At 62.8% G+C, this 226,202-nt stretch carries 213 protein-coding genes, 2 tRNA genes and 1 pseudogene (2 of these 216 only partly in view); 80 read left to right on the top strand and 136 right to left on the bottom strand.

Translation table 11 applies throughout. The features are described 5' to 3' along the window. From BM382_RS14935 to BM382_RS14895, 9 genes are all read left to right on the top strand, one after another. On the top strand, positions 1–51 hold the 3' end of the coding sequence (locus BM382_RS14935) for a branched-chain amino acid ABC transporter substrate-binding protein (protein WP_011059642.1). It extends 1,077 nt beyond the left edge of the window; the window shows 51 of its 1,128 coding nt (coding positions 1,078–1,128); its start codon lies off the left edge, out of view; it ends in the stop codon at positions 49–51. A gap of 230 nt (positions 52–281) precedes the next feature. Further along, positions 282–1,205: a high-affinity branched-chain amino acid ABC transporter permease LivH gene (livH, locus tag BM382_RS14930; RefSeq protein ID WP_011059641.1), complete on the top strand. Its 924-nt coding sequence runs from the start codon at positions 282–284 to the stop codon at positions 1,203–1,205. Next, positions 1,202–2,458 (top strand): high-affinity branched-chain amino acid ABC transporter permease LivM, encoded by a 1,257-nt coding sequence (locus BM382_RS14925; RefSeq protein ID WP_011059640.1) that lies wholly within the window; start codon positions 1,202–1,204, stop codon positions 2,456–2,458. The genes livH and BM382_RS14925 overlap by 4 nt, the downstream gene beginning before the upstream one ends. Next, the gene (gene livG / locus BM382_RS14920; protein WP_011059639.1) at positions 2,455–3,222 is read left to right on the top strand and encodes a high-affinity branched-chain amino acid ABC transporter ATP-binding protein LivG; all 768 of its coding nucleotides are present in this window, start codon (positions 2,455–2,457) and stop codon (positions 3,220–3,222) included. Before BM382_RS14925 ends, livG begins: the two co-directional genes overlap by 4 nt. Next, positions 3,223–3,924 carry an ABC transporter ATP-binding protein gene (locus tag BM382_RS14915; protein WP_015634412.1) on the top strand — a complete coding sequence of 234 codons (702 nt, stop codon included), beginning with the start codon at positions 3,223–3,225 and terminating at the stop codon, positions 3,922–3,924. A 149-nt stretch (positions 3,925–4,073) separates the two neighbouring features. Then, positions 4,074–4,379, top strand: coding sequence for a BufA1 family periplasmic bufferin-type metallophore (locus BM382_RS14910; RefSeq protein WP_026020136.1), 306 nt, complete (start codon positions 4,074–4,076; stop codon positions 4,377–4,379). Positions 4,380–4,404: 25 nt separating this feature from the next. Continuing rightward, entirely contained in the window at positions 4,405–5,295 is an 891-nt protein-coding gene (locus tag BM382_RS14905) for an MNIO family bufferin maturase (RefSeq protein WP_011059636.1), read from the top strand. Then, positions 5,292–6,062 carry an HvfC/BufC N-terminal domain-containing protein gene (locus BM382_RS14900; protein WP_011059635.1) on the top strand — a complete coding sequence of 257 codons (771 nt, stop codon included), beginning with the start codon at positions 5,292–5,294 and terminating at the stop codon, positions 6,060–6,062. The genes BM382_RS14905 and BM382_RS14900 overlap by 4 nt, the downstream gene beginning before the upstream one ends. Positions 6,063–6,064: 2 nt before the next feature. Continuing rightward, positions 6,065–6,574 carry a DoxX family protein gene (locus tag BM382_RS14895; RefSeq protein WP_072443187.1) on the top strand — a complete coding sequence of 170 codons (510 nt, stop codon included), beginning with the start codon at positions 6,065–6,067 and terminating at the stop codon, positions 6,572–6,574. 70 nt (positions 6,575–6,644) lie between these two features. Here the strand turns inward: BM382_RS14895 and BM382_RS14890 are convergent, their stop codons facing one another. Further along, positions 6,645–7,553, bottom strand: a complete 909-nt coding sequence (locus BM382_RS14890) for a LysR family transcriptional regulator (RefSeq protein ID WP_011059633.1) — start codon at positions 7,551–7,553, stop codon at positions 6,645–6,647. A 102-nt stretch (positions 7,554–7,655) separates the two neighbouring features. Between BM382_RS14890 and BM382_RS14885 the strand changes: the two genes are divergently transcribed. The 3 genes from BM382_RS14885 (at position 7,656) to BM382_RS14875 (ending at position 10,855) form a co-directional block, all read left to right on the top strand. Next, positions 7,656–8,255 carry a short chain dehydrogenase gene (locus BM382_RS14885; RefSeq protein ID WP_011059632.1) on the top strand — a complete coding sequence of 200 codons (600 nt, stop codon included), beginning with the start codon at positions 7,656–7,658 and terminating at the stop codon, positions 8,253–8,255. 195 nt (positions 8,256–8,450) lie between these two features. Further along, entirely contained in the window at positions 8,451–9,128 is a 678-nt protein-coding gene (locus BM382_RS14880) for a COG3650 family protein (protein ID WP_011059631.1), read from the top strand. A gap of 113 nt (positions 9,129–9,241) precedes the next feature. Then, positions 9,242–10,855, top strand: a complete 1,614-nt coding sequence (locus tag BM382_RS14875; protein ID WP_011059630.1) for an NAD(P)/FAD-dependent oxidoreductase — start codon at positions 9,242–9,244, stop codon at positions 10,853–10,855. A gap of 132 nt (positions 10,856–10,987) precedes the next feature. On the opposite strand, the gene BM382_RS14870 is transcribed toward BM382_RS14875, so the two are convergent. Further along, complete coding sequence (locus BM382_RS14870) at positions 10,988–12,082, bottom strand: PLP-dependent cysteine synthase family protein (RefSeq protein WP_011059629.1); 1,095 nt, start codon at positions 12,080–12,082, stop codon at positions 10,988–10,990. A 322-nt stretch (positions 12,083–12,404) separates the two neighbouring features. On the opposite strand from BM382_RS14870, the gene nhaA reads away from it, so the two are divergent. After that, entirely contained in the window at positions 12,405–13,592 is a 1,188-nt protein-coding gene (gene nhaA, locus BM382_RS14865) for a Na+/H+ antiporter NhaA (RefSeq protein WP_011059628.1), read from the top strand. Positions 13,593–13,671: 79 nt separating this feature from the next. Here the strand turns inward: nhaA and BM382_RS14860 are convergent, their stop codons facing one another. Continuing rightward, on the bottom strand, positions 13,672–14,136 hold the full coding sequence (locus tag BM382_RS14860) for an outer membrane lipoprotein (RefSeq protein ID WP_011059627.1): 465 nt from the start codon (positions 14,134–14,136) through the stop codon (positions 13,672–13,674). Positions 14,137–14,310: 174 nt separating this feature from the next. Between BM382_RS14860 and BM382_RS14855 the strand changes: the two genes are divergently transcribed. Then, positions 14,311–14,547 (top strand): hypothetical protein, encoded by a 237-nt coding sequence (locus tag BM382_RS14855; RefSeq protein WP_011059626.1) that lies wholly within the window; start codon positions 14,311–14,313, stop codon positions 14,545–14,547. Between the two features lie 12 nt (positions 14,548–14,559). Here the strand turns inward: BM382_RS14855 and pdxH are convergent, their stop codons facing one another. The 5 genes from pdxH to dinG form a co-directional block, all read right to left on the bottom strand. Then, the gene (gene pdxH, locus BM382_RS14850) at positions 14,560–15,207 is read right to left on the bottom strand and encodes a pyridoxamine 5'-phosphate oxidase (RefSeq protein WP_011059625.1); all 648 of its coding nucleotides are present in this window, start codon (positions 15,205–15,207) and stop codon (positions 14,560–14,562) included. A gap of 23 nt (positions 15,208–15,230) precedes the next feature. Then, positions 15,231–16,481, bottom strand: coding sequence for an OmpA family protein (locus BM382_RS14845; protein ID WP_019094466.1), 1,251 nt, complete (start codon positions 16,479–16,481; stop codon positions 15,231–15,233). Between the two features lie 140 nt (positions 16,482–16,621). Further along, entirely contained in the window at positions 16,622–17,767 is a 1,146-nt protein-coding gene (locus BM382_RS14840) for an EstA family serine hydrolase (RefSeq protein ID WP_011059623.1), read from the bottom strand. A gap of 160 nt (positions 17,768–17,927) precedes the next feature. After that, the gene (locus BM382_RS14835) at positions 17,928–20,315 is read right to left on the bottom strand and encodes a beta-galactosidase (protein WP_072443185.1); all 2,388 of its coding nucleotides are present in this window, start codon (positions 20,313–20,315) and stop codon (positions 17,928–17,930) included. Positions 20,316–20,408: 93 nt separating this feature from the next. Next, a complete protein-coding gene (gene dinG / locus BM382_RS14830; RefSeq protein ID WP_011059621.1) occupies positions 20,409–22,553 on the bottom strand; it encodes an ATP-dependent DNA helicase DinG in 2,145 nt (714 codons plus the stop codon). A gap of 99 nt (positions 22,554–22,652) precedes the next feature. Between dinG and BM382_RS14825 the strand changes: the two genes are divergently transcribed. Further along, complete coding sequence (locus tag BM382_RS14825) at positions 22,653–23,117, top strand: CopD family protein (RefSeq protein WP_011059620.1); 465 nt, start codon at positions 22,653–22,655, stop codon at positions 23,115–23,117. A gap of 58 nt (positions 23,118–23,175) precedes the next feature. On the opposite strand, the gene BM382_RS14820 is transcribed toward BM382_RS14825, so the two are convergent. The 3 genes from BM382_RS14820 to BM382_RS14810 form a co-directional block, all read right to left on the bottom strand. After that, positions 23,176–23,934: a hypothetical protein gene (locus tag BM382_RS14820; protein ID WP_026020132.1), complete on the bottom strand. Its 759-nt coding sequence runs from the start codon at positions 23,932–23,934 to the stop codon at positions 23,176–23,178. Further along, positions 23,927–24,205, bottom strand: coding sequence for a DUF1145 domain-containing protein (locus BM382_RS14815; RefSeq protein ID WP_011059618.1), 279 nt, complete (start codon positions 24,203–24,205; stop codon positions 23,927–23,929). The genes BM382_RS14820 and BM382_RS14815 overlap by 8 nt, the downstream gene beginning before the upstream one ends. Before the next feature lie 248 nt (positions 24,206–24,453). Further along, positions 24,454–25,143 (bottom strand): PA1041 family peptidoglycan-binding anchor lipoprotein, encoded by a 690-nt coding sequence (locus BM382_RS14810; RefSeq protein WP_072443183.1) that lies wholly within the window; start codon positions 25,141–25,143, stop codon positions 24,454–24,456. 190 nt (positions 25,144–25,333) lie between these two features. On the opposite strand from BM382_RS14810, the gene BM382_RS14805 reads away from it, so the two are divergent. The 4 genes from BM382_RS14805 (at position 25,334) to BM382_RS14790 (ending at position 27,075) form a co-directional block, all read left to right on the top strand. Continuing rightward, positions 25,334–25,831 (top strand): DUF6231 family protein, encoded by a 498-nt coding sequence (locus BM382_RS14805; protein ID WP_011059616.1) that lies wholly within the window; start codon positions 25,334–25,336, stop codon positions 25,829–25,831. 4 nt (positions 25,832–25,835) lie between these two features. Further along, positions 25,836–26,312: a YchJ family protein gene (locus BM382_RS14800; protein ID WP_011059615.1), complete on the top strand. Its 477-nt coding sequence runs from the start codon at positions 25,836–25,838 to the stop codon at positions 26,310–26,312. Between the two features lie 64 nt (positions 26,313–26,376). Beyond that, positions 26,377–26,862 (top strand): LEA/WHy family protein, encoded by a 486-nt coding sequence (locus tag BM382_RS14795; protein WP_015634397.1) that lies wholly within the window; start codon positions 26,377–26,379, stop codon positions 26,860–26,862. Between the two features lie 6 nt (positions 26,863–26,868). Further along, complete coding sequence (locus BM382_RS14790) at positions 26,869–27,075, top strand: SEC-C metal-binding domain-containing protein (RefSeq protein ID WP_016965285.1); 207 nt, start codon at positions 26,869–26,871, stop codon at positions 27,073–27,075. A 38-nt stretch (positions 27,076–27,113) separates the two neighbouring features. Here the strand turns inward: BM382_RS14790 and BM382_RS14785 are convergent, their stop codons facing one another. Further along, positions 27,114–27,683: a cysteine hydrolase family protein gene (locus BM382_RS14785; protein WP_011059613.1), complete on the bottom strand. Its 570-nt coding sequence runs from the start codon at positions 27,681–27,683 to the stop codon at positions 27,114–27,116. 141 nt (positions 27,684–27,824) lie between these two features. On the opposite strand from BM382_RS14785, the gene BM382_RS14780 reads away from it, so the two are divergent. The 7 genes from BM382_RS14780 (at position 27,825) to BM382_RS14750 (ending at position 35,650) form a co-directional block, all read left to right on the top strand. Then, on the top strand, positions 27,825–28,466 hold the full coding sequence (locus BM382_RS14780; RefSeq protein WP_011059612.1) for a glutathione binding-like protein: 642 nt from the start codon (positions 27,825–27,827) through the stop codon (positions 28,464–28,466). A 233-nt stretch (positions 28,467–28,699) separates the two neighbouring features. Continuing rightward, the gene (locus BM382_RS14775) at positions 28,700–31,129 is read left to right on the top strand and encodes a penicillin acylase family protein (protein WP_072443181.1); all 2,430 of its coding nucleotides are present in this window, start codon (positions 28,700–28,702) and stop codon (positions 31,127–31,129) included. Positions 31,130–31,454: 325 nt separating this feature from the next. Continuing rightward, on the top strand, positions 31,455–32,237 hold the full coding sequence (locus BM382_RS14770) for a transporter substrate-binding domain-containing protein (RefSeq protein WP_011059610.1): 783 nt from the start codon (positions 31,455–31,457) through the stop codon (positions 32,235–32,237). A 56-nt stretch (positions 32,238–32,293) separates the two neighbouring features. Next, the gene (locus tag BM382_RS14765; protein ID WP_011059609.1) at positions 32,294–33,022 is read left to right on the top strand and encodes an ABC transporter permease; all 729 of its coding nucleotides are present in this window, start codon (positions 32,294–32,296) and stop codon (positions 33,020–33,022) included. Continuing rightward, entirely contained in the window at positions 33,019–33,729 is a 711-nt protein-coding gene (locus tag BM382_RS14760; RefSeq protein ID WP_011059608.1) for an ABC transporter permease, read from the top strand. Before BM382_RS14765 ends, BM382_RS14760 begins: the two co-directional genes overlap by 4 nt. A 23-nt stretch (positions 33,730–33,752) precedes the next feature. Then, on the top strand, positions 33,753–34,871 hold the full coding sequence (locus BM382_RS14755) for a succinylglutamate desuccinylase/aspartoacylase family protein (RefSeq protein ID WP_011059607.1): 1,119 nt from the start codon (positions 33,753–33,755) through the stop codon (positions 34,869–34,871). Positions 34,872–34,885: 14 nt separating this feature from the next. Beyond that, complete coding sequence (locus BM382_RS14750) at positions 34,886–35,650, top strand: ABC transporter ATP-binding protein (RefSeq protein WP_015634391.1); 765 nt, start codon at positions 34,886–34,888, stop codon at positions 35,648–35,650. A 52-nt stretch (positions 35,651–35,702) separates the two neighbouring features. Here the strand turns inward: BM382_RS14750 and BM382_RS14745 are convergent, their stop codons facing one another. Then, positions 35,703–35,915, bottom strand: a complete 213-nt coding sequence (locus BM382_RS14745; RefSeq protein WP_011059605.1) for a hypothetical protein — start codon at positions 35,913–35,915, stop codon at positions 35,703–35,705. 106 nt (positions 35,916–36,021) lie between these two features. Next, positions 36,022–36,588, bottom strand: a complete 567-nt coding sequence (gene dcd / locus BM382_RS14740; protein WP_011059604.1) for a dCTP deaminase — start codon at positions 36,586–36,588, stop codon at positions 36,022–36,024. Between the two features lie 352 nt (positions 36,589–36,940). On the opposite strand from dcd, the gene BM382_RS14735 reads away from it, so the two are divergent. Continuing rightward, on the top strand, positions 36,941–37,150 hold the full coding sequence (locus BM382_RS14735; RefSeq protein ID WP_002554837.1) for a cold-shock protein: 210 nt from the start codon (positions 36,941–36,943) through the stop codon (positions 37,148–37,150). Between the two features lie 104 nt (positions 37,151–37,254). Here BM382_RS14735 and BM382_RS14730 read toward each other — a convergent pair whose 3' ends face one another. After that, a complete protein-coding gene (locus BM382_RS14730; protein ID WP_026020131.1) occupies positions 37,255–38,262 on the bottom strand; it encodes a DUF481 domain-containing protein in 1,008 nt (335 codons plus the stop codon). A 161-nt stretch (positions 38,263–38,423) separates the two neighbouring features. Between BM382_RS14730 and BM382_RS14725 the strand changes: the two genes are divergently transcribed. From BM382_RS14725 to BM382_RS14710, 4 genes are all read left to right on the top strand, one after another. Next, positions 38,424–38,777: an MGMT family protein gene (locus BM382_RS14725; RefSeq protein ID WP_011059602.1), complete on the top strand. Its 354-nt coding sequence runs from the start codon at positions 38,424–38,426 to the stop codon at positions 38,775–38,777. A gap of 42 nt (positions 38,778–38,819) precedes the next feature. After that, a complete protein-coding gene (locus tag BM382_RS14720) occupies positions 38,820–40,385 on the top strand; it encodes an AmpG family muropeptide MFS transporter (RefSeq protein WP_011059601.1) in 1,566 nt (521 codons plus the stop codon). Between the two features lie 129 nt (positions 40,386–40,514). Continuing rightward, positions 40,515–42,230: a proline--tRNA ligase gene (locus BM382_RS14715; protein ID WP_011059600.1), complete on the top strand. Its 1,716-nt coding sequence runs from the start codon at positions 40,515–40,517 to the stop codon at positions 42,228–42,230. Between the two features lie 17 nt (positions 42,231–42,247). Next, on the top strand, positions 42,248–43,201 hold the full coding sequence (locus tag BM382_RS14710; protein WP_011059599.1) for a hypothetical protein: 954 nt from the start codon (positions 42,248–42,250) through the stop codon (positions 43,199–43,201). A gap of 64 nt (positions 43,202–43,265) precedes the next feature. Here the strand turns inward: BM382_RS14710 and dinB are convergent, their stop codons facing one another. Then, entirely contained in the window at positions 43,266–44,333 is a 1,068-nt protein-coding gene (gene dinB / locus BM382_RS14705; protein WP_072443179.1) for a DNA polymerase IV, read from the bottom strand. Between the two features lie 295 nt (positions 44,334–44,628). On the opposite strand from dinB, the gene BM382_RS14700 reads away from it, so the two are divergent. The 5 genes and pseudogenes from BM382_RS14700 to BM382_RS14680 form a co-directional block, all read left to right on the top strand. Beyond that, positions 44,629–44,705: transfer RNA gene (locus tag BM382_RS14700), tRNA-Met, on the top strand. Positions 44,706–44,907: 202 nt separating this feature from the next. After that, positions 44,908–44,984 (top strand) — tRNA-Met (locus BM382_RS14695). 290 nt (positions 44,985–45,274) lie between these two features. Next, a complete protein-coding gene (gene mprF, locus BM382_RS14690; RefSeq protein ID WP_239690411.1) occupies positions 45,275–47,911 on the top strand; it encodes a bifunctional lysylphosphatidylglycerol flippase/synthetase MprF in 2,637 nt (878 codons plus the stop codon). Then, positions 47,911–49,209 carry a virulence factor family protein gene (locus tag BM382_RS14685; protein WP_072443175.1) on the top strand — a complete coding sequence of 433 codons (1,299 nt, stop codon included), beginning with the start codon at positions 47,911–47,913 and terminating at the stop codon, positions 49,207–49,209. Before mprF ends, BM382_RS14685 begins: the two co-directional genes overlap by 1 nt. A gap of 98 nt (positions 49,210–49,307) precedes the next feature. After that, positions 49,308–49,463: pseudogene (locus BM382_RS14680) on the top strand (DUF3077 domain-containing protein); the annotation flags it as partial. A 167-nt stretch (positions 49,464–49,630) separates the two neighbouring features. On the opposite strand, the gene BM382_RS14675 reads toward BM382_RS14680, so the two are convergent. Next, complete coding sequence (locus tag BM382_RS14675; protein WP_019096071.1) at positions 49,631–51,532, bottom strand: potassium transporter Kup; 1,902 nt, start codon at positions 51,530–51,532, stop codon at positions 49,631–49,633. Positions 51,533–51,853: 321 nt separating this feature from the next. On the opposite strand from BM382_RS14675, the gene rimO reads away from it, so the two are divergent. The 6 genes from rimO to tsaA all read left to right on the top strand — a co-directional run bounded on the left by rimO (position 51,854) and on the right by tsaA (position 56,814). After that, positions 51,854–53,191, top strand: coding sequence for a 30S ribosomal protein S12 methylthiotransferase RimO (rimO, locus tag BM382_RS14670; RefSeq protein WP_011059594.1), 1,338 nt, complete (start codon positions 51,854–51,856; stop codon positions 53,189–53,191). A gap of 117 nt (positions 53,192–53,308) precedes the next feature. Next, the gene (locus BM382_RS14665; RefSeq protein WP_015634381.1) at positions 53,309–53,782 is read left to right on the top strand and encodes a GNAT family N-acetyltransferase; all 474 of its coding nucleotides are present in this window, start codon (positions 53,309–53,311) and stop codon (positions 53,780–53,782) included. Positions 53,783–53,864: 82 nt separating this feature from the next. After that, on the top strand, positions 53,865–54,575 hold the full coding sequence (locus BM382_RS14660; protein ID WP_015634380.1) for an rRNA pseudouridine synthase: 711 nt from the start codon (positions 53,865–53,867) through the stop codon (positions 54,573–54,575). A gap of 66 nt (positions 54,576–54,641) precedes the next feature. After that, positions 54,642–55,103 (top strand): YehS family protein, encoded by a 462-nt coding sequence (locus BM382_RS14655; protein ID WP_072443171.1) that lies wholly within the window; start codon positions 54,642–54,644, stop codon positions 55,101–55,103. A gap of 127 nt (positions 55,104–55,230) precedes the next feature. Beyond that, the gene (locus tag BM382_RS14650) at positions 55,231–56,001 is read left to right on the top strand and encodes an SDR family oxidoreductase (RefSeq protein WP_053149360.1); all 771 of its coding nucleotides are present in this window, start codon (positions 55,231–55,233) and stop codon (positions 55,999–56,001) included. Between the two features lie 117 nt (positions 56,002–56,118). Next, a complete protein-coding gene (gene tsaA / locus BM382_RS14645; RefSeq protein ID WP_072443170.1) occupies positions 56,119–56,814 on the top strand; it encodes a tRNA (N6-threonylcarbamoyladenosine(37)-N6)-methyltransferase TrmO in 696 nt (231 codons plus the stop codon). A gap of 122 nt (positions 56,815–56,936) precedes the next feature. Here tsaA and fpr read toward each other — a convergent pair whose 3' ends face one another. Beyond that, positions 56,937–57,716: a ferredoxin-NADP reductase gene (gene fpr, locus BM382_RS14640; RefSeq protein WP_003198368.1), complete on the bottom strand. Its 780-nt coding sequence runs from the start codon at positions 57,714–57,716 to the stop codon at positions 56,937–56,939. 119 nt (positions 57,717–57,835) lie between these two features. Here fpr and BM382_RS14635 point away from each other — a divergent pair, with 119 nt between their 5' ends. Further along, positions 57,836–58,762, top strand: a complete 927-nt coding sequence (locus tag BM382_RS14635; protein WP_072443168.1) for a LysR family transcriptional regulator — start codon at positions 57,836–57,838, stop codon at positions 58,760–58,762. A 1-nt stretch (position 58,763) separates the two neighbouring features. On the opposite strand, the gene BM382_RS14630 is transcribed toward BM382_RS14635, so the two are convergent. Together BM382_RS14630 and erdR are read right to left on the bottom strand one after the other, a co-directional pair. Then, complete coding sequence (locus BM382_RS14630) at positions 58,764–59,126, bottom strand: diacylglycerol kinase (protein ID WP_011059587.1); 363 nt, start codon at positions 59,124–59,126, stop codon at positions 58,764–58,766. Positions 59,127–59,201: 75 nt separating this feature from the next. Then, on the bottom strand, positions 59,202–59,852 hold the full coding sequence (erdR, locus tag BM382_RS14625) for a response regulator transcription factor ErdR (RefSeq protein WP_011059586.1): 651 nt from the start codon (positions 59,850–59,852) through the stop codon (positions 59,202–59,204). Positions 59,853–60,090: 238 nt separating this feature from the next. Between erdR and BM382_RS14620 the strand changes: the two genes are divergently transcribed. Next, a complete protein-coding gene (locus BM382_RS14620; RefSeq protein ID WP_072443166.1) occupies positions 60,091–60,996 on the top strand; it encodes a DMT family transporter in 906 nt (301 codons plus the stop codon). Here BM382_RS14620 and BM382_RS14615 read toward each other — a convergent pair. Further along, positions 60,980–61,690 carry a tRNA-uridine aminocarboxypropyltransferase gene (locus BM382_RS14615; protein WP_011059584.1) on the bottom strand — a complete coding sequence of 237 codons (711 nt, stop codon included), beginning with the start codon at positions 61,688–61,690 and terminating at the stop codon, positions 60,980–60,982. The genes BM382_RS14620 and BM382_RS14615 overlap by 17 nt on opposite strands. 191 nt (positions 61,691–61,881) lie before the next feature. On the opposite strand from BM382_RS14615, the gene BM382_RS14610 reads away from it, so the two are divergent. Next, positions 61,882–62,307, top strand: coding sequence for a quorum-sensing-regulated virulence factor family protein (locus BM382_RS14610; protein WP_011059583.1), 426 nt, complete (start codon positions 61,882–61,884; stop codon positions 62,305–62,307). Here BM382_RS14610 and BM382_RS14605 read toward each other — a convergent pair whose 3' ends face one another. After that, positions 62,308–62,502: a hypothetical protein gene (locus BM382_RS14605; RefSeq protein WP_041116270.1), complete on the bottom strand. Its 195-nt coding sequence runs from the start codon at positions 62,500–62,502 to the stop codon at positions 62,308–62,310. A gap of 443 nt (positions 62,503–62,945) precedes the next feature. On the opposite strand from BM382_RS14605, the gene BM382_RS14600 reads away from it, so the two are divergent. Next, positions 62,946–64,064, top strand: coding sequence for an LOG family protein (locus BM382_RS14600; protein ID WP_011059581.1), 1,119 nt, complete (start codon positions 62,946–62,948; stop codon positions 64,062–64,064). A gap of 40 nt (positions 64,065–64,104) precedes the next feature. Here BM382_RS14600 and recX read toward each other — a convergent pair whose 3' ends face one another. The 38 genes from recX to BM382_RS14410 all read right to left on the bottom strand — a co-directional run bounded on the left by recX (position 64,105) and on the right by BM382_RS14410 (position 95,135). Then, a complete protein-coding gene (gene recX, locus BM382_RS14595) occupies positions 64,105–64,572 on the bottom strand; it encodes a recombination regulator RecX (RefSeq protein WP_011059580.1) in 468 nt (155 codons plus the stop codon). Positions 64,573–64,580: 8 nt separating this feature from the next. Next, positions 64,581–65,633, bottom strand: coding sequence for a recombinase RecA (gene recA, locus BM382_RS14590; RefSeq protein WP_011059579.1), 1,053 nt, complete (start codon positions 65,631–65,633; stop codon positions 64,581–64,583). Positions 65,634–65,716: 83 nt separating this feature from the next. After that, the gene (locus tag BM382_RS14585) at positions 65,717–66,217 is read right to left on the bottom strand and encodes a CinA family protein (protein ID WP_011059578.1); all 501 of its coding nucleotides are present in this window, start codon (positions 66,215–66,217) and stop codon (positions 65,717–65,719) included. Between the two features lie 169 nt (positions 66,218–66,386). Continuing rightward, positions 66,387–67,028, bottom strand: coding sequence for a hypothetical protein (locus tag BM382_RS14580; RefSeq protein ID WP_072443164.1), 642 nt, complete (start codon positions 67,026–67,028; stop codon positions 66,387–66,389). 269 nt (positions 67,029–67,297) lie between these two features. Continuing rightward, positions 67,298–67,813, bottom strand: coding sequence for a hypothetical protein (locus tag BM382_RS14575; protein WP_072443162.1), 516 nt, complete (start codon positions 67,811–67,813; stop codon positions 67,298–67,300). A 108-nt stretch (positions 67,814–67,921) separates the two neighbouring features. After that, positions 67,922–68,485, bottom strand: coding sequence for a glycoside hydrolase family 19 protein (locus BM382_RS14570; protein WP_072443160.1), 564 nt, complete (start codon positions 68,483–68,485; stop codon positions 67,922–67,924). Between the two features lie 50 nt (positions 68,486–68,535). Further along, positions 68,536–68,913, bottom strand: coding sequence for a phage tail assembly chaperone (locus tag BM382_RS31610; protein ID WP_041116261.1), 378 nt, complete (start codon positions 68,911–68,913; stop codon positions 68,536–68,538). Further along, entirely contained in the window at positions 68,910–70,007 is a 1,098-nt protein-coding gene (locus BM382_RS14560) for a phage tail protein (RefSeq protein ID WP_072443158.1), read from the bottom strand. Before BM382_RS14560 ends, BM382_RS31610 begins: the two co-directional genes overlap by 4 nt. A gap of 15 nt (positions 70,008–70,022) precedes the next feature. Next, entirely contained in the window at positions 70,023–70,622 is a 600-nt protein-coding gene (locus tag BM382_RS14555) for a YmfQ family protein (protein ID WP_011059572.1), read from the bottom strand. Then, the gene (locus BM382_RS14550; protein WP_072443157.1) at positions 70,610–71,650 is read right to left on the bottom strand and encodes a baseplate J/gp47 family protein; all 1,041 of its coding nucleotides are present in this window, start codon (positions 71,648–71,650) and stop codon (positions 70,610–70,612) included. The genes BM382_RS14555 and BM382_RS14550 overlap by 13 nt, the downstream gene beginning before the upstream one ends. After that, positions 71,640–72,038, bottom strand: a complete 399-nt coding sequence (locus tag BM382_RS14545) for a phage GP46 family protein (protein ID WP_011059570.1) — start codon at positions 72,036–72,038, stop codon at positions 71,640–71,642. The genes BM382_RS14550 and BM382_RS14545 overlap by 11 nt, the downstream gene beginning before the upstream one ends. Positions 72,039–72,040: 2 nt before the next feature. Further along, positions 72,041–72,547, bottom strand: coding sequence for a phage baseplate assembly protein V (locus BM382_RS14540; protein WP_011059569.1), 507 nt, complete (start codon positions 72,545–72,547; stop codon positions 72,041–72,043). 109 nt (positions 72,548–72,656) lie between these two features. Beyond that, entirely contained in the window at positions 72,657–73,697 is a 1,041-nt protein-coding gene (locus BM382_RS14535) for a phage baseplate assembly protein (RefSeq protein WP_072443155.1), read from the bottom strand. 3 nt (positions 73,698–73,700) lie between these two features. Next, on the bottom strand, positions 73,701–74,945 hold the full coding sequence (locus tag BM382_RS14530; RefSeq protein ID WP_011059567.1) for a DNA circularization protein: 1,245 nt from the start codon (positions 74,943–74,945) through the stop codon (positions 73,701–73,703). Next, positions 74,935–76,533, bottom strand: coding sequence for a phage tail tape measure protein (locus tag BM382_RS14525; RefSeq protein ID WP_072443153.1), 1,599 nt, complete (start codon positions 76,531–76,533; stop codon positions 74,935–74,937). The genes BM382_RS14530 and BM382_RS14525 overlap by 11 nt, the downstream gene beginning before the upstream one ends. Positions 76,534–76,663: 130 nt before the next feature. After that, the gene (locus BM382_RS14520; protein ID WP_011059565.1) at positions 76,664–76,960 is read right to left on the bottom strand and encodes a phage tail assembly protein; all 297 of its coding nucleotides are present in this window, start codon (positions 76,958–76,960) and stop codon (positions 76,664–76,666) included. Then, positions 76,957–77,304: a phage tail tube protein gene (locus tag BM382_RS14515; RefSeq protein ID WP_011059564.1), complete on the bottom strand. Its 348-nt coding sequence runs from the start codon at positions 77,302–77,304 to the stop codon at positions 76,957–76,959. The genes BM382_RS14520 and BM382_RS14515 overlap by 4 nt, the downstream gene beginning before the upstream one ends. Before the next feature lie 66 nt (positions 77,305–77,370). Next, complete coding sequence (locus BM382_RS14510) at positions 77,371–78,867, bottom strand: phage tail sheath subtilisin-like domain-containing protein (RefSeq protein ID WP_072443151.1); 1,497 nt, start codon at positions 78,865–78,867, stop codon at positions 77,371–77,373. Beyond that, entirely contained in the window at positions 78,867–79,049 is a 183-nt protein-coding gene (locus tag BM382_RS14505; protein ID WP_011059562.1) for a DUF2635 domain-containing protein, read from the bottom strand. Before BM382_RS14505 ends, BM382_RS14510 begins: the two co-directional genes overlap by 1 nt. After that, positions 79,046–79,627: a phage tail terminator protein gene (locus BM382_RS14500; protein WP_072443149.1), complete on the bottom strand. Its 582-nt coding sequence runs from the start codon at positions 79,625–79,627 to the stop codon at positions 79,046–79,048. Before BM382_RS14500 ends, BM382_RS14505 begins: the two co-directional genes overlap by 4 nt. 157 nt (positions 79,628–79,784) lie before the next feature. Beyond that, on the bottom strand, positions 79,785–80,921 hold the full coding sequence (locus BM382_RS14495; RefSeq protein ID WP_072443147.1) for a glycosyl hydrolase family 18 protein: 1,137 nt from the start codon (positions 80,919–80,921) through the stop codon (positions 79,785–79,787). A 50-nt stretch (positions 80,922–80,971) separates the two neighbouring features. Continuing rightward, positions 80,972–82,015, bottom strand: a complete 1,044-nt coding sequence (locus BM382_RS14490) for a phage late control D family protein (RefSeq protein ID WP_053156574.1) — start codon at positions 82,013–82,015, stop codon at positions 80,972–80,974. Between the two features lie 61 nt (positions 82,016–82,076). Further along, a complete protein-coding gene (locus BM382_RS14485; protein ID WP_015634359.1) occupies positions 82,077–82,283 on the bottom strand; it encodes a tail protein X in 207 nt (68 codons plus the stop codon). Continuing rightward, positions 82,258–83,103, bottom strand: a complete 846-nt coding sequence (locus BM382_RS14480) for a phage tail protein (protein ID WP_015634358.1) — start codon at positions 83,101–83,103, stop codon at positions 82,258–82,260. Before BM382_RS14480 ends, BM382_RS14485 begins: the two co-directional genes overlap by 26 nt. 9 nt (positions 83,104–83,112) lie before the next feature. Beyond that, on the bottom strand, positions 83,113–85,659 hold the full coding sequence (locus BM382_RS14475) for a phage tail tape measure protein (protein ID WP_072443145.1): 2,547 nt from the start codon (positions 85,657–85,659) through the stop codon (positions 83,113–83,115). Between the two features lie 141 nt (positions 85,660–85,800). Next, positions 85,801–86,106: a phage tail assembly protein gene (locus BM382_RS14470; RefSeq protein ID WP_072443143.1), complete on the bottom strand. Its 306-nt coding sequence runs from the start codon at positions 86,104–86,106 to the stop codon at positions 85,801–85,803. Between the two features lie 9 nt (positions 86,107–86,115). Beyond that, positions 86,116–86,625, bottom strand: a complete 510-nt coding sequence (locus BM382_RS14465) for a phage major tail tube protein (protein ID WP_015634355.1) — start codon at positions 86,623–86,625, stop codon at positions 86,116–86,118. Between the two features lie 12 nt (positions 86,626–86,637). After that, positions 86,638–87,804: a phage tail sheath subtilisin-like domain-containing protein gene (locus BM382_RS14460; protein WP_015634354.1), complete on the bottom strand. Its 1,167-nt coding sequence runs from the start codon at positions 87,802–87,804 to the stop codon at positions 86,638–86,640. 101 nt (positions 87,805–87,905) lie between these two features. Beyond that, entirely contained in the window at positions 87,906–88,292 is a 387-nt protein-coding gene (locus BM382_RS14455; RefSeq protein ID WP_019093188.1) for a phage tail assembly chaperone, read from the bottom strand. 3 nt (positions 88,293–88,295) lie between these two features. After that, entirely contained in the window at positions 88,296–90,215 is a 1,920-nt protein-coding gene (locus BM382_RS14450; RefSeq protein WP_019093189.1) for a phage tail-collar fiber domain-containing protein, read from the bottom strand. Further along, positions 90,212–90,817: a phage tail protein I gene (locus BM382_RS14445; protein WP_019093190.1), complete on the bottom strand. Its 606-nt coding sequence runs from the start codon at positions 90,815–90,817 to the stop codon at positions 90,212–90,214. The genes BM382_RS14450 and BM382_RS14445 overlap by 4 nt, the downstream gene beginning before the upstream one ends. A 1-nt stretch (position 90,818) precedes the next feature. Next, positions 90,819–91,700 (bottom strand): baseplate assembly protein, encoded by an 882-nt coding sequence (locus BM382_RS14440; RefSeq protein ID WP_053156560.1) that lies wholly within the window; start codon positions 91,698–91,700, stop codon positions 90,819–90,821. Continuing rightward, positions 91,697–92,023 carry a GPW/gp25 family protein gene (locus tag BM382_RS14435; protein WP_015634349.1) on the bottom strand — a complete coding sequence of 109 codons (327 nt, stop codon included), beginning with the start codon at positions 92,021–92,023 and terminating at the stop codon, positions 91,697–91,699. The genes BM382_RS14440 and BM382_RS14435 overlap by 4 nt, the downstream gene beginning before the upstream one ends. 4 nt (positions 92,024–92,027) lie before the next feature. Beyond that, entirely contained in the window at positions 92,028–92,231 is a 204-nt protein-coding gene (locus tag BM382_RS14430) for a hypothetical protein (RefSeq protein WP_072443141.1), read from the bottom strand. Between the two features lie 92 nt (positions 92,232–92,323). Then, complete coding sequence (locus tag BM382_RS14425; RefSeq protein WP_072443139.1) at positions 92,324–92,914, bottom strand: phage baseplate assembly protein V; 591 nt, start codon at positions 92,912–92,914, stop codon at positions 92,324–92,326. Then, entirely contained in the window at positions 92,911–93,432 is a 522-nt protein-coding gene (locus BM382_RS14420; RefSeq protein ID WP_041751978.1) for a hypothetical protein, read from the bottom strand. Before BM382_RS14420 ends, BM382_RS14425 begins: the two co-directional genes overlap by 4 nt. 88 nt (positions 93,433–93,520) lie before the next feature. After that, the gene (locus BM382_RS14415; protein ID WP_011059558.1) at positions 93,521–93,871 is read right to left on the bottom strand and encodes a phage holin family protein; all 351 of its coding nucleotides are present in this window, start codon (positions 93,869–93,871) and stop codon (positions 93,521–93,523) included. 517 nt (positions 93,872–94,388) lie between these two features. Next, positions 94,389–95,135, bottom strand: coding sequence for a LexA family transcriptional regulator (locus BM382_RS14410; RefSeq protein WP_019093195.1), 747 nt, complete (start codon positions 95,133–95,135; stop codon positions 94,389–94,391). Positions 95,136–95,321: 186 nt separating this feature from the next. On the opposite strand from BM382_RS14410, the gene mutS reads away from it, so the two are divergent. Next, positions 95,322–97,901, top strand: a complete 2,580-nt coding sequence (mutS, locus tag BM382_RS14405; protein WP_072443137.1) for a DNA mismatch repair protein MutS — start codon at positions 95,322–95,324, stop codon at positions 97,899–97,901. Between the two features lie 143 nt (positions 97,902–98,044). Then, positions 98,045–98,368, top strand: a complete 324-nt coding sequence (fdxA, locus tag BM382_RS14400; protein WP_011059555.1) for a ferredoxin FdxA — start codon at positions 98,045–98,047, stop codon at positions 98,366–98,368. 512 nt (positions 98,369–98,880) lie between these two features. On the opposite strand, the gene rpoS is transcribed toward fdxA, so the two are convergent. The 8 genes from rpoS to BM382_RS14360 form a co-directional block, all read right to left on the bottom strand. Continuing rightward, positions 98,881–99,888, bottom strand: a complete 1,008-nt coding sequence (gene rpoS, locus BM382_RS14395) for an RNA polymerase sigma factor RpoS (protein ID WP_011059554.1) — start codon at positions 99,886–99,888, stop codon at positions 98,881–98,883. Between the two features lie 106 nt (positions 99,889–99,994). After that, positions 99,995–100,855 carry a peptidoglycan DD-metalloendopeptidase family protein gene (locus BM382_RS14390; protein ID WP_011059553.1) on the bottom strand — a complete coding sequence of 287 codons (861 nt, stop codon included), beginning with the start codon at positions 100,853–100,855 and terminating at the stop codon, positions 99,995–99,997. Between the two features lie 212 nt (positions 100,856–101,067). Further along, complete coding sequence (locus BM382_RS14385) at positions 101,068–101,703, bottom strand: protein-L-isoaspartate(D-aspartate) O-methyltransferase (RefSeq protein ID WP_169892832.1); 636 nt, start codon at positions 101,701–101,703, stop codon at positions 101,068–101,070. Positions 101,704–101,744: 41 nt separating this feature from the next. Further along, positions 101,745–102,494: a 5'/3'-nucleotidase SurE gene (surE, locus tag BM382_RS14380; protein WP_011059551.1), complete on the bottom strand. Its 750-nt coding sequence runs from the start codon at positions 102,492–102,494 to the stop codon at positions 101,745–101,747. Then, positions 102,482–103,540, bottom strand: coding sequence for a tRNA pseudouridine(13) synthase TruD (gene truD / locus BM382_RS14375; protein ID WP_072443135.1), 1,059 nt, complete (start codon positions 103,538–103,540; stop codon positions 102,482–102,484). The genes surE and truD overlap by 13 nt, the downstream gene beginning before the upstream one ends. Continuing rightward, a complete protein-coding gene (gene ispF, locus BM382_RS14370) occupies positions 103,537–104,010 on the bottom strand; it encodes a 2-C-methyl-D-erythritol 2,4-cyclodiphosphate synthase (protein ID WP_011059549.1) in 474 nt (157 codons plus the stop codon). Before ispF ends, truD begins: the two co-directional genes overlap by 4 nt. Positions 104,011–104,062: 52 nt before the next feature. Further along, positions 104,063–104,908, bottom strand: coding sequence for an S-formylglutathione hydrolase (fghA, locus tag BM382_RS14365; protein WP_041116226.1), 846 nt, complete (start codon positions 104,906–104,908; stop codon positions 104,063–104,065). Positions 104,909–104,994: 86 nt separating this feature from the next. Then, positions 104,995–106,107 (bottom strand): S-(hydroxymethyl)glutathione dehydrogenase/class III alcohol dehydrogenase, encoded by a 1,113-nt coding sequence (locus BM382_RS14360; RefSeq protein ID WP_011059547.1) that lies wholly within the window; start codon positions 106,105–106,107, stop codon positions 104,995–104,997. Between the two features lie 104 nt (positions 106,108–106,211). Between BM382_RS14360 and BM382_RS14355 the strand changes: the two genes are divergently transcribed. Beyond that, positions 106,212–107,111 carry a LysR substrate-binding domain-containing protein gene (locus tag BM382_RS14355; protein ID WP_072443133.1) on the top strand — a complete coding sequence of 300 codons (900 nt, stop codon included), beginning with the start codon at positions 106,212–106,214 and terminating at the stop codon, positions 107,109–107,111. Positions 107,112–107,228: 117 nt separating this feature from the next. Here the strand turns inward: BM382_RS14355 and ispD are convergent, their stop codons facing one another. The 23 genes from ispD to rpsB form a co-directional block, all read right to left on the bottom strand. Continuing rightward, complete coding sequence (gene ispD / locus BM382_RS14350; protein WP_019093200.1) at positions 107,229–107,936, bottom strand: 2-C-methyl-D-erythritol 4-phosphate cytidylyltransferase; 708 nt, start codon at positions 107,934–107,936, stop codon at positions 107,229–107,231. Next, a complete protein-coding gene (ftsB, locus tag BM382_RS14345) occupies positions 107,933–108,211 on the bottom strand; it encodes a cell division protein FtsB (RefSeq protein ID WP_011059544.1) in 279 nt (92 codons plus the stop codon). Before ftsB ends, ispD begins: the two co-directional genes overlap by 4 nt. 172 nt (positions 108,212–108,383) lie before the next feature. After that, entirely contained in the window at positions 108,384–109,673 is a 1,290-nt protein-coding gene (gene eno / locus BM382_RS14340; protein ID WP_011059543.1) for a phosphopyruvate hydratase, read from the bottom strand. A 155-nt stretch (positions 109,674–109,828) separates the two neighbouring features. Further along, a complete protein-coding gene (gene kdsA / locus BM382_RS14335) occupies positions 109,829–110,674 on the bottom strand; it encodes a 3-deoxy-8-phosphooctulonate synthase (RefSeq protein ID WP_011059542.1) in 846 nt (281 codons plus the stop codon). A gap of 5 nt (positions 110,675–110,679) precedes the next feature. Then, entirely contained in the window at positions 110,680–112,311 is a 1,632-nt protein-coding gene (locus tag BM382_RS14330; protein WP_011059541.1) for a CTP synthase, read from the bottom strand. A gap of 274 nt (positions 112,312–112,585) precedes the next feature. Then, a complete protein-coding gene (tilS, locus tag BM382_RS14325; RefSeq protein WP_072443131.1) occupies positions 112,586–113,902 on the bottom strand; it encodes a tRNA lysidine(34) synthetase TilS in 1,317 nt (438 codons plus the stop codon). Positions 113,903–114,035: 133 nt separating this feature from the next. Next, a complete protein-coding gene (locus tag BM382_RS14320; protein WP_011059539.1) occupies positions 114,036–114,983 on the bottom strand; it encodes an acetyl-CoA carboxylase carboxyltransferase subunit alpha in 948 nt (315 codons plus the stop codon). A gap of 139 nt (positions 114,984–115,122) precedes the next feature. Next, on the bottom strand, positions 115,123–118,644 hold the full coding sequence (gene dnaE, locus BM382_RS14315) for a DNA polymerase III subunit alpha (protein WP_053149264.1): 3,522 nt from the start codon (positions 118,642–118,644) through the stop codon (positions 115,123–115,125). A 69-nt stretch (positions 118,645–118,713) separates the two neighbouring features. Then, complete coding sequence (gene rnhB, locus BM382_RS14310; protein WP_015634336.1) at positions 118,714–119,346, bottom strand: ribonuclease HII; 633 nt, start codon at positions 119,344–119,346, stop codon at positions 118,714–118,716. Between the two features lie 17 nt (positions 119,347–119,363). After that, on the bottom strand, positions 119,364–120,491 hold the full coding sequence (gene lpxB / locus BM382_RS14305) for a lipid-A-disaccharide synthase (RefSeq protein ID WP_170866330.1): 1,128 nt from the start codon (positions 120,489–120,491) through the stop codon (positions 119,364–119,366). Continuing rightward, positions 120,491–121,267, bottom strand: a complete 777-nt coding sequence (lpxA, locus tag BM382_RS14300) for an acyl-ACP--UDP-N-acetylglucosamine O-acyltransferase (protein ID WP_011059535.1) — start codon at positions 121,265–121,267, stop codon at positions 120,491–120,493. Before lpxA ends, lpxB begins: the two co-directional genes overlap by 1 nt. Next, positions 121,264–121,704 (bottom strand): 3-hydroxyacyl-ACP dehydratase FabZ, encoded by a 441-nt coding sequence (gene fabZ, locus BM382_RS14295; protein ID WP_007924058.1) that lies wholly within the window; start codon positions 121,702–121,704, stop codon positions 121,264–121,266. The genes lpxA and fabZ overlap by 4 nt, the downstream gene beginning before the upstream one ends. Positions 121,705–121,813: 109 nt before the next feature. Then, a complete protein-coding gene (gene lpxD, locus BM382_RS14290) occupies positions 121,814–122,869 on the bottom strand; it encodes a UDP-3-O-(3-hydroxymyristoyl)glucosamine N-acyltransferase (protein ID WP_011059534.1) in 1,056 nt (351 codons plus the stop codon). 3 nt (positions 122,870–122,872) lie between these two features. Continuing rightward, positions 122,873–123,376, bottom strand: coding sequence for an OmpH/Skp family outer membrane protein (locus BM382_RS14285; RefSeq protein ID WP_011059533.1), 504 nt, complete (start codon positions 123,374–123,376; stop codon positions 122,873–122,875). A 45-nt stretch (positions 123,377–123,421) separates the two neighbouring features. Next, a complete protein-coding gene (gene bamA / locus BM382_RS14280; RefSeq protein ID WP_011059532.1) occupies positions 123,422–125,812 on the bottom strand; it encodes an outer membrane protein assembly factor BamA in 2,391 nt (796 codons plus the stop codon). 74 nt (positions 125,813–125,886) lie between these two features. Then, entirely contained in the window at positions 125,887–127,239 is a 1,353-nt protein-coding gene (gene rseP, locus BM382_RS14275; protein WP_011059531.1) for a sigma E protease regulator RseP, read from the bottom strand. 49 nt (positions 127,240–127,288) lie between these two features. After that, positions 127,289–128,479 carry a 1-deoxy-D-xylulose-5-phosphate reductoisomerase gene (gene ispC / locus BM382_RS14270; RefSeq protein WP_053149254.1) on the bottom strand — a complete coding sequence of 397 codons (1,191 nt, stop codon included), beginning with the start codon at positions 128,477–128,479 and terminating at the stop codon, positions 127,289–127,291. Beyond that, entirely contained in the window at positions 128,476–129,282 is an 807-nt protein-coding gene (locus tag BM382_RS14265) for a phosphatidate cytidylyltransferase (protein WP_011059529.1), read from the bottom strand. Before BM382_RS14265 ends, ispC begins: the two co-directional genes overlap by 4 nt. Further along, complete coding sequence (gene uppS / locus BM382_RS14260) at positions 129,282–130,037, bottom strand: polyprenyl diphosphate synthase (protein ID WP_011059528.1); 756 nt, start codon at positions 130,035–130,037, stop codon at positions 129,282–129,284. Before uppS ends, BM382_RS14265 begins: the two co-directional genes overlap by 1 nt. A 15-nt stretch (positions 130,038–130,052) precedes the next feature. After that, positions 130,053–130,610, bottom strand: a complete 558-nt coding sequence (gene frr, locus BM382_RS14255) for a ribosome recycling factor (RefSeq protein ID WP_011059527.1) — start codon at positions 130,608–130,610, stop codon at positions 130,053–130,055. Continuing rightward, positions 130,607–131,350 (bottom strand): UMP kinase, encoded by a 744-nt coding sequence (gene pyrH / locus BM382_RS14250; RefSeq protein WP_011059526.1) that lies wholly within the window; start codon positions 131,348–131,350, stop codon positions 130,607–130,609. Before pyrH ends, frr begins: the two co-directional genes overlap by 4 nt. Positions 131,351–131,559: 209 nt before the next feature. Beyond that, positions 131,560–132,426: a translation elongation factor Ts gene (tsf, locus tag BM382_RS14245; protein WP_011059525.1), complete on the bottom strand. Its 867-nt coding sequence runs from the start codon at positions 132,424–132,426 to the stop codon at positions 131,560–131,562. Positions 132,427–132,629: 203 nt separating this feature from the next. Next, on the bottom strand, positions 132,630–133,367 hold the full coding sequence (gene rpsB / locus BM382_RS14240) for a 30S ribosomal protein S2 (protein WP_011059524.1): 738 nt from the start codon (positions 133,365–133,367) through the stop codon (positions 132,630–132,632). A 407-nt stretch (positions 133,368–133,774) separates the two neighbouring features. Between rpsB and map the strand changes: the two genes are divergently transcribed. Genes map through dapC form a run of 3 tightly spaced genes read left to right on the top strand, consistent with a single transcriptional unit; the run spans position 133,775 to position 138,546 of the window. After that, entirely contained in the window at positions 133,775–134,557 is a 783-nt protein-coding gene (gene map / locus BM382_RS14235) for a type I methionyl aminopeptidase (protein WP_011059523.1), read from the top strand. 48 nt (positions 134,558–134,605) lie between these two features. After that, on the top strand, positions 134,606–137,308 hold the full coding sequence (locus BM382_RS14230; protein WP_072443129.1) for a [protein-PII] uridylyltransferase: 2,703 nt from the start codon (positions 134,606–134,608) through the stop codon (positions 137,306–137,308). Between the two features lie 38 nt (positions 137,309–137,346). Further along, positions 137,347–138,546 (top strand): succinyldiaminopimelate transaminase, encoded by a 1,200-nt coding sequence (gene dapC, locus BM382_RS14225; protein WP_011059521.1) that lies wholly within the window; start codon positions 137,347–137,349, stop codon positions 138,544–138,546. Between the two features lie 55 nt (positions 138,547–138,601). Here dapC and BM382_RS14220 read toward each other — a convergent pair whose 3' ends face one another. Further along, complete coding sequence (locus tag BM382_RS14220; RefSeq protein WP_011059520.1) at positions 138,602–140,248, bottom strand: Na+/H+ antiporter; 1,647 nt, start codon at positions 140,246–140,248, stop codon at positions 138,602–138,604. Positions 140,249–140,485: 237 nt separating this feature from the next. Between BM382_RS14220 and BM382_RS14215 the strand changes: the two genes are divergently transcribed. The 4 genes from BM382_RS14215 to BM382_RS14200 all read left to right on the top strand — a co-directional run bounded on the left by BM382_RS14215 (position 140,486) and on the right by BM382_RS14200 (position 143,605). Next, on the top strand, positions 140,486–140,848 hold the full coding sequence (locus BM382_RS14215) for an ArsC family reductase (RefSeq protein WP_011059519.1): 363 nt from the start codon (positions 140,486–140,488) through the stop codon (positions 140,846–140,848). 33 nt (positions 140,849–140,881) lie between these two features. Continuing rightward, complete coding sequence (dapD, locus tag BM382_RS14210; RefSeq protein ID WP_011059518.1) at positions 140,882–141,916, top strand: 2,3,4,5-tetrahydropyridine-2,6-dicarboxylate N-succinyltransferase; 1,035 nt, start codon at positions 140,882–140,884, stop codon at positions 141,914–141,916. Between the two features lie 76 nt (positions 141,917–141,992). After that, a complete protein-coding gene (locus BM382_RS14205; protein ID WP_072443127.1) occupies positions 141,993–143,198 on the top strand; it encodes an aminotransferase class V-fold PLP-dependent enzyme in 1,206 nt (401 codons plus the stop codon). Next, entirely contained in the window at positions 143,195–143,605 is a 411-nt protein-coding gene (locus BM382_RS14200; RefSeq protein WP_072443125.1) for a SufE family protein, read from the top strand. The genes BM382_RS14205 and BM382_RS14200 overlap by 4 nt, the downstream gene beginning before the upstream one ends. An 82-nt stretch (positions 143,606–143,687) precedes the next feature. On the opposite strand, the gene tcdA is transcribed toward BM382_RS14200, so the two are convergent. Then, positions 143,688–144,503 carry a tRNA cyclic N6-threonylcarbamoyladenosine(37) synthase TcdA gene (gene tcdA, locus BM382_RS14195; RefSeq protein ID WP_170866327.1) on the bottom strand — a complete coding sequence of 272 codons (816 nt, stop codon included), beginning with the start codon at positions 144,501–144,503 and terminating at the stop codon, positions 143,688–143,690. 217 nt (positions 144,504–144,720) lie between these two features. Between tcdA and BM382_RS14190 the strand changes: the two genes are divergently transcribed. The 4 genes from BM382_RS14190 to BM382_RS14175 all read left to right on the top strand — a co-directional run bounded on the left by BM382_RS14190 (position 144,721) and on the right by BM382_RS14175 (position 149,921). After that, complete coding sequence (locus BM382_RS14190) at positions 144,721–147,312, top strand: glycosyltransferase (RefSeq protein ID WP_011059514.1); 2,592 nt, start codon at positions 144,721–144,723, stop codon at positions 147,310–147,312. 185 nt (positions 147,313–147,497) lie between these two features. Continuing rightward, the gene (gene dapE / locus BM382_RS14185) at positions 147,498–148,649 is read left to right on the top strand and encodes a succinyl-diaminopimelate desuccinylase (RefSeq protein WP_019093668.1); all 1,152 of its coding nucleotides are present in this window, start codon (positions 147,498–147,500) and stop codon (positions 148,647–148,649) included. Next, complete coding sequence (locus BM382_RS14180) at positions 148,649–149,458, top strand: putative RNA methyltransferase (RefSeq protein ID WP_019093669.1); 810 nt, start codon at positions 148,649–148,651, stop codon at positions 149,456–149,458. Before dapE ends, BM382_RS14180 begins: the two co-directional genes overlap by 1 nt. Positions 149,459–149,543: 85 nt before the next feature. Next, positions 149,544–149,921, top strand: coding sequence for a hypothetical protein (locus BM382_RS14175; protein WP_011059511.1), 378 nt, complete (start codon positions 149,544–149,546; stop codon positions 149,919–149,921). Between the two features lie 103 nt (positions 149,922–150,024). Here the strand turns inward: BM382_RS14175 and BM382_RS14170 are convergent, their stop codons facing one another. Then, positions 150,025–150,234: a cold-shock protein gene (locus BM382_RS14170; RefSeq protein WP_011059510.1), complete on the bottom strand. Its 210-nt coding sequence runs from the start codon at positions 150,232–150,234 to the stop codon at positions 150,025–150,027. Positions 150,235–150,481: 247 nt separating this feature from the next. On the opposite strand from BM382_RS14170, the gene plsB reads away from it, so the two are divergent. The 3 genes from plsB to BM382_RS14155 are packed head-to-tail and all read left to right on the top strand — an operon-like array spanning position 150,482 to position 154,151. After that, positions 150,482–152,986: a glycerol-3-phosphate 1-O-acyltransferase PlsB gene (plsB, locus tag BM382_RS14165; protein WP_011059509.1), complete on the top strand. Its 2,505-nt coding sequence runs from the start codon at positions 150,482–150,484 to the stop codon at positions 152,984–152,986. A 52-nt stretch (positions 152,987–153,038) separates the two neighbouring features. Next, entirely contained in the window at positions 153,039–153,437 is a 399-nt protein-coding gene (locus tag BM382_RS14160; RefSeq protein ID WP_011059508.1) for a YbaY family lipoprotein, read from the top strand. Between the two features lie 24 nt (positions 153,438–153,461). Continuing rightward, the gene (locus BM382_RS14155) at positions 153,462–154,151 is read left to right on the top strand and encodes a DUF4197 domain-containing protein (RefSeq protein WP_011059507.1); all 690 of its coding nucleotides are present in this window, start codon (positions 153,462–153,464) and stop codon (positions 154,149–154,151) included. Positions 154,152–154,273: 122 nt separating this feature from the next. Here BM382_RS14155 and BM382_RS14150 read toward each other — a convergent pair whose 3' ends face one another. Together BM382_RS14150 and BM382_RS14145 are read right to left on the bottom strand one after the other, a co-directional pair. Continuing rightward, entirely contained in the window at positions 154,274–157,330 is a 3,057-nt protein-coding gene (locus BM382_RS14150; protein WP_011059506.1) for an efflux RND transporter permease subunit, read from the bottom strand. Between the two features lie 6 nt (positions 157,331–157,336). Then, positions 157,337–158,425, bottom strand: coding sequence for an efflux RND transporter periplasmic adaptor subunit (locus BM382_RS14145; protein ID WP_011059505.1), 1,089 nt, complete (start codon positions 158,423–158,425; stop codon positions 157,337–157,339). A 94-nt stretch (positions 158,426–158,519) separates the two neighbouring features. On the opposite strand from BM382_RS14145, the gene BM382_RS14140 reads away from it, so the two are divergent. Beyond that, a complete protein-coding gene (locus BM382_RS14140) occupies positions 158,520–159,155 on the top strand; it encodes a TetR/AcrR family transcriptional regulator (RefSeq protein ID WP_015634319.1) in 636 nt (211 codons plus the stop codon). Between the two features lie 99 nt (positions 159,156–159,254). Here BM382_RS14140 and BM382_RS14135 read toward each other — a convergent pair whose 3' ends face one another. Beyond that, positions 159,255–160,037, bottom strand: coding sequence for a class I SAM-dependent methyltransferase (locus BM382_RS14135; protein WP_011059503.1), 783 nt, complete (start codon positions 160,035–160,037; stop codon positions 159,255–159,257). A gap of 94 nt (positions 160,038–160,131) precedes the next feature. Between BM382_RS14135 and BM382_RS14130 the strand changes: the two genes are divergently transcribed. Beyond that, positions 160,132–160,749, top strand: coding sequence for a hypothetical protein (locus tag BM382_RS14130; protein ID WP_015634318.1), 618 nt, complete (start codon positions 160,132–160,134; stop codon positions 160,747–160,749). A gap of 8 nt (positions 160,750–160,757) precedes the next feature. Here BM382_RS14130 and BM382_RS14125 read toward each other — a convergent pair whose 3' ends face one another. The 7 genes from BM382_RS14125 to ppc all read right to left on the bottom strand — a co-directional run bounded on the left by BM382_RS14125 (position 160,758) and on the right by ppc (position 168,012). Beyond that, positions 160,758–161,456: an extensin-like domain-containing protein gene (locus BM382_RS14125; protein ID WP_011059501.1), complete on the bottom strand. Its 699-nt coding sequence runs from the start codon at positions 161,454–161,456 to the stop codon at positions 160,758–160,760. Between the two features lie 13 nt (positions 161,457–161,469). Next, the gene (locus BM382_RS14120; protein ID WP_019093909.1) at positions 161,470–162,300 is read right to left on the bottom strand and encodes an isocitrate lyase/PEP mutase family protein; all 831 of its coding nucleotides are present in this window, start codon (positions 162,298–162,300) and stop codon (positions 161,470–161,472) included. Between the two features lie 33 nt (positions 162,301–162,333). Continuing rightward, positions 162,334–163,194, bottom strand: a complete 861-nt coding sequence (locus BM382_RS14115; RefSeq protein ID WP_026020060.1) for a DUF72 domain-containing protein — start codon at positions 163,192–163,194, stop codon at positions 162,334–162,336. Beyond that, positions 163,191–163,493, bottom strand: a complete 303-nt coding sequence (locus BM382_RS14110; RefSeq protein ID WP_015634315.1) for a hypothetical protein — start codon at positions 163,491–163,493, stop codon at positions 163,191–163,193. Before BM382_RS14110 ends, BM382_RS14115 begins: the two co-directional genes overlap by 4 nt. 186 nt (positions 163,494–163,679) lie before the next feature. Next, on the bottom strand, positions 163,680–164,354 hold the full coding sequence (gene tsaB / locus BM382_RS14105) for a tRNA (adenosine(37)-N6)-threonylcarbamoyltransferase complex dimerization subunit type 1 TsaB (protein ID WP_019093910.1): 675 nt from the start codon (positions 164,352–164,354) through the stop codon (positions 163,680–163,682). A 90-nt stretch (positions 164,355–164,444) separates the two neighbouring features. Further along, the gene (adk, locus tag BM382_RS14100; protein ID WP_015634313.1) at positions 164,445–165,092 is read right to left on the bottom strand and encodes an adenylate kinase; all 648 of its coding nucleotides are present in this window, start codon (positions 165,090–165,092) and stop codon (positions 164,445–164,447) included. Positions 165,093–165,381: 289 nt separating this feature from the next. After that, positions 165,382–168,012 carry a phosphoenolpyruvate carboxylase gene (gene ppc, locus BM382_RS14095; protein ID WP_072443123.1) on the bottom strand — a complete coding sequence of 877 codons (2,631 nt, stop codon included), beginning with the start codon at positions 168,010–168,012 and terminating at the stop codon, positions 165,382–165,384. A gap of 204 nt (positions 168,013–168,216) precedes the next feature. On the opposite strand from ppc, the gene BM382_RS14090 reads away from it, so the two are divergent. From BM382_RS14090 to BM382_RS14080, 3 genes are all read left to right on the top strand, one after another. Next, entirely contained in the window at positions 168,217–168,561 is a 345-nt protein-coding gene (locus tag BM382_RS14090) for a pilin assembly protein (protein WP_072443121.1), read from the top strand. A 288-nt stretch (positions 168,562–168,849) separates the two neighbouring features. Beyond that, the gene (locus BM382_RS14085; protein WP_011059493.1) at positions 168,850–169,263 is read left to right on the top strand and encodes a DUF4398 domain-containing protein; all 414 of its coding nucleotides are present in this window, start codon (positions 168,850–168,852) and stop codon (positions 169,261–169,263) included. A gap of 53 nt (positions 169,264–169,316) precedes the next feature. Then, complete coding sequence (locus tag BM382_RS14080; protein WP_011059492.1) at positions 169,317–170,105, top strand: lipotoxin F family OmpA-related lipoprotein LptF; 789 nt, start codon at positions 169,317–169,319, stop codon at positions 170,103–170,105. Between the two features lie 112 nt (positions 170,106–170,217). On the opposite strand, the gene BM382_RS14075 is transcribed toward BM382_RS14080, so the two are convergent. The 7 genes from BM382_RS14075 to prfB form a co-directional block, all read right to left on the bottom strand. After that, a complete protein-coding gene (locus BM382_RS14075) occupies positions 170,218–170,544 on the bottom strand; it encodes a PA3694 family proteiin (RefSeq protein ID WP_011059491.1) in 327 nt (108 codons plus the stop codon). Next, complete coding sequence (locus BM382_RS14070; protein WP_072443119.1) at positions 170,541–171,467, bottom strand: alpha/beta hydrolase; 927 nt, start codon at positions 171,465–171,467, stop codon at positions 170,541–170,543. Before BM382_RS14070 ends, BM382_RS14075 begins: the two co-directional genes overlap by 4 nt. Positions 171,468–171,584: 117 nt before the next feature. Next, positions 171,585–172,862, bottom strand: a complete 1,278-nt coding sequence (locus BM382_RS14065) for a flavohemoglobin expression-modulating QEGLA motif protein (RefSeq protein WP_011059489.1) — start codon at positions 172,860–172,862, stop codon at positions 171,585–171,587. Positions 172,863–172,897: 35 nt separating this feature from the next. After that, entirely contained in the window at positions 172,898–173,443 is a 546-nt protein-coding gene (locus BM382_RS14060) for a hypothetical protein (RefSeq protein WP_011059488.1), read from the bottom strand. A gap of 88 nt (positions 173,444–173,531) precedes the next feature. Next, entirely contained in the window at positions 173,532–174,248 is a 717-nt protein-coding gene (locus BM382_RS14055; protein WP_011059487.1) for a TetR/AcrR family transcriptional regulator, read from the bottom strand. 105 nt (positions 174,249–174,353) lie between these two features. Further along, positions 174,354–175,856 (bottom strand): lysine--tRNA ligase, encoded by a 1,503-nt coding sequence (gene lysS / locus BM382_RS14050; RefSeq protein WP_011059486.1) that lies wholly within the window; start codon positions 175,854–175,856, stop codon positions 174,354–174,356. A gap of 112 nt (positions 175,857–175,968) precedes the next feature. Then, positions 175,969–177,064, bottom strand: a protein-coding gene (gene prfB, locus BM382_RS14045) for a peptide chain release factor 2 (protein WP_100255254.1) whose coding sequence is annotated in 2 segments (ribosomal slippage) — positions 175,969–176,991 and positions 176,993–177,064 — 1,095 coding nt in all. Because the reading frame shifts where the segments join, the coding sequence is not laid out codon by codon here. A gap of 188 nt (positions 177,065–177,252) precedes the next feature. Between prfB and BM382_RS14040 the strand changes: the two genes are divergently transcribed. Next, positions 177,253–177,768 carry a hypothetical protein gene (locus BM382_RS14040; RefSeq protein WP_015634307.1) on the top strand — a complete coding sequence of 172 codons (516 nt, stop codon included), beginning with the start codon at positions 177,253–177,255 and terminating at the stop codon, positions 177,766–177,768. Positions 177,769–177,773: 5 nt separating this feature from the next. On the opposite strand, the gene BM382_RS14035 is transcribed toward BM382_RS14040, so the two are convergent. The 8 genes from BM382_RS14035 to BM382_RS14000 form a co-directional block, all read right to left on the bottom strand. Then, entirely contained in the window at positions 177,774–178,775 is a 1,002-nt protein-coding gene (locus tag BM382_RS14035; RefSeq protein WP_011059483.1) for a response regulator, read from the bottom strand. Between the two features lie 48 nt (positions 178,776–178,823). After that, positions 178,824–179,834, bottom strand: a complete 1,011-nt coding sequence (locus tag BM382_RS14030) for a chemotaxis response regulator protein-glutamate methylesterase (RefSeq protein ID WP_011059482.1) — start codon at positions 179,832–179,834, stop codon at positions 178,824–178,826. Continuing rightward, entirely contained in the window at positions 179,831–182,161 is a 2,331-nt protein-coding gene (locus tag BM382_RS14025; protein ID WP_072443117.1) for a hybrid sensor histidine kinase/response regulator, read from the bottom strand. The genes BM382_RS14030 and BM382_RS14025 overlap by 4 nt, the downstream gene beginning before the upstream one ends. Beyond that, positions 182,158–182,844, bottom strand: coding sequence for a chemotaxis protein CheW (locus BM382_RS14020; protein ID WP_015634305.1), 687 nt, complete (start codon positions 182,842–182,844; stop codon positions 182,158–182,160). Before BM382_RS14020 ends, BM382_RS14025 begins: the two co-directional genes overlap by 4 nt. Further along, on the bottom strand, positions 182,841–184,115 hold the full coding sequence (locus BM382_RS14015) for a CheR family methyltransferase (protein WP_041116174.1): 1,275 nt from the start codon (positions 184,113–184,115) through the stop codon (positions 182,841–182,843). Before BM382_RS14015 ends, BM382_RS14020 begins: the two co-directional genes overlap by 4 nt. Beyond that, positions 184,112–184,648, bottom strand: a complete 537-nt coding sequence (locus tag BM382_RS14010) for a chemotaxis protein CheW (protein ID WP_019093916.1) — start codon at positions 184,646–184,648, stop codon at positions 184,112–184,114. The genes BM382_RS14015 and BM382_RS14010 overlap by 4 nt, the downstream gene beginning before the upstream one ends. Then, a complete protein-coding gene (locus BM382_RS14005) occupies positions 184,648–186,270 on the bottom strand; it encodes a methyl-accepting chemotaxis protein (RefSeq protein ID WP_011059477.1) in 1,623 nt (540 codons plus the stop codon). Before BM382_RS14005 ends, BM382_RS14010 begins: the two co-directional genes overlap by 1 nt. Positions 186,271–186,486: 216 nt before the next feature. Continuing rightward, positions 186,487–187,212 (bottom strand): tellurite resistance TerB family protein, encoded by a 726-nt coding sequence (locus tag BM382_RS14000; protein ID WP_011059476.1) that lies wholly within the window; start codon positions 187,210–187,212, stop codon positions 186,487–186,489. Between the two features lie 272 nt (positions 187,213–187,484). Here BM382_RS14000 and BM382_RS13995 point away from each other — a divergent pair, with 272 nt between their 5' ends. The 4 genes from BM382_RS13995 to BM382_RS13980 all read left to right on the top strand — a co-directional run bounded on the left by BM382_RS13995 (position 187,485) and on the right by BM382_RS13980 (position 190,742). Continuing rightward, the gene (locus BM382_RS13995) at positions 187,485–187,895 is read left to right on the top strand and encodes a hypothetical protein (RefSeq protein WP_019093917.1); all 411 of its coding nucleotides are present in this window, start codon (positions 187,485–187,487) and stop codon (positions 187,893–187,895) included. Next, complete coding sequence (locus BM382_RS13990) at positions 187,885–188,328, top strand: hypothetical protein (protein ID WP_015634300.1); 444 nt, start codon at positions 187,885–187,887, stop codon at positions 188,326–188,328. Before BM382_RS13995 ends, BM382_RS13990 begins: the two co-directional genes overlap by 11 nt. Before the next feature lie 50 nt (positions 188,329–188,378). Further along, complete coding sequence (locus BM382_RS13985) at positions 188,379–189,401, top strand: hypothetical protein (protein ID WP_239690410.1); 1,023 nt, start codon at positions 188,379–188,381, stop codon at positions 189,399–189,401. A 147-nt stretch (positions 189,402–189,548) separates the two neighbouring features. Continuing rightward, positions 189,549–190,742: a DUF418 domain-containing protein gene (locus BM382_RS13980; RefSeq protein WP_011059472.1), complete on the top strand. Its 1,194-nt coding sequence runs from the start codon at positions 189,549–189,551 to the stop codon at positions 190,740–190,742. Here the strand turns inward: BM382_RS13980 and BM382_RS13975 are convergent. Next, the gene (locus BM382_RS13975; protein ID WP_011059471.1) at positions 190,739–191,272 is read right to left on the bottom strand and encodes a GNAT family N-acetyltransferase; all 534 of its coding nucleotides are present in this window, start codon (positions 191,270–191,272) and stop codon (positions 190,739–190,741) included. The two genes, BM382_RS13980 and BM382_RS13975, sit on opposite strands and share 4 nt — an antisense overlap. Positions 191,273–191,472: 200 nt before the next feature. On the opposite strand from BM382_RS13975, the gene BM382_RS13970 reads away from it, so the two are divergent. Next, positions 191,473–193,092, top strand: a complete 1,620-nt coding sequence (locus BM382_RS13970) for a glucan biosynthesis protein D (RefSeq protein WP_011059470.1) — start codon at positions 191,473–191,475, stop codon at positions 193,090–193,092. A 160-nt stretch (positions 193,093–193,252) separates the two neighbouring features. On the opposite strand, the gene BM382_RS13965 is transcribed toward BM382_RS13970, so the two are convergent. The 3 genes from BM382_RS13965 to BM382_RS13955 all read right to left on the bottom strand — a co-directional run bounded on the left by BM382_RS13965 (position 193,253) and on the right by BM382_RS13955 (position 197,079). Further along, positions 193,253–194,359: an NADH:flavin oxidoreductase/NADH oxidase gene (locus BM382_RS13965; RefSeq protein WP_011059469.1), complete on the bottom strand. Its 1,107-nt coding sequence runs from the start codon at positions 194,357–194,359 to the stop codon at positions 193,253–193,255. A 410-nt stretch (positions 194,360–194,769) separates the two neighbouring features. After that, positions 194,770–196,479 carry a single-stranded-DNA-specific exonuclease RecJ gene (recJ, locus tag BM382_RS13960; RefSeq protein WP_072443113.1) on the bottom strand — a complete coding sequence of 570 codons (1,710 nt, stop codon included), beginning with the start codon at positions 196,477–196,479 and terminating at the stop codon, positions 194,770–194,772. Between the two features lie 57 nt (positions 196,480–196,536). Beyond that, positions 196,537–197,079 (bottom strand): YaeQ family protein, encoded by a 543-nt coding sequence (locus BM382_RS13955; RefSeq protein ID WP_011059467.1) that lies wholly within the window; start codon positions 197,077–197,079, stop codon positions 196,537–196,539. A gap of 219 nt (positions 197,080–197,298) precedes the next feature. Here BM382_RS13955 and BM382_RS13950 point away from each other — a divergent pair, with 219 nt between their 5' ends. Together BM382_RS13950 and BM382_RS13945 are read left to right on the top strand one after the other, a co-directional pair. Then, complete coding sequence (locus tag BM382_RS13950; protein ID WP_072443111.1) at positions 197,299–199,035, top strand: hypothetical protein; 1,737 nt, start codon at positions 197,299–197,301, stop codon at positions 199,033–199,035. A 70-nt stretch (positions 199,036–199,105) separates the two neighbouring features. Continuing rightward, positions 199,106–200,824, top strand: a complete 1,719-nt coding sequence (locus BM382_RS13945) for a tetratricopeptide repeat protein (RefSeq protein WP_072443109.1) — start codon at positions 199,106–199,108, stop codon at positions 200,822–200,824. 29 nt (positions 200,825–200,853) lie between these two features. Here BM382_RS13945 and BM382_RS13940 read toward each other — a convergent pair whose 3' ends face one another. The 6 genes from BM382_RS13940 to BM382_RS13915 all read right to left on the bottom strand — a co-directional run bounded on the left by BM382_RS13940 (position 200,854) and on the right by BM382_RS13915 (position 211,056). Next, entirely contained in the window at positions 200,854–201,543 is a 690-nt protein-coding gene (locus BM382_RS13940; protein ID WP_011059464.1) for a phospholipase D-like domain-containing protein, read from the bottom strand. Between the two features lie 36 nt (positions 201,544–201,579). Next, complete coding sequence (locus BM382_RS13935) at positions 201,580–206,727, bottom strand: DNA repair ATPase (RefSeq protein WP_072443107.1); 5,148 nt, start codon at positions 206,725–206,727, stop codon at positions 201,580–201,582. Between the two features lie 176 nt (positions 206,728–206,903). After that, positions 206,904–208,979 carry a flotillin family protein gene (locus tag BM382_RS13930; protein ID WP_011059462.1) on the bottom strand — a complete coding sequence of 692 codons (2,076 nt, stop codon included), beginning with the start codon at positions 208,977–208,979 and terminating at the stop codon, positions 206,904–206,906. A 37-nt stretch (positions 208,980–209,016) separates the two neighbouring features. Next, complete coding sequence (locus BM382_RS13925; protein ID WP_011059461.1) at positions 209,017–209,658, bottom strand: OB-fold-containig protein; 642 nt, start codon at positions 209,656–209,658, stop codon at positions 209,017–209,019. Positions 209,659–209,724: 66 nt separating this feature from the next. After that, entirely contained in the window at positions 209,725–210,420 is a 696-nt protein-coding gene (locus BM382_RS13920; RefSeq protein ID WP_041116143.1) for a PspA/IM30 family protein, read from the bottom strand. Between the two features lie 15 nt (positions 210,421–210,435). Next, on the bottom strand, positions 210,436–211,056 hold the full coding sequence (locus tag BM382_RS13915) for a biofilm formation regulator BacA (RefSeq protein ID WP_011059459.1): 621 nt from the start codon (positions 211,054–211,056) through the stop codon (positions 210,436–210,438). 320 nt (positions 211,057–211,376) lie between these two features. Here BM382_RS13915 and BM382_RS13910 point away from each other — a divergent pair, with 320 nt between their 5' ends. Together BM382_RS13910 and BM382_RS13905 are read left to right on the top strand one after the other, a co-directional pair. After that, complete coding sequence (locus BM382_RS13910; RefSeq protein WP_015634286.1) at positions 211,377–212,576, top strand: CaiB/BaiF CoA transferase family protein; 1,200 nt, start codon at positions 211,377–211,379, stop codon at positions 212,574–212,576. A gap of 76 nt (positions 212,577–212,652) precedes the next feature. Next, entirely contained in the window at positions 212,653–213,504 is an 852-nt protein-coding gene (locus BM382_RS13905) for a TIGR02285 family protein (RefSeq protein ID WP_015634285.1), read from the top strand. 168 nt (positions 213,505–213,672) lie between these two features. On the opposite strand, the gene BM382_RS13900 is transcribed toward BM382_RS13905, so the two are convergent. Next, positions 213,673–213,960, bottom strand: coding sequence for a DUF3509 domain-containing protein (locus tag BM382_RS13900; protein WP_072443104.1), 288 nt, complete (start codon positions 213,958–213,960; stop codon positions 213,673–213,675). Between the two features lie 208 nt (positions 213,961–214,168). On the opposite strand from BM382_RS13900, the gene BM382_RS13895 reads away from it, so the two are divergent. After that, positions 214,169–214,831 (top strand): response regulator, encoded by a 663-nt coding sequence (locus BM382_RS13895; RefSeq protein WP_011059455.1) that lies wholly within the window; start codon positions 214,169–214,171, stop codon positions 214,829–214,831. On the opposite strand, the gene BM382_RS13890 is transcribed toward BM382_RS13895, so the two are convergent. The 6 genes from BM382_RS13890 to xerD all read right to left on the bottom strand — a co-directional run bounded on the left by BM382_RS13890 (position 214,828) and on the right by xerD (position 224,614). Then, on the bottom strand, positions 214,828–216,087 hold the full coding sequence (locus tag BM382_RS13890) for an EAL domain-containing response regulator (RefSeq protein ID WP_011059454.1): 1,260 nt from the start codon (positions 216,085–216,087) through the stop codon (positions 214,828–214,830). The genes BM382_RS13895 and BM382_RS13890 overlap by 4 nt on opposite strands. Before the next feature lie 90 nt (positions 216,088–216,177). Next, positions 216,178–219,780, bottom strand: coding sequence for an ATP-binding protein (locus BM382_RS13885; protein WP_072443102.1), 3,603 nt, complete (start codon positions 219,778–219,780; stop codon positions 216,178–216,180). Positions 219,781–219,880: 100 nt separating this feature from the next. Continuing rightward, a complete protein-coding gene (gene thrC, locus BM382_RS13880; protein ID WP_011059452.1) occupies positions 219,881–221,290 on the bottom strand; it encodes a threonine synthase in 1,410 nt (469 codons plus the stop codon). Between the two features lie 107 nt (positions 221,291–221,397). Then, positions 221,398–222,702 (bottom strand): homoserine dehydrogenase, encoded by a 1,305-nt coding sequence (locus BM382_RS13875; protein ID WP_011059451.1) that lies wholly within the window; start codon positions 222,700–222,702, stop codon positions 221,398–221,400. 134 nt (positions 222,703–222,836) lie between these two features. Next, positions 222,837–223,568 (bottom strand): thioredoxin fold domain-containing protein, encoded by a 732-nt coding sequence (locus tag BM382_RS13870; RefSeq protein ID WP_011059450.1) that lies wholly within the window; start codon positions 223,566–223,568, stop codon positions 222,837–222,839. A gap of 149 nt (positions 223,569–223,717) precedes the next feature. Further along, positions 223,718–224,614 carry a site-specific tyrosine recombinase XerD gene (gene xerD / locus BM382_RS13865; RefSeq protein WP_011059449.1) on the bottom strand — a complete coding sequence of 299 codons (897 nt, stop codon included), beginning with the start codon at positions 224,612–224,614 and terminating at the stop codon, positions 223,718–223,720. Between the two features lie 107 nt (positions 224,615–224,721). On the opposite strand from xerD, the gene BM382_RS13860 reads away from it, so the two are divergent. Then, positions 224,722–226,202, top strand: the 5' portion of a protein-coding gene (locus tag BM382_RS13860; protein WP_072443100.1) for a cation:proton antiporter. It continues 322 nt past the right edge of the window; the window shows 1,481 of its 1,803 coding nt (coding positions 1–1,481); it begins with the start codon at positions 224,722–224,724; the stop codon falls past the right edge of the window.

Here is a 226,202-nt window from a genome sequence, read left to right as displayed (position 1 = left end):
GTCTACGAGTGGCACTTCGGCAAACCTAAAACCGAAGTTTCCCCTCAGTAAGGCGCGGCCTGACTGACTGCCAATAAAGCCCACGGCGTGCCGTGGGCTTTGTTTTACGAATGTATGGGCCTGTGTTCCGTGATCCGGAATCCCGCCCACCTGAAAATCTCAAAACCGTCATCAGCGGTTCGCTGGCAAAACCCAGCCCGAAGTGGGTGCAGATCCACGGGGCCTGGGCGGGAAAATGACTCCACCAGTGAAATGCGTATCAGGTTTTTAGGAGCGTTGTAATGCCTGACATCTATCACTTTTTCCAACAGCTGGTTAACGGTCTCACCGTTGGCAGCACGTATGCCCTGATCGCCATCGGCTATACGATGGTTTACGGCATCATTGGAATGATCAACTTCGCCCACGGCGAGGTGTACATGATCGGTTCCTACGTGGCGTTCATCGCCATTGCCGGGCTGGCCATGATGGGACTCGACAGCGTCCCGCTCTTGATGACCGCAGCCTTCATCGCGAGCATCGTCGTCACCAGTGCCTACGGCTACAGCATCGAACGGATCGCCTACCGCCCCTTGCGGGGTAGTAACCGCCTGATCCCGCTGATCTCCGCCATCGGCATGTCGATCTTCCTGCAGAACACCGTTCTGCTGGCGCAGGACTCCAAGGACAAATCCATTCCCAACCTGATCCCGGGCAACTTCTCCATCGGGCCAGGCGGCGCACATGAAGTGCTGATTTCCTACATGCAGATCGTGGTATTCGTGGTGACCCTCATCGCCATGCTCGGCCTGACGCTGTTCATCTCCCGTTCTCGCCTGGGTCGCGCCTGCCGCGCCTGTGCCGAGGACATCAAGATGGCCAACCTCCTGGGGATCAATACCAACAACATCATCGCCCTGACCTTCGTGATCGGCGCCGCGCTGGCGGCCATCGCCGCCGTGCTGCTGAGCATGCAATACGGTGTGATCAACCCCAACGCCGGTTTCCTGGTGGGCCTCAAGGCCTTCACCGCAGCGGTCTTGGGCGGCATCGGCAGCATTCCGGGCGCGATGCTCGGCGGGCTGGTGCTGGGGGTGGCCGAAGCCTTTGGTGCCGACGTGTTCGGCGACCAGTACAAGGACGTCGTGGCGTTCGGCCTGTTGGTTCTGGTGCTGTTGTTCCGTCCGACCGGCATTCTGGGCCGTCCGGAGGTTGAGAAAGTATGACTAGGAATCTTAAATCGGCGCTGTTCAGCGCCTTGTTGGTCTGGGCTGTCGCCTACCCGGTGCTGGGCCTGAAACTGACCATCGTCGGCATCAACCTGGAAGTCCACAACACCAGCCCGACCATTCTTGCCACCATCGCGGTGTGCTCGGTGCTGATGTTCCTGCGGGTGCTGTTCCATAGCCAGATCAGCGCCGCCTGGAAGTCCTCTCCCAGCATGCCGTTGATCCCGGCCAAGGCCAGCAACTTCCTGACCCTGCCCAGCACCCAGCGCTGGATCATCCTGGCGTTGATCCTTGGCGCCCTGGTCTGGCCGTTCTTCGGCTCCCGCGGGGCGGTGGACATTGCCACGCTGATCCTGATCTACGTGATGCTGGGCCTGGGCCTGAACATCGTGGTCGGCCTGGCCGGCCTGCTGGACCTGGGTTACGTGGGTTTCTACGCCGTCGGCGCCTACAGCTATGCGCTGCTGTCGCACTACTTCGGCCTGAGCTTCTGGATCTGCCTGCCGATCGCCGGCCTGATGGCGGCCACTTTCGGCTTCCTGCTGGGCTTCCCGGTGCTGCGCCTGCGGGGTGACTACCTGGCAATCGTGACCCTGGGCTTTGGCGAGATCATCCGTCTGCTGCTGCGCAACATGACCGATCTCACCGGCGGCCCCAACGGCATCAGCAACATCGAGAAGCCGACCTTCTTCGGCCTGACCTTCGAGCGCAAGGCAGCAGAAGGCATGCAGACCTTCCACGAGTTCTTCGGCCTGCAGTACAACTCGATCAACAAGGTGATCTTCCTCTACCTGGTGGCCCTGCTGCTGGCACTGGCGGCGCTGTTCGTCATCAATCGCCTGCTGCGCATGCCCATCGGCCGTGCCTGGGAAGCCTTGCGTGAAGACGAGATCGCCTGCCGTGCCCTGGGCCTGAACCCCACCGTGATCAAGCTCTCGGCCTTTACCCTGGGCGCCGCGTTCGCCGGTTTCGCCGGCAGCTTCTTCGCCGCGCGCCAAGGCCTAGTGACCCCGGAATCCTTCACCTTCATCGAGTCGGCGATCATCCTCGCCATCGTCGTGCTGGGTGGCATGGGCTCGCAGCTGGGTGTGATCCTGGCGGCGATCGTGATGATCCTCTTGCCTGAAATGATGCGTGAATTCAGCGAATACCGGATGTTGATGTTCGGCGCCATGATGGTGCTGATGATGATCTGGCGTCCTCAAGGTCTGCTGCCCATGCAACGTCCTCACATGGAGCTGCGCAAATGAGCCGTGAGATCCTCAAAGTAACCGGCCTGTCGATGCGCTTCGGCGGCCTGCTGGCGGTCAACGGCGTGGCCCTGACCGTCAAGGAAAAACAAGTGGTGGCATTGATCGGCCCGAACGGTGCCGGCAAGACCACGGTGTTCAACTGCCTGACCGGTTTCTACCAGCCCAGCGCCGGCAGCATCCTCCTGGACGGCGAGCCGATCGAAGGCCTGCCGGGCCACAAGATCGCCCGCAAGGGCGTGGTGCGTACCTTCCAGAACGTGCGGCTGTTCAAGGACATGACCGCGGTCGAGAACCTGTTGATCGCCCAGCACCGGCACCTGAACACCAACTTCCTCTCCGGGCTGTTCAAGACCCCGGCGTTTCGCAAGAGCGAGCGCGAGGCCATGGAGTACGCCGGCTACTGGCTGGACAAGGTCAACCTGCGGGAGTTTGCCAACCGCCCCGCCGGCACCCTGGCCTACGGCCAGCAACGGCGCCTGGAAATCGCCCGCTGCATGATGACCCGCCCGCGGATCCTCATGCTCGACGAGCCAGCCGCCGGCCTCAACCCCAAGGAAACCGAGGACCTCAAAGCGCTGATCAGCGTGCTGCGCGAAGAGCACAACGTCACCGTGCTGCTGATCGAACACGACATGAAGCTGGTCATGAGCATTTCCGACCATATCGTGGTGATCAACCAGGGCACGCCCCTGGCCGACGGCACGCCGGAACAGATCCGCGACAATCCCGAAGTGATCAAAGCCTACCTGGGGGAAGCGTAAATGCTGCAGTTCGAAAACGTTTCCACCTTCTACGGCAAGATCCAGGCGTTGCACAGCGTCAACGTCGAGATCCGCCAGGGCGAGATCGTCACCCTGATCGGCGCCAACGGTGCCGGCAAGTCCACCCTGCTGATGACCCTCTGCGGCTCGCCCCAGGCCCACAGCGGCAGCATCCGTTACCTGGGTGAAGAACTGGTGGGGCAAAGCTCGGCGCAGATCATGCGCAAGAGCATTGCCGTGGTGCCGGAAGGCCGCCGGGTATTCGCCCGCCTGACCGTGGAAGAGAACCTCGCCATGGGCGGCTTCTTCACCGACAAGGGCGACTACCAGGAGCAGATGGACAAAGTCCTGGAGCTGTTCCCGCGGCTCAAGGAGCGCTTCACCCAGCGCGGCGGCACCATGTCCGGCGGTGAACAGCAGATGCTCGCCATCGGCCGTGCGCTGATGAGCAAGCCCAAGCTGCTGCTCCTGGACGAACCGTCCCTGGGCCTGGCGCCGATCATCATCCAGCAGATCTTCGACATCATCGAACAGCTGCGCCGCGACGGCGTGACGGTGTTCCTGGTGGAGCAGAACGCCAACCAGGCGCTGAAGATCGCCGACCGTGCCTATGTGCTGGAAAACGGCCGGGTGGTGATGCAAGGCACCGGTGAATCGCTGCTGACCGATCCGAAGGTGCGTGAAGCCTACCTGGGCGGCTAAGCACCTGCGTCACTGAAAACGGCCCTTCGGGGCCGTTTTTTTTATTCCGGGATAAAAAACTGCCCCGGGCTGTAACAAATCCCCATGAGCCTTCTCTAGAGGGGTAAGCAAGCACAGATGCTTCCTTACCCCAACCGCACTGGAGAAACATCATGAGCAACACTCGTACCCTGTCCGCCACTGCCCTGGTCCTGGCCCTGGGCTCTGCCCTCAGCGTCGCCGCCCTGCCCACCACCGCCCATGCCGCGGACGACATGGAAAAGTGCTTCGGCGTGGCCATGAAGGGCAAGAACGATTGCGCCGCGGGCGCCGGCACCACCTGCGCCGGGACCTCCAAGGTCAACGACCAGGCCAACGCCTGGAAGCTGGTACCCAAGGGCAGCTGCGAGAAAACCGCCAGCAGTACCTCGCCTACCGGTTTCGGCCAGCTCGAAGCCTTCAAAGCCAAGTCCTGATCCTGCGCCTGCCTGAGTGTCGACGATGAACACCGCCCCGCTGCACCACCCTGGCCACGACATTCAGGCGCGCGCCTCCAGCCTGCCGCCCCGCGCCGGGCTGGGGCTCAAGACCGAGCATTTCAAACACGTGCTGGAAGAGCAGCCCGACATCGGTTTCTTCGAGGTGCATGCGGAGAACTACATGGTGGCGGGCGGCCCTTTCCACCATTACCTGGGCCTGATCTGCGAACGCTACCCGCTGTCGCTGCACGGTGTCGGCCTGTCCATCGGTGGCGAAGGCCCCCTGGACCTGGCTCACCTGGAGCGGCTGGCCGGCTTGATCGAACGCTATCAGCCCCAGTCCTTTTCCGAACACCTGGCCTGGTCCAGCCACGGCCCGGTGTTCCTCAACGACCTGCTGCCCCTGGCCTACGACGGGCCCACCTTGCGCCGGGTCTGCGAGCACATCGACCAGGTGCAGAACCATCTGGGACGAACCATGCTGCTGGAAAATCCGGCCACCTACCTGCAATTCCAACGCTCGACCCTGGACGAGACCGACTTCATCCGCGAAGTGGTCCAGCGCAGCGGCTGCGGCCTGCTGCTGGACGTCAACAACCTCTATGTGTCGTGCATCAATCACCAGCGCGATCCCCTGGCCTACCTGCAAGCACTGCCGCTGCAGGCGGTGGGGGAAATCCACCTGGCGGGCTTTGCCGAAGACCGGGACAGCCTCGGTGACCGGCTGTTGATCGACGATCACGGCGCCCCGGTCGACGCTGCGGTCTGGGCCCTGTACCAGGAGGTGCTGGGGCTCATCGGCCCGATGGCCACCCTGATCGAGCGTGACAACCACCTGCCGGCCTTTGCCACCCTGATGGCCGAGGCCTGCCAGGCAGAAGCGTTGTTGCTCGGCGCCCAGGTGCAGCCATGAGCGGCCAGGGGGAATTCGCCAGGGCCCTGCTGAGCGCCGAACCGGGCTGCCCACAGGGGCTGTCCAGCAGCAACGGCGCCGATCCGGCCAGCCGCTTCGCGGTCTATCGCAACAATGTGCAGGCCTCGTTGAGCAACGCCCTGGCCGAGTCATACCCGGTCGTCATGCAATTGGTTGGTCGCGAGTTTTTCAACGCCATGGCCGCGCTCTACATCCGGGACTTCGCCCCCGCCAGCCCTCTGCTCAACGACTATGGCCGGGACCTGGGCGACTTTATCCAGGGCTTCGGGCCGGCCGCCGGCCTGCCCTACCTGGCCGACATGGCCCGCCTTGAACGGCTGCGGGTCGAGGCCTACCACGCCGCCGACGCCCGCCCCCTGGAGCCGTCACGGCTACTGGCGGCGATGAACCAGCCCGACCGCCTCGGCCAGGCGCAACTGCTCCTGCATCCGTCACTGCGCACCCTGCACTCCGGCTACGCCGTAGTGAGCCTGTGGGCGGCGCACCAGAGCGATCAGCCCTGGCCGGCTTTCGACCTGCAGCAGGGGCAGAACGCCCTGGTGCTGCGCAACGCCCTGGAGGTCGAGGTGATCGCCGTGGATACCGGCGCCATGACCTTCATTGAAGCCCTACGCAACCACTGGCCGCTGGAAATCGCCGCGGCCCATGCCCTGGACGCCCAGGCCGACTTCGACCTGGGCCAGTGCCTGGGCCTGCTGCTCGGCCACGGCGCTCTTATCGACCTGCAACCCCAGAAGAAGGCCTGACCATGAACACCCAGACAGAAACGCCCATTGCCGGACTGGTGAATCGGATCATTCAAGGGTTTGAGCGCATTCCCTACAGCCTGATCGCCTTTATCGCGCGTTTTTCCATTGCCGCGGTGTTCTGGAAATCCGGACAGACCAAGGTCGAGGGGCTGGCCATCGACCTGGTCGATGGCACCTTCCAGCTGGGCTGGCCGCGCCTGGCGGACTCGACCATTCCCCTGTTCAAGAGCGAGTACCACGTGCCCCTGTTGACGCCGGAAGTGGCGGCGCACCTGGCGGCCTTTGCCGAGCATTTTTTCCCGATGCTGATCCTGCTGGGCCTGGCCACGCGCTTTTCCGCCCTGGCGCTGCTGGGGATGACCCTGACCATCCAGCTCTTCGTCTACCCGGATGCCTACCCGACCCACGGCACCTGGGCGGCGATCTTCCTGCTGTTGATGGCCCGCGGCCCGGGCGTGTTGTCCCTCGACCACCTGCTGGCCCGGCATTTTCGCTACCGTCCTCTGTAGCCGCTGCCGCAGGCTGCGAAAAGGGCCGCAGGCCCATCAAGTTCACAAACGACGGTAAAGCCGGAGGAAGCTACAAACGATCCAGCGCCTCACCGCTGCGACGAAACCAGTCCATCAGGTAATCGGCCAGCACCTGGGTACGCTTGGGCAGGCCGCCCTGATAGGAGTGCACCAGGTACATCGGCATGCTGCGGGTCTGGTAGTCCCGCAACAGCCAGCGCAGGCGGCCGTCCGCCAGTTCGCTGTGCAGCACATAGGACGGCAGCCGGGCGATCCCCGCGCCCACCAGGGCAGCCTTCTTCAGGAGGTTGTAGTGGTTGCTGGCGAAGGGGCCGCTGACCCGCACCCGCAACAGTTCATGGCGCTGGTGGTACAACCACTCTTCCCGACCGCTGTAATGGCTATTGAGCAGGCAGCGATGCCCGGCCAGTTCCTGAGGCGTGCGCGGCTCGCCGTATTGCTCCAGGTAGGCCGGGCTGGCGCAGGTCATTTCATGCCAGGCCAACAGCGGCCGGGCCACCAGGCGCTGGTCGTTGGCCACCTCCGAGCGCACGGCCAGATCGAAACCCTCCCGGGTCAGGTCGCGGTAGCTGTTGTTCAGGTCCAGCTCGATCTGCACCTGGGGATAGTGCCGGGAGAACTCCAGCAGCAGGCCGTCGAAAAAGGTTTCCCCCAGGGAGACCGGGACGGTGAGGCGCACCGGCCCGACCATATCGTCCTTGAGCCGCGCCAGGGCCTGGTGGGCCCGCTCGACCTGAGCCACCAGGGCCTGGGCCTGGGGTAGCAACGCCGCGCCGGCGGCCGTGAGGTCCAGGCGCCGGGTGGTGCGTTGCAGCAGTACCACGGCGTAGCGGGCTTCCAGGGCGCTGATGCGTTTGGAGAGCTGGCCCTTGCTGCACCCCAACTGCTGGGCCGCCAAGGTAAAGCTGCCGGCTTCCACCAGCACCGCAAATGCCGCCAGGTCATCCATCTCGCTCACGGATTGTTTCCATTTGAAAACCAAAGGTTGCCTATTAGCGCGTTAATCCATAAAAAAAACCACTCTAGACTGCAACCTCACCCCCTTTTCGAGGAACAGCCCATGAAGATTCTCTTGATCGGTGCCAATGGCACCATTGGTTCGGCGGTCGCGCGGGAGCTGGAACAACGTCACGAAGTGGTGCGCATCGGCCGTACCAGCGGTGATTTCCAGGTGGATATCAGCGACAGCCAGTCGATCCGCGCGCTGTTCGAAAAGACGGGGCGCTTCGATGCGCTGGTATGCGCCGCCGGTAACGTGACCTTCGCGCCGCTGGGGGAAATGACTGCCGAGCACTTCAGCCTGGGCCTCGAGGACAAGCTGATGGGCCAGGTCAACCTGCTGCTGATCGGCCGCGAGTACGCCAACGACGGCGCCTCCTTCACCTTCACCACCGGCGTCCTGAGCCACGACCCGATCCGCAGCGGCGCCTCGGCCGCCCTGGTCAACGGCGCCATCGACAGCTTCGTGCGGGCCGCTGCCATCGAGCTGCCCCGGGGCCTGCGGGTCAACTCCATCAGCCCCAACGTGCTGCTGGAAGCCATGGGCAGCTACGCGCCCTACTTCCGCGGTTTCAAGCCGGTGCCGGCGGCCGACGTGGCCCTGGCCTACGCCAAGAGCGTGGAAGGCCTGCAGACCGGCCAGACCTATCGCGTCGGCTAAGCCCGTTTGTGCAAAAGCCGGCTTGTGCGGGAGCTGGCTCGCCTGCGCAGGCGTCCTCCCGAACCACACAAGGCTCCTGGGCCTCTTCGCCGGCAAGCCGGCGCCTACAGTGGATGGCGCTGCTGCGTTCAATCCGGGGTTGTGGTGGCCGGGCGGGCTGCGTAACGTGTCGGACTTCCGCCTGGAGGCCCAATGATGCGCACCGCCCGTTCCCTGCTTTGTTTCTCCCTGTTGCCGCTGTTTGCCGGCTGCCAGATGCTGCCGATGTTCAACCAACAGCCCCAGGCGCCGTCCATGGCCGGGTTGACCCGGATGCAGGGTGAACTCAGTGCCGCCGATGGCAAGCTGCTATTCAAACCCTGCACCGAAGACCGCCGTTATGTGGTCAACGATGGCGGCAACACCAGTGTGCTGCAGGAAGCGGCAACCCTGGCCGAGAAGCAGGGCAAGCTGTTTGCCGACCTGCGGGGCAAGTTCTCCGCCAGTGCCAGCAGCGACGGCCAACTGGACCTGCGCCAGCTGTACCGCGTCGAGCGCTCCGCCAGCGCGTGCAGCGATCCGAACTTCCAGCGCCTGATCCTGCGGGCCGGTAGCAAGAACCCGGCGTGGAACGTCGATGTCAGCGCCAAGGGCATGATGATCGAACGCGCCGGCCAGCCGACCCTGGCCCTGCCTTATCTGGAAGAACAGCTGGGGGATGGCCGTTTCAACCTCACCAGTGAAGCCAATCACCAGCGCGTGGAGCTGTGGGTGGCCCCGCAACGCTGCGTCGACCCCGTCACCGGCAGCGTTCAGCACCTGAGCGCAGAGCTGCGGGTGGACGGCCAGGTGCAGCGCGGCTGCGGCTATTTCGGCGGCTCGCGCAACGACTGATTCGACGAGCAGCGGTTTTAGCCTCACGGCCAAGGTGGTTTGCGGCTTATAATCGCCGGTTTGTGCAAAGCAAGCCGGCGCACTGTTGCGCACCGCCTACCCCGGATCCTGTCATGTTACGAATCACCGAACTCAAGTTGCCGATCGACCATCCCGATGAAGACCTGCGCGCCGCCATCGTGCAGCGCCTGGGGATCGCCAGCGATGAGCTGCTCGATTTCACCTTGTTCAAGCGCAGCTACGATGCGCGCAAGAAGTCTTCCGAGCTGTGCTTCATCTACACCATCGACCTCAGCGTGCGCGACGAAGCGCCGCTGCTGCTCAAGTTCGCCGACGACCGTAACGTCAACCCGGCGCCGGATGTCAGCTACAAGGTGGTGGGCCAGGCTCCGGCCGACCTCAGCCAGCGGCCGATCGTGGTGGGCTTCGGCCCCTGCGGGATCTTCGCCGGCCTCTTGCTGGCGCAGATGGGCTTCAAGCCGATCGTCCTCGAGCGTGGCAAGGAAGTGCGCCAGCGCACCAAGGACACCTGGGGCCTGTGGCGCAAGAGCGTGCTCAACCCCGAGTCCAACGTGCAATTTGGCGAAGGCGGCGCTGGGACCTTCTCCGACGGCAAGCTCTACAGCCAGATCAAGGACCCGCAACACCACGGCCGCAAGGTGCTCCACGAGTTCGTCAAGGCCGGTGCGCCGGACGAGATCCTCTACGTCAGCAAGCCGCACATCGGCACCTTCCGCCTCACCGGCGTAGTGGAAAACATGCGCCAGCAGATCATCGCCCTGGGCGGTGAAGTGCGCTTCGAGCAGCGGGTTACCGACGTGCTGATCGAAGACGGTCAACTGCAAGGCGTGGAACTGGCCAGCGGCGAACAACTGCATTCGCGGCACGTGATCCTGGCCCTGGGCCACAGCGCCCGCGACACCTTCCGCATGCTCCATAGCCGCGGCGTGTACATGGAAGCCAAGCCGTTCTCGGTGGGCTTTCGTATCGAGCACCCGCAATCGCTGATCGACAGCGCGCGCCTGGGCAAGTACGCCGGCCACCCGAAACTCGGCGCCGCCGACTACAAGCTGGTGCACCACGCCAAGAACGGCCGTTCGGTCTACAGCTTCTGCATGTGCCCGGGCGGTACCGTGGTGGCGGCGACCTCCGAGCCGAACCGGGTGGTGACCAATGGCATGAGCCAGTACTCGCGCAACGAGCGCAACGCCAACTCCGGCATCGTCGTGGGCATAACCCCGGAAGTGGACTACCCGGGCGGCCCGCTGGCAGGCATCGAGTTGCAGGAGCGCCTGGAGTCCCACGCCTTTGTCCTGGGTGGCAGTAACTACCAGGCCCCGGCGCAGCTGGTGGGCGACTTTATCGCCGGCAAGCCCACCACCGCCCTGGGCAGCGTCGAGCCGTCCTACAAGCCCGGCGTGACCCTGGGTGACCTGGCCCTGGCCTTGCCGGACTTTGCCATCGAGGCCATTCGTGAAGCCCTGCCGGCCTTCGAACGGCAGATCAAGGGCTACTCGCTACATGACGCGGTGCTGACCGGTATCGAGACCCGCACCTCATCGCCGCTGCGCATTACCCGCGACGCCTCGATGCAGAGCTTGAATGTGAAGGGGCTGTACCCGGCCGGTGAAGGTGCCGGTTATGCCGGTGGGATTCTCTCCGCCGGGGTCGACGGGATTCGCATTGCCGAAGCCGTGGCCCGCGACATTCTCGGCATCCAGGCCTGAGGGACGGGCCCTTTCGCCGGCAAGCCGGCTCCTACCGCCTACCGTAGGAGCTGGCTTGCCAGCGAAGGCGTCGTCCAGAACAACGCAAGGCTCAAGGGCCTCTTCGCCGGCAAGCCGGCGCCTACGACAAGTTCAGATACCGGCGCGCAATACGCTGGCAGGTAGCGCCTCACCACGCTCGACACTGGCGGCTACCGCCTCGATCAACACCGTCAGTTCATAACCCTGCTCTGCCAGCCACTGCTCATCGTAGTAGGTGGTCGCATAGCGCTCGCCCCCATCACACAGAATCGCCACGATCGACCCCGACTCGCCGGCCGCAACCATCTGCTGCGCGGCCATCAGCGCGCCGATCAGGTTGGTGCCGCTGGAGCCGCCAACCCGACGACCCAGGCGCTGGGCCAGATAATGCATGGCCGCCAGGGACAGGGCATCCGGCACCTTGACCATGGCATCGATCACCTTGGGCAGGAACGAAGCCTCGACCCGCGGCCGGCCGATGCCCTCGATCCGCGAACCGCAGTCCAGGCGCAGGCTGGCGTCGCCACTCTGGTAATAGTCGAAGAACACCGAGCGCTCGGCGTCGGCACACAGCACCCGAGTGCAGTGCTGGCGATAGCGCACGTAGCGCCCCAGGGTCGCGGTGGTACCACCCGTGCCCGGGCTGGAAATCAGCCAGCTGGGCTCCGGGTACCGCTCGAAACGCAACTGCTGGAATATCGACTCGGCGATGTTGTTGTTGGCCCGCCAGTCGGTGGCGCGCTCGGCATAGGTGAACTGGTCCATGAAATGGCCGCCGCTCTCCCGGGCCAGGCGCTCGGACTCGGCGTAGATCTGCGTCGGGTCCTGCACCAGGTGGCTCTTGCCGCCATAGAAGGCGATCTGGGCAATTTTCTCCTGGGAAGTGGTCGCCGGCATCACGGCAATGAACGGCAGCCCCAGCAGCCGGGCGAAATAGGCTTCGGAGATCGCCGTGGAGCCACTGGAGGCCTCGATCACCGGCGCGCCGGGCTTGAGCCAGCCATTGCACAGGGCATAGAGGAACAGCGAGCGGGCCAGGCGATGCTTGAGGCTGCCGGTGGGATGGCTGGATTCATCCTTGAAATACAGCTCGATGCCCGGCAGGCCCGGCAACGGCAGCGGGATCAGGTGAGTGTCGGCGCTGCGCTGGAAGTCGGCTTCGATGATACGGATGGCCTCACGGGCCCACTGGCGATTGTCGCTCATGCTCTATTCTCGTTGGATCGCACGCCGTACCGGCGCAAGAAGATGAAATGCACCCAGCATAGGTGATCCAGGCTCGCGACGGGCAGGCGCCTTTTTGCTGGAAAAAATGCCCCCTCAGCCGCTGCGGACGGACATGTTAGGAAATATCCTGCCCCCCTTACAGGTACAGCTATGAAGCAATTGGAAACACAACTGCAAGGGGGATTTTTCAGCAGCCCGCTTGCCTTCTGCATATAACAAAAAAGAATATAACTTTTGTTTTAACAACTAACTGTACGGGTTAGGGTGTGCCACCTTTTTAGTTTTTAGATGGAGAGCGACCTTGCCTCTGCGTAGCACTTTCACTCGTTTCTTTGCCATGGAAGCTGCCAGCGGTCTGTTATTGATCGCCGCAGCCATCCTGGCCCTGATTATCAACAACTCCCCCCTGTCCTGGCTGTACAACGGCCTGCTGGAAACCCCGGTGGTGGCCCAGGTTGGCGCCCTGAAGATCGCCAAGCCGCTGCTGCTGTGGATCAACGATGGCCTGATGGCACTGTTCTTCCTGCTGATAGGCCTGGAGGTCAAGCGCGAAGTGCTGGAGGGGCAGTTGGCCAAGCCGTCGCAGATCGTCCTGCCCGGCGCAGCGGCCATCGGCGGCATGCTGGTGCCGGCGCTGATCTACTGGTTCCTCAACCGTGACAACCCGCCCGCCCTCAATGGCTGGGCGATTCCCACCGCCACCGACATCGCCTTCGCCCTCGGGGTGCTGGCCTTGCTGGGCAAGCGGGTGCCGACCTCGCTGAAACTGTTCCTGATGACCCTGGCGATCATCGATGACCTGGGAGCGATCGTGATCATCGCGATCTTCTACTCCGGCACGCTGTCGACCCTGTCGCTGATGCTGGCTGGCGCCTGCATCGCCGCCCTGGTGGCGATGAACCGGATGGGCGTGGTCAAGCTCGGACCCTACATGATCATCGGCCTGATCCTCTGGGTCTGCGTGCTCAAGAGCGGGGTCCACGCGACCCTGGCCGGCGTGACCCTGGCCTTCTGCATACCCTTGCGCACCCGCAACGCCGAACCCTCGCCGCTCAAGGCGCTGGAACACGCCCTGCATCCCTGGGTGTCGTTCGGCATCCTGCCACTGTTCGCCTTCGCCAATGCCGGGCTGTCGCTGAGCGGCGTGACCCTCGAGAGCTTCACCCACCATGTTCCCATGGGGATCGCGGTCGGCCTGCTGCTGGGCAAGACCATCGGCGTCTTCGGCCTGACCTGGATGGCAGTGAAAACCGGTATCGCTGCCTTGCCGTCCGGGGCCAACTGGGGCCAGGTGCTCGGCGTGGCAATTCTGTGTGGTATCGGCTTCACCATGAGCCTGTTCGTCGGCTCCCTGGCCTTCGAGCCCGGCAGCAGCGAATACGCCGGTATGGACCGCATGGGCATCCTGACCGGTTCACTGTTTGCGGCCCTGATCGGTTACGCCGTCACCGCCGCTGCCAGCCGCAGGAACAACACCCTGGCGTCCTGATCCGCAGCGCTTGGCCAGGCTGAAAACACAAAACCCCGACCAGTTGCCTGGCCGGGGTTTTGTTTTGTAGCAGGGAGGGTCAGCGGGTAACGCGGCTGGTACCGTTGACCGTCATGATGCGCACGCGGTCGCCCACGCGGAACACTTCGTTTTCCTGAACCTGCTGCACATAGGCACGCATGCTGCCGTCGTCTTCACGCACGGTGATTTCAACGCCCTGGGTACGGGTCAGGCCTTCTTCAGTGGCCGAGCCCAGCAGGCCGCCGGCTACTGCACCGATGACTGCGGTGACGATGCTGCCACGGCCGCCGCCGATGGCGCTGCCGCCAACGCCGCCGATCACAGCACCTGCAGCGCCGCCGATCGGGGTCTTGGTGCCTTCGATTTTCACCGGACGCAGGGATTCGATGGTGCCCATGCGCACGGTTTGCACACGACGCGCTTCATCACGGGAATAGGAGTCACCGGTCAGGTTGGAGGCACAGCCACCGAGCAACATTGCCATCGTGGTGAAGGATGCAACCAGCAAAACAGACTTACGCATAGGATCAACTCCAAAGGACAGATAATCATTAGACTCCGCAGCTTGACGCCTGTCACGGCGTCGCCCGGATAAAATTGCTTTCATTCAGCCAAAGTACAGGCTGCGTAAACGCCAGGCTTTCTCATTACGGTAGCTCCAGCTCCCTGCATAGCGCCACCGAACAAAGGATTTTCCATGGACTACTTCATCATCATCGCGACCACCGCAGCTGGCTTGTATTTCCACTGGTGGCTGTATGTACGCATCAAGCGTTGGACCGATCGGGACCTGGCCCTCTCCCTGGCCGGAACCGATGCCCAGAAGAAGCAATTCATGCTGGAGCAACTGGCCGAGGCCCAGCGCCAGAAAGTAAAACGCCGGGACCTGCCGCAATGGCTGGAAACCGCTGCGGCCGGCTACCCCGGCGAGTGACCTGCAATCCGATCAAGGAGCCAGACGTTCGCGGACCCACTCCTGGCCTTGCAGGCGATAGTTCAAACGGTCATGCAGTCGGCTGGGGCGCCCCTGCCAGAACTCGATGCGCTCCGGCAGCAGGCGATAACCACCCCAGTGTTCCGGGCAATCGGGCTGGCTATCGCTGAAGCGAGCCTCAGTGGCCTTGAGCAACTCTTGCAGTTCGTCACGATCGGCGATCACCCGGCTCTGCGGTGAAGCCCAGGCTCCCAGCCGGCTGCCCAGGGGGCGCACCTGATAATAGGCATCGGACTCCTGTGGAGTGACCTTGACCACCCGCCCTTCAATCCGCACCTGACGCTCCAGGGTCGGCCAGAAGAACGTCATGGCGGCGAAGGGCCGTGCAGCCAGCTGCTGGCCCTTGGCGCTCTCGTAGTTGGTGAAGAAGGTGAAGCCCTGCTCATCCAGGCCCTTGAGCAACAGGATGCGGCAGTGAGGGCGACCATCGGTATCGACGGTCGCCACGGTCATGGCATTGGCTTCCACCGGCGGTTGCTCGGTTTTCACCGCATCGGCAAACCACTGGTGGAACAGCGCAAAAGGTTCAGCCGGGGCCTGCGCCTCGGACAAGCCGTCGCGAGTGTAGTCGCGGCGCATATCAGCCAGGGACTGAGTCATGCCTGCTTCCTTATCCTTGAAAATCAGTTTTTAGCCTGGGCGGTAGCCGTTGCGGTCTTCGAAGAGGCGGCGGCCTTCTTCACCGGAGCCTTCTTGGCTGCCGGCTTCTTGGCCACGGTAGCCTTCTTCGCAGGCGCCGCTTTCTTGGCGGAAGCCGCGGGTACTGGAGGCACGGCATCCTGTACGGCAACCATTTCAGTCTCGGAAGGCGTCGGCTGGTTGTACTTGCTCAGCAGGCCCAGCATGGTGCTGCGCTGGGTCAGCATGATTTCCACCCGACGGTTCAGCGAGCGACCCTGGGGGCTGTCGTTGGCGGCACGCGGCATCACCGAACCCATGCCACGCAGCATCAGGCGGTCCTGCTTCAGGCCGCTGAGGCTGAAGATTGCCGCTACGGACTGGGCACGATCACGGCTCAGCTTCTGGTTGGCCAGGGTCGGGCCGGTGGCGTCGGCATGACCGAGAATCAGTACGGCAGTCTTCGGATCACCTTCCACCGCCTTGGCGACGCGGGTGAACGGACCCAGGGTGACCGGCAGCAGCATGGCTGGACGATCCGGGTTGAACGAGGCATCTACCAGCGCAGTGACCACCAGCACGTTTTCACGACGCTCGATCTGCAGCTTGCTGTCCTTCACCGCTTCGCGCAGGCGTGGCTCGTAGTCGTCCAGCCAGGCCTGGGTGATTTTCGGGTCGGGCATCGGGATGTCCGCTACATTGACCTTGCTCAAAGGCTTGGGCTGGCTCTTGGGGAACGGCCACCACCAGTGGGTTTCGGAGTCGGCTGCCGCTGTCACTGCCGGCGCTGGGGCAGGCTCGGCCTTCTTCGCTTCGGCCACTGGCTTGTCGGAAGAATCCTTGGAGGAGAACGGCCACCACCACTTGCTGCTCTCGGCCTTGGCGGCAGGAGCGGCAGGGGCTGCGGCAACGACCGGCGCTGGAGCTGGAGCGGGCTCGGCTGCAGCGACAGGCGCCGGCTTGGCGCCAGCAGCGGCCTTGGCGGCAGGGGCCGGGTGCTTGCCGGCGGCTGTGTTCTTGGCAGCAGGGGCCGGTGCAGCGGCCTTGGCCACTACCGCAGGCTTGCTTGCAGAAGCGGCAGGTGCGGCTTCAGTGGTGGCAACCGGTTTTTCAGGCGCAGCTGGGGTTTCCTTGCTGCTGGCCTTATCGGAGCCGAATGACCACCAGTGGCCGCCATCCGCTTCATTTTGTGGGGTTTGCGCGCAACCGGTGACGGTCAGGCAGATGGCCAAGGCTAGAGACTTGTTCGACGACATGGGATATCCACAAAATGAGATAAAAAATTCGGTCTAAACAACCGTTACAAACAGACGCTTGGAAATTATAAAAGCCACAGGGTTCCATCCTGCAGCTTTCCAAGCATGTTTAAGCAAAAAAGTTCTTAACAGCAACCTTTTTACAGACAATCCGACAAAACCCGCACCAGCTTCTGTGCCCGAGGGTCCATCAACACATAGGGCCCCAGGGTATTTGTCACAAAACCGAACGCCACATCGTGCTCCGGGTCAGCAAAACCGATGGAGCCCCCTGCCCCCGGATGCCCGAACGCCCGCGCGCCCAGGCCAAAGGTGGCATTGGCTACCTGGGGCTGATCGAGCATGCAACCCAGGCCGAAGCGGGTCTGGGTCAGCAACGTCTTGTCCATGCCCAGGCTGTGTTCCCGAGTCAGCTCTTCGAGCATGTCGGCTTCCAGCAAACTGCCGTCCAACAGGCCGCTGTAGAACCCGGCGAGGCTGCGGGCATTGCCGTGGCCGTTGGCCGCCGGCTGCTGCATGCGCCGCCACTCGGGTTTATTGGTGCTGGTCAGGATAGACGGTGGATTGGTAAACGCCCGAGTACTCATCGCATCGGGTTCGCGCATGGTGACTTGCAGCAGGCGCTGGGCCGCAGCATCGCCCATATTGCCCTTGCCACGGGCGATATGCGCCACGCGGTAGAACTCCTCATCGGCCAGGCCGACATGGAAGTCCAGCCCCAAAGGCCTGGCGACCCGGGCCACGATGGACTCCCCCGGCCCGCGCCCATCGGCACGCCGGATCAACTCGCCCACCAGCCAGCCATAGGTGATGGCTGCGTAGCCGTGCCCCTCACCGGGCGTCCACCAGGGCTGCTCGGCGGCCAGGGCATCGACCATGGTCTGCCATTCGTAAAGGGCTTGCGCGGGCAACAGCTCGCGCACTGCCGGCAGGCCGGCCTGATGGCAGAGCAACTGGCGCAAAGTAATGGCTGCCTTGCCCGCCGCGGCGAATTCCGGCCAGTAGTCGGCCACGGGCGCATCCAGCTTGAGCTTGCCCTCGGCCACCAACTGCAGCGCGGTGACTGCGGTAAAGGTCTTGGTGCAGGAGAACAGGTTGGCGATGGTGTCGCTGTGCCAGGCCTCGGCGCCGTCCTTGTCCGCGGTACCGGCCCACAGGTCGATGACGGTTTCCCCGCCGACCTGGATGCACAGCGCCGCGCCGCGCTCCTGGGAGTCCTCGAACAGGGCGGCGAACGCCTCGCGTACCGCTTCGAATTTAAGCTCGTAATGACCTTGAATCTGCACCCCTGACTCCCCCTGCAACAATGCTCGACAACGTGGCGCGCATTGTTCCAGCCCCGAAGGCATTTGGGAACAGCCGGCGAGCTGCCGGCTATCACCGGCAAACCCTCGTTTCAGAGGGCTGCCCGGGGTTTCCCGGAAAGCCGCTCAGGCCTTGTGAACGTCAATGACCGTTGCCGGCATGGCCTCCGGCGTGCCCGCCCGGGCCCTTGCCGGCGCGGCCTTTGTCAGCACCATCGCCCCCATGCTCACCAGCCACGGCCTGCTCCGCCTCGACCCGAGCCTGCTCCGCGGCCTTGCCCAACTGATCAATGGCCTGCAGGTTGCTCTTGCGCACGCTGTCGACAAAGCCCTGGAACGGCACATCGGTGATGCCCACCAGGCCGAAATGGCCGTTTTCACCGTCCAGCAAGCGCCCGGTCACCGGCTGGTCCAGGTACTGGAACCAGTGCACGCCGACAATCGACGGCTCGCTGACCGCCTGCTTGAGGAAGTTGGCATAGGCCGGGCCACGGTCCTCTTCCCGGGCCAGCTCGGTCACACCGCCCCAGAACGGACCGCGATCCCGGGAACCGAAGTTGAACTCGGTCACCAGTACCGGCTTGTCGAGGCTGCGCAGGTAGGCAAAGTCTTGACCGTCCTGGGGCTTGAGGGTGTACATGTTGAAGCTCAAGACATCGCAGTACTGGGCGCAGGAAGCCACGGCCTCAGGGTTGCTCACGGCAAACCGCCCGCCCAGCAGCAGGTGGTTGGGGGCGTGCCATTTCAGCGAGTCGGAGATGGTCTTGAAGTAGGTATCGGCGAAGACCTTCTGGAAATACTTGAAGTCGGCCTCGATCTCCGGGTGCTCCGGGCTCGGCAACGGCGGCACGAACCCCGGGTCTTCCATCAACTCCCAGGCCGGCAGGTCGATGCCCCAGGCTTTCGACAGCCCGGCCTGGTTGCGGTACTTGTCCCGCAGTTGCTTGAGAAACGCGCGCTTGGCCGGTACGTCGGTGGTCAGGCGCAGGGTGCCGTAGGCCAGGGCATAGCGGGATTTGGCATCGTCGCCGGGGCCGGCCCAGGCCAATTCGTTGTCGGCAAAGTAGCCGATCAGCCAGGGGTCGTCCCGATGGTCGCGGGCGGCAATGGCCACGGCACGTTCGGTGGCCATGGCAAAGCGCGGGTCGAAAGGATCCGGCATGCCGCCCCACCAGTCACTGCCGGTGCTGATGCTGGCGTAATCACCCACGATCGACAGCGGCAAGGTGTAAGGCACCCGGTCGGCCAGCCCCAGGGCCGGAGCGCTCCAGTTGCCGATGGTATTGAAGCCCCAGGCCTGCAAGCGGTCCAGGGTGTGGCCAACCCAGCGTTTCTGGTCGAAGGCCGGTGCCACGCAAGGAGTTGCCTGGGGCGCCGGCGAGGTGTCGGCCGGCGCCTGCTGCGCAGTGGCACTGTCCGCGGTGCAGGGCTTGCCGTAGGTCCGTTGCAGGTTGGCCTGATAGAAGTCATACCAGCGCCCTGAACCATAGCCACGGCCCTGGTCGGCGCCATTGCCGCCACGGTTGTCGCCTTCACCGTAATACGCCGCCAGGGGTTCGTCGTCCTTGGGCAAGGCACCGAACATCCATTCCCGGCCCGCGACATAGGTCTGGTTGTTGTCGGGCGCCACAGTATTGACCCCCAGGGAATAGAACGGATGCCCCTGCGGGGTCACGAGGAACCAGCGGCCATCTCGTTTTTCCGTGCGAAAGAAACCGCTGGCCTTGAAGCTCGGCCCCTTGTTCCAGCCACCGTAGCTGTCCAGCGAAGCCTTCTCGCGCTCCTCCAGCCAGCCCTGGAGCTGTTGTTGCTCCTTGGCGTCGGCCGCCTTGAGCTGATCGTCACTGGTGATCTTTTCCGGCCAGCGGGCCCGGGTCGATTGACCGTAGGCATCCACCAGGGAACCGTAGACCGCCTTGATCACCCCCTCGCCGTCCTGCACGCCGAAACGCTCCAGCAGAATGCTCTGGGCCGCCTTGGGGTTGTCCATGGACAAGGTCACCGACACCACCTGGCTGCGGTCCAGTTGCCCTTCACTGCTGGCCAGCAGGATGCGCTGGCCGTCCAGGGTCATCGGCATCGGTGGCGCGGCCTTCATGCCCTGGCTCAGCGGACTGCTGGCCACCAGCGGCACCAGCAGGGTCTGCGCCGGGCCGGCCGGCAGGTCGACGCGGCTGACCAGGGTCTTGCCGTCATTGCTCTGGATGGTCACGTAGAGGGTCAGGGCCCAGTTCATCGCGCTCTGGATACGCAGGCTCATCATTCCCGACTGCGACCAGTCCCAGGCCCCGCTCTGGGGCGCCAGGCTCAGGCTCGGCCGGCTCGTGGGGTTGAAGATGATGCGCCGCAGCACTTCGCCTTCGGCCGTTTGCTCTGCGTTGGATTGCGGCAGGCTGGCATCCTGTGTCGCCACCTGCACCACAGCAGCAGGTCGGACAAAGTTGAACAGCGTCTGTTGTCCGGCAGGGGCCGCCCAGACGGGCGCGGCAAACAACAGGGCAAATACAGCGGGCAACGAACGGCGAATCATATGAACCTGGCTCTCCCTAAAGACCGATGAACGGCCGGTGCTGAAGCGGTGACATGAAATAGACAGCACGGCACGCAAATATGCGGGCCGTGCTTAAGATATTTCTCGGCGAAACGGCGGCAAGGCATTGAGGATAGCCTTGCCATAGCGCTGGGTGACCAGACGGCGGTCCAGCAGAGTGATGGTGCCGCGGTCCTGTTCGGTGCGCAGCAGGCGACCGCAGGCCTGGACCAGCTTGAGGGATGCATCCGGTACCGAGATTTCCATGAACGGGTTGCCACCACGGGCTTCGATCCACTCCGCCAGCGCCGCCTCCACCGGGTCATCCGGCACCGAGAACGGGATCTTGGCGATCACCACGTGTTCGCAGTAGGCCCCGGGCAAGTCCACCCCTTCGGCGAAACTCGCCAGGCCGAACAGCACGCTGGAATCGCCACCGTCGACCCGCGCCTTGTGCTTGTTCAGGGTTTCCTGCTTGGACAGGTTGCCCTGGATGAACACCTGCTTGCGCCAGTCCCGGTCCAGGCCGTCGAACACGTCCTGCATCTGCTTGCGCGAGGAGAACAGCACCAGGGTGCCCCGCGAGCCCTCCACCAGTTCCGGCAGGTCGCGGATGATCGCCGCGGTATGCGCCGGCGCGTCCCGCGGGTCGGCCCGCAGGTCGGGTACCCGCAGCACCCCGGCATCGGCATGGTGGAAAGGGCTCGGCACCACGGCGGTCACGGCCTTTTTCGGCAGGCCGGCACGCATGCGGAAACGGTCGAAAGTGCCCAGGGCAGTCAGGGTCGCCGACGTAACCAGGGCACCGTAGGCCACGTTCCACAGATTGCGCCGGAGCATTTCCGCAGCGAGGATCGGGCTGGCGTTGACCTCGATGTCGAACAGCGAGCCGCTTTCGGCCAGGGTCAGCCAGCGGGCCATGGGCGGATTGTCTTCCGGGTCCTCGACGGTGAACGCGGTCCACAGTTCCCAGTTGCCCGAGGCACGGGCCAGCAGGCTGCCGAACAGCGGGTACCACTCTTCGGCCTGGTTGCTGGCGATACCGATGTTGACCTCGCCATCCATGCCTTCCTTGAGCAACTCGGTCAGGCGGGTGAACAGGTCGGTGAGACGGGAAAAGCCCTTTTTCAACTCAAGGCCCATCTCGCGCATATGCTCGGGGATCAGCCCGCCGACAAAACGGTGGCGTGGCCGCTCGCGGCCTTCCATGTCTTCGCCGGTGCGGAAATCGGCGATCTGCTCGCAGGCGGTGAACATGAACTGCTGCTGGGTCTTGATCTCCCGCGCCAGCTCCGGCACCTGCTCGATCAGGCGCCCCAGATCACCCGGCAACGGATGCTGGGCCAGCAGCTTGGTGAGGTTCTTGGCGGTCTGCTCCAGCCAGTCGGCAGTGGAGCGCAGGCGGGTGTAATGGGCGAAGTGGCCAATGGCCTTGTCCGGCAGGTGGTGACCTTCGTCGAACACATAGAGAGTGTCGCGCGGGTCCGGCAGCACGGCGCCGCCGCCCAGTGCCAGGTCGGCCAGGACCATGTCGTGGTTGGTGACAATCACATCGACCTTGCCCATGCCTTCACGAGCCTTGTAGAAGGCGCACTGGCCGAAGTTCGGGCAATGGCGGTTGGTGCACTGGCTGTGGTCGGTGGTCAGGCGCGCCCAGTCGGCGTCTTCCAGGGCCGTGGGCCAGCTGTCGCGGTCGCCGTCCCATTTATTGCCGGCGAGTTTTTCGATCATGCTGGTGAACAGCTTCTGGCTGGCTTCATCCACTTCGATCTTGAAGCCTTCTTCCTCGAACAGCTGGGCCGTGGCGGTCTGGGCGTGGCCTTCCTGGAGCAGCATGTCGAGCTTGGACAGGCACATGTAGCGACCGCGGCCCTTGGCCAGGGAGAAGCTGAAGTTCAGCCCGCTGTTGCGCATCAGGTCGGGCAGGTCCTTGTAGACGATCTGCTCCTGCAGGGCGACGGTGGCGGTAGCGATCACCAGGCGCTTGCCGGCGGCCTTGGCCGTGGGAATTGCCGCCAGGCTGTAGGCCACGGTCTTGCCGGTACCGGTGCCGGCTTCCACGGCGACCACCGCCGGGTCGCCACTGCGCCGGCCTTCGTCGTCGGTGTCGATATCACCCAGGACCTTGGCCACTTCGGCGATCATCAGGCGCTGGCCGTAACGCGGCTTGAGGCTCTTGGCTTCGAGAAAACGCGAGTAGGCGCCCTGGATCGTGGTTTTGAGTTCGTTGCTGATCATGGTTTTTCGGGCGCACAAAACGCTGGATAAATTTTCAGTGGTTCGAATCGGCCGCTATCATACCCCGCTAATTCATCCCGCGCAGAACGGAGTACCCGAATGACCCCTTTCGCCCTTGCCTACACCCTGCATGTCCTGGCCGCCCTGGTCTGGGTCGGCGGCATGTTCTTCGCCTGGATGGTCCTGCGCCCGGCGGCCATGGTGGCCCTGGAGGGGCCGGCGCGGCTGAAGTTGTGGGCGCAAGTGTTTCCGCGTTTTTTCGTCTGGGTGTGGATCGCCGTGGTGCTGTTGCCGATCAGCGGTATCGGCCTGCTGCATTTGCGCTTCAGCGGCTTTGAAACCGCGCCCAAGTATGTGCAGATCATGATGGGCCTGTACCTGGTAATGACCGCCCTGTTCATCCGCATCCAGTCCCTGCAGTTGCCGGAGCTGCGCAAGGCAGTAGCGGCCGAGGATTGGCCCGCTGGTGCCGCGGCGCTGGGCAAGATTCGCCGGTTGGTGGGCAGCAACCTGATCATCGGCCTGGTGCTGGTCGCCCTGGCGGCGGCCCGGCCGACCTTCTGAAAACAGGCCGCCCGCTACAGAAGCGTGCGGCCGGGCAAGGTTCAACGCAAACGTTACGTTACAGGCGCTGCACCGTCAGCGCGCCAGGCTCGCCGGCCGGGCCGGGCTGACCCTGGGCGCCGGGCCGTCCGCTCTTGCCACCGTCGGTGCGGTACACCAGGCACCCCTTGGACTTGCCGCCCGCACCCGGCTTGCCACCGGCACCGGCCAGCCCGCCTGCGCCACCATCGACCCAGACCTTGATCTGCTCGCTGGGGAAGTCTCGCGGCAGTTCCACCCGGACCTGGGCGCCTGCCGCACCAGGACGGCCATCGCCGCCATTGTCACCGTCAGCCCCACGCCCCGCGCTGCCCCAGGTGCAGCCCGGTTCCTGGCCATTGGCGCCATCCAGACCGACATAACCCGGCGCACCAGCACCGCCCCGGGCGTCCACGGACAGCGTCTCGGCCTGCAACGACTCGATGCGCAGGTTCAGGTTGCGCCCCGGCTTGGCGGCCTTCAGGTAGGTACCCGGCGCGCCGCGGGAAGTGATCTGGCTGCCCGCTTCCAGCTCCGCACGGCGGACAGTCAAGTGCAGGCTCTGTTCGGTAGGGACGATGGCGATCCGCGCCTCATGCCCCAGCCGCAGTTCGTCCACCTTGAGTTCGGTGACATTGGCGGGGATTAGCAAGGTGCCATAGTCCGCCACTTCCAGCCGCTCCAGTTGCAGAGTGCTGGCGGTATTGGGCAGACGCATCAGGGAGTTGGTTTCGACCTTGACCACCTGGGCCATGGCCAGGGGGCTGCAGAAAAGAGCCAGCAGGCAGAGCTTACGCATGGTCGGCCTCGACAACGACAGGAGCAGGAAGAGTCTGCAGGTGGAAGATCCCCACCAGCAGGATGTACAGCCGGTCACGCCAGGGATGTGGCCGATCCTTGAGGCTGCCGTTGAACAGCAGCAGTTCCAGCAAATGGGTCAGCAGCAACAGGCTGCCCGCCAGATTCACTAGAAGATGCAGCGGGTTGATCAACGGCCTGGCCAGGTTGATCAACACCACCAACCAGAAAACCAAGGTCAGAAACTTCCCCAGCCCCCATAAAACCTTCATACGCTCCCCTCGTGAATTATTCTTTGCGCGCACAGTAACGAGTTATCCCGGGGGTAAGCCAGAGGGGAATGAAAATTCTTCACGAAGTGGCTGTTTAGCCACCGGATCGACGAGGATCGCCCGTTACAGACAGGCTGAGCCCATCGCCGAGAAGACACCGGGATCAAAGGCTCCTGCGCCATCAGCATGGTCCTGGCACAGGAGCAGAGGCGGCCACGTGCGGCTCGTCGCCGCACGGCCCTGGGGTTTCAGCGGTTGATCTGGATTTCCGTACGACGGTTCATCGCCCGGCCTTCGGCGGTCTTGTTATCCGCCACTGGCTTGCTTTCACCGGCGCCGGTTACCGAGACGAAGCTGCTGCGGGGAATGCCGTTGCTGATCAGGTACTCCACGACCGAGTGGGCGCGCTTGTCCGAGAGTTTCTGGTTGTAGGCATCGCTGCCGACGCTGTCGGTATGGCCGGTCACTCGCAGTTGGGCACTCGACGCCTCCTGTTTCAGTCGGGTGACGATGGTGTTGAGCTTGGTTTTGTCGGCATCGGTCAGCTTGGCCGAGTCGAAATGGAAGTGCACATCACGAATGACAATGGTTTCTTCCTTGACCACTACCACCTCTTCTACCACCGGTGGCGGTGGTGGGCAGCCGTTGGCATCGACCTGGACGCCTCTGGATGTGTGGGGGCACTTGTCGCGGCTGTCCGGCACGCCATCGCCGTCCTCGTCGCCATCACCTTTTACCCAGCAGTACGCACCCGCCAGGCCACCGACCACCAGTGCGCCGCCGCCCGCCCACGAGGAGCTTTCGGTGGCGCCCAGCGCCGCGCCCGTGACGCCACCTACCGCGGCGCAGATCGGCCAGTCGGTTTTCTGCAAACCTGCACAACCAGTCAACACACTGGTTAACAGAACCAGGGGTACTGCCGTCCGAATGATGCTCATCTGATTTCTCCTGAGGGATCGGCTCAAGGCCGATTCACGGAGTAAAGACCGCGCATTTCATCTGCGCCAGCACCTGGCTATCACCGGTTTCGCCCCGTAAACACGGGAGGTTCGCCGATTTAGTGGTGAACCGCTCTAGGCCCGCAGATGCCGGCACGCTAGTCTTTAGCGTTCTGACCGAGGAGCTAAGATGAGCGCCGGCATTTCCAACCGTACCCCGCAGCAGGCCCTGGCGGCTTTGCTGGATCGCTACGCACCACAACAGCTGCTGCTGATCGGTGCCAGCGACTTCCCCGCCCTGGCTGCCTTCAAGGAGGCCCACCCCACGACCCAAGTGGCCCAGGCGGCACCCGGCCCTCTGCCTGCGGAACTGGCAGCGCGGCGTTTCGACCTGGCCCTGGCCGTGGATTGCCTGGAGCACTTGCCCAAGCGCGACGGCCTGAACCTGCTTGGGGGCATTCGCAACCTCAATGCCAGCCGGATCGCCGTGCTGGCCGACCTGTGTGCCTGCGGCTGGCAGGAAACCGACTTCTATTCCCTGGCGTTGCAGGCCAGCGAACGCTTTCAGCGCGATGAACAGGTCCTGACCCTGTTCACCTACGATCTGCTTGAATACAAGCAAGTGCCCGATTGGCTCAATTCACGATTCTGGGCAAACCCGGAAAACTTTGGAAAGTATTGGTGGTAACACAATGAGTGCCTCGATTTGTCCCTGCGGCAGCGGCAACCTGCTGGATGCCTGCTGCGGCCACTACCATGCCGGTCATCCGGCGCCCTGCGCGGAAGCCCTGATGCGTTCGCGCTACAGCGCCTATGTGCTGGGGCAGGTGGATTACCTGCTGGCCACCACCCTGCCGGCGCAACAGGCGGGCCTGGATCGCCAGTCCATCAGCGACTGGAGCGCCCAAAGCACCTGGCTGGGGTTGCAGGTCGAAAGCTCGGAAGTCTTCGGCGGCCAGCCCGAGCATGCCTTTGTCACCTTTACTGCCCGCTGGCACGACAGCCAGGGCGAGCATAGCCACCGCGAACGCTCATCCTTCGTGCAGAACCAGGGACGCTGGTATTTCATCGACCCCACGGTTCCCCTCAAATCCGGCCGCAACGACGCCTGCCCCTGTGGCAGCGGGCACAAGTTCAAGAAGTGCTGCGCCAGCTATTTCAGCCGCTGAGCCGCGACCGGCCGCTACCAACCCGGGCCCAGGATGGGCACCGGCATCCAGAGGGAGTCTTGCAATGATCGGTGAGCTGCGTGCGTTACGAACCTTGTGCCTGCTCGGCGCGCTGGGCCTGACGGGTTGTGCCTCCTGGTTCAGCGATGAGTCCGTCGACCCGACGGTGCATCTGGTCAAGGTCGAGGTGGTCAAGGCCAACCTGCTGGAACAACGCTTCACCCTGCACCTGCGGGTGGATAACCCCAACGACAGCGACCTGACCGTGCGTCGCCTGACCTACAAGGTCTACCTGGAGCGCTTCCTGCTCAGCGAAGGCGAGCACGAACACTGGTTCACCGTCACGCCCCACAGCAGCCGCTTCTTCAAGGTGCCGGTGCGGACCAACCTGTGGCCGCAGATCCGCGATGTGGTGAAATTGCTGCGCAAGCCCGAGCGACCTATCCCCTACCGCCTCGAAGGGGAACTGGAAATCGGATTATTCATCGGCCAGGACGTGCACCTGAAGCGCAATGGCGTGATAATTCCCGGCGATTTTATCCCGGAGTAACCCGCAATGACCCAGCAACCTCATGTCCATGGCCCTGACTGCAACCACGATCATGACCATCACGATCACGATCACGACCATGGCCATGTTCACGGCCCGCACTGCAACCACGCCCACCAGGAGCCGGTACGCAACGCACTGAAAGACGTTGGCCGCAACGACCCTTGCCCATGCGGCAGCAGCAAGAAATTCAAGAAGTGCCACGGCGCCTGACCTGAGCGCGGGCGGGGCCTGCCTTAGCACTTGCGCCTTCAGCTGCGCCCGGCCTCCTGGGCCAGCAACTGCGCCAGGTCCAGGACGGTGGCGTACTCGCCATCCAGATTGGCCAGCGACATGGCATGCACCTCCTCGGCACTACGGGCCCGACCGTTGAAGTCGGGCTTGTCGAAGGTGTAGCAGGCGTCGGCCACCACCCACACGGCAAAGCCCAGGTTACCAGCCGTACGCGCCGTCGACTCCACAGAGTTGTTGGTGGCAACACCGACAATCACCAACCCGGCAATCCCCTCGCGCCGCAAATCCGCTTCCAGCGAATTGGCGCAAAACGCATCCGGCACCTGCTTCTGAACCCGCCATTCCCCGTCCCGGGGCTCAAAGCACGGTTGAAACTCCACCCCCGACTGCCCGGGCCAGAACACCGAATCCGGCGAACGCGACAGGTGTTGCACATGGATCACCGGCCAGCCGCGGGCGCGCCAGTGGGCCAGCAGCTCGAGCATCCGCACCTGCGCCTCGGGGTTGTTGCGCGGGCCAAGCCGAGGCTGAAGGATGCCTTGCTGCTGGTCGATGAGCATCAGTGCGGTGCTGGCCGGAAGGGGCATGTTTTTCTCTGTGGAGGTCATTGAATTTGCCGCACTTGAGCATCACTTAGCTGTTCAGGCAAGCCATCGAATGCAGACAGGACGACCTAATGCCGGAGTTTGCTGTCCTTAAGCACAGATACATCCCAATTGGAGCGTTCCATGATCGACCTGTATTACTGGACCACCCCCAACGGCCACAAGATCTCCCTGTTCCTGGAAGAAGCCGGCCTGCCCTACACCCTGTACCCGGTGAACATCGGCCTGGGTGAGCAATTCAAGCCCGAATTCCTGAAGATCGCGCCCAACAACCGCATTCCGGCGATCGTTGACCACCAACCCGCCGATGGCGGCCAGCCACTGTCGCTGTTCGAGTCCGGGGCGATCCTGTTGTACCTCGCGGAAAAGACCGGCCAGTTCCTGCCCCAGGACCTGCGCGGGCGCCAGGAAGCCCTGCAATGGCTGTTCTGGCAGATGGGCGGGCTGGGGCCGATGGCTGGGCAAAATCATCACTTCAGCCAGTTCGCCCCGGAAAAGATCCCCTACGCCATCAAACGTTATGTGGATGAAACCGCGCGCCTGTACGGCGTGCTCGATCGGCGCCTGGCGGACCGCAAGTTTGTCGCCGGCAGCGACTACAGCATTGCCGACATGGCGATCTATCCCTGGATCGCTTCCTATAAGAAGCAGAGCCAGAAACTCGAGGACTTCCCAAATCTGCAGCGCTGGTTCAACAGCATCCAGGCCCGACCGGCTACCGAGCGGGCCTATGCCCTGGTAGAGCAGGTCAATCCCGCCTCCTGAACCTTGTGCCTGCAGGAGCTGGCTTGCCAGTCACGGTGCCCGCAAGGGCCAGCCAAGGCCAGAAGGCCTCTTCGCCGGCAAGCCGGCTCCTACGGGTTTTGCCAGGCGCTGACGCGCCGGCGATCGCTATTTGCAGCGTCGTCGAGAAATACCTCCTGCCCCCGCTTGCGCGGCACTCGCCTGCTCACTAACGTAGCGCCTTTATCGACGCTACCCCCCGCAGGAGCTTTGCCATGGCCTCGCCAGCCTTCTCACATTTTCTTCCCCGGTTCGGCGTTGCCGCGGCAGTGGCCAGTGCTCTGAGCCTGGCCGGTTGCCAGTCCTGGAATACTCAAGACACCCTGCCCCCCACCTCTGGCGTGCAACCGCTCAAGGGCCTGGCACAGAACGTTTCCGTGCGGCGCAACGCGGTCGGCGTACCGCTGATCGAAAGCAGCAGCTTCCATGACGCCCTGTTCACCCTGGGCTATGTGCACGCCAGCGACCGCATTGGCCAGATGGTGACCCTGCGCCTGCTGGCACAAGGCCGCCTGGCCGAAATGTCCGGTGCCGACGCACTGGAAGTGGACCGCCTGATGCGCGCGATCAACCTGAAGAAAAGCGCCGATGAGCTGTACAAGGCTTCGTCGCCACGGATCAAGCGCTTCTTCGAGGTCTATGCCCGGGGCGTCAACGCCTACCTGTTCCGCTATCGCGACAAGCTGCCGCCGGACCTGGCAGCCCAGGGCTACACCCCCGAATACTGGAAAGCCGAGGATTCGGCGCTGATCTTCTGCCTGCTGAACTTCGGCCAGTCCGCCAACCTGCAAGAAGAGATCAACGCCCTGGTGCTGGCGCAGAAAGTCGGCAGCGACAAACTGCCGTGGCTGACTCCGAGCTATCCCGATGAACCCCTGCCCCTGGCCGAAGCGGACAAGCTCAAGGGCCTGAATCTCACTGTGCCGGGCCTGAACGAAGTCAGCCGCGCCATTAACCGTCTGGCCCAGCTCAACAGCCTGGGCACCCGCGGCGGCAGTAACCTGGCCATCGCCCCACAGCGCAGCCGCACCGGCCGCAGCCTGCTGGCCGCCGACAGCCACCTGCAAGCCTGGTACTACACCCAGATCCGCGCGCCTAAATACCAGGCCGCTGGCGCGTCCATCGCTGGCCTGCCGGCGATTCTCCAGGGCTTCAACGGCAAGGTGGCCTGGAGCATGAGCTCGGTGGAGGGAGACAACCAGGACCTGTTCCTGGAAAAGCTCAAGCGCCAGGGCAACGCCCTGTACTACCAGAACAACGGCAAATGGCAGCCGGTGACCGTGCGCAACGAAACCTATTTCGTCAAAGGCCAACGGCCGATTCGCGAAGCCGTGTACGAAACCCGCCATGGCCCGCTGCTCAACAGCGCCCTGGGGGCAGCGCTCGGTAACGGTTTCGGCCTGGCCCTGCAGACGCCGGAGCTCAAGGACGACAAGACCCTGGACGCCTTCTTCGACCTGTCCCGGGCGCAGAACGTCGAGAAGGCCTCGGATGCCAGTCGGGAAATCCGCGCCATCGCCCTGAACATGGTGTTTGCCGACGCCAGCAACATCGGCTGGCAAGTCACCGGGCGCTTCCCCAACCGCCGCGAAGGCGAAGGCTTGCTGCCTTCACCGGGTTGGGATGGCCGTTACGACTGGGACGGCTACGCCGACCCGATGCTCCACCCCTACGACCAGGACCCGCCCCAGGGCTGGATCGCCACCGCCAACCAGCGAGTGATCTCGCGGGGCTACGGCATGCAGCTGTCCAATTCCTGGCACGCCCCGGAACGGGCCGAGCGCATGGCCGGTCTGGCCTCCAGCGGCAAGCAGGACAACCGCAGCCTGATCGCCCTGCAGTACGACCAAAGCACGCTGTTCGCCGCCAAACTGAAAAAGATGTTCGAAGCTCCGGGCATGGCCCAGCCGCTGAAGCAGGCCATCGAGGCCTTGCCCGATACCGAACGCGCCAAGGCCAGGGAAGCCTATAGCCGCTTGCTGGCGTTCGACGGCAAGGTCAGCGCCGGCTCGGCCGACGCGGCGTTGTACGAATTGTTCCTGCAGGAGAGCGCCAAGCAGATCTTCCTCGACAAGCTCGGCCCCGAGTCCAGTGACGCCTGGCAAGCCTTCGTCGCCAACGGCAACCTTTCCTACTCGGCCCAGGCCGACCACCTGCTGGGCCAGGAAGACAGCCCGTTCTGGGACGATTCGCGCACCGCGCAAAAGGAAGACAAGCCAGCCATCCTCGCCCGTAGCCTGGCAGCCGCCATCAGCTCCGGCGAGCAACTGCTGGGCGCCGACCGCAAGGCCTGGCAATGGGGCAAGCTGCACAGCTACCAGTGGACCAACGCCAGTGGCCGGCAGATCCGTGGCCCGCTTCAGGCCGGGGGCGACCACAACACCATCAACAGCGCCGCGTACCGTTGGGGGCAGGATTTTGCCATCACCGATACACCGGCCCTGCGCTTGATCGTGGATTTCAGCCTCAGCGAACCCTTGATGGGCCTCAACAGCAGCGGCCAGTCCGGCAACCCGGTGAGCCCCAACTATGCCAACGGCATCGACGGCTGGCTCAAGGCCCAGTACCTGAGCCTGCCGATGCAACCGCAGAACTTCGAGCGCAGCTACGGCAAGACCCGCCTGACCCTGGTTCCAGGCAAGTAACCTTCCCCCACCCGCTTGCACGTCCTGTGCAAGCGGGCCTGCTCCAAAACGAACAGCTCACCGGCGCCCTCAACCGCGCTTGGCACTGGCAGCCCTGTCAGTTCGCCCATCGTAGATTGCCCACCCCTTCGCACCTTATTGGCGCCTGCCAAAAATCACGCCCCATCTCAGCGCACGGGTTCCCTCATGTCGCTGCTTTCCAGCGCTTTTAAAACACCTGTTCGGGACTCTGGTTCGGAAATTGCTACTTTCATTAAGTCTTATGCGGTCCAGTAACAGTACTCATGCGCCACAAGCGCTCATATTGGTTCTTAGGGATTGAATAATGAAAAAAGCATTGCTGACCCTTTCTGCATTGGCTCTCTGCATGGCCGCCGGCTCCGCGCTGGCCAAGGAATACAAGGAACTGCGCTTCGGCGTCGACCCTTCCTACGCCCCCTTCGAATCCAAGGCCGCCGACGGCAGCCTGGTGGGTTTCGACATCGACCTGGGCAATGCCATCTGTGCCGAGCTGAAGGTCAAGTGCAAGTGGGTCGAAAGTGACTTCGACGGCATGATTCCAGGCCTCAAGGCCAATAAATTCGACGGTGTGATCTCGTCCATGACCGTCACCCCGGCTCGCGAGAAAGTCATCGACTTCTCCAACGAACTGTTTTCCGGCCCCACCGCATTCGTGTTCAAGAAAGGCTCGGGCCTGAGCGAAGACACCGCCTCGCTCAAGGGCAAGACCGTCGGCTACGAGCAGGGCACCATTCAGGAAGCCTACGCCAAGGCCGTGCTGGACAAGGCCGGGGTCAAGACCCAGGCCTATCAGAACCAGGACCAGGTCTATGCCGACCTGACTTCCGGGCGCCTCGATGCCTCGATCCAGGACATGCTGCAGGCCGAACTGGGCTTCCTCAAGTCACCGCAAGGCGCTGACTATGAGATCAGCAAGCCGGTGGACGACCCGCTGCTGCCGGCCAAGACCGCAGTGGGTATCTCGAAAGGTAACAAAGAGCTGAAAGCGCTTCTGGATAAAGGTATCAAAGCGTTACACGATGATGGCACCTACGCCACCATCCAGAAAAAACACTTCGGTGACCTGAACCTCTACAGCGGTAAATAACCTGTCGGCGCCCATCCTCGATGGGCGCTTTTTTTATCGCTACGGGTCACAGATCGATGCTCGAAGAACTTCTAAAAAACCTGGGGCTTTCCGCGCTCAGCCTGAAGGGTTTCGGCCCTCTGCTGCTGGAAGGTACCTGGATGACCATCAAGTTGTCGGTGTTGTCGCTGCTGGTCAGCGTTTTACTGGGGCTGATCGGCGCCAGCGCCAAATTGTCCAGCGTTGCCCTGCTGCGGGTTCCGGCCCAGCTCTACACCACCCTGATCCGCGGCGTACCGGACCTGGTCCTGATGCTGCTGATTTTCTACAGCCTGCAAACCTGGTTGACCTCCTTTACCGATTTCATGGAGTGGGACTACATCGAGATCAACCCCTTCAGCGCCGGGGTGATCACCCTGGGTTTCATCTATGGCGCCTACTTCACCGAAACCTTTCGCGGGGCGATCCTTGCCGTGCCCCGGGGCCAGGTGGAAGCGGCCACCGCCTATGGGCTGAAACGCGGCCAGCGCTTTCGCTTCGTGGTCTTTCCGCAAATGATGCGCTTTGCCCTGCCGGGCATCGGCAACAACTGGATGGTGATGCTCAAGGCCACGGCCCTGGTGTCGATCATTGGCCTGGCCGACCTGGTCAAGGCTGCCCAGGACGCCGGCAAGAGCACCTACCAACTCTTCTACTTCCTGGTTCTGGCGGCGCTGATCTACCTGTTGATCACCAGTGCCTCCAACTTTGTCCTGCGCAGGCTTGAACGGCGCTACGCCGCCGGCGCCCGGGAGGCCGTGCGATGATCGAACTCCTGCAGGAATACTGGCGTCCCTTCCTTTATAGCGATGGCTACCACGTGACCGGCCTGGCCATGACCATGTGGCTGCTCAGTGCCTCGATCTGCATCGGCTTTTTGGTGTCGATCCCGCTGTCCATCGCCCGGGTCTCGCCCAAGCGCTACATCCGCTGGCCGGTGCAGTTCTACACCTACCTGTTTCGTGGCACACCGCTCTATATCCAGTTGCTGATCTGCTACACCGGGATCTACAGCATCGCCGCGATTCGCGCACAGCCAGTCCTGGATGCGTTCTTTCGCGATGCAATGAACTGCACCATCCTTGCCTTCGCCCTGAACACCTGCGCCTACACCACGGAGATCTTCGCCGGGGCGATCCGCAGCATGGCCCACGGCGAAGTCGAAGCGGCCAAGGCCTATGGCCTGAGCGGCTGGAAGCTGTACGCCTATGTGATCATGCCCTCGGCCCTGCGCCGCTCGCTGCCCTACTACAGCAACGAAGTGATCCTGATGCTGCACTCCACCACCGTGGCCTTCACCGCGACCATTCCCGACATTCTGAAAATCGCCCGCGACGCCAACTCGGCGACCTTCCTGACATTTCAGTCGTTCGGCATCGCCGCCATCATCTACCTGTGCGTGACCTTCGCCCTGGTGGGCCTGTTCCGCCTCGCCGAACGCCGCTGGCTGGCTTTCCTCGGGCCGACCCACTAGGACTTGCTGCAGGAAAACCGTCAATGCGCCACGAGATCCACGACCTGCTCGCCCCGCTGCCGGGCACCGCGCGTCAGGTCCACAGCTTTCACTTCGGCCCGCCCCAGGCCGCCGGCAAGGTCTATATCCAGTCCTCCCTGCACGCCGACGAGTTGCCCGGCATGCTGGTGGCCTGGCACCTCAAGCAACACCTGGCCGAGCTGGAAGCCGCCGGTCGCCTGCGCCAGGAAATCGTCCTGGTGCCGGTGGCCAATCCGGTGGGCCTGGAACAGGTGCTGATGGATGTGCCCCTGGGCCGCTACCAGCTGGAAAGCGGGCAGAACTTCAACCGCGGCTTCGCCGACCTGGGCGAACAAGTCGGCGATGCCATCGAAGGGCTGCTCAATGCCGACCCTGAACACAACCTTGAACTGATCCGCCGTCACCTGATCGATGCCCTGGCGCGCCAGCGGCCGCAAACCCAACTGCAGTCCCTGCAGTTGACCCTGCAACGGCTGGCCTGCGATGCCGACATGGTGCTGGACCTGCATTGCGACTTCGAGGCTGTGGCGCATCTCTACACCACCCCCGAAGCCTGGCCCCGGGTGGAGCCGCTGGCTCGCTACCTGGGCGCCGAAGCCTGCCTGCTGGCCACCGACTCCGCGGCCTGGTCGTTCGACGAATGCTTCAGCCTGCTGTGGTGGCAACTGCAACAGCGCTTCGGCGAGCGTTTCGCCATCCCGACAGGCAGCTTTGCGGTGACCGTCGAGCTGCGCGGCCAGGGCGACGTCAACCACGGCCTGGCCAGCCTCGACTGCCAGGCCCTGATCGACTACCTGACCCGGCTTGGGGCCATCGCCGGTGAAGCGCCGCCACTGCCCGAACTGCCCTTCCCGGCCACGCCCCTGGCCGGCGTCGAACCGGTGGCGACCCCGGTAGGCGGGCTGCTGGTGTTCAACGCCCTGCCGGGGGAATACCTGGAGGCCGGGCAACTGGTGGCCGAAATCATCGACCCGATCCACGACCGGGTCACCCCCATCCATTGCAACAACGCCGGGCTCATGTACGCCCGCTCGCTGCGACGCATGGCCACCGCAGGCATGGTGATCGCCCATGTCGCCGGTCGCGAGGCCTATCGCAGCGGTTACCTACTTTCGCCTTGAGGATGCACGCCCCCATGTACAAATTGACCGTTGAAGGCCTGCATAAATGCTATGGCGACAATGAAGTGCTCAAAGGTGTTTCCCTCAAGGCCAGGACCGGCGACGTGATCAGCCTGATCGGCGCCAGCGGCTCGGGCAAGAGCACCTTCCTGCGCTGCATCAACTTTCTCGAAACCCCGGATGACGGCGCCATGAGCCTGGATGGCCAGCAGATCCGCATGGTCAGCGACCGCCACGGCATGCACGTGGCCGACCCGGCCGAGCTGCAGCGGATTCGCACCCGCCTGGCGATGGTGTTCCAGCACTTCAACCTGTGGAGCCACATGACCGTGCTGGAAAACATCACCATGGCCCCCCGCCGGGTGCTGGGGGTCAGCACCAGGGAGGCCGAGGAACGCGCCCGGCGTTACCTGGACAAGGTCGGCCTGCCGGCACGGGTGGCCAGCCAGTACCCGGCGTTTCTATCCGGCGGCCAGCAGCAACGGGTGGCCATCGCCCGGGCCCTGGCCATGGAGCCGGAGGTCATGCTGTTCGACGAACCCACCTCGGCCCTGGACCCGGAGCTGGTAGGCGAGGTACTCAAGGTGATCCAAGGCCTGGCCGAAGAGGGCCGGACCATGATCATGGTCACCCACGAGATGAGTTTTGCGCGCAAGGTGTCCAGCCAGGTGCTGTTCCTGCACAAGGGCCTGGTGGAAGAAGAAGGTGCTCCGGAGGACGTGCTGGGCAACCCGAAAAGCGAGCGCTTGCAGCAGTTTCTCAGCGGCAACCTGAAGTAACAGCGGTACCGCGCCCGTTCAGGCTCTGGGCCGGGCGGGCGCGGTACGGGCTTCAGGCGACAGGCGCGGGAGGCGGCTCGTCGGGCAGAGTCGGTTCGCCCGGCTCGGTGGGTTCAAGGGGTTGCGGGGAATCGGGATCCGGCTGGCCGGGAATGCCACCGGCCATGCTGACGGGAGGATGCGCCAGCAGGGTCCAGGCCAGTACGCCAACCTGATTGGGTTCCAGCCTGGCCAAGGTGGCACTGATTCGCGGATCTATCTTCATGAGGGCACTCCTGAGCTGTGCCGGGTACGCCTTGCGCGTACCGGCAGTACCTTCAATAGAGTGCCTGCCGGCTCAGGAATTCCCGCTATTCGTCAGACAGACGAGCTCAGGTGCGTGGCAGGGTCACGCCGCGCTGGCCCTGGTATTTGCCGCCACGGTCCTTGTAGGACACTTCGCACTCTTCGTCCGACTCCAGGAACAGCATCTGCGCCACGCCTTCGTTGGCGTAGATCTTCGCCGGCAAGGTGGTGGTGTTGGAGAATTCCAGGGTCACGTGGCCTTCCCACTCGGGTTCCAGCGGGGTCACGTTGACGATGATGCCGCAACGGGCATAGGTGCTCTTGCCCAGGCAGATGGTCAGCACGTTGCGCGGAATGCGGAAGTACTCGACGGTGCGTGCCAGGGCAAAGGAGTTCGGCGGAATGATGCAGACGTCGCTCTTGATGTCGACGAAGCTCTTTTCATCGAAGTTCTTCGGATCGACAGTGGCCGAATTGATGTTGGTGAACACCTTGAATTCGTCGGCGCAACGCACGTCGTAGCCGTAGCTCGACACCCCGAAGGAGATCAGCCGATCCTGGCCTTCGCCACGCATCTGGCGCTCTACGAAGGGCTCGATCATGCCGTGCTCTTGCGCCATGCGGCGAATCCACTTGTCCGATTTGATGCTCATGGCGGGTGTCCTGAAATAGCGAGGTGAAAAAAAACGGTCTGGCATCTTACCGGGGCGCGAGGTCGGGTTCAAAGTCTGGGACGTTTTTCTCGCCTCACGCCACGATTTTCAAGGGCTGGGCGACGAGCGCCCCGCCGTCAGTCACGAAAACCGAGAAACCTTCGCACTGACCATTGGCACGTTCAGGAAAAAGGGTTAAGGTGGCGCCACTGTGCTGCTTGTGTCACTGAGAATCTCTACACGATGTTGAATTTCGATCCAACCATCTCCAAGAATTTTTCCTGCTCTTTGCACTCAGTCTCGGCCAGGGCTTTTCCTGAGTCGCAGTTAACTTTGTCCAAGGAGATACACCATGTCTAATCGCCAAACCGGTACCGTTAAGTGGTTCAACGATGAAAAAGGCTTCGGCTTCATCACTCCACAATCCGGTGACGACCTGTTCGTACACTTCAAAGCTATCCAATCCGACGGCTTCAAAAGCCTGAAAGAAGGCCAACAGGTTTCTTTCATCGCTACCCGCGGTCAGAAAGGCATGCAAGCTGAAGAAGTTCAAGTTATCTAACTTGTACTGATCCAGTAAAAAAGCCCCGCCCTCAACAGCGGGGCTTTTTTGTGCCCGTCACTTTTGTCGGCGCCCTCGTTGAAAAGACGCCCATGCGTCCCGGGTTACCAGGTCACGCCAAAGCCCACGGTGTAGCGGGTCTTGTCCAGATCGCTGTCTTCGGTACCGCGGATCAGGTCTTTTTCCGCCTTGAGGTTCAACGAAGCCCAGTCGGTGACCTTGTAGCGCAGCCCCATCTCGGCATCCAGTGCATAGTCGGCCACCCCCGAAAGCGGCCGCCCCACCTCGCCATTGGTGAAGAACTCCACCCGCTTGCCGATCAGGTAACGGTTGTAGTCCCACTTCATCGCCAGGGAATAGAAGTTGTCCTTGCCGCCATCGGCGTACTCGTAATCGGTACGGTTGAGCAGCGAGCCCAGGGAGAACGCACCCAGCTCATCATCCCAGAACTGGTAGCCGGGGCCGGTACCCACCACCCGCTGCCGCGCCAGGTCCTCGACCTTGTCCCGCTTGTAGGTCAGGCGCCCTTCCCAGAACCACTTTTCCGTGATGAAACGGTCCAGAGCGTACTCGGCGCTCCAATTGTCCGTAGTCACCACATGATCCTGGAACTCACGGTTGTATTCGCCCTGGGCATTGTGGCGCCAGGCCCCGTGACGCGCCGAGGTCTTGAAGTCGATGTCGTAGTCATCGGTGTTCTTTTCGGCGCGCTTGTAGTCCATGGCCACATCGACGTTGCCTTTCCAGACCATGTCCTCCACCAGCGGCTTGGGCTTCATGATCTGCTGGATGCTCGCCAGCTCCACCGTCTTGGGCGCCTCGCCGTTGGCCAGGATCACCTTGCCTTCGTCCGCCGCCTGCAGCGACTTGGCCTTCTCCCCGGTGTAGGCATCCTGCTTGACCAGCAGCTCCTGGTCGCTCTCCAGAGTCTTGACCTGCTTCCAGTCAATATTGATGGCGCCGCCATAGTCGGTCTGGATCAACAGCTTGCCGCCGTCGAACACCTTGATCTTGCCACTCAGGCGATCACCGTTCTTCAACCACACGGTATCGGCCAATACAGGCATGGAGGCGCTGAGCACCGCGAAACACAGCAAAGTTCTAGGCAACATAAGCAATAGAGGACTCGATCTTGCGAAAAAAAACGGCATTATTCCTGCTGAACAAGCCTTAGTCAGGACTGACCCGGGTATTGAGAGTGAGTTCAATACTCATCCGGCTTTGATCACCACAGCCGACCAGCGTCCCTCCTCTATTATCTGGAACCGCGAATGTGACCGAACACAGCGAAGAGCCGCAAAGCCCTGCACAGATCCGACGTACGGCGCTGTACCTGACCCTGGCCCAGGTCCCCGAAGGCAGGGTGGTGAGCTACGGCCAACTGGCGGAGATGGCAGGCCTGGGGCGGGCGGCACGCTGGGTCGGGCGCACCCTCAGCCAGTTGCCCCCTGACACCAGCCTGCCCTGGCATCGAGTGCTCGGCGCCGGTGGTCGCCTGAGCTTGCCGGCCGGCAGTCCCTCGGGCGACGAGCAGCGGGCCAGACTACGTGGCGAAGGTGTCTCTATCCTGAACAATCGCGTGGATATTCAGCGCCATGGCTGGCGCCCGGTGGAGCACAGCGGTTAGAGTGCGCGCTTTGTTTCCGTAATCTGAGGCAGACTTCAGCCCATGCCCCGTAAAACCTGGCGCGCCGCACTTGCCGCCTATGCCAGCCCCTCGACGCTCGTGCTGTTGCTGCTTGGTTTCGCCGCCGGCATGCCTTACATGCTGGTGTTCTCGACTCTTTCGGTGTGGTTGCGCGAGGCCGGTGTGGCCCGTGAAACCATCGGTTACGCCAGCCTGATCGGCCTGGCCTATGCCTTCAAGTGGGTATGGTCGCCCTTGCTCGACCAATGGCGCCTGCCCCTCCTGGGCAAGCTCGGTCGACGTCGCTCCTGGCTGGTGCTGGCGCAGACCCTGGTGATTCTCGGCCTGATCGGCATGGGTTTCTGCGACCCGCAAAAGCACCTTTCCTGGCTGATTGCCATTGCGGTGATCGTGGCATTCGCCTCGGCCACCCAGGACATCGCCATCGACGCCTACCGCCTGGAAATCGCCGACGACAGCCGCCAGGCCGCCCTTGCCGCCAGTTACATGTCCGGCTATCGGGTTGCCGTGCTGCTGGCCACTGCCGGCGCACTGTTTTTCGCCGAAGGCTTCGGCTCCACCGGTTTCAGCTACAAGCACTCGGCCTGGACCGGCACCTACGTGCTGTTCGGGGTGCTGATGATCCCGGCCCTGATCACCACCTTGCTGATGCGTGAACCCGCGGTGCCGCTGCGCACCCAACTGTCCGCCGGGCGCTACAGCTTCGCTCACCAGTTGATCTCGGTATTCGTGCTGATCGTGCTACTGGTTTCCGTCCCCGCCACCTTTACCCAGCTGTACAACACCGACTTCGCCAGCGTGATCTTCGACGGCGTCAGCCTGCTGGACCTGCTGCTGGAAGACCGCGCCTTCCTGCGGGCCATCCTCTACATCACCCTCAGCACCCTGTGCCTCTCGGCCATGGGCCGCCGGGGCCTGGCGCCGGTGCTGACGCCGGTCAACGACTTCATCCTGCGCTATCGCTGGCAAGCCTTTCTGCTATTGGGGCTGATTGCCACCTATCGCATGTCGGACACGGTCATGGGCGTCATGGCCAACGTGTTCTACATCGACCAGGGTTTCACCAAAGACCAGATCGCCGGGGTCAGCAAGATCTTCGGGCTGATCATGACCCTGCTCGGCGCCGGCATGGGCGGCCTGCTGATCGTGCGGTTCGGCATCCTGCCGATCCTGTTCATCGGCGGCGCTGCATCGGCCGGGACCAACCTGCTGTTCCTCATGCTTGCCGACATGGGCCCCAACCTGAAGATGCTGATCGTCACCATTTCCCTGGACAACTTCAGTTCAGGCATGGCCACTTCAGCCTTCGTCGCCTACCTGTCGAGCCTGACCAACCTCAAGTTCTCCGCCACCCAGTACGCCCTGCTCAGTTCCATCATGCTGCTGCTGCCGCGCCTGATCGGCGGCTATTCCGGGGTCATGGTGGAAAAGTTCGGCTATCACGACTTCTTTCTCATCACCGCGATCCTCGGGGTGCCGACACTGATCCTGATCGCCATTCACTGGTTCCAGGAGAGCCGCCGCGCCGGGCCGAAACCCGAGCCCGAAAGCTCCGCCAACAGCACCGCAGTCGGCGAAGAATCCTAGAAAATCCCGGGGGTTGCGCACTTTTCGCAGTAGCCCCCGGCCCCTCCGAGCGCAATCCTGTACGCCAGCGGAACTCGCCCGTACAATGCTCCGTCACTTCCAGTCTTCAGCAACCGACAACGGCCTACCATGCGCACCAGTCAATATTTGCTCGCCACACAGAAAGAAACGCCTTCCGACGCGGTCGTGATCAGCCATCAGCTGATGCTGCGCGCCGGCATGATCCGTAAACTGGCTTCCGGCCTGTACACCTGGCTGCCGATGGGCTTGCGGGTGATGCGCAAGGTTGAAGCCATCGTTCGCGAAGAAATGAACGCCGCGGGCGCGCTTGAAGTGTTGATGCCGAGCACTCAGCCGGCTGAGCTGTGGCAGGAATCCGGTCGCTGGGAAGAATACGGCCCGGAGCTGCTGCGCTTCAAAGACCGTCACGGTCGCGATTTCTGCGCCGGCCCGACCCACGAAGAAGTGATCACCGATCTGGCTCGCAACGAGCTGAGCAGCTACAAGCAGCTGCCGCTGAACCTGTACCAGATCCAGACCAAATTCCGCGATGAAATCCGCCCACGCTTCGGTCTGATGCGCGGCCGCGAGTTCATCATGAAGGACGCCTACTCCTTCCACGCCGACCAGGCGTCCTTGCAGGTCACCTACGACCGCATGCACCAGGCTTATTGCAATGTCTTCACCCGCCTGGGCCTGAAGTTCCGCCCGGTTGAAGCGGACAACGGCTCCATCGGCGGCGCCGGCTCCCACGAATTCCACGTGCTGGCCGAATCCGGTGAAGACGATATCGTCTTCAGCAACGGCTCCGACTACGCGGCGAACATCGAGAAAGCCGAGGCCGTGCCTCGCGAAACCTCGCGCCCAGCGCCAGCCGAAGAACTGCGCCTGGTCGATACGCCAGACACCAAGACCATTGCCGCGCTGGTGGAAAAATTCAATCTGCCGATTGAAAAGACCATCAAGACCCTGATCGTCCACGCCGAAGAGCCAGGCAAGCTGATTGCCCTGATCATCCGTGGCGACCACGAACTCAACGAAATCAAGGCCGCCAACCAGCCTGGCGTTGCTAGCCCGCTGGTCATGGCGTCCGATGCCGAACTGCGTGACGCCATTGGCGCCGGCGCCGGTTCCCTCGGCCCGCTGAACCTGCCGCTGCCGATCATCATCGACCGCTCGGTCGAGCTGATGAGCGACTTCGGTATCGGTGCGAACATCGACGACAAGCACTACTTCGGCGTCAACTGGGAACGCGATCTGCCGGTTCCGACCGTGGCCGACCTGCGTAACGTGGTGGCCGGCGACCCGAGCCCGGACGGCAAGGGCACCCTGGAAATCAAGCGCGGCATCGAAGTCGGGCACATCTTCCAGCTGGGCAACAAGTACAGCAAGGCGATGAAGTGCGAAGTGCTGGGCGAAAACGGCAAGCCGGTGACCCTGGAAATGGGTTGCTACGGCATTGGCGTATCCCGTGTGGTGGCTGCTGCCATCGAGCAGAACAACGATGCCAACGGCATCATCTGGAGCGACACCCTGGCGCCGTTCCAGATTGCCCTGGTGCCACTGCGCTACGAAACCGAGCAGGTTCGCGAAGCCACCGACAAGCTCTACTCGGAACTCACCGCTGCCGGCTTCGAAGTGCTGCTGGACGATCGTGACAAGAAGACCAGCCCGGGCATCAAGTTCGCGGACATGGAGCTGATCGGCATTCCTCACCGGATCGTGGTCAGCGACCGCGGCCTCGCCGAAGGCAACCTGGAATACAAGAGCCGTACCGAAGCCGAGGCGCAAGCACTGCCCGTGGCCGACGTACTGTCCTTCCTTCAAGCCCGTATCCGTCGCTGAAACCAGATAGAGAAGTCATGTTCAAGCGAAACACCTTAAGCCTCGGGGGCGCCGCTTTATGCGGCGCCCTGCTGGTCAGCGGCTGTGCCAACCAGATGTCGCAACGCAGCGAACACGAGGAACGTGTCGAGCGCAAACTGCTCGATCACAGCCTGCAGATCGATGTCGGTGAGCCTAAGGTGCTTGAGCTGCCGCAACGCCGAGTGCGCATTCACGAACAGAAGACCTTCGAAGTCACCGAGTTCGAGGTCACCCGCCGCTACGATCGCTACACGCCCTACCAACCCTGGCGCGAGATCTACGAGATCCCGCTGGGCGCGGTGGCACTGGTGGCGGGCGTCGGGGCCAATGTGGTCAATGTGTTCGCCCTGGGCAACCTGCCGGACAGCGTGACCAAGGACTGGATCAGCTACGGCGTGTCCGGACTCAACCCGTTCATGAACATGCCGTCCCATGGCCGTGCCCAGCAGAACCTGGCAGCCATCGATGAAGTCCAGCGCGACAAGCGCCTGGAGTATTCGAGCCTGCCATGGAGCGAGCGTCCGGTGCAGGTCAAGGCCGGCAAGCAGACCTACGAGCTGAGCACCGACCGCAACGGCGTGCTGCGCTTGAACCTGCTGGACAATCCGTTTTCCGAGCAGGACCTGAATCACATCGGCAAGCTGCAGATCAGTGTCGAAGACGCTCAGGACGAAGTGCATTCGGACTCCTCCCTGAGCATCAGCAGCGGCCTGCGCAGCAAGTTGCAGGAAGCCCATGCACTGATCTATGACGACCTGGAAGATGATGAGGTGAGCCAGTGGGTGCACCGGGTCAAGCGCCTGTCGGAGCTAGGCCTGGAGGAAGAAGCCAGCGAACTGGAGCAAAGCCTGATCGAGCTGACCCGCAACGATCCGGAGCTGCAGAACGAGTTCCTCAAGTCCCTGACCAAGAATGCCGGCCGCCTGGTGGCCGACCCCGGCAGCAACTGACCCCCTGTAGGAGCCGGCTTGCCGGCGAAAGCGATGCCTCGGATGGATCGCAACCGGCCAGCCCCTACACCCCCCCTCGGAACAGCTCCAGCTGTTCATGAGCGCCGCGCATATCCTGCAAACGCACGCCAATTCCCAGCAGGCGCACCGGCTTGCCGCCGCGTTTGAAGGCCTGGGTCAGCAATTGCCGATAACTCTCCAGGTCACGCCCCGCCCCCGCCTGCTCCAGGGTGGTCTGGGTAAAATCATGAAACTTCACTTTGACGAAAGGCTTGCCCGGCCGGTAGCTGCTGTCGATGCGCGCCATGCGCCCCGCCAGGGTCTCCATCAGTTCCGGCAATTTCTGCAGGCAACTGTCCAGATCCGGCAGGTCCACGTCGTAGGTATTCTCCACGCTGATCGACTGCCGCCGGCTATCGTTCTGCACTGGCCGCTCATCGATGCCCCGGGCCAGGCTCCACAGGCGCTCGCCAAAACTGCCGAACTCGCGCGCCAGCGCCAGCTTGCTCCAGTCCCGCAATTGCAGGCAGTCGACAATGCCCAGGCGCCCCAGCTTGTCCGCCGTAACCTTGCCCACGCCGTGCAGCTTGCTCACTGGCAGCTCGGAGACGAAATCCTCCACCTGGTCAGGGGTGATCACAAACAGACCGTTGGGCTTTTTCCAGTCACTGGCGATCTTCGCCAGGAATTTGTTCGGCGCCACCCCGGCCGACACGGTGATGTGCAACTGATTGGAAACCCGACGGCGAATGTCCTGGGCGATACGCGTGGCGCTGCCGGCAAAGCTCGGGCTTTCGGAAACATCCAGGTAGGCCTCGTCCAGCGACAAGGGCTCGATCAGTTCGGTGTAGTCGCGAAAGATCGTATGGATCTCTTTGGAGGCTTCCCGATAGGCTTCCATACGCGGCTTGACGATCACCAGGTCCGGGCACAGGGTCAGGGCGTGCCGGGAGGACATGGCCGAGCGCACCCCATAGGCCCGCGCCTCATAATTGCAAGTAGCAATCACCCCCCGTCGATCCGCAGACCCGCCCACCGCCAGCGGCTTGCTGGCCAGGTGCGGGGCATCGCGCATTTCGATGGCGGCGTAGAAGCAATCGCAGTCAATGTGGATGATTTTGCGCTGCATCATATAAAGGCAGAGATCATGGAAGGCACAGGTCGCAATGAAAGCAGAAGGCAAGTATCTACCGACACCTGTATATAGCACCAGTACCTTGCATCTTCGCGCTGATCTTCATCAGGCCCGGCTGAATTTATTTGCTCAATGACAACAACACCTTCAATAGAGCTGCAAGCCCCGTTCTAGCTAGGCCCGAGCCTTCCGAAAAGCCCCTTCAAGGAAGCTAAGCGATTGAACCGGAAGCAATTTTCAAAATTTAATGATTGACAGGATCTGCCAGCTCTGTAGAATTCGGCCACACAGACGCGGGATGGAGCAGTCTGGTAGCTCGTCGGGCTCATAACCCGAAGGTCGTCGGTTCAAATCCGGCTCCCGCAACCAAACATCAAAAAAGGCTACTCGAAAGAGTGGCCTTTTTTGTGCGTGCCTGTTTTGTACTACTCCCTCTCAAACATGGCACAGGCAAAACTCTTTAGCTGTCGATGACTTAAGAGACAGAACTGGCCATTCGACGTTTATTTGACCTATTGGACCATTAACGGTTGACACTCGGTCGTTCGCCTGTAGAATGCCGCCACACAGACGCGGGATGGAGCAGTCTGGTAGCTCGTCGGGCTCATAACCCGAAGGTCGTCGGTTCAAATCCGGCTCCCGCAACCAAACATCAAAAAAGGCTGCTCGAAAGAGTGGCCTTTTTTGTATCTGTTGAAAAAGTCCTTTCGCAACAATGATCTGGCAATGTGTTGCGAACCTTTAGCAGCGCGTCGACTCTTCACCATGCAAGCTATGCTCTGTCTCGGGGCAACCACCTTGCGTTGATCGCGCAGGCTCGCCGGGCCACGGTGAGACGCGTTAATATTTGAAATTATTTTTTCTACAGGGATTGGTAACTTGGCTGGATACCCCCATCCTGTCGCGCACAATCCACGAGGTGATTGATGCGCGCCAACATGTCTGATTCACAAGACGCCGATACTGCTACCGCCACTCAACCCATTACAGTCACTCGCTTGCGCTGGCTGGACCTGTTGAGCAAATACCGCCAGCCGCTGGGCCTGGCCGTGACCCTGCTGCTGTTCGCCATTGCCCTGATCGCCTGTCGCCACCTGCTCAGCGAGCTGGACTTCTACGCACTGCACGACTCGATCCTCGACGTGCCCAAGCCGGCCCTGCTCGGCGCCCTGGGCGCGACCATCGTCGGCTTCATCATCCTGCTGGGCTACGAGTGGTCCGCCAGCCGCTATGCCGGGGTCAACCTGCCCGGCCGCACCCTGGCCCTGGGCGGCTTCACCGCTTTCGCCATTGGCAACGCCATTGGTCTGTCGCTGCTGTCCGGTGGATCGGTACGTTATCGCCTGTACGCACGTCACGGGCTGGGGGCCTCCGACGTCGCGCACATGACCCTGTTTGCCAGCCTCTCTCTGGGTTGTGCCTTGCCACCGCTGGCGGCCCTGGCCACCCTGAGCAACTTGCCGGCAGCCTCGGCGGCCCTGCGCCTGCCTGAAAGCCTGCTGGCCGGCATTGCCCTGGCTATTCTTCTGCTGGGCGCGGTACTGGCGGTCGGTATCTATCGCCGGCGCCTGCCGGAACAGCCCCTGCGCGACAACCTGCTGGTGCGCGTCGGCCGCCGCACCCTGCGCCTGCCCGGACGCCGCCTGACCTTCCTGCAACTGATCATCACCGCCCTGGACGTCGCTGCGGCCGCCACAGTGCTTTATCTGCTGCTGCCCGAAGCACCGCCGTTCGGCGCCTTCCTGCTGGTGTACCTGCTGGCCCTGGCCGCAGGTGTGCTCAGCCACGTGCCCGGCGGCGTCGGGGTGTTCGAAGCCATCCTGCTGGCGGCCTTCGCCGACAAGCTCGGTGCCGCGCCCCTGGCTGCGGCACTGCTGTTGTACCGATTGATCTACGTGGTGCTGCCGATGCTGGTGGCCTGCGTCCTGCTGCTGATCAACGAAGCCCAGCGCCTGTTCCAGACCCGCCAATCGCTGCGGGTGGCATCCGGCCTGGCCGCTCCGATCCTCGCGGTGCTGGTGTTCCTCTCCGGTGTGGTGCTGCTGTTTTCCGGCGCCACCCCGGAAATCGATACCCGCCTGCAACACATCGGTTTCCTGATTCCCCATCGCCTGGTGGATGCCTCGCACTTCGGCGCCAGCCTGATCGGCGTGCTCTGCCTGCTGCTGGCCCAGGGCCTGCGTCGGCGCCTGTCGGCGGCCTGGATGCTGACCACAATTCTCTTGCTGGTGGGTGCCCTGCTCTCCCTGCTCAAGGGTTTTGACTGGGAAGAAGCCTGCCTGATGACCCTCACCGCCAGCCTGCTGGCCGTGTTCCGCCGCTCGTTCTATCGCCCCAGCCGCCTCACCGAACTGCCCTTCTCGCCGCTGTACCTGGTGGCCAGCGTCTGCGTGCTCGGGGCCTCCATCTGGCTGCTGCTGTTCGCCTATCAGGACGTGCCCTACAGCCACCAACTGTGGTGGCAGTTCACCCTCGACGCCGACGCCCCCCGGGGCCTGCGCTCGCTGTTGGGAGCTGCGGTGCTGTTGCTGGTGGTGTCCCTGACCTGGCTGCTGCGTACCGCACGCCCAGTCATCCACCTGCCCACCAGCGAGGAGCTGGACAAAGCTGCGAAGATCCTCATGGCCTCGTCCCAACCCGATGGCGGACTGGCCCTGACCGGCGACAAGGCGCTGCTGTTCCACCCCAACGACGACGCCTTCCTCATGTACGCCCGCCGCGGCCGCAGCCTGGTGGCGCTGTACGACCCCATCGGCCCGACCCAGCAACGCGCGGAAATGATCTGGCAGTTCCGCGACCTGTGCGACGTGCACCACGCGCGCCCGGTGTTCTACCAGGTACGGGCGGAAAACCTGCCCTACTACATGGACATCGGCCTGACCGCGATCAAGCTCGGCGAAGAAGCCCGGGTCGACCTCAAGCGCTTTGATCTGGAAGCCAAGGGCAAGGAGATGAAGGACCTGCGCTACACCTGGAACCGCGGCACCCGCGACGGCCTGTCGCTGGAGATCCACGAGCCGGGGCAAGCGCCGATGGACGAGCTGAAAGTGATCTCAGATGCCTGGCTGACCGGCAAGAATGTCCGCGAGAAAGGCTTCTCCCTGGGGCGCTTCAGCGACGACTACCTCAAGCACTTCCGCATCGCCATCATCCGTTTTGAAGGACGCCCGGTGGCCTTCGCCAACCTGCTCGAGACCTACAGCCATGACCTGGCCAGTCTCGACTTGATGCGCGCGCACCCGGACGCGCCGAAGCTGACCATGGAGTTCATGATGGTCGGCCTGATCCAGCATTATAAAAATCATGGATACGCCCGCTTCAGCCTGGGCATGGTGCCGCTGTCCGGCCTGCAACCCCGGCGTGGCGCGCCGCTGACCCAACGCCTCGGCTCGATGGTCTTCCGCCGTGGCGAGCAACTGTATAACTTCCAAGGCTTGCGCCGCTTCAAAGACAAGTTCCAGCCCGACTGGGAACCCCGTTACATGGCCGTGCCGGCCGGGCTCGACCCGCTGGTGGCACTGGCCGACACCGCCGCCCTGATCGCAGGCGGCCTGACTGGATTGGTGAAACGCTGATGATTCAACGCTCTTGGCGGTATCTGCTGGCCACACTGGTGGTACTGGCTTTGCTTGCGGGTGGTGGCTACTGGTGGTGGAACCGCCCCGCCCCTGAACCGACCCTAGAACAACTGGCCCAGGCCGACGGCTCGACCCTGACCCGAGTGACCCCAGGCGCCAAGGCCAAGGCCCGGGTGGTGGTGGCGGTGCTGCCTGATTCGACCCTGACCGACAAGCAACTGCTGGCCCTGAGCCGCAGCGGCGCGGCGCAGATCGTCCAGGTGGTCCTGCCCAAGGACGACTGCAAGCTGCAGGAACAAGCCCTGCAGAACGCCCTGCCGCAACTCGCCGGCCCGGCCACCCTGGTCAGCGGCATCGGCCCGGGCGCAGCCCTGGCCTGGCGCTGGATCGCCAGCCAGAACGACGACAAGGCCCAGGCCGTGTCGGTAGGCTTCACCATCAACCCGGCGCCCGGCTGCACCGATCCCTTGCCCAAGACCCTGGCCCACGGCCATTGGCTGGTGGCCTGGAACGACAACCCGGATGACGAAAGCGCCGGCTTCGTGCGTGATACCCCCAACGCCACCACCAGCATCAGCGACTACGACATCCACCTGCCCCAGGTGCTGAACAACGAGCTGCGCAAGCTGCTGGTGGGTTCGGAAAACGGCGGCCTGAGCATCCCCGTGGTGGAAGTGCCGGCCGGCCAGGCCAAGGACACCGTGACCCTGTTCCTCTCCGGCGACGGCGGCTGGCGCGACCTGGACCGCGACGTGGCCGGCGAGATGGCCAAGATCGGCTACCCGGTGGTGGGCATCGACACCCTGCGCTACTACTGGCAGCACAAGACCCCGGAACAGAGCGCCATCGACCTCACCGAGCTGATGCAGCACTACCGGCAGAAATGGGGCACCAAGCGCTTCGTGCTGACCGGCTACTCCTTCGGCGCCGACGTGCTGCCTGCCATCTACAACCGCCTGCCGGAAGCCGAGCAGCAGCGTGTCGACGCCATTATCCTGCTGGCCTTCGCCCGCACCGGCAGCTTCGAGATCGAAGTCGAAGGCTGGCTGGGCAACGCCGGCAAGGAAGCCGCTACCGGCCCGGAAATGGCCAAGCTGCCGGCCGCCAAGGTGGTGTGCATCTACGGCGTGGAAGAGGTCGATGAAAGCGGTTGCACCGACAAGACCGCCGTTGGTGAAGCCATGAAGCTGCCAGGGGGCCATCACTTCGATGAGAACTACCCGGCACTGGCCAAGCGCCTGGTGGATGCCATCGAGAAGCGCCAGGCCAAGGATCAGGCCACCGCTCAAGAGTGAGCCGAGCCTCGCCCGACAAAGCCCCCGCAGCCTCAGGTTGCGGGGGCTTTTTTACATCGACGGTACAAATGCCCTCACTGATTGGGGACGGATTAGGTTTGTGGGAAGCCTCCGACCTGCCGCCCCTGGCCAAGGCCTTTGCCAAGGACGCCGCCTACAGCAAGGACAGCGATCGTCACGCCTGGGCAGCGTACTACCTGAGCGCCATGGGCAAGGCGGTGGTGGACGATGTGGTGCAGGCGTTAGCCGCGTAACGACCAAGGGCGATCTCGGGGCCGGTGAGCTCCGGGAGAAACCGTCCCGTCATTAGCATCGATATCGATGGCCGGTCCGTTATCGCGAGCAAGCTCGCTCCTACAGGGCCGTGAAACGAAAAAGCCCCCGTTGCCTTTCGGCAGCGGGGGCTTTTGTTGGCTCGGGGTTACATCTCGACCTGGGTGCCCAGCTCGATCACCCGGTTCACCGGCAGCTTGAAGAAGCGCAGGTTGCCGTTGGCGTTCTTCAACATGAAGGCGAACAGCGCTTCGCGCCAGCGGGCCATGCCCACCAGCTTGGAGGCGATCACCGTCTCGCGGCTGAGGAAGTAGGTGGTCCGCATCGGGCTGAAGTCCAGTTCATCCAGGTGGCACAATTTCAGGGCTTCCGGTACATCCGGCTCGTCAGTGAAGCCGAAGTGCAGGATCACCCGGAAGAAACCTTCGCCGTAGGAATCCACCTCGAAGCGCCGATTTGCAGGCACTCGTGGAATGTCCTCGTAGACCACCGTCAACAGCACCACTTGTTCGTGCAGCACCTGATTATGCAGCAGGTTGTGCAGCAAGGCGTGGGGCACGGCGTCTGGACGGGCGGTGAGGAACACGGCAGTGCCCTGCACCCGATGCGGCGGCTGTACGCGGATGCTGCTGATAAAGATTGGCAGCGGCAGCCCGCCTTCGTCCAAGCGATCCACCAGCAATTCCTTGCCGCGCTTCCAGGTGGTCATGAGGATGAACAGCACGATCCCCGCCAGTACCGGGAAGGCGCCGCCCTGGAAGATCTTCGGCACGTTGGCGGCGAAGAACAGCCCGTCCACCAGCAGGAAACCCACCAGGAGCGGCACCACCAGCATCGGCGGCCACTTCCACAGCAGCAGGATCACCGCCGACACCAGGATGCTGGTGATCAGCATGGTCCCGGTCACTGCCACGCCGTAGGCCGAAGCCAGGGCACCGGAGGACTCGAAACCGAGCACCAGCAGGATCACACCCACCATCAGCGCCCAGTTCACCGCGCCGATGTAGATCTGCCCCTGTTCGGCGCTGGAGGTGTGCTGAATGTGCATCCGCGGGATGTAACCCAGCTGGATCGCCTGACGAGTCAGGGAGAAAGCCCCGGAAATCACCGCCTGGGACGCGATCACCGTGGCCAGGGTGGCCAGCACCACCAGCGGAATCAGGGCCCAGCTCGGCGCCAGCAGGTAGAAGGGGTTGCGGGCGGCTTCAGGGTTTTCCAGCAGCAGCGCGCCCTGGCCGAAGTAGTTCAGCACCAGCGCCGGCAACACCAGGGCGAACCAGGCCCGGGCAATGGGCTTGCGCCCGAAGTGCCCCATATCGGCGTACAAGGCTTCGGCACCGGTCAATGCCAGAACCACCGCCCCGAGGATGGCGACCCCCATGCCCGGATGGACAATGAAGAAGCGCACGCCCCACATCGGGTTCAACGCCTGCAGCACTTCCGGGTGCTGGAGAATGCCATTGACCCCCAGCCCGCCCAGAACCACGAACCAGGCCACCATCACCGGGCCAAACAGCTTGCCGATGCGATCAGTGCCGTGTTTCTGGATCAGGAACAAGGCCACCAGTACCACCAGCGCCATTGGCACCACCCAGTGTTCCAGGCCGCTGAATGCCAGCTCCAGGCCCTCTACCGCCGACAGCACGGAAATCGCCGGGGTGATCATGCTGTCGCCATAGAACAGCGCCGCCCCGATCAGGCCCAGAATCACCAGCATCGAACGCAAGCGCGGATAGGAACCGGAAGCGCGCCTGGCCAGCGCGGTCAGGGCCATGATGCCGCCCTCGCCCTGGTTGTCGGCCCGCAGGACGAACAGCACGTACTTGATCGAGACGACCCAGACCAACGACCAGAAAATCAGGGCCAGGATGCCAAACACCCCGTCGTGATTGACCTGAACTCCATAATGGCCGGCAAACACCTCCTTGAGGGTGTAGAGCGGACTGGTGCCGATATCGCCATACACCACCCCGACCGCCGCCACCAGCATCCCCAGAGGCTTGCCCCCGGAGTGCTCGCCACTCGCCGCCTGACTACTTGCCTGACCCATCAATGACTCCTACTACTCAAGACCGGGGCTTCTTATATAGAAAGCGCAAGGTTATACAAGCGCTATTCTCTTAAGTTGCGCAGTTTGCCATGTAATTTGCAGATTCTTATTACCACTAAGGCACCAACTAACACCGTATGAAAGCAACCGGGCATAACGGGACGAAGCATAGTCCAGCGCTCGTCGTATTTCCCCCGCATAAAGCTGGTCAAGCGCTTCGACCATCGCTAGAATTGCGCACTTTTTGATCAGAGGCGCAGCCAGCGCCCAACCGTCGCACTTGCCCCCCAAGTGGCTCGACACCCAATACCGAGGTTAGACATGTCCACCCCCTCCGCGCCGGCCAACCCGAAAGTCGGCTTCGTATCCCTGGGTTGCCCAAAAGCTCTGGTCGACTCCGAGCGCATCCTCACTCAACTGCGCATGGAAGGCTATGACGTGGTCTCCACCTACCAGGACGCCGACGTCGTGGTGGTCAACACCTGCGGTTTCATCGACTCGGCCAAGGCCGAATCCCTGGAAGTGATCGGCGAAGCCATCAAGGAAAACGGCAAGGTCATCGTCACCGGCTGCATGGGCGTGGAAGAAGGCAATATCCGTGACGTGCACCCTAGCGTGCTGGCGGTCACCGGCCCGCAACAGTACGAGCAGGTGGTCAACGCCGTGCACGAAGTGGTGCCACCGAAACAGGACCACAACCCGCTGATCGACCTGGTGCCGCCGCAAGGCATCAAGCTGACCCCGCGACACTACGCCTACCTGAAGATTTCCGAAGGCTGCAACCACAGCTGCAGCTTCTGCATCATCCCGTCGATGCGCGGCAAGCTGGTCAGCCGCCCGGTGGGCGATGTGCTCGACGAAGCCCAGCGCCTGGTCAAGTCCGGGGTCAAGGAACTGCTGGTGATCTCCCAGGACACCAGCGCCTATGGCGTCGACGTCAAGTACCGCACCGGCTTCTGGAACGGCGCACCGGTGAAGACCCGCATGACCGAGCTCTGCGAAGCCCTGAGCACCCTGGGCGTATGGGTTCGCCTGCACTACGTCTACCCCTACCCGCACGTGGACGAGCTGATTCCGCTGATGGCCGCCGGCAAGATCCTGCCGTACCTGGACATCCCGTTCCAGCATGCCAGCCCGAAAGTGCTCAAGGCCATGAAACGCCCGGCCTTCGAAGACAAGACCCTGGCGCGAATCAAGAACTGGCGCGAGATCTGCCCTGAACTGATCATCCGTTCGACCTTTATCGTCGGCTTCCCGGGCGAAACCGAAGAAGACTTCCAGTACCTGCTGAACTGGCTGACCGAAGCCCAACTGGACCGCGTCGGCTGCTTCCAGTACTCGCCGGTGGAAGGCGCTCCGGCCAACGACCTGGACCTGGAAGTGGTCCCGGACGAGGTCAAGCAGGACCGTTGGGAGCGCTTCATGGCGCACCAGCAGGAAATCAGCTCGGCACGCCTGCAACAGCGCATCGGCAAGGAAATCGAAGTGCTGATCGATGAAGTCGACGAGAATGGCGCCGTGGGCCGCTGCTTCTTCGATGCCCCGGAAATCGACGGCAACGTGTTCATCGACGGTGCGGGCGACCTGAAGCCGGGTGACAAGGTCTGGTGCCGGGTGACCGACGCCGACGAATACGACCTCTGGGCCGAAACCCTGTAAGGCGTAAAAAAACTGCCAAGCCCCGCTCTCGCCACGAGATGCGGGGCTTTTTTCGGTCTATCGTTTGCTCTGCCAGGCCTGCAATCACTGCGGCCTATCACTTCAGGGGCAGGCGGCATGCGCCAACACTCGGTCGTGCATACACCCAAACTCAGCGATTACCCGGAACTGACCCAGGTCTGGGAAGCCTCGGTGCGTGCCACCCACGACTTTCTCCCGGACAGCTATATAGAGTTGCTGCGCAAACTGGTGCTGACCCGCTACCTGGACGCAGTGATGCTGATCTGCACCCGCGATGCACGCCAGCGCATCACCGGGTTTGCCGGGGTCGCGGCGGGCAAGGTGGAAATGCTCTTCATCGACCCGGCCCACCGGGGCCGAGGCCTGGGCCGCCAGCTGCTGCAGTACGCGGTGGAACACCTCAATGCCCAGCAGTTGGACGTCAACGAGCAGAACCCCCAAGCCCTGGGCTTCTACTTCAGGCAAGGCTTCGAAGTGGTCGGGCGCTCGGAGCAGGACGGCATGGGCCAGCCCTACCCGCTGCTGCACATGCGCCTGAAACAGGCACAACTGCAGGCCAGGCGCGGCTAAAAGCCACAGCCGGCAAATGGACCCGCGATTAACCGGCGCCAGGCAGGTACAATAGCTGCCCTCTTTTGTTACGGCCCCTGTCATGACTGACCCGATTCGTCTCTCCAAACGCCTCATCGAACTGGTCGGCTGCTCCCGCCGGGAGGCTGAGCTGTTCATCGAGGGCGGCTGGGTCACCGTAGACGGCGAAGTCATCGACGAACCGCAGTTCAAGGTCGGCGCGCAAACCGTCGCTCTGGACCCCGAGGCCAAGGCCACCGCGCCGGAGCCTGTGACCATCCTGCTCAACGTGCCTGCCGGCCAGGACCTGGACAGCGCCATGCAGTCCATTGGCGCCGACAGCCTGTCCGAAGAACACCGCTACGGCAAACGTCCATTGCGCGGGCATTTCCTGCGCCTGACCGCCAGCGATGACCTGCAGCCCAACGCCAGCGGCTTGCTGGTGTTCACCCAGGACTGGAAAGTGCTGCGCAAGCTGACTGCCGACGCGGCCAAGATCGAGCAGGAATACGTGGTCGAGGTCGAAGGCGAGATGATCGACCACGGGCTCAACCGCCTGAACCACGGCCTGACCTACAAAGGCCGCGAGCTGCCACCGGTAAAAGCCAGCTGGCAGAACGAGAACCGCCTGCGCTTCGCCATGAAGAACCCGCAGCCGGGCGTGATTGCGCTGTTTTGCCAGGCCGTCGGCCTCAAGGTCGTCGCCATCCGCCGCATACGAGTCGGCGGCGTGTCCATCGGCAAGGTGCCGCTGGGCCAGTGGCGCTACCTGTCGGCCAAAGAGAAGTTCTAAAGCCGCCCCCATTCAGACGCCGTGCCCTTGCGCGGCGCTCCACGCGCATTGATCAGGACTGTAACCATGATTCATAACGATGTACTGCGCAGCGTGCGCTACATGCTCGACATCAGCGACAAGAAGGTCGTCGAGATCATCAAGCTCACCGGTTTCAAGGTCAGCCTGGACGATGTCGTCAGCTACCTGAAGAAGGATGAGGAAGAAGGTTTTGTGCATTGCCCGGACGAAGTCATGGCGCACTTCCTCGATGGCCTGGTGATCTTCAAGCGCGGCAAGGACGAAAGCCGTCCCCCGCTGCCGATCGAACTGCCGGTCACCAACAACATCATCCTGAAGAAGCTGCGAGTGGCCTTCGAACTCAAGGAAGACGACATGCACGCCGTGCTCAAGGCGGCCGAATTCCCGGTGTCCAAGCCGGAGCTGAGCGCGCTGTTCCGCAAGTTCGGCCACACCAACTACCGCCCGTGCGGCGATCAGTTGCTGCGCAACTTTCTCAAGGGCCTGACCCTGCGCGTACGCGGCTGAACCCCTCGCGCGGCCGCAGTACATTCTCAGCGGCCCTGATGAGCCGCTATTGCCCCAGGCAATAGTGGCTCCCCGGCAAGCGCCTGAAGACTAGGGTAGGCACACACCTATCTGCTCAGGACTTCCCATGCATCCCTATTTCTCCCTGCAAGGCCGCACCGCCCTGGTGACCGGCGGCACCCGTGGTATCGGCAAGATGATTGCCAAGGCCTTTGTCGAAGCCGGCGCCCGGGTGTATATCTGCGCCCGTGATCCCGACGCCTGCCAGCAGGTCGCCGAGGAACTGGCCGCATTCGGAGAGTGCCGGGGGCTGGCCGCCAACCTGGCCAGTGAGGAAGGCGTGCAGCAGCTTGCCGCCACTTTGGGCCAGCAACTCGACTCCCTGGACATCCTGGTGAACAACGCCGGCACGACCTGGGGCGCGCCACTGGAAAGCTACCCGGCCAAGGGTTGGGAAAAGGTCATGCAATTGAACGTGACTTCGGTGTTCAGCTGTATCCAGCAGTTGCTGCCGCTGCTGCGCCGTGCCGGCTCGGCGGCCCATCCGGCGCGCATCATCAATATCGGCTCGGTGGCCGGAATCAGCTCATTCGGCGAACAGGCCTACGCCTATGGCCCGAGCAAGGCGGCGCTGCACCAGATGTCGCGGATCCTCGCCCGGGAGCTGGTGAGCCAGCACATCAACGTCAATGTCATCGCGCCGGGACGTTTTCCCAGCAAGATGACCCAGCACATCGGTAACGATGAACAGGCCCTGGCCGAAGACGTGGCGCTGATCCCGATGAAACGCTGGGGCCGGGAAGAGGAAATGGCCGCCCTGGCCATCAGCCTGGCAAGCACTGCGGGGGCCTACATGACCGGCAACATCATTCCTCTGGATGGCGGCTTCAGTCTCTGATCGATGTTGTGCAATTCGCCGGCAAGCCGGCTCCTACAGGTGGCGCGGGTGTTGTAGGAGCTGGCTTGCCAGCGAACGGGTTATCATGCCCTCCCCTTACAGCCTCGACCCCAGAACATGACCTACAGCGTTTCCCCCATCGGCTTCGTGCGCTCCTGCTTCAAGGAGAAGTTCGCCATCCCGCGCCAACCGCAACTGGCTCCGGCCGCGCGCGGGGTGCTGGAACTGGTGGCGCCTTTCGACCAGGGCGACGCGGTGCAAGGGCTGGAGCAGGTCAGCCACGTCTGGCTGCTATTCCTGTTTCACCAGGCCCTGGAGGACAAGCCGCGACTCAAGGTGCGCCCGCCGCGCCTGGGGGGCAACAAGTCCATGGGGGTCTTCGCCACCCGTGCGACCCACCGCCCCAATGGAATCGGCCAGTCGGTGGTCAAGCTGGACAAGGTCGAGGCCAACCGCCTGTGGATCTCCGGCATCGACCTGCTGGACGGTACGCCGATCCTCGATATCAAGCCCTACGTGCCCTACGCCGACATCATTGCCACGGCGAGCAATGAGATCGCCAGCGCCGCGCCGCAGATTATTCCGGTGCAGTGGCAGGACAATGCCCTGCAACAGGCTCAGATCCACGCTCAGCGTCTGCAGGAGCCCCTGGTGGAGCTGATCGAGCAGTGCCTGGCTCAGGATCCGCGTCCGGCCTACCAGGTGCCCACGGCCGAGCGTGAGTACGGCGCCCAGTTCTGGGATCTGGATGTGCGCTGGCATTACCCCGAGCCAGGGCTGATCCGAGTGTTGGAAGTGGTCCCGGCGGGCTGAACCCCGGAAACGAAAAAGCCCGCGCTGCCTTTCCAGGCAACGCGGGCTTTTCTGTGTCCGGCAGAAACCGCCCAGTCAGCACGAACGCAATGCCTGGGCGGTCTTCGCGAGCACGCTCGCTCCTACTTTTCGACGAATGCACGCTCGATCAGGTAGTCACCCGGCTCGCGCATGCGCGGCGAAACGGTCAGGCCAAAACTGTTGAGCACTTCGCTGGTTTCATCCAGCATGCTCGGGCTGCCGCACAGCATGGCGCGATCGTCCTGCGGGTTGATCGGCGGCAGGCCGATGTCGCGGAACAGTTTGCCGCTGCGCATCAGGTCGGTCAGGCGGCCTTCGTTCTCGAACGGCTCGCGGGTCACGGTGGGGTAGTAGATCAGCTTTTCACGCAAGGCTTCGCCGAAGAACTCGTTCTGCGGCAGGTGCTCGGTGATGAACTCGCGGTAGGCGACTTCGTTGACGTAGCGTACGCCGTGGCACAGGATCACTTTTTCGAAACGCTCGTAGGTTTCCGGATCCTGGATCACGCTCATGAACGGCGCCAGGCCGGTGCCGGTGCTGAGCAGGTACAGGTGTTTGCCGGGCTTCAAGTCATCCAGTACCAGGGTACCGGTTGGCTTCTTGCTGATGATGATCTCGTCGCCTTCCTTCAGATGCTGCAGTTGGGAAGTCAACGGACCGTCTGGAACCTTGATGCTGAAGAATTCGAGATGCTCTTCCCAGTTCGGGCTGGCAATGGAGTAGGCACGCATAAGCGGACGGCCATTAGGCTGTTGCAGGCCGATCATCACGAACTGACCGTTCTCGAAGCGCAGACCCGGATCGCGGGTGCACTTGAAGCTGAACAGAGTGTCATTCCAGTGATGAACACTGAGGACACGCTCGTGGTTCATGTTGCTCATGTACGGGGGCTCCTAGAAATTGCCTGCGCTGACCATGAGCGCAATTGCACAGCATTCTAATGGCGGCGACAATATCTGTTAACTGGATTATTAAGATAAGGGTTATCGGTTATATCGATATGCGATTTACTCTCCGTCAACTGCAAGTCTTCGTCGCCGTCGCCCAGCAAGAGAGCGTTTCTCGTGCTGCGGGGCTGCTGTCCCTGTCGCAATCGGCCGCCAGTACCTCGATCACCGAACTCGAGCGCCAATCCAGTTGCCAGCTGTTCGATCGCGCGGGCAAGCGCCTGAGCCTCAATGCCCTGGGCAAACAGCTGCTGCCACAGGCAGTGGCCCTGCTGGACCAGGCCAAGGAGATCGAAGACCTGCTCAACGGCAAGTCCGGGTTCGGCTCGCTTTCGGTGGGTGCGACCCTGACCATCGGCAACTACCTGGCCACCCTGCTGATCGGCAGTTTCATGCAGGTGCACCCGGAGAGCCAGGTGAAGCTCCATGTGCAGAACACTGCGCATATCGTGCAACAGGTGGCCCACTACGAAATTGATCTGGGTCTAATCGAGGGCGACTGCAGCCATCCGGATATCGAAGTCCAGACCTGGGTCGAAGATGAACTGGTGGTGTTCTGCGCGCCCCAGCATCCACTGGCCAAGCGCGGCCACGCCACCATGGAAGAACTGACCCGTGAAGCCTGGATCCTTCGCGAACAGGGTTCCGGGACACGCCTGACCTTTGACCAGGCCATGCGTCACCACCGCAGTGCACTGAACATCCGCCTGGAGTTGGAGCACACCGAAGCCATCAAGCGTGCGGTGGAGTCGGGTTTGGGGATTGGCTGCATTTCCCGGCTGGCCCTGCGCGATGCGTTTCGCCGCGGCAGCCTGGTGCCGGTGGAAACCCCGGGCCTGGACCTGGCCCGGCAGTTCTACTTCATCTGGCACAAGCAGAAGTACCAGACCTCGGCCATGCGCGAATTCCTGGAACTGTGTCGCGCCTTTACCGCCGGGGTGCAACGCAGCGACGAAATCGTCCTGCCAAGCATTCCCTGATTCAGATCAGGATCACTGCCCAGACGATGGTGATCATGCTCAGAGCGACAAACTGCGCCGCGCTGCCCATGTCCTTGGCGTTTTTCGACAAGGGATGACGATCCAGGGAGATGCGGTCGATGGCCGCCTCCACCGCCGAATTGAGCAGCTCGACGATCAGCGCCAGCAGGCACACGGCGATCAACAGCGCACGCTCGACCCGGCTGACATTGAGCAGGAAGCTCAGGGGAATCAGGATCACATTGAGCAGCACCAACTGACGGAATGCCGCCTCGCCAGTGAACGCCGCGCGCAAGCCATCGAACGAATAGCCGGCGGCGTTAAGGATACGTTTAAGACCGGTTTGACCTTTGAAAGGCGACATAAGCTGGGCAACTGAAGAAAAAGAAGTGGGGAAGCTAGTTCAACCAAAGTCAAAAAAGCGTGAACAAACAGCCGGTTAATGGCTGGAAATTGACTCAAGTTGTTGCAAGAGCAGCGCTGCCTGGGTCCGGGTACGCACCCCGAGCTTGCGGAAGATCGCCGTCACGTGGGCCTTGATCGTGGCTTCCGACACGCTCAGCTCGTAGGCAATCTGCTTGTTCAGCAACCCTTCGCAGACCATGGTCAGAACCCGGAACTGCTGGGGCGTCAGGCTAGCCAGGCCTTCGCTGGCGGCCTTGGCTTCGGCTGAGACACTGACCTCTTCAAACGCCTGGGGCGGCCACCAGACATCACCGTCGAGCACACTGCGCACGGCCTGCTGGATGACTTCCAGGGAACTGGACTTGGGAATGAAACCGCTGGCGCCGAACTCTCGGGAGCGCACCATGACGGAGGCTTCTTCCTGCGCCGAAACCATCACCACCGGAATTTGCGGGTACTGCCCGCGCAACAGCACCAGACCGGAAAAACCGTAGGCACCGGGCATGTTCAGGTCCAGCAGGACCAGATCCCAGTCGGATTTTTCGGTGAGTCGCACTTCCAGTTCGGCAATGCTTGCCACTTCCACCAGACGCACATCGGGGCCCAGGCCCAAGGTGACAGCTTGATGCAGTGCACTGCGAAAAAGCGGGTGATCATCGGCAATCAGGATTTCGTATGTGGCCATTTTTCAAATGATCCTGTTTTTCATGGCAGGACTGATGCATTCAGCCCTCACCAAAGCAACACGTAGGCACGCCAGAATACCGTACCCAAAGAGCACGAACGCCGCGAAAAGCCTGAGCAAAACAGTGGTTCAAACAGCGCCGGCGCCCTAATCGGCGCCAAGCATGCCCAGCCAAGCCAGGGTGGTCAAGCGTGAAGCTTTGCGGCATCTTAGCTGGCTAACTAATAAGAGAGCCATCATGCGCAGCCAAGCCTTGCGTGCCGATGTCCTGATGCTGATTACCGCGGTGATCTGGGGCTCGGCGTTTGTCGCACAAACTTCCGGTATGGATCATATCGGCCCCTTCCTTTATTCCGGCCTGCGCTTCGCCCTGGGCTCACTCTGTCTCTTGCCGCTGGTGCTGCGTAAAACACCCACGAATCGTCAGCCCGAACCCTTGCTCAATCGTGGGCTGCTACTGGGCGGCGTACTCATGGGGCTGGCCCTGGCCCTGGGCATCAATCTGCAACAGGTGGGGCTGATGTTCACCACCGTCACCAATGCAGGTTTCATCACCGGGCTCTATGTCATTGTAGTGCCGCTTCTGGGGCTGCTGATTGGCCACAAGACTGGCCTGGGTACCTGGCTCGGCGCCGTGCTGGCGGTGGTGGGCATGTTCCTGCTGAGCGTCAGCGACAGCTTCCATGTTGCCTCGGGAGACTGGCTGCAGTTGATTGGCGCCTTCGTCTGGGGTGGGCACGTGATTCTGGTGGGAGTTTTCGCCGGCCGTCATGACCCGATTCGCCTGGCGTTCCTGCAATTTGCTACCTGCGCGGTGGTCAGCCTGATCCTGGCGTTGTGCCTGGAACCGCTTCGCTGGGAAGCGATTGTCGGCGCCGGGCCGGCCATTCTCTATGGCGGGGTGGTGGCCGTCGGTATCGGCTACACCTTGCAGGTGATTGCCCAAAAGGACGCAATCGCCTCTCACGCGGCAATCATTCTGTCCCTGGAAGCGGTATTTGCCGCCATTGCCGGGGCCTGGTTGCTGGATGAGTCGCTGCAGGCCCGCGGCTACTTCGGCTGCGCGCTGATGCTCAGCGGCATGCTGGTAGCCCAGCTATGGCCACAAAAGCCTCATTCCAGCACGACTACACAAAGGGTTTGAGCCGGGCATGCACATCGTCATCCGGATCGATGGCCTTCTGGAACTTCGCTGACAGGTAATGGGTGCTGAACACATCGAGGTAGGCATCCAGTACCTGGCTGACCTGCTCATCGCCGGCCAGCTCCAGGCATAACGCCGCCACTTCAGCGGTACAGAAGTGATCATCACGCTTGGAGCGACGCAGCTTGTAGCGCGAGAGCTTCTCCGGGGACAGGCTGAGAACCGGCAAGTGCTCCAGGTAAGGGCTCTTGCGGAACATCTTGCGCGCCTCGCTCCAGGTAGCGTCCAGCAGAATGAACAGCGGCCGCTTGCCCTCCTCCTGCCTGACTTCGCTGACCACCCGTTCGGGCGCGACGAACTCGCCCGGAAACACGATATAAGGCTGCCACTGCGGGTCGGCCAGCAACGCCAGCAGTTGCGGATCGACCTCAGTACGCGACCAGCTGAACGCCGTCGTGTCGCCGATCACATCGGCAATCAGCCAACCGGTATTGCTCGGCTTGAGCGGTTCGACGTCGTGCATCACCAGGCACATGGCTGACCGGGCAACGACTTTCGGTCGCCAGGCACACAGGCAATGGCTGGGAATCACTCGGCAGCGGGGGCAGCGTTCAGCCCGTGAGCCGCGTGCGAAAAAGGGCTTGGCCACGCGCGCCATCCGCAGATCACGTAGACGGGAAACCGCATGACTCATCGCAGGACATGCCAGCAAGAAACAGAAATCAACACGACAAACACTCAAGAGGGTAAAAAGTCGGACAAGTTTATCAGAGCTATCTGTTCAAACCTGTACCGCCCTGCGGCCTCTCCCCCTATAATTCGTCGCCACTGAACGCACAGTCGAGTGGCTGGTCGAAGCATCAGTCACTGCACCAGGAGAGTTTCATGTTGCGCTTTACCATTCCTACCGTCGCCCTTCTGCTGGCCCTGCCCCTGGGTGCCCAAGCTGCGTCCCTGCAAGAATTCGAACTGGGCAAAATGCTGGAGAAGGTCGCTGCGGAAAGCAACGTCGGCACTCCTCGGGAAATCAACGAGAACATTCTCGACCAGGGCTATACCGTTGAAGGCAAGGAACTGATCAACCACCTCAGCGTGCAGTCTGGCCATGCCGAGCAGATGCGCGCCAATCCCAAGGCGGTCTACCTGCAGCTTGGGGCAAGCGTCTGCCGCAATCCCAACTACCGCAAGCTGATGGCCAAAGGCGCCATCATGCGTTACGAGTTCACTGAAAACCGCACCAATCGCCCAGTGGCGTCGGCGCGCTTTCAGGAGTCGGATTGCCCGGCGCAAAGCACGCCCAAGAAAAAGTAATCACGAACGAGCGGCGCGCCGCTGCTGATCATCGGCGCGCAGTTCGGCGACCAGGGCCTGTAGGTATCGCGATGGCCGCTCCTGTGCTGCCAATCGGCGCCGGCACTCTTCCTCCAGGCTTATTTGATGGTCAGCGGCAGCGGCTTGCAGCAGCTGATACAACTGCGGATCAATCTCCAGCGTGACAATGGTCATCCCCTGCCTCCCTGCTCTGGTCCTGCATGGCCCAGAACCCGCTTGCTTCTCTCCGGCCCCTGCTCCTGCGCCAGACGCTGCACCTTAGTAAATCAGAGCCGTCATCCCTTGCCGCCCCTCCTGACCAGCGGTGCCAGCCTGGGGAAAACCGCGAACAAGCGGTTGCCAGCCAAGACTTTATGAGCACATGATCAAGCCATGTCCGAAACGGCTTGCGGACGGTTGAGGAGGCCGTCCTTGTGCGTCTTGCTGTGCAAATGTTCTCAAATAAAGGAAAGCAGGACCTCTGTGGATGACCCCAACACTGCCCAGCGATTGTCAGCTGTGATCGGGTCCGGAAATTCGCTCATTCGCTGGGCTGAGCAGGCAGCGACACAGGCAGTGTCGTGGCACATTCGAATATCTCGAGCGTGCGCAAGGTTCTGTGCAGAAGGAGAAGCTGAATGCCTTACCAATCGAATGACCTGTTAAGTCGTCATTTTCAGAGCAACGGTGTCGACCTGACGAACCAGGTCGAAGCGCAACTCAACCAGATAGCCCCCAACAGCCCGAATCTTCCTCTTTACCGCGACATGGTGCTCACCGTCCTGCGCATGGCCGAGGATGACCTCAATCGCTGGAATGCCAAGATAACCCTGCAGGCCCTGCGCGAACTGGAGCACGCCTTCCGCGTCCTGGAACAGTTCAAGGGCCGACGCAAAGTGACGGTCTTCGGCTCGGCACGCACCCCCAGTGAACACCCGCTATACGCCATGGCCCGAGAGCTGGGCGCGGCCCTGGCCCGCTCGGATCTGATGGTCATTACCGGGGCCGGCGGGGGCATCATGGCCGCCGCCCACGATGGTGCAGGCCTGGAGCACAGCTTGGGGTTCAACATCACCCTGCCTTTCGAGCAGCATGCCAACCCGACCGTTGGCGGTACGGAGAACCTGCTGTCGTTCCACTTTTTCTTCACCCGCAAGCTGTTCTTCGTCAAGGAGGCCGACGCACTGGTGCTTTGCCCTGGCGGCTTTGGCACCCTTGATGAAGCCCTGGAAGTACTGACCCTGATTCAGACCGGCAAAAGCCCGCTGGTACCCGTGGTACTGCTGGACATGCCGGGTGGACAGTTCTGGCAAGGCGCCCTGGACTTCATCCACAACCAACTGGAAGCCAATCGCTACATTCTGCCCAGTGACATGAAGCTGGTGCGCCTGGTGCACAGCACTGAAGAAGCGGTGCAGGAAATCCAGCAGTTCTATGCCAACTTCCACTCCAGCCGCTGGCTCAAGCAGCAGTTCGTCATCCGCATGAACTACAACCTCAATGAGCAGGCGCTGGAGCAGATGCAGACAGCATTCGCCGACCTGTGCCTGAGTGGCCAGTTTCAACAGCATGCCTACAGCGGGGAGGAACACGACGAAGTGCAGTTCAGCCATCTGGCGCGGCTGTCATTCGCCTTCAATGCTCGCGACAACGGTCGCCTGCGCGAGCTGATCGACTTCATCAACCTGCCGGAAAACTGGGCCAGGCCTCAGCCCCAAACAACGCAACGGGCACGAGAAACCAGCAAAGCCAACTGACCCCAGCCCTAGCCCGCTGCGTTATGCAGCGGGTACGGCGTCAGTCGTCCATGCCTCGGCCACTCAACAAGCGGCTGATCATGTCCATGGAATACCCGCGATAACTCAGGAAACGTCCTTGCTTGGCACGCTCTCGAGCATCTGCAGGAAACCGCCCGGCAAACTTGCGCTGCCAGACGTCACGCAATTGTTCCTGCCAATCGATACCGCACTCGCGCAGCGCAAGATCAATATCGCTGCGCTGCAAGCCGCGCTGGCCCAGTTCCTCACGAATACGCATGGGCCCGTAACCGGATCGGGCACGGTAGGAAACGAAGCTTTCGAGATAACGGGATTCGGACAGCAGGCCTTCTTCCGTCAAACGGTCAAGGGCTGCTTCGATCATTTCAGGAGGGGCGCCGCGCTGACGCAGTTTACGCGTCAGCTCGACACGACCGTGCTCGCGTCTTGCGAGCAGGTCCATTGCGGTTCGCCGCACCGCGACGAGGGTATCGAGTACGGCGGTCATTGGATCAATCAGATATCAGCGTCGGCCATATCGTCTTCGGTCTCTTTGACTGGGTTGGCTTTGACGTCTGGCGATGCAGTCAGCAGTTTTTCACGGATCTGCTTCTCCAGCGCGTTGCCGATTTCCGGGTTGTCCTGCAGGAACTTGGCCGAGTTGGCCTTGCCCTGACCGATCTTGTTGCCCTGGTAGCTGTACCAGGCACCGGATTTCTCCAGGAAGCCATGCAGCACGCCCAGATCGATGATCTCGCCGTTGAGGTAGATGCCCTTGCCGTAAAGAATCTGGAACTCGGCCTGACGGAATGGCGGAGCCACCTTGTTCTTGACGATCTTGACCCGGGTTTCGCTGCCCACCACTTCGTCGCCTTCCTTCACCGCGCCGGTACGGCGGATGTCCAGACGGACCGAAGCGTAGAACTTCAGCGCGTTACCACCGGTGGTGGTTTCCGGGCTACCGAACATCACGCCGATCTTCATGCGGATCTGGTTGATGAAGATCACCAGGCAGTTGGCGTTCTTGATGTTACCGGTGATTTTGCGCAGCGCCTGGGACATCAGGCGAGCTTGCAGGCCCACGTGCATGTCGCCCATTTCGCCTTCGATTTCAGCCTTGGGCACCAGGGCCGCCACGGAGTCGACGATGATCACGTCAACCGCGTTGGAACGCACCAGCATGTCGGTGATTTCCAGGGCCTGTTCGCCGGTGTCCGGCTGGGAAACCAGCAGGTCGTCAACATTCACACCCAGCTTGCCGGCGTATTCCGGATCCAGTGCGTGCTCGGCATCGACGAACGCACAAGTTGCACCGGCTTTCTGCGCCTGGGCAATAACCGACAGAGTCAGGGTAGTTTTACCGGACGACTCAGGGCCGTAGATTTCAACGATACGGCCTTTTGGCAGACCGCCAATGCCCAGAGCAATGTCCAGACCCAGAGAGCCGGTGGAAATGGCCGGGATCGCCTGACGGTCGTGATCGCCCATACGCATTACGGCACCCTTGCCGAATTGACGTTCGATCTGACCCAGGGCCGCAGCCAAGGCTTTCTTCTTGTTGTCGTCCATTAAAGTCCTCACGTAATCAATAAGGCCTGACGGCCAACACCTGTATAAGTAGCCAGTATTATTCCACAGCGCTCGAGGATCGCCTACCCCTGATTTGCGATTTCTGCCGCAGCATGTTGCAGCAACCCCTCTAGCGCGGCCTTCACCGTTTGTCGGCGGACCTCATCGCGATTCCCCGGAAAGTGCCGGCACTCGGTGGTCAGCGTCTCTCCCGCCCCCCAGGCCAGCCACACAGTGCCCACAGGCTTCTGCGCAGAACCGCCATCCGGCCCGGCGATACCGCTGACCGCCACGGCAAAATGCGCATGACTCCTGGCCTGTGCCCCCCGGACCATGGCCTCGACCACTTCACGACTGACAGCGCCGACCGAATTGAACAAATCGGCCGGCACATTCAATTGCAGGGTCTTCTGGCGATTGGAATAGGTGACATAACCGGCCTCGAACCAGGCCGAACTGCCAGGGATCCGCGTGATCGCCTCGGCGATGCCTCCCCCGGTGCAGGACTCCGCGGTGGTGACGTGGGCATTCAGAACCTGCAAACGCCTGCCGAGTTCAGCGGCAAGCTGGGTGATTTCTTTCACAATCCTCTCCTGATGGGGCTGGCGTGTGCTTACCGTACACCAGGCGAGGTGGCTTGCAAGTGACAGGCTGTCAGATCGGAATCAGAGTTGAGTACTCTTGGACCGGTCTATCTCCCTTGCGCAGTTTCGACAATCACGCGCGGCCTCCAGAACCACTGATAGAGGCACGTCACTTGGTGATCAGCATGTCGATGGTGCTGGTATCGCAAGAGTAATTGGCCTTCTTGTCCAGGACAAAATAGATGGACGACAACTTGCTGACAGGCACCTTGCTTACCGAAAAAACAGCTCCCGTACCTCTGGCCAAGCTACCCGACTGAAGAACCGAGTCATCCAAATTCAGGGACCAGGCAACCCCATCACCACAGCTGTCGTGAATGCTGTTGACACGCCCGAGAGCATTTACCTCACCAACGACCGGGCTGCTCCAGCGGATAACCGTCTGGCTATTTTTCCCGGGGTGAAACGCCACATTGCCCGGAGCGATAACAAAACTGCCGTTTCCAGTGAATGTATAAGTCTTGAAGTGGACCGATACGTGAGCCCCCGATACCGGATCCTGCCAACAGGTCACAGGTTGAGCAGTGCAGTCGTCCGCCTTGAAGAAAGGTAGCAACGTATAGTTTTCAGGCTTATTCACCCCTGATGTGTTCTGCATGAATGTCCAGGGCGAGTTCGCCACGACGCTCTCCTTGGCCAGCATTACATCCCTTGCCAGGTTCCACGACATGGCCGTCTCTGCACTCACATTGAGGGAAATCCCGATCAGTGCAAACAAGCTCATCAGCAAGATGTTTTTAGTATTCTGCATAACTTCTCCAGTAGTTCTCATTCCGAGCGTACATGCTCATTTTTCAAACAAAGCCGTGCGCATTCGGCAATCCTGAAACGGCCAAATAAGGCGAACTTCATATAAATCCCCAAGTACCCGAGACCATAAGCCAATGTCCTGCATCGCTGATGCGATAGCACTTTTACTGGCTGTCACTGGCCGTCACCTTGTCACTCCTCCCTTCCACCTGGATGCAACCCAACCCGGTCGGCTCCAGTGGAGCCGGAGAGTTGATCGACAACCTGCTCTCAGGGCTGCAGCAACATCTCCGTAGTGCTGCGCAGCACAGCCTGGGATTCGCGCACCCACTGCTGCAACGCCTTCAATTGCTCGGCATTGGCGTGGCATTCGCTGTAGTTGTCGACGACGCTGGCGGCGACGGTAGAGAGTGCAAGGCCCGAGGCGGCGCCATCAGTGACGCTGGGGCCTCCGGCCACGGGCAGGTTGGCGGCGCCGGCGTCGTGCACCCGGACAAAACCAGCAGGCACAACGCAGGATCTATCAGCCGCTTTCGAAACATAGACAGGAACCTCCTTGGTGATGGTGGCGCCCGCCTGATAGACCTTGACGATACGGTCGACGTACTCGACCACCACCTTTTCCCTGACCGTGCCCAGGGCCCGGCCTTGTTCAAAGGATTGTTTGAGACGAGCCTCATCGAGGTGCTGGTTGTTACTGCGCTCACTGCCGGCACCGCTGACGTAGCCGAGTGCATAAAGCAACCCGGCCGCCACAGCGATGGCCAGCCAGCCACGGATATTCATCAAGCCCTCCTGAGGCGCGCATGAAATGAATCACCCAGCCTGCCAAAAAAACCTGTAGCCGCTGCCGCAGACTGCGAAAAGGTCCGCAGGACCTTCAGACGGCAGCCCTCAAACCACCGGCAAACACAGCACCGCCCGCGCCCTGGCCCAGAGTTGCAGGCGGTCCTGCAAGCCATTCAGGCCACCATTGATCCGCCGGGTAATGCTGTTGAACTCATCGCGGTCAGCCAGGGCATTGAGCCCACCGCGCTCCCAGAACCAGGCCGCCGACTCGGCGGCCCATTGCGGCTGCTCCAGCAGCTCCGGCAAATCCAGCAGGCGCTCATCGCCAAACAGCCCGAGGCTGCACTGGCGATAGTTGCTGCGCCCGGTGATCTGGATCAGCCCACGCCCGCGATACCGCTGGCCGTCGCCGTCGGCCTCTGGGGTGTTGCCCAGGCGTGCGGCGAGAGAGCCCGTGTCGTACTTGCTCAGGTATTGATCACTGCCCAATTCGCGTACGTATTGCAGCTGCCCGGATTCGTGTCCGATCTGAGCAAGAAAAGCCGCCTGGCGCTTCGGCGTATCGATCTGCCGCTTGGCCATGGCGGTGTTGAGTGGAGAAACAAAAACGCCCGCTTGGCGGCGGGCGTTAGGCATGATTTGCAGCAGTTGTTCTTCGGTTATTGGCATGGTCAGTGTTTGAAGGTCGGATAAGAAAACGCCCCGGCGGTACGGGGCGTTTATTCAGTTTGTTCAGTAACCCAGGATGGCGCGACAGGGCGGTACTGAGAGTCGGGGAAGTGCGGCGATTGCGGCCAGTCACGCAAGGCCTGCATGTACACAAGCAGTTGCTTGAACTGTGCACTGGCAAGCGTTGTAGGTACTTCGATCTCCAACTGATCGCGGTGCCGCTCACGCAACCACCTCACCGAATCCAGTGCTGAATCACGCCAGACACGCTCTCCTACCGATACAGGTGACGGCGCCGTCGCACTTTCTATGTGGAGCCGAACTTCCTCTTCGGACATCGGGATCAACTGGCTGGATATGAAATGCGCGGGGGCATCGTCATCGTAAGCATGGACACGGTTTGTCTCGGGATTATGGAAATACTTCATGCACGTAACTCCGACCAAACTGGATTGACTGGACTACCAAAAGTTACTGAGTAAGTTGCTCCGACCGGCACCACGAACGATGCGTGATAGGCAGAAGTTGCCACGGCCACACCACCGCAAGTTGCAGTAACCGCACCGGTCGTAATAGATGCCTGAACTTGAATCGGGCGCCCCGTAGTATTGGTGTAGACAGTGCCTGAAACGCGACTGGCCGTAACATTCTGCCAGGCCTGCCCATCACCCAAGCCCCGAGGTCGGGTCTCTAACGCTGAAACGTTTGCAGCCAGACCGGAAATGTCGATATTCCCCTGGTTGATGGGAGCGTTCCAGGCCTTAATGCACCACATAACCGCCAGGTTGCGAGGGCGGGTTTCAATTCCGCCTGTTGGATTGGTTTTTAGATTTTCGTCGTCGGTGACTCCATTTCCAGTATCACCATAAACCCAAGAATCAAACACATTTCCAGCACTCGAGCTGTCCTTCACTGAGTGTGTATGACTCTTGAACTCATCGGCCTGCCAGCTGCCTACCGCCCGCCCAGCATCCACCCCCCGCCCATGATCCCAACCCCGCAAAAACTCGCCTCGCGTCTCAGGCAACCGGAAATTCCCCGCACCCTCGCCTCCGGTATTGAACGCAGTCCCCAGGTAAGCCGCCAGATCCGGATAGGTCGCAGCACTCTGCACACTGCCATCCACCTCCAGGAATCCGGCCGGCACCGTGCCCTTGGGAAACGGCACCATCGCCCCCACCGGCAAGGCCGACATGTTCTTCAACAGCGCCTCGATCTCCGCCTTGGTATAGGTCACCGACTTGGTATAGGCATCGGTGATCCCGTAATCGGCCAGGGTGGTGCGGATCTTCTCCGGTGGGATCGAATCACGCACGATCGCCTTGATCGCCGCCAGCAACTGGTCATGCTCGGCCTCGGCCGGCTCTTCCCCTCCCGCACGAATCACGTTGAGCAATTCGTCGGTAACCGCGTTTCCCCACTCAGAGGAAATCAGTGAGCCGACTTGCCCGGTCACCGGGTTCTCATCGACAAACTTTCCGTTCAACAGCCCTACGCTGGGAACACTTTTCGGATAGTCCACGTATTCCTGTCCTCTCTAGTCATAGTTGATGTACACCTGTGTATGCGCCGGTGTACTGCGATGGATAAGGCACTCCAGGGCGCTGCCCGGGTTCATGCCAAAACGTTCGCCCCAATAGCTGGCGCCGAAGCGCCGGCCCAGTTGCAGGCGGCCGCCGGTATTGAGGGTCCACATGAAGTTCGCCCGCCAGGTGCCGAAATGCGCGTGACCAAAGCGTGAGCGGCCCATGCGCGGGGTACTCAGCTCAGTGACGCTGGCATTGGGATAGCCCTGGCTGCGGGCGATTTCGACGAAGTAGGCGGCGCGCTGGCTGCCCACCGCCAACAGACGACGGCGCACGGCCAGGCGCCGGTCTTCGAACAGCGGGGTCAGCCCCAGGCAGGGGTCGGGCAGGTCCATGACCTTTTCCCAATCCGTCACCAGTTCGCTGACGCTGGCCGGGTCCATTTCGTTTTGCAGGTCCACGGCCCGGGCGTCGATGCGCGCCAGCTCCTGGGAGATGCCCTGCAACACCCGTTCAAGCTCCGGCACCCGTTCCGGGTCCCAGGCCGGGCCGCTGGGCAGCAGGCTGCGCAGCTGGCCCTGGTACTGGGCGGCGCTTCTTATTGCAGCCATTGGCAACCTCCAAATACCAGCAGTTGGTTGCTGCTTGCCGGCACATCGGCCAGCGGCGCCAGCAGGCGGTGATCCTGTTCACCGGTGGCGCTGCTGATGGCCTCGCGGATGTGGCTCAAGAGCAGGGTTTCTCCCAGGCCGGCCTCGCGGCTGTGCAGGTCGCGCAGTTGGTCCTCGACCGCGGCCCGCACCGCACTGGTGTCGGGGGTCAGGCGCACCTGGTAGATCACCGGCTGTATCACTGGCGCCAGCACATGCACCTCGGCGGTTACCGGGCGCAAGGGCTCGATATAGGCCAGAACCCGCGCCATCTGCTCGGCATTGGGAATCGGCTGCAGGTCGTCGTCACGCATGACGAACAGGCCCACGGTGCCCGGCCCCAGGTAGTTGCGCCGGCACCAGGCACGGGTGATGCCCGGGCACTCCATGGCCCAGGTTTCGTAGTCGTCCGCCGAGCCGCCATGGGGAATGATCCGATAGGAACGGATCACCCGCGAGCGCAGGGATTCGAGGCTTTCCCGGGCCACGCCACCGCTCAGGCCCGGGGCCAGGACGGTGAACGAGTTGCTGATGCCCTGTACCGGCTGCACCGCGGTCAGCTCCAGGCCGGCATCGGCATTGCCCAGGGTACCGCCGTCGACGGCCTGGATCGTGGTGCTGTTGAGGCCTGCGCTGGTGGTTCGCGCGGCGGTCACTGTGTAGCTGCGACCGTCGCTGCTTTGCAACAGGGTGCCGAGATCCAGCACGGCACCGGCTGCCGCGTTGAAACTGACGCTGCCACTGGCCGCCTGGGCCGCCTTGCGTGGCTGGTTCAGACGCAGCGCGGCGATGCGCTCCAGGGTCGACTCATCGGCCTTGTCCGGAAGGATCTGCTCGGCGATCCAATCCAGGTAGCCATACAGGCCAAAGGCGGCACCGCTCAGGGTGCGGGCCAGCACTTGGGCATCGGACTGGCGCAGCGAATCGCTGGCCAGGTCGCTTTGGGTGCGCTGAATCAGCACCGGCAGCGAAGGGGTTTCAAACGGCATAGGTCACCTGCCAACTGTGAATGGGGTTGATGTCCAGGCGCTCGCCGTCGGCCAGGATCAGCACCGTGCGCAGGTTCAGGCGCTGGGCATCGAGGCGCTCGGTCATGATCTCCACGGCGTTGCAGTGGCCATCGTCGATCAGCCACTGCAGGGCCTCGCGGGCATAGAACTCGGCATCGAGCTGGGTCTGCCGGCTCAGCTTGACCCGGCGCAACAGCCACAGCCGCGAGCCGATACGGTCGTCGGCCACGCTGGGAAAACTGTCGCCCCACCAGCCGTAGCGCTGGTCGTCATCCAGGGCGTCGTCATCGGCGGCGCGGCGCCAGGTGAACAGGCTGATTTCCACGGCCCGGGTCAGGGCGTTCTTCAGGTCATAAGTGGCGAACATGCTTAACCTCCCACCGGCGCGCCGGTCTGCCCCGGGCCGGGTTGCACGCCGCTGTGGACGTGGTTGATCTGGCTGATGCCGGCGGCGACCTGATCGCCCTGCGAGACGATCTTGCCGCTCATGCTCAGGGTCGGGCTGTCGATGATGACGCCGCTGCTGGCGCGGATATTCAAGGTGGCGGTGTCGATGTCGATGACCCGCCCGCGCTTGAAGTGAATCTTGTCGCCCTCGTCGGTGTAGATCGCCACTTCACCGGCGGCCAGGGCCTTGAGGCGATAGCGCCGGTCGGCCACCACCAGCACCACTCCATGGGAGCGATCGCCGCCGAGGAAGGTGGCGATGCCCTCGGCGCCGGCCAGGGGGTTGCTGGTAAAACCGTAAGGCTCGAAATGCTCCATGTCGTCGTTGACCTCGCCGGCGGTGAGGCGCATTTGCAGCGATTGCAATTTGTTGGCCGAATGGGCGAGCACCACGGTGCCCCGCGCCAACAGGCGTGTCAGTAGGCTCATGCTGGGTTCCTTGGGGGGAGAAGAGCCGGCTTGCCGGCGAACAGGGATTGCGCGGTTTCGTGCCGGGTGCCTTCGCCGGCCAGCCGGCTCCTGCGGTTGGGCGCAGGTTTCAGTTTTTTGCGGGTGTCGGGTTGGCATCGAAGGTCTGCGGCGGCGCCACCTGCAAGGTGGTGATGGAGCCCTGGTCGGACAGCGACCAGGTGACCTTGGAGATCAGCATGTCCTGGTCGAAACCCAGCACCGGGTCGATGACCCGCACCAACGTGTTGTGTCGCCACAAATCACCATTGCTCTGGCGCCAGCCCTGCACCTGATAGGTAGTGGTCAGCGCCTTGCCGGTGCGGGTGCCGCACTCCCAGTCAGCCCGCTGCTGAGCCAGTTCCGCACTCAGTTGCGCCGCCTCGTTGATCACCGTCACCCGTTTGCGCGAAGCCCGGGCATCGCTGGCCTGGCCGGACACCTCGCAGACCGCGACACCGCTGCTCTGGTCGCTGCCCTTGTGCTGGCCGATCACCCGGTACTCGGAAAACACCGCGGAAAAATCCATCGCTGCATTGGCCGAAAGAATGTTCTTGCCCAGCTCCAGGGCATCGCTGGCGCGCCCGCCGCTGCCCGGTGCCGCCAGCAGCAGGTAGCCGTCGGCGTCATCGGTGGAGAACACCCGGTACAAGGTCAACAAGCGGTCGATGGAGGCAAACACCGTCTCCCCCGGCACGATGCTGTGGGTGTGCAACTTGCTGGTGGGTGCAATCTCGCTGCGCACTCCCACCCCGTAAGAGCCGGCCAGGGCGCGGACGATGCTCAGCACATCCTGCTGGCGCCACTGGCTCGGCCGGTTGATGGCCGCGCAATCCACCAGATCCTGGGTCAGGGAGCTGCCCTGGATGCTCAGGCTGATCTGCCTGCCGTCATAACTGACCGGCGCCTTGTAGACATGCCCGGTGAGCACCAGGTCGCAGCCGATGCGCACCTGGCAGCGAGCGCCCGGGCGGATCCGCACCTGCCCATCCTGCCCCGGCCATTGCCAGATGATGTTGAGGCTGAAGGTGCGGAACTGGCGCTCCAGGTCTGCCGTGATCTCCACGCTTTTCCAGCCGCTGTAGTCCAGCCCGTCCACCGTCAGGGTGACGATATTTGCCAGTTCGTCCATGGGTCACTCCCGCGCAATCTGCAGATCGGCCGGCGGCAGGAAGCCCGGATGGGCCACCCGGTTGCGCTGTACCACTTCACCGACACGCGTCGCATCGGCAAACCGCTCATAAGCCAGGACCAGCGCCGGCATGCTGCTTTTGGGGCTGAGGCTGACCAGCCGTACCCCGGACGAAGCCACTGCATTGAGATGGCCCTGCAGTTGCTGGCGCAGGGTGTTGAGCGCCTGGTAATGCATCGGGTCGGCCTTGAGCGCGGCTTGCCAGATCACTTCGTTGAGCTGGTCACGCAGGGCCAGTACATCGTCGGCCACCGGCACCTCCAGGCGCTGCACCGGCTGGCTGGCCTGCTGCGCCAGGGGCGGCGTGCTCTTGAGCTTCACCACGGGCGTGGCCACCGGCAAGGCCGACACCAACCGGGCGATCTGCACCAGCAACGCATCCTGGACCAGGTTCGCTACCGCCTCGGCCGCCGCGGTGGTGTCCTTGCCGGTGGTCAGCTTGGGCGCATCGATGCGCCTGGCCGCCTCCACCTGCTGGGAAATATCGGCGAGCATCTGCCGATAGCCGGTGCGGGCAAAATCCTTGAGCCCGCGTACATCCTCCAGCAACCCCTTGAACTCCGTGCTCAGCTCCTTGGGTATTTCCTTGACCGCCTTGACCAGGGTGTTGAGGTCGCCATAGAACTCGATCAGCGGCTTGAACTCGTGTTCGATGACCGCGTACACCTCGGTCAATCCCTTGCGCAGCGAATCCACGCCGATCCGCGCCTGCTTGATCAGGTTGGTGGCGAACTCGAACCGCAGCACCGCCGAGCCCAGCAAGGTATCACTGGCCACCAGCACCTGCTGCTGGGTGTTGACCACCGCCGAAGGAAAGCGCAGCGGCTGGTCCGGGTAGAACTTCAGGCTGAAGGTCACCAGGCCACCATCCTGGCGGCTCTGGGTCATCTCGCACTCGCCGACCTTGACCTGCATCCGTCCAAGCCACGGATGCACCAGCTCGCCGCTGCCCTCCTCCAGGGCCTTGAGCAGCCTGTCGCGCTGCTCCAGGCAATCGGCGCCGACGATGAAGGCCGTCAGGTCATGGACTTTCGCCTGCTGGCCAAGGCCCTCGAAAAACGGCTGGTCGCGCTGCGGGTACTCATGCAACTGGCCTTTTTGCCCCACCGGGGTTTTCGCCTGGTCGACCCAGAAGGGCACGCCGCGAAAGGATGCGGGCAACAAACGATCACGCCAGTTATCCGCCATGGGAACCTCCTAGGGAAAGTGAGCGATAGCCCAGGGTCGAAGCGATGTTCAAACCCGGTTGATTGGTCGTGGCCTGTTCGGCGCGCAGGCCAGCCGGGGCGTTTTCGAAGCGCAGGGTCAAACCGCCTTCGAGTTGGGTGCGGTTGTTCGCGGCGTTCTGCTGGATCAGCGCACTGGAATTCTGGGTCAGCGAGCTGCCCTGGGTTGCGGCAAAGGGTGATGCCAGCCCGCCTTTACCCTCGGCGTTGATCTGCTTTTGCGCTTCGGTAAAGCCTTCGACCTTGGCGGTGACCGTGGCAATCAGCCCGCCGAAGCCGCCCTCGAACAGCTCCTTGATCGGCACCATCAGCGCTTGAAGCTGGCTCCACAGCCCGGAAAACCAATCGGCGATGGGGGCCCAGTTGGTCATGATCAGCTCCATCGGCGACCAGTCGAACAGGGCCTCGATGGCCTTCCTGATCGAGTCGATACCCGGTTGCAGCTCGGCCCAGATCGAACCGAAGAAGCCCGTGACCGCGCCCCAATTGTTGTAGAGGATCACCAGCGGGGAAAAGTCGAACAGGGTTTGCAGGACTTTCTTGACCCCGTCGATGCCCGGTTGCAGCCCCGCCCAGATCGACGCGAAGAAGCCGGTGACTGCCCCCCAGCTCCTGGTGATCATGTCCATCGGCCCCCAGTCGAACAGGCCTTTTAGAAAGGCCATCGCCGGTACCGTCAAGGCCTTGAGGGATTCCCAGATAGAGGCGAATAGCCCCGTCAGCCCTGCCCAGTTATTGATGATCAGTCCCAGAGGCGACCAGGAGAACACCTCCTTGAGGAAGCCGACGATCGAAGCCGTCATCGCCTGGATACTGTCCCAGAGCCCGGCAAAGAACGCCGTGATCGCCCCCCAGTTGCCAATCAGCGTGCCCAGGGGCGTCCAGCCGAACAGAGTACTGAGCACCTCCATCGCCTGCGCCGCAAAGCTCTTCACACCTTCCCAGAGGCTGACGAAAAAGGCCGAGATCGGCGTCCAGTTGGCAATGATCACCCCGGCGGCCAGTGCAATGCCCATGGCAATCAGCATCACCGGGCTGGCCTTGGTCACGGTGCCCATCAGATCGAGCACCTGGGTCGCCCCGGTCACGGCGGTTTGCATCGCCGAGAAGGCAATGGCGCCCATCGCCAGCCCCTCAACCAGCTTGGGGTTGTCGTCGAGCAGCGTCCCCACACTGTTGAGCATGGGCTCCAGACCGACCACCAGCGCCCCCACTGCCGGCGCCAGGGCGGCATCAATGGCCGAGGACACCTTGGCCATCGACTGACTGAATACATTCATGCCTTTGGCCGCATCAGCCGGCGCGCTGGAGTCGCCGACTTCGGCCAGCTTGCCCTTGAACGCATCGCAGGCCTTGATCCCGTCCAGAAACGGGGTGATCAGGCTGCCGCCCTTGAACAGCCCGCTGATATCCAGCTTGCCCAACCCGGTCTGCTCAAGGTTTTTCTTGAACGAGTCGACCTTGCCTTGAAGGGCGACGAGTTTGGGTGACAGTTGGTCTATGCCGGTCAACAGCACCGACTTCTTCTCTACGGTTTGTGTGTCTGCCATCACTGCACCTGCTGCATCGCATTGATCCGTTGCGCGTGCTCCAGGGATTCGCGGAGCACATCCAGTGGCCTGGCCATCATCTGTTCGGGGTCGACCTTCCAGAACCAGGCCAGGTCATAGGCGACAGCGATCAGGTCGGCGATGGCTGCGATGCCGCACTCATGAAAAAACTCGCCACCGCCCAGCTCAGGGCGTTGAGGTCCACCAGGTCGAGCTGGTTCACCGAGGACGGTGGAATGCCGGCGCAGACCGCGATGTATTTGGCCGCGACGTCCATGTCGAGGCTGACCTCTTCGCTCTTGTCGATCTTGTACGGCAGCGCCTTGATCGCCCGTACTTCCTGCACCGTCGGGCGGCGCAGGCTGAGTTCGGCCAGGGGCTCGCCGTGGGCCTCGATGGGCACCTGCAGCTTCACCGTGTTGCTCATTGCCAGGTCCCCTTCTGCCCTTCGAAGTTCAGCTCGATGCTGGCGTCGTCGCCCTTGGCAATAGGCTCGTCCACCAGGTAGGCACCGGCCAGTACGTAGACCTTGCCGTTGGCGAACTCGCAGGTGACGGTCATGTCGACGCCTTCGATCAGTTGCTTGAGCGGAAAGTCCGGGGTGTGCAGCGCGGTGACTTTGAACGACGGCGTGAGGTCGGTTTCCTTGTAGAAGCCCGGAACCACGGTTTCCCGCTTGACGGCCATCAGTGGTGCTTCGCAGCCGCCGCTGATGGTCAGTTGAGCGCCGTCCACTTTGACGTAGCAGGTGCCCGCGATCAGTTGACCCATGTTGTTTCTCCCAAAAAATAAGCCCGCTCAAGGCGGGCTGAAAAAGCGCAGCGATGCAGGTCCGGCTCAGGCCGCCGCGTCGTACTGCAGGCGGAATTGGTTGAGCAGCGCGAACACTCGCAGGCCGTTGATGTAGTCCGGCGGGAACAGCACGTTGACCCGGCTCGGGTCCTGCACATCGCGTTCGACGATCAGGTGCTCGGCGAACAGCTCGGCGTTCTCCACATGGCCCTCCAGCTCCAGCTTGGCGTACTGGGCAATCAGCTCACCGCGAATGGTGCTCGGGGTAACGATCGGCTGGCCGGCGCCGAAACGAGTGCCGTCGGCAGCCAGCTTGTGGCGCCCGTATTTGCTGGTGATCACGCTTTGCAGGCGGCGCACGATGAACGCCGACTGGTGCATGGTTTCGCTGTCCAGGTAGGAGTTGTCGGCCTGGCCGTAGGCGTTCTTCTGGTAGGTGGTGATCGCCCGCTGAATGCGCATGTAGCCGCCTTCGTAGTAGGCGGTGGCGATGCCGTAGCTCAGCAGCGACTGGCGCTCGGTGAGGGTGAAGCGCTCGCTGGCCGGTGCCGGGTCTACGCCCGGCAGGCTGCCGCTCTGGGTCGGGCGGCTGGCATCGGCGGAGATGAACACCGAAGTCCGCGCCGCCAGGGCGGCGGCCTGGACCCACACCGGTTGCGGCACGCCGCCTTCCAGAGCCTGGATGGTGATGTGCTGGTCGTTGCGTGCCTGGCCGGCCGCCACCAGGGTGCCGACGGTGCCGCGCTTGGCGCTGTAGACATGGCCGAACAGCTGCTTGGCCCAGGACCAGCGGCCGGTGTTGTCGTCCATCACCGCTTGCCAGGCATTCAAGCTGTCGGTATCGGTCCAGGGCATGCAGATGAACTCGAACGGCTCGTCGCCCAGGGCGGCCAGCGCCGCGACCTGATCCGGCGCACCGGTGCCACCGGCCATCTTGCCCAGCACCAGAGTCAGGCCCGCCGGGGTTTCTTCGCCATTGCTCTTGCCCAGGCGATTGAGTTGCAGGCTGATGTCGTTGCCGCTGTCGCCGGTCCACTTGGCGTTCAGGGTCACAGTGCCCTCGGCCGCGGTGGCGGTCACCGGCAGATCTACTGCAGCGTTGACCTTCAAGGCCAGGGCGCTGGCCGCTTGTGCGGCACTGGCGCCGCTGACGATGGAGGCTTGCACCCGCACCCCACCGACGTACAGATTAAGCAGGCCGGCGGCGCTGGCGCTACCGCTGATCTTCAGCTCGGCCTTGGCCACGCTGCCCTCGGTGCTGTGCAGCGGCAGGCACCAGATCTCGCCCACCGGGTCGGTCTTGCGCCAGGTTTCGTACATCGAAGCGAGCATCGAGCCCTGGCCGCCGATGCTCTTGGCCAGGGCCACGCTGGACACCAGCACCAGTTTGCCGAGATCGTCGCCGGCCTGATTGTCGTTGACCTGGGCGACGATCAGACGACGCATGGCCGAGGACGCGCTATTGGCCGCCGAATTGTCCATCTCGGCGTAGAACAGCGGCACACGGATGTCCGCCGGGATATTGCTGAAACCGATCGCCATTATTTGGCTCCTTGAGATTTCGCCGCTTTCACGGCTTTGCTAGTGATATCGCCATCGGCCAGACGCCGGCGCCACCAGGCGCTGTCCGACACTTCACGGCCGGAAGCGGGCAGCAGATCGCCCGCTTCCGGGTCCGGTACGGCGCGGCCGGCGACCGGCAGCACGGTGATGCGTTTGCTCATTGCTTCAGCTCTCCTGAAAAAGTCAGCTCCAGGCGCCCATCGGGCCCTGGGCGTTGCAGATTAGGGTCCGCCGGATCGATGGCATCGACCCGCACCGTGACCCCGGTCAAGGACGGCAAGCCGTCGAGTTCACGCTCATGCCAGGTTTCCGCCGGCTGGCCGGGCAGGTTGCGCCCCAGCTGGAACTCGGCGAAAAAGCGCAGGCGGTACAGCAGGCGGGTGGCGTCGAACGACACCAGTTCACCGCCGTCGTATTGGATCGGGTTGTACTCGGCGCCGGGTTTGAAACCGACCAGGGCACGCCAGAGTTCGGCGCGTAGGTCGTGCAGCGGATTCAGCGCTTTTGCAGGCTCGGCGGCGCCAAGCGCCAGGACCACGTCGAAGCGGTCGCGGATGGTCTGGCGAATGATGTTCTGCCCGGCGCTGGCACTGGCCAGATCGTTGCTGGGCGCCAGATAGGCGGCTGGCATTGGCGCACCAACGCCTGAGGCAGAATCGGCATGGGTGCCGACAATGATGCGCCCGGTAAAGCTCGGGCACTGTGCTTGTAGCTGATCGAGAACAGCCGAGAGTTTCATGACAAGGCTCCTGGAACGGGATGAGGCTGCGGTGAGGCTTGTTTCTGCCGGGCATGAAAAAACCCGTCGAAACGGGTTTCGCAAAAGCGCCCTGGAATCACGGCCCCAGGCGTGCTGCAGAATCTGTGGCAGCCAGCTCCAGAGCCCATCCGGCCAGTCACTCCCGCCCGGTCGGCAAGAGCTCATTGCTGGCCTTGAGCCCTGACTGCAGCGCGGCCCAGAACCCGGCATTTTCATAGCCCATGGCCCAGACGCTGGTGCCGCCCAGGCCCAACCTGGTCACCAGGGCGGTCTTGGTCTTGATGCTGGCGGCATCGTCGTACCAGAGCACGGGTTGCGCTCGTTCCGGGGTCCATTCCACGCCATCGGCGAAGCTCTTGACCGGGCCCCAGGTGGCATAAGGCGTCGCAGAAGCGGCATCCCGGTGAATGGCTGCCCGGTGCTCGGCAATGATTTCCTGATAGGCCGACCAGTGCACCCGGTTGCCGATGCTGTAGTCCTGGCCGTATGTGGGCAGCCCCGCCAGGACCTTGCTCGCCGGGACTCGGGAAACGGCGTAACTGAGCAGCGCCTGCTGCCAGTCGAAGCCCGATTCGGGGCCGGGCCAGGCTTCATTGTGAAAGCCGCCGCTGCTCCAGCCCGGCCCGACCTGGTCGTAGGTCATCACCTGGAAGTAGTCCACCGCCGCGCCCAGGGCCTTGTAGTCGTAGCCCTGCAGGTACTCAGGCTCGGTCTCGCTGAGCTTGGGCGGGATGCTGATGATCAGCTTCTTGTTGCCGGCATGCAGGGCGTTGCCCAGGGTTTTGACGAAGGCGCAAAACGCGGCGCGATTCCTGGGTTCGACCTTCTCGAAGTCCAGGTTGATGCCGGCGAATCCGCCCTCTTTGGCCAGCTTGACCAACTGCTTGACGGTGCCGGCGCTCAAGGCCCGGTCGTTGAGGATGGAATGGGAAATAGCCGGGTCGAAGGCGCCGATGTCTTCGTTGTAGTCGGAAACAGTCGGGTACAGCGGCAGGGATTGGCTCTTGGCAAAGCGGATGATGTTCTGCGTGGTTTCGTTCATGCCGTCCTGATGCAGCTTGCCGGTGACGGTCAGGCCGTAAGTGCTGCCCAGGCCGACGGCGGACAGGTTGCGGTGGAACGCCTGCAGATTGCTGTAGGACGCTTCGACCTGGCCGTCGGTATAGGCCAGGACAAAGGGTTCCGTATGGGCGGCAGTGGCCAGCAGCAGGCTGCAGCCGACGATCAAGGTCCGGAGAAAATGCCGGATCGCCAGGGTGATGCCTGGTTTCATGAATACTCCTGTGGGCGGGTTGCCTCATCAGCGGGAAATGTGATCAAGGCTCAAAGCTGCTCGACCCTGAGGGGTTTGCGGGCCTGGGGCGGCTTGCCCTTGGCCTTGGCCTTGCCTTGCTTGCCGCCGTTGCACTGGACCGTGGTCGTCCATCCGGCCTGGGTGAACAACTGTTCGACCGAGTCCACCAGATAGTCACCGTCGAGCCCGGCCTTGAAGCCCTGGGCATTGATCATTCGCTCGGCGAACAGATCGGTGCGCCCCGCAAGGTCCAGGCGCAGGCTGGCGGTGCTGCGGTTGAAGGCCGCCAGGCGCGCCTTGGCGGCCTGCTCGGCGGCAGACTGGTTCGGGTAGAGGTGGCGGTCGGTGTGCACGGCAGGCGAATCATCCGGCGAACCATCGTTACCCAGGTCGATGACCCGCAACTTTCCGCTCCTGGGGTCCTGGTGCCGGGTCTGCACTGCCTTGTGGGTGCTGCCGTCACTCAGGCGGAACTGGTAGCGGCTGACATCGCCACGCCCGAGGGTGACAACCCCCAGGGCCTTGCCGCTCGCGCTCTGCCCGGCCTGGCGGGGCAACACCAGCAGCTTGCCTTCGGCCACCTTGGCGGTGCAGTCGTATTGCCGGGCCAGGCGGGTGATGAAGTTGAAATCCGACTCGTTGAGCTGATCGATGCGCGGCACCTTGATGGCGAGCGGGCAGACCGGCTGCCATCCATTGCGCGCCGCCAGGTCACGGACGATGAGCTGCAGCGCAACGTTCTCCCAACTGCCGCTGCGGGTGGTCTTGCCACTGCCGCGCATGTCGCTGGCCTTGCCACGGATCTCGAGCGTATCGGGCGGCCCGTTCACCACCACTTCGTCCACGGTGTAGCGCCCCAGGCGAGTCAGCTCCTGGCCGGCGTAACCGAGGAACACTTCAATGCTCGCGCCGCGCCGGGGCAGCGCCACGGCGCCGTCGCGGTCATCGATGCGCAGCTCGAATTCATCCGACTCCAGGCCGGGCTTGTCCGTGGTGCGCAGGCTCAGCAAGCGGTCGTTGATCTGCGCGGTGATGTCCCGGCCATCGGCGACGATGCGAAACGCTGGGGTCATGTGCCGTACTCCAGAAAAAGCCAACCCCGTGCTCGACGGGGTTGGGTAAAGGGGTTGGGGCTCAATCCCATAGCTGGACCCTGGCCTCGGCCCGGGCCGGCAGCTCCGGCAGCCGGATCAGCAGCCCGGCGCGAAACGGCTGTACCTCGTCGGCCAACCCCTGGTTGGCGTCCAGCACCGCTTCGACACAGCCGTTGAGGTGGCCGTAATACTGGTAACACAAGGTATCGAGCAGATCCCCGTCAGACGTTCTGCAAGTCGTCGCCATAGCTTACGAACTCCAATGAAAAACCTTGTTTGCGCGGGATACCGCCGGCCAGCAGGTGGCTCTGATCTTCCTCGATACTGGTCAGGCACCAGGTGCCCAGCACTTCGCCGTAGCCGGTGGTCAGGCTCAGCGGCTGCAAGCGCCGCCCGATGCTGCGCAAGGTCTGCAACTGCCCCAGGCCGCCCTTGAACCCGGGAAACACCGTGCCTTTGAGAGAGATCCGCTCTTCACCCTGGCCCACCGCCTGCTGGGCGACACTACGGCTCAAGCGCTCCTGACCGGCCCAGCGGAATCCGCTCTGCCGGCGCAGCGCCTCGAAGGCTGCGGTATCGACGTTGAAGTAGTAAGGCTGGGCGCCCGCCCCGAGCGGTTGCAGGATCAACAGGTGCGCGAAGGGCTTCACCGCCTCGGCCGCCGGAGTGGTCTGTTCGGCAAATGCGGCGGTCGGGAAGATGTTGCCCAGGGAAGGACTGATCTGCCCGCCGATCCGATTGATTGCCGCGCCGGCCTTGGCCACCTGTTCCTGCAAGGCGCCAAGACGCTGCTGCATCTGCCCGGCCACGGTCACTGCCTGGCTGTACTTGGCCGCGACTTCCCCCACCACCGACTGCGCCGCACCGATACTGCGCATCGTGCGTTGCAGTTTGGCGCCCAGCGCCGGCCCGACAACGGGCAGGCTTTCAAGCTCCAGGGCGGCGCCGCTGATGTCGCTGATGGCGCCGTTCATGGGCCCGAGCATTTCATCAGCACTGCGCCGCCCCGCTTCCGCTGCCGCCACCAGGGAACCCAGCCCCGATTGCAGCTGTTCCATGTAAGCCATGCGATCTCCTTAAACGTGTGCGGCGTCGAACAGCTGGCGAGCGGCAGCTTGGCGGCTGAACTCGTCGAACTGCCAGCGCAGGTGGGGTTCCAGTTCCCGGGCCAGTTGCGCGGGGTCGCGCACATCACCCTGGACCGAGATCGACAAGTAGGGCGCGAAGCTGAACTGCTGCTCGATGACTGGAGGTACCTGGGGTTTGAGCGACTCCGGCGCGGTGATCGTGGCCGGCGCCGCAGCAGACGACGATGGGCTGAGCATCGAGCGCGCCGCCTGCCCCATCAGCGGGGGCGTCTGGCCTTTCTGGAAGGATTTGGCGATATCGCCCATGACCGGCGGGATGTTCTGTCCAGCGTTGCGCATCATCAGCGGACCGGCGGCGGGCAAGTGCTTGAGCGACTCGTCGGAGCCGAACAGCTTTTTACCCAAGGCGCCACCGGCGGCCGAACCGCCCCAGGCACCCAGGGCGCCGCCCACCAGCCCGCCAATCACCGTGCCGATCACCGGCACCACGGAGCCAATGGCCGCCCCTGCTGCTGCACCCGCGGCGGCGCCAGCAAGATTGCCCGCCGCCTCGCCGTAGCCTTCGGCTTTTTCATCCTGGGTCTGGGCATTCAGGTAAGTGTCCGCCACCTGGAAGCCTGCACCGAGCACCGAAAGGATCGCACCGCCCTTGAGCAAGGGCGCGACTCCCTTGGCCAGGGAACCGGCGCCTTTCATTACGGCACCAGAGGTGGCAGCCCCTCTGGCCACTCTCTCCAGGCCGCTGGGCGTCAAAGGGCTCTTGAAGCCTTTACTGCCCATGCCCCTCGAACGAGGCTCGCGCCTGGGCGTCTTGCGCCCGCCACGGCCCTTGCGGCGTTTTTTGTCCGGGCCGCAATCGAGCATGGGCGCACAACAGTCGATACCGCTCGCAGTGCCACCAGAGGAGCGCTTCGCCATTTTGCGGCCAACCTGCAGTGAACCTCGAGCGACATTCAGCAGGCCCTTGCCAATGGTGTAGACAGCCATCAGCTTTTTCACCGCGACATAAGCGGCGCCCAGGGCAGTCACCCCCAGTACCAATGAGGGTGCCTTCTCCGCCAGTTCGGTCAGCTTGCCGACCACCAGCGTGATGCTTTGGGCCACCAGATCCGTGGCCGGTTGCAGGGCCTTCCCCACGGCAAGCATGCCACGGTCGACCGCCTGCGCGGTTTCCTTCCACAGCTGGGCGGAGGCTTGCCGACGCTCGGCCAGGTTCTTGTCGATAACCCCCGAAGCACTCAACGAGTCCTTCTTCAGTTGCTCGTATTGCTGCCGGCCCTGGGTGTGAGCCAGCAAGGCCGCCTTGATCTGCATATCGGTGAACAGGTCACCGGTACGCAGGGACTCTTCCAGAGCCTCGAGCATGGACTTGGCCTTCGCCGGATCGGTTTCCTTGCTGATCTGCGCCTGGGCCTCGGCCATCTTCGCGGCCTTGGCCGGGTCGATGGCCCTGACATAGCGCATGGCCAGGGCAAAGCTCGCCTCCAGGCTCGACATACCCTTCTGGATACCGGTGTTCAGCGACGCCTGATAATCAATGCCGGCATCTTCGTAAGCCTTGACCGCCTCACTGGAACCGATTTTCTCGATCCAGTTCTGCAGTTGACCGGCGGCCTGATCAGCACCGCCCGCGGTGTTCATCTGCACTTGCAGCATCGAGCCCAGCTGGCTCACCGCATCCATGCCGGTGAGCCCCTCCCCGCTCGCGCTCTCGAGCAGCGCCGGGAGCAAGCGCGCCATGTCGGCGGCCTCGAAATTGCCCGCCTGCCCCTGCAAGGCGATGGCCTCCAGGGCCTGCTCCATGACCTTGGGGTCGCTGATCCCGGCCTTCAGCTCAAGGGCCCGCATCAGGTTCGACGTATCTTCGATACCCGCGCCCTGCCCCACCGCGAACCTGGCCGCAAGCCCCGCGTAACCTTGCGCCTTGTCCAGCGACATGCCCTTGGCAGTCATCTGCCCCACCAGAGCCGCCACCTCGTTGCGGGCCATTCCCGTATTCCGTGAAGTCTGAACGACGCTGCGGCTCAGCTGCGCTTCCTGAGGTTGATTGGCCACACCGGCCTTGATAGCGATGTCACGGATCAGCGCCTGATAGTCGGCATTGATCTTGACCGGAATGGCCAGCTTGCCGACCCCGTCCTTGGCCAAGCCATACGCCGCCTTGAAGTCGGCCTTGCCCTGGTCGATCTGCTGGTGCCCCCGGGCCTGCAGAGCGGAGCCCCGGGCCACCTTACCCAGCGCCTGATATTCCTGACGCAGTTTATCTACCTGCACACCTTGCTGGCGCAGGCCATCACGGCTCTGTTCCAACCGGCGCAACAGCCCGGCGGCAGATGCAGCACCGGTGTCATGGGCCTTTTTCCATTCATCCTGCAGGCGCAGGGTCTGGCCAATGGTCTTTTCCAGTACCCGGGCCTTGCTGCCCTGCTGCTCCAGTTGCTTGATCCGGCCTTCCAACATCTTGAAGGCGGCGTCCCACGTCGAACTGAGGGCGGTACCCACCACCACCAGCCCTGATTCCAGCTTGTTCGCCATCTGCTTCTCCTGCTCCTTGGGTGACGGGCTCAATCCGTGAGCCACCAGACCATGTCAGAAAACCTCATGGTCATGATTTCCTCGGCGGCGAAATGCAGCTCGCTGGCGAGCCGCTTCGCCGCCATCTTCATCACCGCAGGGTCAAAGCTCGTCGTCTTGCACCAGGCGAAAATAGCCGGCCTGCAGGCGCTGATAGTCCTTGAGCGCCATGCCCTCCAGATCCTTGGCACTGATTTGCGCCAGGCTGGCAAACAGCATCAGTTCGCGCTGTTCATCATCGCCGGCAGCTCCGGAGTTGGCCGCACGCACATCACGCACGGTGGGGGCGCGCAAGGTGACCTTGTCGCAGACCACGCCATTCATCTCCACCGGTTTGCTCAGCGCCAGCACCACGCTGTCGCTGCTCAGGGTCATCCAGGACGGGGTCTTGTCGATTGCTTGAGGCATGTTTTTTCCTTACAGGCCCAGGGCAGAACGTTGCGCGGCCAGTTGGTCGACGCCGTTGATCACGCGCTTCATGCCCAGGGCATCGATCTCGTAGATCAAGCGACCATCGACTTCCAGCTTGTAGTAGGTCAGGGCCACGTTGTGCTTGACCTCGGCCTTGTCGCCGGATTTCCAATCGCCCATGTCGACTTCCTTGAGCAAGCCGCGCAGGGTCACGATCACCGGCGTGACCTTGCCCTTGAGGCCCTTGAAGGCGCCACGGAACACGCCGTTGAAACCGCTGCCATCGGCCAGGCCGAACATCTTCAGCGACTCGCGGCGCACACCGGTGGTGGTGAAGCCGGCTTCCTGCTTCTCCATGCCCATGTCCAGCTCGACGGGCACATCCATGCCGCCGACCCGATGTTCCTCGGTCTTGAGGGTCAACTTGGGCAGGGTCAGGCTCGGCACGTCGCCTTGAAAGCTGATGCCATCGACGAACAGGTTCATGTTCGCCAGGGTTTCGGGAATCATTGCCATTGCTGCTGCTCCTTAAGCGGTGTGTTCGAGGACTTCGGTCAGCCACTGGTTGGTGACCTCGACGCGGAAGTTGGGGTTTTCGGCCGGTGGCACGTCGGTGAAGCGGATGTTCCAGTACACCTTGCCCTGCTCCAGCTGGCTGGCGGTGTTGAGTTCGGTGTCGGCGTAGACCTCGAAGTTGATGATCGCGCCCTGGTTCTTCAGATCACGCATGAACGCCTGCAGGCCCTCGGTGACGTCCTTGACGTAGGTCGCGGTGATCGAGCGGTCCACTGCCCATTTGTGGCCGTAGAGGATCGCGTCCATGACGATGTCCATGGTCCGTACCCGGGTGACAAAGGCCCACTTCGGATCGCTGGACAGCGTGCGGTTGCCCCATAGGCGAAAACCTTCATCACGAATGATGGTGGTGATGTTGGCGTTGTTCAGCAGGTTGGCGCGGCAGGTTTCATCGCCGTCCAGGAACTCGATGGCACGCGCAGTGCCGGTGATGCCGACAAACTCCTTGTTCGACGGCGAGGCCCAGAAGCCGTACTCGTTGTCGGTCCAGGCAAACAGGCCCGCGACCCAGGCCGAAGCCGGCGCATCGACGGTGGCGCTGGCGCCGTTGTCCCAGTACTGAATGCCCGGGTCGACCATATAGGCGCGCTTGGCGCCGAAGTGCTTGGCATACGCCATGGCCGCTTCGTCGGTGCTGTTGGGGCCATCAATGATCGCCAGGCCACGCAGCTTGTCGGCCAGGGCCACCAGCGCAGTACCGACCGCCTGGGTCGAGCTGTGCTTGGGGGTCACCAGCAACCGCGGCTGGGCGTTGAAACGGCTCTTGCCATCCAGCAAGGCTTGCAGGCCGGTACGCTTGCCGTCGGCCAGCACCCCGCCGATGATCGCCGAGGTCTGCTCGGCCGCATCCGCCACCTTGGCCACGCCGCAAGCGACGATCACCGCCTTGGCCCGCTGGTAGATGGCCTGGCAGGCCTTGGTGATGGCCGCATCCGGGCCCCAGGCCGCAATGGCCTCACGCTCGTTGGTGATCAGCAGCAGGTCGTTGGCCTTGGCGCTGAAGTCAGGGCCTTCGGTGAAGGTATCCACCAGGCCGATGATCGAAGACGTGGGCAGCGAGATGGTGCGTGCGCCGGTGTCGACGTTGGTGACAGTAACGCCGTGGAAAAAACCACTCATGGATAAACTCCAGACATGAAAAAGCCCCGGGTGAAGGGGGCTCGTAGGGATGATTGATTAGTGGGAAGCGGGAAAGAAAACGCCCCGGCGGTGCGGGGCGTTTATCGGGTTTGTTCGGCGATCCAGGATGGAGCTGCCGGGCGGTGTTCGGTCTGTGGGAAGTGTGGGGATTGGGGCCAGTCGCGCAAGGACTGCATGTATACAAGCAGCTCTTGGAATTGCTCGCCTGTCAGCGTCGTGGGGGCCTCAATTTCCAGCTGATCGCGGTGCCGGTCGCGTAGCCACATAACCGACGACAGCGCATCATCGCGCCATTGGCGCTCCTTCACTTCCATAGGAATGGGCGAAGGCCGGTTGATCAATTCGATTAGGGACTTGGCCGCGTCCTCAGTGATTGGCTTTAAATGGGCGGGAGCAAAGTTTTCAGCTGCGTCCGCATCGTCATACGCAAAAAGCGCACCGTTTTTTTCGTCAATAAAGTATTCCAACTTTTAAGCCCTCAGCTCTGCCCAATGTGAGATAACCGCGCCGCCGAGGGAATCCACGGCATACACAGAACCGGGCGGCACTACAGCCTGTACGCAGTTATAGTCGTTGCCAGTACCTCCGTCCTGACCTTGCTTTGAGACGATTACGTTATCCACGCGAATCTGCAGGCCACGGTCCGCGGTACTGGAAACGACACTAACTAAAATAGGCTTGCCGGTACTGTTCACGTATCCGACACCCGCTGAACGCATTGCTAGCACGTTTTGCCAAGTTTGGTTTATCCCAAAACTCATGTCCGCAAACCTTTGTGCGGACACTGCTCTCTCGCTATTGCGGGCCATGACTTGTTCTGCTGTTGCAAAGGTCACAGTCCCGCGAGAAGTCTCCGTAGACTGCGCCGCTAAAGGGACCAGGGCCGAGACATCAATGTTTCCCTGGTTGATCGGCGCGCTCCAGGCCTTGATGCACCACATGACCGCAAGGTTGTGCGGGCGGGTTTCGTTTGACGTGCGGGCAACTCGGCTGGCATCGAAAGTCAATGAACTCCCTTGTCTATCTGTAACAGCACCGTCAGCAAACGAATTGCTGATGCGCTCAGTCAACGCAAATGCACCGGACGCCGTTACCCCTTCACCCAAAAACTGATATGCCGCTGAAGGGTTAGCGTTCAACCCCGCAATGATATTTTGCAGGGCATCCTCTTGCGCAGTGCCACACCCCCGACCTGGGTCCATGCCTCGCCCATGGTCCCATCCACGCAGGAACTCGCCCCGAGACTCAGGCAGGCGGAAGTTACCAGCACCCTCATTGCCCTTGTTGAAGGTCGTCCCCAGGTACACCGCCAGGTCGGGATAGGTCGCAGCGCTCTGCACACTGCCATCGATCTCAAGGAACCCCGGCGACACGCTCGACTTGGGAAATGCCACTATCGAGCCAACCGGCAACGACGACGCTTGCGCCACAATCGACTCGATCTCAGCCTTGGTGTAAGTATCGGTGATGCCATGCCCGGCCAGGGTGGTCGGGTTCGTACCTGCAATCACGCGGCCGTACTTGTCGACCGTGACATTGGCATAGGAGCCCGCGCTGATACCGGTTCGCCCCGTCGCCATCTCGAAGGTCAGCGGCGTGGTGCCGAGAACAATCGCCCCGTCGGTGACCAACTGCCAGACGCTGTCGCCGTTGACCGTGCCCTTCTCGATGCTGACGAACAGCCCGGGGGTGACCTCCAGGCTGGTATCCGCATCCTGGGCACGGGTCCAGACGCCCGTCGGCGACACGACATACAGCCCGTTGTCCTTGGCCTGGGCCTGGTTTTTCACCAGTACCCGGGCATCAGCCGGGAGCAGTACGCCGTCGATGGTCTGAATCCCGCTCAGGGCAATATTGGCGGTGGTGGCCACCAGCGCCGAGTGCTTGAAGTCCAGCTTGGCCAGCGCTTCGATCACCGCATTGTCGACATACTCGCGGGTGGCCAGCACCACCGCCGGATCAATCTTCAACACGATCTGCGCAGTGTTGGCGACGATGAAGTTCATGCGGATGACCTGGGTCTTGCCGGTACCCTGGGCCAGCAGGGGCTTGAAGCTTGGTGCGCAGTTGGCCACCGCCACCAGGTCGCCGTCTGCGTCGAGCAGGCCGATTTCACGGATCCAGCGCCCGCCGACATCAGGCGGAATCACCTGTTCGGTGATGATGATGTTGGGGTTGGCCGGATCAGTACGCACCTGATTGACCGGGGCACGTCGCCATTCGTTGATCAGCTTGGTCTGGGTTCTGTTCGGGATGGGGTCGGTGCTGTTGGCATCGCCGATCGCCATTTCCTTGAAGGTCCAGGGCGTGCCCAGGGCAGTGGCGTTGGCCTGTTTCGCCTCGCCCACCGCAGTGAGGATGGCGAAGAACTGACTGTTGGAATCGATCATGAGTACACATCCAGGGTGTCTGTTTCATCAATGCACATGACCTGGCCGTAACGGCCGATCACTTCAATATCGCGAGGGGTCGGGGGGTAAACGTCGAGTACTTCACCCTGGTCCACATAAGCGCCGTAACCGATGACACCGGAGGTTTCCAGGCTGATGGCAAGGCCCGTCATGTGCCGGCTCACCGGCCTGGCGTCATCGATCAGCCGGGTCAGTTCCTGGTACATCTGTTCGGTGATGCCGGTATCCAGCACCCCGACTTTCAGGGCAAAGGTGGCTGGCTCGCCTTGGGGAGCCATCTGCCACCACTCGACCACTTCAATCAGGTAGCCCAGCGGTTCCACCACACGGCGCAAAGCGCCGATGGTGCCCTTGCGGGCATGGATGAAGAACGAGGCGCGAATGGCATTGCGCTTGACCGTCTCGCTCCAGCGCGGGTCCCAGCGATCCACCGACCAGGCCCAGGCCAGCTGTGGCAGCAGGTGCACCGGGCAGGTCGAGGGGTTGTACAGGGTGCGCAACATGGTGGCGGTGTCGCTGCTGTTGGTCGCCTCCAGGGCGCGTTCCAAGAGTGTGCTGTTGCTTGGCAGCAGGCTGGTCATATCAGCTCCCCAAGGTAACGCTGTAGCCGGTGCAATACGCGGCCTGTGCCTTGCTCGGGACTATGTCCTGCCAACCCCGCAGTTCGACCCGGGCCACGCCGGCCACATGCAGTTGGGCATCTATGGCTGAACGCGCCACTTCGATGCCCAGGCGCCGGCGTGGGTTGACCCAGGCAGCCAGCTTGCGCTCGGCCTCTGCCAGGGCGGCATCGCTTTCCGGGCCCGGCCCTTTCATGTGCAGCACCGCGTCGATGCGATACGGCAGTATCTGGGCGCTGTTCACCGTGACCCGATCGCCTAGCGGTCGCACGTCCTCATCATTGAGGGCCGCGGCGACCGTCGCCAGCAGTTCCGGCGCTGCTGCGCCGTCACCTTCCAGGCTCAACACTGTAACCGTGACGCAGGCCGGTGACGGGCTTTCGGCCTCGGCGTCCGCCACCCGGGCCGAGGCATTGCGGGCATGCAGGATGTAGCTGTTGCGCGGCCCGGCAGTGGTCAGGCCTTCGTAGGCCAGTTGGACACGCTCGCGCAGTGCGTCGTCGGCTTCCTTGACCTGCGCTACAGGCGGCACCGCTTGCGGGTCACCAGCCTGGATCACCAGGCGCTGCAGGTTGACGTTGGCCGCCAGCTGATCCAGGTCCGTGCCTTGGGCATGGGCCAGCAGCAGCGCCTTGGCCGCATCGTTGACCCGGGCCCGCAACAGCATATCGCCGTAGGCGGACAGCTCCAGTTGCTTGGTGACCGGATCGCTTTCCAGATTGGCCGTCCAGTTGTCGCCCATATAGCGGCGAAAGGTCGCCAGCTTGCCCTGATACAGCGCTTCAAAATCCAGGGTTTCCAGCACCTGCGGCGCCGGCAGTGCCGATAAATCCAGCATGCTCATGCCGTCACCTCCAAAACCGCGTCATTACCCAGGTAGCGGCCCGTCAGTTGGAAACTGACCTGGCCCTCCACCACCGCTACAACCTTTACCCGCTCCAGCTTCAAGCGGGGCTCCCAGCGCAACAGCGCCCGGGCGACTTCGGCCTGAACCGCGCTTTTCCAGCCACCGGTCACCGGCAAGTCGACATAACGGCGCAGGTTGCTGCCGTATTCAGGAAGCATCCGCCGGCTGCCCAAGGGCGTGGTCAGGATGTCCTCGATGGACTGCCGCAAATGCTCGATGCCGGACAGCGGCAAGCCGGTACGGCGATCCATTCCGATCATGGTGTTACTCCTGCAACTGAAAGTCCGGGTGCTGCTCCAGGTAGCCTCGGGCGAGGGTGTCGCTGACCGGTACCGATACCTCGCCCTGGGCCACCGACATTGCGCGGCCGTCCGCCAGGATCAGAAGGCGCGAGGTGTAGAGGGTGTCGCGAAAGACCGCAGTGCCACTGGTGGCCGTGCGGCCGGGCTTTTTTTTCGGGATTGCCATGCTTTTCTCCGGGTACAAAAAATCCGCATTCGGCGGATTGATCGGGTTTATCGGCGTTGTAGGTTGGGTGGCCGGCGTTGATCGCCAAGGCGTCACTGCGGTGGAGCGGTTGCTCCGGGGCCGGGCATCACGCCCGGATGGATGTGGGTCGAGCCGACATTCACCCCGTTGTGCTTCAAGCTCGCACCGTTGATTTGCACCTCGCCATTCAAGGTGATTGCCCCCGTCAGGGTGATGCTGTCGGCGTTGCCGGTAATGCTGCTGTCCGTCACCACGACCGAACTGGTGCCGACCTGAATCGTCACCGTGCCGCTGGGCAGGGAGATGCTGTAGCTCTTGGCCTGCCAGTCGTAGACCAGCGAGCCGCCATCATCGAAGCGCCAGACCTCGACGTGCTCGCGGTTATCCGGCTGGGCACCGGCATCGCCATACAGGCCGGGAACGAAGGTGCCCTGCGCCGGCTCGCCACTGGGGCTGATCAGTACGCCCTGCTCCCCCAGGCTCGGCGCCCGCCAGTGCCGGGCCTTGCCGGCGGCCTGGCTGTGCCAGCGAACCCAGGCGCTGGTCCAGCCCGCGCCATCGGATACCCGCAGTCTGCCCGCGGCAAGGTCCACGCCGACTACAGCGCAAGGCAGGATCAGGCCAGAAAGCATTCGGTCGTGAGTTGCGGTGACGTAATTCACGACATCTGCTCCGGCGCCTGATAGTGCCCCTCGTGACCGGGGCCGGTGTCGGGACTGAAACCCAATACCAGTGTTCCCGGGGGTTGATCGGGCCAGGGCCATTGTTCCTGGCCCAGGTAGATGGACTGCTGCCATTGCACGGTCCACTCGGTTTTCGGCGCCGAATCCACGGCCGTGCCGGCTGGTTTGGCCCACACCGCCTTCGCACTATCGACAGAATCAAGATTCCAGTACTGGCAACGCAGCAGGTCCATGAGCTGCGCTGCCAGAACAACCGCCTGCAAGGAGGCTTGCGCAAGGCTCGGGTCAACCCGCACCCGGGCCTCGAAGGTCGCCCGCAGGCAACTACGGCCGTCGCCCGGATCAGCTCCCGGGTCCATGCCGGTGATTGCAAAGTAGATCGCTGTCTCGGCGGAGCCATCAACGGTCTCGGGAAATGCCTCGACCTTGTGCAGATGCGGCATGGCCGTCTTGATCGTGGACGTGATGGCCTCGGGTAGCTGCGTCAGTACGCTCATTGTCTGCTTCCAGAATCAGGCCGAAGCGGCCCCGGCGGCGAAAGCCCGGGGCGCTCGACCGTGTTGAGGGCGGTAGCCGCCCGGTGAGTCAAGGCTGGTCCGAATGGGAATCCCGCGAAGGCGGTTCGCATACCCCGATGCGCTTGGCCGCCCAGCGCTCATAAAGGCCGATGGCGACGTCGGCGCCGGCCATGGCGGTCAGGCAACCGAAGGCGCAGGCGGTCCAGATCGACACGCCGGCGGCATACAGCAGCATGATCGCCGAGACCCCACAGACCACGCAGGCCCCGGAGCGCAGCGCCAGGCGCCGCAGCAGCGACCAGCCACGGGCGCCCTCCTTGTCGGCGCGCCACATTTCGCCGGAAACGCCACCGACCAGGGCCAGGACGATGACCAGCCAGATCGGCATGTCCAGCAACGCTTGTTGCTCGTTTGTCATTCACGTCTCCCGTGCGGATTGGGGCCAGCGAAATGGCCGGTTGATAGAAGGCTGATAACGATGTTTCAAAGGGTCCCTGTCTGTTGGTGGCCCACGTTAGGCAGGCATTCCAAAAAGCCCGGTCGCCCGGGCTTTTCAGTAATGCAAACCTTGGTCTTTCGGCACTACTGGTGCGGTACGGACCCATTCAAATTGTTCCTCCGACCGCGACCCTGTCCGCCGGATAACTGCTTCTGGTGCTTTACGCTGCACACCCGGGCCAGTTGCCAACCCTCTGAACCGTCGAGGCCGGTTCATCGCTGCCTTTGCTTTGCCACTAAAGAGCGTCTTTGCAGCCGCTGTTGCGCGGCTTGAGGCTCATATTATGCATTCATGCATATGCAGTCAATGCGTAAATGCATTTATTTATGCGCAAGATTTGCTGAAATGCATGGAAGGCGCATAAACAAAGGGCTGGGGATTTTTCGCGGGCAAAAAAAAGCCCGCTCAAGGGCGGGCTTTGTTCAAGAGGGCTGGCTTAGCGGGCGTACATGCCCCACCAGAAGACGTGACCGAGGATGCTGATCTGCTCTTCCTGGATCTCCTGGAAGCTGTAGTCCTCATCCGGATGTTCATCGCGGTTGAAGCTGCGCAGGCGGATCCCTGTAGGTAGGCGATACAGCTGCTTCACCCGCAATTGGCCGTTGTGGTTGATCGCGTAGAGGTCGCCATCAACGATGTCGCCAATTGCGCATTTGCCGGCATTGACGCCCACCGTGGCGCCGTCCCGCAGCACCGGCAACATGCTGTTGCCACGCACCGTGACGCACTTGGCCTGGTCGAACTGCACGCCGTTGTGCCGCAGGCTGCGCTTGCCGAAGCGCAGGCTGGCGCGTTCGCTTTCCTCGATGACGAATCTTCCTGATCCAGCAGCCAATTCAACCTCGCGCAGAAAGGGAACCGACACCTCGTCGTCATCGACAGGGGTATCGTCGTCCCACAGGCTTATGTCCTTGAGTTCCGAATGAATCTCGTCACGGGGCGCAGCAGCCCGGGCAGGCGCGATATCCACGCGCCCACGCAACTGGTCGGTGCTCACCTGGAAGTATTCGGCGATCCGCGAGATGTGCTTATCCGAAGGATCGACGATCTTCCCGCTGAGAATCCGCGAGAGGGTGGATTGAGGCACACCGGTGCGACGGTGAAGCTCCGTGGGGGAGATTCCGTCACGATCCAGCAGCTCTCTTAAGACAGTAGAAACGTTGCGTATTTGCATAGAACGCATATTGCTTGATCTTTTGCGCAATGACAAATGCTGATTTGCATATATGTAATGCATTTACCGGACAACCACAGGAGCGCCTTGGTGCCTGCGAGGCCGGGGCACCCATGGTAACCTTGCCGCCATCTGCAAAAAGCCGAGCCCAGCGCTCCTTTGCTTCACCCATTCAACGAATCCGCCTGAATACCGATGAGTAAAAATACCTCCGATCTGTCCTCCCACACGCCGATGATGCAGCAGTACTGGCGCCTCAAGAACCAGCACCCTGATCAGTTGATGTTCTACCGCATGGGCGACTTCTACGAGATCTTCTATGAAGACGCGAAGAAGGCCGCCAAGCTGCTGGACATTACCCTGACGGCGCGCGGGCAGTCGGCCGGCCAGGCGATTCCCATGTGCGGTATTCCCTACCACGCCGCCGAGGGCTACCTGGCCAAGCTGGTAAAGCTCGGCGAGTCGGTGGTGATCTGCGAACAGGTGGGGGACCCGGCGACCAGCAAGGGCCCGGTGGAACGCCAGGTGGTGCGTATCATCACGCCAGGCACCGTGAGTGACGAGGCTCTGCTGGATGAGCGCCGCGACAACCTGATCGCCTCCGTGCTGGGCGACGAGCGTCTATTCGGCCTGGCGGTGCTGGACATCACCAGCGGCAACTTCAGCGTCCTGGAAATCAAAGGCTGGGAGAATTTGCTGGCCGAGTTGGAACGCATCAACCCAGTGGAGCTTTTGATCCCCGATGACTGGCCACAAGGCCTGCCGGCGGAAAAACGCCGCGGTGTGCGACGCCGTGCCCCCTGGGATTTCGAGCGGGACTCGGCGCACAAGAGCCTCTGCCAGCAGTTCTCTACCCAGGACCTCAAGGGCTTTGGCTGCGAAACCCTGACCCTGGCCATCGGCGCCGCCGGTTGCCTGCTCAGCTATGCCAAGGAAACCCAGCGTACCGCCCTGCCCCACCTGCGCAGCCTGCGTCATGAGCGCCTGGATGACACCGTGGTGCTGGACGGTGCCAGCCGTCGCAACCTGGAACTGGACACCAACCTGGCGGGCGGGCGCGACAACACCCTGCAATCGGTGGTCGATCGCTGCCAGACCGCCATGGGCAGCCGTTTGCTGACCCGCTGGCTGAACCGCCCGCTGCGCGACCTCAAGGTCCTGGAAGCGCGCCAATCCTCTATTACTTGCCTGCTGGACGGCTACCGTTTCGAACGGTTGCAACCGCAGTTGAAGGAAATCGGCGATATCGAGCGGATTCTGGCGAGGATCGGCCTGCGCAATGCCCGTCCGCGGGACTTGGCCCGTCTACGTGATGCTCTGGCTGCACTGCCGGAGCTGCAAGAAGCCATGACCGAACTGGAGGCCACTCACCTCAATCAGCTGGCCGCCACCACCAGCACCTACCCGGAACTGGCCGCTCTGCTGGCCAAGGCCATCATCGACAATCCGCCGGCGGTGATCCGTGACGGCGGTGTACTCAAGACCGGCTACGACGCCGAGCTCGACGAGCTGCAGTCGCTGAGCGAGAACGCCGGACAGTTCCTGATTGACCTGGAAGCCCGCGAGAAAGCCCGTACCGGCCTGGCCAACCTCAAGGTCGGCTACAACCGTATCCATGGCTATTTCATCGAGCTGCCAAGCAAGCAAGCCGAACAGGCCCCGGCGGACTACATTCGCCGCCAGACATTGAAAGGCGCCGAGCGCTTCATCACTCCGGAACTCAAGGAGTTCGAAGACAAGGCGTTATCGGCCAAGAGCCGTGCCCTGGCCCGGGAGAAGATGCTCTACGACGCGCTGCTGGAAACCCTGATCAGCCATTTGCCGCCGTTGCAGGATACCGCTGGTGCCCTGGCTGAACTGGACGTGTTGAGCAACCTGGCCGAGCGCGCCTTGAACCTGGACCTCAACTGCCCACGTTTTGTCAGCGAACCTTGCATGCGCATCACCCAGGGTCGTCACCCGGTGGTGGAGCAAGTGTTGACCACGCCGTTCGTGGCCAACGACCTGAGCCTGGACGACAACACGCGGATGCTGGTGATCACCGGTCCGAACATGGGCGGTAAATCCACCTATATGCGCCAGACGGCCCTGATCGTGCTGCTGGCCCATATCGGCAGCTTCGTCCCGGCGGCGAGCTGCGAGCTGTCCCTGGTGGACCGGATCTTCACCCGTATCGGCTCCAGCGACGACCTGGCCGGCGGCCGTTCGACCTTCATGGTGGAAATGAGCGAAACCGCGAACATCCTGCACAACGCAACGGAACGCAGCCTGGTGCTGATGGACGAAGTGGGACGCGGTACCAGCACCTTTGACGGACTTTCCCTGGCCTGGGCTGCGGCAGAACGTCTCGCCCACCTGCGCGCCTATACCCTGTTCGCCACCCACTATTTCGAACTGACGGTACTGCCGGAAAGCGAGCCGCTGGTGGCCAACGTGCACCTCAATGCCACCGAGCACAATGAGCGCATTGTGTTCCTGCACCATGTCCTTCCAGGCCCAGCCAGCCAGAGCTATGGGCTGGCGGTAGCCCAGCTGGCCGGGGTTCCCAGCGCAGTCATCACCCGCGCCCGGGAGCACTTGAGCCGCCTGGAAACCACCAGCTTGCCCCATGAAGTGGCGCCTCAAGCACCGGGCAAACCCTCGGTTCCGCAACAAAGCGACATGTTCGCCAGCCTGCCGCACCCGGTGCTCGACGACCTGGCCAAGCTGGATCTGGATGACATGACGCCACGCCGAGCGCTGGAAATGCTCTATACATTGAAGACACGCATCTAACGCGAACGCCTTCAAGCTGTTAGAATCTCGCGCGGTTTGGGATGCTGCGGACTATTAGCCTGGTTGCGCAGACTATCGCTCCCAAACCTGGCGACCCCGTCATGTAGGGGCTCCGCTGCCGCCGCCTGAGGAGAGAATTAGAAATGACCTTCGTCGTCACCGACAACTGCATCAAGTGCAAGTACACCGACTGCGTAGAAGTCTGTCCGGTGGACTGCTTTTACGAAGGCCCGAACTTCCTGGTGATTCACCCGGATGAGTGCATTGATTGCGCACTGTGTGAGCCTGAATGCCCCGCTGTAGCGATTTTCTCCGAGGATGAAGTCCCGGAAGAGATGCAAGAATTCATTCAGTTGAACGTCGAGCTGGCAGAGATCTGGCCGAATATCACTGAAAAGAAAGATCCGTTGCCGGATGCCGAAGAGTGGGATGGCGTCAAAGGCAAGATCAAGGATCTCGAACGCTGATTCCCCCCGCGTTCCCAAAAGGCCCCTTGCGGGCCTTTTTGCGTTTCTGGGGCAAGGAAATGCCGGCGGGACTTTTCGACAGACGAAAAAAAGGGGCGGTATGACCCGCCCACATTTTTCCCTAGTCCCTGTGTTCCTTTTCATCGTCCTGATGAATCGCTTCCTGCGATGTCCTGACCATCGTCCTTGATGGCTGTGTCTATCCGTCGACACAGGGCTGATATTAGAGAGTTCCCCGGCAAGAGCAATCGCACTATTCGTGTGAAACTTTGTCGAAACTCATAGCCACTCATAAAAAATATTAGATAAATCAACAATATAAAAAACAGCCTACGCAAAACTAGACAACGCAGAAGTAGCCGAGAACCGAATGCGTACGAAAAAGTAATCTTTGGCTTACATGATGGTTGAGAGTTAAGCCAACTTCTCTGGCAATAGCCCATTCAAAACCACAAGCTGCGTGCAATAAAAAGCCCCGAGTCGATCGGGGCTCTTGTGAATCGATCCAGTGGCTACTGAAACAGCGACTCACTGGACAATCCATTCTTCTCGAGAATTTCCCGAAGGCGCTTGAGCCCTTCAACCTGGATCTGCCGAACCCGTTCACGGGTCAGACCGATCTCCAGGCCCACATCTTCAAGGGTGCTGCTCTCGTGTCCACGCAGACCGAAGCGTCGCACCACCACTTCGCGCTGCTTCTCGGTCAATTCGGAAAGCCACTGATCGATACTTTGTGACAGATCGTCGTCCTGCAACAGCTCACAAGGATCTGTCGGACGGTCGTCGGTCAGGGTATCCAGCAGGGTCTTGTCCGAATCCGGGCCCAGGGAGACATCAACCGAAGAAACCCGCTCGTTCAGGCCGAGCATGCGTTTGACTTCGGCCACCGGCTTCTCCAGCAGGTTGGCGATTTCTTCGGGGGAGGGTTCATGATCGAGTTTTTGCGTCAACTCACGGGCGGCGCGCAAGTAGACGTTGAGTTCTTTGACCACATGGATCGGCAACCGGATGGTCCGGGTCTGATTCATGATGGCCCGCTCGATGGTCTGACGAATCCACCAGGTGGCATAGGTCGAGAAGCGGAAGCCGCGTTCCGGATCGAACTTCTCCACCGCTCGGATCAGCCCGAGGTTGCCCTCTTCGATCAGGTCCAGCAGCGACAGGCCACGATTGACATAGCGCCGGGCGATTTTCACCACCAGCCGCAAGTTGCTTTCAATCATGCGCTTGCGCCCGGCCGGATCACCACTTTGCGACAACCGCGCAAAGTGCACTTCCTCTTCGGGGGAGAGCAATGGAGAAAAACCGATTTCATTGAGGTACAGCTGCGTCGCATCGAGTGCACGCGTGTAATCAATGTATTTGTGTTGCTTTAATGAAGCGGAGCTTTTGGATTTGGTGCGAACGGAAGGTGGAGTTGCCCCCTCATTATTCGACATCGAATCCATATCGATGCTGCTCTCCATAAGGAGAACCTCATCGTCGATGTCAAACTCCGGCACTTCTTTACTGAGAGCCATTGTTATAGTCCTTTGGTGAGTTCGACCTCAGGCTCAAGCGGCGCCTTTATCCCTGGCAACGCTGGAGCCTGTTCCCTCTACGTGAGCGGAACAGGCTGGTAACGGATCAACGACGTGGCAGGAATTGCAGCGGATCTACAGGTTTACCTTGTCGGCGAATCTCAAAGTGCAGTTTCACCCGGTCTGTACCAGTTGATCCCATCTCGGCAATTGTCTGTCCGACTTTGACCTGCTGTCCCTCCCGAACCAATAGCTTGCGGTTGTGGCCGTAAGCACTGACGTAGGTTTCGTTGTGTTTGATGATGACTAATTCGCCGTAGCCCCTTAAGCCACTCCCGGCGTAAACCACCGTCCCATCAGACGCAGCTAAAACAGGCTGTCCCAAATCTCCGGCGATATCAATGCCTTTATTCAAACTACCGTTTGAAGAAAATTTTCCAATGAGAACACCGTTCGAAGGCCATCCCCAACCCGTAGGAGCGGGGCCCGCGGGGGTAGCCGGAGCAGGCGCCGGCTTACTCGCTGGGTTGGTGGTGGTGGCAGTTGCAGGCGTTGTCGTGGTGCCTGCCGGGCGACGAATGACCGTGGTCTTGCTGGAGGAAGAGGCACTGGACTGGGTGCTGGTAACAACCGTCGCCGGCGTAGTGCCAGTGCGGCCGTCAAAGCGAATGACCTGCCCGGGATGGATGGTGTAAGGCTCGGCGATGTTGTTGCGAGCGGCCAGCGCCTTGTAGTCCCAGCCATAGCGGAAGGCAATGGAAAACAAGGTGTCTCCGCGACGCACCGCGTACTGCCCGGTGGTCACCGTAGGGCGCTGCGGCGCAACAGTGTTACTGCGCTCGACCACCCCCACGCTGCTGGATTTGGTGCTGGAGCAACCGACCAACAAGGAACTCAAGGCAAGGCCAATCATCAGTCGCTGAAAGCTTGTTGTACCTATACGCTGCGCAATGACTGTGAGACTCACCCGCCGCTCCCTTTGTGGTGGTTGACGATATAGATTGCCTGACTCAGGCGTGAAGTGACGCAAGTATAACTGGACACAGGCGCTTTACCGCTGGCCCAGCACAAGGACAGCCGCAAGAACCTGCCTCTGACCGTCGTATCACTCATTGACGATCGATACGGCACTAAGACACAGCCCGCCAGACAGAATTCACCCCAGCCTGATAAATGCCTTCAGGCCAGGGGACCATTGAGCAACGGCACAAAACGCACCGCCCCCAGGACGTGCCGGGCAAAGCCCTGTTCTTCACGGATGATCAGCATCAACTGCTGCACCTCCCCTGCCCCCACCGGAATCACCAGGCGCCCGCCAGGCGCGAGTTGATCGAGCAGGGCCTGGGGGATATCGGTGGCGACGGCAGTGACGATGATGCCGTTATAGGGCGCCAGCGCCGGCCAGCCTTCCCAGCCGTCGCCCCAGCGAAACACGACGTTGCGCAGGTTCAATTCCTGCAGGCGCTCCTTGGCCCGGTCTTGCAGGACCTTGATCCGCTCCACCGAAAACACCCGCTCCACCAGCTGCGACAACACCGCCGTCTGGTAGCCCGAGCCGGTACCGATCTCCAGTACCTTGTCCAGCGGCCCGGCCGCCAGCAGCAGCTCACTCATGCGGGCCACCATATAAGGCTGGGAGATGGTCTGGTTGTGGCCGATCGGCAGCGCCGTGTCTTCATAGGCACGATGGGCCAGGGCCTCATCGACAAACAGATGCCGCGGTGTGCGCCGAATCACTTCCAGTACCTGAGGGTTGGACAACCCCTCGTCATACAGGCGCTGGATCAGGCGTTCGCGGGTACGCTGGGAAGTCATGCCGATTCCCCGCCGCAGCAGATCGTCTTGCTCGCGAGCCATCAGCGCAGCCCCTCCAACCAGCCATCCAGACTCCTGAACGCGTCATTGAAGGTGCGATCCAGCTGCAGCGGCGTGACAGACACGTAGCCCTGCATCACTGCATGAAAGTCGGTACCGGGCCCGCCGTCCTCGGCGTCGCCGGCGGCAGCGATCCAGTAACCCGCCTTGCCGCGGGGGTCGACCACCTTCATCGGTGCCGCAGCACGGGCGCGATGGCCCAGGCGGGTCAACTGGATGCCCCGAATATGATCAAGCGGCAGGTTGGGAATATTCACGTTCAACACCGTCCGTGGTGGTAAATCCAGCAAGCCCTGGGCTTGCACCAGCTTGCGCGCGAAATAGGCTGCGGTGGCAAGGTTCTCCACCTGGCGCGAGACCAGCGAAAAGGCGATCGCAGGGCGTTGCAGGAAGCGCCCTTCCAATGCAGCGGCGACCGTCCCGGAGTACAGCACGTCATCACCGAGGTTGGCCCCCAGGTTGATGCCCGACACCACCATGTCCGGGTCATGCTCCAGCAGGCCGTTGAGCCCCAGGTGAACACAGTCGGTGGGGGTGCCATTGATGCTGATAAAGCCGTTGCCAAGGGTGTGCGGATGCAACGGACGGTCGAGCGTCAGCGAGCTGCTGGCGCCGCTTTTGTCTTGATCCGGAGCGATAACCACGCACTCGGCGTAATCCGCCAGCGCAGCGTGCAACGCCGCGATACCGGGTGCAGTTACCCCATCATCGTTAGAAATCAGAATGCGCATGAGCTGTCCGTCTGCCCCACCGGCACCAGATCGACGAGTTCACGCACCAAGGCGGTGGCGAAACATCCGGCCGGGAGGACGAATTCCAGTTGCAGAATATCAGGCTCGGGATAATGCCACGTCAAACCGCCAATGGGCAGCCGCAGGATGCGTCGTTCGTGGCTCATGCCGGCTTTTATCAGCCATTCGCACAGTGCCGCCTCGCGGTCGGCCATCTGCTGTTCAAGTTCATGAACCGCACCACCCGCCGGAGACTCGCCTTCGCCCCACAACGGGCCTGTGGGATGCAAGTCAAGAATTGCCAGGCGCGGATCCGTGCATTCATCCGGGCCGGCCATGAAAAAGCTGCGGCTGTCGGTAAATGCCAGCAAGTCGCCCACTTGCGCCTGCTGCCAAGTGCCGTCCGCCACTCGCGCTGCCAGCGCCTGGTTGAACAGGTAGCTGCGGGCGGTGGACAACAGGCGCGAACGCACATTGCGCTGCTCCGGCAGCGCCTGGCGGGCAGCCCAGCTACGGGCGTCCGTCAGGTTGCCACCGTCGTAGCCGAAGCGCTGGGCGCCGAAATAGTTGGGAATACCTTGAGCGGCAATCCTCTTCAGGCGCTCGTCGATGGCTGCCTGATCCGCCTTGAGCTCTGTCAGACGCAGGGTAAAGCCATTGGCGGCATGGGCCCCACGCTGCAATTTGCGCTTGTGGCGGGTGGCCTCGAGGATCTTCAGAGTGTGATTTTCCGCTGCGCCAAGATCCGGATCGGCCTTGCCCGGCAGTTGCACACTGAACCACTGGCGGGTCAGCGCCTGGCGATCCTTGAGCCCGGCATAGCTGACAGTGCGCAACGACACCCCCGCCGCCTTGGCGATCCGCCGCGCCGCTTCCTCGGTGTTCAAGCCGCGTTTTTCCACCCACAGCCACAGATGCTCGCCTTCCCCGCTCAGCGGGATATCGAGTACTTCATCAACCTGGAAGTCTTCGGCAGTGGCCTTGAGTACGGCGCTGCCCAGGGCATCGCCATAGGCCCGCGGGCCCAACAATTGCAGTTCATTCATGGGCGTTGCAACAAGGCCACGGAATGCACGGCGATGCCTTCCTCGCGGCCGACAAAGCCGAGTTTTTCGGTGGTGGTTGCCTTCACGTTCACCTGGTCCAGCTCGACCTGCAGGTCCTCGGCAATCAAGGCCCGCATGGTTTCAATGTGAGGTGCCATTTTCGGTGCCTGGGCGACGATGGTGTTGTCGACGTTGCCGATCTTCCAGCCCTTGGCATGAATCAGCGCGACAACATGACGCAGCAGGACACGGCTGTCGGCGCCCTTGAACTGCGGGTCGGTGTCCGGAAAGTGCTTGCCGATATCACCCAGCGCGGCAGCGCCCAGAAGGGCATCACTGAGTGCGTGTAACAGCACATCACCATCGGAGTGCGCGAGCAGCCCGAAATGGTGGGCAATACGCACCCCCCCCAACGTGATGAAGTCGCCCTCAGCGAAACGGTGCACATCGTAGCCGTGGCCAATACGCATAAAAAAACGCCCCGAAAAAGTCAGGGCGTGATTCTACCTGCTTTGGCAGGTATTAGGCGTTAAGAGCACGTGCATGGTGCTGCAAGTGGTCGTCTATGAAACTGGCGATAAAGAAGTAGCTGTGGTCGTACCCCGGCTGCATCCGCAACGTCAGCTCATGCCCGGCATTCTTTGCCGCTTGCTGCAGCACTTCAGGCTTGAGCTGGCCGGCGAGGAAATCGTCACGATCCCCCTGATCCACCAGCAACGGCAGCTTCTCGGTGGCTTCGGCGATCAGCACGCTGGCATCCCACTCGCGCCAGCGTGAGCGTTCCTCCCCCAGGTAACGGGAAAACGCCTTCTGCCCCCAGGGGCAATCCATCGGGTTGCTGATGGGAGCGAAGGCCGAAACCGACTGATAGCGCCCCGGATTACGCAGCGCGCACACCAATGCCCCGTGACCGCCCATGGAGTGCCCGCTGATCCCACGCTTGTGCGAAGCGGGAAAATGCGCCTCCACCAGCTCCGGCAGCTCGTTCACCACATAATCGTGCATCCGGTAATGCTGGGCCCAGGGCTCCTGCGTCGCGTTCAGGTAGAACCCGGCACCCAGACCGAAATCCCAGGCACCGTCCGGGTCACCGGGCACGCCGGGGCCACGCGGGCTGGTATCCGGAGCGACGATGATCAAGCCCAGCTCGGCAGCCATGCGTTGAGCCCCGGCCTTGTGCATGAAGTTCTCGTCGGTACAGGTCAGGCCGGACAACCAGTAAAGCACCGGCAGCTTGCCGCCCTGTTCGGCCTGGGGCGGCAAATACACGGCGAACACCATGTCACAGCCCAGCACCCGGGAATGATGCTTGTAGCGTTTATGCCAGCCGCCGAAGCTTTTCTGGCAGGAAAGGTTTTCCAGACTCATGGCAGACCTCCAGCGGCACGCCGCAAGCCATGGGCCGCAAGCGGAACTCCCGCTTGGCGCCTGTGGCTTGCCGCCTGCCGCTGCTGTTAGAAGTGAATGACGGAGCGAATGCTCTTGCCTTCGTGCATCAGGTCGAACGCCTTGTTGATATCTTCCAGGCCCATGGTGTGGGTGATGAAGGTATCCAGGGGGATCTCGCCGGTCTGGGACATTTCCACGTAGCTTGGCAGCTCGCTGCGCCCGCGCACGCCACCAAAGGCTGAGCCGCGCCATACCCGGCCGGTCACCAGTTGGAAGGGACGGGTGGAGATTTCCTGGCCGGCACCGGCCACGCCGATGATTACCGATTCGCCCCAGCCCTTGTGGCAGCACTCCAGGGCCGCACGCATCAGTTGCACATTGCCGATGCACTCGAAAGAGAAATCCACGCCGCCATCAGTCATGTCGACAATGACCTCCTGAATCGGACGGTCGAAATCCTTCGGATTGACGCAGTCGGTGGCGCCCAGTTGCTTGGCGATCTCGAACTTGGCCGGGTTGATATCGATGGCGATGATACGCCCGGCCTTGGCCTTGACCGCACCGATGACCGCCGACAGGCCAATGCCGCCCAGGCCGAAGATGGCCACGGTGTCACCGGCCTTGACCTTGGCGGTGTTGATCACCGCTCCGATCCCGGTGGTCACGCCGCACCCCAGCAGGCAGACCTTTTCCAGCGGGGCTTCCTTGGGAATCTTGGCCACGGAGATTTCCGGGAGCACGGTGTACTCGGAAAAGGTCGAGGTACCCATGTAGTGGAAAATCGGCTGACCCTTGTAGGAAAAACGCGTGGTGCCATCAGGCATCAGGCCCTTGCCCTGGGTGGCGCGAATGGCCTGACAGAGGTTGGTCTTGCCCGACAGACAGAATTTGCACTTGCCGCATTCCGGGGTGTACAGCGGGATCACATGGTCACCCACAGCCACCGAGGTCACGCCCTCGCCCACCGCCTCCACCACCGCACCGCCTTCGTGGCCGAGGATCGCCGGGAAGATGCCTTCAGGGTCGGCACCAGACAGCGTGTAGGCGTCGGTGTGGCAGACGCCGGAGGCGACGACCCGCAGCAGCACCTCGCCCGCCTTGGGCATGGCGACATCCACTTCGACGATTTCCAGCGGCTTCTTGGCCTCGAAGGCTACGGCAGCACGTGACTTGATCATCCTGACTCTCCAGCGAATAAAAACGAGGCACAGAGTGTAAAACAGCGCAATGCGATGAATAATCCAGGCAAAAGCAAAACATTATTGCTGTATGGGGACAATCAATGAATGACAACCGTTGGGAAGGTATCGACGAATTTGTCGCGGTCGCCGAATGCAGCCAGTTCACCGCTGCCGCCGAGCGCCTGGGGGTCTCTTCGTCCCATATCAGCCGTCAGGTGGCACGGCTTGAGGAGCGCTTGCAGACTCGCCTGCTGTATCGCAGTACCCGCCGGGTGACCCTGACCGAGGCCGGGCAGACCTTTCTCCAGCATTGCCAACGTCTGCAGGATGGTCGCGAGGAGGCCCTTCGGGCCGTAGGCGACCTGACCAGCGAGCCCAAGGGCATGCTGCGCATGACCTGTGCAGTGGCCTACGGCGAGCGCTTTATCGTGCCGCTGGTTACCCGGTTCATGAGCCTTTATCCGCAGTTGCGGGTGGATATAGAGCTCAGCAACCGCCCCCTGGACCTGGTGCATGAAGGGCTGGACCTGGCGATTCGCCTTGGGCGCCTGCAGGACTCGCGCCTGGTCGCCACTCGCCTGGCCCCACGCCGCATGTACCTATGCGCCTCGCCCTCCTACCTGGAACGTTATGGACGCCCGCACAGCCTGTCGGAGTTGAGCCGGCACAACTGCCTGATCGGCAGCTCGGATATCTGGCAATTGGAACTGGATGGGCGCGAATTTTCGCAACGGGTGCAGGGTAATTGGCGCTGCAACAGCGGGCAGGCGGTGCTGGATGCGGCCTTGCAAGGGGTGGGGCTGTGCCAGTTGCCGGACTACTACGTCCTGAAGCACCTGCAGAACGGTACGCTGATTTCCTTGCTGGAAGCTCACCAACCGCCAAACACCGCAGTCTGGGCGCTGTACCCGCAGCAACGGCACCTGTCACCGAAAGTGCGCAAGCTGGTGGATTATCTGAAACAAGGGCTGGCGCAGCGCCCGGAATACCGCGACCTGTAGCTGCTGCCGCAGGCGGTGACAAGGCCCGCAGGGCCTTCAGGGCCTCAAGAGCGGCGCCTCCTTCCGAGTCGTTCGCAGCCTGCACCAGCAGCTACAAGGTGCAGCGCAAGCCAGCAGTCAGCGGCGGTTGGACCAGCGCTGGCGCAACCATTCCAGGTCTTCGGGACGGGTGACCTTGAGGTTATCCGAGCGGCCTTCGATCAGGCGCGGCGCCTGGCCGGCCCATTCCATCGCCGAAGCTTCATCGGTAATCGCCACATCGGCTACCAGGCTGTCGGCCAGGGCCCGATGCAGGGCACCGAGGCGGAACATCTGCGGTGTGTAGGCTTGCCAGATCAAACTGCGGTCAACGGTTTCCAGCACTCGACCGTGCTTGTCCACACGTTTCAGGGTGTCCCGGGCCGGAACTGCGAGCAGCCCTCCCACAGGGTCATCCACCAACTCACCCAGCAGTTTGTCCAGGTCATCCCGGGAAAGATTGGGCCGGGCGGCATCGTGAACCAGCACCCAGTCGTCATCGGCAGCGCCCTGGGCGTGCAGATGGAGCAAGGCATTGAGCACCGAGCCGGAACGCTCAGCACCACCTTCGACCCGCTGGATCCGCGAATCATGGGCGCAAGCCAGGGCCGGCCAGTAAGGATCATCAACCGCCAGGCTGACCACCAGCCCCTTGAGGCCGGGGTGGTCGAGAAAGCAGCCCAGGCTGTGTTCAAGAATTGTGCGCCCACCCAGTTGCAGGTACTGCTTGGGGCGGTCCGCGGCCATGCGGGCACCAACGCCCGCGGCAGGAATCACGGCCCAGAAGGCCGGCAATACGTCGCTCATTGGGCCAACTGGTAGAGGGTTTCACCCTCCTTGACCATACCCAACTCATGGCGAGCCCGTTCTTCCACGGTCTCCATGCCTTTTTTCAGCTCCATGACTTCCGCATCGAGTACGCGATTTCGTTCCAGCAAACGCTCGTTTTCAGCGTGCTGGTCGGCAATCTGCTGAGTCAGGTCAGCAACCTGGGCCAAGCTGCCGTTCCCCACCCACAGGCGGTACTGCAAGCCAGCCAGCAGCAAGAGCAAGACCAGGAACAACCAATTGGGACTGCGCATCGAATATCGGGTATCCAGTGAAAAAAGACAGCCATGCCAACAACTTCGGACCTACTGATAGCACGAAGCCTGGAAGACCCAGGCTTGTGCTCTTAAGGCATCAGATTAGTGGCAAAAAACTCGCTGTAGCGATTTTCCCGACACAATCCGGTGTCTTTTTACCATCTACTGCTTAGCCGCGAAACTCACCGCGACCGTTGTACTTGGCCTTGCCGTTCAATTGCTCTTCGATACGCAGCAATTGGTTGTACTTGGAAACGCGGTCGGAACGGCACAGGGAGCCGGTCTTGATCTGGCCAGCCGAGGTACCCACGGCCAGGTCGGCGATGGTCGAATCTTCGGTTTCACCGGAACGGTGGGAGATCACCGCAGTGTAGCCGGCAGCCTTGGCCATCTGGATGGCTTCCAGGGTTTCGGTCAGGGTGCCGATCTGGTTGAACTTGATCAGGATCGAGTTGGCGATCTTCTTGTCGATGCCTTCTTTCAGGATCTTGGTGTTGGTCACGAACAGGTCGTCGCCGACCAGTTGAACCTTCTCGCCGATCTTGTCGGTAAGGATTTTCCAGCCGGCCCAGTCGGACTCGTCCAGGCCGTCTTCGATGGAGATGATCGGGTAGCGCTGGGTCAGGCCTTTGAGGTACTCGGCGAAACCTTCGGCGGTGAACACCTGGCCTTCGCCGGACAGGTTGTACTTGCCATCTTCATAGAATTCGCTTGCAGCGCAGTCCAGGGCCAGGGTCACGTCGGTGCCCAGGGTGTAACCGGCGTTGGCCACGGCTTCGGAGATCACTTTCAGAGCGTCTTCGTTGGAAGCCAGGTTCGGTGCAAAACCGCCTTCGTCACCCACTGCGGTGTTCAGGCCACGGGCCTTCAGCACGGCTTTGAGGTGATGGAAGATTTCGGTGCCCATGCGCAGGCCTTCCGAGAAGGACTTGGCGCCAACCGGCTGCACCATGAACTCCTGGATGTCGACGTTGTTATCGGCGTGCTCGCCACCGTTGATGATGTTCATCATCGGTACCGGCATCGAGTAGACGCCCGGAGTGCCATTGAGGTTGGCGATGTGGGCGTACAGCGGCAGGTCCTGGTCCTGAGCGGCGGCCTTGGCAGCAGCCAGGGACACGGCGAGGATCGCGTTGGCGCCCAGGGTGGCCTTGTTCTCGGTACCGTCGAGCTTGATCATGGCCTGATCCAGGGCCTTCTGATCGATCGGGTCCTTACCCAGCAGCAGGTCGCGGATCGGACCGTTGATGTTGGCTACCGCCTTGAGCACGCCCTTGCCCAGGTAACGGCTCTTGTCGCCATCACGCAGCTCCAGCGCTTCGCGCGAGCCGGTGGAAGCACCGGACGGCGCGCATGCACTGCCGATGATGCCGTTGTCGAGAAGCACGTCCGCTTCGACAGTGGGGTTGCCACGGGAGTCGAGAACTTCACGACCTTTGATGTCGACGATTTTTGCCATTGTTGTAAACACTCCAAAGTTGACGAAAACGACGCAGCTGTAGGAAATCTTTTACCGTCGGCAAGGCGGGGAAAGCGGGCAGTCTTGCAGACGATAAGGCTCAGGCCCGGGGGCCTGAGCAATAATCGTGCGGTACTTTACCGGAGAAATCGGTTTTACGCGGTTTCTACCGTCGGAAAACTCTTGACCAGCTCGTCCAGGGCCTTGAGCTGGGCCAGGAACGGCTCGAGCTTGTCCAGGCGCAGGGCGCAAGGACCGTCGCACTTGGCGTTGTCCGGATCCGGATGGGCTTCGAGGAACAGCCCGGCAAGAGACTGGCTCATGCCGGCCTTGGCCAGGTCGGTGACCTGGGCCCGGCGACCGCCAGCGGAGTCGGCGCGACCACCCGGCATCTGCAGGGCGTGGGTCACATCGAAGAACACCGGGTATTCGAACTGCTTCATGATGCCGAAGCCGAGCATGTCCACGACCAGGTTGTTGTAGCCGAAGCTGGAACCGCGCTCGCAGAGGATCAACTGATCGTTGCCCGCCTCTTCGCACTTGCTCAGGATGTGTTTCATTTCCTGGGGTGCGAGGAACTGGGCTTTCTTGATGTTGATCACCGCGCCGGTCTTGGCCATGGCCACCACCAGGTCGGTCTGCCGCGAAAGGAAGGCCGGCAGCTGGATGATGTCGCAGACTTCGGCGACCACGGCAGCCTGGGCCGGCTCGTGGACGTCAGTGATGATCGGCACGCCAAAGGCCTGCTTCACGTCTTCGAAAATCCGCATGCCTTCTTCCAGGCCCGGGCCACGGTAGGAGGTCACCGACGAACGGTTGGCCTTGTCGAAACTGGCCTTGAACACGTAGGGGATACCGAGCTTCTCGGTGACCCGCACGTATTCTTCACAGACCTGCATCGCCATGTCGCGGCTTTCCAGCACATTCATGCCGCCGAACAGCACCATCGGCTTGTCGTTGGCGATCTCGATGTTGCCTACGCGGATGATCTTCTGCGCCATCAGGGTCACGCCTTCTTCTGGTGTTGAGCCAATGCTGCTTTGACGAAACCGCTGAACAGTGGGTGGCCGTCACGGGGAGTCGAGGTGAACTCGGGGTGGAACTGGCAAGCGACGAACCATGGATGATCCTGGGCCTCGACCACTTCAACCAGCGCGCCGTCACCCGAGCGACCGGAGATCTTCAGGCCAGCCTCGATCAGTTGCGGCAGCAGCTTGTTGTTCACTTCGTAGCGGTGACGGTGACGCTCGATGATCACGTCCTTGGCGTAGCAATCGTGGACCTTGGAGCCCGCTTCCAGCAAGCATTCCTGAGCACCCAGACGCATGGTGCCGCCCAGGTCGGAAGCTTCGGTACGCACTTCAACGGCACCGGTGGCGTCTTCCCACTCGGTGATCAGGCCGACGACTGGATGGCCGCTGGTGCGATCGAACTCGGTGGAGTTGGCGTCTTTCCAGCCCATGACATTACGGGCGAACTCGATGACCGCCACTTGCATGCCCAGGCAGATACCCAGGTACGGCACCTTGTTCTCGCGAGCGTATTGCACCGCGGTGATCTTGCCTTCCACGCCACGCAGGCCGAAACCGCCTGGAACCAGGATCGCGTCGACGCCTTCCAGCAGCGCGGTGCCCTGGTTCTCGATGTCTTCGGAATCGATGTAGCGCAGGTTGACCTTGGTACGGTTGGTAATGCCGGCATGACTCATCGCTTCGATCAGCGACTTGTAGGCGTCCAGCAGTTCCATGTACTTGCCGACCATGGCGATGGTGACTTCGTGCTCTGGGTTGAGCTTGGCGTCCACCACTTTTTCCCACTCGGACAGGTCTGCACCGTTGCACTGCAGGCCGAAACGCTCGACGACGAAATCGTCCAGGCCCTGGGCGTGCAGTACAGCCGGGATCTTGTAGATGGTGTCGACGTCTTCCAGGGAGATCACCGCACGCTCTTCAACGTTGGTGAACAGCGCGATCTTGCGGCGCGACGACACATCCACCGGATGGTCGGAGCGGCAGATCAGCACATCCGGCTGCAAGCCGATCGAACGCAGCTCTTTTACCGAGTGCTGGGTCGGCTTGGTCTTGGTCTCGCCAGCGGTGGCGATGTACGGAACCAGCGTCAGGTGCATCAGCATCGCGCGCTTGGAACCGACTTCCACACGCAGTTGACGGATGGCTTCGAGGAACGGTTGCGACTCGATGTCACCCACAGTACCGCCGATTTCCACCAGGGCCACGTCGGCATCGCCGGCGCCCTTGATGATGCGACGCTTGATCTCGTCGGTGATGTGCGGAATCACCTGGATGGTGGCACCCAGATAATCACCACGGCGCTCCTTGCGCAGCACGTGCTCGTACACGCGGCCGGTGGTGAAGTTGTTGTTCTGGGTCATGGTCGTGCGGATGAACCGCTCGTAGTGGCCCAGGTCCAGGTCGGTCTCGGCGCCGTCGTGGGTGACGAACACTTCACCGTGCTGGAACGGGCTCATGGTGCCCGGGTCGACGTTGATGTACGGGTCCAGCTTGAGCATGGTGACCTTAAGCCCCCGCGCCTCCAGGATGGCCGCCAATGAAGCCGAGGCAATGCCTTTCCCCAATGAAGAAACAACACCGCCCGTGACGAATATGTAGCGCGTCATGAAAAACCCTAGAAGTCTGCGTTAAAGCGGTCAGTGCCGCCGGGGAAAGCGAAGGAAGGCCGAAGCCCCCGATCACCTGCATTAATCACAGTGCACCTTTCAAAAAAACCGCCGCGTGGTGACAGACCGGATGCAAAAACACCGGTAGGTTGCTCGCTACACATTTTTTGGAATCGCCCAGCAAAGACTGCTTGGTAATCGGCAACTCCTGCAATTCAGGCGAATCCACAGAAGTTGTATCAAGAAGGGAGCGTAGTCTACCGGAAAGCCCCTTTCAGCTCAAACCTTGATCGCTGGTTGGTGGCAGCCATTGCAATGGCCAGCCACCCTGGGGGTTTGTCGCAAGTGCCGGCAGGTTCGCCACCGCGAGCAAGCGGTCGTCCTGATACAGCAGCGGCAATCTGCCACGGACGAAACCCGGCAGCCCGCTTTCATTGAGCAGACGCTTCAAGTCCCGATGGCCGCGGCCGGCCAGGTGCATGATCTCGCCCCCCTGGCGATAGCGGATATGCAGCGATCCGGTCGGCACTGGCCCAGGGAACGACACCTGACCGTTGCCCGGCAGAAGCAAGGGCTTTTGCGGATCGAGCCACTGCAACCGTCCGTCGACCGGTTGCAGCCAGCTGCCGGACAGCCACCAGACTCGCCCTGCCGCACGATGCAACTCGCCATCGGCCAAACGCCACACCGGTCGCCCTTCGGCACCCGCATCTCGCAGGCTGTCCCAGCCGCGCCAGTGATCGGTATCCGGCAGACGGCCAAACCGGCTCAACCAATGGCTCAAGGCATTGCGTTGGCGCGCGCCCGACAAAGACTGCAAAGGTGCCAGGGCCAGTGAGGGCAGATCCAGCCAGGGCCAGACGCTAGCACCGCGGGCTGCATCCAGGTCCATGATCGCCAGCTCATCGAGCAGGCCCTGGGCTTCATTCAAGTGCGCGGCGCTGCGGCTCATGCTGAGTGCCGCCTGGGGCCAGCGCGCGGTAATCGCCGGCATGACCTGGTGGCGCAGGTAATTGCGCGAATACTGATGATCGGCGTTGGATGGGTCTTCGACCCAGCTCAACTGATGCTCCGCGGCGTAGCACTGCAGTTCGGCACGTGACACATCAAGCAAGGGTCGCAGCAGGTGCCCGTCGCCCAACGGCCGCGCTGACGGCATTGCCGACAAGCCCCTGACTCCGGCACCGCGCAGCAGGCGGAACAGCAGCGTTTCCGCCTGGTCGTCACGATGCTGCGCCGTCAGCAGCACTTCACTGCTCGCCGTGAGCCGTGCGAAAGCGCCATAGCGTGCCTCGCGGGCGGCGCGCTCCAGGCTGGCACCGGCTGGCACCTGGACGCGAAGCACCTGCAGCGGCACCCCCAGCGCATCACAGAAGGCCTGACAATGCTCCGGCCAGGCGTCGGCCGCAGCCTGAAGCCCATGATGGATATGCACAGCCGCAAGTGGAGGAAGGCGATGGTGCTGCGCCAGATCGGCGAGCAAATGCAACAGGACGGTGGAATCCAGGCCACCGGAGAAAGCCACGCGCCAACTCCTGGAGTCGCGCCAGGGCGCGAGGCTTTGCAGTAGTTTGGCGGAGAGAGCGTTCATGACGTGTTCAAGACCTGTAGGAGCGGCCGGGTGGCGTACTGCTTGCCCGCATAAGCAACAACGCCGCCATCGAATCGATGGCGGCGCCTGGGTCGCGAACGAGCGTGCCCCTACAAGGGGAGGCAGTGCTCGATCAGAGACCGTAGCTCATCAGGCGGTCATAGCGACGGGCCAGCAAGGTGTCGTTGTCCATTTCCTTGAGCATGGCCAACTGCGTGCTGAGCTCGGCACGGATCGAGGCCGCCGCGGCAGCCGGATCCCGATGGGCACCGCCCAATGGCTCGCCGATGACCTTGTCGACAATACCCAGGCCTTTGAGGCGCTCGGCGGTAATGCCCATGGCTTCGGCGGCATCGGCAGCCTTTTCCGAGGTTTTCCACAGGATCGAGGCGCAGCCTTCCGGCGAGATCACCGCGTAAGTGGAGTACTGCAGCATGTTCAACTGGTCACAGACACCGATGGCCAAGGCACCGCCGGAACCACCCTCACCAATCACGGTGGCGATGATCGGGGTCTTAAGGCGCGCCATGACCCGCAGGTTCCAGGCAATGGCCTCGCTCTGGTTGCGCTCTTCAGCATCGATGCCCGGATAGGCGCCGGGTGTGTCGATGAAGGTCAGGATCGGCATCTTGAAGCGCTCGGCCATCTCCATCAGGCGGCAGGCCTTGCGGTAGCCTTCCGGACGCGGCATGCCGAAGTTGCGGCGGACCTTCTCGCGTACTTCACGGCCTTTCTGGTGCCCGATGATCATCACCGGCTGCTCGTCCAGGCGAGCAACGCCGCCTACGATGGCGGCGTCGTCAGAGAAGTGGCGATCGCCATGCAGCTCGTCGAACTCGGTGAAGATGTGCTGGATGTAGTCCAGGGTGTACGGGCGACGCGGGTGCCGCGCCAGACGTGCGATCTGCCAACTGGTGAGCTTGCCGAAGATGTCCTCGGTCAGGGTGTTGCTCTTGTCCTGCAGGCGGGAAATCTCATCGCCGATATTCAGCGAATTGTCATTACCGACCAAGCGCAACTCTTCGATCTTGGCTTGCAGGTCGGCGATCGGCTGTTCGAAATCAAGAAAATTCGGGTTCATAGGCGTCCGTCTGGGCTCGACGTCCAAGGGAGCTTGGGCCGGCCGGTTGTCTATTCGCGCCCTACCTTAAGGGACGGACGCGTTGAGGTCGAGATTAAAAATTCAAGTGACGATGAGGCGCAATGATGGCACCTCACCGTCAACGGTATTGGAGGAAGACGTTGTCTCGCCCGAACTGGTCACGCAGGGCTTGAATCAAGCTGTCCGCCGGATCGATCCGCCAGTTCTCGCCAAACTGCAGCAGGGCCTTGGCGTCATCCCGGGTGTACTCCATGGTGATCGGGCATGCGCCGCGGTGGCGCTTGAACAGATCACCCAGCCAGCGTAGCTGATCGCCCTTCAGGGCATCGCTGTGGATCTTCAGGCGCAGGCTTTCCGCCAGGTTGGTCCGCGCATCCTCCATGCTCATCACCCGCTTGACCCGCAGGCGCAGGCCGCCGGAGAAGTCGTCGTTGCTGACCTCGCCCTCCACCACCACCATGGCGTCGGTCTGCAGCAGCGACTGCGCCGAGTGGAACGCATCGGCAAACAGCGAGGCTTCGATCCGCCCCGAGCGGTCGTCGAGGGTGATGAAGCCCATCTTGTCGCCCTTTTTGTTCTTCATCACCCGCAGGGCGATGATCATGCCGGCCACGGTCTGGGTATCCCGGGCCGGCTTCAGGTCGATGATGCGCTGGCGGGCGAAACGACGGATCTCGCCTTCGTATTCGTCGATCGGGTGCCCGGTCAGGTACAGCCCCAGGGTATCTTTCTCGCCTTTCAGGCGTTCCTTGAGGGTCAGTTCCTTGGCCTTGCGATGGTTGGCGTAGACATCCGCATCCTCATCGACGAAGACCCCGCCGAACAGGTCGGCGTGGCCACTGTCGTGGGTACGGGCGGTCTGCTCCGCAGCCTTGATCGCTTCTTCCATGGCCGCCAGCAGCACGGCGCGGTTCTGGTCGATATTGGCCTGGTAGGCCTTGGGCTCATCGAAGAAGTGCGGCCCCAGGCGGTCTAGGGCGCCGCTTCGAATCAAGCCGTCCAGGGTCCGCTTGTTGATGCGCTTGAGGTCGACCCTGGCGCAGAAATCGAACAGATCCTTGAAAGGGCCTTCCTCGCGGGCTTCGGTGATGGCTTCCACCGGCCCCTCGCCGACGCCCTTGATCGCCCCCAGGCCGTAGACGATGCGACCTTCGTCGTTCACCGTGAACTTGAACTCGGAGGTGTTCACGTCCGGCGCGTCGAGGCGCAACTTCATGATCCGCACTTCCTCGATCAAGGTCACGACCTTGTCGGTGTTGTGCATATCCGCAGACAGTACCGCCGCCATGAACGGCGCCGGGTAGTGCGCCTTGAGCCAGGCGGTCTGGTACGACACCAGGCCGTAGGCGGCGGAGTGGGATTTGTTGAAGCCGTAGCCGGCGAACTTTTCCACCAGGTCGAAGATGTTGCCCGCCAGGTCCGCATCGATGTTGTTGCTGGCGCAACCCTCAATGAAGCCGCCACGCTGCTTGGCCATCTCCTCGGGCTTTTTCTTACCCATGGCCCGACGGAGCATGTCCGCACCGCCCAGGGTGTAGCCGGCCATGACCTGGGCAATCTGCATCACCTGTTCCTGGTACAGGATGATGCCGTAGGTCGGCGCCAGTACCGGCTGCAGGCCGTCGTACTGATAGTCCGGGTGCGGGTAGGCCAGCTCGGCGCGGCCGTGCTTGCGGTTGATGAAGTCATCCACCATGCCCGATTGCAGCGGCCCCGGACGGAACAGGGCCACCAGTGCGATCAGGTCTTCCAGGCAGTCGGGCTTGAGCTTCTTGATCAGCTCCTTCATGCCCCGGGATTCAAGCTGGAATACTGCGGTGGTTTCAGCTTTCTGCAACAGGCTGTAGGTCGGCTTGTCGTCCAGCGGGATAAAGGCGATATCCAGCGGCTCCTCGCCGACCTTGGCGCGGTCGCGGTTAATGGTTTTCAGTGCCCAGTCGATGATGGTCAGGGTCCGCAGACCGAGGAAGTCGAACTTCACCAGGCCAGCAGCCTCGACGTCATCCTTGTCGAACTGGGTCACCAGGCCACCGCCCTCTTCGTCGCAGTAGATCGGCGAGAAGTCGGTGAGCTTGGTGGGCGCGATCACCACGCCCCCGGCGTGCTTGCCGACGTTACGCACCACGCCCTCGAGCTTGCGCGCCATCTCCCAGATTTCCGCTGCCTCTTCATCGACCTTGATGAAGTCCCGCAGGATCTCTTCCTGCTCGTAGGCTTTTTCCAGGGTCATGCCGACTTCGAAGGGAATCATCTTCGACAGACGGTCAGCCAGGCCGTAGGACTTGCCCTGAACCCGCGCCACGTCACGGACCACCGCCTTGGCCGCCATGGAACCGAAGGTGATGATCTGGCTTACCGCGTTGCGACCGTACTTCTCGGCCACGTAGTCGATTACCCGGTCGCGACCGTCCATGCAGAAGTCGACGTCGAAGTCGGGCATGGAGACCCGCTCCGGGTTAAGGAAACGTTCGAACAGCAGGTCGTATTCCAGCGGATCGAGGTCAGTGATCTTCTGCACATAGGCCACCAGGGAACCGGCACCCGACCCCCGGCCCGGACCTACCGGTACGCCGTTGCTCTTGGCCCACTGGATAAAGTCCATAACGATCAGGAAGTAACCGGGGAAGCCCATCTGGATGATGATATCCAGTTCGAAATTCAGCCGGTCGACGTAGACCTGACGCTTGGCCTCGTAATCCTCGGTGGTGTCCTTGGGCAGCAGCACGCTGAGGCGCTCTTCCAGGCCGTCGAAGGAAACCTTGCGAAAATACTCATCGATGGTCATGCCATCGGGAATCGGGTAGTCAGGCAAGAAGTGCTTGCCCAGCTTGACCTCGATGTTGCAGCGTTTGGCGATCTCGACAGTGTTTTCCAGCGCCTCGGGCAGGTCACTGAACAGCTCGGCCATTTCCTCGGCGCTTTTCAGGTACTGCTGGTCGCTGTAGTTCTTTGAGCGGCGCGGATCGTCCAGGGCCCGGCCTTCACCGATGCAAACCCGGGTTTCGTGGGCTTCGAAGTCTTCCTGCTTGATGAAACGCACGTCGTTGGTAGCCACCAGCGGCGCGCCGATCTTGTCGGCCAGGGCCACCGCAGCGTGCAATTGCTCTTCGTCGTTGGGGCGGTTGGTACGCTGCACTTCCAGGTAGAAGCGCTCGGGGAATACGGCCATCCACTCCCGGGCCAGGGTCTCGGCAACCTCGAGATCGCCGGCGATCAGGGCCATGCCGATCTCGCCCTCCTTGGCCGCCGAGAGCATGATCAGGCCTTCCGCGGCCTCCGCCACCCACTCACGCTCGATGATGATCTGGCCGTTGCGCTGGCCATCGATGAAGCCGCGGGAAATCAGCTCGGTCAGGTTGCGATAACCCACGGCGTTCATCACCAGCAGGCTGATGCGGCTCAGGGGGTTATCCGGGTCCTTGTTCGACAGCCACAGGTCGGCGCCGCAGATCGGCTTGATCCCCGCACCCATGCTGGTTTTATAGAACTTGACCAGGGAACACATGTTGTTCTGGTCGGTGACCGCCACCGCCGGCATGCCCATGCCGGCCAGCGCCTTGACCAGCGGCTTGATCCGCACCAGACCGTCGACCAGGGAATATTCAGTGTGCAGGCGCAGGTGAACGAATGAAGCCGGCATAGTGATCCTGTAATAAGCGCGAAAACAACAAGGCCCGGATTGTACCGGGCCTCGACTAAAACATCAGCCTCAGGACTGAATCTCGCCCAGCGCCTCGCGGGCTTCGTAGGCTTGCCGCACCGGAGCGAAAGAGCGCCGGTGAATCGGGGTCGGCCCCAGGCGGGCCAGGGCTTCCAGATGCACCGGGGTCGGGTAGCCCTTGTGGCCACCGATGCCATATCCCGGATAGATCAGCTCGAAAGCGGCCATTTCTCGGTCACGGCTGACCTTGGCCAGGATCGATGCCGCAGCAATCGCCGGAACCTTGCTATCGCCCTTGACCACCGCTTCAGCCGGCATCGCCAGCTTCGGGCAACGGTTGCCATCGATCATCGCCAGCTTCGGGGTCACACTCAGCCCCTCCACCGCGCGCTGCATGGCCAACATCGTGGCATGGAGGATATTCAGCTCGTCGATTTCCTCGACCTCAGCCCGGGCGATGCACCAGCTCAGGGCTTTCTCGCAGATTTCGTCGAACAGCTTCTCGCGCCGGGCTTCGGTGAGCTTCTTCGAATCGTTGAGGCCGAGAATCGGCCGCGTCGGGTCGAGAATCACTGCCGCGGTGACCACTGCACCACACAAAGGACCGCGGCCGACCTCATCGACCCCGGCCACCAGGTCCTCGGCGTCCGCCACCAAGGTGAAATCCAGGCCCATTTGCATTTTCGGGTTACTCACAGTCATTTGCCGATCAGCCCAAGCACGGCTTGCGCGGCCTGGTTGGATGCGTCGCGACGCAAGGTTCGGTGGATCTCGTCAAAGCCGCGAGTCTGCTCTTCACCACCTTCGATCAGCGGCGACAAGGTCTGGGCCAGAGCATCGGCCGTGGCATCGTCCTGCAGCAGCTCAGGCACCAGGAGGCGCTGGGCCAGCAGGTTCGGCAGGGAAATGTACGGGCTCTTGACCATGCGCTTGAGAATCCAGAACGTCAGCGGCGCCAGGCGGTAAGCCACGACCATCGGGCGCTTGTAGAGCAAGGCTTCCAGGGTCGCGGTACCGGAGGCGATCAACACCGCATCGCAAGCAGCCAGCGCCTTGTGGGACTGGCCATCGAGCAACGTCAGTGGCAGATCACGATTGGCCAGCAACTGCTCCAGCTGGACCCGCCGCTCCGGGCTGGCGCAAGGCATGATGAAACGCACGCCGGGGCGCATGGCCCGCAGGCGCTGAGCGGCATCGAGGAACAAGGCGCCCAGGCGCCCTACTTCGCCACCGCGACTACCGGGCATCAAGGCCACCAACGGCCCTTCTGGCAACCCCAGCTCCGCGCGTGCTGCGGCTCGGTCGGCCTCCAGCGGAATGGCATCGGCCAGAGAGTGACCGACGAACTTCACCGGTACCCCCTTCTCTTCATAGAAGCGGGCTTCGAAGGGGAACAGGGTCAGCATCAGGTCGCAGCCTTCGCGGATCTTCAGCACTCGCTTCTGCCGCCAGGCCCAGACCGAAGGGCTGACGTAGTGCACGGTCTTGATCCCGGCCTGACGCAGCTTGAGTTCGATATTCAGGGTGAAATCCGGGGCATCGATACCGATAAACACATCCGGCTTTTCAGCAATCAGGGTCTGGATCAGCTTCTTGCGTCGAGCCAGAAGCTCACGCAGGCGCCCAAGCACCTCTACCAGCCCCATGACCGCCAGGCGCTCCATGGGGAAGTAGGAAACAAGGCCTTCGGCCTCCATCAGCGGACCACCGACCCCTATGAATTCGACGGCCGGGTGCTGAACCTTGAGAGCTCGCATCAAACCGGCGCCGAGAATGTCGCCGGAGGCTTCGCCAGCCACCAGCGCAATACGCAGAGTGCTCATGATTAACGGGTGATGCCGCGAGTCGAGGACTGGATCGAGTCACGAAAGACCGCGACTTCAGGAAACTGTGCAGCCGGCTCGGCCAGCTCGGCCAAGGCCTGATCAACCGTCAGCCCCTGGCGATAGACCGTCTTGTAGGCACGACGCAGCGCGTGGATCGCATCTTCGCTGAAGCCGCGACGGCGCATGCCTTCGAAGTTCATGCTGCGGGCTTCGGCGGGGTTGCCGAATACGGTGACGAATGCCGGCACGTCCTTGCCGATGGCGGTGCCCATGCCGGAAAAGCTGTGGGCGCCGATATGGCAATACTGATGCACCAGGGTGAAACCGGAGAGAATCGCCCAGTCATCCACATGCACATGGCCGGCCAAGGCGGTGTTGTTGACCAGGATGCAGTGGTTGCCGATAACACTGTCATGGCCGATGTGGGCATAGGCCATGACCAGGTTGTGATCACCCAGAGTGGTTTCGGAACGATCCTGGACGGTGCCACGGTGAATGGTCACGCCTTCGCGGATCACGTTGTGGTCACCGATCACCAGGCGGGTTTCCTCGCCCTTGTATTTCAGATCAGGCGTGTCCTCACCTACCGACGAAAACTGGTAGATGCGGTTGTGCTTACCGATCCGGGTGGGGCCCTTGAGAATCACATGGGGCCCGATCACTGTACCCTCGCCGATTTCCACACCAGCGCCGACGATCGACCACGGGCCAACCTCAACGTCGTCGGCCAGGACGGCCGTCGGATCGATGATTGCGCGAGGGTCAATCAAACTCATAGTTTGCGTTCCGCACAGATGATCTCGGCAGAGCACACCGGCTTGCCGTCGACCGAAGCCTGGCATTCGAACTTCCAGATCTGGCGCTTGCAGCTGATGAACTTGGCTTCAAGGATCAACTGGTCGCCCGGCAGCACCGGCTGGCGGAAGCGCAGCTTGTCGGAACCGACGAAGTAATAGAGGGTGCCGTCGGCGGGCTTCACGTCGAGCATCTTGAAACCGAGAATGCCCGCAGCCTGAGCCATGGCCTCGATGATCAGCACGCCCGGCATGATCGGGTGCGCAGGGAAGTGACCATTGAAGAACGGTTCATTGATGCTGACATTCTTGTAGGCACGAATGCACTTGCCTTCAACATCCAGGTCCACTACCCGATCCACCAACAGGAAAGGGTAACGGTGAGGCAAGTATTCGCGAATCTCGTTGATGTCCATCATTTCGGGGGGAAGCCTGTAGTAAAGAGTGGGAGCGCGCGACTAACGCACGCTCCTCTAGCAAATCAAGGAGGCAGTCTAGCGGCTGTGCACACTTGATATGGAAATGGTATCAGCCATCAGATGAAGCATTGCCGCCGGGGGTCACGTCCCCAACGCGCTTTTCCAACTGACGCAAGCGCCGTGCAAGGTCATCCAGCTGGCGGATGCGTGCCGCGCTTTTGCGCCACTCGGCAGCAGGCTGCATGGCCGTACCGGAAGAGTAGGCGCCCGGCTCGGTAATCGAGTGGGTCACCATGGTCATCCCGGTGAGGAATACGTTGTCGCAAATATCGATATGCCCAACTAGGCCCACGCCACCGGCGAGCATACAGTGCTTGCCGATCTTGGTACTGCCGGAGATCCCCACACAAGCAGCCATGGCGGTGTGATCACCGACCTGGACGTTGTGGGCGATCTGGATCTGGTTGTCCAGCTTCACGCCATTGCCAATGACGGTATCGGCCAGGGCACCGCGGTCGATCGCCGTGTTGACGCCGATTTCCACATCGTCACCGATGGTCACGCCGCCAATCTGGGCGATTTTCTGCCAGACGCCTTTTTCATTGGCAAAACCAAAGCCTTCCCCCCCCAGCACAGCACCTGACTGAATGACCACACGCTTGCCGATACGCACGTCGTGATACAGGGTCACCCGTGGTGCCAACCAGCCACCTTCGCCGATTTCGCAGCGGGCGCCGATAAAGCAGTGAGCGCCGATGGTCACACCTGCAGCAATCCGCGCACCGCTCTCGATCACGGCAAAGGGGCCAATGCTGGCCGCAGGATCTACCTGCGCATCAGCGGCAATCACCGCAGAAGGATGAACACCTGCCTGTGCCTTTGGCTTGGGATCGAACAAATGGGAAATGCGCGCATAGGCCAGGTAGGGATCGGCCACTACCAGTGCATCACCGGCATAGGCTTCGGCATCCGCGGCCTTCAACAGCACCGCGCCGGCCTGACAATCCACCAGGTACTTGCGGTACTGGGGATTTGCCAAAAAGCTCAACTGAGCTGGGCCAGCCTCCTGCAAGGTGGCTAGCCCAGTGATTTCCTTCTCCCCGTCGCCACTCAAGGTGGCGCCGAGGAACTCGGCCAACTGGCCGAGCTTTATGGTCGCGGTCATGGCTTACTTCAGCTGATTCATACGCTCGATAACCTGGCGAGTGATGTCGTACTGAGGTTTGACATCAATCACTGCGCCACGCTCGAAGACCAGGTCGAAACCGCCTTTCTTGATGACTTCTTCCACAGCGCTGTCCAGCTTCGGCTTCAGCTGCTTGAGCATTTCGCGGTCGGCAACGGCTTTGGCTTCGTTCAGCTCCTTGGACTGGAACTGGAAGTCACGGGCCTTTTGCTTGAACTCGAGCTCCAGGCGTTCACGCTCGCCCTGCTGCATCTTGTCGCCACCGGCCACCAGACGGTCCTGGATGCCTTTGGCGCTGCTTTCCAGAGTCTTCAGCTTGGTCAACTGAGGGCCGAACTTTTTCTCGGCATCCACGGCGTACTTCTTGGCTGCGTCAGATTCCAGCAGGGCCATCTGATAGTTCAGGACGGCGATTTTCATTTCGGCAAATGCCGGGCTCGCGACCAGAACGGTGGCCAGGAGAACCAATTGAGTCAACTTACGCACGATGCACTCCTACAAAATCCATTGTCGTTATCTTGGATCAGGCTATTAGAAAGTCTGACCGAGAGAGAATTGGAACACCTGGGTTTCAGCGTCATCCGGTTTCTTGATCGGCATCGCCAGGGCGAAGCTCAATGGCCCCAGAGCGGTGACCCAAGTCACACCGACACCAACCGAACTGGCCAGATTGCTCAGGCTGATATCGTTGCACTGCGTTTTCACGTTCGACGCCGCAATGGTGTTGGACGTGCTTTCACAGCGAGAGTTGAAGACGTTACCCACATCCCAGAACAAGGAGGTACGCAGCGAGCGCTGATCCTTGACGAAAGGCAACGGGAACAGCAACTCGGCACCACCCTGGATCAATACGTTACCGCCGAATGGCAGTGGATCCTGGTCCGGGTCGGCAGCCGTACCGACGTTACCGGTTACACCAACACCACGACTAGGAGTACTGCGTGGGCCCAGAGTACTGTCCTTGAAGCCACGTACCGAGTTGAAGCCACCAGCATAGTAGTTCTCGTAGAACGGCAAGCCCTTGGTATCACCAAAGCCGTCGCCATAACCCAGCTCGGTATGGAAGCGCATGGTGTAGTTCTCACTCAACGGCGTGAACAACTGGCCACGGTAGTCGAGCTTGAAGAACGACAGGTCGCTGCCCGGGGTAGTGGTTTCCAGCACCAGGCTTTGCGAGTGACCGCGGGTCGCCAATACGCCTTTGTTCAGGGTCGACTCGGACCAGCCGGCCGAGGCCTTGAAGTTCAGGTAGCTGTCGCCCTGCTTGTTCACGAAGTCGAAGATTTCGTCGACGGTGTACAGGCCGGTCTTGATCTTGTCCTGCTGCGCGGTCAGACCGAAGGTCAGACGCGAGGTCTCGCTGATCGGGTAGCCCACGCTGACGCCGGCACCCAGGCTGTCCACCGCATAGCTGGCCACGTCGACGTCGAGGTCTTTGTAGTCAGTGGTGCGATAGAAGGCGTTGTAGCCCAGGCTCACGCCATCGGCGGTCCAGTAGGGGTCTACGTAGCCGAAGTTGTAGCGGCTCTGGTATTCGCTGCGGGTCAGGCCGATGCTGACCTTGTTACCGGTACCCAGGAAGTTGTTCTGGGTGATCGAACCACCGAGGATCAGGCCCGCGCTCTGAGCAAAACCGACGCTGGCGGTGATCGAACCGGATGCTTGTTCTTCAACCGCGTAGTTCACGTCTACCTGGTCATCCACACCCGGCACGGCCGGGGTCTCGACGTTGACTTCCTTGAAGAAGCCCAGGCGCTCAAGACGGGTCTTGGATTGATCGATCAGGTAGGTCGAAGCCCAGCCGCCTTCCATCTGGCGCATCTCGCGGCGCAGCACTTCGTCCTCGGACTTGGTGTTGCCACGGAAGTTGATGCGGTTGACGTAGGCACGCTTGCCCGGGTCCACCACAAAGGTGATGTCCACGGTGTGGTCTTCATCGTGAGGCTGAGGCACGCCGTTGACGTTGGCGAAGGTATAACCCTCGTTGCCCAGGCGGCGAGTGATGAGTTCGGAAGTGGTGGTCATCAGCTTGCGCGAGAACACCTGGCCCTTCTCCACCAGCAGCAGCGCCTTGACCTGGTCTTCAGGGACTTTCAGGTCACCGCTGAGCTTCACGTCACGAACGCTGTACTTCTCGCCTTCGTTGACGTTGACGGTGATGTAGACATGCTTCTTGTCCGGGGTGATGGACACCTGGGTCGAGGCGATATCCATGTTGATATAGCCGCGGTCCAGGTAGTAGGAACGCAGGCGCTCCAGGTCACCGGAGAGTTTTTCACGGGCGTACTTGTCGTCGTTCTTGAAGAACGACAGCCAGTTGGTGGTCTTGAGTTCGAACAGGCCGATCAGGTCTTCATCGGGGAAGACGGTGTTGCCTACCACGTTGATGTGCTGGATGGCTGCGACTGTGCCTTCGTTGATCTTGACCTTCAGGCCAACCCGGTTACGTGGCTGCGGCACGACTTCGGTTTCAACGCTGGCCGAGTAACGACCCTGAGCGACATATTGACGCTGCAGCTCGTTGCGCACGCCTTCGAGGGTCGCGCGCTGGAAGATTTCACCTTCCGCCAGGCCGGACTGCTTGAGCCCTTTCATCAGGTCGTCAGTGGAGATCGCCTTGTTGCCTTCGATCTCGATACTGGCAACCGACGGACGTTCGACTACCGTGATGACCAGGACGTTGCCATCGCGGCCCAGCTGGATGTCTTGAAAGAAACCGGTTTTGAACAGCGCACGAGTGGATTCCACCAGGCGACGGTCGTCCGCCTGCTCGCCGACGTTCAACGGCAAGGCACCAAAGACGCTACCCGCGGAAACGCGCTGGAGGCCGTTGACGCGGATATCGGAGATAGTGAAGGACTCGGCGTGAACTTCGGCGATCATCAATACGGTGAGAACCGCAGTTAGCAGCAGACGTTTCATGAAGTCCTTTCTTATTCCAACTGGCAATAAACAAACTGCCGCAAAATGCGGCAGATTCGCAATTCAGCGAAGCGTTACAGACGACCCAGATCGTTGACCAGAGCAAGCAGCATGACTCCGACCACCAAGCTGATACCGATCTGTATCCCCCAACCTTGCACCCGATCCGACAAGGGACGACCACGCGCCCACTCGATCAGATAAAACAGCAAATGCCCCCCATCCAGTACCGGGATGGGCAACAAATTCAGAACACCCAGGCTAATACTCAGATAAGCAAGGAAATTCAAGAAATCAGCAATGCCCGACTGGGCAGAAGCGCCCGCCACTTTAGCAATGGTTATCGGTCCACTCAAGTTTTTTACCGAGAGCTCGCCGAACAACATTTTCTTCAGCGATTCGAGGGTCAGAACGCTCATGGTCCAGGTCCGTCGGGCCCCTTCACCAATCGCCTCCAACGGCCCGTAGCTGACCTCGCGAAGCATCTGCGGCGGCCAATCTACCGCTTTCACCCCGGCCCCCAGGTAGCCATTTGGCGCTTTGCTTTCGCCGCGGCTGGCCAAGGTCACGGGGACGTCGATTTGAGCACCATCGCGCTCGACATGCAGCACAATTTTCGTATCAGGGTGCACACGGACCCAATCCACCACTTGCTGCCAGTCATTGAGGGGCTGGCCATCAAGGGCCAACAGACGATCGCCGGTCTTCAGGCCAGCGGCCTGGGCCGGGCCCTTGGGGTCAAGTTCAGCCAGCACCGGCGGCAGGGCCGGACGCCACGGACGAATGCCCAGGGAGCGAATCGGATCCGGCTCATCAGCCCCTTTCAACCATTTATCCAATTCCAGCTGGCGTGGCGAATCCACAGTGGCGCCCTGCTCACGCACCAGCACCTGCAGCGCACCGCTTTCACCCAGGCGCCGCACCAGTTGCAGGTTCACGGCCGCCCAGCCGGTAGTCGGCTCGCCGTCGATGGCGACGATTTCCTGGCCGGCACTGAGCCCGGCCTTGGCAGCAATACTGCCAGCCTCTACATCACCGATGACCGGCCGCACCTGCTGGCTGCCCAGCATCGCCAGGGCCCAGAAAAACACCAGTGCGAGGAGGAAGTTGGCAATCGGACCGGCAGCAACAATCGCGATACGCTGGCGAACCGACTTGCGGTTGAAGGACTGATCGAGCTCCTCGGCAGCTACCTCGCCTTCACGCTCATCCAGCATCTTCACATAGCCGCCCAGCGGGATAGCGGCGATGACGAACTCGGTGCCGCGACGATCATGCCAGCGCAGCAAGGGCATGCCAAAGCCCACGGAGAAGCGCAGAACCTTGACGCCACAGCGACGGGCGACCCAGAAGTGACCGAATTCATGGAAGGTGACCAGCACACCCAGGGCTACCAGGGTGCCGACAATCATATAGAGCGCGCTCATCTACTTTCTCCGCAATCCTATTCGCCGCCACTCGCCCCGGTCGCGAATCCTATCGCCCGTTACGCTGCAACCATTGTTGCGCCAGGACTCGAGCCCTGGCGTCTGCCGCAAACACTGCGTCGAGTTCATTGACTGCGACCACAGGCTCACGGGTTAAAACCTCATCGATGATACTCGCGATCTCCGGGTAGCGGATGCGCCGCTCGAGAAACGCCGATACCGCCACCTCATTGGCCGCATTCAGCATGGCCGGAGCGCTGTTACCCGCCTCGGCAGCTTGCCGTGCCAGGCGCAGGCAAGGGAACCGCTGCTCGTCGGGTGCCTGGAAATCCAGGCGAGCAATGGCGAACAGATCCAGCGGCGCTACACCGGAATCAATGCGCTCCGGCCAGGCCAGGGCATTGGCGATCGGGGTGCGCATATCCGGATTACCCAACTGCGCCAGGACCGAGCCGTCGACGTAATCCACCAGCGAGTGGATCACGCTTTGCGGGTGCACCACCACTTCGACCTGGGAAGGCCTGGCATCAAATAGCCAGCAGGCCTCGATCAGCTCCAGCCCCTTGTTCATCATGCTTGCCGAGTCCACGGAGATCTTGCGCCCCATGGACCAGTTCGGATGGGCACAGGCCTGTTCGGGGGAAACATGCTCAAGCTCTTCCAGAGGCGTCTGACGGAAAGGACCGCCCGAAGCCGTCAGAAGAATACGTCGCACACCGACCCGACTCAGCCCGCGGGAAAAATCCGCGGGCATGCATTGAAAGATCGCATTGTGTTCACTGTCGATAGGCAACAGCACGGAACCACTCTTGCCCACTGCCTGCATGAACAGCGCGCCAGACATCACCAGCGCTTCCTTGTTGGCCAACAGGATCTTCTTGCCGGCCTCAACCGCCGCCAGAGTCGGGCGCAGCCCCGCCGCCCCGACAATCGCCGCCATCACGGCATCGACTTCCGGAGCCGAGGCCACCTCGCACAACCCCTGCTCCCCCACCAGCACCTGGGTAGCCAGGCCGGCGGCGCGCAAATCTTGCTGAAGGCGGCTGGCGGCCGCGGCCTCGGGCACCACCGCAAAACGGGGCTCATGCTTTACGCACAACGCCAGCAACTCGGCCAGACGCGTGAAGCCCGTCAGGGCAAACACTTGATAACGATCCGGATGACGGGCAATCACATCCAGGGTGCTCAGACCGATAGAGCCGGTAGCCCCCAGAACCGTGATCTGTTGTACAGCCGTCACAGCGCAGCCATCCACAACAGCACGGCAAACACCGGAATGGCCGCGGTCAGGCTGTCGATGCGGTCCAGCACCCCACCATGACCGGGCAACAGGTTACTACTGTCCTTGATACCCGACTGGCGCTTGAACATGCTCTCGGTCAGGTCGCCGACCACCGAAATGAATACAACGATCGCTGCACCCAGCAGCCCCAGGATCATCTGCCCCAGGGTCCAGTCACGCACCAGCCCCACCACCGCGGTGATCACCAGGCTCAACGCCAGGCCGCCGTACACGCCCTCCCAGCTCTTGCCCGGGCTGACCTGGGGCGCCAGCTTGCGCTTGCCGAAGGCCTTGCCGGAGAAGTAGGCACCGATATCCGCGCCCCACACCAGCACCATCACCGCCATGATCAACCAGTTGCCCAGTGGCAGCTGCTTGATGAACACCAGCCCTTGCCAGGCCGGCAGCAGGATCAGCAGGCCGATCAACAACTTGGGTGCGGCACCCGACCATTGCTCGCTGGAACGCGGATAGGTCAGCACCAGGTAGGTCGCCAGCGCCCACCACAGCACTGCAGCCCCCAGCACCCAGGGCGCAACACCCGGAACCAGATGCATCAGGAACAACAGCGCCGCCACCACCACGGCGAAGGCCACCCGAGCCGGCTGCGCCTCGAAGCCCGCCAGGCGCGCCCATTCCCAGGCACCCAGGCTTACTACCAGGCCGATGAACAGGGCGAACCCCGAGCCTTCGAGCAGGAAGAACCCGCACAAGGCGATCGGCAGCAGGATCAGCGCAGTAATGATTCGTTGTTTAAGCATTAAACCCGGGCTCCAGCCTCGACCTGCTCGCTCGTCTTACCGAAGCGTCGCTGGCGAGATGCGTAATCGGCCAATGCGTTACGCATGGCTTCGTGTTTGAAGTCCGGCCAGAACAGGTCGGAGAAATACAGCTCGGCATAGGCCAGCTGCCACAACAGGAAATTGCTGATGCGATGCTCGCCACCGGTCCGGATGCACAGGTCCGGCAGCGGCAGGTCGCCGGTCGCCAGGCAGGTCTGCAGCAGGCCCGGAGTGATGTCCTCGGGCCGCAGATGCCCGGCCTGGACCTCGCGCGCCAGGCGTTGGGCGGCCTGAGCGATATCCCACTGGCCGCCATAGTTGGCGGCGATCTGCAGGATGAAACGATCACTACCCGCGGTAATGGCCTCCGCTTCGCGCATCGCCGCCTGCAACTCGGGATGGAAGCGTGAACGATCGCCAATGATCCGCAGGCTGATGTTGTTCTCGTTGAGGCGCTTGGCTTCACGACGCAGGGCCTTGAAGAACAGATCCATCAAGGCACTGACTTCGTCAGCCGGGCGCTGCCAGTTTTCACTGGAAAAGGCAAACAGGGTCAGCACCTCGACCTTGGCCTCAGCGCACACTTCGATCACTGCACGTACCGCATCGACACCCGCCTTATGCCCGGCGACACCCGGCATAAAGCGTTTTTTTGCCCAGCGGTTATTACCGTCCATGATGATCGCCACATGGCGCGGCACCGAGGACAACACAGACTGCTTGGTCTTTTCCATGAAAACGCCTGACCCTTATACGGCCATCAAGTCCTTTTCTTTTTCCTCAGTCGCCTTGGCGATCTGAGCTTCAAAGTCCTTGATCAGCTTATCGATTTCGGCGCTGCCACGGCGCTCTTCGTCTTCGCTGATTTCCTTGTCCTTGGTCAGCTTCTTCAACTCACCCAGGGCATCGCGGCGAATATTGCGCACTGCAACCCGCGCATCCTCGGCGGCAGCACGCGCCTGCTTGGTGAAGCCCTTGCGGGTTTCCTCGGTCAGCGGTGCCATCTTGATCAGCAGCAGCTCACCCAGGTTGGTCGGATTGAGGTTAAGACCGGCACTGCCGATGGCCTTGTCGATGGCTCCGAGCATATTGCGCTCGAACGGCACTACCTGCAGGGTCTGGGAGTCCTTCACGGTAACGTTGGCAACGCCACTCAACGGTGTGTCGGTACCGTAGTAAGGCACCATCACACTGCCCAGGATGCTGGGGTGAGCCTTGCCGGTGCGAATCTGGCCGAATGCATGGGCCAGGGACTCCAGGGATTTCTTCATGCGCTCTTGAGCGTCTTTCTTGATTTCGTTGATCATTGCTCGCCTTCCTCGATCAGGGTTCCTTCAGCGCCACCATGCACGATATTCAGCAGGGCGCCGGGCTTGTTCATGTTAAATACCCGCAGCGGCATCTTGTGGTCGCGGCACAGGCAGATTGCCGTCAGGTCCATCACTCCCAGCTTGCGATCCAGCACTTCATCGTAAGTCAGATGATCGAACTTCTCGGCATGCGGGTCCTTGAACGGGTCTGCAGTGTAAACACCATCGACCTTGGTTGCCTTGAGCACCACGTCGGCATCGATCTCGATAGCGCGCAGGCAGGCTGCGGAGTCGGTGGTGAAGAACGGGTTGCCGGTACCGGCCGCGAAGATCACCACCTCTTTGGAGTTCAGGTGGCGCATCGCCTTGCGACGGTCATAGTGATCGGTCACGCCGACCATGGAAATAGCCGACATCACGATGGCCGAGATATTCGCACGTTCCAGTGCATCACGCATGGCCAGGGCGTTCATCACAGTGGCCAGCATGCCCATGTGGTCGCCCGTGACCCGATCCATCCCGGCCGCGCTCAATGCAGCGCCGCGGAACAGGTTGCCACCACCGATCACCAAGCCTACCTGGACGCCGATACCAACCAGCTGGCCGACTTCCAGCGCCATGCGATCCAGCACCTTGGGATCGATCCCGAACTCTTCCGAGCCCATCAGGGCCTCGCCGCTAAGCTTGAGTAGAATGCGTTTATAGCGAGCTTGATAACCACTGCCCTGCTGAGCCATTGCGAATCTCTCCTGCGGCGTATTTAAAAAATTCTTTGCGGGCTGTTTACAGCCTGCGTTCACTCTAGCTTGACGCTGTCACAGCGCCATCAGAACACGACTTTGTAAGGCGGTTCCGAGGATAAACAACTAAATTACCCTGCCCATTTGAAAAGAGGCTGCGCGCGTGAGCGGGCAGCCTCTTCTGGGCGACAGTTGAAAAAACCGTCTTACTGTTGCTTGGCAGCAGCCAGTTGTGCAGCAACTTCTTCGGCGAAGTTGTCTTCTTTCTTCTCGATGCCTTCACCTACCGCGAAACGGGTGAAGGAAACGATTTCAGCGCCGCCTTTCTTGGCCAGAGCACCTACGGTGATTTCTGGATCCTTGACGAAAGCTTGCTCAACCAGGCTGGCTTCGGCCAGGAACTTGCTGATACGACCAGCGATCATTTTTTCAACGATTTCGGCTGGCTTGCCTTTCATCTTGTCTTCGTTCAGCTGCAGGAACACAGCCTTTTCACGCTCGATCGCTTCAGCCGAAACTTGCGATGGCAGCAGGAACTCAGGGTTGCTGGCCGCTACGTGCATGGCGATGTCTTTGGCCAGTTCAACGGAACCGCCTTTCAGAACAACCGCAACACCGATCTTGTTGCCGTGCAGGTAGGTGCCGACCACGTCGCCTTCAACGCGAGCCAGACGACGGATGTTGACGTTCTCGCCAGTCTTGCCAACCAGGATCAGGCGGGCAGCTTCTTGAGCTTCGATCAGCGGAGCGGCGTCGGTCAGCTTGTCAGCAAAAGCCTTTTCCACGCTAGCGGCAACGAATGCCTTGAAATCGTCCTGCAGAGCCAGGAAGTCGGTCTGCGAGTTGACTTCCAGCAGGACAGCGGCTTTACCGTCGTCCTTGATGGCGATAGCGCCTTCAGCAGCAACGTTGCCTGCTTTCTTGGCAGCCTTGATGGCGCCGGAAGCACGCATGTCATCAATGGCTTTTTCGATGTCGCCGCCGGCCTTGGTCAAGGCCTTTTTGCAATCCATCATGCCTTCGCCGGTACGCTCGCGCAGTTCTTTGACCAACGCTGCAGTAATCTCTGCCATTTTCAAAATCCTCTTGGATAGGTTTTCAACCATTCCACCCGATCGAACGGGCGCTCAATTCTTGGGCATTGCCCCGAAACCACTTCATAACAGCCCCGCATTACAGAAACTGTTGGGGCGCGACGACGAAATGATTTTCGAGTTGGCAAAAAGGGGGCCAAGCCCCCTTTTTGCGTGCTGAGTCAACGCTACGCGTCAGTTACTCAGGCTTCAGCCGCCGGTGCTGCAGCTTCTTCGAACACTTCGGTGCCGCCAGCAACGTTGTTGCGACCACGGATCACAGCGTCAGCCATCGAACCCATGTACAGCTGGATGGCGCGAATGGCGTCATCGTTGCCTGGGATGATGTAGTCAACGCCTTCCGGGCTGCTGTTGGTATCGACAACGCCGATGACCGGGATGCCCAGCTTGTTGGCTTCGGTGATCGCGATGCGCTCGTGGTCAACGTCGATCACGAACAGTGCGTCAGGCAGGCCGCCCATGTCCTTGATACCACCCAGGGAACGATCCAGCTTTTCCAGATCGCGAGTGCGCATCAGCGCCTCTTTCTTGGTCAGCTTGGCGAAGGTGCCGTCTTCTGCTTGCACTTCAAGGTCACGCAGACGCTTGATGGAAGCACGGATGGTTTTGTAGTTGGTCAGCATGCCGCCCAACCAGCGGTGATCGACGTACGGCGAACCGCAACGTGCTGCTTCTTCAGCAACGATCTTGCCAGCGGAACGCTTGGTGCCGACGAACAGAATCTTGTTTTTGCCCTGGGCCAGACGCTCTACGAAAGTCAGAGCTTCGTTGAACATTGGCAGGGTTTTTTCAAGGTTGATGATGTGGATCTTGTTGCGCGCGCCGAAAATGTACTTGCCCATTTTCGGATTCCAGTAACGGGTTTGGTGACCGAAGTGCACACCGGCCTTCAGCATATCGCGCATGTTGACTTGGGACATGATAGTTCCTTAATAAGTCGGGTTAGGCCTCCACGTATCCCAATGACCAACCAACAGCTTGTGCTGAGGGCACCCAGGTCATCGTGTCGACACGTGTGTGGGTTTGAGCTTTTCGGGGCATCCCCGGAAAGCGGCGCATTTTATACCACAGCAAGGGCAAAAACGGAACCCGGATTCACACTCGGCGATCCGCAGGCATTTTGCCCGCCTCTTGGAATCGGTCCAGAATGCACCATTGTATAGAGAGAAGCGCCAGCAGAACCTCAGATTTGCGCTGAGCCTCTGTTAGAATCGCACCTTTGCGGCTTTTGAAAACCTTGCTGGCCCATCGTAGGCCAAGCCTTGCGCATGCGGGTTTTCGAGCCATTTCCGTGTTTATCGCGCCCCTGGGCGTCAAGAGAGCCTGTATGACCGTCACCCTCAAAACTCCCGAGGACATCGCCAAAATGCGTGTCGCCGGCAAACTGGCCGCCGACGTGCTGGAAATGATTGCCGAGCATGTCAAACCCGGTGTCACCACCGAAGAACTGGACCGCATCTGCCATGACTACATCGTCAATGTGCAGGGTGCGATCCCTGCCCCGCTGAACTACAAGGGCTTCCCCAAATCCATCTGCACCTCGATCAACCACGTGGTGTGCCACGGCATTCCCAACGAGAAGCCGCTGAAGGATGGCGACACCCTGAACATCGATGTGACCGTCATCAAGGACGGCTACCACGGCGACACCAGCCGCATGTTCCACGTCGGCACCGTGCCGGTCTGGGCCGAGCGCCTGTCGCAGATCACCCAGGAATGCATGTACAAGGCCATTGAACTGGTGAAACCGGGCTGCCGCCTGGGCGACATCGGCGAAGTGATCCAGAAGCACGCGGAAAAGAACGGTTTCTCGGTGGTACGCGAGTTCTGCGGCCACGGCATCGGCAAGGTGTTCCACGAAGAGCCGCAGATCCTGCACTACGGCCGTGCCGGTACCGGCATGGAGCTCAAGGCCGGCATGACCTTCACCATCGAGCCGATGATCAACCAGGGCAAGGCCGACACCAAGGTCCTGGGCGACGGCTGGACCGCCATCACCAAGGACCGCAAGCTCTCCGCGCAGTGGGAACACACCCTGCTGGTCACCGAGACCGGCTACGAGATCTTCACCCTGCGCAGCGATGACACCATCGCCCGGGTGTCAGCCTGATCCACAACGCTGCGTCCCGACCTTATAGATAGAAAGGAAAGCCAATCGATGCCGCAGGTGGACCCCGAACTCTTCGACCGCGGCCAGTTCCAGGCGGAACTGGCGCTGAAGGCCAGCCCTATCGCCGCCTTCAAGAAGGCCATCCGCCAGGCACGGGAAGTGCTGGATACGCGCTTTCGCAGTGGGCGGGAGATCCGCCGGCTGATCGAAGACCGCGCCTGGTTCATCGATAACATCCTGCAAAAGGCCTGGGACCAGTTCAGCTGGAGCGAAGACGCCGACATCGCCCTGGTGGCGGTCGGCGGCTACGGTCGCGGCGAGCTGCACCCCTATTCCGACATCGACCTGCTGATCCTCCTGGACAGCGCCGACCACGAAATTTTCCGCGACTCCATCGAACGCTTTCTTACCCTGCTCTGGGACATTGGCCTGGAAGTCGGGCAAAGCGTGCGCTCGGTGGACGAATGCGCCGAACAGGCGCGGGCCGACCTGACGGTGATCACCAACCTGATGGAAAGCCGCACCATTGCCGGCCCCGAGCACCTGCGCCAGCGCATGCTGCAAGTGACCAGCACCGAGCACATGTGGCCGAGCAAGGATTTCTTCCTGGCCAAGCGGGCCGAGCAGAAGGCCCGCCATCACAAGTACAACGATACCGAATACAACCTGGAGCCCAACGTCAAAGGCTCGCCGGGTGGGTTGCGGGACATCCAGACCATCCTCTGGGTCGCGCGCCGCCAGTACGGCACCCTGAACCTGCGGGCCCTGGCCGGCGAAGGCTTCCTGGTGGAAAGCGAAAACGCGCTCCTGGCCTCGTCCCAGGAGTTCCTGTGGAAGGTCCGCTACGCGCTGCACATGCTCGCGGGGCGCGCCGAGGACCGCCTGCTGCTCGACCACCAGCGCTCCATCGCCACCCTGCTGGGCTTCGAGGGCGAAGATGCGAAACAGAGCATCGAAAGCTTCATGCAGCAGTACTACCGGGTGGTGATGAGCATCGCCCAGTTGAGCGACCTGATCATCCAGCACTTCGAGGAGGTGATCCTCGCCCCCGAGGACGAGGCACCGCCACAGCCGATCAATGCGCGTTTCCAACTGCACGACGGCTACATCGAGGCGATCAACGACAACGTATTCAAGCGCACGCCGTTCGCCATGCTGGAGATCTTCGTGCTGATGGCCCAGCACCCGGAAATCAAGGGCGTGCGCGCCGACACCATCCGCCTGCTGCGCGAACACCGGCACCTGATCGATGACGACTTCCGCCACGATATCCGCAACACCAGCCTGTTCATCGAGCTGTTCAAGTGCGAAATCGGCATCCACCGCAACCTGCGGCGGATGAACCGCTACGGCATTCTCGGACGCTACCTGCCGGAGTTCGGCTTCATCGTCGGGCAGATGCAGCACGACCTGTTCCACATCTATACCGTGGACGCCCACACGCTGAACCTGATCAAGCACCTGCGCAAAATGCAGTACACGCCGATCTCCGAGAAATTCCCGCTGGCCAGCAAGCTCATGGGCAAGCTGCCCAAGCCCGAGCTGATCTACCTGGCCGGTCTGTACCACGACATCGGCAAGGGCCGTCATGGCGACCACTCGGAAATCGGCGCCGTGGATGCCGAAGCCTTCTGCGTGCGCCACCAGTTGCCGCAGTGGGATACCCGGCTGATCGTCTGGCTGGTGCAGAACCACCTGGTGATGTCCACCACGGCTCAGCGCAAGGACTTGTCCGACCCGCAGGTGATTCACGATTTCGCACAGATCGTGGTCGACCAGACCCGCCTCGACTACCTCTACGTACTGACCGTCGCCGATATCTACGCCACCAACCCGACGCTGTGGAACTCCTGGCGCGCCAGCCTGTTGCGCCAGCTCTACACCGAGACCAAGCGAGCCCTGCGCCGCGGCCTGGAAAACCCGGTGGACCGCGAAGAGCAGATCCGCCAGACCCAGAGCGCCGCCCTGGACATCCTGGTGCGCAACGGCACCGATCCGGACGAAGTGGAACAACTCTGGTCCCAACTGGGGGACGACTACTTCCTGCGCCACACCGCCGGCGACGTGGCCTGGCATAGCGACGCGATCCTCCAGCAGCCGGCCGACGGCGGGCCACTGGTGCTGATCAAGGAAATCACCCAGCGCGAGTTCGAGGGCGGCACCCAGATCTTCATCTACGCCCCGGACCAGCACGACTTCTTCGCGGTGACCGTGGCCGCCATGGACCAGCTCAACCTGAACATCCATGACGCGCGCATCATCACCTCCAGCAGCCAGTTCACCCTCGACACCTACATCGTCCTGGACAACGACGGCGAATCCATCGGCAACAACCCGCAGCGAGTCGAGCAGATCCGCAAGGGCCTGACCGACGCCCTGCGCAACCCCGACGACTACCCGACCATCATCCAGCGCCGGGTGCCGCGCCAGCTCAAGCATTTTGCCTTCGCCCCCGAGGTGACTATCCACAACGACGCCCAACGCCCGGTGACCGTGCTGGAACTCAGCGCCCCGGATCGCCCGGGTTTGCTGGCGCGGATCGGCAAGATCTTCCTGGAGTTCGACCTGTCACTGCAGAACGCCAAGATCGCCACCCTGGGCGAGCGCGTGGAAGACGTGTTCTTCATCACCGATGCGCACAACCAGCCCCTGTCCGACCCCCAGCTGTGCAGCCGCTTGCAGGATGCGATCATCGAGCAGTTGAGCGTCAGCCACGAACCGACTATCGAAATGACCCGCCTGAGCATCTGACGGGTCCGAACCACCGCTTTGAGTGAGATACCGCCTCCATGAACAACGCTCTGAACCAGTTGCAGCCCTACCCGTTCGAAAAGCTGCGCGCCTTGCTCGGCACCGTGACGCCCAACCCGGACAAGCGCGCCATCGCCCTGTCCATCGGCGAACCCAAGCACCGCTCGCCAAGCTTTGTCGCCGAAGCCCTAGCCAGCAACCTCGATCAGATGGCGGTCTACCCCACCACCCTGGGCATCCCGGCCCTGCGCGAAGCCATCGCCGGCTGGTGCGAACGGCGCTTTGGCGTGCCCGCGCTCTGGCTCGACCCGGCGCGCAATGTACTGCCGGTCAACGGCACCCGCGAAGCGCTGTTCGCCTTCACCCAGACCGTGGTCAACCGCGGCGAAGATGCCCTGGTGGTCAGCCCCAACCCCTTCTATCAGATCTACGAAGGCGCGGCCTTCCTCGCCGGGGCCAAGCCGCACTACCTGCCGTGCCTCGACGAAAACGGCTTCAACCCGGACTTCGACGCCGTGCCGGTGGAGATCTGGCAGCGCTGCCAGATCCTCTTCCTGTGCTCGCCGGGCAACCCCACCGGCGCGCTGATCCCGCTGGACACCCTGAAGAAGCTGATCGCCCTGGCCGACGAGCACGACTTCGTGATCGCCGCCGACGAGTGCTACAGCGAGCTGTACTTCGACGAACAGGCACCGCCCCCGGGCCTGCTCAGCGCCTGCGTCGAACTGGGCCGCAAGGACTTCAAGCGCTGCGTGGTGTTCCACAGCCTGTCCAAGCGCTCCAACCTGCCGGGCCTGCGCTCGGGCTTCGTCGCCGGTGATGCCGAGATTCTCAAGGGCTTCCTGCTGTACCGCACCTACCACGGCTGCGCCATGCCGGTGCAGACCCAACTGGCCAGCGTCGCCGCCTGGAACGACGAAGTGCACGTGCGCGCCAACCGCGCCTTGTACCGGGAGAAATTCGACGCGGTGCTGGCGATCCTTGCGCCCGTGATGGATGTGCAGCGCCCGGACGGCAGCTTCTACCTGTGGCCGAACGTGGCCGGGGATGACGCAGCCTTCTGCCGCGACCTGTTCGAACAGGAGCATGTGACCGTGGTTCCGGGCTCCTACCTGTCGCGGGATGTGGACGGCACCAACCCGGGCGCCGGCCGGGTACGCATGGCGCTGGTAGCGCCGCTGGCGGAATGCGTGGAAGCCGCGGAACGGATTCGCGATTTCGTGCTGCGTCGCGCTTGAGGCCTTTCGCCGGCAAGCCGGCTCCCACAGCAGGAGCCGACTGCCGGCGAACGCCTCACTTCACCTGCCCCAGATTGGCCTCGCTCATATCCAAGTCGGCCAGTACTTCGCGTAGCACATCGTCGCCAATCTGATGCTGGCGGCTCAGCCGATACAGCTCCAGCCGTTGCGCACGCAGGGCCTTGATCCGCAGGCGCCGCTCCAGCAAGTCCATCTGGAACGCCAGGGCCTGGGCCTCGGCGGAATCGTTGTAGACCTCCAACTGATGCCGGTACTCGGCCATCAAGCGCCCCTTGAGTTCGGTGGCCAGGGCCGCCTGGGCAGCATCCGGGGTTTCACCGGTGTCAGCCACCTCTTCGGCCTCCAGGGCATGGATCGCCGCTTCGGCAGTCTTGCGCCAGGCATCCCGCACTTCCCCACGGCGCTTGTCGTCAGGGCTCTTCACAATGCCGCGCAGCAGCAGCGGCAGAGCAATGCAGGCCGCCACCAGGGACAGCAGGATCACCCCGGCAGCGATGAAGATCAGCAGGTCGCGCTCCGGAAAGGCTTCGCCGGCACCGAGAAACAACGGTACCGACATCACACCGGCCAGGGTTACCGCCCCGCGCACTCCACCCACGGTCAGCAACCAGCAGGAACGGGCAGTCGGCACCAGGGTCAATTCACCCTTGCCGCGCCAGCGCCGCAGCAGGCCGGACAGGCGCCAGATGCTCTGCACCCAGATGAAACGCAACACCAGCAGCACCAGGAAAATCGCCACCACATCCAGGCAACGGTAGAACAGGATCGGCCACAGCGAGGTCTCGTGACTGACCACGGCCTTGATGATGTCCGGCAGCTGCAACCCCAGGAGCAGGAAGATCAGGCCGTTGAAGGCGAACTCCAGCAGTGACCAGACGCTGCGATTGAGCAGCCGGGTGCTGGTCTGGCGCGGCAGCAGGTCGAGCCAGCTCTGCATCATCCCCGCCGCCACCGCCGAGAGAATGCCCGAGGCCCCCAGGCGCTCGGCCAGCACATAGGCGGCGAACGGCAAAAGCAGCATGAACACCACGTGGGTCGCCGGGTCATCCCAGCCTCGGGCGATCATCCAGGCCCGCAGGCGCCCCACCAGCCAGCTCAGTGCCACCCCGACCGCCAGGCCGCCCACCGCCACCAGGACGAAGGTCAGGCTGGCGTTGGCCAGGGAGAACACCCCGGTCACCGCCGCTGCCAGGGCGAACTTGAAGGTCACCAGGCCCGAGGCGTCATTCATCAGCGCCTCCCCCTGGAGCATGTGCATCAGGGGCGTGGGCAAGCGGTTCTGGGAAATCGCCGATACCGCCACGGCGTCGGTGGGCGAAAGCACGGCGGCTAGGGCAAAGGCCACCGGCAACGGAATGCTCGGCAGCAGCCAATGGATGAAGTAGCCGGCGCCCACCACGGTGAACAGCACCAGCCCTACTGCCAGGGTCAGGATCGGCCCGCGCAGGCGCCAGAATTCGCGCTTGGGCATGCGCCAGCCATCGGAAAACAATAGCGGCGGCAAGAACAGGAAGAGAAACAGCTCCGGGTCCAGGGCCACGTGCAGCCCCAGGGTCGGCCAGGCCAGCAAGGCGCCGGCGGCAATCTGCACCAGGGGCAGCGGCAGTGGAATCACCCGTCCGACAAGACGCGAGAGGCTCACCAGCATCAGCAGGATGAGGACGGTATAGGCGGTTTGCATAAAGCGGGCTTCCCGATCTGAAACTTCAAAGCAGACACACAACGGCGGCAGGAATTCACCGCAGAAGTGCCATATTAGCCGCTTAAGCTGCGTTTACGCCGCTGCACAAAAGTCGCAACGGCGCCCGGGCGTGGAAACACAATGCGACAAAGCCCCGCAGCAGCCGACGCCGAATCGGCGCGGTCGTGGCATAATCCGTGACCTTTCATCTCCAGCATCTCCAAAGGGGGCAATTCCTTGACCGCTTCAAGCAAAACGTTGCACCTTTTCGGCATCAAAGCCTGTGACACCATGAAAAAGGCGCGCACCTGGCTCGATGAACACGCTGTCAGCTATGACTTCCATGATTACAAAACCTCCGGCATTGACCGTGAGCACCTGAATCAGTGGTGCGACGAGCACGGCTGGCAGGTGGTGTTGAACCGCGCGGGCACGACCTTTCGCAAACTCGATGACGAAAGCAAAGCCGATCTCGACCAGGCGAAAGCCGTTGAACTGATGCTCGCGCAACCTTCGATGATCAAGCGCCCGGTGCTCGATCTCGGAGACAAGACCCTGATTGGCTTCAAGCCAGACCTTTACGCAGCGGCGCTCAAGTAAGCCTGCTCAATCAATTTCGCAAGAGGTAACTGCATGTCCACTACCCTGTTCAGCCTGGCATTCGGTGTCGGCACCCAGAACCGCCAAGGCGCTTGGCTGGAAGTGTTTTACGCATCGCCCCTGCTCCAGCCTGCGGCTGAAATCGTCGCTGCCGTAGCGCCGATCCTCGGCTACAGCGAAGGCAACCAGGCCATCACGTTCACCACCGCCCAGGCCGCGCAAATGGCCGACGCACTGAAAAGCATCGACGCCACCCAGGCCGCCCTGCTGACCCGCCTGGCCGAAAGCCACAAGCCGCTGGTAGCGACCCTGCTGGCCGAAGATGCCCAGCTGACCTCCACTCCAGAGGCCTACCTGAAGCTGCACCTGCTGTCCCACCGCCTGGTCAAGCCGCACGGCCTGAGCCTGGCCGGCGTGTTCCCGCTGCTGCCGAACGTGGCCTGGACCAGCCAGGGCGCGATCGACCTGGGCGAGCTGGCCGAGCGTCAACTGGAAGCGCGCCTGCGCGGCGAGCTGCTGGAAGTGTTCTCGGTGGACAAGTTCCCGAAAATGACCGACTACGTGGTGCCGAGCGGCGTGCGTATCGCTGACAGTGCGCGGATCCGCCTGGGCGCCTACATCGGCGAAGGCACCACCGTGATGCACGAAGGCTTCGTCAACTTCAACGCCGGCACCGAAGGCCCGGGCATGATCGAAGGCCGGGTTTCCGCGGGCGTGTTCGTCGGCAAGGGTTCGGACCTGGGCGGCGGTTGCTCCACCATGGGCACCCTGTCGGGTGGCGGCAACATCGTGATCAAGGTCGGCGAAGGTTGCCTGATCGGCGCCAACGCCGGTATCGGCATCCCGCTGGGCGACCGCAATACCGTGGAGTCGGGCCTGTACGTGACCGCCGGCACCAAGGTGGCGCTGCTGGACGAGAACAACCAGCTGGTCAAAGTGCTCAAGGCCCGGGAACTGGCCGGCCAGCCGGACCTGCTGTTCCGTCGCAACTCGGAAACCGGCGCCGTGGAGTGCAAGACCCACAAGTCGGCCATCGAGCTGAACGAAGCGCTGCACGCTCACAACTAAGCAGCGATTCGGTTTCACTGGAACCGGCCAGGCGCTTATCATCGGCGCCCGGCCTGTTCAAACGAGTTCTGCCACCATGCTTGTAGCCTCCCCCTGGCGCGCCGACTTCCCGGCCATCGCCGCCCTGCATCGCCAGGACCAGACGTACCTGGACAACGCCGCCACCACGCAAAAACCCCAAGCCCTGCTGGACGCGCTGGCGCACTACTACGCCAATGGCGCGGCCAATGTGCATCGTGCGCAACACCTGCCCGGCGCCCACGCCACCCAAGCGTTCGAAGACAGCCGCAGCAAGGTCGGCCAATGGCTGAATGCCGGTGACAGTGGGCAAATCGTCTTCACCCACGGCGCGACCTCCGCGCTGAATCTTCTGGCCTACGGCCTGGAGCACCAATTTTCCGCGGGCGATGAAATCGTCATCAGCGCCCTGGAGCACCACGCCAATCTGCTGCCCTGGCAGCAACTGGCCCAACGTCGCGGTCTCAAGCTGCTGGTCCTGCCCCTGGACCCGGACGGCCTGATCGACGTCGACGCGGCAAGCCGCTTGATCGGCCCGCGCACCCGTTTGCTGGCGGTGAGCCAGCTGTCCAACGTGCTTGGCGCCTGGCAACCCTTGACCCCACTGCTGGCCATGGCCAGGGCCCAGGGCGCACTGACGGTGATCGACGGCGCCCAGGGCGTGGTCCATGGCCGCCACGATGTGCAGGCCCTGGGCTGCGACTTCTATGTGTTCTCCAGCCACAAGCTGTACGGCCCGGATGGGGTCGGCGTGCTGTTTGGCCGTCATGCAGCACTCAAGGGCCTGCGCCACTGGCAGTTCGGCGGTGAAATGGTCCAGGACGCCGATTACCAGCACGCCAGCTTCCGCCCCGCCCCCCTGGGGTTCGAGGCCGGTACGCCGCCGATTGCCGGGGTCATCGGCCTGGGTGCCACCCTGGATTATCTCGCCGGCCTGGATCAGCAAGCACTGGCCGACCATGAAGCAGCGCTGCACGCCTACCTGCTGCACGGCTTGCAGGCGCGCAATGGCATCCGCCTGCTGGGCTCGCCGCAAGTGGCCCTGGTCAGTTTTGTCGTGGATGGGGTGCACAACGCCGACCTGGCGCACCTGCTAACCGAACAAGGCATTGCCGTACGCGCCGGGCATCACTGCGCCATGCCGCTGATGAAGAGCCTGGGGTTGGCCGGAGCGATTCGCGTGTCATTGGCGCTGTACAACGATTCCGAGGACCTGGAGCGTTTCTTCGAAGCCCTGGATCAGGCCCTGGAACTGCTGCGATGAGCCTGCCGGCGGATGCCGTCGCCGCCCTGGAGATTTTCCAGGGGGCTGCCGGCTGGGAACAGCGGGCGCGCCTGCTGATGCAATGGGGCGAGCGCCTGCCGCCCCTGAGCGAGGCCGACCAGATCGAGGCCAACCGGGTGCACGGCTGTGAAAGCCAGGTCTGGCTGGTGGCGGCCCTGGAAAACGGTCATTGGCAGTTTGCCGCGGCCAGCGACGCGCGGCTGATTCGCGGGCTGGTGGCCCTGCTCCTGGCGCGGGTCAATGGCCTGACGGCACAGCAGTTGCGGGAAGTGGACCTGGCCGACTGGTTCAACCAGTTGGGCCTGTCGCGCCAGCTCTCGCCTTCACGCAGCAATGGCCTGAACGCCGTCTTGCAACGCATGAGCGAACTGGCCAGCGCCCCCTAACTCCGTAGGAGCCTGCTTGCTGGCCAACAGGCCCATAAGCCTTGCACCCTCCTCGCGGCCCTCTTCGCTGGCAAGCCAGCTCCTACGGGGCGGCGGGCTTGCTGCGCTCCGACGGGCGGCGCACGCCGGCGACAATCTTGTCCACTGCCTTGGTCGCCGCCACCATGCCGAAGGTCGCGGTCACCATCATCACCGCGCCAAAGCCGCCGGCACAGTCGAGCTTGACGCCATCGCCGACAAAACTCTTCTGCAGGCAGATGCTGCCGTCCGGCTTCGGATAACGCAGCTGCTCGGTGGAAAACACGCAAGGCACGCTGTAGTGCCGGGTTACGGTGCGCGAGAAACCGTAGTCGCGGCGCAGGGTGGACCGCACCTTGGAGGCCAACGGGTCATTGAAGGTACGGTTCAGGTCGCAGACCTGGATCAGCGTCGGGTCGATCTGCCCCCCCGCGCCGCCGGTGGTGATGATCTGGATCTTGCGTCGCTTGCACCAGGCAATCAGCGCCGCCTTGGCATTGACACTGTCGATGCAGTCGATCACGCAATCGATGTCTGGGGTGATGTACTCGGCCATGGTCTCGCGGGTGACGAAGTCCGCCACCGCGTGCACCCTGCAGCCCGGATTGATGCCCCGCAGGCGTTCGGCCATGACCTCGACCTTGGGCTTGCCCACAGTGCTGTCCAGCGCGTGCAACTGGCGGTTGCTGTTGCTGACGCAGACGTCATCGAGGTCGAACAGCGAGATCTCGCCCACCCCGCAACGGGCGATGGCTTCTGCCGCCCAGGAACCGACCCCGCCGACTCCGACGATCGCCACATGGGCCGCCCGCAGCCGCTCCAGGCCTTCAATGCCATACAAACGGGCGACGCCGGCAAACCGTGGATCTTCTGTACTCATGACCATCACCTAAAAAACCGGCGCGCATTATAGGGCCTCAACGCGACAAGTTTTAACCTTGAAGCTACAAGTAAAGAACTTAAACCCGAATACAGTGCCCAAGGTCTGGCTTTCCTCTGTGCGCTGTACGCTCAGTTGAGGGCCGGTGTAGGATGCCCGCCGTTTGGCGCCTGCCAACCCTTCCCTCGTTCCACACCTTTTGGAACCCGAAATAGCTATGTCATCGCGTAAATTTGGACTCAACCTGGTGATAGTGCTGGCCATTGCCGCGCTGTTCACCGGTTTCTGGGCGCTGATCAATCGCCCGGTCTCGGCCCCCGACTGGCCGGAACAGATCTCCGGTTTTTCCTACTCGCCTTTCCAGCAGGGCCAGTTCCCGCAGAAGGACCAGTACCCGTCCGACGATGAAATGCGTCGCGACCTGGAGATCATGAGCAAGCTGACCGACAACATCCGTACCTATTCGGTGGACGGCAGCCTGGAAGACATCCCGAGGCTCGCGGAAGAGTTCGGCCTGCGCGTGACCCTGGGGATCTGGATCAGCCCGGACCTGGAGCGCAACGAGCGGGAAATCATGCGCGCCATCGAACTGGCCAATACCTCCCGCAGCGTCGTGCGGGTGGTGGTGGGTAACGAGGCGATCTTCCGCAAGGAAATCACCGCCGACCAACTGTCGGTGATTCTCGACCGGGTGCGTGCCGCGGTAAAAGTTCCGGTCACCACCTCGGAGCAATGGCACGTCTGGGAGGAAAACCCGGGGCTGGCCAAGCACGTCGACCTGATCGCCGCGCACATCCTGCCCTACTGGGAGTTCATCCCGGTGGACAAGGCCGAGCAGTTCGTCCTCGACCGCGCCCGGGACCTGAAGAAGATGTTCCCGAAAAAACCGCTGCTGCTGTCCGAGGTCGGCTGGCCGAGCAACGGCCGCATGCGCGGTGGCGCCGACGCCAGCCCGGCGGACCAGGCGATCTACCTGCGTACCCTGGTCAACAAGCTCAACCGCCAGGGCTACAACTACTTTGTCATCGAAGCCTTCGACCAGCCGTGGAAGGCCAGCGACGAAGGTTCGGTGGGCGCCTACTGGGGCGTGTTCAACGCCGCGCGCCAGCAGAAATTCAACTTCGAAGGCCCGGTGGTCGCGATCCCGCAATGGCGGGTGCTGGCCATCGGCTCGGTGGTGCTGGCGCTGCTGTCGCTGACCCTGCTGATGATCGACGGCTCGGCCCTGCGCCAGCGCGGCCGCACCTTCCTGACCTTTATCGCGTTCCTCTGCGGTTCGGTGCTGGTGTGGATCGGCTACGACTACAGCCAGCAATACAGCACCTGGTTCAGCCTGACGGTGGGCTTCCTCCTGGCCCTCGGCGCGCTGGGGGTGTTCATCGTGCTGCTGACCGAGGCCCATGAACTGGCCGAAGCGGTGTGGATACACAAGCGCCGGCGCGAATTCCTGCCGGTGGAGGGGGACTCCAGCTACCGGCCGAAAGTCTCGATCCACGTGCCCTGCTACAACGAGCCGCCGGAGATGGTCAAACAGACCCTCAATGCCCTGGCCAACCTCGATTACCCGGACTTCGAAGTCCTGATCATCGACAACAACACCAAGGACCCGGCGGTCTGGGAACCGGTGCAGGCCTATTGCGAGACCCTCGGCCCGCGCTTCAAGTTCTTCCACGTCGCGCCCCTGGCCGGCTTCAAGGGCGGTGCGCTGAACTATCTGTTGCCGCACACCGCCAAGGATGCCGAAGTGATCGCGGTGATCGACTCCGACTACTGCGTCGATCGCAACTGGCTCAAGCACATGGTGCCGCACTTCGCCGATCCGAAGATCGCCATCGTGCAGTCGCCCCAGGACTATCGCGACCAGAACGAAAGCACCTTCAAGAAGCTCTGCTACGCGGAATACAAAGGCTTCTTCCATATCGGCATGGTCACCCGCAACGACCGTGACGCGATCATCCAGCACGGCACCATGACCATGACCCGGCGCACAGTGCTCGAAGAGCTGGGCTGGGCCGACTGGTGCATCTGCGAAGACGCCGAGCTGGGCCTGCGGGTGTTCGAGAAAGGCCTGTCGGCGGCGTACCACCACGAAAGCTACGGCAAGGGCCTGATGCCCGACACCTTCATCGACTTCAAGAAGCAGCGTTTCCGCTGGGCCTATGGCGCGATCCAGATCATCAAGCGCCACACCGCCAGCCTGCTGCGCGGCAAGAACACCGAGCTGACCCGTGGCCAGCGCTACCACTTCCTCGCGGGCTGGCTGCCGTGGGTAGCGGACGGCATGAACATCTTCTTCACCGTCGGCGCCCTGCTGTGGTCGGCGGCGATGATCATCGTGCCGCAACGGGTCGACCCGCCGCTGCTGATCTTCGCCATCCCGCCGCTGGCGCTGTTCGTGTTCAAGGTGGGCAAGATCATCTTCCTCTACCGCCGTGCGGTGGGGGTCAACCTCAAGGACGCGTTCTGCGCGGCCCTGGCGGGCCTGGCCTTGTCCCACACCATCGCCAAGGCGGTGCTGTACGGCTTCTTCACCAGCAGCATTCCGTTCTTCCGCACCCCGAAGAACGCCGACAACCACGGCTTCTGGGTGGCGATCTCGGAAGCCCGGGAAGAGCTGTTCATCATGCTGCTGTTGTGGGGCGCGGCGCTGGGGATCTTCCTGGTGCAGGGCCTGCCGAGCAACGACATGCGCTTCTGGGTGACCATGCTCCTGGTGCAGTCTTTGCCTTACGTGGCAGCGCTGGTCATGGCCTTCCTTTCGTCGCTGCCAAAACCGGCGGAAGAAAGCCAGCCGGCTCCAGCTGCCTAAATCGATCCAAAGTACTAAACGGCGGCCTCTGGCCGCCGTTTTGCTTTAAGATATCCGCCATTTTGCGCGCCTCGCCCAACCCTGTAGGAGCTGGCTTGCCAGCGAACCAAGCAACGCGGTGTATCGATTAAACCGCCCTCGCCGCCCCGCCGGCTCCTGCACAATGCCTTGCACCGGAGTTACCCATGACGGCCCATGCCGAGCTTTCGCCGACCCTGCAACTTGCCTGTGATCTGATCCGTCGCCCCTCGGTGACGCCGATCGACGCCGACTGCCAGAAGCTGATGATGCAGCGCCTGGGGGATGCCGGCTTCAAGCTGGAACCGATGCGCATCGAGGACGTGGACAACTTCTGGGCCAGCCATGGCCAGCATGAAGGCCCGGTGCTGTGTTTTGCCGGCCACACCGACGTGGTGCCTACCGGCCCGGTCCAGGCCTGGCAGAACGACCCGTTCGACGCTCTGATCGACGAGCACGGCATGCTCTGCGGCCGTGGCGCAGCGGACATGAAGGGCAGCCTGGCGGCCATGCTGGTAGCCGCTGAGCGTTTCGTCACCGACTACCCGGACCACAAGGGCTCGGTAGCCTTCCTCATCACCAGCGACGAAGAAGGCCCCGCGCACCATGGCACCAAGGCCGTGGTGGAGCGCCTGGCGGCACGCAAGGAGCGCCTGGACTGGTGCATCGTCGGTGAGCCTTCGAGCACCAGCCTGGTGGGCGACGTAGTCAAGAACGGCCGCCGCGGCTCCCTCGGCGCCAAGCTCACCGTGCGCGGGGTACAGGGCCACGTGGCCTACCCGCACCTGGCGAAGAACCCGATCCACCTGGCGGCGCCGGCCCTGGCGGAACTGGCGGCGGAGCACTGGGACGACGGCAACGCCTTCTTCCCACCCACCAGTTTCCAGATCTCCAACCTCAATTCCGGCACCGGCGCCACCAACGTGATTCCCGGTGAACTGACCGCGCTGTTCAACTTCCGCTTCTCCACCGAATCCACGGTGGAAGGCCTGCAGCAGCGGGTCGCGGCCATCCTCGACAAGCACGGCCTGGACTGGCATGTGGAGTGGGCCCTGTCCGGGTTGCCGTTCCTCACCGAACCCGGCGCCCTGCTGGACGCGGTATCGGCCAGCATCAAGCAGGTCACCGGGCGCGACACCAAGGCCTCCACCAGTGGCGGCACCTCCGACGGGCGCTTCATCGCCACCCTGGGCACCCAGGTGGTGGAACTGGGCCCGGTCAACGCCACCATCCATCAGGTCAACGAGCGGGTACTGGCCAGCGACCTCGATGTGCTGACCGAAATCTACTACCAGACCCTGATCAAGTTGCTCGCCTGATGCTTGCCTGTCCTCTCTGCAGTGCCCCGCTGAACGTCGTGGACAACGGCGTGGTCTGCCCGGCCGGGCATCGTTTCGACCGGGCACGCCAGGGCTACCTGAACCTGCTGCCGGTGCAGCACAAGAACAGCCGTGACCCGGGCGACAACCAGGCCATGGTCGAGGCCCGCCGCGACTTTCTCAACGCCGGGCACTACGCCCCGGTGGCCCGGCGCCTGGCGGAGCTGGCGGCAGAACGTGCGCCCCAGCGCTGGGTCGACATCGGCTGTGGCGAGGGTTACTACACCGCGCAACTGGCCCAGGCCCTGCCCGCTGCCGATGGCTACGCCCTGGATATTTCCCGGGAGGCGGTGAAGCGCGCCTGCCGTCGTGCCCCGCAACTGACCTGGATGGTCGCCAGCATGGCGCGCATCCCCCTGGCGGACGCCAGCTGCCAGTTCCTGGCCAGCGTCTTCAGCCCCCTTGACTGGCTGGAGGCCAAGCGCCTGCTCAGCCCCGGCGGCGGCCTGATGAAGGTAGGTCCCACCAGCGGCCACCTGATGGAACTGCGCGAACGCCTGTACGACGAAGTGCGCGAATACACCGACGACAAGCACCTGGCCCTGGTACCCGAAGGCATGGCCCTGGCCCACAGCGAAACCCTGGAGTTCAAGCTGCACCTGGAACGCCCGCAAGACCGCGCCAACCTGCTGGCCATGACGCCCCACGGCTGGCGCGCCAGCGCCGAGCGCCGCGCCGCGGTGATCGAGCAGGCCGAGCCTTTCGAGGTCAGCGTATCGATGCGCTACGATTACTTCGTGCTGCAATAACCCACTAAAACCCAAGGCCCCGAGCCTGTGCTCGCGGCCGAAGAAATCCGCGAATGGATTTTTCAGACCGGCAATGAGGACATCCATGCGCCAGCCCGATATCGAGATTTACCTGAAAGACGCCGACGTCGACTACAAGGCCATCGCCGCCTGGCTGGGCGCCGTGCTTGGCCCGTGCAGCGACTGGGTACAAAAAGGCCAGACCTACAAATGCACCGCAGGCCAGGTGCCCGTGACCTGGCTGCCCAAGGCCGTGGGCAAGTGGAACAGCCTGTACCTGGAAAGCGACCAGACCCCGTGGGATGACGACATCGCCTGCGCCCGCGCCGCCTTTGCCGCGTTGAATGTGGAGGTGCGCTGCGCACCGGGCAGCTGGGTCGAGGAAGAGGGTGAAGAGTCCGCCGATCGCTGGATTCGCATCAGCGCCGACGGTGAAGAAGAGATTACCTGGCGCACTGCCTGAACAGTGCATACCCGTAGGAGCCGGCTTGCCGGCGAAGAGGCCTTCAAGACTTGCGTTCGATAGACGGGCGCCTTCGCTGGCAAGCCAGCTCCTACAGGGTGGGTTACAGGCCGACGACGTCTTCGGCTTGCAGACCTTTCTGGCCTTCGACCACAGCGTATTCCACCTGCTGGCCTTCGGTCAGGGAGCGGTGGCCTTCGCCACGGATCGCCCGGTAGTGGACAAATACGTCCGCCCCGCCTTCACGCTGGATAAAACCGTAGCCCTTGGCGTCGTTGAACCACTTCACGTTGCCTGTCTCACGAGTAGTCATGAATCCATACCTCATTTTTTTATTATTGGATTGGCGCACTGCAACCAAACCCTGAGAACTTTCCCCCAGCCTGCCTCTCTATGAGTGAAAGCGATACGACCGCGGGAGAGTCGGCCGAGTATATGACAGGCGTAAAAACTCTCAACTCAATCTTGTTTCGGCGCTTTTTTGCCGATTTTCGGCGAATCCGGCACACTACCGGCCCCGAGCAGTTGCTCGGTTTTCTACTCACTCACGCAGAAGCCGTATGACCCGCTCCCCGATCCGCCGTCTTGTGTTTGGCACCTTGCGCCGACTGCTGTACCTCTGGGTCCGCTCGGAAACCATCAACCAGTCGTCCTTCACCCTCGACCTCGACCGCAGCCGACCGGTGTTCTACGTCCTGCAAAACCCGTCCCTGACCGATCTCGCCGTGGTCGATACCGAATGCACCAAGGCTGGGCTGCCACGTCCGGTACTGCCGGTGTCGGTGGGCAACCTGCTGGAACCGGCGGCCTTCTTCTACCTGACCCCGGAGCCCGACTGGCTTGGTCGCCAGGACAAGCGCGGGGCGCCACCGACCCTGACCCGGCTGGTCAGCGCACTGACCCAGAATGCCGCCGAAGATGCACAGATCATTCCGGTCAGCGTGTTCTGGGGCCAGTCGCCGGACAGCGAGTCGAGCCCGTGGAAGCTGCTGTTCGCCGACAGCTGGGCGGTCACCGGGCGCCTGCGCCGGCTGCTGAGCATCATGATCCTGGGACGCAAGACCCGGGTGCAGTTCTCCGCACCGATCAACCTGCGCGAGCTGATCGAGCACAACAAGGGCCACGAGCGCACCGTGCGCATGGCCCAGCGCATCCTGCGGGTACACTTTCGCAACCTCAAGGCTGCGGTCATCGGCCCGGACATTTCCCACCGGCGCAACCTGGTCAAGGGCCTGCTCAACCAGCCCCTGGTGAAACAGGCGATCCTCGACGAGGCCGAGCGCGAAAAGATTTCCCCGGAAAAAGCCAAGGCCCAGGCCCTGCGCTACGGCAACGAGATCGCCTCGGACTACACCTACACCGCGATCCGCTTCCTGGAAGTGGTGCTGAGCTGGTTCTGGAACAAGATCTACGACGGGATCAAGGTCAACCACCTCGAAGGCGTGCAGAAGATCGCCCAAGGCCACGAAGTGATCTACGTGCCCTGCCACCGCAGCCATATCGACTACCTGCTGCTGTCCTACCTGCTGTTTCGCAACGGCCTGACCCCGCCGCACATCGCCGCCGGGATCAACCTCAACATGCCGGTGATCGGCGGCCTGCTGCGTCGCGGCGGGGCCTTCTTCATGCGCCGCACCTTCAAGGGCAACCCGCTCTACACCTCGGTGTTCAACGAATACCTGCACACCTTGTTCACCAAGGGTTTCCCGGTGGAGTACTTCGTCGAGGGCGGCCGTTCGCGCACCGGGCGCATGCTGCAACCCAAGACCGGGATGCTGGCAATCACCCTGCGCAGCTTCCTGCGCTCCTCGCGCATGCCCATCGTCTTCGTACCGGTGTACATCGGCTATGAAAGGGTGCTGGAAGGCCGGACCTACCTGGGCGAGCTGCGCGGCGCGAGCAAGAAGAAAGAGTCGATTTTCGACATCTTCAAGGTCATCGGCGCCCTCAAGCAGCGCTTCGGCCAGGTGGCAGTGAACTTCGGCGAACCGATCAAGCTGGCGGAATTCCTCGACCAGGAACAGCCGGACTGGCGGACCCAGGAGCTGGGCCCGCAGTACCGCCCGGCCTGGCTCAATGAAACCACCAACCGTCTCGGCGAGCGGGTGGCCCAGCACCTCAACGAAGCCGCGGCGATCAACCCGGTGAACCTGGTGGCCCTGGCCCTGCTCTCCACCACCCGCCTGGCCCTGGACGACCGCGCCATGGCGCGGGTCCTGGACCTGTACCTGGCGCTACTGCGTCGCGTGCCCTACTCGCCCCACACCACCTTGCCCGAAGGCGACGGCCGGGCTCTGATCCAGCACGTCAAGGACATGGACCTGCTGGCCGAACAGAGCGACGCCCTGGGCAAGATCCTCTACCTGGACGAGCAGAACGCCGTCCTGATGACCTACTACCGCAACAACGTGCTGCACATCTTCGCCCTGCCGGCGTTGCTGGCGAGCTTCTTCCAGAGCTCGTCGCGCATGAGCCGCGAACAGATCCTGCGTTATACCCGCGCGCTTTATCCCTACCTGCAATCGGAGCTGTTCATCCGCTGGCCGCTGGATGAGCTGGACGCGGTGGTGGACCAGTGGCTGGAGGCCTTTGTCGAACAGGGCCTGCTGCGCTTCGAGAAGGACCTGTACCAGCGTCCGGCCCCGAGCTCACGGCATTTCGTCCTGCTGACCCTGCTGTCCAAGAGCATTGCCCAGACCCTGCAACGCTTCTACATGGCTATTTCCCTGTTGCTCAACAGCGGCCAGAACAGCATCAGCGCCGAGGAGCTGGAAGACCTGTGCACGGTCATGGCCCAGCGCCTGTCGATCCTGCATGGCCTCAATGCCCCGGAGTTCTTCGACAAGAGCCTGTTCCGCCACTTTATCCAGACCCTGCTGGACCAGGGTGTGCTGCGCCGCGACGAAGCCGGCAAGCTGAGCTACCACGAAGCGCTGGGGGAACTGGCCGAAGGTGCCGCCAAGCGCGTGCTGCCGGCAGAAATTCGCCTGTCGATCCGCCAGGTCGCCCTGCACCGCAGCGAAGACGCCGCCGACCAGCTCGCGGCACCTGCGCAAAACGACTAGATTCTTACGGGCGCCGGGAGCAGCTGCGGCGCCCTCGATACGGAGATCCGCGATGAAAAAGCTCAGCCTGCTGGCCGCCACCGCGCTGCTCGGCGCTTGCCAGTCCATGAATCCCGCTGCCAAGGCCAGCCTCGACGGCGAAGTCTTCTACTTGCAGCGCATCGCCCTGCCTCCGGCCGCCACCCTGAGCGTGAGCCTGCAGGACGTGTCACTGGCCGACGCCCCTGCCGTGGTCCTGGCCGAGCAGAGCGGTCCGGTCAAGGGCCAGGTGCCGCTGCCCTTTCACCTCAGCTACGACCCGGCCCAGGTCAAGCCCGGCCACCGCTATTCGGTCAGCGCGCGGATTGAAGTGGCTGGCCAGCTGGTCTTCATCACCACCGAAAACAACGCCGTTAAACTCGACGGCAGCGACCCGCAGCCCTTGAAGCTGCGGGTCGACGCTGTTCGTTAATTCTTATTGCACAAGGAAGCCGCCATGCTCCGTACTTCGCTTCGTTTCACCAGCCTGTGCGCTGGCCTGTTGATCTCCGCCAGCGCCCTGGCCCTGTCCCTGAGCGACCTGTCCCAGGGTGACGCCAGCGGTGGCCTGAAAGATGCCCTGACCCAGGGTGCGCAGATCGCCGTCAAACAGCTGGGCACCCCAGGTGGTTTCAGCAACAACCCCGAGGTGCGCATCGAGCTGCCGGGCAACCTGGGCAAGGTCGCGAAAAAAATGAAACAGTTCGGCATGGGCGACCAGGTCGATCAGCTTGAAACCAGCATGAACAAGGCTGCCGAGGCCGCTGTGCCGCAAGCCCAGGCCCTGTTGGTGGATGCCGTGAAGAAGATGACCGTGGCTGACGCCAAGGGCATTCTTGCCGGCGGCAAGGACTCCGCCACCCAATACCTGGACAAGAGCAGCCGCGAGCAGATCCGCGCCAAGTTCCTGCCGATCGTCAAGCAGGCCACTGACCAGGTCGGCCTGGCCAAGCAGTACAACTCCTTCGCCGGCCAGGCTGCGACGCTCGGCGTGCTGGATGCCAAGAGCGCAAACATCGAGAGTTACGTGACCGAACAAGCCCTCAATGGCCTGTTCGAAATGATCGGCAAGCAGGAAGAAACCATTCGCCAGAACCCGGCGGCAGCCGCCACCAGCCTGGCCAAGAAAGTCTTCGGCACCCTGTAAGCCTCCCCGCTACCTGTAGGAGCCAGCTTGCCGGCGAAGATGTCGCCAGGACAAGCGCCTGCCCCAAGGGCCTCTTCGCCGGCAAGCCGGCTCCTACAGGATGTATTCCCGCATACCGGTTCCTAGGTTTTCTTGACCCTGAACCAGGCCGCATACAGCGCCGGCAGGAACAACAGGGTCAGCGCCGTCGCCACGATCAGCCCACCCATGATGGCCACTGCCATCGGCCCGAAGAACACACTGCGCGACAGCGGGATCATCGCCAGCACTGCCGCCAGGGCGGTCAGCACGATGGGCCGGAAACGCCGCACCGTGGCTTCGATGATCGCATCCCAGGGCTTGTGCCCCGCCTTGATGTCCTGCTCGATCTGGTCCACCAGGATCACCGAGTTGCGCATGATCATCCCCGACAGGGCAATGGTGCCGAGCATGGCCACGAAGCCGAAGGGCTGGCGGAACACCAGCAGGAACAAGGTGACCCCGATCAATCCCAGGGGCGCCGTGAGGAACACCATGGCCGTGCGCGAGAAACTGCGCAGCTGGATCATCAGCAAGGTCAGCACCACCACGATGAACAGCGGCACGCCGGCCTTCACCGAGTTCTGGCCCCGGGTCGAGTCCTCGACCGTGCCACCCACTTCCAGCAGGTAACCATCGGGCAGCTCGGCGCGAACCGGCTCCAGGGTCGGCAGGATCTGCTGCACCAGGGTCGCCGGCTGCTCCTTGCCGTAGATGTCGGCGCGCACGGTGACGTTGGGCAGGCGGTTGCGGTGCCAGATCACCCCTTCCTCGAAGCCGTACTCCAGGGTCGCCACCTGGGACAGGGACACGCTCTGGCCATTCTCGGTAGGCACCGCCAGGCTCGGCAGCAACGACAGTTCGGTGCGTTCCTCGCGGGTGCCCCGCAGCAGGATCTCGATCAGCTCGTTGTCTTCCCGGTACTGGCTGACGGTGGAACCGATCAGCGAACTCTGGAGGAATTTCGACAGGTTGGCGGTGCTCACTCCCAAGGCCCGGGCCCGGTCCTGGTCAATGTTCAGGTAGACCACCTTGCTGGGCTCTTCCCAATCCAGGTGCACGTTGACCACATGGGGGTTCTCTCGCACCTTGGCCGCTACCTTGCGCGCCAGGGCGCGGACTTCCTCGATGTGCTCGCCGGTGACCCGGAACTGCACCGGGTAGCCCACGGGCGGCCCGTTCTCCAGGCGCGTGACCCGCGAGCGCAGCGCCGGGAACTGCTCGTTGAGGGTTTCGATCAACCAGCCGCGCAGCTCTTCACGCTCCTCGATGCTCTTGGCCAGCACCACGAACTGGGCAAAGCTGGTGGCGGGCAGTTGCTGGTCCAGCGGCAGGTAGAACCGCGGCGAACCGGTGCCCACGTAGGCCACGTAGTTGTCGATGCCCGCATGCTCCTTGAGCAGGGCTTCTAGGCGCTTGACCTCATCGGCGGTGTTGCTCAGGGACGCGCCTTCCGCCAGCTTCAGGTCGACCATCAGTTCCAGGCGACCCGAGGCCGGGAAGAACTGCTGGGGAACGAAACGGAACAGCATCACCGAGCCGACGAACAGCAGGATGGTCAGGACGATCACCGTCTTGCGCCGCTCCACGCACCAGCCCACTACCCGCCGGACCCGCTGGTAGAAGGGTGTACCGTGGGGATTGGATTCGGCGCCGTGCTTGGCGGCGTGGATCTTCGCCAGGTCCGGCAGCAGTTTTTCCCCCAGGTACGGCACGAACACCACGGCTGCAATCCACGAGGCCACCAGGGCAATGGTCACCACCTGGAAGATCGAACGGGTGTATTCGCCCGTGCCGGACTGGGCCGTGGCGATCGGCAGGAAGCCCGCCGCAGTGATCAGGGTGCCGGTGAGCATGGGGAAGGCGGTACTGGTCCAGGCGAAGCTGGCGGCCTTGATCCGGTCGAAACCCTGCTCCATCTTGATCGCCATCATCTCTACCGCAATGATCGCGTCGTCCACCAGCAAGCCCAGGGCCAGCACCAGCGCTCCCAGGGAAATCTTGTGCAGGCCGATCCCCAGGTAGTACATGGTGGCGAAGGTCATCGCCAGCACCAGGGGAATCGCCAGGGCCACCACCATCCCGGTCCGCACTCCCAGGGAGAAGAAACTCACCAGCAGCACGATGATCAGGGCCTCGGCCAGCACCCGGACGAACTCGCCCACCCCAGTCTTCACCGCCGCCGGCTGGTCGGACACCTTGCGCAGTTCCATCCCCGCCGGCAGGCTTTTCTGCAGGCGCGAGAACTCGCCTTCCAGGGCCTTGCCCAGCACCAGGATGTCACCCCCCTCCTTCATCGCCACAGCCAGGCCGATGGCGTCTTCACCCATGAAGCGCATGCGCGGCGCGGGTGGATCGTTGAAACCACGACGCACGTCCGCCACATCACCGATGCGGAAGGTACGACCGGCGACGCGGATCGGGAAATTGCGGATCTGCTCCACGGTCTGGAAATTGCCCGACACCCGCAGTTGCACCCGCTCGCTCGGGGTCTCGAAGAACCCAGCGGTGGACACTGCGTTCTGTTCTTCCAGGGCCTGTTGCACCGCCGCCAGGGGCAGGCCCAGGGTCGCCAGCTTGACGTTGGACAGCTCGATCCAGATTTTCTCGTCCTGCAGGCCCAGCAGGTCGACCTTGCCCACGTCCTTGACCCGTTGCAGCTGGATCTGGATGCGGTCGGCGTAGTCCTTGAGTACCGCGTAGTCGAAGCCCTGCCCGGTCAACGCATAGATATTGCCGAAGGTGGTGCCGAACTCATCGTTGAAGAACGGCCCCTGGATACCGGGCGGCAGGGTCTGCCGGATATCGCTGATCTTCTTGCGTACCTGGTACCACAGCTCGGGAACCTCGTTGGAGTGCATCGAGTCCCGGGCGATGAAGGTCACCTGGGACTCCCCCGGCCGCGAGAAGGACACGATGCGGTCGTACTCGCCAGTCTCCATCAGCTTCTTTTCAATGCGCTCGGTGACCTGGCGCGAGACTTCCTGGGCCGTGGCCCCGGGCCAGTTGGTGCGGATCACCATGGCCTTGAAGGTGAAAGGCGGATCCTCGCTCTGCCCCAACTTGGTGTAGGACAGCGCACCGACAATGGCCAGCAGCAGCATCAGGAACAGAACGATCTGGCGATTGCGCAACGCCCAGGCGGAAAGGTTGAAACCCATCGGGGATTACTCCTTGGCCGCCAGATTGACCACGCGGTTGGAGCGATCCACCGGGCGCACCTGCAAGCCCTCATGGAGCACATGCACCCCCGCGGCCACCACCCAATCGCTGGCGCTCAGCCCTTCCAGCACCGGCACGCTCTTCTCGCCGAAGGCGCCGACCCGCACCGGGGTCTTGTGCAGGGTATTGTTGGCATCCACCCGCCAGACATAAGTCGCCCCGCCTTCCGCGGACAACGCCGACAGCGGCACCGACAGCGGCACCGCATCGCCGCTCTGGATGAACACCCGGGCACTCTGGCCCAGCTCGGCGGGAACCTTGCCGGCAGTGAAGGCAATACGCGCGGCGAAGGTCCGGGACTTGGGATCGGCAGCAGGCGACAGCTCGCGGATGCGCCCGTCGAAACGCTGGCCCGGCTGGGTCCAGAGCTCCACCGATACCGGCTGGCCGACCTTGAAGCGGCCGTAGTTCTGCTCGGGGAAGCTGATCAGCACCTCACGCTCGCCATCGGTGGCCAGGGTGAAGACCGTCTGCCCGGCCGCCACCACCTGCCCCACTTCCACCGCACGCTTGGCCACCACGCCGTCCTGCGGCGCGCGCAGCACCGCGTAGCCGGCCTGGTTGTTGGCCACATCGAACTCGGCCTTGATCTGCTTCAGGCGCGCTTCGCCGGAACGGTAGAGGTTCTCGGCGTTGTCGTATTGGGAATGGCTGACCATCTGCCGCTCCAGCAGGGTCTTGTAGCGATCACGCTCGGCGCGCACCAGGTTGAGGTTGGCGCTGGCTGCAGTGACCTGGGCCCGGGTGGCTTCAAGTTGCAGGCGCACGTCCTGCGGGTCGAGCTCCGCCAGGGGCTGGTTGGCCTTGACCCGCTCGCCCTCCTCCACCAGCCGTCGGCTGACCTTGCCGCCGATACGAAATGCCAGGTCCGGCTCGTAGCGGGCGCGCACCTCGCCCGGGTAGCTGTCCGAAGCTCTTGCCGAAGGCTCTGGCTGGACCACCATGGCCGGCCGGATGCCAATTTGAACGGGCTCTTCGTGCCCACAAGCAGACAGAAAAAAAGCCAGGCTGACTGGCAAGGCATAGCGGAACATGGCGGCGACCTTTCGCTAATGGTGCTTGGAATATTTATACTGGCCGGTATGTTATTAATAGCAAACTCACCAGTCCAGTATTAACAGCGAAAAAATGTCCGACAATATTTCCGCAAACGTTGGGCCAGGCAGGCCCAAGGATCTGGCCAAGCGCCAGGCCATTCTCGAAGCAGCCAAAGTCCTGTTCTTGAGCAATGGCTACGCCAGTACCAGCATGGATGCGGTCGCCGCTGAGGCCGGGGTTTCAAAGCTCACGGTCTACAGCCATTTCAATGACAAGGAGACCTTGTTCACCGCCGCTGTGGTGGCCAAGTGCGAAGAACAGCTGCCCACGCTGATCTACGAACTGACTCCCGACACGCCGGTGGAGAATGTCCTGCTGAACATCGCCCGGGGCTTTCACCATCTGATCAACAGCGACGAGTCGGTGAACCTGCACCGCCTGATCATGACGCTGGGCAGCCAGGACCCCAAGCTCTCGCAGATCTTCATCGAGGCCGGTCCCGAACGGGTGCTGCTGGGCATGGAGCGGCTGCTGGCGAAGATCAATCAGTTGGGCACCCTGCGCATCGACAAGCCGCGCAACGCCGCCGAGCACTTTTTCTGCATGCTCAAGGGCGGGGCGAATTTCCGCCTGCTCTACGGCTGCGGCGAACCCTTGAGGGGCGCCGCCGCAGAGGAGCATGTGCAGGAAGTGGTGGCGCTGTTCATCCGCGCCTACCGGCCGTAGAAACCGGCAGGTGCAGGAGCTGGCTGATGTAGGAGCGGGCTTGCCAGCGAAGCGGACTGAAGACCGCCTTCGCCGGCAAGCCGGCTGCTACAGGGGGGCTCAGGCCTTGAGGGCCTTCTTCGGGTAGATGTCGTAGCGGCTGGATTTGCCCTCCAGCCCATGGCTGGGCTTGGGCCCTTCGATGCACGGCGCCTTGCGCGGACGCTTGACCACCACCCGGTGGCTGGCCAGGGCCAGGGCTGCGGCGAGCAGGGCCGGGGCGTCGTTGTCATCGCCCACCAGTGGCCGGAACAAGCGCATTTCCTTCTTCACCAGGGCACTTTTCTCCCGATGGGGAAACATCGGGTCGAGGTAGATCACCTGGGGCGGTTCACCCTGCCAGTTGCGCATCAGCTCGATGGAATTGCCCTTGAGCAGGTGCATGCGGGCCACGATAGGCCCTACCTCGGCGTCCTGCGCAGCGCGGGCCAGGCCGTCTTCCAATAGCGCACCAATCAATGGCTGGCGCTCGATCAGGCTCATCTCGCAACCCAGGGTCGCCAGCACGAAGCCGTCCTTGCCCAGACCGGCCGTGGCATCCAGCACCCGTGGTCGCACGCCCTGGGCCACGCCCACCGCCTTGGCGATCATCTGCCCGCTGCCGCCGCCGTACAGCCGCCGATGGGCTGCACCACCCTCGACGAAATCCACCCGTACCGGCCCGGGCGCGTCCGGCCCCAATTGCTGCAACTGCAGGCCCTGCTCCCCCACTTGCAAGGCGAACTCGGCCTCATCGACCTGCAGCGCCAGCCCCAGGCGCTCGGCCCATTGCTCGGCCGCTGGGGCGAATCCGGCGCCCAGGGCCTCGACTTTGATGCGGCAGGCTGCGGGTTGCTCATTCATCTGAAAACACACTCAAAAAATTAATGATCGGCAAAAACTGCCGATAACAGGACTATCGGCCATTTTGCCAGAGCTCAAGCGTCGACCGAGAGCAATGTCAGACATTCAACGCACATCGATAGGTTATATCTCGCCCCACGGCGACTATGGCCTGCGCAACTCCCAGGCACTGAGCGGCGTCAGCCATCTGTGGCAGGACTTCTTTGCCCAGGCCCTGGCCGAGCAACGGGGTGAAGGTGCGAGCGTTGAATCGGTACCGGCGGTGGCCATCGATGGCCCGGTTGAACCGGCTGGCGGCAGCGATGTGCTGGCGCAGATCGTCAACCAGCGTCATTGCGACGTGCAAGACACCGAGGTCCGCCCGCCGGAGCCGCTGTTCCTGCCTATCGCCGAGTTTGAAATGGACCTGCTGGATAAACCCGCCCCGCCCTTCCCGCCAGAAGAGATCGTGGCCCAGCAGCGCCAGCAGGATTTCGAAAGTGGCTGGGTACGCCCGATCGTGCTCAACGCCGGCCAGCCGATTCCTGCTCCAGGCCCTGCGCCGGAGCCCCGCCCACTGCACCTGCCGATCGCCGAATTCGAACTGGACCTGCTGGACAAACCCGCCGAGCCGTTCCCGCCTCAGGAACTCATCGAGCAACAGCGGGCGATGGACTTCGATATCGGCTGGGCCCGCCCACTGATCCTGCAGAACCTGCGCATCGCCGCCTGAGCCCAGCCTCAGCGACACACCCACCAAGGCCCTACATCCAGATGAAAGTGGTTGCGATGGGCATTGTTGTAGTCCGGCCCCAGCACCACGTTGAACGCATCACAGGCGCCATCCCGGGCCAGGCGCAGAAACCGGCCTTCATTGCTGTCCTTGGGCCAATCCCGGAGCACGCTGATGCTGCGCCCATCCCCCAGGCGAAAGCCGGCGATGTCCAGGGCATTGGCACTGGCATGCTGGCTGCGGGCACCGCTCTCGCGGCTGTACATGTTGCGGCAGGCGAAACTGCCCAGGTGATCGACTCGCGCCACCCGCTGGCCGTACACCGCCTGCGCGGCCGACTGCAGGCCGTGGCGCTCATACAGGGCAAAGGCCACCGCCAGCGGGCAACTGGCAAGAAAGCTGCTGCTCAGGGCCACGTCGCCACCCTGTACACGCAGGGTATTGCTCAATGGGCAAGCGACGTCCCTGCGGCTGTCGAGCTGGCGGCTGGTACGCAAACCCGAGCCCGCCAGCACCTGGTCGCACAGTTGCGGGTCATCCCGCAGCCGCGCCAGCTTGAAACGGGTCAACAGGTTGGGCTTGGCCCGCACGTCCAGCGGCGCCCAGGGATTCCAACTGTCCGCGACGGGCAACCAGCCCAGGCGAACACCGATCAACAACAGGGCGCCCAGCAACAACAAGGCGCCCAGGACTTTCACTACCCGCACAGACACTCCCGTTTCACGGCTGCTTGAACATTTGATTGATCTGCCCGAACGGCATCGCCCGGTCGGCAAAATCGAAACGCCCGTGGCTATGGATATCTAGCGCAGCCCGGTAGAAGGCTCCGTAAGCGGCCCGCGCCAGGGCCGAACCGACACTGATGCGCTTGACGCCCAGCTCCGCCAGTTGCGCCACGCTGAGGTTGAGGCTTCCCGACATCAGCACGTTCACTGGCTTGGGCGCCACCGCTCGCACCACCTGCTGGATATCCTCGGCACTGCCCAGGGCCGGGGCATAGAGCACATCGGCACCGGCCTCGGCAAAAGCCTGCAAGCGGCGAATGGTGTCTGCCAGATCATCACGCCCGTGCAGCAGGTTTTCCGCCCGGGCGGTCAGGGTAAAGGGAAAGGGCAGGCTGCGAACGGCCGCCACGCAGGCCTCGATGCGTTCCACCGCCAACTGGAAATCGTAGATCGGCTGCTCGGCATGGCCCGTGGCGTCCTCGATCGAAGCACCGACCACACCGCTGGCCGCCGCAAGAAGCAGCGCCTGGGCACAGCCTTCGGGGCTGTCGGAAAACCCGTTTTCCAGGTCCGCCGCCACCGGCAGGCTGCTGGCGCCGACGATGCTGCGCACGTTGTCCAGCGTGTCCTCCAGGCTGAGTGCACCTTCGGCATCCGGGCGCCCCAGGGAAAAGGCATAGCCGGCGCTGGTGGTGGCCAGGGCCTCGAAGCCGAGGCTGGCGAGCATCTTCGCCGAACCGGCATCCCAGGGGTTGGGAATGACGAAGGCTCCGGCACGTTCATGCAGGGCCCTGAAGGCAGTGGCTCGAAGGGTTTGCGCGTCCATTGGCTCGCTCCTGAAGAAGGCCGTGAAGGCGCTTCAGAGCAAGCCGAGTTGCTCCGCAGCGGGCTCTCTGTATAACTCAGGCAATGCGGGCAAGCCAGGCAAACGTTGCATCAGCCGGGCGTGAAAACGCCGCGCCAGTTCGGCCGCCAGACGGTTGTCCGAAGTGTGCAGGAACACGTAGGGCGTACGCCCCTCTTCGATCCAGCCGGCGACCTTGTCGATCCAGGGCTCAAGGAAAGGATCGTTGGCCTCAAGCTCCGGATGACCGATGAAGCGCACCTGGGGAAACTGGGTGAAGGCTGCGGGGCGCGGTGGCACCTTGGGCTTTTTCGACTGCGCATGCAGCACCGCAGGAGCGGTCGACGTGCAACTGAACAGGGCCCGCGGGTCGAGGCAGATACGTTCCACGCCACGCTCGCGCAGCAGCCGGTTGAGCATGCGTTCGGCATCGCCCTTGGTGAAGAACTCCGGGTGCCGCACTTCCACCGCCAGCGGCCGCTCCAGGCCATCGATGAACCCGGCCAGTTCCGCCAGACGCTGTGGCGCAAAGCTGGCCGGCAACTGCAGCCACAGCGGCGACACCCGCTCACCCAGGGGGCTGAGCAGCTGGATAAAGGACTCAGCGGCGCTCAACTGCTCGCGCAGGTCGCCGCCGTGACTGATGTCACCGGGGAACTTGGCGGTAAAGCGAAAGTGCTCGGGCATGATCTCGGCCCAGCGCTGCACGGTTCCGGGCGCCGGCCGTGCATAGAAGGTGGTATTGCCTTCGACGGCGTTGAAGACCTGGCAATACAGGCCGAGGAAATCATTGGGCCGGGCGTCTTCCGGGTACAGGTACTCACGCCAGGCGTTTTCGCTCCAGGAAGGACAACCGAGGAAATAAGGCAGCATCAGATATGCAGGTCGAGACCCACCACTTCCATATCCCAATCGACAAAGCCGGCGGTGGTCAGGTAGCTGGCCAGGGCGTTGGCCACGCTCTTTTTCATCGCCCGCTGGAAGATCATGTCCTGGGGGCGGGCGGGAAGATTGCCGGTACGTGGGGAAGAAGCCTGGGAACGGCTCTGGGCCGAAGGCTCGGGCTGCACTTCAATGGCGTCGGCATCGTCCAGGGACTCGTCTACCAGCGCACGGCCTTTGCGAGGCTTGCGCTTGATGGGGTAGGACTGAGAGGAGATGCCGTCTATACGCATACAGAAAAGCCCGGGGTCGATGATGGCAATTTAGCGGCACCGCTTCGACTTAGCAAATGCCCAAGTGATAACTAGAACACAGAAAAGCCAAAAGGTTTAAAACCGGGCAGGTTCAGGCTGAAAAAACGGACGATTGGCGGGCGTATGCAGGAGTTATCCGCATAACCGCGCACATTTGCTCTGGGTTCAACGGGCCTTGGGAGTAGCGACCTTGTCCCGCAGATAGACAGGTTGGGCCTGGTCGGCAACGATCGCCTCGCCGCGCTCCCAGGCAAATTGCGCCAGGGTCAGCAGGTCGACCGCATGCGGCAGCATGCCGGCGTCCTGGCCGCTGAGTTCGACGGCAATGCGCTCGCCATACCCCCAACCGGTGCCCGCGCCGAACCAGTCGCCGCTGGAACCTTCGGGCAGGGCCGCGACTTCCGGCGGCAATACCGCTTCCGCGCCCACCAGGCGCATCTCGCCGGCAACTTCCTGGTAGCAGCCCCAATAGACTTCATCCATGCGCGCATCGATGGCCGAAGCCACCTGGGTCGCGCCATGCTCGCGCAGAGCGCGCTGGGCCAGCACCGCCAGGTTGGATACCGGCAGCACCGGGCGCTCCAGGGCAAAGGCCAGGCCCTGCACCACGCCGATGGCGATGCGCACCCCGGTGAAGGCGCCCGGGCCACGGCCAAAGGCAATGGCCTCGACCTGTTGCAAGGTCACCCCGGCATTGGCCAGCAGTTCCTGGATCATCGGCAACAGCTTCTGCGCATGCAGGCGCGGGATCACCTCGTAATGGCTCGTGACCTTGCCGTCATGCAGCAAAGCAACGGAGCAAGCTTCAGTCGCGGTGTCCAGGGCCAGCAAGGTGCTCATTCGGGGTTCCATAGGCATTGAAAAAAGTGACGCATTATAAACAGCAACGGCCCGCAAGCGGGCCGTTCAACGATCAAACGCTCAGGCAACTCAGCTCAGGGCTTCGAGTACCTTGCCGGTGATCACTTCCACCGAACCGACGCCAGGGATATGGCTGTACTTAGGCTTGCCCTGGGTGGCAGCCAGTTGCTGGTAGAACTCCACCAGCGGCTTGGTCTGCGAGTGGTAGACCGACAGGCGATGACGCACGGTTTCCTCGGTGTCGTCCTTGCGCTGCACCAGGTCTTCACCGGTGATGTCATCCTTGCCGGCGATCTTCGGCGGGTTGTAGACGGTGTGGTAGACCCGGCCCGAAGCTTCGTGCACACGGCGACCGGCGATGCGCTGGACGATCTCTTCGTCGTCGACGGCGATTTCCACCACGTTGTCCAGCTCGACACCGGCCTTCACCAGCGCTTCGGCCTGGGGAATGGTGCGCGGGAAGCCGTCGAACAGGAAGCCATTGGCGCAGTCGGCCTGGCTGATGCGTTCCTTGACCAGATTGATGATCAGGTCATCGGACACCAGGCCACCGCTGTCCATCACGCTCTTGGCCTTCAGGCCCAGCTCGGTGCCGGCCTTGACCGCAGCACGCAGCATGTCACCGGTGGAGATCTGTGGAATACCGAACTTTTCGGTGATGAACTTTGCCTGAGTACCTTTACCGGCCCCGGGAGCTCCCAGCAGAATTACGCGCATCGATGTGCTCCTCAATTTTTTATTTAGAAACGCTCGGATTCGCCTCGTGGGGCCAATCTCAAAAATGGGGGTGTGGCCGCCCAAACGGCCAAAGGCTGATCAAGATACACAGCCGACACAGCGCACACAAGCAGTCGAAAGTCGGAGGAACCCGGCCCTTTTGTGCCCCATTGGCCGGGTAGAACAAGTCGCAACCCGACAACAAAGTGTCGCCAGATGAACCAGAACGACACCTCGCAATTGCCTTGATCGGGGCCGCCGCGCAGCTGGCCGGCAGCCCTCTCGCACCTCAGCCGGTATTGCGCAAGCCAGCGGCGATACCGGCCACGGAGACCAGCAACGCCTGTTCCACGGGGCTTCCTTGCGGCGCCTGCTGCTTGCGCGAGCGCGCCAGCAGCTCGGCCTGCAACAGATGCAGCGGGTCGAGGTAGGTGTTGCGCAGGCGGATGAACTCCAGGGTATCGGGGCTGTGCGCCAGCAGTTGCGACTGCCCGGTCAGGCCCAGGACCACCGCGCAAGCCTGCGACAATAGGTCGCGTAAATGCTCGCCCAACGGCAACAGTTCGGCCTCCACCAGGCGCTCGTCATAGGAGCGGGCAATATCCGCATCGGCCTTGGCCAGCACCATCTCCAGCATGTCGATGCGGGTGCGGAAGAACGGCCATTGCTCACGCATCTGCCCCAGCAGGTCACCCTCGCCACGGGCCAGGGCCTTGCTCAAGGCCGCTTCCCAGCCGAGCCAGGCGGGCAACATCAGGCGGGTCTGGGTCCAGCCGAAGATCCAGGGGATCGCCCGCAGGCTCTCGATGCCCCCGGCACGGCGCTTGGCCGGGCGGCTGCCCAGCGGCAGGCGGCCCAGCTCCTGTTCCGGAGTGGACTGGCGGAAGTACTCGACAAACTGCGGATTGTCCCGCACCACCTCGCGGTAGGCCCGGACGCCATCGGTGGCCAGCTCGTCCATCAGGTGACGCCAGGCCGGCTGCGGTGGCGGCGGTGGCAACAGAGTCGCCTCCAGTACCGCGGCCAGATAGAGGTTGAGGTTCTGCTCGGCGATGTCCGGCAGGCCGAATTTGAAGCGGATCATTTCCCCTTGCTCGGTGGTGCGGAAACGCCCCGCCACCGAACCCGGCGGCTGCGACAGAATGGCCGCGTGGGCCGGGCCGCCGCCACGCCCCACGGTGCCACCGCGGCCGTGGAACAGCAGCAGTTCCACCTGCTGCTCGCGGCAGATGTCCACCAGCCGCTCCTGGGCCCGGTACTGGGCCCAGGCCGCAGCCGTGGTGCCGGCATCCTTGGCCGAGTCGGAGTAGCCGATCATCACTTCCTGCGGCCCTTGCAGGCGCGAACGATAGCCCGGCATGTGCAGCAGTTTTTCCATCACCGGGCCGGCGTTGTCCAGGTCCGCCAGGGTCTCGAACAGAGGCACCACGCGCATCGGCCGCAGCACACCGGATTCCTTGAGCAGCAACTGCACCGCCAGCACATCGGAGGCCGCGCCGGCCATGGAAATCACATAGGAACCCAGGGACGCCGCTGGCGCACCAGCGATTTCGCGGCAGGTGGCGAGCACTTCGGCGGTGTCCGCCGAGGGCTTGAAATAGCCTGGCAACAACGGCCGACGGCTGCTCAGTTCGCGCATCAGGAAGGTGATGCGATCCTCCTCGCTCCAGTCCTCGTAACGCCCCAGGCCCAGGTAATCGGTGATTTCGGTCATGGCCGAGGTATGCCGGCTGGAATCCTGGCGTACATCCAGGCGCACCAGGAACAGACCGAAGGTCACTGCCCGGCGCAGACAGTCGAGCAGCGGCCCGTCGGCAATCACTCCCATGCCGCACTCGTGCAACGACTGGTAGCACAGCTGCAGCGGCTCCAGCAGGTCACGGTTGTTGTGCAACACCTCGGCGCCCGCCGGCACCGCCGCGCTGAGCGCCGCGTGGGCCCAGTTGCGGGTGGCCCGCAGGCGTTCACGCAATTGCTTGAGCAGCGCCCGATAAGGCTCGGCGCTATCTCCGGCCCTGGCCAGGAGCGCCGGGCTGGCCTGCTGCATGGACAGCTCGGCCGCCAGGTGGTCGATGTCCCGCAGGTACAGGTCGGCGGCCATCCAGCGCGCCAGCAGCAGCACTTCGCGGGTTACCGCAGCGGTGACATTGGGGTTGCCATCACGGTCGCCGCCCATCCACGACGCAAAGCGGATCGGCGCCGACTCCAGCGGCAGGTGCAGCCCGGTGGCCTCGAACAAGGCCTTGTCGGCCTTGCGCAGGTAATTGGGGATCGCCTGCCACAGCGAATGCTCGATCACCGCAAAGCCCCACTTGGCTTCATCCACCGGAGTGGGTCGGGTCCGACGGATTTCCTCGGTGTGCCAGGCCTCGGCGATCAAGCGTTGCAGGCGCTCCTGGATCTGCCCGCGCTCGGCGCTGGTGAGGTCACGGTGGTCCTGGGCCGCCAGTTGCCCGGCAATCGCATCGTATTTCTGGATCAGGGTGCGGCGCGCCACTTCGGTGGGGTGAGCGGTCAGCACCAGCTCGATTTCCAGGCGCCCCAGTTGCCGGGCCAGAGCATCGGCGCTGTGCCCTTCGGCCCGCAGGCGAGCCAGCAGCTCCGGCAGCACCCGAGCCTCGAAGGGTGCCGGCTGCGACTCGTCGCGGCGGTGGATCAACTGATACTGCTCGGCGATGTTCGCCAGGTTGAGGAACTGGTTGAAGGCCCTGGCCACCGGCAGCAGTTCGTCCTCGCTCAACTGGTCGAGGCTGGCGCTCAATTCGGCCCCCGGCGAGCCCCGGCGATCGGCCTTGGCGCCTTTGCGAATCTGCTCGATCTTGTCGAGGAAAGCCTCCCCGTACTGGTCGCGAATGGTATTGCCCAGCAGTTCCCCCAAGAGGTGAACGTCTTCGCGCAAGCGCGCATCAATATCGGTCATCGAGGTGTTCTCCAGCGGACTCAAGGCGGCACGGAAGGCTCAAGAGTGCCGCCTGCACACCTCGCTTAGCAAGCGTGGGGCAAAGCGCACCAAACCTTCGGCGATGCAGCTAGTCTCAAGCATAGGCCGCACGAGGGCCGCCTACCGGCCCCGGCCGGTCCACTCAACCCAGCCTGCCACGAGCAGGTGTTCATTGAGGTCATCATGAAAATCCGTGAACTTGCGCAACACTGGGAAGAAAACGCCAAGGGTCGCCTGACCCGGACCGGCTACCGGATTCACCTGGATGTGGAAGCCGCCGCACGCCTGGCCGCCCTTTCCGAGATGTACCCCAAACGCCAGACCGAAGAACTGCTCGGCGAACTGATCGGCGCCGCCCTGGAAGAGCTGGAGGCGAGCTTCCCCTACATCCAGGGCCAGCACGTCGTGGCCACCGATGAAGAGGGCGATCCACTGTACGAGGATGTGGGTCCCACCCCTCGTTTCCTGGCATTGTCGCGCCAGCATCTGCACCTGATGGCGAGCCAGTCCGACAAGCCCAAGCACTGAACTTCCACACTCCCGCGGTCACCTGACAATCATCCTTCCCGGCCCTGCAAAGGGTCGGGGATACCCCTGCGCACGGCAAAAGTTCCCGATCTAGAGCCCTGTCCGATGCGTCAGATTTTTTTCCGGCCAATCGCCATCTTTCTCTGAACTATTCAAAAAAGCCTCGGGTCACACCCATTAGCCATCACTGGAACGGCCGTTTCAAATTTTGCCATCAGCGCTCGTCGTCACTGAAGCGTCACGGCGCCAGAACCAGGATGGATTTTGATGTTTTCCAGGAGTTACCCAATGGAGTTGAAGACCATGAAGATCAGCACTGCCAAATCCTCGTTCACCTCTCTGCGCGGGCTGAAGCTGGCCGCGCTGGCCCTCGGTAGCAGCATGGTTCTGGCCGGTTGTGCCGGGAACCCGCCCACCGAGCAGTACGCGGTCACGCAATCTGCGGTCAATAGCGCAGTGAGCGCAGGCGGTACCGAATTTGCTGCCGTGGAAATGAAGTCGGCGCAGGACAAGCTCAAGCAAGCCGAGATTGCCATGCACGACAAGAAGTACGACGAAGCCCGTCGCCTGGCTGAACAAGCCGAGTGGGACGCCCGCGTAGCAGAGCGCAAGGCCCAGGCCGCCAAGGCCGAGCAGGCACTGAAAGACTCGCAGAAAGGCGTTCAGGAACTGCGTCAGGAAGGTATGCGTAGCGTGCAATAAGAAGCCGCCGCCGATTCCCACGTACTCGTATTTGATTGAAAGGACGAACCATTATGCGCAAACAATTGATGATCCCAGCCCTGTTGGCCATGAGCGTAGCCCTGGCGGCCTGCTCCACCCCGCCTAACGCCAACCTGGAAAACGCCCGCACCAACTTCTCCGCCCTGCAGGCCAACCCGCAGGCCAGCAAGGTCGCCGCCCTGGAAACCAAGGACGCCGCCGACTGGATGGACAAGGCCGACAAGGCCTACCTGAACAAGGACGACGAGAAGAAGGTCGACCAACTGGCCTACCTGACCAACCAGCGGGTCGAAGTGGCCAAGGAAACCATTGCCCTGCGCACCGCCGAAGCCAAGCTCAAGGACGCCGGCGACCAGCGCGCCCGCGCCATCCTCGATGCCCGCGACGCGCAGATCAAGCAGTTGCAGGACAGCCTCAACGCCAAGCAGACCGACCGCGGCACCCTGGTGACCTTCGGTGACGTGCTGTTCGCCACCAACAAGTCCGACCTGAAATCCAGCGGCCTGGTGAACATCAACAAGCTGGCGCAATTCCTCCAGCAGAACCCCGATCGCAAGGTGATCGTCGAAGGCTACACCGACAGCACCGGCAGCGATTCCTACAACCAGTCGCTGTCCGAGCGCCGTGCCGGCTCGGTGCAGATGGCTCTGATCCGCATGGGTATCGACCCGGCGCGCATCGTCAGCCAGGGTTATGGCAAGGAATATCCGGTGGCCGATAACGGCAGTGTTTCCGGCCGCGCCATGAACCGTCGCGTGGAAGTCACCATCTCCAACGACAACCAGCCGGTAGCACCACGTTCATCGGTCAGCCGCAACTGATCGGGGACCCTGCCTATATAGGCAGGTAAGACAAAACGCCGCCGACCTCTTCAGGTCGGCGGCGTTTTTTTATGCCGTTATCCATGTAGGAGCCGGCTTGCCGGCGAACAGATCACTGCTCCAGTTGCGGGGTTTCCTGCCCCATGCAGCGCACGGCCTGCTTCTTCTTGTTCACCAGCACCCCGGTCAGGCCTTTCTGCTGGGTGTCGAACAGCACCAGTACACCGTCGATGCACTGGGCCACTTCATCGGCCGGTTGCAGGGAGATCTTGTAGTCCTCGCCGGGCACGGTCTTGAGCATGGTGAAGTCGCTGAGCAGCAATGCATCCTCCGGTTTGGCGAAGTGCAGGTAGCCGTAGTACCACAGGCTGCCCACGGTGACGATGATGCTGCAGATACCGGTGATGATCATGGGAATGGCGTTGCGTTCTTCACTCATTGCGGACTCTCTGGAGGTTCAACTGCTGAATTCGGGGGCGTCGGGTAATTGGGGATCTCCCCCAGGCGGCGCAACCCGTCGAAATGCTGCGGATCATCGAGGTAGCGCAGCATCACGCGGCGCCAGGTCGGATCGGCAAAGGTTTGCACATGGCCGCCGCGGGTCAGCTGCAGGACCCTGGGCGGGGGCGCAGCTTGATACACACGGATGCCATTGGAAAGGGGCACGATGGGATCGTCGATGCTGTGGTAGATCAGTTTCGGCACCCCGGTCAGGCGCGGCATCGAGTGAATCGCACTGTCGGTGTCCGGCACCAGCCACGACAACGGCACCTGCAACGGCCAGGTCAACCAGGAAGTGCTCAGGGCATAGCGCCCGACATCGCGATAACTGGCCGGTACGCCATCGAGGACGATGGCCTTGAGCTGGGCCTGACGTTCGGGGTGCTGTACCAGGTAGTGGATGGCCAGGGCGCCGCCCAGGCTTTGCCCCAGCACGATCAATGGCTTGCCCTGCACTTCGGGGGCCTTGTCCAGCCACTTGAACGCGGCATCCAGATCCTGATAGATCGCCGGCAGGCTCGGTGCACCTTCGGACAGGCCATAACCGCGATAGTCCACCAGCAGCACCTGATAGCCCTGCTCCGGCAGCCACCAACTGCCCCCCAGGTGCCAGGCCAGATTGCCGCCGTTGCCATGCAGGTGCAGCACCGTGCCCTTGACCGCCACTCCGGGTTTGGCCGGCAGCCACCAGCCGTGCAGCTTGAGGCCATCGGCGGTGGTCAGGGTCACGTCACGGTATTCGAGCCTGGCCCGCTCAGGGGTGAAAGGCAGCCCGGGTTCGGGATAGAACAGCAACGAACTGCAGCCCTGCAGGCCCAGCAGCAGGGCAAATACCGCGCAACACTTCAGCAGCCGGCTCATCCGCAGCCCCCTGGCGTGCACCCGGATGGGCGCTGAAGGCCCTGCGGGCCTTGTCGCAGCCTGTGCCAGTGGCTACAGCTGTCTGTGGATACGTCCATGTGCGCCCCCCGGCAGAAGTCAAAGAATGTTGGAGTAGTCCGCCTCGATCCGGTCCAGGCTCAGGTGGTTGAGGAAGTTGGAGAAACACATCCAGGCCGACAGCGCGTTCATGTCGCGAAACTGTTCGGGCAGGTACTTGGGTGCCACCACCAGCCCTTCGTCCACCAGCTGGCGCAGGGTGCGCATGTCCTCGAGGGTGGTCTTGCCGCAGAACAACAGCGGCACCTGCTCCAGCTTGCCCTTGCGCACAGCCAGCTGAATGTAGTTGTAAACCATGATGAAGCCCTTGAGGTAGGACAAGTCTTTGGTAAACGGCAGCCCCGTGGGCACCGACCCGCGGAACACCCGGCTGGCATTGCCGTAGCTCTCGGCCATCTCGAAGCCCTGCTCGCGGAAGAACTCGAACACCTGCAGGAAGTCCGCGCCCTCCTCCACCATATGGATGGCCCGGGTGCGGTTGGTCAGCTTGCGCAAGCGGCTGGGGTAAGAGGCAAAGGTGATGATCTCCATCAGGATCGCCAGCCCCTCCTGGGTCACCGTGGACGAGGGCGGGCCCTTGGCCAGGAAGGTGCAGATCGGCTGGTTGAGGCCGTTCAGGGTGGTGCCCACGTGCACCAGCCCCTCATGGACTTCCAGGGCCCGCACGTCACGGTTGTTGAACATCGCATCGCTGCGGATCTTGATGTAGTCGGCGCCCGCCGCGGCGTCGGCGACGATACCGTCGGACTCGAACACCCGGATGGTTTCCTCGGCCTCGCCGAACACCTTGTTCAGGCGGCTCTGCAGCAGGCTCACGGCATCCTTGGCACTCAGGGTCTTGGGTTCGTCCTTGAGATCGCCCCGACCGTCGATGTTGTTCAGGTAATCGGACATCATCAGCCCCAGGTCCGCCAGGGTCGGGTCGCCGGCATGGAAGGCATCGGATGCGGCGCCGTACAGCTCCTGCGAGATCAGGCCGAAGTCGCCGGTACCTCGTGCTTCGAGCATGCGCACCACCATGCGGTATTCCTTGCACATGCGGCGCATGATCTGCCCCACCGGGTTGAACTGGCCCAGTTGGCGGGTGATGTCGCGCTCGATGTTCTGGAATTCCAGCTTCACCGCGCCAGAATCGAAAGAGAGTGGCCGCCCCTCGTAATAGGCGCGGTCCACCGCGGGCATTTCCTTGCCCTTGGCCTTGAGAAAGCCTTTGCGGACGTTCTCGTCCCACTTCACCGCATCCAGCACGCGGATCGGTGTCTGGGCCAGCACTATGCGATCGGACAAGGTGCGTATCGTCTGCTGGTAATCGTCCACCAAAAGCTCCTATTGAATGGGTCTGTAGCGCGGGGTCACTTGCCCACGCGCTTGAAGCGCGCCGCCTCGACGAACAAGTCGGAATTGGCGGGGTCGTCAAGGTAGGCGAAGACCTCGGGCAAGGGGCTGCTGATCAGCACGCCATCGCCTTCGGCCGTGGCCATGGGCTCACCGCTCAAGGCCTTTTGACCCAGGGCCTGGCGAATCTGTTCCAGGTCCAGGGTGTAAAGCACCAGTTCGTGCCTTGCCGTCAACTCGAAGCCGGCAATGCTGTAGTGCCCGCCAAAGGCCTGGGGCACCGCCGCCGACAGGTACCAGCGGTTGCCATGCCGGGACACGGTGAAATCATAGGTGTCCCGCGGGCGCGCCGTACCGCCTGGGTAACTCGAGGCACGGTAGCGGTTGGCGCCGATCTGGCTGAGCTGGATGTTCAGCGGCTCGCCCCAGGCATTCTTGCTGGCCCACTTGCCCAGCAATTGGGCAGGCGCCGCCTGCGCAGCCGGCAGCGGCTCCTTGAAGGCCACCAGGCAACCGCTGAGCAGCAGGAACGACAGGGCAATCAGGACGCGCCAGGCTTGCATGCAACTCTCCCATGAACACCAGAATCACTGTAGCCGCTGGCGCGGGCCGCGACCGCCAGGCCGCAGCCGGCAAGCCAGGCCGGGCGGCTCAGACCGAAGCCAGAACCAGATGCATGTAGCGCGTGAGGATGCCGAGCATCTCTTCTTCCACCAGCGGCTCGGCGCCGTTGAGCAGGCCCTGATATTCCATCCGGCCGATTATCGACGTCAATACCTTGGCATCCTGCTGCGGCTCCCGCGAGCCCAGGACCTGGAAAAACTGGCAAGTGCCGTGCAGCAGGATCTGCTGGTGCGAGCGCACCAGCTGCGCCAGGCGCGGGTTGAGCAAGGCTTCCTGGCGGAAGGCCTGTTCGGCCATCAAGTGTTCACGACGGGTACTCAACTGGCGCCGTACGTAATCGGCGGTCATACGCGCGATATCGTCGGCCAGTTGCGAGCGCGAGGCGGCGCTGCCGTCGCCATAGGCGACCATTTCCCGCAGCAGCCCCTCGTTGCTGGCCCACAGCTTGGCCATGAACGCCGCGCTGCGCTCCACGTACTGGGCAAAGGTATCGGTGAGCAGGTCATCGATATCCTTGAAGTAATAGGTGGTGGCCGACAAGGGCACACCGGCTTCGGCGGCCACCGCACGATGGCGCACGGCCCGCACGCCGTCACGCACGACAATGCGCATGGCGGCATCGAGAATGTCCTGTCTACGCTGCTCACTGCCTTGGCGGCTGGCCTTGCGGCCCTGGTACTGAACACTTTCAGCCACCGCAGTGGCGATGCCAGCTGCACCTTCTTGAGCAATTGCGCGGTTCACGACAGGTATTCCCTCTTAAAAATCACACAGAATTAGAAGCGGTACGTCAGTTCCAACCAGACAATAAAAAGCCGCCTGATGAAGGCGGCTGATTATTCAGAGCACTTAAGCTTGCGGCCGCATGTGCGGGAACAGGATCACGTCGCGAATCGACGGCGAGTTGGTCAGCAACATCACCAGGCGGTCGATACCGATGCCCTCGCCGGCGGTGGGCGGCATGCCGTATTCCAGGGCACGGACGAAGTCGGCGTCGTAGTGCATGGCTTCGTCATCACCGGCGTCCTTGTCCGCCACCTGGGCCATGAAGCGCTCTGCCTGGTCTTCCGCGTCGTTCAACTCGGAGTAGGCGTTGGCGATTTCGCGACCACCAATGAACAGCTCGAAACGGTCGGTGACGTTGGGGTTATCGTCGTTGCGACGGGCCAGCGGCGACACTTCGAACGGGTACTGGGTAATGAAGTGCGGCTGCTCCAGCTTGTGCTCCACCAGTTCCTCGAAAATCATCACCTGCAACTTGCCCAGGCCTTCGAAGCCCAACACCTTGGCACCGGCCTTCTTGGCGATGGCGCGAGCCTTGTCGATGTCGTTCAGGTCATCAGCGGTCAGTTCGGGGTTGTACTTGAGGATCGAGTCGAACACCGACAGGCGCGCGAACGGCTCGCCGAAGTGGAACACCTTGTCGCCGTACGGCACGTCGGTGCTGCCCAGGACCAACTGCGCCAGTTCGCGGAACAGTTCTTCGGTCAGGTCCATGTTGTCTTCGTAGTCGGCGTAAGCCTGGTAGAACTCCAACATGGTGAATTCAGGGTTGTGACGGGTCGAAACGCCTTCGTTACGGAAGTTGCGGTTGATCTCGAACACTTTCTCGAAACCGCCAACCACCAGGCGCTTCAGATACAGCTCAGGGGCGATACGCAGGAACATTTCCATGTCCAGCGCGTTGTGGTGGGTTTCGAACGGCTTGGCCGCCGCGCCGCCAGGGATGGTCTGCAGCATCGGCGTTTCGACTTCGAGGAAGTCGCGCTTCATCAGGAAGCTGCGGATGTGGGCGATCACTTGCGAACGCACGCGGAAAGTCTGGCGTACTTCTTCGTTGACGATCAGGTCGACGTAGCGCTGACGGTAGCGCTGCTCGGTGTCGGTCAGGCCGTGGTGCTTGTCCGGCAGCGGGCGCAGCGACTTGGTCAGCAGGCGCACATTGGTCATTTCAACGTACAGGTCACCCTTGCCGGAACGGGCCAGAGTGCCTTCGGCAGCGATGATGTCGCCCATGTCCCAGGTCTTGACGGAGGCCAGGGTTTCTTCGGACAGGGTTTTACGGTTGACGTAGACCTGAATGCGACCGGTCATGTCCTGGATCACCATGAACGAGCCACGGTTGAGCATGATGCGACCGGCAACCTTGACCGGGATTGCAGCCTCTGCGAGCTCTTCCTTGGTCTTGTCCGCGTATTTCTTCTGCAGATCTTCGCAGTAGTTTTCGCGGCGGAAGTCGTTCGGGAAGGCATTGCCCTTGGCGCGCTCGGCAGCAAGCTTTTCCTTGCGCAGGGCGATCAGGGAGTTTTCTTCCTGTTGCAGGGCTTGCGGGTCGAGTTGTTGGTCGCTCATGTCTTTTGAAATTCCATCACAGGTTCATTGCCCCCAGGCCTTCGGCCTGGAGATCGCCGGCAAGCCGGCTCCTACGGGATCGCACCGTGTCAGCCGATCCCGTATTGCAGTATTACAAGCCCGATTTCAGGCTGGCTTCCAGGTATTCGTCGATGTCGCCGTCGAGTACCTTGTCGCAGTCGCTGCGTTCGATGTTGGTGCGCAGATCCTTGATCCGCGACGCATCGAGCACGTAGGAGCGGATCTGGTGACCCCAGCCGATGTCCGACTTGGTGTCTTCCAGCGCTTGCGACGCGGCGTTGCGCTTCTGCATTTCCTGCTCGTACAACTTGGCCCGCAGCATTTTCATGGCGGTGTCCTTGTTGGCGTGCTGGGAACGTTCGTTCTGGCAGCTGACCACAGTGTTGGTCGGTACGTGGGTGATACGTACGGCCGAGTCGGTGGTGTTTACGTGCTGACCGCCGGCACCGGAGGAACGATAGGTATCGATCCGCAGGTCTGCCGGGTTGATTTCGATTTCCACCTTGTCGTCGATCTCGGGCGAGACGAAAACGGCGGAAAACGAGGTGTGGCGACGGTTGCCGGAGTCGAACGGGCTCTTGCGCACCAGACGGTGCACGCCGATCTCGGTGCGCAGCCAGCCAAAGGCGTATTCGCCCTTGATGTGCACGGTCGCACCTTTGATACCGGCGACTTCACCGGCCGACAGTTCCATGATGGTCGCGTCGAAACCGCGTTTGTCGGCCCAGCGCAGGTACATGCGCAGCAGGATGTTGGCCCAGTCCTGGGCCTCGGTGCCGCCGGAGCCGGCCTGGATGTCCAGGTAGGCGTTGTTCGGGTCCATTTCGTGGCTGAACATGCGGCGGAATTCGAGCTTGGCGAGGTTTTCCTCGAGACGGGCCAGCTCGGCGACGACATCGCCCACCGCGCCTTCGTCCTCTTCCTCGACCGCCATGTCCAGCAGATCGCGGCAATCGGCCAGGCCGCCGTTCAGTTCGTCCAGGGTCTCGACGATCTGTGCCAGCGCTGCGCGCTCGCGGCCCAGTTCCTGGGCGTATTCGGGTTTGTTCCAGACACTCGGATCTTCAAGCTCGCGATTGACCTCGGTCAGACGCTCATGCTTTTGATCGTAGTCAAAGATACCCCCGAATAGTTTCGGAGCGCTCGGACAGGTCCTTGATGGTGTTCAGGATCGGGTTGATTTCCATGGGGGGCGGCACTCGTTGGCGAACTTTTGAAAGCCGGAGATTATAACGGAATCACTGATTCACGGCAGCCCGCTTAGCGGCTTTAAGCGCAATTAGACCCGCTAATTTAAGCGCCAGGACCTATACAATCCGAGCGTGAATGCCACTTCTCGCACTCGATTGCCAGCAGAACCAGGAAACAGCCCGCCATGGAGAGAACCCTCAGCGACTCGCAAATCCGCTACATCAAGGCCCGCGAGCGTCGCAATCTCAGGGGAGCACAGGCATTCATATGCCTGTTCCTGAGCCTGTTCGTGCTGATCCTGCTGCAAGGGGTCTGGCTGTTGATCTCCCCACAGCTGGCCTGCGCCCTGCTGGTGCCGTGGGCGATCTTCCTGTGGTGGTGGGTCTTGCATCGTCTGAAAGGCCAGCAAAGCGAGGTGGCAGCCCGGACCCAGTGGCTGCAAGGCCAATTTAGTGCCACCTGGGTCTCCAGCCACAGAAATGGCCACTTCAGCTACAGCTTCGGTGACTACCCCATCGCCGCCTGCTGCCGGCTGAACAACCTCTTCAACGAGAAAAGGCTCGACCTGCACACCCGATACAGGGTCGAAGCCGCCCTTCTCACCTGCTCGCAAACCGCGAGCCACAGCTACTACCTGTTCGGCGACACCCTGGTCACCGTCCCTCGGGACCCGGCGACCGACGAGCAGCCTGGAAGCTGAGGCGGTTACTCGATCCCGACCTGGTTGCGGCCGTTGTTCTTGGCCAGGTACAGCCCCTTGTCCGCCGCCGAAATCAACTGCCGGCAATGGCTGTTGGGCTGCGGCGTTACGGTGGAAAGACCGATGCTGATGGTCAGGCTCGCGCCCTCCACCGGCGCGATATGGGGGATTTTCAAGGCTTCCACGGTCTGGCGCAGCTTCTCGGCCACCAGTCGCGCCCCGCCCGGCGAGGTATTGGGCAGCACCAGCACGAACTCTTCGCCGCCGTAGCGGGCCGGCAGGTCGGAAGGCCGGCTGCTGGCCTCGCGAATCGCCGTGGCCACCTTGCGCAGGGCTTCGTCGCCCTCCAGGTGGCCGAAGGTGTCGTTGTAGGTCTTGAAGTAGTCGACGTCGATCATCAACAGCGACAGCTGGCTCTGTTCACGCATCGCCCGCCGCCACTCCAGCTCCAGGTACTCATCGAAATGCCGGCGGTTGGACAGCCCGGTCAGGCCGTCGGAGTTCATCAGCCGTTGCAGCACCAGGTTGGTGTCCAGCAGTTGCTGCTGGCTGACCCGCAGGGCGCGGTAGGCCGCGTCACGCTGCAACAGGGTCATGTAGGAACGGGAGTGATAGCGAATGCGCGCCACCAGCTCGATGTTGTCCGGCAGCTTGACCAGGTAGTCGTTGGCCCCGGCGGCAAAGGCCGCGCTCTTGATCAGCGGGTCTTCCTTGGTGGAGAGAACGATGATCGGGATGTTCTGGGTCGCCGGGTGGTTGCGGTACTCGCGCACCAGGGTCAGGCCGTCCAGGCCCGGCATCACCAGGTCCTGGAGAATCACCGTGGGCTTGATGCGGATCGCCTGGGCAATGGCCTGGTGCGGATCGGCGCAGAAGTGGAAATCGATGTTTTCCTCGTTCGCCAACCCACGCCGCACCGCTTCGCCGATCATGGCCTGGTCGTCCACCAGCAACACCATGGCGGCATTTTCGTCGGTCTTGAATTCGTCGAGCTGTAAGTCATTCATGGGTTGTCACCTGAATTGCTACCTGGCCAGGACAGCTGCGTTTATCAGTCATTTGGCAAATATCTCCAGCAAACGTGGAGCGATCTTGTCCAGCGGGCGAATCTCTGAGGCGGCGCCGATGGCAGCGGCCGCCTTGGGCATGCCATACACCGCACTGCTGTTCTGGTCCTGGGCGATGGTCAGATAACCCTGATCACGCATCAGCTTCAAGCCCTGGGCGCCGTCACGGCCCATGCCGGTCAGCAGCACCCCCACCGCATCGCCATTCCAGAAACTGGCAACGCTCTCGAAAAACACATCGATGGAGGGCCGGTAGATCTCGTTCACCGGCTCGGCGGTATAGGCCAGGGTGCCGTTCTTCAATAGACGGATATGATGGTTGGTGCCCGCCAGCAGGACCTTGCCGCTTTGCGGCGGCTCGCCTTCCCGGGCCAGGCGCACCTCCAGGCCGGAGGCACTGCTGAGCCATTCGGCCATGCCTGCGGCAAACACCTGATCAACGTGCTGGACCAGCACGATGGCGGCGGCAAAGTCCTTTGGCAAGCCCTTGAGCAACACTTCCAGAGCCGCCGGCCCACCCGCGGAGGAGCCAATGGCCACCAGGCTCTGGCGTGGCGCACCGCTGCGCAGTGGCTGGGGCGCGGAACGCACCCGGCTGCCGCGCTGGCCGATCAGCCAGCCGATATTGAGGATCTTGCGCAACAGTGGCGCCGCCGCTTCCTGGGCATTGCCCGCGCCCAGGGCCGGCGTGTCCACCACATCCAGCGCGCCGTGGCCCATGGCTTCGAACACCCGGTGCACATTCTGCTGGCGATCGACGGTGACGATCACGATGGCGCACGGCGACTCGGCCATGATCCGCCGCGTGGCCTCGACGCCATCCATCACCGGCATGATCAGGTCCATGAGAATCAGGTCCGGGGTCAGTTCGGCACAGTACTTCACCGCTTCCGCACCATTGGTGGCGACCCACACCACCTCGTGGCTGGGGTCGAAGGCCAGGGCACGGCGCAGGGCCTCCACGGCCATGGGCATGTCATTGACTATCGCTATCTTCATGCCCGCGCTCCTCCAATCAGTTCCACCACTGCATCCAGCAGGGCGTCGTCATGGAAACTGGCTTTGGCTAGATAATAGTCGGCACCGGCATCCAGTCCACGGCGCCGGTCTTCCTCACGGTCCTTGTAGGACACCACCATCACCGGCAGGGACTGCAGGCGATTGTCACGACGCAGGAGTGTGACCAATTCAATTCCATCCATTCGCGGCATGTCGATGTCGGTGATCAACAGGTCGAAGCTTTCCGAACGCAAGGCATTCCAGCCATCCATGCCATCCACTGCCACCGCCACGTCGTAACCGCGGTTGATCAGCAGCTTGCGTTGCAATTCACGCACCGTCAGCGAATCGTCCACCACCAGAATACGCTTGCGCGCGGCCTGTGCGTGCTGCTGATGGTTGCGCGCAATGCGCTCCAGACGCCCGGTATTGAGCAGTTTGTCCACCGAGCGCAGCATGTCCTCGACATCCACGATCAGCGCCACCCGGCCGTCATCGAGCAGGGCTCCGGCGGAGATGTCCTGAATCTTGCCCAGGCGGTCGTCCAGCGGCAGCACTACCAGGGTGCGCTCGCCGATGAAACGCTCCACGGCGATCCCGTACACCGCATCGCGCTCGCGGATCACCACCACTTTCAGAGTTGGCGCGCTTTCCTGGGTTGCCGGCCGCTGCAGCAACTGGCTGGCGGCGACCAGGCCGACATGCCGGCTTTCGTGCCAGAAATGCTGGCGCCCTTCCACCTGGACGATGGCCTCGGGCTCCAGGTCGCACATGCGTTCGATATGGGCCAGCGGGAAGGCGTAGGCCTCGTCGCCGACCTCCACCACCAGGCTGCGTACCACCGACAGGGTCAGCGGCACCTCCAGATGGAAACGGCTGCCCTGGCCAGTGTCCTGTTCCAGCACCACCGCCCCGCGCAGCTGACGCACCATGTGCTGCACCGCATCCAGGCCGACGCCGCGACCGGAGACCTCGGTGACCTTGTCCCGCAGGCTGAAGCCCGGCAGGAACAGGAAGGTCAGCAACTCGTCCTCACTGAGCTGGGCCGCGGTCTGCGCCGGCGACAACTGGCGCTCGACAATGCTCTGGCGCAAACGCTCCAGATCGACCCCATTGCCGTCGTCACTGAGTTCCAGCACCAGCAGACCGGCCTGGTGGGATGCCCGCAGGCGAATCACCCCTTCCGCCGGCTTGCCCGCCAGCAGGCGCTGCTCCGGCAGTTCGATGCCGTGATCGACGGCGTTGCGCAGCAAGTGGGTCAGCGGCGCTTCGAGTTTTTCCAGCACATCGCGGTCGACCTGGGTCTTCTCCCCCTCGATCTCCAGGCGTACCTGCTTGCCCAGGCTGCGACCCAGGTCGCGAACCATGCGCACCTGGCCGGTGAGTACGTCGGCAAAGGGCCGCATGCGGCAGGCCAGCGCGGTGTCGTAGAGCACCTGGGCGCGCTGGCTGGCCTGCCAGCCGAATTCGTCGAGCTCGGCGGTTTTCTCCGCCAGCAACTGCTGGGATTCGGCCAGCAGGCGCCGCGCATCCGCCAGGGCCTCCTGAGCCTCCAGGCTCAAGGCATGTTCCTTGAGGTGCAGGTTGAGGTTTTCCAGGGCGGTCAGGCTGTTGCTCTGGATCCGTCGCAGGCGCTGCAAGGTGGCCAGGTAGGGCTTGAGCCGCTGGGTTTCCACCAGGGATTTGCTCGACAGGTCCAGCAGGCTGTTGAGACGTTCGGCCGTGACCCGCAGCACCCGCTCGCCGCCTTCGGTCATGCGCTTGCCCGGGCGAGCGGGCTCATGGGCGGGTTCGCTGGCAGCCAGCAGCACGGGCTCGGCCTCGGCCTCGGGCTCGCCCAGGAACGCTCCATGGGCTTGCACCGGGGCTTGCGGTTGTGCGATTGGCAGCTCCGGTACTGGCGGTTCCGGCATTTGCGCCGCCGGCATCGCGGCCCCTGGGGTCAACAGGCGCTCCATCAGGGCCACGTACAACGGGATGTCCGCGGCGACCAGCTCCGCACCGCCCGGGGTGGCGATGCGCATCAGCAGGTCGGTGCCCTGCAGCAGGGCATCGATATGCTCGGGCTGCAGGTACAGCCGCCCTTCCTGGGCGCTCACCAGGCAGTCTTCCATCACGTGGGCAACGCTGACCCCGGCATCGACCCCGACAATCCGCGCCGCGCCCTTGAGGGAATGGGCTGCGCGCATGCAGGCTTCCAGCTGGTCGGCCTGGGTCGGGTTGCGCTCCAGGGCCAGCAGCCCGGTGCTGAGCACCTGGGTCTGGGCTTCGGCTTCCAGGCTGAACAGCTCCAGCAGCGAGGCGTCGCGCATCTGATCGGGGGTCATGTCAGGCTCCGGGTCACGGCCGCGAGCAATTGCTCTTCGTCCAGCAGGCGCAGGCTGCGCCCCTGCCATTGCAACACGCCACGGGTGTACTTGGCATTGGCCTGCTCGCCGGAGGCCGAGGCGCCGTTGAGGATGCGCTCGTCGATGGCGTGGATGCCGTGCACTTCGTCCACCGGCACCACCACCGGGCCTCCGGCGGCGCCGATGATCAGCATGCGCGGCATCACCCGTCCTCCCGCCGGCGCGGCCGGGGAAGGATCCAGCCCCAGAAGCTCGGTCAGCGACAAGCAGGCCACCAGCGCCCCGCGGACATTGGCCACCCCCAGCAGGGCGCGCGAGCGCTGGTGCGGCAAGGAATGAATCGCCTGCTGCGGTGCCACTTCCAACAGGCAGCGGGTCGGCAGGCCCAGCCACTCTTCGCCGAGGCGGAACATCAGCAGCGAGCGAGTGACCACATCGCTGTCGGCCTCCAGCACCACCGAATGCTCGCGGTCCTCCTGGCGCAACGAATAGCGGTCCAGCAGGCGGGTGGCGGCGGCCGAATACACCGAGCAGTTGCGGCAATGAATGTGCTCGGCCAGCAACGGGCAGGACTTGTCGCCATGGATACCGATGCGGTTCCAGCAATCATCGATGGCCTGCGCATCTTCACGGGTGACGTCCAATGAATAGGGATGGCTCATCGTTTCAACTCACTGTCGGCAGAGCGAACGCTGCGGGCCGCGCGCTCCTGCAATCGTTGGGCCCCGGCCACATCACCCTGGGAAGCCAGCAGCGCGCCCAGGTGCGCCAGAGCTTCGGGGTGCTGGGGCGCCAGGTACAGGGCCTTGCGGTAGTAACCCTGGGCTTCCATGGCGTTGCCGGCCACATCACTGAGCAGGCCCAGCCAGTAGAACACCTGGGCCACCGGCTCGTGCTGCTGCAAATAACGCTCGCAGGCGGCACGGGCCTCGGCGCTCTTGCCCTCGTTGGCCAGGGCGGCAATGGTGGCCAGCAGGCTGGCGGCATCGCTTTCCATCAGCGCGCCGTCGCTCAACGGCGCCGCTACCGGGCGCCTGGCGAACGGCCGTGGGCGCGGCGCCGGGGGCACCACGCTGCGCACGGGAACCGGCAGCGGCAAGGGTTGCGGCAGCACCACCGGGGCCGGCTCGGGCTCATGGTGGCGGCTGAAGGCGAAGGACTGCGGGATGCCGATGGAGCGCATGCCCAGGCGGCCCAGGAGGCTGCCTTCGGCGGGGCCGATGAACAGCACGCCCTCTTCATGGGTCAGGCGCTTGAGCACCTCGAACACCTGGCGCTGGGTCGGCTGGTCAAAATAGATCAGCAGGTTGCGGCAGAACACGAAATCGAAGGCCGGTTCACTGGCCAGCAAGCCCGGATCCAGGACATTGCCTACCTGCAACCGCACCTGCTCACGAACCCGCTCGCTCAGGCGATAACGCTCGCCTTCTTCAGGGTTGAAATGCCGCTCGCGAAACTCGATGGGCTGGCCGCGAAAGGAATTCTTGCCGTACAGCGCAGCCTTGGCCCGCTCCACCGACAACGGGCTGACGTCCAGGCCGTCGACCTTGAACTGATGCGGCGCCAGGCCGCCATCGAGCAGGGCCATGGCGATGGAATAGGGCTCCTCGCCGGTGGAGCACGGCAGGCTCAACAGGCGCAGGGCCCGCATGCCCTTGATCTGCGCCAGCCGCGCCTTGGCCAGCTTGACCAGGGTAGCGAAGGATTCCGGATAGCGGAAAAACCAGGTTTCCGGAACGATCACCGCTTCGATCAGGGCCTGCTGCTCATCCCGCGAGCCTTGCAGTTTCTGCCAGTACTCATCGCTGCTGCGGGCATACAGGGCATTGCAGCGCTGGCGTACCGCGCGCTCGATGATCGCCGGCCCCACGGAGGCGACATCCAGGCCGATACGTTCCTTGAGGAAATCGAAAAATCGTTGCTCCTCGCTCATCGAGGCTCCTCAAGCGATGCCGGATCCAGGGGCACGGCGGGAAACAGCAGCTCACGCACCTTGAGAGGCAGCAGGTCGTCGACCCGCACCCATTGCAGCAGGCCCTGGGCGTCTTCGCGCACCGGCCCCAGGTATGGCGCCTGGCAGTTGTCCAGGCCATAGGGCTGGAACTGCGCCGGGTCGCAGCGCAGGGTGTCGTTGGCCTGCTCCAGCAACAGCCCGAGAATCCGCGCCGGCTGCCCGGCATCGCCACGGTAGTGCACCAGCACCAGCCGGGTACTGGTGCGCAACTGCGCCGGGCGGCCGAAGGTCAGCTCGCACAGGTCGATGACTGGCACCACCACGCCGCGATAGGCAAACACCCCGGCCACCCAGGACGGCGCCTGTGCAATGGGCTTGAGCTGCAGGCGCGGCAACACCTCCACCACATCCACGGCCTGCAGCGCATAGCGCTCCTGGCCGATGCGGAACACCAGGAACAGAGCATTCCTGGCACCAGTTGCGCCGTTGCGCTTGTGCGCGAGCTCATCCATCAGACTTTGAAACGCGAAACGCCGCTGCGCAGCCCCACCGCCACCTGGCTCAGCTCGTCAATGGCAAAGCTGGCCTGGCGCAGGGACTCGACGGTCTGGCTGCTGGCATCCCCCAGTTGCACCAGGGCATGGTTGATCTGCTCGGCACCCGTGGCCTGGGCCTGCATGCCCTCATTGACCATCAACACCCGCGGAGCCAAGGCCTGGACCTGATGGATGATCTGCGACAGCTGTTCACCCACCTGCTGCACCTCGGCCATGCCGCGGCGCACTTCCTCGGAAAACTTGTCCATGCCCATGACCCCCGCCGACACCGCCGACTGGATCTCACGGACCATCTGCTCGATGTCATAGGTGGCCACTGCGGTCTGATCCGCCAGGCGCCGCACTTCAGTGGCGACCACGGCAAAACCACGGCCGTACTCGCCGGCCTTCTCGGCCTCGATGGCGGCGTTGAGCGACAGCAGGTTGGTCTGGTCGGCGACCTTGACGATGGTCACCACCACCTGGTTGATGTTGCCGGCCTTCTCGTTGAGGATCGCCAGCTTGGCGTTCACCAGGTCTGCCGCGCCCATCACCGAGTGCATGGTGTCTTCCATGCGCGCCAGGCCCTGCTGGCCGGAGCCGGCAAGCACCGAGGCCTGGTCGGCGGCGCTGGACACTTCAGTCATGGTGCGCACCAGGTCCCGGGAGGTCGCGGCGATCTCCCGCGAGGTGGCGCCGATTTCCGTGGTGGTGGCGGCCGTCTCGGTGGCGGTGGCCTGTTGCTGCTTGGAGGTGGCGGCGATCTCGGTCACCGAGGTGGTGACCTGCACCGAGGAGCGCTGGGCCTGGGACACCAGGGCGGTGAGCTCGGTCATCATGTCGTTGAAGCCGGTTTCCACGGCGCCGAACTCGTCCTTGCGGTCCAGGTTCAGGCGGCCGCTCAGGTCACCGGTGCGCATGATTTCCAGAATGCTCACGATGCGGTTCATCGGCGCCATGATTGCGCGCATCAGCAGCAGGCCGCAGAGCCCGGCAGCCAGCACCGCCAGCAGCAACGACACGCCCATGCTGACCTTGGCCGCGGCCACTGCATCGTCGATGGCGGCGGTGGCGGAGTCGGCCACGGCCTTGTTTTCGCTGATGATGTCGTTGAGTTTCATCCGCCCGGCGGTCCAGGCCGGGGTCAGTTGCTCATTGAACAGGCGGATTGCCTCGGCCTCCTGGCGACGCTGGTGCAGATCGAGCACGGCGGCCTGGATGCGGTTGAACTCTTGAAGATCCTTCTCGAAGGCATCGAACTCGCTCTGGTCCTCGCGGCTGTTGATGGTCTGCTTGTAATTGGTCATCTGGGTCTGCAGGCGTTCTTCGAAGGCCTTGAAGTCCGCCTTGTCCTCGGCGCTGATGTCCTGATTCTGCTTGAGGCCGATGATTTCCTGGGTCTGCAGGTAGGTGTCGACCCAGGCGCTGCGGATCATCGAACTGAAATAGACCCCGGGCACCGCGTCATTGCGCATGCGCTCTTCACCGGATTCGATCTTCAACAGCCGCGAGTACGAGACGACGACCATCAACAGCATGATGGCGATAATCACCGCAAAGCTCGCCAAAATGCGTTGGCGCAACGTCCAGTTCTTCACAGTCAGTCCTCGAGGCCATTCAAAAATGTGGGGAGTATAGCCGAGGACGATGCAGGTTTTATGGGTGGTTTAGCACCACGGTTGGCACTTTCGATAAATTTGTGCACCCGCTCTGGATGGCGGCTCAGCGGCAGTTTTATCACCCCAGCCAAGGCAATTCGGCAAATACACCCGGCAGAACCGCCATCCCTGGCGAACGGCACTCCCAACACCGCTTCAGAGGTTGTTCTGGCGCACCTGGTTCTCCAGTTCGGCCTTGAGCCCCGGCGCCAGTTGCAACTGGCGCGCCAGCTCGTCCAGGTAGGCTTTTTCCATGAAGTGCTCTTCATCCACCAGCATCACGCTGGCCAGGTACATTTCCGCGGCCATTTCCGGCGTGCTCGCGGCCCGGGCGACATCCGCCGGGTCCAGGGGCTTGTTCAGTTCACTGTGCAGCCACTGCTGCAATTGCGGGTCGTTGTCCAGCTTGCGGAACTCGCCCTCGATCAGCGCCCGCTCGCGCTCGTCCACATGGCCGTCGGCCTTGGCCGCCGCCACCAGCGCCTTGAGGATCGCCTGGCTGTGCAATTCCACCTGCTGCGCCGGCAGGCGGTCCAGGGTCTGGGGTTCGCTGCGCGGGGCGGCGCCCTGCTGCGCCTGCCAGTTGCCGTAGGCTTTGTAGGCCAGCACGCCGAGGGCCGCGAGACCGCCGTAGGTCAAGGCCTTGCCGCCGTACTTGCGGGCCTTCTTGTTGCCCAGCAGCAGGCCCATGGCCCCGGCTGCCAAGGCACCGCCACCGGCACCGGAAAGCAGCCCACCGAGGCCGCCGGACTGGCCACCGAGCAAGCCGCCGAGGCCGCCCTGCGAGCCCTTGCCGTGCTCCGCCGGCGCTGCGCCTGCCTTGTTCTGCAGCATTTCCTGGCCGGACCTGAGTAATTGATCGAGCAATCCACGGGTGTTCATCTGCTGCCTCCGGAAAATAGGTGTCATGTCGACACATAAGGCTGTAAGCCTAGAGAGAAGTGCCCGGGTCGATGCGGCGATAGTGCTTCTGAATGTTGCTTTGCCCGGCCTGGAACACCGACGTCGCCCCACTGGATTGGCGCCCCGAGTTACGGCACTATCCGCCTCCTGAAAAGCACCGGCGCCACTGCCCGGACTCACCCCATACCTTCCGGCAGCAAGGATGCGCCCATGCCCCGTGACAACCCCGCCACCGCCTGCGAGTGCCGCCCATGAGCCTGGACGCTGCCAGCCGTTATCAGGTGACGCGAATCCTCACCGGCCTGGCGCCCCATTGCCTGCCACCGCTGCTGTTCTATTACGCCCATGTCTGGGGCATACCGGTGTACCGCAGCCACTTCGGCGCTCTCGCCAAGGGCTTCGGTCTGGGGATGATGGTGGAACTGCTGCTGCAACTGCTGATCGTCGTCAGCTTCCTGCAGGTCTTGGTGCCCCAGCTCAAGGTCAAGCTGGTCCTGATCGGCACCCTGGCGCTGTTCACCGCCTGGGCAATGTTTCCCGACCATCCGATACGCGGCTACGTCTATTGCTTCCTGATGACCGTGCCGCCATTGCTGGCGATCTGGCTGGCGCAGGGTCTGTGCCGGCTGTGCCTGCCCGGGGAGCAGTTGCATGCCCAGTAGAAACACCCCAATTGCGCGCTTCTGGCTGGCGCTTGTGCTGCTGATCATTGGCCGCCCCTGCCTGGCCATGAGCCTGGAGCAGCAGTTCGCCGGGCTTGCCGACTGCTCCATGGAAAACGTCTATCTGGACGCCAGCGACCACCAGCCCCGGGGCGCGTACTTCAGCGAACGCCAACTGCAGCCCTGCGAGCTGGACGAAGCCGCCCGCTATTGCGTCGACGACCAGTACCACGGCCTGGCAGTCAGCGCGGTGATGATTCCCTATCGCGGGCCGTTCTCGGTCCACGCCCTGTATCTCAAGGACAGTGTCGACAGCGTGCGCCAGCGTCTGGGAACCGCCTTCTTCGGTGATGGCCGGGAACGCCCGCTGCTCACCGAAGACCGCCATACTCCCGGCAGCTCGGTGCTGTATTGCGACCCGCAAAGCCAATGAGCCTGCTTGCCCACATGCCTGTTCTGTATCGCCCCCGGATGACCCTGCCGATGCCCACCCCCCGTCGCTGTTTGCACCTGATCGCCCTGAGCCTGATGCTCGGTGCCGCCGCCCAGGCCGCCGCCGCACCTGCCTGCCCGTCCAGCGACCTGAAGGTCTTTGCCCAGGCCTTTGCCAGCAGCCCGGAACTGCAGCAGGCATTCACTGCCGTGCCACTGGTCGAGCAACGGCCGATCACTGACGAGCGCGGCCGGGAAGTCACCGCGCGCTACAAGCTCACGGGCGACACCCACCACCTGCTGACCCGTCTCGCCCCCAAGGCCCAGGCCGAAGCTGGCCTGCAGAGCTTCTGGGAGGGCAATACCCTGGTGGTCAACGATCCCCTGGGCGATGTGGTGCAAGCCTTCGTCTTTGAACAGGGTGCCTGCTGGCAACTGGTGCGCGTCGAGCAATGGTCCATGGACGAATTGCTCACACACAACGCCCCCGCAGGCGAAAGCGCCCTGCAGCGACAGATGCGCAAGGCTGACCTGTTCCTGGGCTACGGCGGACGCGAGCAGTACCCGCTGACCGCGTACTTCTTCGAGCTCGGGCAACGCATCCTGCTCGATGCCGCCCGCCAAGGCTCACCCAAGGCCGCGGTGCAGGCGGTCAGCCTCGGCTACTCGGGCATGGCCCCGGCGCTCAAGCCGGGGGAGCCGGAAGAACTGCTGCTGCCCTACGCCAAGACCGATGCCGAGGCGGCGCTGATGCTGTCCATGTACTACTGCGACCCAGTCGGCGATGGCTCGATCACCCAATGCCAGCAGCCGCGCAAGTCCGAAGAGCTGGTGCTGCGCACCGCCAGAGAACTGGATTCAGGCAGCGCCTTCTACTACCTGGGCAGTGGCTATGCCGATGGCCAGTGGGGCGTCACCGACAGACCCAGGGCCCTGGCCTGTCACCAGGAAGCACTCAAGCGCGGTGACCTGCATAGCCTCTGGCCGCTGACCTGGTGGAGCAAAAAGAATGAGATGCCGGCCGGCGGCGCCCAGTGCCTGGAACCTTCAGCGCCCGCCCAGGCGGGAAGCTGAGCCCGCATCTTGACGCTTTTTAACAAAATCCCCATAGCTGCGCCCCGGCCTGATCGGGTTAATTGAGACTCTGGCTCGATCAACCCCGGAGGTCCGTTCCATGCGCTGTACCTCGCTTTCATCACCGCTGTTGCCGGTACCCCGCAGATGACGGCCTCCGGAGCGACGCAAGCAGCGCGCCTGGAGCAGGTGGACGCCCTGCGCGGTTTCGCCCTGCTGGGCATCCTGGCGGTGAATATCTGGTCCTTCGCCGATCCGTACTACGCCTCGTCGGTGAGCAACCCGGGCTACGCCAGTAGCCTTGACCACCTGGTTCGCTGGCTGGTGTCGGTGTTCTTCGAGACCAAGTTCTACCTGCTGTTCTCGTTCCTGTTCGGCTATAGCTTCACCTTGCAGATGACCTCCGCCGAACGCTCGGGGGAGCGCTTCGTACCGCGCATATTGCGCCGGCAACTGGCCTTGCTGGTGATCGGCCTGATCCACGGCGCCCTGCTGTTCTATGGCGAAATTCTCTCGCTGTACGCCGTGCTGGGGCTGGTCCTGCTGATTCTGCGCGGCTTGTCGGTCCGCTGGGCGGCGGCCCTGGCCGCACTGTTGATCAGCGGCACGGCGGCGCTGTTCCTGCTGTTCGGCATCACCCTGCTGGAGGCCGGCCTCTACACCGGCGCCGCCGATGACGGGCCGGTACTCAAGGACCTGGCCCTGAGCGGCAGCGCCCTGCAAACCCTGGCCTACAACGCCTCGCATCTGCTGGAAACCGCCTCGGCGCTGTGGCTGCTGCAGGGCCCCTGCACCCTGGCAATGTTCCTGCTGGGCTATGTGGCGGGGCGCAACAAGCTGCTGGTGGCGCCCTACGCCTTCGAACCGCACCTGGCACGGCTGCTGAGGATCAGCCTGCCGCTGGGCCTGGGTGGCGCCCTGCTCTACGGCTACTGGGCGGCCTATGCGCCCGGCGGCGGCCTGGAAGTGCTCGGCTACGGCGTCAGCCAACTGACCGCACCACTGCTCTCGGCCAGCTACGCCATGCTGCTGCTCAAGGCCTTCGGCTCGGCCCCGGGCCAACGCCTGTGCCGACGGCTGGCGCCACTGGGGCGCATGTCCCTGAGCAACTACCTGCTGCAATCGCTGATTCTGGGGCTGCTGTTCACCGGCTACGGGCTGGGGCTGGTCAACCACTTGCCGCCGCTGTGGATTGTGCTGCTGGTGGTTGCCATCTACCTGCTGCAGATGCAGCTCAGCACCCTGTGGTTGCGCAGCCACCAGTACGGCCCCTGCGAGTGGCTGCTGCGGGCCGTGACCATCGCGGCCTGGCCAAGCTGGCGCAAGCGCCTGGCGGCCTAGGCCAGGCGCAGGTACAGGTGGATGTCCTCGGGCTCGATGCGCAGCAGTTGCGGGTCGGGCGTGGCCAGCAGTTCGCAGCCCAGGCGCATATAGAAATCCACCGTATGCCGCGACGGCGTGGCTGACACATACAAGCCCTGCCCCCCCAGGACCAGGGCCTGCTCCCGGGCCAGGGCAAACAACTGCCGGCCCAGGCCAAGGCCGCGATAGGCCTGGCTCACATGGAGGAACTTCAATTGCCGCAGATCCAGCCCGGCACAGGCGATCGGCAGGCAATCCACCACCACCGCGGCCACCAGCGCCGGGCCGTCGAACACCCCGTACAGCCAACCGCCACGCCGGTAACACTGCTGCAAGATCAATGCATCATGCTCGGCCTCGCCCTCCGGCCAGCCCTGCACCACTTCATGCTGGGCGTAGCAGCTCAATTGCCCATTGCACAGGCGGTAGAACTCATCGATGACCTCGGCGCGGTCGATCCATTTGAGCAAGGGGATATCGTCTTCGCCGAGCAAGCGCGGGTGCAGCATGGGAGCAGTTCCTGAAGGGGATCGGGCGGTTACCAATGGACACAAGCTAATCATTTTTCTGCCCCTGGCGAACCGTTTATTCTATCCGGCGTCTGTTTATAGTCCGTTGCGTTTGGCCGATGGCATGACCGAACCACCCCTCGCGATCCCCCCACGCAGCCAGGAACGGCTTGGGATCTTTCTCTGATCAAGGTTCAACCATGCACCGCAGGAATCTCCTCAAAGCCTCCATGGCCCTGGCGGCCTATACCGGCCTCTCGGCCAGCGGCCTGCTGGCCGCCCGCGCCTGGGCCGGCGCCGCTGATGGCCAGGCCCAGGCGTTCGATTTCGAGCAGCTCAAGGCCCAGGCCAAGCAACTTGCCGCCAGCCAGTACGTGGACACCAAGCAGGTGTTGCCGCCCACCCTGGCGAAGATGACCCCGCAGAACTTCAACGCCATCCAGTACGACAGCAAGCACTCGCTGTGGAACGAGTTGAACGGGCAGTTGGACGTGCAGTTCTTCCACGTCGGCATGGGCTTCAAGCAGCCGGTGCGCATGCACAGTGTCGACCCCAAGACCCGCCAGGCGCGGGAGGTGCACTTCCGCCCGCCACTGTTCAACTACCAGAACACCAGCGTCGACACCGCCCAGCTCAAGGGCGACCTGGGCTTTGCCGGGTTCAAGCTGTTCAAGGCCCCGGAACTGGACAAGCACGACGTGGTGTCCTTCCTTGGTGCCAGCTACTTCCGCGCAGTGGACGCCACCGGCCAGTACGGCCTCTCGGCCCGTGGCCTGGCCATCGACACCTACGCCAAGCGCCGCGAGGAGTTCCCCGACTTCACCCAGTTCTGGTTCGAGACCCCGGACAAGGACAGCACCCGCTTCGTGGTCTACGCCCTGCTGGACTCGCCGAGCGCCACCGGTGCCTACCGTTTCGACATCGACTGCCAGGCCGAACGCGTGGTGATGGACGTCGACGCCCACATCAATGCCCGCACCGCCATCGAGCAACTGGGCATTGCACCGATGACCAGCATGTTCAGCTGCGGCACCCATGAGCGGCGCATGTGCGACACCATCCACCCGCAGATCCACGACTCCGACCGCCTGGCCATGTGGCGCGGCAATGGCGAGTGGATCTGCCGCCCGCTGAACAACCCGGCGAACCTGCAATTCAACGCTTTCGCCGACAAGGACCCGAAAGGCTTCGGCCTGGTGCAGACCGACCACGAGTTCGCCAGCTACCAGGACACCGTGGACTGGTACAGCCGCCGCCCGAGCCTGTGGGTCGAGCCCACCACTGCCTGGGGCGAAGGCAGCATCGACCTGCTGGAAATCCCCACCACCGGCGAAACCCTGGACAACATCGTGGCCTTCTGGACCCCGAAAAAACCGGTGGCCGCCGGGGACTCGCTGAACTACGGCTACAAACTCTACTGGAGCGCCCTGCCGCCCGTGGGCACGCCCCTGGCGCGAGTACACGCCACCCGCTCCGGCATGGGCGGTTTCGTCGAAGGCTGGGCCCCGGGCGAGCATTACCCGGAAGTCTGGGCGCGGCGCTTTGCCGTGGACTTCACCGGCGGCGGCCTCGACCGCCTGCCAGCGGGCACTGGCATCGAGCCGGTGGTCACCGCGTCTAACGGCGAGGTCAAGGACTTCAACGTGCTGGTGCTGGACGAGATCAAGGGCTATCGCATCACCTTCGACTGGTTCCCCACCAACGACAGCGTCGAACCGGTGGAACTGCGGCTGTTCATCCGCACCAACGACCGTACCCTGAGCGAGACCTGGCTGTACCAGTACTTCCCGCCGGCGCCGGACAAACGCAAATACCCGTGACCCGCTGCCAGCCCCGGCCCGCCCTACGGGCCTCTTCGCCGGCAAGCCGGCTCCTACAGATCGTACCGCCTGCGTAGAAGCTGGCTTGCCAGCGAAGGCAGCCTGAAGCCAGGCACAAAAAACGGCCCGCACGGGCCGTTTTTTTTACATCGGCAAAAGCCTAATCGCGCAAATCCGACTCATGAATCGGCTGGTCCCTGTGGGTCGCCCGCTGGTACTGGGCCGGCCAGATCGCCTTGCGCCCGCCCAGGTCGTCATCGGCATGCAGCGGCCAGTAAGGATCACGCAACAGCTCACGGGCGAGAAAGATGATGTCCGCCTGACAGGTACGCAAAATATGCTCCGCCTGGGCCGGTTCGGTGATCATCCCCACGGTCCCGGTGGCAATCCCCGACTCCTTGCGCACTCGCTCGGCAAAGCGCGTCTGATAACCCGGCCCGGTGGGAATCTCGGCATTGGCCGCGGTGCCTCCGGACGACACATCGATCAAATCCACCCCCAGGTCCTTGAGGCGCCGCGCCAGCTCCACGGTCTCGTCCGGGTTCCAGCCGTCTTCCACCCAATCGGTGGCCGACACCCGCACGAACAGCGGCAGCTCCTCGGGCCACACCGCGCGTACCGCTTCGGTCACCTGCAGCACCAGGCGAATGCGGTTCTCGAACGAACCGCCGTATTGGTCCTGCCGCTGGTTGCTCAGGGGCGAGAGGAACTGATGCAGCAGGTAGCCATGGGCAGCATGCACTTCCACCACCTTGAAACCGGCCTCCAGCGCGCGTTTGGCGGCCGCGACGAAGGCCTGGATGACTTCGCCGATCTGCCCTTCATCGAGCTGGGTCGGCGGTGTGTGCTGCGGGTCGAAGGCAATCCGCGAGGGCCCCACCGGCACCCAGCCGCCGTCCTCGGGCTTGACGCTGCCAGACTTGCCGAGCCAGGGCCGATGAGTACTGGCCTTGCGCCCGGCATGGGCCAGCTGGATACCCGCCACCGCGCCCTGGGCGGTGATGAAACGGGTGATGCGCTGCAAGGGTTCGATCTGCGCGTCGTTCCACAGGCCCAGGTCCTGGGCGGTGATCCGGCCTTCGGCGGTAACCGCCGTGGCCTCGGTGAAGATCAACCCGGCGCCGCCGACGGCGCGGCTGCCCAGGTGCACCAGGTGCCAGTCGTTGGCCAACCCGTCCACCGACGAGTACTGGCACATGGGCGACACGGCGATGCGGTTGAGAAGGGTCAGTTGACGCAGGGTATAGGGTTCAAGCAGCAGACTCATGGGGCACCTCTCGGTCAATGGTCAGGCTCCAGGGTTCTGTTTGAACGGTCGACGAGTGACTGCGAAGTGAAGCGCCCGCCCCCGCGGGTAGAAGAATGACAAAAGGTCACAAGGCCAATCAGACAGTGCTTAGAGACTAGTCGACAACACTGTCGCCGGCAGGGTTCCTGATGCGTGCCCGGGCAAAAAAGGCGCTGCTCCCCTTGTAGCCGCTGCCGCAGGCTGCGATCGGCTGCGTAGCAGACGTGGGGCTTCAAAGGCCCTCAGAGGTCGGCGCAAGATTGCCGGCAAGGCCCTGCGGGCCTTTTCGCAGCCTCGCCACAGGCTAGGCAGCGGCTACAGGGGTTGCCAGCAGAGGCGGGGGAAGGTGGTGAGGACGCACAAGGCAAGGCCCGGCGCCCTTTCGTAGGTCAGCGCGGTTCGATGTGGGCAATCATCAACTGCACGGTTTCCTGGCCACGGAACTCGTTGAGGTCGAGTTTGTAGGCCAGCTCCACCCAGCGGATGGTCGGGTTGGGCCAGACTTCGCGGTCGATGCCGAAGGCAATGCCGTCCAGCTTCAGCGAGCCGCATTCGCTGCGCAGCACCACTTTCAGGTGGCGTTCGCCAACGATGCGCTGCTCCACCAGTTCGAACACGCCATGGAACATCGGCTCGGGGAAATGCTGGCCCCAGGGGCCGGCGTGGCGCAGGGCGCGGGCCAGTTCCAGGTGGAACTCTTCCACGGCCAGGGTGCCGTCCGACAGCAGGCGCCCGGTGAGGTCTTCTTCGCGCAGCTGGCGCCGCACTTCTTCGTCGAAGGCCTCGGCAAAGGCCGGGAAGTTCTGCTCCGGCAGCGACAGGCCGGCGGCCATGGCGTGGCCGCCGAACTTGCTGATCAGTTGTGGATGGCGCGCGGCCACGGCGTCCAGGGCGTCACGGATATGGAAGCCCGGCACCGAGCGCGCCGAACCCTTGAGCATGCCGTCGCCGGCATCGGCAAAGGCGATGGTCGGCCGGTGGTAACGCTCTTTCAGGCGCGAGGCGAGAATCCCGATCACCCCCTGGTGCCAGTCGGCGTCGAACAGGCACAGGCCGAACGGCATCGACTCCACCGGCAGCTCCTTGAGCTGGGCCAGTGCTTCGCGCTGCATGCCCTGCTCGATGGATTTGCGGTCCTGGTTCAGTTCGTCCAGCTGGGCGGCCATGGCCCGAGCGGCGGAAACGTCGTCGCTGAGCAGGCACTCGATACCCAGGCTCATGTCGTCCAGGCGCCCGGCGGCGTTGAGCCGCGGGCCGAGGATAAAGCCCAGGTCGGTGGAGGTGATGCGCGAATGATCACGCTTGGCCACTTCGAGAATCGCCTTGAGCCCCGGCCGCGCGCGACCGGCGCGAATCCGCTCCAGGCCCTGGTGCACCAGGATGCGGTTGTTGGCGTCCAGGGGCACCACGTCCGCCACGCTGCCCAGGGCCACCAGGTCCAGCAGCTCGCCGATGTTCGGCTGCGGCCGGGTTTCATAGCGCCCCAGGCTGCGCAGGCGTGCGCGCAGGGCCATCAGCACATAGAAGATCACCCCGACCCCGGCCAGGGTCTTGCTGGGGAACTCGCAGCCCGGCTGGTTGGGGTTGACGATGGCGTCCGCCGCCGGCAGTTCATGACCGGGCAAGTGGTGGTCGGTGACCAGCACTTGCAAGCCTGCTGCCTTGGCCGCCGCCACGCCCTCGACACTGGAGATGCCGTTGTCCACGGTGATCAGCAACTGCGGTTCGCGCTGCAGGGCCACGGCGACGATTTCCGGGGTCAGGCCGTAGCCGTATTCAAAGCGGTTGGGTACCAGGTAATCGACATGGGCCGCGCCCAGCAGGCGCAGGCCCAGCAGGCCCACGGTGCTGGCGGTGGCGCCGTCGGCGTCGAAGTCGCCGACGATGAGGATGCGCTGGCGCTGGTCCAGGGCGGTCACCAGCAGGTCCACCGCGGCATCGATGCCCTTGAGCTGCTGATACGGGATCAGCCGCGCCAGGCTCTTGTCCAGCTCCTCCACCGACTGCACGCCACGGGCGGCGTAGAGGCGGGTCAGCAGCGGCGGCAGATCGCCGAGAAAGGGCAGGACGGCGGGCAACTCACGGGGTTCGATACGCATGGGCTAACAGCAACTTCTCTGGGGGGACGGTGGATCGTTCAGGGGCAGAGCGGGCGATCAGCCGCGCTCGCCCAGCAGCCATTCCAGCTGCACTTCGTGCTGGCCGCGATCATCGGTGACGAAGATCGTGCCTTCGCTGATCATCACGTCCCACTTGATGACGCGCGGCATGTCCTTGGCCAGGGTCTCGAGGACTTCCTGGGGCACGCCGGCGATGTTGAGGTTCTTCAGGTTCTTCACCGCGTCCAGCACCCGGGTCTGCCAGACCCGCAGGCTGCCGTAGGCCAGGAGGCTGGTGCGTTCGGTGCGGCGCGAGCACCAGGTCAGGCGATCGGCGTCCGGCTGGCCGACTTCGATCCAGTGCAGGACGCGGTCGTCCAGGCTCTTTTCCCACAGGGCGGGTTCATCCACGTCCGACAGACCCCGACCGAACGACAGGTGCTCGTTGTACCAGAAGGCGTAGGCCAGCAGCCGTACGGTCATGCGCTCTTCGGTTTCCGAAGGGTGACGGGCGATGGTCTGCTTGACGCTTTCATAGACCCCACGATCGAGGTCGGTCAGGTTCAGTTCGAATTTGTAGGTGGTGGACGGCTGGGCCATGTGCGGGCTTCTTGAATGTGCGAAAAGGCGGCAAGTCTAACCCGAAACCCGCCGCCCTGCCCGACCGCTGACCGGGCCACCCCTGTCCTGGATGACATCCGCTGAAACGCATTGGCTGGGTAAAGTCGGTTGCCAGCCCGTGACCATGGCTTTATAACCCCGCGCAAACCGGCTGACGCGCACCGCGCCAGAGCCGCTGTTCAATAGAAAAGGACGTCCATGACCCTCTTTGTCATCCTGCTCGTCATCGTGCTGCTGTTCATCGCACTGATCCTGTACTTGCGCCAGAAATCCGCCGACCAACAGCAATACCTGGAACAGACCGGCAACCTCACCGCCCAGATCAATCAGACCCTGCTGATGAGCAAGGCCGAGCCGCAACTGGCCCTAGAACTGGCGCTGCAACTGCCAGAGGGCGAGGCGCAGCAGTTGGCCCTGCAACTGGTGGCCAGCGAGCTCTATGTGGCTGGGCACAAGGCCCAGGCCACGGCGATCTACCAGCAACTGCCGCCTCACGCTCGGGAATACGTGCTCAATACCCTGATTGAAACGCTGCTCGACAGCCAGGATACCCAGGCCTGCCTGGAGCTCCTGGAGCACTGGGGCGAATCCCTGCCCAGCTGGCCGCTGCTGCAGGTGCCAATCCTCCAGGCCCGCGGTGAACAGGCGCGCGCCCTGGCCCTGATCGGCGAGCTCGGCGACCCGAAAAACCCTGCGGCCCATGAACGCCAGAGCATCGGCAATCTGCTGATGCTGTCGCGCCTGCAATTTCAGGCGGGCATGCAAGACGCCGCGCTGATCAGCCTCGAACAGGCCTGGGCGAGCTTCCAGCAACCCGGGCAGGAGCGCTATCACACTGTGCTGCGCAGCCTTTTCGACGCCTTCGCCACCCAAGGGCATGCCGAGCGGATTCTGGCCCACTCGGCCGAACTGCCGGCCGAGGAACAGGTGCAGGCGCTGATCGCGCTGTTCGATGCCGGCCAGGTGGAGCCGGCCTTCAGCTTGCTGGCCGACAACGGCACCCTCTACTCCTCGACCTACAGCGACCTGATGGACTCGGCCCTGAAACGCCAGACAACCGAAACCGCCCTGCGCCTGCTGGACCTGACCCCCGAGATGCACCAGCACAGCGTGCTGCTGCAACTGCTCAGCCATCTGGCGGCCCAGGGCCAGACCGCCGAAGCCGAGGCCCTGCTGCAGGCGCGAGCCAGCCACGAGTCGCAGCGTCCGGGGCTGATGCTCAACCTCTGCGATGAGTTGCACCAGGCGCAGCCGCAATGGACCACAGCCCTGCTGACCCAGGCCCTGCAACTGATCGACGGCTACAGGAATGAACATGAGTTCTACAACAGCTTGCGCATGCAGGCCCTGCAAACCCAGCTACTGATGCAAAGCCACCTGCCAGCTCATCGCCGGGACAGCTGGCTGGTGCGCAGCAGCATCGAGGAAATGCACCGCCTGCGCCAGCAGATGCCCGGTGACGAGCAATTGCTGCATCTGTGCGACCAAGCCAAGCTGCTGCACGCCCTGGACCAGACCGCCCAGGCCAGGTCCCTGCTGGAGCAGGCGGTGCAGCTACTGGATGGCGAGCCGCTGCCGGATGTGGATGAGATGGACGCCCGCTTCTACCTGGAGGACATCGCCAGCGCCTACCTGAGCATCGACGATGTACAACAGGCCCAGGCCCTGCAGGACCGGCTCAACGCCGAGGATTCGGGCAGTCGCATCCTGGAAGAGGAACTGCTGCTCAACCATATCCAGCATCAGCGTTACGCCCAGGCCATCGAGGGCCTGAACCTGGGCATCCTGCTCAGTGACAAGAAGCCCCTGTCGCTGCTGTACCAGGCCCTGGAAGACCTGCAGCAGCGTGCCCCCGAACGTGCCGGCGAGCTGAAACAGCAGCTGATGGCGCGCATCGCCAACGGCCAGATCTGGCTCAGTTCCCAGACCAACTGACGCCCCCCCGGTTGCGCGCCCTTGGCGGGGCGCGTCACCGGCCAACAGCCGCACCCGAGGAAGATTCATCATGGAAGTACTTGTCATCCTGCTGCTGATTACCGGCGTGATAACGCTACTGGTGGTCTATGCCAACAAGCGCAGCGCCGGCAATGACCTGGGCATCACCCTGGACGAGGCAGCGCAGATCAATCGCGCGGCGCACCTGAGCGCCATCGAACCGCAAGTGGGCTTGCAACTGGCCCAGCGTCTGACGGGCAAAGCCCGGCAACTGGGGCTGATGCAGATTCCTGCGGCGCTGTACCGACAAGGCGACCAGGAACAGGCCCTGGAGGTCCTGGCCGAACTCGATGAAACCTACCAGCCCATGGCCCTGAACCAACTGCTCGAAACCCTGCTCGACAAGGACGGCCCGCAGGCTGTTCTAAGCCTGCTGGAGCGCCTGCATCAACCCCTGCCGTCAGCGCCCATGCTGCGCATACCACTGCTGGTGGCCAGCGGTGAACACGAGCAGGCCCGCGCCTTGCTGGTGACCTTCGGTGTCGAGCAATTGAGCCAGGACTCCGCCAGCGATCATCGGCAGTTGGCTGCCCTGCAACGCAGCTTGGGCCTGGCCGACAAAGCCGCCATCAGCATCGGCCTGGCCTGGCAACTGCTGCTGAAGCAGCCGGCCAATGAACTGGACCTGCATGAAGTGGAACAGACCCTGCGCGAGTACCGCGCCCAGGGGCAGGACGCGCAGTTCCCGGCCATGGCCGCGCAGTTGCCCGGATCGGCCCAGATCATCGTCGTGACCTTGCTCATGGAAACCGGGGAGTTCGATACCGGGTTCGAACTGCTGGCGCAGAACCCCGAGCCTGACGACTACTTCAGTTTCCCGCCGTTGCTCAAGCTGATCCTGGACGCCAACCGCCCGGATCTGGCTCCACGACTGATCGCCCAGGTGCCGGAAAGCTACGCCAGCGAGCTGCTGTTGAGCCTGCTGAACTGGCATGTCGGGCGCAATGAAATGGCCGAGGCCGAGGCGGCCTTGCAGGCCTGCGCCGTTTCGCCCTCGCAGCGTATCTGGTGCCTGGTCTGTCTGTGGGGGACCTACGTCGAGGAACACTCGCAATGGTGCGCCCATCTGCTGGAGCAAGCCTTGTTGGCACTGGAGACCTTGCGTGGCGATGAGCAATGGCCGTGGTTGCGCCTGCTGATCCTGGAAACCCAACTGCGGGTGCAGGCCGCCCTGCCGCGCCTGCGCCGCGACAGCTGGCTGATCCGCAACAATCTGGAGGAAATGGCGCGCCTCAACACCCAGCTCGAATACGCCGATCGACCGATGAAACTGGCCTTGCAGGCCAAGCTGCTGCACGACCTGGAGCAGACCCGGCAAGCCGGTGAACTGCTGGACCAGGCCGTGCAAGCCCTCGACGACAGTCAGAATGCGCCTCTGGATCCAGCGGAAAAAAACTTCTTCCTGGAACAGCTGGCGCTGAGCTACGTCTACATCGACGACCAGGCAAAGGCTGTCGAACTGAAAGCTCGCCTGGAGCAGCAGGCGGCCTACACCCACCAGTTGAGCCAGGCCATGGTGCTCAAGCACATTCACGAGCAACGCTTCGACGAGGCGATTGCCGGGCTGGAACCGAGCAACCTGTTTATCGGCGAAAACCCGGTGCAACAGTTGCACCAGGCCCTGGAAACCCTGCGCCAGAGCGCCACGGAAAAAGCCCAAGGGCTGTGCCAGAAGTTGATCGACCACCTGGCCGCCGAGAGCGCCTGGGGCCAGCCGAACGCCGCCTGAGGCAGCGTCAAGGCCCGCCGCTGCACGCCTTAACGCGGCGCGTAGCGGCTCCAGAGTTCGTTGAACTCCTTGAGATAACTGGCCACCAGTTGCGGGTGGTCGATCACCAGCAGGTTTTCCTCATTGCCGGTGGTGGCGCTGCGGGTCCAGTTGAAGCTGCCGTTGAGCAGGGTCCGGCCATCGAATACGGCGAACTTGTGGTGCATGTGGAACGGCGTGTCGTCGATCCGCACCGGCACCCCGGCCTCGCGCAGCGCGGCGATATCGCTGCCGACATCGAACTGCTTTTCACTGTCGCTGATCACCCGTACGGCCACGCCGCGCTGGTGGCAGGCGCGAATTTCGTCGCTCAGTTGATCGTCGGAAATGGTGAACACGCAGATATCCACCGAGATTCGGGCCTGGCGGCACAGGTCGCGGATCTTGCGCCGGCAGTCTTCGCCGGGGCTGAAGTGGGCGCTGGCCATGTCCCGCACCGGGGCGCTGTTGGCGTCCAGGGTCTTGATCACTTGTTCCAGCCACTTCAACGCCGGCAGCACATTGACGCTGTCCGCCAGCGCCAGCTCGCGCACCAGGTCAAAGGCGCGGTTACGCATGTAGCGCACCTGGTCCTGGCCCAGTTCGCTGCCCAGCTGGCGCAGCTCGTCCCGCTCTTCGTTGCTCAGTTTCAAGTCCAGCACGCTGTCGCGCAGTTGCTGGTCCAGGTGGGCAAAATCCATGTCGTGATCCTTGGCTGTTCGCCGGCAAGCCGGCTCCTACGGTTGGGAGTCCTTGAGGGTCGGAACCTCGCCGTTACTGAGCATCTGGCTCAGTTCGTCGAGGCGCGTGGCAATGTCGCCAATGCGCTGGTGGCTGTGCAGGTCGACATCGATCTTCTTGTGCATGACCTTGAGCAGCGGCAGGAAACTCTGCTCCAGGTGCTCGGAGAGGTTCTCCAGCACTTCACGCATGCCTTGCTGCGGCGCGGGCCGGGCCAGGCCGCGCACGCCTTCCACCAGATCGTTGAGCTGGGCCACGACGCGGGTACCGACATCGCTGTCGCTGCCGCCCATGGAACGGTTGCGCACGAAGTCGCGCTTGATCTGGGTCCAGCGCTCGCTCTGCTCCGGGGTCTGGTTACCGCGCAGCTCGGCGAGCTTGAGCAGGTTCTCTTCGGCGCCGGTGGTCAGCAGCTGGGATTCGCCCTGGTAGTGGTCGGCCAAGAGTTGCAGGAGCTCGGCATCGTTCATCACCGCCGAGATCTTCTCGGCCATCTTGTTCATGTTGCGGTAGCTGCCCTGCAGCTTGAACGGCGGCTCACTGCGGTACTGGTCGGCCTGGGCGGCGCTGGCGATGTACTGCTGGTTGACCCGCAGCACCACATCGCGCACCTGCATCAGGCGTTGCAGGGTGGTGGTGATCTCGTTGATCTCGGCACCGCTGTAGCTGTGGCTCAGCTCGTTGCTGGAGAAGGCCTTGCCCTCGGCCTTGGCGACGAAGCGGTAGACGTCCGCCATGTCGCGGGTGGCCAGTGGCGCCAGCACCGGGTTGGAGGTGAGGCCGTTTTCGATGTAGCTCAGGGCGAAGGCGTCCTGCATGCCCCCCAGGGTGTCGCCGAGGTTATAGATGTCGGCCCGGTTGGCCAGCATGTCGGGGATCTTGAACACTTCGCCGGACTCGGTATACGGGTTGCCCGACATCACCACGCAGAACTTCTTGCCGCGCATGTCGTAGGTCTTGGTGCGGCCTTTCCACACGCCTTCGATGCGCCGGGTGCCGTCGCACAGCGAGATGAACTTCTGCAGGAATTCCGGGTGGGTGTGCTGGATGTCGTCGACATAGAGCATCACGTTGTTGCCCATCTCCAGGGCCAGGTTGAGCTTCTCCAGCTCCTGGCGCGAAGTGGCGTCCGGCGCCTGGGCCGGGTCCAGGGAACGGACCTGGTGCCCCAGGGCCGGGCCGTTGATCTTCATGAAGATCAGGCCCAGGCGGTGCGCCACGTACTCCATCAGGGTGGTCTTGCCGTAGCCCGGTGGCGAAATCAGCATCAACAGGCCCATCAGGTCGGTGCGCTTGTTCTCGCCCACGGTGCCCATCTGCTTGGCCAGGTTGTCGCCGATAAAGCCCAGGTACACATCGTTGATCAGCTTGTTGCGCACGAACGAGCTCAGCGGCCGCGGCTTGAATTCGCTCAGGCGCAGGGCCGAGCGTTCGCGGCTGATGATGCCCTGGCGCAGGCTCTGGTAACGCTGCAGGCCAGGCAGGAATTGTTCGCGGTGAGCCCGCAGGCGAGCGAAGAAGCCGTCCACGGTGAGTGACAGGCTGCGCTCCTGGATGCGCGGGTGTTCGCCCATCAGGTTGTCGACCTTGAACCGCAGATCGACTTCGGTGATGCGCTTGACAAAGTCTTCCCGCAGCAGCGACAGGGCCACCGCCTCGGGCACGTAGTCGGCCCACTCGGCGAACTCGCCCTCGGCGCACAGGGCCGAGAGCCAGTTCTCGGTCAATGCCCACTGTGCAGCAGGCCGTTCCACCAGCCGCGCCAGGGCCTGCTGGTAGTCGTCCCACATCCGCGCGCCCTGCAGACGCAGGGTCAGGGCTTCCTGCAGCTGCTTGGCGTATTTGCTGAAGGTGAATTCGATGCGTTCTGCGGCCAGTTCCTGAACCAGGTACTCGGCAGCCTCCGGCAACAGCTCCGCGGCCAAGGTGAAGGCGTGCTGCTGATGCCAGTCACCCAGCGCCACGAGGATTTCCTCCTGCAATTGCAGCAAGCCTTCACGACGCCCGAACAGTTGCTGGATATGCCGGCTGGTACGGGCACGTTCCACCCATTGCCGAGGTTGCGGCTGTTCCTGCTGGCGATCCCAGTAGAGGCAGGCAAAGGCACGGGCAGCCGCGCCGAAACGCAACAGGCCGGCGCTGTCGCGCAGGGGCAGCAGTTGCAGGAGGATCGCTGCGGCGTCGTGGTCGTGGATGCCCTTCTCGTAGCCTTCCTTGTAGCGCGGCGCGGCAAAGTCGCGGATCACCCGCGCCAGTTCTTCAGGGTGCGCCAGCAAGGGTTTCAGGCTTTCCAGGCTCAGGCCTTCCTCGCCCCGATCGGCGGCGTCCAGCACTTGCCCGGCCAGGTATTCGGCGCGGTACAACTGGGCCGATTCCGACTCCAGGGCCACCTGCCAGAAGTCCCGCAGGGCCTCCAGCTCGGGGTCGCGCAGGGGTTCGAGGAAATCCGTGCCGGTGAGGTGCAGGTGCAGCTCATCGCCCCGGGGCATCAGGGTCAGGTCCAGCTCCTGGGTGTTGACGCTGAAGCGGTGGCGCGGCCCCAGCTTGATGACGTTGCCGCCCTCTTCGAACAGCTCGGTCTTGTCGCGCAGGGCACGCACGGCCTGGTCCCGGGCGCCCTTGAGGCGCGACTCGACATCGTCGGCCTTGACGCTGTCCTTGAGCTCGCGCAAGCGCTCGGCCAGCTCCCGCAGCTTGAGGATCAGCGGGTCGGCGGCGAAGAACGCATTGAGCTCTTCGGCCTGGGTGAACTTGGCGGTGCGCCGACCGAGGCTGTCGAGAATCCGCCGCGCGGCATCCAGCAGGCCCTGGGCCTTGCGCTGGCGCTCGTCGAGCAGCGATTGCTTGTGGGCCTCGAAGGTTTCCAGCAACTCCTCGCGCTTGCCGAGGATGTCGCCGAGGAACTGTTCGTGATCGCCGAAACGGCTTTCCAGTTCCTCCAACTGCACCAGCAAGCGCGACAGCTGCTCGTCGCAACGCTCGGGGTCCTGGGCCTGGGCCAGGGCGTTGGTGATGCCCTGGCTGAAGAGTTTGAACTGGGCGCCGAACTGGGCCACGGTCTCGATCGAGCCCAGGGCCTTACGCCGTTGTTCGGCGCGGGCCTTGGCCTGGTTCAGGCGGGCGTAGATCTGCGAGATGGATTCGATGATGCGGGTGCGCTGGGTGGCGTCGTCGATCTGCAACGAGGCCATCAGGCTCGACAGCATGTCCAGGTCCCCGGCCATGGCTTGCAGAGCGCCCAGGGGCTCGCTGAGCTGGGCCACGGTTTCGGCTTTCTGCGCCTGGGCGTCCAGGGTTTCGAGCTGGGTGACGAAGGGTTGCAGGGCCTGCTCGCTGGCAAGGAAGGTCGCGGTGCCGGCGGCAGTGCGTTCCTGGGCCTTGAGCAGCGCGGCTTCCATGGCGTCGATGCGCGCCACGTCGATGTAGCGGTAGTCGCGAATGGTCAGCAGCAGGCCGCGCTGGGTGGTGATGCCGTTCAGCGCATCGACGAAGCTCTGCACCTGGTCCCAGCTGTCCACCAGCAGGCTGTCCAGCAGGGCTTTCTGCTTGGCCTCCGCGGCCACCATGGCCTGGTCCGACTGGCGGCGGATGCTTTCGACCTTCTCGTATTCGTCCAGCACCAGCTCCGACGTGGACGCCACTTCCCGCAGCAGCGGCGCCAGGCCGTCCAGCTCGTCGCTGCCCAGCCAGTGGTACACATCGAACAGCCGACGGGTGTTCTGGCACAGCAGCGAGTAGCGCTGCACCGACACCGCCGGGGTGTCGATCTCGCGGCACAGGTCATAGAGATCGGAAACGCTGCGCACCAGTTCGGCGTTGCCGATGCGCCCGAGGAAACCGCTGCGGGTCGGCTGCCGCGCGGCGTACTCCTCGGTGAAGAACGGTGTCTGCCAGACCTGCATCGGGTGGACCCGGGTCGGCTCGTCGCCCTCGGCGGCGAAGATCACCATGCGCCCGTCTTCCAGCCGCGCGTAGCCGTGGCCGAACAGCGGGTTCTGCAACTGGCGGTTGATCATGTTGTAGGTCAGCAGCACCGAGCGGCCCTGCTCCGGGTGGTAGAAGATGTACTGCACATCTTCACCGTTGGGCGAGCGCACAGAGCGCTTGTAGCGCATGCCCTCCATGGACTGCTCGAAGGTCTTGTACTCGCCGCTTTGCAGGTAGTAGCCGCCGGGGAAGATGATCCCGTGGTCCTCCGGCAACTGCACACAGGCCAGGCCGATGGCGTCGATGCGCTCCACCTGGCGAGTCAGGCTGTTGAACACCAGGTAGCGCCACTGCTCTTCGCGGTACGGCAAGACCTTGAGCAGGATTAGGCTGCCCAGGCGGGCGAATTCGATCTGCGAGTCGTCCAGGGACTGGGTCTTGTCCAGCACCTCTTCGCGGTAGATGCCCAGGCCCGATTCGGTGTTGTTCTCGACCTTGATGGTCAGGTCGCCGCCGATGGTCTCGACGAACACCGTGTCGAGGATGTTCAGGTGCGGAAAGCGGCCTTCGACCACCATCTCGCGGGTGGCTTTCTTCCATTCGAAATCGAAGGGTGCCGGCAGGGCGATATCCCGCTCGCCACGGTTGTCGATGTAACGGACATCACGCCCGTCCACCGAGATCGACCAGCGGAACACCCGCACATCGGTGACCCGCTCGCCGATCTGGAAACTTGCCAGCAGCTTGCCGTCACGGATCGCCAGCTGCAGCAGGCGGGTGTTCTTGTAATAGGTATAGAGCTCGTTGAAATCGTTGAGGAAGCCCTGGGCCGCCAAAAAGCTGCCTTCCAGGGGCACGGGCTCGGCCTCGTAGCCTTCGCCCTCTTCCACCAGCCGGTAGAGGGAAAACACGTCAGCGACGCTGGTTTCCTTCTTCAGGCCGATAAACACGTTGTAGCCGAACAGCAGGCAGTCGCCGACCTGGACGATGTCCCGGGCGATGCAGTTGTTCTCGGTACGGATGCGCACCCGCCCGACCACTTCCATGCGGCTGTTGCCGAACTCGTCGAGACGCCGCTGGTTGAGGTCGTCAGTGGTGGCCCGCAGGCGCTGGCCCTGGTCCAGCAGGCGCTTGTGCAGCACCTCATAGGCGCCGCCTTCGGCGACGGCCTTGTCCAATACGTCCTGTGGGGGAGTTGCGACTTGAGCGTCCGACATCGTGGCCTTCCTGGATCTACGGCGGTATGCAAAAAAGCGGGCTCCTCAAACCTGGAGCCCAGCACCTGAAACCAGTCAGCTGAAACCCGCCGCCTGACACCTGCCCTGCAGCCGTCGATAAAAACGACGGCTACAGGATCAGGCGAGGGCTGGCGAATCAGCTGTGGTCAGGCATTTCAGGCTTCGGCAGACGGAGCGTCGGCCTTGCGCGTAACGGCAGCGGCGGCCAGCTCAGCGGCTACGGCCGGAGCGCCCTTGCCATTGAGCAGGCGTGCCAGCACGTCCTGGACCACCGGGCTCTTGCCCACCACGCCCTCGATGGCCTTGCCCACCGACAGCGACTTGGCGAAGGAATTGAAGAAGTCGCCTTCGCCGCCGACGATCTCGATCTTGGCCTTGCTGAGGGCAGCCGACAGCACTTCGGCCTGGTCCTTGGCGATTTCCTTGTTGGCGGCGATGGCGGCCATCGCTTCCTCGAAGTTCTTCTCCAGTTGCATGCGGAACTCTTCGTGGGACCGCGCGCTGTCGCTGAGGGAGTCCAGGGCACCGAACTTCTTGCCCAGGCCTTCGGCTTCGGCGTTCAGGCGCTGCAGCAGCACTTCGGCTTCGGCCGAACCCAGGTCCTTGGTGGCCTTGGCCTTGGCCGCGCCCAACTGTTCTTCGCCACGGGCCTGGGCACCGAGCTTCTCTTCCATGACCTTGGCCTCAGCGAGGCCGTCCTTCTCTTTGGCGGCCGCCTGGGCTTCCATGATGCGGGCGTCGGCCAGGCCTTTTTCCTGCTCGCCACGGGCTTCGGCAATCAGCTGCTCGGTGCGTACGCGAGCCTGGGCCAGGCCTTCTTTTTCCTGGGCCGCTGCGGTGATTTCCAGCACCCGGGCATCGGCCAGGCCAGGCGCGGCGCGCTCGGCTTCCAGGCCTTCGGCCAGGCGTTTCTTGGCTTCGGCCTGCTTGGCCGCGGCTTCCAGTTCGGCCTGGGCCAGGTTGTTGATTTCCACGGCCTTGTGCTTGGAACGGGTCTCGTCGGCTTCGGCCTGCTTCACCTGGCGCACCAGGTCCTGCTCGGCTTCGGCCTGGGCCTGGATCACCACCACTTGCTTGGCGCGCTCGGCTTCGGAGACTTCGCGTACTTCCTTGATCCGCTCTTCTTCCTGGGCCACGGTCTTCTCGACCGCTACCCGCTCACGGATCACGGTGGCGATGTTCTTGCGCTGTTCTTCCAGAGCCTTTTCTTTCTCGATGCGTTGCAGTTCCACTTCACGCTCGCGGGCCACCACTTCCAGGTCCTTGGCGCGGGTGACTTTCTCGACTTCGATGACCACCGCACGCTGACGGTTCTGCTGGGCCACTTCGACTTCGCGCTGATGGTTCTCGGTGCGTACGTCGATTTCCTGCTGGGACTGAATGCGTGCTTGCTCGGCCTTCAGGCGCTCTTCTTCCTTGACCTTGGCGGTCTCGGCTTCCTCGCGGGCGCGGATGGTTTCGATCTCGCGCTTCTGCCGGGCTTCGGCGTCGGCCTGCTGGCGTTCGAGGGACAGCGAGGCTTCGCGGGTCTCGACGTTCTTCTTCTGGATCGCCAGTTCCTGGTTGCGCTCCAGTTCGTTGGTGATGACGTTCTGCGCCGCGGTCAGCTCGGTGATCTTGCGGATACCCTCGGCGTCGAGAATGTTGCTCGGGTCCAGGGAGTGCTTGGCGGTCTGCTCCAGGTAGTCGATGGCCACGTCTTCCAGCACATAGCCGTTGAGGTCGTTGCCGATGATCTCGATGATGCGGTCGCGGAAGTCCTGGCGGTTCTCGAACAGCTGGACGAAATCGAACTGCTTGCCCACGGTCTTCAGCGCTTCGGAGAACTTGGCGTTGAACAGTTCGTTGACCGCGGCGCGGTCGGAGGCACGGTCGACACCGATGGCCTTGGCCACCTTGAGCACGTCTTCCTGGGTTTCATTGACCCGCAGGTAGAAGGCCACGGTGATGTCGGCGCGCATGTTGTCGCGGCAGATCAGCCCGTCCTTGGCCCGACGGTCGACTTCCAGGGTGATCAGCGAGATGCGCATGAACTCCTTGAGGTGGATCACCGGGTACACCAGGGCACCGGTGAAATGCACCTTGGGGGTCGAGGACATGTCGTTGACAATCAACGCCGTGCCTTGGGGAACCTTGATATAGAAGGCCTTGAACAAGGCCAACAGGCCGAAGACCACCAGGACGACGAGGCCGATCCCGAGCAGGATGGGCAGCAGCGACGGTAAATTCATGCAATCAATCTCCTTTGATTCTTGAGGGAGCCCGGGCTCAGAGGCCGCGAAACTCGTCCTCTGTAATGACCCGATAGGCGTGTTGCGCCTCCAGATACTCCAGTAACACGACGCGATCGCCGCGTTTGAAAGCTCGTGCCTCATCGGCACGCACACGCAGGATCAGGCCCGCGCCGCCGTCCTCGAGCACGGCTTCGCCATGTTCCAGGGTGACTCTGCCGCTGCGTACCACAGCCGTCTGCCCCAGCACCGACTTGCTGCTGGTGGCCTCCATCTTGAGAAACAGCGGGCGCAGCGGACGACAGATCGTCGCGCTGATGGGCGCTGCCAGGAACAGTGCGAGCACCGCCAGCAACAGGCCCAGGGGATAGCGCAGCCAACCCAGGGGCAGGTGGCTGAGCACGTAGAGTTCGGCGAAATAGGTCAGGAACCAGCTGAAGAACATCAGCAGGGTCAGCACCAGGGTGACCGGCACCCCGTTGAGTTTGAACTTGATCAGCAGCCCGGCCAGGCCTTCGCCGGCGTGGGCACTGTCGAGCAGCGAGTCGGCCTCGAAGTCCAGCAGGTCGACTTCAAGCATGCCCATGGCCACCACGGCCCAGTAGATCACGGCCAGGCAGAGCATGAAGCTGAACAGCACTGTGGGGAACGACAACACTGTCTGCAGGAAGATTTCCATTGCTTTCCTATCCCTGAAAAAGCCGGGCAAGGCCAGGCGGCCCCGCCCCTACAACACAACGGTGAATCAGGACTTGCTACGGTCCTTGAGGCGCGCCAGCACGCTGTCGGCGCTGGTGCTGCCAGCTACGATCCCGGCTTCACGCAACTTGGCATCCAGGGCATCGTCCGGGCTGCTGGTATTGGCCAGCTCGGCCGCGGCGTCCATCTTTGCCGCGCGCTCGGCCTGCTTCTGCTTGATCCGCTCCAGGGACTCCACGGCGGTGTGCAGCTTGCTCTGGGAGCCGCCGTAGCGCTGGGCCACGGCCTGCTGGGCCTTCTGCACGCTTTCGGTGGCCTTGACGGTATCCACCTGTTGTTTCAAATGCTTGATATTGCCCTCGGCCTGGGTCACGGCCTTGCGCAACTGCGCGACGCTGGCGGCAAAACCATCGGCCTGCTCACGCTCCACGGCCAGGTCATTTTCCAGGTTGGCGATCTTTTGCGCCACTTCCTGGGCAAGGGCTTCGTTGCCCGCTTCCAGGGCCTTGAGGGCGTAGCTTTCATACTCGGCGATCTTGGCCGCGCTGCCGTTGGCGCGCTCGGCGGCGAGTTTCTGCCGGGCCATGATCTCGGCCAGGGCTTCCTTGGACTTGCGCAGTTCCTGATCGGCGTCGCGGATCTCCTGATCGAGAATCCTCAGTGCCTGGCTGTCCACCAGGGCCTCGCCCGCCTCATTGGCACCACCGCGCAGCGCGGTGAGCAGCTTGCTCCATACGTTCATGTGCATTCCTCCAGGTCAGGCCTGAGCCTTCAGGTAGCCTTCGTAGGCCTCGGTTGCCCTGATCACGTTGCTGGCCAGGGTTTCGATCTCGTAGAGCACGTTGGAGAGAATCGAGGTTGCGCTCAGGGCGCCGTACATCATGTAGTGGCGCTCACCGCCAAAGCGGGTTTCCAGGCCGATGCTCGACAGCGGGAACAACTGGCGGCTGAGCAACACTTCCTCGTTGAACGCGGCCACATCGGTCACTTCGCTTTGCGGCCACAGCAGCGCCTCCACCAGGATCTGCTCGCCGGACAGGGCCACGAACAACGGCAGGTCGCCGTATTCGCGCATGGTCACGTGCAAGCTCGGCTCGGCACCCTCCAGCAGTTCAACGCTGGCTTCGCCACTGCTGAACAACTCGGTGGCTACCAGGGCCTGGCACAGCGATCGGGCATTCCAGATCTGCGGCATGCTCATTTCTCCATCCTTTTCCACAGGAGCCAGCCCTTCTGAGGGCTGACGCAGTTTGCGTTCAACCGCCAACAACGCCTGGGCGTTCTCCGGCAGTATCCAGACTTCCTTTTTCACCAAGCCCTGATCACGCAGGCGCTGGCGGAATAAACGTTGGTAATGGGCTGAGGATTTGTTTTCCATGGCGCAGAGACTAAAACATCACATGTAAGGTTTTCAATTCATCACATGTAAAATTTACAGGCGACATTTGTAACAAGAAATATCAGGAAGATCGCTCGGCAAACAGCCGCAAGGCATCCATCGCTGCATAGACCCTTTTACAGCTTTCGCAACCGCTCTTTTTTCAAGCGGCGTCATTAAACCCTGCCGCCCAATGGAATGAGAAGCACAATAATCCTTGGCCCGGGCGGGAAATAATCGGCAAAGGCAGGCGTCAGGCGCTGCCTTAATGGCGACCAATGGTCTAGGCTAGGCGGATTTTCCTGCCCAGCGGATGCCCCATGACCAGCCTCAGCAAGCCCCTCGCCGGATTGAAAGTGATAGAACTCGGCACCCTGATCGCCGGCCCTTTCGCCGCGCGCATCTGCGCCGAGTTCGGTGCCGAGGTGATCAAGGTCGAGTCACCCGATGGCGGCGATCCGCTGCGCAAGTGGCGCAAGCTGTATGAAGGCACCTCGCTGTGGTGGTTCGTCCAGGCACGCAACAAGAAGTCCCTGACCCTGAACCTCAAGCACCCGGAAGGCCTGGCGGTGCTCAAGCAACTGCTGGGCGAAGCGGACATCCTGATCGAGAACTTTCGCCCCGGCGTGCTGGAAAAACTCGGCCTGGGCTGGGACGTGCTGCACGCCCTCAACCCCAAACTGGTGATGGTGCGGCTATCGGGCTTTGGCCAGACCGGGCCGATGAAGGACCAACCGGGCTTCGGCGCGGTGGGCGAATCCATGGGCGGCCTGCGCTACATCACCGGTTTCGAGGACCGCCCACCGGTGCGCACCGGAATTTCCATCGGCGACTCCATCGCTGCCCTGTGGGGGGTGATCGGCGCGCTGATGGCGCTGCGTCACCGTGAGGTCAACGGCGGCCAGGGGCAGGTGGTGGACGTGGCGCTGTACGAGGCGATCTTCGCCATGATGGAAAGCATGGTTCCGGAGTTCGATGTATTCGGTTTCATCCGCGAACGCAGTGGCAACATCATGCCCGGCATCACCCCTTCGTCGATCCACACCAGTGCCGACGGCAAGCACGTGCAGATCGGCGCCAACGGCGATGCGATCTTCAAGCGCTTCATGCTCCTGATCGGCCGTGAGGATCTGGCCAATGACCCGGCTCTGGCCAGCAACGACGGGCGCGACACCCGCCGCGACGAACTCTATGGGGTGATCGATCGCTGGGTGGCGTCCCTGCCCCTGGAGCAGGTGCTGGAGCAGTTGAACCAGGCCGAAGTCCCGGCGAGCCGGATCTTCAGCGCCGAGGACATGTTCCACGACCCGCAATTCCTCGCCCGGGAAATGTTCCTCCAGGCCAGGCTGCCGGACGGCAAGGCCTTCAAGATGCCCGGCATCGTGCCAAAGCTCTCGCAGACTCCGGGCTCGGCCGACTGGGTCGGCCCCGAGCTCGGCGAACACTCCAGCGAAGTTCTGGCCGGCCTGGGCTACAGCAGCGAGCAGATCCAGGACCTGCGCAACTCTGGGGCAATCTAAGCTGAAACAGCCGTCTCACACTGCCCCCCCGCAACGGGCCCAGCGACGCCCAAGGCCAGGCCTTGGCCGGTTGACGATGGCGCTCGCGACCTGCCTGCTGTGGCTGCCCTGCGCCCCCGGCCACGCCGGCGAAATGCTCACCTGGCTGCTGCGCGACCTGCCGCCGCTGAATATTTTCGAGGGCCAGCAAAAAGGTCGAGGAGTGGTCGACCTGCTGATGCCGCAATTGATTGCCAGCCTGCCGGAGTACCAGCACGAACTGGTACGGGTCAATCGCGCCCGGGGCATGCAGATGTTGCGCGACCCCAGCTTCACCTGTGATCCGGCGCTGATCTGGAACAAGGAGCGTGCGCAATGGGTGGCCTTTTCCATCACCAGCTTTCGAGTGCTGAGCAATGGCCTGGCGATCCGCCGTGCCGACCGTGAACAGATCGCGCACTTCATCCATGACGGCAAGGTCGACCTGCATGGCCTGCTCGACAGCGGCAAGGAACTGATCGGGGTGGTGGCCGAGCGCAGCTACGGGCAACAGCTCGACAACCTGCTGCAGCAGGTTGCTCCGCAGCAGATCCGCGCCCACTACGGCAACGACGCCCTGGGCAGCCTGCTGCAGATGCAGCGCCTGGGGCGCCTGCAACTGCTGTTGGGCTACTGGCCGGAAATCCGCTACCAGGCCGTGCAGCAGGGCATGGACCCGCAGGATCTGGAGTTCTACCCGGTCGAAGGCACCAGCAAGTATCAGGAAATCCACGTCGGCTGCTCCGATACCCCGCAGGGCCGCAAAGCCATCACCCGGATCAACCAGGCCCTGCTCAAGCTGCGCGAGGAGCGACTGGTGGAGTTGTATGCCGCCTGGCTGGACCCCGGAATGCGCGATGAATACCGCGCCGATGCCCGGGCCTACTTCCAGGACTTGAAGGACCACTGACAAACGCCGGGCAAAAAGAAACCCCGAGAAGTGGGGAGACGACTCGGGGTTAAACGTGGTCTTTGCAGACCCGTACCAGCAGGCCACAAGCACCGGAGCACAATGCCTGATCCTGCTGATACTGAGTCTGACTGACGGGCCTGGCGGAAGGTTCCGTAAAATTTCAGATCAATTGCGCCGGGCGAACGCCTTGTCTTCGGCGGCATGGCGCAGGGCGGCGATCACGCAGGGTTCGAGCCGGCCTTCGACGATCAGCACATCACGGTGCAGGCCGTCCACCACATCAGTGAGCAGGCGCTTGTCAGTGAGCTGGGCCCGATTGACCTCACGCTCCACCACGATGGCGCCGGCAGCATTCTTCAAGGTCACCAGGCATTCGCCCCGAGCCCCGCAAGGCGTCAGAGCAACCTGGTAAGGGCTCAGGGCCTCACTCAATAAAAGACTGATACTTTCCATCTAGATCACCACTCAATAGCTCGAATTAAAGGTTCGAAAACAAAAATGCCGGTAGCTTTCTGACATTCAAGTGACCATCGCTCAGAGAAGAAAGTTCGCCACACCTACTGCTGCCGACCTGAGTCAACCGAGCATGCACGGGTAATATGACAGCTGAAAAACGGCCGACCAGGCGCAAACAACGCCGCCTTTGCATTGGAGCTCAGCTTTGAAAGCAACGACGAACAACAAATTGCGCATCATCCTTGCCGACGACCACCCGATCTTCCTCATTGGCCTGCGCGCCGTCCTGGAACAGGACGACAGCCTGGCCATCGTCGGCGAGGCCAGCTCGCCCTCCGCCCTGGCGCAACTGATGCAGGAGATCGAATGCGATGTGCTGGTGACGGATTTCATGATGCCAGCCGAACAGCAGAACGACGGCCTGCGCCTGATCGAACAGCTGCGCCGCCGCCACCCCGACCTGCCCATCGTGGTGGTGACCATGCTCAACCACCCCGGGCTGTTCCGCTCGATCCTCGATCTGGGAGTAACGGGCCTGCTGAGCAAGGCCAGCCTGGCGGACGAGCTGCCGACTGCCATCGCCCGGGCGCGGCAACACAAGCCCTACATCGCCCAGGCCATCAAGCAGGCCCTGAGCCTGGCCGGCGAAGTGGGGCCGGACCGCCTGGTTTCCAGCGATCAGTTGTCGCCGCGGGAGCTGGAAGTGATCCGCCTGTTGGCCGCTGGCCATGCGGTCGGGGAAATTGCCGCGCAACTCAACCGCAGCAAGCAGACCGTCAGTGCGCAGAAGGTCAGTGCCATGCGCAAGCTCGGCCTGTCCAGCGAAGCCGCGCTGTACATCTACGTGCAGGAGCACGGGCTGTCCTAGGCACACAGGCCCTCAGCGCCAGCCCCCTCAGCACCCCGGTCCAGCGCCTGCGCCAGCCACTGGCGCATCTGGGCAGCGCTCATCGGCCCGGCCAGGAAGCAGCCCTGCAGATGGGCCGCCCCCAGGGCCTTGGCCGCCTTATAGTCGGCCTCGCTCTCGATTCCGGCCACCACCACTCCCAGGGACATGCGCCGGGCCATGTTCATCGCCCCACCGACCAGGGCCACCTTGCGCTCGTCGGCCGCCATGCCCGCCACGAACACCGGGGGAATCTTCAACTCGGTAAAGGGCAGTTCCAACAGTCGCTGCAGGCTGGTGCCGCCGATGCCGAAGTCGCCGATGGACAATTTGCAGCCGATCATCCGCAGACGCAGCAGCGCCTCCACATGGGCGGTATCGGTCTGTAGCCGGGTGGTGTCGATGATTTCCAGGGTCAGCAGCCGGGCGGGCACTTCGAAACGCCTGAGCAAGGCCTCCAGCTGACGGGGAAACAGCGGCCGTTCAAGGATGCCGATGGGAATGTTCACTGCCACCGGCAACGAATGGCCCATCACCAGCTTCACCCCGGCCGCCAGCTCCAGGGCCTGTTCCAGCATGTGCCAGGTAAAGATCTCCTGCAGGCCGGCGAACTCGATCAATGGCAGAAACTCCCCGGGCATCAGCAGCCCGCGCTCGGGGTGCTGCCAGCGGGCCAGGGCCTCGACCCCCTGGAGCTCGCCGTGGGGCTGGATGACCGGCTGGAAATGCGCCACGCCGTGGCCCAGGATAGCCGCCAGCCCTTCCTCCTGGGTGACGCTGTCGAGGGAAAACGGCTCCAGCCCGAGCAAGTCCCGCAGCAACGCCTGGTCCGGCGCCGGCGCCCCCTGCCTGGAGTGCTGCTGGTAGGCCGTGAGCAAGTCGCCGATCACCGTCACCGAGGCCGGCTTGGGCAGGCAGCCCAGCACTTTCAGGCCCAGCTCCCGGGCCATGCCGGCCGCCCCCTCCAGCACATCCTCTTCAGCATCGCTGAGGATGATCAGCGCCCGGGCCCGCTCCTGGCGGGCCAGGTCACGGATCAACTCCAGCCCGTCGGCCTGCTCCAGGTACAGGTCGCAGATGGCGATATCCACCGGCCCCTTGCTGTCCAGCGAACGCCGCGCGGCCTCGACACTCTCGGCGGTCAGGACATTGAACACGCCATTGGCGTTGAGCATCTGGTGCAGGGCCATCAGCTGGAACGAGTTATCTTCGAGAATCAGCACTTTAAGCGAATGCATGGGGCAACCTCCGGTACGACGTGCGTGGCAAGTATCCACAACGAACCGGCAGGTTAATCAGACAATTCCTACGCACACATAGGACAAGTCTTAATCATCCAGGACAGCCTGGATATCACTGCGCAAGCTGGCGATGACCTCCAGCAACAATGGCCAATGACGATCGATGGCCTCGTCCTGCCGCCCCTTGACCAGCCCCTCGAGCTCGATACAGGCCCTGGCCAGGGGCAGGGCATCGATCAGGCAGCACACGCCCTTGAGCCGATGCAGGGTACCCCCAAGGCGTTCCCGGTCGCGGGCCTGGTGCGCCGCTTCCAGCGCCTGCTGCTCCTCGGCGAGGTTGCGCAACAACTCGTGCAGCATGCGTTGCAGCACCTGGTCGTCGGCCTGGGTCATGCTGCGCAAGGTCTGGATGTTGAAGGATGGCGGCGGCAGGAAGCGCGCCAGGGCCTGGGCCAACTGATCCAGGGTTACCGGCTTGACCAGCAGTTGATCCATTCCGGCCTCCTCGCAGCGCTCGCGCTCGTCTTCAAAGGCATTGGCGGTGCAGCCGATCACCGGACAACGCCCGCGCCCTTCCTGTGCCTCGGCCTGGCGTATCGCCTCGGCCAGGGCGTAGCCGCTCATGTCCGGCATGTTGCAGTCAGTCATCACCACGTCGAAGGTGCCGCCACGCCATTGCTGCAACGCCTCCCGGGCATTGTCACAGGCCACCACCCGGTGCCCGAGGAACATCAGTTGCTGGCACAGGACCATGCGGTTGGCGCTCAAGTCATCCACCACCAGCACCTCCATGCTCCGGCTCGGCGGACGTTCCTGCGTCGACGCCGGCCCAGACTCGAAATCGTCACTGACCCGCTCCAGGTACAACTCCAGCGACACCACGGTACCGACCCCGGGCTCGCTGAGCAGGTGAATCCGCCCGCCCATCAGTTCCACCAGTTGCCGGCAGATACTCAACCCCAGCCCGGTGCCGCCGTAGGCTGACGAGGTCATGGCATCGGCCTGGACAAAAGGCGTGAACAGCTTGGCCTGCTGCTCGGCGCTGATACCGCGGCCGGTGTCCGCAACGCTGATGCGCAGGCACTCAAGGCCGGACTCGCCAGGCTGGCACTCCACCGTCATCCGCACCTCGCCCTGGGCGGTGAATTTCAGCGCGTTGCTCAACAGGTTGTGCACTACCTGGCGCAGGCGCGCCGGGTCGAACAGATAACGGCCCTTGGCCCGCTCACTGAACACCAGCTGCAACTGCACGCCCTGGTTGCGCGCCGTGACCTCGAACAACTGCCGGATACTCTCGAAAAACGGCTTGAGGGCGGTGACCTGGGGCACCAGGTGCATATACCCGGCCTCGATCTTGGCCAGGTCCAGGCTATCGCCCATCAGGCCGATCAATTCCTGGGCAGACTGGTAAGCCACCCGCAGGGCTTCGGAAAAGGGCACGCCGCGCAGCCGCGCCTGCTCTTTCTCCAGCTCCAGCAGGCCAAGGATGGCGGTCATCGGTGTGCGGATCTCGTGGCTCATGGTGGACAGGAAAGCCGTCTTCGCCGCGTTGGCCTGATCGGCCGCCTGGCGCGCCTCCACCAGTTGGTTCTCCAGGCGCTTGCGCTCGGTGATGTCGATCCAGCCGCCCAGCAAGCCCTGCAACTGCCCTTCTGCACTGTAGAAGGGCACCGCCCACTGATAGACATCGATAGGGCCATCCCTGGACTCCACCTGTCGGTCGGCGAACACCGACTCACCGGAGGCCAGCAACTGCATGAACTCACCATGCAACTGCTGGGCGGTGGCCGGCGGCAGGATGTCCAGTTCGGTCAGTTGCCGCCCCTGGATCTGCGCCAGGCTGGTGCCCAATTGCTGTTCATAACTCTTGTTGCAGGTCATCAAACGCCCCTGCAGGTCGCGCACGAAAATCGGGTTGGGAATACCGTCGAGCAAAGCCCGCTTGAACACCAGTTGATCATTGAGCCGCTGTTCGGCCAGCAATCGCTGCTGGATCTGGCGCTTGAGGCGACTGTTCCAGGCCAGGGAAATCAGGCCGAACAGCAGTGCTGTGGCAATCGCCCAATACACCCAGTTCGGCACGCGCTGCCAGGCAGGCACCGGCACTGGCGTAGCCCCCAGCCATTTCAGGCGCAGAGCGCTGAGCTCCGCTACCGGCAAGGCTTCCAGTGCCTTGTTGAGAATGCTCAGCAGCTCGGGCTGGTCCTTGCGCACGGAAAACTCGTCGGCCGACCAGGTGCCCTCGACACTGCGCCCTACCATCACCCCGGTCTCGGCCGGCCCCAGGGCCTGCACCTCGCTCTGGATAGTCGCCATGGCCTCGCCATTGCTGACCAGGGCCCGGGCCTCTTCATAGCTGGCAACGCTGCGCAGGCGAATGTCCGGGTAGTTGCGCCGGATAAAGCTCTCCAGGGTGTGCCGGGCCGGAAGCACCAGCACCTCCCCCGCCATCTGCTTCAGGCTGCTCAGGCGCCGGTCCTCGGGACGCACCACGAACACCCAGGCCGCGCCGCCGAAGGCATGGGAGAAGTTCAGGAACAACCGCCGGTCATCGCTGGCCGTGAGGGTGGTGTTCATCTGCGCCTCCCCGCTTTCCAGCAGTTCCAGAGTCTGGGCAGTAGTCTGGCTTTCCTTCTGCACGAAATGCAGCCCGGTCATGCGCGAGATACGGTTGAGCAGGTCGATATTGAGGCCGGTCCACTGGCCTTCCTTGTCCTTGAACACATGGGGCGGGTATTGCTGGGAGGCCACCACCACATGCTGGTGCTGGAGGATCCAGGCCTGTTCCTGGGCGCTGAGCTCGATCGGCTCGGCGAAGTTGCTCGCCCCAAGGCCAGTGGTCCAGCGTGCCTGGATTTCCCGGCGTATGGATTCATCGATGCTTTGCAGGGCCTTTTCCAGCAACTGCGCCAGCAGCACATTGCTGTCGCGGGTGGCGAAGGCAAAGCCGGTGGGCGGCAGGCGGCTTTCCACGTGGATCTGCAACCCCAGGTACGGACGCAGGGCCTTGTAGGCGCGAACGATCACCTCGTTGCCGATGAAGGCGTCGGCATCCCCCTGCTTCACCGCTTCCAGGCCGCTGTAGAGGTTCGGTGAAAGCATGATCTGGCTGTCGGGATAGGCCGCATGGACCTGGGCGGCATTGGCGTAGCCGTCCAGCAGCACCACCTTCTTGCCCGCCAGGTCGTCACTGGGCTGCGGCTCGTCCCGACGCACCACGACCACCGCCAGGTCCGGCATGTAGTCACTGGTAAAACGCAGCCCCGGCGCTCCGCGCTCATAGCCGTTGGCACTGGTCAGCACATCGATGGTGCCGTTGCGCAGCGCTTCCACCGCCTGCTCGCGCTCGGAAAAGCCCAGGACCTCCATGGACGTCCCCAGGCGCTCGCCCACCAGGCTCAGGTAATCGGCGCTGATGCCCTGGTAACGGTTACGGTCGCGAGTGATGTCGATGGGCTGGTAGTCATCGATGGAAATCCCCACCCTTAGGGTCCGGTGGCTTTTCAGCCATCGCTGCTCGGCGGGAGCCAGGGGCAAGGGGTCGAGATCGACAAAGGCCGGCACCAACTTGAAAGACAGGTTCTGAGCGGCGTAGGCAGGTGCCGCCCAAGCGAATATTGCACAGACCAGCACAGGCCCGTACAGCCAGCGCTGGACGGGCAGTTTCCGATAGGTTCGACGGCGAATCATCCGGGCCTCCCGACGTCTTGCGAGCCACACTCATGCCACTGGGGCAAGAAAAAACAAAGCCCGTCAGAAGACGGGCTTGTTAGTCGGCGAAGCCAATGAATCAGAGCGGCTTGCCACGATTGCCGTGCTGGCTGACAAAAGCCTGCACCGCTTTCAGGTCGTTGGCCAGGACCGTGCAGCGCTCTTCACGCTGGAACAGGTCGGACAGGTGCGCCGGCAGCTCCAGAGCCTTGCCGACACCGGCCTTTTCCACCGCATCCGGGAACTTGACCGGGTGCGCGGTGCCCAGGACCACCATGGGTGTATCCAGGCTGCGCCGGCATTCACGGGCGGCCTTGACCCCGATCGCGGTGTGCGGGTCCAGCACTTCGCCGGTCTGGGCGAAGACTTCGGCGATGGTTTCGCAGGTCTGCTCGTCGTTCACCGCCAGGGAGTCGAACAGCTTGCGCGCTTCGGTCCAGCGATCCTGTTCGACGCTGAAACCGCCGCCCTGCTTGAAGCTGTCCATCAAGGCCGCCAGGGCCGCGCCGTTGCGACCGTGCAGGTCGAACAGCAGGCGCTCGAAGTTCGACGAGACCATGATGTCCATGGACGGCGACAGGGTCGCGTGCAGGGTTTCCTTGACGTACTGATTGCCGCTCATGAAGCGGTGCAGGATGTCGTTGCGGTTGGTGGCGACGATCAGTTGGCTGATCGGCAGGCCCATGTTGCGCGCCAGGTAGCCGGCGAAGATGTCGCCGAAGTTGCCGGTGGGCACCGAGAACGCGATGGAACGTGCCGGGCCGCCCAACTGCAGGGCCGCGTGGAAGTAGTAGACGATCTGGGCCATGATCCGCGCCCAGTTGATCGAGTTCACCGCCACCAGGCGAGTGCCCTTGAGGAAGCCCTGGTCGGCGAAGCTGGCCTTGACCATTTCCTGGCAGTCGTCGAAGTTGCCTTCGATGGCGATGTTGTGGATGTTCTCGCCGAGGATGGTGGTCATCTGCCGGCGCTGCACTTCCGATACACGGTTGTGCGGATGCAGGATGAAGATGTCGACGTTGTCGCACCGCTTGCAGCCTTCGATGGCCGCCGAGCCGGTGTCACCGGAGGTGGCACCGATGATCACCACGCGCTCGCCGCGCTTCTCCAGCACGTAGTCCAGCAGGCGACCCAGCAGCTGCAGGGCGAAGTCCTTGAATGCCAGGGTCGGGCCATGGAACAGCTCCAGCACCCACTCGTTGCCGTTGAGCTGACGCAGCGGCGCAATGGCGTTGTGGGAGAAGGCGCCGTAGGTTTCTTCAAGGATCTTCTTGAAATCGGCGTCCGGAATGCTGCCGGTGACGAACGGGCGCATGACCCGGAACGCCAGCTCGTGATACGGCAGGCCAGCCCAGGAAGCGATTTCTTCCTGAGTGAAACGCGGCAGGTTCTCTGGCACATAGAGACCGCCGTCGCTGGCCAGACCTGCCAGCAGCACATCTTCGAAATTCAGGGCCGGTGCCTGGCCACGAGTACTGATATAGCGCATGGGGACAAACCTTCGGTTTGAGCCTCAAGCCGCAAGCTTCAAGCCTCAAGTCAAAGCCGATCAGCTTCTGACTTGGCGCTTGCCGCTTGCCACTTGCGGCTGCTTCATTAATTCAAATGTTCGACGCGGATACGCACCACCGGGCCAACGACGCCCTGCAGGGCCTCCAGGGCGGTGATCGCATCGTTGATGTGCTGCTCCAGAACACGGTGGGTCAGCAGGATCATCGGCACCAGGCCGTCCTGCTCTTCCACTTCCTTCTGCATGATCGATTCGATGTTGATGCCGCGCTCCGAGAGGATGCTCGCCACCTGGGCCAGTACGCCCGGGTGATCCTTGGCCTGGATGCGCAGGTAGTAGGCGCTCTCGCAGGACTCGATCGGCAGGATCGGATGATCCGATAGCGAGTCAGGCTGGAACGCCAGGTGCGGCACGCGGTTTTCCGGGTCACTGGTCATGGCGCGAACCACGTCCACCAGGTCGGCCACCACCGAGGAAGCGGTCGGCTCCATGCCCGCGCCGGCGCCGTAGAACAGGGTCGAACCGGCAGCATCGCCATTGACCATGACCGCGTTCATCACACCGTTGACGTTGGCGATCAGGCGATCGGCCGGAATCAGGGTCGGGTGCACCCGCAGCTCGATACCGGCCTCGGTGCGGCGCGCCACACCCAGGTGCTTGATGCGGTAGCCCAGGGCCTCGGCGTAGTTCACGTCGGCGGTGGTGAGCTTGGTGATGCCTTCGGTGTAGGCCTTGTCGAACTGCAGCGGGATACCAAAGGCGATGGAGGCCAGGATGGTCAGCTTGTGCGCGGCATCGATGCCTTCGACGTCGAAGGTCGGGTCGGCTTCGGCGTAGCCCAGGGCCTGGGCTTCGGCCAGCACGTCTTCAAAGGTGCGGCCCTTCTCGCGCATTTCCGAGAGGATGAAGTTACCGGTGCCGTTGATGATCCCCGCCAGCCAGTTGATACGGTTGGCCGAGAGGCCTTCGCGGATCGCCTTGATCACCGGGATGCCACCGGCCACGGCGGCTTCGAAGGCCACGATCACGCCCTTCTCCTGGGCCTTGGCGAAGATTTCGTTGCCGTGCACGGCGATCAGCGCCTTGTTCGCGGTGACCACGTGCTTGCCGTTCTCGATGGCCTTGAGCACCAGGTCACGGGCCACGGTGTAGCCGCCCACCAGCTCGATGACAATATCGATTTCAGGGTTGGTGGCCACGGCGAAGACATCGTTGGTAATCGCAATACCGGTCGTTTGGAACTGCGGCTTTGGCGTACGGGTAGCAATCTGCGCTACTTCGATTCCACGCCCGGCACGGCGGGCAATCTCCTCGGCGTTGCGCTGAAGTACGTTTAGGGTACCGCCACCGACAGTACCCAGCCCACAGATGCCTACTTTGACCGGATTCACTCTGAACTCCCCATAAAACGGCCGACTCTAGGCCGGCCGTGGAATACAGCCGCAAACTGCGCGGCTCTCTATTAATGGCCCGCCGGCTTGGCCGGCGGGCCATGATCGTCAAAGGCTAGCGTGACGATGCAGGATTATTTCGCACCCAGGGCCAGTTTGGCGATCTGCGGTGCCGGCTGGTAGCCGGGAATCACCTGGCCATCGGCCAGAACGATGGCCGGGGTGCCGTTGACACCGATCGACTGGCCCAGGGCGAATTGCTTGGACACCGGGTTGGCGCACTTGGCGGCCTTGATTTCCTTGCCGTCGACCATCTTGTCCATCGCGGCTTTCTTGTCCGCCGAGCACCAGACCGCCTGCAGCTGTTCGTCACCCGGCGAGCCCAGGCCCTGGCGCGGGAACGCCACGTAGCGCACTTCCACACCCAGCTTGTTCAGCTCGGGCACTTCGGCGTGCAGCTTGTGGCAGTACGGGCAGGTGGTGTCGGTGAATACGGTGATGTGGGTCTTGGTCTCGCCAATGGCTGGATAGACCACAGTTTCCGCGACCGGAATGCCGTTGATCAACTTGGAAATGCCCAGGCGCTCGGTTTTTTCGGTGAGGTTGACCGGCTTGCCATCCTTGAGCTGGAACAGGTAGCCCTGGACCACGAACTGGCCGTCGGCGCTGGCGTACAGCACGCGGCTGCCCTTGAGCTTGACTTCGTACAGGCCACCCATGGGGCTGGCGGTAATGCTTTCCACAGGCGTTTCGAGCTGCAGGGTCTCGAGGCTCTTGCGGATGGCTTTCTCGGCACTGTCATCGGCCATGGCAAAAGTGCTGAGCAGCGCCAGGGAGGCGGCGGCAAAAATCTGGGTCAAGCGCATGGGAACTCCTGAAGGCGGGCAAATGGGCCACTCGCAGCGATCACCATGGCAACCGCTCGCAAACAGCCGTTTTGCAAACCGGCAAAGCCTATCACATCTGTTTGCCGGCACCGACTACGGGCGACGCAAAGCACGGCCCGGAAGGCAAATCAACCGCGCGGATGGTGCTTGGCGTGCAGATCCTGCAGCCGGGCGCGGGCTACATGGGTATAGATCTGGGTGGTGGACAGATCGCTATGACCCAACAGCATCTGCACCACTCGCAAGTCTGCGCCGTGATTGAGCAGATGGGTAGCGAAGGCATGGCGCAAGGTGTGGGGCGACAGCGCCTTGCCGATCCCGGCGACCTTGGCCTGGTGCTTGATCCGATGCCAGAAGGTCTGGCGGGTCATCTGCTCGCCACGCAGGCTGGGGAACAGCACGTCGCTGGGGCGCCCGCCCAGCAGCTCGGCGCGGGCATCACGCATGTAGCGCTCGACCCAGACAATCGCCTCCTCGCCCATGGGCACCAGGCGCTCCTTGCTGCCCTTGCCCATGACCCGCAGCACGCCCTGGCGCAGGTTGACCTGCTCCAGGGTCAGGCTGATCAGCTCGGTAACCCGCAGGCCGCAGGCATAGAGCACTTCGAGCATGGCCCGGTCGCGCTGGCCGATGGCCTCGCTCAGGTCCGGCGCGGCCAACAGCGCTTCCACATCCGCCTCCGACAGCGACTTGGGCAACGGACGCCCCAGTTGCGGCATGTCGATCTGCAAGGTGGGATCGATTTCAATCAGCTTTTCCCGCAGCAGATAGCGATAGAAACCACGCACGCCCGAGAGGAATCGCGCTGTCGAGCGGGGCTTGTAGGCTTGCTCCACGCGCCAGGCCAGGTGATCGAGGATCAGCTCGCGCCCGGCCCGCGGCAACTCCAGCCCCTGCTCCTGCAACCAGCCGTTGAACAACGCCAGGTCACTGCGATAGGCGTCGCGCGTGTTGTCGGACAGGCCTTTCTCCAACCACAGGGCGTCGAGAAAACGGTCGATCAGGGGGTGGTCGATGGCAGGCATAAAGACTCGAAAGGCGCGGCCCAGAGGCCAGGCGTAAAAAAATAGTGAACTGCGCGCAGGGTCGCTAGTCTTTCATAGCCAGCCATTTTCAGGAACAGGGTGCATTGATGAGTGAACAACAGATTCTGCTGGCCTTCGGCGGCATCGGCGTGGCCGCGCTGGGCTGCCAGTGGCTGGCCTGGAGGCTGAAACTGCCGGCCATTCTCTTTCTGTTGCTCAGCGGCATTCTGGCCGGGCCGATACTGGGCTGGCTCGACCCGCAGGAGATGTTCGGCCCGCTGCTGATGCCCCTGGTTTCGCTGGCGGTGGCGCTGATCCTGTTCGAAGGCAGCCTGACCCTGCACCTCTCCGAGTGGCGCGAGATCGGCAGTGTGGTGCACCGCCTGGTGACCATCGGCGCACTGTCCACCTGGGCCGTGATCACCCTGGCCACCCACTGGCTGCTGGGCTTCGACTGGATGCTGGCCCTGCTGTTCGGCACCCTGACCCTGGTCACCGGACCGACGGTGATCGTGCCCATGCTGCGGGTAGTGCGGCCCAAGGCTTCGATCGCCAATATCCTGCGCTGGGAAGGCATCGTCATCGACCCTATCGGCGCCCTGCTGGCGGTGGTGGTCTACAGCTTCATCATCGCCAGCGCCGAGGGCGCCGGTCTGAGCCAGAGCCTGCTGACCTTTGGCGGGGTGATTCTGTGCGGCAGCCTGTTCGGCATCGCCGGCGGCTGGGTCCTGGGCAGCATCATGCGTCGCCAGTGGCTGCCGGAATACCTGCACAACCTGGCAACCCTGGCGGCAGTGCTGGGAATCTTCATCGCGTCCAACCAGGTGATGCACGAATCCGGGCTGCTGGCGGTGACCCTGATGGGCATGTGGATGGCCAACATGAAGGGCGTGGATGTGCGGCACATCCTGCACTTCAAGGAAAACCTCAGCGTGCTGCTGATTTCCGGGCTGTTCATCCTCCTGGCGGCACGCCTGGACCTCAAGGCGCTGATTGCCCTGGGCCCGCTGGTGCTGATCCTGCTGCTGGTGATCCAGTTCATCGCCCGGCCACTGAACGTGCTGCTGTCCACGGCCGGTTCCAACCTCAACTGGCGTGAACGCGCCTTGCTGGCGTGGATAGCCCCACGGGGGATTGTTGCGGCAGCAGTGTCAGCGATCTTCGCCATCCGCCTGGATGAAGCCGGTCATGAGGGGGCATTGCTGCTGGTGCCACTGACCTTTGCCGTGATCATCGGCACCGTGGTCCTGCAAAGCGCCACGGCTCGCCCCCTGGCGCGCCTGTTGAAAGTCGCCGAGCCGGCGCCCAGCGGCTTTCTCATCGTCGGCGCCAACGGCCCGGCACGGACCCTTGGCAAAGCCTTGCAGCAACTGGGCAGCCGGGTGCTGTTGACCGACTCCAGCTGGGAAAACATTCGCGCGGCGCGCATGGAAGGGCTGCCCACCTATTTCGGCAACCCGGCCTCGCAGCACGCCGATGCCCATCTGGACCTGGTGGGCCTGGGCCACTTGCTTGCACTCTCGCCCTCAGGAGAGCTGAACACCCTGGCCGCCATGCGCTTTCGCCACGACTTCGGCCACCAGCGCCT

The sequence above is a fragment of the Pseudomonas sp. NFPP25 genome, assembly GCF_900116505.1.
In the GTDB taxonomy this organism is placed as follows: Bacteria; Pseudomonadota; Gammaproteobacteria; order Pseudomonadales; family Pseudomonadaceae; genus Aquipseudomonas; species Aquipseudomonas protegens.
Note: the sequence above shows the minus strand (reverse complement) of the source record. Positions and strands in the feature narration are given on the sequence as shown.

Excerpts from the sequence above, each read along its gene's own strand:
- dapD (WP_011059518.1), top strand. The coding sequence starts at position 140,882 with ATGTCCACTACCCTGTTCAGCCTGGCATTCGGTGTCGGCACCCAGAAC.
- fghA (WP_041116226.1), bottom strand. The coding sequence starts at position 104,908 with ATGAGTCTGGAAAACCTTTCCTGCCAGAAAAGCTTCGGCGGCTGGCAT.
- livG (WP_011059639.1), top strand. The coding sequence starts at position 2,455 with ATGAGCCGTGAGATCCTCAAAGTAACCGGCCTGTCGATGCGCTTCGGC.
- BM382_RS14655 (WP_072443171.1), top strand. The coding sequence starts at position 54,642 with ATGATTCATAACGATGTACTGCGCAGCGTGCGCTACATGCTCGACATC.
- BM382_RS14220 (WP_011059520.1), bottom strand. The coding sequence starts at position 140,248 with ATGCAAACCGCCTATACCGTCCTCATCCTGCTGATGCTGGTGAGCCTC.
- BM382_RS14510 (WP_072443151.1), bottom strand. The coding sequence starts at position 78,867 with ATGGCGATCGGTTTCAGCAATATCCCGGCGGACATCCGTGTGCCGCTG.
- dcd (WP_011059604.1), bottom strand. The coding sequence starts at position 36,588 with ATGAGCATCAAATCGGACAAGTGGATTCGCCGCATGGCGCAAGAGCAC.
- BM382_RS13980 (WP_011059472.1), top strand. The coding sequence starts at position 189,549 with ATGACGGCCTCCGGAGCGACGCAAGCAGCGCGCCTGGAGCAGGTGGAC.
- BM382_RS14320 (WP_011059539.1), bottom strand. The coding sequence starts at position 114,983 with ATGAACCCGAATTTTCTTGATTTCGAACAGCCGATCGCCGACCTGCAA.
- BM382_RS14140 (WP_015634319.1), top strand. The coding sequence starts at position 158,520 with ATGTCCGACAATATTTCCGCAAACGTTGGGCCAGGCAGGCCCAAGGAT.
- tsaA (WP_072443170.1), top strand. The coding sequence starts at position 56,119 with ATGACCTACAGCGTTTCCCCCATCGGCTTCGTGCGCTCCTGCTTCAAG.
- BM382_RS14025 (WP_072443117.1), bottom strand. The coding sequence starts at position 182,161 with ATGACCCCCGATCAGATGCGCGACGCCTCGCTGCTGGAGCTGTTCAGC.
- rnhB (WP_015634336.1), bottom strand. The coding sequence starts at position 119,346 with ATGCAAATGGGCCTGGATTTCACCTTGGTGGCGGACGCCGAGGACCTG.
- BM382_RS13885 (WP_072443102.1), bottom strand. The coding sequence starts at position 219,780 with ATGATTCGCCGTCGAACCTATCGGAAACTGCCCGTCCAGCGCTGGCTG.
- BM382_RS14815 (WP_011059618.1), bottom strand. The coding sequence starts at position 24,205 with ATGAAGGTTTTATGGGGGCTGGGGAAGTTTCTGACCTTGGTTTTCTGG.
- BM382_RS14440 (WP_053156560.1), bottom strand. The coding sequence starts at position 91,700 with ATGAGCATGCTGGATTTATCGGCACTGCCGGCGCCGCAGGTGCTGGAA.
- dapE (WP_019093668.1), top strand. The coding sequence starts at position 147,498 with ATGACGGCCCATGCCGAGCTTTCGCCGACCCTGCAACTTGCCTGTGAT.
- BM382_RS13925 (WP_011059461.1), bottom strand. The coding sequence starts at position 209,658 with ATGGAAATCTTCCTGCAGACAGTGTTGTCGTTCCCCACAGTGCTGTTC.
- BM382_RS14075 (WP_011059491.1), bottom strand. The coding sequence starts at position 170,544 with ATGAGTGAAGAACGCAACGCCATTCCCATGATCATCACCGGTATCTGC.
- adk (WP_015634313.1), bottom strand. The coding sequence starts at position 165,092 with ATGCGCGTAATTCTGCTGGGAGCTCCCGGGGCCGGTAAAGGTACTCAG.
- BM382_RS14385 (WP_169892832.1), bottom strand. The coding sequence starts at position 101,703 with ATGACTTCCCAGCGTACCCGCGAACGCCTGATCCAGCGCCTGTATGAC.
- BM382_RS14915 (WP_015634412.1), top strand. The coding sequence starts at position 3,223 with ATGCTGCAGTTCGAAAACGTTTCCACCTTCTACGGCAAGATCCAGGCG.
- BM382_RS13905 (WP_015634285.1), top strand. The coding sequence starts at position 212,653 with ATGGCGCTCGCGACCTGCCTGCTGTGGCTGCCCTGCGCCCCCGGCCAC.
- BM382_RS14570 (WP_072443160.1), bottom strand. The coding sequence starts at position 68,485 with ATGCCAATAACCGAAGAACAACTGCTGCAAATCATGCCTAACGCCCGC.
- BM382_RS13950 (WP_072443111.1), top strand. The coding sequence starts at position 197,299 with ATGACCCTCTTTGTCATCCTGCTCGTCATCGTGCTGCTGTTCATCGCA.
- BM382_RS14420 (WP_041751978.1), bottom strand. The coding sequence starts at position 93,432 with ATGAGCGTACTGACGCAGCTACCCGAGGCCATCACGTCCACGATCAAG.
- BM382_RS13985 (WP_239690410.1), top strand. The coding sequence starts at position 188,379 with ATGCCCACCCCCCGTCGCTGTTTGCACCTGATCGCCCTGAGCCTGATG.
- dinB (WP_072443179.1), bottom strand. The coding sequence starts at position 44,333 with ATGATGCAGCGCAAAATCATCCACATTGACTGCGATTGCTTCTACGCC.
- recA (WP_011059579.1), bottom strand. The coding sequence starts at position 65,633 with ATGGACGACAACAAGAAGAAAGCCTTGGCTGCGGCCCTGGGTCAGATC.
- BM382_RS14750 (WP_015634391.1), top strand. The coding sequence starts at position 34,886 with ATGTACAAATTGACCGTTGAAGGCCTGCATAAATGCTATGGCGACAAT.
- BM382_RS13990 (WP_015634300.1), top strand. The coding sequence starts at position 187,885 with ATGCCCAGTAGAAACACCCCAATTGCGCGCTTCTGGCTGGCGCTTGTG.
- BM382_RS14515 (WP_011059564.1), bottom strand. The coding sequence starts at position 77,304 with ATGGGTCAACTGATCGCGGGCACCTGCTACGTCAAAGTGGACGGCGCT.
- BM382_RS14490 (WP_053156574.1), bottom strand. The coding sequence starts at position 82,015 with ATGACCCCAGCGTTTCGCATCGTCGCCGATGGCCGGGACATCACCGCG.
- BM382_RS14715 (WP_011059600.1), top strand. The coding sequence starts at position 40,515 with ATGCGCACCAGTCAATATTTGCTCGCCACACAGAAAGAAACGCCTTCC.
- frr (WP_011059527.1), bottom strand. The coding sequence starts at position 130,610 with ATGATCAACGAAATCAAGAAAGACGCTCAAGAGCGCATGAAGAAATCC.
- ispF (WP_011059549.1), bottom strand. The coding sequence starts at position 104,010 with ATGCGTATTGGCCACGGCTACGATGTGCACCGTTTCGCTGAGGGCGAC.
- BM382_RS14150 (WP_011059506.1), bottom strand. The coding sequence starts at position 157,330 with ATGGGTTTCAACCTTTCCGCCTGGGCGTTGCGCAATCGCCAGATCGTT.
- livH (WP_011059641.1), top strand. The coding sequence starts at position 282 with ATGCCTGACATCTATCACTTTTTCCAACAGCTGGTTAACGGTCTCACC.
- fdxA (WP_011059555.1), top strand. The coding sequence starts at position 98,045 with ATGACCTTCGTCGTCACCGACAACTGCATCAAGTGCAAGTACACCGAC.
- BM382_RS14775 (WP_072443181.1), top strand. The coding sequence starts at position 28,700 with ATGGCCTCGCCAGCCTTCTCACATTTTCTTCCCCGGTTCGGCGTTGCC.
- rpoS (WP_011059554.1), bottom strand. The coding sequence starts at position 99,888 with ATGGCTCTCAGTAAAGAAGTGCCGGAGTTTGACATCGACGATGAGGTT.
- mutS (WP_072443137.1), top strand. The coding sequence starts at position 95,322 with ATGAGTAAAAATACCTCCGATCTGTCCTCCCACACGCCGATGATGCAG.
- BM382_RS14170 (WP_011059510.1), bottom strand. The coding sequence starts at position 150,234 with ATGACTACTCGTGAGACAGGCAACGTGAAGTGGTTCAACGACGCCAAG.
- BM382_RS14070 (WP_072443119.1), bottom strand. The coding sequence starts at position 171,467 with ATGAGCCGGCTGCTGAAGTGTTGCGCGGTATTTGCCCTGCTGCTGGGC.
- BM382_RS31610 (WP_041116261.1), bottom strand. The coding sequence starts at position 68,913 with ATGAAGTATTTCCATAATCCCGAGACAAACCGTGTCCATGCTTACGAT.
- thrC (WP_011059452.1), bottom strand. The coding sequence starts at position 221,290 with ATGCGCTATATCAGTACTCGTGGCCAGGCACCGGCCCTGAATTTCGAA.
- BM382_RS14785 (WP_011059613.1), bottom strand. The coding sequence starts at position 27,683 with ATGCCCCTTCCGGCCAGCACCGCACTGATGCTCATCGACCAGCAGCAA.
- BM382_RS14880 (WP_011059631.1), top strand. The coding sequence starts at position 8,451 with ATGCGCACCGCCCGTTCCCTGCTTTGTTTCTCCCTGTTGCCGCTGTTT.
- fpr (WP_003198368.1), bottom strand. The coding sequence starts at position 57,716 with ATGAGCAACATGAACCACGAGCGTGTCCTCAGTGTTCATCACTGGAAT.
- BM382_RS14665 (WP_015634381.1), top strand. The coding sequence starts at position 53,309 with ATGCGCCAACACTCGGTCGTGCATACACCCAAACTCAGCGATTACCCG.
- BM382_RS13870 (WP_011059450.1), bottom strand. The coding sequence starts at position 223,568 with ATGCGCTTGACCCAGATTTTTGCCGCCGCCTCCCTGGCGCTGCTCAGC.
- lysS (WP_011059486.1), bottom strand. The coding sequence starts at position 175,856 with ATGAGCGACCAACAACTCGACCCGCAAGCCCTGCAACAGGAAGAAAAC.
- BM382_RS14555 (WP_011059572.1), bottom strand. The coding sequence starts at position 70,622 with ATGGCTGCAATAAGAAGCGCCGCCCAGTACCAGGGCCAGCTGCGCAGC.
- BM382_RS13945 (WP_072443109.1), top strand. The coding sequence starts at position 199,106 with ATGGAAGTACTTGTCATCCTGCTGCTGATTACCGGCGTGATAACGCTA.
- BM382_RS14010 (WP_019093916.1), bottom strand. The coding sequence starts at position 184,648 with ATGGATGAGCTCGCGCACAAGCGCAACGGCGCAACTGGTGCCAGGAAT.
- BM382_RS14110 (WP_015634315.1), bottom strand. The coding sequence starts at position 163,493 with ATGCGTATAGACGGCATCTCCTCTCAGTCCTACCCCATCAAGCGCAAG.
- BM382_RS14760 (WP_011059608.1), top strand. The coding sequence starts at position 33,019 with ATGATCGAACTCCTGCAGGAATACTGGCGTCCCTTCCTTTATAGCGAT.
- BM382_RS14820 (WP_026020132.1), bottom strand. The coding sequence starts at position 23,934 with ATGCGTAAGCTCTGCCTGCTGGCTCTTTTCTGCAGCCCCCTGGCCATG.
- BM382_RS14175 (WP_011059511.1), top strand. The coding sequence starts at position 149,544 with ATGCGCCAGCCCGATATCGAGATTTACCTGAAAGACGCCGACGTCGAC.
- BM382_RS14060 (WP_011059488.1), bottom strand. The coding sequence starts at position 173,443 with ATGCAAGCCTGGCGCGTCCTGATTGCCCTGTCGTTCCTGCTGCTCAGC.
- recX (WP_011059580.1), bottom strand. The coding sequence starts at position 64,572 with ATGACCGCCGTACTCGATACCCTCGTCGCGGTGCGGCGAACCGCAATG.
- BM382_RS14450 (WP_019093189.1), bottom strand. The coding sequence starts at position 90,215 with ATGATCGATTCCAACAGTCAGTTCTTCGCCATCCTCACTGCGGTGGGC.
- tsaB (WP_019093910.1), bottom strand. The coding sequence starts at position 164,354 with ATGAGCACCTTGCTGGCCCTGGACACCGCGACTGAAGCTTGCTCCGTT.
- BM382_RS13940 (WP_011059464.1), bottom strand. The coding sequence starts at position 201,543 with ATGGATTTTGCCCACCTGGACCAGCAACTGCGCGACAGCGTGCTGGAC.
- BM382_RS14795 (WP_015634397.1), top strand. The coding sequence starts at position 26,377 with ATGATCGGTGAGCTGCGTGCGTTACGAACCTTGTGCCTGCTCGGCGCG.
- BM382_RS14810 (WP_072443183.1), bottom strand. The coding sequence starts at position 25,143 with ATGAGCATCATTCGGACGGCAGTACCCCTGGTTCTGTTAACCAGTGTG.
- BM382_RS14330 (WP_011059541.1), bottom strand. The coding sequence starts at position 112,311 with ATGACGCGCTACATATTCGTCACGGGCGGTGTTGTTTCTTCATTGGGG.
- BM382_RS14205 (WP_072443127.1), top strand. The coding sequence starts at position 141,993 with ATGCTTGTAGCCTCCCCCTGGCGCGCCGACTTCCCGGCCATCGCCGCC.
- BM382_RS14085 (WP_011059493.1), top strand. The coding sequence starts at position 168,850 with ATGGAGTTGAAGACCATGAAGATCAGCACTGCCAAATCCTCGTTCACC.
- dnaE (WP_053149264.1), bottom strand. The coding sequence starts at position 118,644 with ATGCCGGCTTCATTCGTTCACCTGCGCCTGCACACTGAATATTCCCTG.
- ftsB (WP_011059544.1), bottom strand. The coding sequence starts at position 108,211 with ATGCGCAGTCCCAATTGGTTGTTCCTGGTCTTGCTCTTGCTGCTGGCT.
- BM382_RS14120 (WP_019093909.1), bottom strand. The coding sequence starts at position 162,300 with ATGGACGCGCAAACCCTTCGAGCCACTGCCTTCAGGGCCCTGCATGAA.
- BM382_RS13910 (WP_015634286.1), top strand. The coding sequence starts at position 211,377 with ATGACCAGCCTCAGCAAGCCCCTCGCCGGATTGAAAGTGATAGAACTC.
- BM382_RS14630 (WP_011059587.1), bottom strand. The coding sequence starts at position 59,126 with ATGTCGCCTTTCAAAGGTCAAACCGGTCTTAAACGTATCCTTAACGCC.
- BM382_RS14525 (WP_072443153.1), bottom strand. The coding sequence starts at position 76,533 with ATGGCAGACACACAAACCGTAGAGAAGAAGTCGGTGCTGTTGACCGGC.
- BM382_RS14805 (WP_011059616.1), top strand. The coding sequence starts at position 25,334 with ATGAGCGCCGGCATTTCCAACCGTACCCCGCAGCAGGCCCTGGCGGCT.
- BM382_RS14905 (WP_011059636.1), top strand. The coding sequence starts at position 4,405 with ATGAACACCGCCCCGCTGCACCACCCTGGCCACGACATTCAGGCGCGC.
- BM382_RS14430 (WP_072443141.1), bottom strand. The coding sequence starts at position 92,231 with ATGGCAATCCCGAAAAAAAAGCCCGGCCGCACGGCCACCAGTGGCACT.
- BM382_RS14470 (WP_072443143.1), bottom strand. The coding sequence starts at position 86,106 with ATGCCTCAAGCAATCGACAAGACCCCGTCCTGGATGACCCTGAGCAGC.
- BM382_RS14155 (WP_011059507.1), top strand. The coding sequence starts at position 153,462 with ATGCTCCGTACTTCGCTTCGTTTCACCAGCCTGTGCGCTGGCCTGTTG.
- tcdA (WP_170866327.1), bottom strand. The coding sequence starts at position 144,503 with ATGAGTACAGAAGATCCACGGTTTGCCGGCGTCGCCCGTTTGTATGGC.
- BM382_RS14895 (WP_072443187.1), top strand. The coding sequence starts at position 6,065 with ATGAACACCCAGACAGAAACGCCCATTGCCGGACTGGTGAATCGGATC.
- BM382_RS13920 (WP_041116143.1), bottom strand. The coding sequence starts at position 210,420 with ATGAACGTATGGAGCAAGCTGCTCACCGCGCTGCGCGGTGGTGCCAAT.
- BM382_RS14130 (WP_015634318.1), top strand. The coding sequence starts at position 160,132 with ATGTCAGACATTCAACGCACATCGATAGGTTATATCTCGCCCCACGGC.
- BM382_RS14835 (WP_072443185.1), bottom strand. The coding sequence starts at position 20,315 with ATGATTCGCCGTTCGTTGCCCGCTGTATTTGCCCTGTTGTTTGCCGCG.
- BM382_RS14460 (WP_015634354.1), bottom strand. The coding sequence starts at position 87,804 with ATGAGTGGTTTTTTCCACGGCGTTACTGTCACCAACGTCGACACCGGC.
- BM382_RS14745 (WP_011059605.1), bottom strand. The coding sequence starts at position 35,915 with ATGAAGATAGATCCGCGAATCAGTGCCACCTTGGCCAGGCTGGAACCC.
- BM382_RS14875 (WP_011059630.1), top strand. The coding sequence starts at position 9,242 with ATGTTACGAATCACCGAACTCAAGTTGCCGATCGACCATCCCGATGAA.
- plsB (WP_011059509.1), top strand. The coding sequence starts at position 150,482 with ATGACCCGCTCCCCGATCCGCCGTCTTGTGTTTGGCACCTTGCGCCGA.
- BM382_RS14780 (WP_011059612.1), top strand. The coding sequence starts at position 27,825 with ATGATCGACCTGTATTACTGGACCACCCCCAACGGCCACAAGATCTCC.
- BM382_RS14480 (WP_015634358.1), bottom strand. The coding sequence starts at position 83,103 with ATGGCTTACATGGAACAGCTGCAATCGGGGCTGGGTTCCCTGGTGGCG.
- BM382_RS14925 (WP_011059640.1), top strand. The coding sequence starts at position 1,202 with ATGACTAGGAATCTTAAATCGGCGCTGTTCAGCGCCTTGTTGGTCTGG.
- BM382_RS14660 (WP_015634380.1), top strand. The coding sequence starts at position 53,865 with ATGACTGACCCGATTCGTCTCTCCAAACGCCTCATCGAACTGGTCGGC.
- erdR (WP_011059586.1), bottom strand. The coding sequence starts at position 59,852 with ATGGCCACATACGAAATCCTGATTGCCGATGATCACCCGCTTTTTCGC.
- BM382_RS13915 (WP_011059459.1), bottom strand. The coding sequence starts at position 211,056 with ATGGAAAACAAATCCTCAGCCCATTACCAACGTTTATTCCGCCAGCGC.
- BM382_RS14635 (WP_072443168.1), top strand. The coding sequence starts at position 57,836 with ATGCGATTTACTCTCCGTCAACTGCAAGTCTTCGTCGCCGTCGCCCAG.
- BM382_RS14790 (WP_016965285.1), top strand. The coding sequence starts at position 26,869 with ATGACCCAGCAACCTCATGTCCATGGCCCTGACTGCAACCACGATCAT.
- BM382_RS14615 (WP_011059584.1), bottom strand. The coding sequence starts at position 61,690 with ATGAGTCATGCGGTTTCCCGTCTACGTGATCTGCGGATGGCGCGCGTG.
- ispD (WP_019093200.1), bottom strand. The coding sequence starts at position 107,936 with ATGAGCGACGTATTGCCGGCCTTCTGGGCCGTGATTCCTGCCGCGGGC.
- BM382_RS14710 (WP_011059599.1), top strand. The coding sequence starts at position 42,248 with ATGTTCAAGCGAAACACCTTAAGCCTCGGGGGCGCCGCTTTATGCGGC.
- ppc (WP_072443123.1), bottom strand. The coding sequence starts at position 168,012 with ATGACCGATATTGATGCGCGCTTGCGCGAAGACGTTCACCTCTTGGGG.
- BM382_RS13975 (WP_011059471.1), bottom strand. The coding sequence starts at position 191,272 with ATGCTGCACCCGCGCTTGCTCGGCGAAGACGATATCCCCTTGCTCAAA.
- BM382_RS14415 (WP_011059558.1), bottom strand. The coding sequence starts at position 93,871 with ATGACAAACGAGCAACAAGCGTTGCTGGACATGCCGATCTGGCTGGTC.
- map (WP_011059523.1), top strand. The coding sequence starts at position 133,775 with ATGACCGTCACCCTCAAAACTCCCGAGGACATCGCCAAAATGCGTGTC.
- BM382_RS14860 (WP_011059627.1), bottom strand. The coding sequence starts at position 14,136 with ATGCGTAAGTCTGTTTTGCTGGTTGCATCCTTCACCACGATGGCAATG.
- BM382_RS14495 (WP_072443147.1), bottom strand. The coding sequence starts at position 80,921 with ATGAAACCAGGCATCACCCTGGCGATCCGGCATTTTCTCCGGACCTTG.
- BM382_RS14730 (WP_026020131.1), bottom strand. The coding sequence starts at position 38,262 with ATGTTGCCTAGAACTTTGCTGTGTTTCGCGGTGCTCAGCGCCTCCATG.
- BM382_RS14145 (WP_011059505.1), bottom strand. The coding sequence starts at position 158,425 with ATGTTCCGCTATGCCTTGCCAGTCAGCCTGGCTTTTTTTCTGTCTGCT.
- BM382_RS14885 (WP_011059632.1), top strand. The coding sequence starts at position 7,656 with ATGAAGATTCTCTTGATCGGTGCCAATGGCACCATTGGTTCGGCGGTC.
- truD (WP_072443135.1), bottom strand. The coding sequence starts at position 103,540 with ATGAATGAACTGCAATTGTTGGGCCCGCGGGCCTATGGCGATGCCCTG.
- mprF (WP_239690411.1), top strand. The coding sequence starts at position 45,275 with ATGTCTGATTCACAAGACGCCGATACTGCTACCGCCACTCAACCCATT.
- BM382_RS14360 (WP_011059547.1), bottom strand. The coding sequence starts at position 106,107 with ATGATCAAGTCACGTGCTGCCGTAGCCTTCGAGGCCAAGAAGCCGCTG.
- BM382_RS14035 (WP_011059483.1), bottom strand. The coding sequence starts at position 178,775 with ATGAATGACTTACAGCTCGACGAATTCAAGACCGACGAAAATGCCGCC.
- BM382_RS13900 (WP_072443104.1), bottom strand. The coding sequence starts at position 213,960 with ATGGAAAGTATCAGTCTTTTATTGAGTGAGGCCCTGAGCCCTTACCAG.
- rpsB (WP_011059524.1), bottom strand. The coding sequence starts at position 133,367 with ATGTCCCAAGTCAACATGCGCGATATGCTGAAGGCCGGTGTGCACTTC.
- BM382_RS13890 (WP_011059454.1), bottom strand. The coding sequence starts at position 216,087 with ATGCATTCGCTTAAAGTGCTGATTCTCGAAGATAACTCGTTCCAGCTG.
- BM382_RS14735 (WP_002554837.1), top strand. The coding sequence starts at position 36,941 with ATGTCTAATCGCCAAACCGGTACCGTTAAGTGGTTCAACGATGAAAAA.
- BM382_RS14190 (WP_011059514.1), top strand. The coding sequence starts at position 144,721 with ATGTCATCGCGTAAATTTGGACTCAACCTGGTGATAGTGCTGGCCATT.
- BM382_RS14720 (WP_011059601.1), top strand. The coding sequence starts at position 38,820 with ATGCCCCGTAAAACCTGGCGCGCCGCACTTGCCGCCTATGCCAGCCCC.
- BM382_RS14265 (WP_011059529.1), bottom strand. The coding sequence starts at position 129,282 with ATGCTTAAACAACGAATCATTACTGCGCTGATCCTGCTGCCGATCGCC.
- BM382_RS14040 (WP_015634307.1), top strand. The coding sequence starts at position 177,253 with ATGGAGAGAACCCTCAGCGACTCGCAAATCCGCTACATCAAGGCCCGC.
- BM382_RS14580 (WP_072443164.1), bottom strand. The coding sequence starts at position 67,028 with ATGCAGAATACTAAAAACATCTTGCTGATGAGCTTGTTTGCACTGATC.
- BM382_RS14135 (WP_011059503.1), bottom strand. The coding sequence starts at position 160,037 with ATGAATGAGCAACCCGCAGCCTGCCGCATCAAAGTCGAGGCCCTGGGC.
- BM382_RS14845 (WP_019094466.1), bottom strand. The coding sequence starts at position 16,481 with ATGTCGTCGAACAAGTCTCTAGCCTTGGCCATCTGCCTGACCGTCACC.
- BM382_RS13955 (WP_011059467.1), bottom strand. The coding sequence starts at position 197,079 with ATGGCCCAGCCGTCCACCACCTACAAATTCGAACTGAACCTGACCGAC.
- BM382_RS14080 (WP_011059492.1), top strand. The coding sequence starts at position 169,317 with ATGCGCAAACAATTGATGATCCCAGCCCTGTTGGCCATGAGCGTAGCC.
- tsf (WP_011059525.1), bottom strand. The coding sequence starts at position 132,426 with ATGGCAGAGATTACTGCAGCGTTGGTCAAAGAACTGCGCGAGCGTACC.
- BM382_RS14540 (WP_011059569.1), bottom strand. The coding sequence starts at position 72,547 with ATGAGCCTACTGACACGCCTGTTGGCGCGGGGCACCGTGGTGCTCGCC.
- BM382_RS14620 (WP_072443166.1), top strand. The coding sequence starts at position 60,091 with ATGCGCAGCCAAGCCTTGCGTGCCGATGTCCTGATGCTGATTACCGCG.
- BM382_RS14445 (WP_019093190.1), bottom strand. The coding sequence starts at position 90,817 with ATGACCAGCCTGCTGCCAAGCAACAGCACACTCTTGGAACGCGCCCTG.
- BM382_RS14410 (WP_019093195.1), bottom strand. The coding sequence starts at position 95,135 with ATGCGTTCTATGCAAATACGCAACGTTTCTACTGTCTTAAGAGAGCTG.
- tilS (WP_072443131.1), bottom strand. The coding sequence starts at position 113,902 with ATGAACGCTCTCTCCGCCAAACTACTGCAAAGCCTCGCGCCCTGGCGC.
- BM382_RS14755 (WP_011059607.1), top strand. The coding sequence starts at position 33,753 with ATGCGCCACGAGATCCACGACCTGCTCGCCCCGCTGCCGGGCACCGCG.
- BM382_RS13970 (WP_011059470.1), top strand. The coding sequence starts at position 191,473 with ATGCACCGCAGGAATCTCCTCAAAGCCTCCATGGCCCTGGCGGCCTAT.
- BM382_RS14535 (WP_072443155.1), bottom strand. The coding sequence starts at position 73,697 with ATGGACGAACTGGCAAATATCGTCACCCTGACGGTGGACGGGCTGGAC.
- BM382_RS14030 (WP_011059482.1), bottom strand. The coding sequence starts at position 179,834 with ATGAAGATAGCGATAGTCAATGACATGCCCATGGCCGTGGAGGCCCTG.
- BM382_RS14180 (WP_019093669.1), top strand. The coding sequence starts at position 148,649 with ATGCTTGCCTGTCCTCTCTGCAGTGCCCCGCTGAACGTCGTGGACAAC.
- BM382_RS14650 (WP_053149360.1), top strand. The coding sequence starts at position 55,231 with ATGCATCCCTATTTCTCCCTGCAAGGCCGCACCGCCCTGGTGACCGGC.
- BM382_RS14765 (WP_011059609.1), top strand. The coding sequence starts at position 32,294 with ATGCTCGAAGAACTTCTAAAAAACCTGGGGCTTTCCGCGCTCAGCCTG.
- BM382_RS13965 (WP_011059469.1), bottom strand. The coding sequence starts at position 194,359 with ATGAGTCTGCTGCTTGAACCCTATACCCTGCGTCAACTGACCCTTCTC.
- BM382_RS14020 (WP_015634305.1), bottom strand. The coding sequence starts at position 182,844 with ATGAGCCATCCCTATTCATTGGACGTCACCCGTGAAGATGCGCAGGCC.
- BM382_RS14520 (WP_011059565.1), bottom strand. The coding sequence starts at position 76,960 with ATGAGCAACACGGTGAAGCTGCAGGTGCCCATCGAGGCCCACGGCGAG.
- BM382_RS14500 (WP_072443149.1), bottom strand. The coding sequence starts at position 79,627 with ATGAAACTCTCGGCTGTTCTCGATCAGCTACAAGCACAGTGCCCGAGC.
- BM382_RS14465 (WP_015634355.1), bottom strand. The coding sequence starts at position 86,625 with ATGGCAATGATTCCCGAAACCCTGGCGAACATGAACCTGTTCGTCGAT.
- BM382_RS14230 (WP_072443129.1), top strand. The coding sequence starts at position 134,606 with ATGCCGCAGGTGGACCCCGAACTCTTCGACCGCGGCCAGTTCCAGGCG.
- BM382_RS14600 (WP_011059581.1), top strand. The coding sequence starts at position 62,946 with ATGCCTTACCAATCGAATGACCTGTTAAGTCGTCATTTTCAGAGCAAC.
- eno (WP_011059543.1), bottom strand. The coding sequence starts at position 109,673 with ATGGCAAAAATCGTCGACATCAAAGGTCGTGAAGTTCTCGACTCCCGT.
- surE (WP_011059551.1), bottom strand. The coding sequence starts at position 102,494 with ATGCGCATTCTGATTTCTAACGATGATGGGGTAACTGCACCCGGTATC.
- BM382_RS14530 (WP_011059567.1), bottom strand. The coding sequence starts at position 74,945 with ATGGCGGATAACTGGCGTGATCGTTTGTTGCCCGCATCCTTTCGCGGC.
- recJ (WP_072443113.1), bottom strand. The coding sequence starts at position 196,479 with ATGCGTATCGAACCCCGTGAGTTGCCCGCCGTCCTGCCCTTTCTCGGC.
- BM382_RS14825 (WP_011059620.1), top strand. The coding sequence starts at position 22,653 with ATGACCCCTTTCGCCCTTGCCTACACCCTGCATGTCCTGGCCGCCCTG.
- BM382_RS14675 (WP_019096071.1), bottom strand. The coding sequence starts at position 51,532 with ATGGGTCAGGCAAGTAGTCAGGCGGCGAGTGGCGAGCACTCCGGGGGC.
- dapC (WP_011059521.1), top strand. The coding sequence starts at position 137,347 with ATGAACAACGCTCTGAACCAGTTGCAGCCCTACCCGTTCGAAAAGCTG.
- BM382_RS14610 (WP_011059583.1), top strand. The coding sequence starts at position 61,882 with ATGTTGCGCTTTACCATTCCTACCGTCGCCCTTCTGCTGGCCCTGCCC.
- pyrH (WP_011059526.1), bottom strand. The coding sequence starts at position 131,350 with ATGGCTCAGCAGGGCAGTGGTTATCAAGCTCGCTATAAACGCATTCTA.
- BM382_RS14870 (WP_011059629.1), bottom strand. The coding sequence starts at position 12,082 with ATGAGCGACAATCGCCAGTGGGCCCGTGAGGCCATCCGTATCATCGAA.
- BM382_RS14575 (WP_072443162.1), bottom strand. The coding sequence starts at position 67,813 with ATGAATATCCGTGGCTGGCTGGCCATCGCTGTGGCGGCCGGGTTGCTT.
- BM382_RS14355 (WP_072443133.1), top strand. The coding sequence starts at position 106,212 with ATGAATGACAACCGTTGGGAAGGTATCGACGAATTTGTCGCGGTCGCC.
- BM382_RS14685 (WP_072443175.1), top strand. The coding sequence starts at position 47,911 with ATGATTCAACGCTCTTGGCGGTATCTGCTGGCCACACTGGTGGTACTG.
- BM382_RS14550 (WP_072443157.1), bottom strand. The coding sequence starts at position 71,650 with ATGCCGTTTGAAACCCCTTCGCTGCCGGTGCTGATTCAGCGCACCCAA.
- rimO (WP_011059594.1), top strand. The coding sequence starts at position 51,854 with ATGTCCACCCCCTCCGCGCCGGCCAACCCGAAAGTCGGCTTCGTATCC.
- BM382_RS14545 (WP_011059570.1), bottom strand. The coding sequence starts at position 72,038 with ATGTTCGCCACTTATGACCTGAAGAACGCCCTGACCCGGGCCGTGGAA.
- BM382_RS14770 (WP_011059610.1), top strand. The coding sequence starts at position 31,455 with ATGAAAAAAGCATTGCTGACCCTTTCTGCATTGGCTCTCTGCATGGCC.
- BM382_RS14435 (WP_015634349.1), bottom strand. The coding sequence starts at position 92,023 with ATGATCGGAATGGATCGCCGTACCGGCTTGCCGCTGTCCGGCATCGAG.
- BM382_RS14200 (WP_072443125.1), top strand. The coding sequence starts at position 143,195 with ATGAGCCTGCCGGCGGATGCCGTCGCCGCCCTGGAGATTTTCCAGGGG.
- xerD (WP_011059449.1), bottom strand. The coding sequence starts at position 224,614 with ATGCCTGCCATCGACCACCCCCTGATCGACCGTTTTCTCGACGCCCTG.
- BM382_RS14090 (WP_072443121.1), top strand. The coding sequence starts at position 168,217 with ATGAAAATCCGTGAACTTGCGCAACACTGGGAAGAAAACGCCAAGGGT.
- BM382_RS14800 (WP_011059615.1), top strand. The coding sequence starts at position 25,836 with ATGAGTGCCTCGATTTGTCCCTGCGGCAGCGGCAACCTGCTGGATGCC.
- BM382_RS14900 (WP_011059635.1), top strand. The coding sequence starts at position 5,292 with ATGAGCGGCCAGGGGGAATTCGCCAGGGCCCTGCTGAGCGCCGAACCG.
- BM382_RS14505 (WP_011059562.1), bottom strand. The coding sequence starts at position 79,049 with ATGAGCAAACGCATCACCGTGCTGCCGGTCGCCGGCCGCGCCGTACCG.
- fabZ (WP_007924058.1), bottom strand. The coding sequence starts at position 121,704 with ATGATGGACATCAACGAGATTCGCGAATACTTGCCTCACCGTTACCCT.
- BM382_RS14160 (WP_011059508.1), top strand. The coding sequence starts at position 153,039 with ATGAAAAAGCTCAGCCTGCTGGCCGCCACCGCGCTGCTCGGCGCTTGC.
- kdsA (WP_011059542.1), bottom strand. The coding sequence starts at position 110,674 with ATGGCGCAGAAGATCATCCGCGTAGGCAACATCGAGATCGCCAACGAC.
- BM382_RS14605 (WP_041116270.1), bottom strand. The coding sequence starts at position 62,502 with ATGACCATTGTCACGCTGGAGATTGATCCGCAGTTGTATCAGCTGCTG.
- lpxA (WP_011059535.1), bottom strand. The coding sequence starts at position 121,267 with ATGAGTTTGATTGACCCTCGCGCAATCATCGATCCGACGGCCGTCCTG.
- BM382_RS13935 (WP_072443107.1), bottom strand. The coding sequence starts at position 206,727 with ATGTCGGACGCTCAAGTCGCAACTCCCCCACAGGACGTATTGGACAAG.
- pdxH (WP_011059625.1), bottom strand. The coding sequence starts at position 15,207 with ATGACTCAGTCCCTGGCTGATATGCGCCGCGACTACACTCGCGACGGC.
- rseP (WP_011059531.1), bottom strand. The coding sequence starts at position 127,239 with ATGAGCGCGCTCTATATGATTGTCGGCACCCTGGTAGCCCTGGGTGTG.
- lpxD (WP_011059534.1), bottom strand. The coding sequence starts at position 122,869 with ATGACCGCGACCATAAAGCTCGGCCAGTTGGCCGAGTTCCTCGGCGCC.
- uppS (WP_011059528.1), bottom strand. The coding sequence starts at position 130,037 with ATGGAAAAGACCAAGCAGTCTGTGTTGTCCTCGGTGCCGCGCCATGTG.
- BM382_RS13995 (WP_019093917.1), top strand. The coding sequence starts at position 187,485 with ATGAGCCTGGACGCTGCCAGCCGTTATCAGGTGACGCGAATCCTCACC.
- BM382_RS14015 (WP_041116174.1), bottom strand. The coding sequence starts at position 184,115 with ATGAGCGAGGAGCAACGATTTTTCGATTTCCTCAAGGAACGTATCGGC.
- BM382_RS14000 (WP_011059476.1), bottom strand. The coding sequence starts at position 187,212 with ATGAACACCCGTGGATTGCTCGATCAATTACTCAGGTCCGGCCAGGAA.
- BM382_RS14475 (WP_072443145.1), bottom strand. The coding sequence starts at position 85,659 with ATGGCGAACAAGCTGGAATCAGGGCTGGTGGTGGTGGGTACCGCCCTC.
- bamA (WP_011059532.1), bottom strand. The coding sequence starts at position 125,812 with ATGAAACGTCTGCTGCTAACTGCGGTTCTCACCGTATTGATGATCGCC.
- BM382_RS13930 (WP_011059462.1), bottom strand. The coding sequence starts at position 208,979 with ATGAATTTACCGTCGCTGCTGCCCATCCTGCTCGGGATCGGCCTCGTC.
- dinG (WP_011059621.1), bottom strand. The coding sequence starts at position 22,553 with ATGATCAGCAACGAACTCAAAACCACGATCCAGGGCGCCTACTCGCGT.
- BM382_RS14855 (WP_011059626.1), top strand. The coding sequence starts at position 14,311 with ATGGACTACTTCATCATCATCGCGACCACCGCAGCTGGCTTGTATTTC.
- BM382_RS14485 (WP_015634359.1), bottom strand. The coding sequence starts at position 82,283 with ATGGCGACGACTTGCAGAACGTCTGACGGGGATCTGCTCGATACCTTG.